We start from the raw sequence: 230,686 nt of genomic DNA, 5'->3' as shown, positions 1-230,686 counted from the left end.
CACCTTCGGACTTCACTGCGAAATCATCGATATAGCCTTCGTCCTTCAGGACCTGCGCAATCGCAACCTTGACTTTCGACGAGGGCATTGTCACCGAAACTTTCTCAACCATCTGCGCGTTGCGGATGCGAGTCAGCATATCGGCGATAGGATCACTCATGCTCATTTACGTTTCTCCTATTACCAGCTCGCCTTGGTCAGGCCAGGGATCTCGCCGCGGAACGCGATTTCGCGAATCTTGTTACGCGCCAGCCCGAATTTACGGAACGTGCCACGCGGGCGACCGGTAATTGCGCAACGATTGCGCTTACGGGTCGGGTTAGAGTTGCGCGGCAGTTGTTGCAGTTCCAGACGTGCTGCGTAATGCTCTTCGTCCGACTTGCTCATATCGCCGATGATCGCTTTCAGCTCAGCACGCTTGGGAGCGTACTTAGCGGCCAGGCGAGCACGCTTCTTTTCACGTTCGATCAGTGCCAGTTTAGCCACGGTAACCTCAGTTTCTGAACGGGAACTTGAAGCTGGCGAGCAGAGCCTTTGCTTCGTCGTCGGTCTTCGCAGTTGTCGTGATGCTGATGTTCAGCCCACGCAGTGCGTCGATCTTGTCGTAGTCGATTTCGGGGAAAATGATCTGCTCTTTCACACCGATGTTGTAGTTGCCGCGACCATCGAACGCACGACCCGACACGCCACGGAAGTCGCGCACACGGGGGAGCGCAACCGTCACGAAACGGTCCAGAAATTCGTACATTGCCTGACCACGCAACGTGACCATTGCACCGATCGGATAGCCCTGACGGATCTTGAAGCCAGCGATTGCCTTGCGTGCCTTCGTGATCACCGGCTTCTGGCCTGCGATCTTCGTCAGGTCGCCAACGGCGTTTTCGATGATCTTCTTGTCAGCAACCGCTTCGCCAAGGCCCATGTTCAGGGTGATCTTGGTGATGCGCGGTACTTCCATCACGGACTTGTAACCGAACTTCTCGATGAGGCCGGGTACAACCTTCTCTTTGTAAAACTCTTGCAAACGAGCCATTTTTTTACTCCGCAGCGTCAGGCGCTCAGCACAGCACCGGTCGTCTTAAGGAAACGGACTTTCTTGTCTCCTTCGACCTTGATGCCTACACGCGACGCCTTGCCATTCGCGTCGACCAATGCGACGTTCGAAATTTGCAGCGGCATCGTCTTGGCTTCCACACCGCCCGTCGTACCCTTCATCGGGTTCGGCTTGACGTGCTTCTTGACGAGGTTGATACCCTCGACAATCACCTTGTCTTCGCCTACGGACAGCACGACGCCGCGCTTGCCTTTATCTTTGCCGGTGATGACGATAACTTCGTCACCTTTGCGAATCTTGTTCATCGCAACTCCTTACAGCACTTCAGGTGCCAACGAAACGATCTTCATGAATCGTTCGCTGCGCAACTCGCGCGTAACAGGCCCGAAAATACGGGTGCCAATAGGTTCGAGCTTGGCATTCAACAGCACTGCAGCATTGCCATCGAACTTGATCAGCGAGCCGTCTTGACGACGCACGCCCTTGGCGGTGCGAACCACCACGGCGTTATAAATTTCGCCTTTCTTCACGCGCCCGCGCGGCGTTGCTTCTTTGACGGTCACCTTGATGATGTCGCCAATGCTGGCATAACGACGCTTCGAGCCGCCGAGAACCTTGATGCACATGACTTCACGCGCACCGGTGTTGTCGGCCACTTCAAGCCGAGTTTCGGTCTGGATCATGGTTTATCTTTCCCAACTTAATCCGGTCACACCACCATGGCGTACCCGGTCAGTCTTGGTCCCGTCAGCCAATCGGCTGCTTGGGTATGAACAGCAGCGACGGCAAACGAAACCCGCCATCGCAATCCGGTGAATCCTTCGGAACAGACTGGCGCCTGAACCGCTTCCCCCACCAACTTCGCCCGCGACGGGGCTCCCATAAAAGAGGGAAGACCGAGATCATATCACATGATCCCGGTCTTGCAAGCGAAACTTACTGCGATTTCAACTACTTCTACAACTTTGCGGCGTCAGATGACGCGAGCAGCCTCGACCAGGCGAGCCACAACCCAAGCTTTCGTCTTCGAAATCGGACGCGTTTCCTGGATTTCAACGAGGTCACCCTCGTTGTACGTGTTCGCATCGTCGTGCGCGTGGTACTTCTTCGAACGCACAACGTACTTGCCGTAGATCGGGTGCTTCACGCGGTGCTCAACCAGCACGGTGACCGTCTTGTCCATCTTGTTGCTGACGACCTTGCCGACCAGCGTCCGCTTGAGCGAGGTTTTTACGCTATCGTTCATTTCTGGTTCGCCTTCTCAGTCAGGACGGTCCGCACACGTGCGATGTCGCGACGAACCTTCTTCAGCTGGCTCGTGTTCGTGAGCTGCTGGGTCGCGAGTTGCATGCGCAGGCCGAATTGCGCCTTCAACAGGTCCGACAGCTCCTTGTTGAGCGCGGCCTGATCTTTCTGGTGAAGTTCGGAAGCCTTCATCATTTACTCCTTAGGCGCCGAGCTGACGCACGATAAACGTCGTCTTGAGCGGCAGCTTAGCTGCAGCCAGACGGAACGCTTCGCGTGCCAGCTCTTCGGTTACGCCGTCCATTTCGTACAGCATCTTGCCCGGTTGAATCTCCGCGACGTAGTACTCAGGGTTACCTTTACCGTTACCCATACGTACTTCAGCCGGCTTGTGCGAGATCGGCTTGTCCGGGAAGATGCGGATCCAGATGCGGCCACCACGCTTGATGTGACGCGTCATTGCACGACGTGCCGCTTCAATCTGGCGCGCGGTCAAGCGACCACGACCGATAGCCTTCAGGCCGAACTCACCGAACGACACCGCGTTGCCGCGGGTAGCGATACCGGTGTTACGACCCTTCTGCTCTTTGCGATACTTTCTGCGTTTCGGTTGCAGCATCGTTATTCTCCAGTCTTCCCGTCGCCGCCGGCACCGCCAGCACGACGAGGAGCGCCACGGCGTGCACCTGCCGGGCCACCACCTTCACCATCGCGACGCGGACGGCGATCGCCACCCGGACGTGCGTTGCGGCGCGGACGCTTTTCTTCGGCGACTTCTTCAACCACCGGTGCGTCGTTGCGGCCGAGCGTGTCGCCCTTGTAGACCCACACCTTCACGCCGATGATGCCGTACGTCGTCTTCGCTTCCGAAGTTGCGTAGTCGATATCAGCACGCAGCGTATGAAGGGGCACGCGACCTTCGCGATACCATTCCGTACGAGCGATTTCGATACCGTTCAGGCGGCCCGCGCTCATGATCTTGATGCCCTGTGCACCCAGACGCATTGCGTTTTGCATCGCACGCTTCATCGCGCGGCGGAACATGATCCGGCGCTCGAGTTGTTGCGTGATCGAATCCGCGATCAGTTGCGCATCGGTTTCCGGCTTACGGATTTCTTCGATGTTGACGTGAACCGGAACGCCCATGCGGCGTTGCAGTTCCGACTTCAGCAGCTCGATATCCTCGCCCTTCTTGCCGATGACGACACCCGGACGCGAGCTATAGATCGTGATGCGCGCGTTCTTCGCCGGACGCTCGATAACGACGCGACCAACCGAAGCGTTTTTCAGCTTCTTCTTCAGGTATTCACGAACACCGATGTCTTCCTGCAACATCGCCGCGAAATTGTTGTTGTTCGCGTACCAACGCGACGCCCAATTGCGGCTGACGGCCAAACGGAAGCCAGTCGGATGAATTTTCTGTCCCATCGTATGACCCCTTAATTCCCGACCGTCACAGTGATGTGACAGGATTGCTTCTCGATGCGGTTACCGCGGCCTTTAGCGCGCGCAGTAAAACGCTTGAGCGACGCAGCCTTGTCGACCATGATGCTCGTTACCTTGAGCTCATCGATATCGGCGCCTTCGTTATGCTCCGCATTCGCGATCGCCGACAGCACGACCTTTTTCACGATTCCCGCAGCCTTCTTCGGCGAGAACGTCAGAACGTTCAGCGCCTTGTCGACCGGCAAACCGCGGATCTGGTCAGCCACAAGGCGCGTTTTCTGCGCCGAGATGCGGGCACCGCGATGAATTGCTTTCACTTCCATCATGAGCCCCTTATTTCTTAGCCTTCTTGTCGGCTGCGTGACCCTTGAACGTCCGGGTCAATGCAAACTCGCCAAGCTTGTGGCCGACCATGTTTTCCGAGATGTAAACCGGAACGTGTTGACGGCCGTTGTGAACGGCAATCGTCAAACCGATGAAGTCCGGCAGAATCGTCGAACGACGCGACCAGGTTTTGATCGGCTTCTTGTCACGTGCAGCGGCTGCCGACTCAACTTTCTTCAGCAAATGGGCGTCGCAGAACGGACCTTTTTTTACAGAACGTGCCATTGCCTACTCCTTAACGCTTGTGACGGCGCTGGACGATCATGCTCGTCGTGCGCTTGTTGCTGCGGGTGCGATAACCCTTAGCAGGCGTGCCCCACGGGCTCACCGGATCGCGACCTGCAGCCGTCTTGCCTTCACCACCGCCGTGCGGGTGATCGACCGGGTTCATTGCAACGCCACGCACCGTCGGGCGGATACCGCGCCAGCGATTCGCGCCAGCCTTACCGATTTGACGGAGGCTATGCTCTTCGTTGCCAACTTCACCAATCGTCGCGCGGCATTCAACGTGAACGCGGCGGATTTCACCTGAACGCAGGCGGACCTGTGCGTAGATGCCTTCACGAGCCAGCAACATCGCCGACGTGCCAGCCGAACGCGCCATTTGCGCGCCCTTGCCCGGCAGCATTTCGATGCAGTGAATCGTCGTACCGACCGGAATGTTGCGGATCGGCAGCGTGTTACCTGCGCGGATCGGAGCTTCCGAACCCGACATCAGTTGCTGGCCAACCGTCACACCCTTCGGAGCGATGATGTACTTGCGCTCGCCGTCTGCGTACAGAACCAGCGCGATGTTCGCGCTACGGTTCGGATCGTACTCAAGACGTTCGACCTTCGCCGGAATGCCGTCCTTGTTGCGACGGAAATCGACTACGCGATAGTGATGCTTGTGACCACCGCCCTTATGACGCGTGGTGATGTGGCCGTTGTTGTTACGGCCGGCGGTCGAGGATTGCGAATCGAGCAGCGGTGCGAACGGCTTGCCCTTATGCAGATCCTTGTTGACCACCTTGACCATCGCACGGCGACCCGGCGAAGTCGGCTTAACTTTAACGATTGCCATGATTACTTGGCCTCCGCTTCAAAGTTGATTTCCTGGCCGGGCTTCAGGCAGACGTACGCCTTCTTCACGTCCTTGCGCTTGCCCATGAAGCGGCCAAAGCGCTTGGCTTTGCCCTTCGAGACCAGCACGTTGACGGAATTGACTTCCACCTTGAACAGCAGCTCGACTGCAGCTTTCACTTCCTGCTTCGTGGCATCGGGCGCGACTTCGAACACAACTTGCTCGTTCTTGTCGGCCACCAGCGTCGCCTTTTCGGAGATCACCGGCGCGAGCAGGACCTGCATCAAACGATGATCGTTCTTGCGAATCTCGCTCATGACAGCAACTCCTCGATCTGGGCGACCGCAGCCTTCGTGATCAGGATCTTCTTGAAGTAGATCAGCGACAGCGGGTCGGCGTAACGCGGCTCGACAACTGCCACATGGGCGAGGTTGCGCGACGCGAGGTACAGGTTTTCGTCAACCGTGTCGGTAATCACCAGCACGGAGTCGAGACCCATCGCCTTGAATTTTTCGGCCAGCAGCTTCGTCTTCGGCGCTTCGAGCGTCAGCTCGTCGACCACCGAGATACGGCCTTCGCGGGCCAGCTGCGAGAAGATCGAGCAGAGACCTGCGCGATGCATCTTCTTGTTGACCTTGTGCGAAAAGTTCTCTTCCGGCGAATTCGGGAAGATCCGGCCACCGCCGCGCCACAACGGGCTCGACGACATACCGGCACGGGCGCGGCCCGTACCCTTCTGGCGCCACGGCTTCTTGGTCGTGTGCTTGACTTGCTCACGGTCCTTCTGCGCGCGGTTGCCGCTACGGGCATTCGCTTGATACGCCACCACAACCTGGTGAATCAGGGCTTCGTTGTAATCGCGGCCGAACACTACGTCCGACGCGCTAACGCCTGCACCTTCCTGACCATTGGCATTCAGGAGCTTAAGTTCCATTATTTCGCTCCTTTCACGGCACGCGTCTTCACGGCCGGCGTAACGAATACCTTGCCACCCTTCGCACCCGGAACGGCGCCCTTGACCAGCAACAGCTTGCGGTCAGCGTCGATACGAGCGATTTCGAGGTTTTGCACGGTTACCGTATCGTCACCCATGTGACCGGTCATGCGCTTACCCGGGAAAACACGACCCGGATCCTGCGCCATACCGATCGAACCCGGCACGTTGTGCGAGCGCGAGTTACCGTGCGATGCACGGCCGGATGCGAAGTTGTAACGCTTGATGGTACCGGCGTAGCCCTTACCGATCGACACGCCTTGCACGTCGACCTTCTGGCCTACTTCGAACAGGTCAGGACCGACCACGGTGCCGTTCGACAACTCGGCAGCCTTAGCAGCATCGATCTGGAATTCTTTGAGGATTTCACCGGCTTGAACACCGGCTTTGGCGAGATGACCGGCCAACGGCTTCGTCACACGCGATGCACGGCGCGTACCGAATGCAACCTGCACGGCGGTGTAGCCGTCGGTTTCAACAGTCTTGATCTGCGTCACGCGGTTGTCGGACACGTCCAGCACGGTAACGGGAATCGAATCCCCTTCTGCCGTGAAGATACGGGTCATGCCAACCTTGCGACCTACGAGTCCAAGGCTCATCGTTTTCTCCATTCCCGACTGCGATTGGTCGGGGCTAATTTACAAAATGCCGGTGCCGTTTCGGGCATGAATTCATGCTGCAGCACACCGACTTTTTTGCGCAAATGCGCGAAAAGCCTTGCATTATAGCGAGGCTTTTCGTTTTCCGCAAGCAATCAATGACTTAGCGCTGTCCGGCACGCCGGGCAACCGCTACAAGCCTTATTGGAGCTTGATTTCCACGTCCACGCCAGCCGGCAGGTCCAGCTTCATCAGTGCGTCAACGGTCTTGTCCGTCGGGTCGACGATGTCCATCAGGCGTTGGTGCGTACGGATTTCGAGCTGATCGCGCGACGTCTTGTTCACGTGCGGCGAACGCAGGATGTCGAAACGTTGAATGCGGGTCGGCAGGGGCACCGGACCACGAACGATTGCGCCAGTCCGCTTTGCCGTGTCGACGATTTCAGCTGCCGATTGATCGATCAGGCGATAGTCGAAAGCCTTCAGGCGAATGCGGATTTTCTGGTTCTGCATGACAATTCCTTGGAAAGAGCGAGGCGGTATTGCGCCGCCAGATAGTAAAAGAACGTAGAGCCGGGCATGAGATAGGAGTAAGCACTGAAGCGCCAATTCCTAAAGACAGGTGCCCGGCTCCGGGCACCACTTACTGCAAGTTCAACTCGCGATTTTACTCGAGAATCTTGGCAACCACACCTGCGCCGACCGTACGACCGCCTTCGCGAATTGCGAAGCGCAGACCTTCTTCCATCGCGATCGGGTTGATCAGCTTCACCGTGATCGACACGTTGTCGCCCGGCATGACCATTTCCTTGTCCTTCGGCAACTCGATCGAGCCCGTCACGTCCGTCGTACGGAAGTAGAACTGCGGACGATAGTTGTTGAAGAACGGTGTGTGGCGGCCGCCTTCGTCCTTGCTCAGCACGTACACTTCAGCCGTGAAGTGCGTGTGCGGGTTGATCGAACCCGGCTTCGCCAGAACCTGGCCACGCTCCACGTCTTCACGCTTCGTGCCGCGCAGCAGGATACCAACGTTGTCGCCTGCCTGACCCTGGTCGAGCAGCTTACGGAACATTTCCACGCCCGTGCACGTCGTCTTCACCGTCGGCTTGATACCGACGATTTCGATTTCCTCGCCGACCTTCACCACGCCGCGCTCGACGCGACCCGTCACCACCGTGCCGCGACCCGAGATCGAGAACACGTCTTCCACCGGCATCAGGAACGCACCGTCAACTGCGCGCTCCGGCGTCGGGATGTACGTGTCCAGCGCGTCGGCCAGATTCATGATCGCCACTTCGCCCAGCTCGCCCGTGTCGCCTTCCAGCGCCAGCTTGGCCGAACCCTTGATGATCGGCGTGTCGTCGCCCGGGAAGTCGTACTTCGACAGAAGTTCACGAACTTCCATCTCGACGAGCTCCAGCAGCTCAGCGTCGTCCACCATGTCGCACTTGTTCAGGAACACGATGATGTACGGAACGCCAACCTGGCGCGCCAGCAGGATGTGCTCACGCGTTTGCGGCATCGGGCCATCTGCGGCCGAGCACACCAGGATCGCGCCGTCCATCTGCGCAGCACCCGTGATCATGTTCTTCACATAGTCAGCGTGGCCCGGGCAGTCGACGTGTGCGTAGTGGCGGTTAGCCGTTTCGTACTCGACGTGTGCCGTGTTGATCGTGATACCACGCGCCTTTTCTTCCGGCGCCGCGTCGATCTGGTCGTATGCCTTTGCTTCGCCGCCAAACTTCTTGGTCAGCACCGTCGTGATCGCTGCCGTCAGCGTGGTCTTGCCGTGGTCAACGTGACCGATCGTGCCGACGTTCACGTGCGGCTTGGTCCGTTCGAATTTACCTTTAGCCATGTTTCTCTTCTTTCAAAAGTTAATCGTTGAATGACTTGCCGCGCGCTTACTTCGACTTCGCGTTGATGATCGCTTCAGACACGTTGCGCGGTGCTTCGGAATAGTGCTTGAACTCCATCGTGTACGTTGCACGACCTTGGGTCAGCGAACGCAGCGACGTCGAGTAACCGAACATTTCCGACAGCGGCACTTCGGCGCGAACAATCTTGCCGCCGCCAACCATGTCGTCCATGCCCTGAACGATGCCGCGACGACCCGACAGGTCGCCCATCACGTTGCCCATGTAATCTTCAGGCGTTTCGACTTCCACAGCCATCATCGGTTCGAGGATGACCGGTTGAGCCTTGCGCATGGCTTCCTTGAACGCCATCGAACCAGCCATGCGGAACGCATTTTCGTTCGAGTCGACGTCGTGGTACGAACCGAACGTCAAGTGAACCTTCACGTCAACGACCGGGAAGCCTGCCAGCACGCCAGCCTTCAGCGTTTCCTGGATACCCTTGTCGACTGCCGGGATGTATTCACGCGGAATCACACCGCCCTTGATTTCGTCCAGGAACTCGTAGCCCTTGCCTTGCTCATTCGGCTCGAGCGTGATGACCGCGTGACCGTACTGACCGCGACCACCCGACTGCTTGACGAACTTGCCGTCAACGTCTTCCGCCTTGCCGCGGATCGTTTCACGATACGCCACTTGCGGCTTGCCGACGGTTGCTTCGACGCCGAATTCACGCTTCATCCGGTCGACCAGAATTTCCAGGTGGAGCTCGCCCATGCCCGAAATGATGGTTTGACCCGATTCTTCGTCCGTTTGAACGCGGAACGACGGATCTTCCTGAGCCAGACGGTTCAGGGCCAGACCCATCTTTTCCTGATCCGGCTTCGTCTTCGGCTCAACAGCCTGCGAAATAACCGGCTCCGGGAAAATCATGCGCTCGAGCACGATCGGGTGCAGCGGATCGCACAGCGTATCGCCCGTGGTTGCGTCCTTCAAGCCAACTGCAGCAGCGATGTCGCCTGCGTGCACTTCCTTGATTTCTTCACGCTGGTTTGCGTGCATCAGCAGAATACGACCGAGACGTTCCTTCTTGTCCTTGGTCGCGTTCAGCAGCGTGTCGCCCGACTTCGTCGTGCCCGAGTAGACACGGAAGAAGATCAACTGGCCGACAAACGGGTCGGTCATGATCTTGAATGCGAGCGACGAGAACTTCTCGTCGTCCGCTGCGCGACGCTCAGCCTTTTCACCGTTTTCGAGTTCACCCGTAACCGGCGGAATGTCGATCGGCGACGGCAGGAAGTCGAGCACGGCGTCCAGCATCCGTTGCACGCCCTTGTTCTTGAACGCGGTACCGCACAGCATCGGCTGGATTTCGCAAGCGATCGTACGGTCGCGCAGACCCTTAACGATTTCCGCTTCCGTCAACTCGCCTTCTTCGAGGTACTTGTTCATCAGGTCTTCGCTCGATTCAGCCGCAGCTTCGACCATCTTCTCGCGCCATTCGTTGCACGTGTCGACGAGGTCTGCCGGGATGTCTTCGTACGAGAACTTCGTGCCTTGGGACGCTTCGTCCCAAATGATCGCTTTCATCTTCAGCAGATCGACCACGCCCGTGAACGTTTCTTCAGCGCCGATAGGCACCACGACCGGAACCGGGTTCGCCTTCAGACGCAGCTTGAGCTGGTCGTAGACCTTGAAGAAGTTCGCGCCGGTACGGTCCATCTTGTTGATGAACGCGAGACGGGGAACCTTGTATTTGTTAGCCTGACGCCACACGGTTTCCGATTGGGGCTGCACGCCGCCCACTGCGCAATACACCATGCATGCGCCGTCGAGCACGCGCATCGAGCGCTCAACTTCAATCGTGAAGTCTACGTGGCCCGGGGTGTCGATGATGTTGATGCGGTGCTCAGCGCGGTCGCCGGCCATGCCTTTCCAGAATGCCGTGGTAGCAGCGGACGTGATCGTGATGCCGCGTTCCTGCTCCTGCTCCATCCAGTCCATGGTGGCAGCGCCGTCGTGAACTTCACCAATCTTGTGGTTCACGCCGGTGTAGAACAAGATGCGCTCGGTCGTCGTCGTTTTGCCGGCGTCGATGTGAGCGCTAATACCGATGTTACGGTAGCGCTCGATAGGTGTCTTGCGAGCCACTTTGATCCTCTATTGGGATGACGCGATGCGAGAAAATACCCATCGCGCTGTAACACAAACGGGCGAGGCGCTTTGTAAGCGCACCCGCCCGGAATTTCTTTCCGCTTTTTCTGCTAAACCCGGGTTCGGGAAGCTTAGAAACGGAAGTGCGAGAACGCCTTGTTGGCTTCTGCCATCCGGTGAACTTCGTCGCGCTTCTTCATCGCGCCGCCACGGCCTTCGGCCGCTTCGGAGAGTTCACCCGCCAGACGCAGGGCCATCGACTTCTCGCTGCGCTTCTTCGCGGCTTCACGCAACCAACGCATCGCCAATGCCATACGACGCGACGGACGCACTTCGACCGGAACCTGATAGTTCGCACCACCAACGCGGCGGCTCTTAACTTCGACCACCGGCTTGACGTTGTTGAGCGCTACCGTGAACACTTCCAGCGGGTCCTTGCCACCCTTGGTCTGGATCTGTTCGAAAGCACCGTACACGATGCGCTCAGCAACCGACTTCTTGCCGGAGAGCATCAGCACGTTCATGAACTTAGCTACATCTACGTTACCGAACTTCGGATCCGGCAACACTTCCCGCTTGGGGACTTCGCGACGACGCGGCATGTTTCTTCCTTTACTTTTCAGTTGGAGCTATTTTTAGCCCCGCGGCCACCAACTAACCCGATTCATCACTAGCGACTTACCAGCCTGGTCGGGTGACCACTTACTCGACAGCACCGGCGATTCCGGCACCACCGCTATTACCGCCTTTGCAGGCGACCTGAAACCACTCTGACCGGCTAATTACTTGCCAGCCTTGGCACGCTTCGCACCGTACTTCGAGCGAGCCTGCTTACGATCCTTGACGCCCTGAGTGTCCAGCGAGCCGCGAACCATGTGGTAACGCACACCCGGCAAGTCCTTAACACGGCCGCCGCGAATCAGCACGACCGAGTGTTCCTGCAGGTTGTGGCCTTCACCACCGATGTACGAAATGACCTCGAAACCGTTCGTCAAACGAACCTTGGCAACCTTACGCAGTGCCGAGTTAGGCTTCTTCGGCGTCGTGGTGTACACACGGGTGCACACGCCGCGACGCTGGGGGCAGTCCTGCAAAGCCGGGCTCTTGCTCTTCGTCGTTTCCGACGCGCGGCCTTTGCGAACCAGTTGATTGATGGTTGGCATTGTTTATTCCTGAAATTGAACAAAATCGACGCATCTGTTTCCGGGCAAAGCAGAAACGATTGCGCATCGAACTTCCGGAACGGGGTGTCAGCGCACGAATTGACTTCGCACCCAAGCATTCCAAGAACCGGAACCTAGCATAATATTCCGAAAATGCTAAGCGAGTCAATAGGTTGCGATGTTTCGCACGCCTGCCGACCTCAAACTGCCCTCGCCGGCGCTCAGTCGGCGGCTACGACTTCAAGCAACTCGTCCCCGAAACGGTCGAGTTTGCGGGCGCCCATACCCGGAATACCACGCAAATCCTCGATGCAATCGGGGCCGTTGCGGGCGATTTCGGCCAACGTGGCGTCGTGGAAGATAACGTAGGCCGGCACGCCGTCGCTTTTCGCCGTCTCCGTGCGCCAGGCGCGCAGCCGTTCCCAGCGGGCGCGCTCGCGCGGGCCCATGCCAATCGTCGGGTCGGCACGCTCGCTGGTGCGGCCGGATGACTGGCGGGTACGCGTCGGCTTCACGTAACGGCGCATCGTCACGTCCTGCTCGCTCTTCAACACCGCTTTGGCAGCCTCAGTCAGCACCAGCGAGCCGAAGCCTTCGTGGTCGACGGTGAGGTAGCCAAATGCGACGAGCTGGCGAAAGATAGCGCGCCACTCCGGCTCGCCGAGCGCCGCTCCGATCCCAAAGGTGGTGAGCTTCTCGTGACCGCGTTGCAGGATCTTCTCGCTGCGGTTGCCACGCAGAATATCGATCAGGTGTCCGGCGCCGAAATGAAACCCACTCGCCCGCTGCGCGCGGAACACACATGACAGCGCCATTTGCGCTTCGCGCGTCGCGTCCCATGTGTCGGGCGGCTCGATGCAGTTGTCGCAGTTGCCGCATGGCTTGCTCGACTCGCCGAAATACGCGAGCAGCCGCACCCGGCGGCAGGTCGCCGCTTCGCACAGCCCAAGTAACGCGTCGAGCTTGCCGGTCTGAACGCGCTTATGCGCATCGTCGGCGTCGGACTCGTCGATCATCTTGCGCTGCTGCACGACGTCGCCCAGACCGTACGCCATCCAGGCGTTCGCCGGCATGCCGTCGCGGCCCGCGCGCCCGGTTTCCTGGTAGTAACCTTCGACACTCTTCGGCAAATCAAGGTGAGCTACGAAGCGCACATCCGGCTTGTCGATTCCCATGCCGAATGCGATCGTCGCGCACATCACAATGCCCTCCTCACGCTGAAACATCTCCTGATGCTTCTGGCGGATTTCGAACTCCATGCCGGCGTGGTAAGGCAACGCGCGCATCCCTTTCTCTTTCAGCCACTCCGCCGTTTCTTCGACTTTGCGACGCGACAGGCAGTAGACAACGCCGGCGTCAGTCGTGCCGTCCGGTTTCGAATGTTCGGCACGAATGAAGTCGAGCAATTGCGTACGCGCATTGTCCTTTTCGACGATGCGATAGCGAATGTTTGGACGATCGAAGCTCGAGACAAAGATGCGCGCGTCATCGAGCGCCAGACGGTGAATGATTTCGTCGCGCGTGATCGCGTCGGCGGTTGCGGTGAGCGCGATGCGCGGCACGTTCGGAAAGCGCTCGTGCAGCACCGACAGCTGAATATATTCAGGGCGGAAATCGTGCCCCCATTGCGACACGCAGTGCGCCTCGTCGATGGCGAACAGGCCAATGCGCGTACGTTCTAGCAACTCCTGGAAACGAGGCGTCATCAACCGTTCCGGCGCTACATACAGCAGATCGATTTCGCCTTCACGTAGAGCACGCTCGGTGGCCATCGCCTCCGCGCTCGACAGCGTTGAGTTCAGGTAAGCGGCACGCACGCCAACTTCCGTGAGCGCGGCGACCTGGTCCTGCATCAATGCGATCAGCGGGGACACCACGATCCCCGCTCCGCACCCAGCTTCGCGCCGCACCAGTGACGGAATCTGATAGCACAACGACTTGCCGCCGCCCGTCGGCATCAGCACGAGGCAGTCGCCGCCGCCGGCGACGTGCTCGACAATTTCGCCCTGCTGTCCTCTGAACGCAGGGTAGCCAAAGACTTCGTTGAGGATTTCGAGCGGACGGGACATGGATTTGAGAGAAGCAGCGTAAAGCCGGTGACACGAATTTTACCAACGCATTCGTGCTGCGCTCGGGCTTTGCGACAACGTTAGCCGTTCGGCCGACGAATCCACAAAAACATACAAAAGTGGGGCTCGCGCGGTGCGTGGGACAGGAGTAAGTGCTAAAGCACTAACTCCTGTCGACAAAAAAAAACCGCTCAGTCGAAACTGAGCGGCTTCGCTGGCTGGTGAGCCCAAGCGGCTTGCGCCGCTGGGACTTACTCGCCTGAGTGCTGCTGTTCGGCGGCCGGGGTTTCCGGCGTACCGAATTCGAACGACTCTTCCGCTGCGATCTGATCGAAACGCTCGCGATCGGACAGTTCCTTGCTCTTGCGTGCCTTGTGGAACGCGAGACCCGTACCAGCCGGAATCAGACGACCAACGATCACGTTTTCCTTCAGCCCGCGCAGATCGTCGCGCTTGCCCATGATCGCCGCTTCGGTCAGCACGCGAGTCGTTTCCTGGAACGACGCCGCGGAGATGAACGAATCGGTCGACAGCGATGCCTTCGTGATACCGAGCAGCACGTTGTCGTAGGTTGCCGGGATCTTGTCTTCCGCAGCCATCCGGTCGTTCTCGTCGAGCATATCCGAACGCTCGACCTGTTCGCCCATGATGAAGCGCGTGTCACCATTATCGACGATCTGCACACGGCGCAGCATCTGACGGACGATCACTTCAATGTGCTTGTCATTGATCTTCACGCCCTGCAGACGATACACGTCCTGCACTTCGTCCACGATGTAACGCGCCAGCGCTTCAACGCCCTGCAAACGCAGAATGTCGTGCGGATCAGCCGGCCCGTCGACAATCATTTCGCCCTTGTTGACGACCTGACCATCGTGCACCAGAACCTGCTTTTCCTTCGCGATCAGGAACTCGTGCTGATTGCCTTCGAGGTCCGTGATAACGAGACGCTGCTTGCCCTTCGTGTCCTTACCGAACGACGTCGTGCCCGTGACCTCCGCCAGAATACCGGCGTCCTTCGGCGAGCGCGCTTCGAACAGTTCAGCCACACGCGGCAGACCACCGGTAATGTCGCGAGTCTTTTGCGATTCAACCGGGATCCGTGCGAGCACTTCACCGACCTGCACTTGCTGACCGTCCTTCACGGTGATCAGAGCGCCGACCTGGAAGCCGATCTGCACCGAGTGCTCGGTGTTCGGGATCTTGACTTCTTCGCCGTTCGCGTCGAGCAGCTTGACCTGCGGGCGCACCGTCTTCGACGCTTGCGAACCGCGGCGCTTCACGTCGATCACGACCAGCGTCGAAAGACCCGTCACATCGTCGATCTGCTTGGCAACCGTCACGCCTTCTTCGACGTTTTCGAACTTCACCGTACCACCGTACTCGGTGATGATCGGACGCGTCATCGGATCCCACGTCGCCAGCTGCGTGCCGGCCTTGATCTGCGCGCCGTCCAGTTGCAACAGCGTCGCGCCGTACGGCACCTTGTGACGTTCACGCTCGCGGCCGTGGTCGTCGGTGATCATCGCTTCGCCCGAACGCGAGATGACGATCTGCTCGCCCTTCGCGTTGGTGACGTAACGCATCGTTGCCGTGAAACGCACCGTACCGTTCGACTTGGCTTCAACCGACGAAGCCACCGCTGCACGCGATGCCGCACCACCGATGTGGAACGTACGCATCGTGAGCTGCGTGCCCGGTTCACCGATCGACTGAGCAGCGATCACGCCAACTGCCTCACCGACGTTGACCGACGAGCCACGGCCCAGGTCGCGACCGTAACAGGCTGCGCACAGACCGTAACGCGTTTCGCAAGTCAGCGGCGTACGCACGCGCACTTCGTCGATGCCGAGGCGTTCGATTTCTTCGACCGCATCTTCGTCGAGCAACGTGCCCGTTTCGTACAACGTTTCCTGCGATTCCGGATTGACGACGTCAGCCACCGTCACGCGACCGAGGATACGGTCACGCAGCGCTTCGACGACTTCACCGCCTTCGACCAACGCCTTCATGGCGACGCCGTTCGACGTACCGCAATCGTCCTCGACCACTACCAGGTCCTGCGTCACGTCGACCAGACGACGCGTCAGGTAACCCGAGTTTGCCGTCTTCAGTGCCGTATCAGCCAGACCCTTACGTGCACCGTGGGTCGAGATGAAGTACTGCAACACGTTCAGGCCTTCACGGAAGTTCGCCGTAATCGGCGTCTCGATGATCGAGCCGTCCGGCTTCGCCATCAGGCCACGCATACCGGCCAGCTGACGAATCTGAACTGCGGAACCACGAGCGCCCGAGTCCGCCATCATGTAGATGGAGTTGAACGACTCCTGACGCGTTTCGTTGCCGTCGCGATCGACCACAGGTTCCGTCGACAGCTGCTCCATCATCGCCTTGCCGACCGCTTCCGACGTTGCCGACCAGATGTCGACCACGTTGTTGTAACGTTCTTGCGACGTGACGAGACCCGACATGTACTGACGGTCGTATTCCTTCACCTTCTTCGCGGCGTCGCCGACGATGGTTTCCTTCTGCGGCGGCACCAGCATGTCGTCGACGCAGATCGAGATACCAGCGCGCGTTGCCAGACGGAAACCCGACTGCATCAACTGGTCGGCGAAAATCACCGTTTCACGCAGACCGCACTTGCGGAACGCGGTGTTGATCAGGCGCGAGATTTCCTTCTTCTTCAGCGGCTTGTTCAGCACCGAGAACGGCAGGCCCGGCGGCAGAATTTCCGACAGAATCGAACGGCCAACGGTCGTCGCATACAGCGAGATCTTCGGCACGAACTTCGGTGCGCCTTCCGACGTGTCTTCGTTGTGGACCATTTCCGTGATCCGCACGTTGACGCGCGAGGCCAGTTCGACTTCCTTGTTCTCGTAAGCACGCAGTGCTTCCGACACGCCGGTGAATGTCAGACCTTCGCCCTTGGCGTTCACGGCTTCACGCGTCGCGTAGTACAGGCCGAGCACAATATCCTGCGACGGCACGATCGACGGATCGCCGTTGGCCGGGAACAGGATGTTGTTCGACGCCAGCATCAGCGTACGCGCTTCCATCTGCGCTTCGAGCGACAGCGGCACGTGCACAGCCATCTGGTCACCGTCGAAGTCGGCGTTGAACGCCGCGCAAACGAGCGGGTGCAGCTGGATAGCCTTACCTTCGATCAGCACCGGCTCGAAAGCCTGAATGCCGAGACGGTGAAGGGTAGGCGCACGGTTCAGCATGACCGGGTGTTCGCGGATCACCTCTTCCAGGATGTCCCACACCACCGGCGTCTGGTTCTCGACTTCCTTCTTCGCAGCCTTGATGGTGGTAGCCACACCCATCACTTCGAGCTTGTTGAAGATGAACGGCTTGAACAGTTCGAGCGCCATCAGCTTCGGCAGACCGCACTGATGCAGCTTGAGCGTCGGGCCGACCACGATCACCGAACGGCCCGAGTAGTCAACGCGCTTACCGAGCAAGTTCTGACGGAAACGACCGCCCTTACCCTTGATCATGTCAGCGAGCGACTTCAGCGGACGCTTGTTCGCGCCAGTCATTGCCTTACCGCGACGGCCGTTGTCGAGCAGCGAATCGACAGCTTCCTGCAACATCCGCTTTTCGTTGCGGACGATGATTTCAGGCGCCTTCAGTTCGAGCAGACGCTTCAACCGGTTGTTACGGTTGATCACGCGGCGATACAGGTCGTTCAGGTCCGACGTCGCGAAACGGCCGCCGTCCAGCGGCACCAGCGGACGCAGTTCCGGTGGCAGCACCGGCAGCACTTCGAGCACCATCCAGTCAGGCTTGATGCCCGAACGTTGGAAAGCCTCGAGTACCTTCAGGCGCTTCGCATACTTCTTGATCTTCGCTTCCGAACCCGTGTTCTTGAGTTCGGTGCGCAGCATCTCGACCTGCTCGTCGATGTTGATCGCGCGCAGCAGTTCGCGAACGCCTTCCGCGCCCATCTCGGCACGGAATTCGTCACCGTACTCTTCGACCTTGTTGTAGTAATCCTCTTCCGTCATGATCTGCCGCGCTTTCAGCGGCGTCATGCCCGGATCGATCACCACGTATGCTTCGAAGTACAGCACGCGTTCGATGTCGCGCAGCGTCATGTCGAGCACCATGCCCAGACGCGACGGCAGCGACTTCAGGAACCAGATGTGAGCGACCGGCGAGGCCAACTCAATGTGGCCCATCCGTTCGCGACGCACCTTGGCGAGCGTCACTTCGACGCCGCACTTTTCACAGATCACGCCACGATGCTTCAGGCGCTTGTACTTACCGCAAAGGCATTCGTAGTCTTTGATCGGCCCGAAGATCTTCGCGCAGAACAAACCATCGCGTTCCGGCTTGAACGTCCGGTAGTTGATGGTTTCCGGCTTCTTAACTTCACCGAACGACCACGAACGGATCTTGTCTGGCGAGGCCAGACCGATCTTGATCGCGTCAAAAACTTCAGGCTGTTGGACTTGCTTGAATAGATCGAGCAGAGCTTTCATTGCTTTCTCTCCGTAGTCCGATTAGTTGCGGTCGAGGTCGATATCGATACCGAGCGAGCGGATTTCCTTCACCAACACGTTGAAGGATTCCGGCATGCCGGCGTCGATCACGTGATCACCCTTGACCAGGTTCTCATACACCTTGGTCCGGCCCGCCACGTCGTCCGACTTCACCGTCAGCATTTCTTGCAACACGTACGATGCGCCGTACGCTTCGAGCGCCCACACTTCCATTTCACCGAAACGCTGGCCACCAAACTGCGCCTTACCGCCCAACGGCTGCTGCGTCACGAGCGAGTACGGGCCCGTGGAACGCGCGTGCATCTTGTCGTCGACCAAGTGATGCAGTTTCAGGTAATGCATGTAACCGACAGTCACCGTACGTTCGAACATCTCACCCGTGCGACCGTCATACAGACGCACCTGGTTCTTCGACGGCGTCATGCCGAGGTTCTTCGCGATGTCGTCCGGGAATGCCAGATCCAGCGCGCGCGACATTTCTTCTTCCGTCGCACCGTCGAACACCGGCGTGGCGAACGGCACGCCTTCGCGCAGGTTCTTCGCCAGTTCGACGATTTCGTCGTCCGTGAAGCTGTCCAGCTCTTCAGCGCGGCCCGACTCGTTGTAGATCTTGGTCAGGAATTCGCGCAGTTCAGCGATCTTCGCCTGACGTTGCAGCATTTCGCCGATACGCCAGCCGAGACCCTTCGCGGCCCAGCCCAGATGCACTTCGAGAACCTGACCCACGTTCATCCGCGACGGCACGCCGAGCGGGTTCAGAACGACGTCAGCCGGACGGCCATCGGCCATGTACGGCATGTCTTCGATCGGAACGATCTTCGACACAACACCCTTGTTACCGTGACGGCCGGCCATCTTGTCGCCAGGCTGCAGACGGCGCTTGACTGCCAGATACACCTTGACCATCTTCAGGACGCCCGGCGGCAGTTCGTCGCCTTGGGTGAGCTTCTTGCGCTTTTCTTCGAACGCCAGATCAAACTGGTGACGCTTCTGTTCGATCGAGTCCTTGATGGCTTCGAGCTGTGCCGCTGCTTCTTCGTCCGCAAGGCGGATGTCGAACCAGTGGTAGTGATCCAGATCCTGCAGGTAAGCCTGCTCGATCTTCGTGCCCTTTGCCAGCTTCTTCGGACCGCCGTTCGCGACCTTGCCGTCGAGCATACGTGCGAGACGCTGGAACGCGTCGCCTTCCACGATGCGCAACTGGTCGTTCAGGTCGAGGCGATAGCGCTTCAGTTCATCGTCGATGATCTGTTGCGCACGCTTGTCGCGCTGAATGCCTTCACGCGTGAACACTTGAACGTCGATGACCGTACCGCTCATGCCCGACGGCACGCGCAGCGACGTGTCCTTCACGTCCGAAGCCTTCTCACCGAAGATCGCGCGCAGCAGCTTTTCTTCCGGCGTCAGCTGGGTTTCGCCCTTCGGCGTGACCTTACCGACCAGCACGTCGCCTGCTTCGACTTCAGCACCGATGTAGACGATGCCCGACTCGTCGAGACGGCCGAGTTGCACTTCAGCCAGGTTCGAGATGTCGCGCGTGATTTCTTCCGGTCCGAGCTTCGTATCGCGAGCAACGACGTTCAGTTCTTCGATGTGGATCGACGTGTAACGGTCGTCAGCAACCACCTTCTCCGAGATCAAGATCGAATCTTCGAAGTTGTAGCCGTTCCACGGCATGAACGCGACCAGCATGTTCTGGCCGAGAGCCAGTTCGCCGAGGTCGGTCGATGCACCGTCAGCCAGCACGTCGCCACGCGACACGATATCGCCGACCTTCACGATCGGGCGCTGGTTGATGTTCGTGTTCTGGTTCGAACGCGTGTACTTGATCAGGTTGTAGATGTCCACGCCGACGTCGCCAGCAACCGCTTCATCGTCGTTCACGCGAATCACCATACGGCCTGCGTCGACGTAATCGACCACACCGCCACGGAATGCCTGAACCGTTGTACCCGAGTCGACTGCCACCGTGCGTTCGATACCCGTACCGACCACGGCCTTTTCAGGACGCAGACACGGCACAGCCTGACGCTGCATGTTCGAACCCATCAATGCGCGGTTCGCGTCATCGTGCTCGAGGAACGGAATCAGCGAGGCCGCCACCGACACGATCTGCGACGGCGCCACGTCCATGTACTGGATGCGGTCCGGCGTGACCATCAGCGTTTCGCCTGCTTCACGCGACGACACCAGTTCGTCGGTCAGCGAGCCATCAGCAGCCACCGCCGCGTTCGCCTGAGCGATCACGTAACGACCTTCTTCGATCGCCGAGAGATAGTCGATCTGGTCGGTCACTTTGCTGTCCACAACCTTGCGATACGGCGTTTCGAGGAAGCCGTATTCGTTCAGGTGCGCATACAGTGCGAGCGAGTTGATCAGGCCGATGTTCGGACCTTCCGGCGTTTCAATCGGGCACACACGGCCATAGTGGGTCGGGTGCACGTCGCGGACTTCAAAGCCAGCGCGCTCACGCGTCAAACCGCCCGGGCCAAGTGCCGAAACCCGGCGCTTGTGGGTGATTTCCGACAGCGGGTTCGTTTGGTCCATGAACTGCGACAGCTGCGACGAACCGAAAAACTCGCGAATCGCCGACGAAATCGGCTTCGAGTTGATCAGGTCGTGCGGCATCAGGTTTTCGCTTTCGGCCTGGCCGAGGCGTTCCTTCACAGCACGTTCGACACGCACGAGACCAGCGCGGAACTGGTTCTCCGCCAGTTCGCCGACGCAACGCACACGACGATTGCCCAAGTGGTCGATGTCGTCCACTTCGCCCTTGCCGTTACGCAGTTCGACCAGGATCTTGATCGTTGCGAGGATGTCGTCGTCTTGCAGCGTCATCGGACCGACGATTTCGTCGCGACCGACACGACGGTTGAACTTCATACGACCCACCTTGGAGAGGTCGTATGCGTCTTCGCTGTAGAACAGACGGTTGAACAGCGCCTCGACCGCTTCTTCGGTCGGCGGTTCGCCCGGACGCATCATGCGGTAGATCGCGATGCGAGCGGCCATCTTGTCCGCGGTTTCGTCGATACGCAGCGTCGACGAAATGTACGGACCTTGGTCCAGATCGTTCGTGTAGAGCGTCTGGATGTCTTTGATCTTCGATTCGCGGAGCTTCTCGAGGACGGTTTCGGTGATTTCGTCGTTCGCGTTAGCGATGACTTCGCCCGTGTCGCCGTCGACCACATTCTTTGCCAGCACGCGGCCGAGCAGATAGTCTTCCGGCACCGAGATGAACTTCGTCTTCGCGTTGTCGAGATCGCGAATGTGCTTGGCGTTGATCCGCTTGTCCTTCTGGACGATCACGTTGCCGTCACGGTCCGTAATGTCGAAACGTGCGACTTCGCCACGCAGACGCTCGGGCACGAATTCCATCTGCGCGCCTTCCGGCATCAGCGTGAAATTGTCGAACACGAAGAAGTTTGCGAGGATCTGTTCCGGCGTCAGGCCAATAGCCTTCAGCAGGATCGTGACCGGCATCTTGCGACGGCGGTCGACGCGGAAGTACAGCACGTCCTTCGGATCGAATTCGAAGTCGAGCCACGAACCGCGGTAAGGAATGATACGCGCCGAGAACAGGAGCTTGCCCGAGCTGTGCGTCTTGCCCTTGTCGTGTTCGAAGAACACGCCCGGCGAACGATGCAGCTGCGAAACGATCACGCGTTCCGTGCCGTTGATGACGAACGAACCCGTCGGCGTCATGAGCGGAATTTCGCCCATGTACACTTCCTGTTCCTTCACTTCCTTGACGACCGGCTTGCTCGGCGATTCCTTGTCGAGCAGCACCAGACGCACTTTCGCTCGCAGCGCCGAGCAGTACGTCAAACCGCGCTGCTGACATTCCTTGATGTTGAATGCCGGCGGCGACAGCATGTAGCTGACGAACTCTAGACGTGCGAATCCGTTATGCGAAACAATCGGAAAAACGGACGTGAACGCAGCTTGCAGGCCTTCCGGCTTGCGCTGAGTGGATGACGTGTCTGCTTGCAGAAACGTGCTGAATGATTCAAGCTGGGTAGCCAGCAGGAAAGGTACTTGGTGAACGATGGGGCGCTTCGCAAAACTCTTGCGAATGCGCTTCTTCTCGGTGAAGGAATATTGCATACGATCTCCGAATCACGGCGGGCATTGTTGTCGAGGCAGGATACCTTGATGAGACAACCCGAGTGTTCACCGACTGAGACCCGATGGCCGTCCGATGGCTTGAACGAGCCTAGAAGCTTGGTGGTTGGCCGCTACCAACCGCTGGCTGACGGCAGCGGATGCCTGTGTTGCCCGCTACCCGACCAAACTTGCCTTCTGCAGTCGCTTCAGAAGACAAAGAGAAACGCCGGTCAATATTGCCGATAGGCGATTTTCTTTGGCTTCTGGGACCCTGTTCTTGCCGAAACTGGCTGACAAAAACATGGTTCCCACAAAGCACAAAAAGGCCGGCGGTGGAAAACCGCCAGCCTTCGCACAACGCGCCGAAACTTACTTGATTTCAGCCTTCGCGCCGGCTTCTTCCAACTTCTTCTTGGCTTCTTCAGCAGCAGCCTTCGGTACCGATTCCTTAACAGGCTTCGGTGCACCGTCGACCAAGTCCTTCGCTTCCTTCAGGCCGAGACCCGTCAGTTCACGAACAGCCTTAATGACCGAAACCTTGTTCGCGCCGACTTCCGTCAGGTTGACCGTGAATTCGGTTTGCTCTTCAGCGACAGCTGCAGCTGCGCCTGCCGGGCCTGCCACTGCAACAGCAGCTGCCGACACGCCAAACTTTTCTTCGAACGCCTTGACCAGCTCGTTCAGTTCCAGAACCGACATCGAGCTTACTGCCTCGAGGATGTCATCTTTTGCGATTGCCATTTGAAATACTCCTAAATTGAATTCGGATACAGCCAGCGATCAATCACGCTCGACTGAAGTGCGTTACGCAGTGGTTTCTTCGCCTTGTTTCTTTTCTGCCAGCGCGGCCAGAGCGCGCGCAAAGCCGGAAACAGGTGCTTGCATAACGTACAACAGCTTGGAGAGCAGTTCTTCGCGGCTCGGGATGTTTGCCAGCGCTTGCACGCCAGCCTTGTCCATCACCTTGCCTTCGTAGGAACCAGCCTTGATGATCAACTTGTCATTGGTTTTGCCAAAGTCGTTGACGACCTTAGCAGCAGCAATTGCATCTTCCGAGATGCCGTAGATCAGGGGACCAGTCATCTGCTCTGCCAACGGAGCAAACGGGGTACCTTCGACAGCGCGACGCGCCAGCGTGTTCTTCAACACGCGAAGGTAAACCTGTTGCTCACGCGCTTTCGCGCGCAGCTTGGTCAGATCGCCAACCGCGATTCCACGATACTCAGCCAGAACCACGGTCTGGGCTTTCGCGACTTGCGCGGCAACCTCAGCGACGACGGCCTGCTTGCTTTCTTTGTTAAGTGGCACGGTTAACCTCCAGATTCGATACACGCAGCGTGCGCCTTGTGTACCGCGTTCAATAACGGCGTCCGACCAGTCAGGAGTATTTCGACCGCCTGAAACCCACATTGCTGCGGATCTCAACCGGCTTCATCACTACAAAACCTTTTCGGGTTCGCCATCTGCGTTGGCTTTACATTAAGGGACCGCCTGCCTGCTGCGTTCCCGCCAACGGTCTTTGACAACCGGTCGCTCAATGCAGACTGCCATCTTGCGACCGCCCAAAGCCCATAAAACCGCCTCGACTCACATCGAGGCGATGAATTTATTACTGTGCTGCGATCGATGCCTGGTCGACGCGAACGCCGACACCCATCGTGCTTGACAGCGCAACCTTACGCAGGTACACGCCCTTGCTCGTTGCCGGCTTCGCCTTCTGCAACGCATCGACCAGAGCGTTCAGGTTGCTGCGCAGAGCCGTCGGCTCGAACGAAGCACGGCCAATCGTGGCGTGGATGATACCGGCCTTGTCGACACGGAATTGCACCTGACCAGCCTTGGCGTTCTTGACCGCAGTCGCAACATCCGGCGTAACCGTGCCAACCTTCGGGTTCGGCATCAGGCCACGCGGGCCGAGAATCTGACCGAGCGTACCGACAACGCGCATCGTGTCCGGCGAAGCGATCACGATGTCAAAGTCCAGTTTGCCGGCCTTGACTTGTTCTGCCAGGTCTTCCATACCGACGACTTCTGCGCCAGCTGCACGAGCCTGCTCAGCCTTTTCGCCTTGTGCGAACACTGCCACGCGAACCGACTTACCGGTACCCGCCGGCAGCACGACCGAGCCGCGAACCACTTGGTCCGACTTCTTCGCATCAATGCCGAGTTGCACTGCAACGTCGATCGACTCGTCGAACTTCGCGCTTGCACATTCCTTCACGAGCGACAGAGCTTCGTCGATCGCATACAGCTTTTGACGATCAACCTTGGCTGCAAATGCTTGCAGACGCTTTGAAAGCTTAGCCATTTACACGCCCTCCACGGTGATGCCCATCGAGCGGGCGCTACCAGCGATCGTACGAACCGCTGCGTCCAGATCAGCTGCCGTCAGATCGGGCATCTTGGTCTTGGCGATGTCTTCAGCTTGAGCGCGGGTGATCTTGCCGACCTTGTCGGTATGCGGCTTGGCCGAACCCTTGTCGATCTTCGCTGCCTTCTTGATCAGAACCGTAGCCGGCGGCGTCTTCAGAACGAACGTGAAGCTCTTGTCGGCGAACGCGGTGATCACGACCGGAATCGGCAGACCCGGTTCCAGAGCTTGAGTCTGCGCGTTGAACGCCTTGCAGAACTCCATAATGTTCAGGCCGCGTTGGCCCAGTGCCGGACCGACCGGCGGCGACGGGTTGGCTTTACCTGCAGGAATCTGCAGCTTGATAAAGCCGATGATTTTCTTTGCCATTTTGAAAACCTCTTAGGAACGCCGCCGTGGTACAAGCGGGCATTCAGTGAGTAGTAGCGCGCGTTCGCCAGAAAACAGACTACTTACGCTCCTCAACGGCCATTACGCGGACCGTAAGCGCGAAATACGGGACGCACCGATTGGTGCGCCCCGTAGAATTCTGGACTACAACTTTTCGACCTGGCCGAATTCCAGCTCGACCGGCGTTGCGCGGCCGAAGATTGTAACGGAAACACGGACGCGCGACTTTTCGTAATTCACTTCTTCGACGCTGCCGTTGAAATCCGTGAACGGACCGTCTTTCACACGCACCATTTCGCCTACTTCGAACAGGGTCTTCGGACGCGGCTTTTCCACGCCTTCCTGCATTTGCGACATGATCTTCTCGACTTCCCGCGGGGAAATCGGGCTCGGACGATTACGCGCACCACCTACGAAACCCGTCACCTTGGCCGTGTTTTTCACGAGGTGCCACGTTTCGTCTGTCATTTCCATTTCCACGAGGACGTAGCCCGGGAAGAAACGACGTTCGGTCACCGATTTGTGACCGCCTTTCACCTCGACCACTTCTTCAGTCGGAACGAGGATTTGACCAAATTGGCCTTGCATGCCAGCACGTTCAATGCGCTCTTGAAGCGCACGTTGCACGCTCTTCTCCATACCGGAGTAGGCGTGCACCACATACCAACGCTTGCCGCTCGGGGATGCCGGAGTATCGCTCATATCATTTCCAACCCAGAATCACCGAGAAAATCGCCCATTCAATGGATTTATCGCTAACCCAAAGAAAGATCGCCATCACGAACACGAAGCCGAACACTACGAGCGTTGTCTGGGTGGCCTCTTTGCGAGTCGGCCAGACAACCTTGCGAACTTCTTTGTACGAGTCTTTGGCGAAAGCGATGAAACCCTTGCCAGGCGCGGAGAGAAGACCGACTACAACACCTGCGATAGCGCCAACAGCCAAAGCGGCTCCGCGGACGTACCACTCCTGGTCACTGAGCCAGAAGAACCCCACGAACCCGGCCAAGACCAACAATACGCCCGCGACGAGCATCAGCTTGTCGCCGGATGTATTTACAGTTTCGACGGAAGGATTCGCCATAACACCTTAACGAAGCGCCATATACGGCGCGAGAGTTGGCAGGGGCAGAGGGAATCGAACCCCCAACCTTCGGTTTTGGAGACCGACGCTCTGCCAGTTGAGCTATACCCCTAAACCATTTTGGGGTTGACGACACCGCCAACCCCGAAACTACCGATCATCGAGAACTTTCTGGCGTTACTCGAGAATCTTGGCAACCACACCTGCGCCGACCGTACGACCGCCTTCGCGAATTGCGAAGCGCAGACCTTCTTCCATCGCGATCGGGTTGATCAGCTTCACCGTGATCGACACGTTGTCGCCCGGCATGACCATTTCCTTGTCCTTCGGCAACTCGATCGAGCCCGTCACGTCCGTCGTACGGAAGTAGAACTGCGGACGATAGTTGTTGAAGAACGGTGTGTGGCGGCCGCCTTCGTCCTTGCTCAGCACGTACACTTCAGCCGTGAAGTGCGTGTGCGGGTTGATCGAACCCGGCTTCGCCAGAACCTGGCCACGCTCCACGTCTTCACGCTTCGTGCCGCGCAGCAGGATACCAACGTTGTCGCCTGCCTGACCCTGGTCGAGCAGCTTACGGAACATTTCCACGCCCGTGCACGTCGTCTTCACCGTCGGCTTGATACCGACGATTTCGATTTCCTCGCCGACCTTCACCACGCCGCGCTCGACGCGACCCGTCACCACCGTGCCGCGACCCGAGATCGAGAACACGTCTTCCACCGGCATCAGGAACGCACCGTCAACTGCGCGCTCCGGCGTCGGGATGTACGTGTCCAGCGCGTCGGCCAGATTCATGATCGCCACTTCGCCCAGCTCGCCCGTGTCGCCTTCCAGCGCCAGCTTGGCCGAACCCTTGATGATCGGCGTGTCGTCGCCCGGGAAGTCGTACTTCGACAGAAGTTCACGAACTTCCATCTCGACGAGCTCCAGCAGCTCAGCGTCGTCCACCATGTCGCACTTGTTCAGGAACACGATGATGTACGGAACGCCAACCTGGCGCGCCAGCAGGATGTGCTCACGCGTTTGCGGCATCGGGCCATCTGCGGCCGAGCACACCAGGATCGCGCCGTCCATCTGCGCAGCACCCGTGATCATGTTCTTCACATAGTCAGCGTGGCCCGGGCAGTCGACGTGTGCGTAGTGGCGGTTAGCCGTTTCGTACTCGACGTGTGCCGTGTTGATCGTGATACCACGCGCCTTTTCTTCCGGCGCCGCGTCGATCTGGTCGTATGCCTTTGCTTCGCCGCCAAACTTCTTGGTCAGCACCGTCGTGATCGCTGCCGTCAGCGTGGTCTTGCCGTGGTCAACGTGACCGATCGTGCCGACGTTCACGTGCGGCTTGGTCCGCTCAAACTTACCCTTGGCCATTTTCGACTCCTAAGAGGATTTATCCGTACGTTGCGCCGCGCGCAAACAATCACCGAGTACTTCTGGTGCCCATGGGCAGGATCGAACTGCCGACCTCTCCCTTACCAAGGGAGTGCTCTACCACTGAGCCACATGGGCGCTACTTCGTTGTTACTGGAGCGGGTGAAGGGAATCGAACCCTCGTCGTAAGCTTGGAAGGCTTCTGCTCTACCATTGAGCTACACCCGCAAGGATTTATGGATTCCCAACTACTGCTACAACTTGCATTCTGGTGGAGGAGGTTGGATTCGAACCAACGTAGGCGTAAGCCAACAGATTTACAGTCTGCCCCCTTTAGCCACTCGGGCACCCCTCCGCAGAGAACTGATGATTATGAGGGAACAACCGCTTACTGTCAAGGCTTGCTTGACCGTTCCAAACTCATAGCTCTCACTTATATAGTGATTTCGAACGCTGCCGAAAACGCAGAAACCCCACTTTTTGGGGTGGGGTTTCTGTTGCTGCAGGGGAGCCTGACGATTACCTACTTTCACACGGGAATCCGCACTATCATCGGCGTGGAGTCGTTTCACGGTCCTGTTCGGGATGGGAAGGGGTGGGACCGACTCGCTATGGTCATCAGGCATGACTTGTTGTCGCACTGCTCGTGGAGCAGTACAACCAATCTGGAAGAAGTAGTTTCTGGTGATGCTCACCAGGGGTAAAGCTGTTGGGGTTGTGCTGTTTCTGGCACAACACGTGATCTCAACCGTGGCGTAGTAAAACACACCGGTTATAGGATCAAGCCTTACGGGCAATTAGTATCAGTTAGCTTAACGCATTACTGCGCTTCCACACCTGACCTATCAACGTCCTGGTCTTGAACGACCCTTCAAGGGGCTCGAAGCCCCGGGGATATCTCATCTTAAGGCGAGTTTCCCGCTTAGATGCTTTCAGCGGTTATCTCTTCCGAACATAGCTACCCGGCGATGCCACTGGCGTGACAACCGGTACACCAGAGGTTCGTCCACTCCGGTCCTCTCGTACTAGGAGCAGCCCCCTTCAAATATCCAGCGCCCACGGCAGATAGGGACCAAACTGTCTCACGACGTTTTAAACCCAGCTCACGTACCTCTTTAAATGGCGAACAGCCATACCCTTGGGACCGGCTACAGCCCCAGGATGAGATGAGCCGACATCGAGGTGCCAAACACCGCCGTCGATATGAACTCTTGGGCGGTATCAGCCTGTTATCCCCAGAGTACCTTTTATCCGTTGAGCGATGGCCCTTCCATACAGAACCACCGGATCACTATGACCTGCTTTCGCACCTGCTCGACTTGTCGGTCTCGCAGTTAAGCACGCTTATGCCATTGCACTATCAGCACGATTTCCGACCGTACCTAGCGTACCTTCGTACTCCTCCGTTACACTTTGGGAGGAGACCGCCCCAGTCAAACTGCCTACCATGCACTGTCCCCGATCCGGATCACGGACCAAGGTTAGAACCTCAAACAAACCAGGGTGGTATTTCAAGGGCGGCTCCACGCAGACTGGCGTCCACGCTTCAAAGCCTCCCACCTATCCTACACAGACCGGTTCAAAGTCCAATGCAAAGCTACAGTAAAGGTTCATGGGGTCTTTCCGTCTAGCCGCGGGGAGATTGCATCATCACAAACACTTCAACTTCGCTGAGTCTCGGGAGGAGACAGTGTGGCCATCGTTACGCCATTCGTGCAGGTCGGAACTTACCCGACAAGGAATTTCGCTACCTTAGGACCGTTATAGTTACGGCCGCCGTTTACCGGGACTTCAATCAAGAGCTTGCACCCCATCATTTAATCTTCCGGCACCGGGCAGGCGTCACACCCTATACGTCCACTTTCGTGTTTGCAGAGTGCTGTGTTTTTATTAAACAGTCGCAGCCACCAGTTTATTGCAACCCCTTCACCCTAAGCGCGCAGGCGCGTCAGGCTACAGGGGCGTACCTTATCCCGAAGTTACGGTACCAATTTGCCGAGTTCCTTCTCCCGAGTTCTCTCAAGCGCCTTAGAATACTCATCTCGCCCACCTGTGTCGGTTTGCGGTACGGTCTTGTTAAACTGAAGCTTAGAGGCTTTTCTTGGAACCACTTCCGATTGCTTCTTCACCTAAGTGAATGGCGCCACGCCCTTGAATTACGCACCCGGATTTGCCTGAGTGCCTTCTCCAACGCAGCGACCGGGACTTCCAACACCCGGACAACCTTCCGCGATCCGTCCCCCCATCGCATTTAACAATGGTGCAGGAATATTAACCTGCTTCCCATCAGCTACGCATTTCTGCCTCGCCTTAGGGGCCGACTCACCCTACGCCGATGAACGTTGCGTAGGAAACCTTGGGCTTACGGCGAGGGGGCCTTTCACCCCCTTTATCGCTACTCATGTCAGCATTCGCACTTCCGATACCTCCAGCGCACTTTTCAATGCACCTTCGCAGGCTTACGGAACGCTCTCCTACCATGCACATAAATGTGCATCCGCAGCTTCGGTATATTGCTTAGCCCCGTTACATCTTCCGCGCAGGACGACTCGATCAGTGAGCTATTACGCTTTCTTTAAAGGATGGCTGCTTCTAAGCCAACCTCCTGACTGTTTTAGCCTTCCCACTTCGTTTCCCACTTAGCAATATTTGGGGACCTTAGCTGGCGGTCTGGGTTGTTTCCCTCTTGACACCGGACGTTAGCACCCGATGTCTGTCTCCCGTGATTGCACTCTTCGGTATTCGGAGTTTGCTATGGCGTAGTAATCCGCAATGGACCCCACAACCATGACAGTGCTCTACCCCCGAAGGTGATACACGAGGCACTACCTAAATAGTTTTCGGAGAGAACCAGCTATTTCCAGGTTTGTTTAGCCTTTCACCCCTATCCACAGCTCATCCCCTAACTTTTCAACGTTAGTGGGTTCGGACCTCCAGTACGTGTTACCGCACCTTCATCCTGGCCATGGATAGATCACCTGGTTTCGGGTCTACACCCAGCGACTGAACGCCCTGTTCGGACTCGCTTTCGCTACGCCTGCCCTAATCGGTTAAGCTTGCCACTGAATGTAAGTCGCTGACCCATTATACAAAAGGTACGCCGTCACCCCTTACGAGGCTCCGACTGTTTGTATGCATGCGGTTTCAGGATCTATTTCACTCCCCTCCCGGGGTTCTTTTCGCCTTTCCCTCACGGTACTGGTTCACTATCGGTCGATCACGAGTATTTAGCCTTGGAGGATGGTCCCCCCATCTTCAGACAGGATTTCACGTGTCCCGCCCTACTTGTCGTACACCCAGTTCTTCCTCGCTGTTTTCGTCTACAGGGCTATCACCTGCTATGGCGGCACTTTCCAGAGCCTTCGACTAACAATGAAGATAAAGAGTACAGGCTGATCCCATTTCGCTCGCCACTACTCTGGGAATCTCGGTTGATTTCTTTTCCTGCGGTTACTTAGATGTTTCAGTTCACCGCGTTCGCTTCTCGTGACCTATGTATTCAGTCACGGATACCTCAAAAGAGGTGGGTTTCCCCATTCGGACATCGACGGATCAAAGCTCGTTTGCCAGCTCCCCGTCGCTTTTCGCAGGCTACCGCGTCCTTCATCGCCTGTGATCGCCAAGGCATCCACCACATGCACTTGTTCGCTTGACCCTATAACGGGTGTGTCTCAACACCGATCCGAAGATCCATGCCTCGCCACAATCGCTACAGGTTGAGTATTCGTGTTGCGCCGTATTCCAAGGCAATCTTTCGATTACCTTTTCATACATTGATACAATCACAACCCTGATTCACCTACTCAACCACCCATCTCTAAGTGATCTTTCGTGAATCTCTTTACTACTTCTTCCTGATTGTTAAAGAACGACAGCCGATATGATGGTCGCTATGACCACCTATCACTCTGACTGGCTCAATCGCCAATGCCTGTTTCACTACACCGCAAACCTCTTGCAAGGTCCGCCGCAGTAAAACCGGCATTGAAGATTGGTGGAGGATGACGGGATCGAACCGACGACCCCCTGCTTGCAAAGCAGGTGCTCTCCCAGCTGAGCTAATCCCCCAGTCACACACAGATATTGCTATCTGTATTGATGCCCCAGGGGTTTCAGTCATTAGCGCAGCCACCGCAGAAACAGTGGTGGGTCTGGATGGATTCGAACCATCGACCCCCGCCTTATCAAGACGGTGCTCTAACCAACTGAGCTACAGACCCCTGAGTCTGTCTTTTTCACAGCCGATAAGCGTGAGCGCTCAACGCATTGACACGTTAGCTCGAGAAAGGAGGTGATCCAGCCGCACCTTCCGATACGGCTACCTTGTTACGACTTCACCCCAGTCATGAATCCTACCGTGGTGACCGTCCTCCTTGCGGTTAGACTAGCCACTTCTGGTAAAACCCACTCCCATGGTGTGACGGGCGGTGTGTACAAGACCCGGGAACGTATTCACCGCGGCATGCTGATCCGCGATTACTAGCGATTCCAGCTTCACGCACTCGAGTTGCAGAGTGCGATCCGGACTACGATCGGTTTTCTGGGATTGGCTCCCCCTCGCGGGTTGGCGACCCTCTGTTCCGACCATTGTATGACGTGTGAAGCCCTACCCATAAGGGCCATGAGGACTTGACGTCATCCCCACCTTCCTCCGGTTTGTCACCGGCAGTCTCCCTAGAGTGCTCTTGCGTAGCAACTAGGGACAAGGGTTGCGCTCGTTGCGGGACTTAACCCAACATCTCACGACACGAGCTGACGACAGCCATGCAGCACCTGTGTTATGGCTCCCTTTCGGGCACTCCCACCTCTCAGCAGGATTCCATACATGTCAAGGGTAGGTAAGGTTTTTCGCGTTGCATCGAATTAATCCACATCATCCACCGCTTGTGCGGGTCCCCGTCAATTCCTTTGAGTTTTAATCTTGCGACCGTACTCCCCAGGCGGTCAACTTCACGCGTTAGCTACGTTACCAAGTCAATGAAGACCCGACAACTAGTTGACATCGTTTAGGGCGTGGACTACCAGGGTATCTAATCCTGTTTGCTCCCCACGCTTTCGTGCATGAGCGTCAGTATTGGCCCAGGGGGCTGCCTTCGCCATCGGTATTCCTCCACATCTCTACGCATTTCACTGCTACACGTGGAATTCTACCCCCCTCTGCCATACTCTAGCCCGCCAGTCACAAATGCAGTTCCCAGGTTAAGCCCGGGGATTTCACATCTGTCTTAGCGGACCGCCTGCGCACGCTTTACGCCCAGTAATTCCGATTAACGCTTGCACCCTACGTATTACCGCGGCTGCTGGCACGTAGTTAGCCGGTGCTTATTCTTCCGGTACCGTCATCCCCCCGGGGTATTAACCCAGAGGTTTTCTTTCCGGACAAAAGTGCTTTACAACCCGAAGGCCTTCTTCACACACGCGGCATTGCTGGATCAGGCTTGCGCCCATTGTCCAAAATTCCCCACTGCTGCCTCCCGTAGGAGTCTGGGCCGTGTCTCAGTCCCAGTGTGGCTGGTCGTCCTCTCAGACCAGCTACAGATCGTCGCCTTGGTAGGCCTTTACCCCACCAACTAGCTAATCTGCCATCGGCCGCCCCTGTAGCGGGAGGTCTTGCGATCCCCCCCTTTCCTCCGTAGAGCGTATGCGGTATTAATCCGGCTTTCGCCGGGCTATCCCCCACTACAGGACACGTTCCGATGTATTACTCACCCGTTCGCCACTCGCCACCAGGGTTGCCCCCGTGCTGCCGTTCGACTTGCATGTGTAAGGCATGCCGCCAGCGTTCAATCTGAGCCAGGATCAAACTCTTCAGTTCAAACCTGTTACTGTTTTTCGGTTCTGTTACGAACCGGTCGCTCACTCAACGTACTGACGAATGATCCTCCTGCCAGCGTGTTTCCACCCCAGCAGGAAAACCTTCCTTTCATTACTGTGTGAGACTTGATACTTTCGCTTCCAGCAAACCCCGAAGAGTTCACTGCGCGTCGCGCATCAAGCGCCCACACTTATCGGCTGTTAATTTTTAAAGATCGAGTCCGCATTCACTACCGGAACCGCACCGCGCGCTGCTGGTATCAAACTCCAACACCACAACCACCCGGTACCGCTTCGTTCTGCGTCGCTGCATCAGCAGCAGAGAAACGAGATTATGAGGCCTCTTTTTCGTTTCGTCAACAACATTTTTTGCTTTCGCTTAAAACCTTGTTGCCGCTACGGCCGCTGGTTTCTACCGCGGCGCTCGTTCGCAAACGAGGAGGCGAACTATAGGTGAACATCAGCCACGTGACAAGGGTTTGACGAAAATCTTTTTTGGCGGCTCACTTCCGGGTTGAGTTCACCAAGGCAGCCACCGGAATCGCTTCGGCCATTGCAGCGTAGCCGGCGTCGCTGGGATGAATATGGTCGCCACTGTCAAGGGTGCGCTGCAGGTGACTCGGTTGCGCCGGGTCGCGCAACGCGGCGTCGAAATCTACAACGCCGTCGAAAGCGTGGCTGGTTCGAATCCACTGGTTGACCGCAAGCCGGATCGTCTCCCGTGACGCCGGCAGCGATGCCGGCGTCACGGTTGCGCCGAACACTTTCACGCCGCGGTGCCGCGCATCCGCAATCACCCGCTGGTAGCCGCCAATCAGGTCGGCGGCCGTCACCGAGGTGTGCGGGGAGTCGCAGTCAAGGCCGTTACGAGCCGGCATCTCCGCAAAGTTGATGTCGTTGATACCGATCAGCAAAATCGCCGTCCTGACGCCCGGGCGTTCCAGCACGTCCCGGTCGAAACGCCGGACGAGCGCGTCGCCGTAGCAAAGTGAGTCGCTCAGTAAGCGATTGCCGCTGATACCCAGATTCACGATCGCCGTCGAGTGGTCGCCGCTGCGGGCGAACCGACGCGCCAGTGCGTCGGGCCACCGCCGATTCTGATTCAGACTGGAGCGCATACCGTCGGTGATCGAGTCGCCGATCGCGGCAACGGCAGCCGATGACGGCGCGTCCACCGACAAACCTGTCACCCACACGTATTGCGTGAACCGGGCACGAAACGAATCAGCGGAAGTGTCTGCCGTGTGGTTACCCGGCGCGGACACGTAGTTCAATTGATTCGAGACTCGATGCCACGCCACGATCCGTTGTGCCGGCCCCGCGAATACACTGATCGCATAAGGCGCACCTTCGGCAATATCGATAGGAACCGGGTCGCTGTCCAACTCCGCACCCGCCGGTATGCTCACCAAGCTCTTACCGCCAAACGTCACGCGCGTCTCGCCGTTGCTCAGCGCCGCTGCGCCGCCGCCTGAGCGCGCAATGCGCAGCTCCTCGATCACGAGCGCTGTCTTGCCGTACTCATTGCTGAGATGGACTCGTGCGGATTTGCCGGACAGCGTCGGATAAATGATCTGGCGAACCGTACGCCCTGCTACCTCCGGGGCACGATATAACGGCGGCAAATCCGACCGCTGCGGGATCGGCTGCAACGCCGTCGCCCATGCAGTGACCCAATGCGTCGGGGCGTCGGCGGCAAAAACAGTCGAGGAAACGGTAAATTGGCAAAGCAGCGCCGCGCCACATGCGGCGGCCAGGGTGCGAATGGTCATTCGGGTAGTCGGTTCGAGGCGAAACGTGCATTGTGCCCGATCGTCATACCACCGCGGCTAACCAGGAGCGATCCAATCGTGCGATCCCCGCGCCCGGCAGTACGGCTGCGGGTCGAATGCACCGCAAGCGCGATATGGACAGCCAGTGGACTGTGCACAACCGGACCTAGTCGGCTCGCCCCGCGCTAGAACGCTCCCAAGGAACTGTAGCGGCGACGTTGGCAAAGCAGCTGATCGGCACCATCTCACACTTCCCACCCCGAACCAGGTCGTCTGCGCCGCAACCATCCGACGCGAGCGCAAACGTATTACAAATCAGGCGCTTAACAAGCCCCAATCATCTTCAACGCAAGCGCTTCGGCCACTTCGATCCCGTCGATGGCTGCCGAGTAAATTCCGCCGGCATACCCCGCTCCCTCACCGGCCGGATACAGGCCCTCGACATTCATACTTTGATAGTCATCCCGGCGCCGCACGCGAATCGGCGACGACGTTCTCGTCTCGACGCCTGTCAGCACGGCGTCATGCATGGCAAACCCGGCGATCTTTTTGTCCATCTCGGGCAACGCTTCGCGGATGGCTTCGATCACGTAGTCGGGCAGCGCCGTGCTGAGATCGGTAGGATGCACGCCCGGCTTGTAGGATGGCACAACCGAACCCAGCGACGTAGACGGCCGACCGGCAATGAAGTCGCCCACCAGTTGCCCCGGCGCCATATAGTTGCCGCCGCCCAGTTCGAACGCCCGCTCTTCCCACTTGCGCTGGAAGGCGATGCCCGCGAGCGGGCCGCCCGGATAATCGTCCGGCGTGATGCCGACGACGATCCCGGCATTCGCATTGCGCTCCGCCCGTGAGTACTGGCTCATGCCGTTGGTCACCACGCGGCCCGGCTCGGACGTCGCCGCGACCACCGTGCCGCCAGGACACATACAGAAGCTGTAAACGGCGCGCCCGTTGCTGCAATGATGCACGACCTTATAGTCGGCGGCGCCCAACTGCTTGTGGCCGGCGAACTTGCCGAAACGGCTGCGATCGATCAACCCTTGCGGATGTTCGATCCGAAACCCGAGCGAAAACGGCTTCGCCTCGATATAAACGCCGCGGTCGCTCAGCATCTGGAAGGTATCGCGCGCGCTATGGCCGACCGCCAGCACCACATGATCACAGCGCAAATCCTCGCCCGTCGACAGTTTGAGCCCGCGCACCTTGCCCTGATCGATGTCGATATCGTCGACTCGCGCTTCGAAACGCACCTCGCCGCCCAGCTCGTGGATGGTCGCGCGCATCTTTTCGACCATGCTGACGAGCCGGAACGTGCCGATATGGGGCCGGCTCAGATAAAGAATGTCCTCAGGCGCGCCCGCGCGGACGAATTCATCGAGCACCTTGCGGCCATAGTGCTTCGGATCCTTGATCTGGCTGTAGAGCTTGCCGTCCGAGAAGGTCCCCGCGCCGCCTTCGCCGAACTGCACGTTCGATTCAGGGTTGAGCACCGACTTGCGCCATAGCCCGAAAGTATCCTTGGTGCGCTCGCGCACGGCCTTGCCGCGCTCAAGAATGATCGGACGGAAGCCCATCTGGGCGAGAATCAGCCCGGCAAACAGGCCGCAAGGCCCCATGCCGATCACGACCGGACGCGGGGAGGTCATCTGCGCCGGCGCCTTGGCGACAAAACGGTACGCCATGTCCGGCGTCACACCGCAGTGCGGTACGTCGGCGAGCCGCTTAAGCGCGGCCGCTTCATCCTTTACTTCGACGTCGACGATGTATGTGAGCTTGATGTCGGCGCGCTTGCGCGCGTCGTGCGCGCGGCGGAACACGGTGTATCGGATGAGCCCGTCGTCGCCCACGCCGAGTTCAGCGAGGCGCGCGCGGACGGCGGCTTCGAGAACGCTTTCGGGATGATCGAGCGGGAGTTTGATTTCGCTTAGACGTAACATGTGTACCGGGGGCTGCAGGAAGGCCGCAAATCGCGGCCAATTCGCAATTTTATAGGTTAAGCGTCGGCCCGGGGCGACGGCGCAAGCGAAACGCCTCCGCCATCGCCGCCTCGTTTCACTATCGGTCATCACGGTCCGTCTCAAAAAATTTATTAACCGACCGGTCGGTTGGTTTATACTGCGCAGACACAGACAACTTCCGCTGAGAGCGTCCCCCATGTACACGCAATCCCTGGATATCCCCGGCAATGTCGCCCCGTTCGACACTGCAGCGAGTGCGCCCGAGCAGGCGCAATTCGACGCCGTCATGGCCGCCGACGGCAAGATCGAGGCGCAGGACTGGATGCCCGAGGCCTATCGCAAGACGCTGGTGCGGCAGATTTCGCAGCACGCGCATTCTGAAATCGTCGGCATGCTGCCGGAAGGCAACTGGATTTCTCGCGCGCCCAGCCTGAAGCGCAAGGCGATCCTGCTGGCCAAAGTGCAGGACGAAGCCGGTCACGGCCTCTATTTATATAGTTCGGCGGAAACGCTCGGCGTGTCGCGCGATCAGTTGATCGCGGCGCTGCACTCGGGCAAAGCCAAATATTCCAGCATCTTCAATTACCCAACGCCGACCTGGGCGGACGTCGGCGTGATCGGCTGGCTGGTGGACGGCGCGGCGATCATGAATCAGATTCCGCTGTGCCGCTGCACTTACGGCCCATACGCGCGCGCCATGATCCGTATCTGTAAGGAAGAGTCGTTCCACCAGCGTCAAGGCTTCGACGCACTGATGTCGATGATGAGCGGCACTGATGCGCAACGAGAGTTGGTACAGCAAGCCGTGAACCGCTGGTGGTGGCCGGTGCTGATGATGTTCGGCCCGAGCGACAAAGACTCGATCCACAGCAACCAGTCGTCGAAATGGGGCATCAAGCGCATCTCCAATGACGATCTGCGTCAGAAATTCGTCGACGCTACCGTCGACCAGGCCAAGGTGCTCGGCGTCACGCTGCCGGACCCGGACCTGAAGTGGAACGAAGCCCGTGGGCACCACGACTACGGCGACATCGACTGGGAAGAATTCTGGCGCGTCGTGAACGGCGACGGCCCGTGCAACCGCGAGCGCCTCGCGACCCGCGTGAAAGCTCACAACGAAGGCGCGTGGGTGCGTGAAGCCGCCCTCGCCCACGCCGAAAAGCAGCGCCAGCGCGCACAACAGCAAGCCGCCTGACCTGGGCGACAAACCAGACAAAGCATCAGGAGATCAGCAATGAACAAGGAATGGCCGATTTGGGAAGTCTTCGTGCGCAGCAAGCAGGGACTCGACCATAAACACTGCGGCAGCCTGCACGCCGCCGACGCGTCGATGGCGCTGCGCATGGCGCGCGACGTCTACACGCGCCGCCAGGAAGGCGTGAGCATCTGGGTGGTGCCGTCTTCGGCGATTACGGCGTCGGCGCCGGAAGACAAGGCGGAGCTGTTCGAACCGGCTGGCGACAAGATTTACCGCCATCCGACGTTCTACACGCTCCCCGACGAAGTCAACCACATGTAAGCGCGGCCATGAACATCACGCCCCAACATCTGCAGTACGTGCTGCGCCTCGCGGATACCGCGCTGATCCTCGGTCAGCGCAATGCCGAGTGGTGCGGCCACGGCCCGATCCTCGAAGAGGACATCGCGCTGTCGAATATGAGTCTCGATTTGATCGGCCAGGCGCGCATGCTGTATACGCACGCAGCCTCGTTGGAACAGCAGCTCACCGGCAAAAGCCGCACGGAAGACGATTACGCGTATTTTCGCGCCGAACGCGAGTTCGCCAACTACACGCTGGCCGAGTTGCCGCACTACGGTCCGCTCGCCGGCACCGCGCAAGCCGAGAAGGACTACGCGGTCACGATCGTGCGCAATTTCCTCTACTCGACGCTGATGGCGCATGTGTGGACCGCCCTCACTGCGTCCAAAGATGAACAGCTCGCCGCGATCGCCTCGAAATCGATCAAGGAAGCCAGCTATCACGTGCACCACGCGAGCGAATGGCTAATCCGTTTCGGCGACGGCACGGACGAGTCGCATCGCCGCGCACAGGCCGCGCTCGACTATCTGCTGCCGTACACGCGTGAGTTTTTCAGCGCGGATGCGGTGGAAGAAGCCATCGCCGCCGCCGGCATCGGACCGCTGACGTCGGACCTCGAAGCTGCATGGCTCGAAGACGTCCGGGCCACGCTCGATGAAGCCACACTCAACCTGCCGGAACCGGTCAAGCACATCACGACCGGCAAGCATGGCGAGCACTCGGAACACATGGGCTTCGTACTGGCTGAAATGCAAAGCCTCGCACGCCAGCATCCCGGCGCCACCTGGTAAGCGCTTCAGCGCAACCCAACGGAACTCGACGATGACGACCTCGACTGCCACGCCCACCGCCGACGCCACGCTCGAACGCGCATGGGCAGTGCTCGAAGCGGTGCCCGATCCGGAGATCCCGGTGGTGTCGATTCGTGAACTCGGCATTCTGCGCGACGTGCGCCGTGCCGCCGACGGCGCGCTCGAAGTCGTGATCACGCCGACCTATTCCGGTTGCCCGGCGATGTCGCAGATCGCCGAAGACGTTGCCCATGCGCTCGATGTGGCTGAGCTAAAGCCCTATCGGATCGCCACGGCGCTCGCGCCGGCCTGGACCACCGACTGGATGACTGCCGAAGCCCGCGAGAAACTGCGCGCCTACGGCATTGCGCCGCCCACGGGCAATTGCGGCAGCGCGGCGCCTTCGCCGCAGGAAAAAGTGATGCGCTTCGTGCCGCGCGCGCTGCCGGCGCCGTCGTGCCCCCGTTGCGGCTCAGCGCATACCGAGCGCCTCGCGCAATTCGGCTCGACGGCCTGCAAGGCGCTGTACCGCTGTCTCGACTGCCGCGAACCCTTCGACTACTTCAAACCATACTGATATGGCCACCCCGCAATTTCATCCGCTGCGTATCCGCGAAGTACGGCCCGAAACCGCCGACGCGGTCTCGGTCGCCTTCGAAGTCCCTGTCGAACTGCGCGATCACTATCGCTTCACGCAGGGCCAGTTCGTCACGCTGAAGACGCACATCGACGGTGAGGAAACGCGCCGTTCGTATTCGATCTGCGTCGGTGTCACCGACTACGACCGCGACGGCGAACTGCGCATCGGCATCAAGCGCGTGCGCGGCGGCCGCTTCTCGAACTTCGCGTTCGACACGCTGCAACCCGGCCACACCATCGACGTGATGACGCCGGACGGCCGCTTCTTCACCCATCTGAACGCCGACCAGGGCCAGCAGTACATCGCGTTTTCCGGTGGTTCGGGCATCACGCCGGTGCTCGCGATCATCAAGACCACGCTGGAAGTCGAGCCGCGCAGCACCTTCACCCTGGTGTACGGCAACCGCAGCGTCGATCAGATCATGTTCGCGGAAGAGCTCGAGGATCTGAAGAACCGCTTCATGAACCGCTTCGTGCTTTATCACGTGCTATCCGACGATCTGCAGGACGTCGAGCTGTTCAACGGCGTGCTCGACCAGCAGAAGTGCGCGGCCTTCATCGAGAACCTGCTGCCGGCCGATGCAATCGACGAAGCCTTCATCTGCGGCCCCGGCCCGATGATGGATGCCGCCGAGGCCGCCTTGAAAGCCGCGGGCGTGCCTGCGGAAAAAGTGCATGTGGAGCGTTTCGGTTCGCCGCTGCCGCAAGCGGGCGTGCCCCCGGTCGAAATCACCGACGACACCCCCGCCGCCGACCTCGAGATCGTCCTCGACGGCAAACGGCGCAAGTTGCGTCTGCCGTATCAGGGTGTGAGCGTGCTCGACGTCGGCTTGCGCGCCGGCCTCGCGCTGCCCTATGCGTGCAAGGGCGGCGTCTGCTGCACCTGCCGCGCAAAGGTGCTCGAAGGTGAATTGAAGATGGAAAAGAACTACACCCTGGAAGAACACGAAATCCGCGACGGGTTTGTGCTGACCTGCCAATGCCATCCGATCAGCGACCGCGTGGTGGTGAGTTACGACGAGCGTTGAGTCGAGCGCGGCGGGGGACTCTGCGACGCCCGCGACGCTTTCAGCAGGTCCGCGATCCGCTTACACTAGGGGCCGCTCGCGATCGGACATCTGTCCCGATCGATGAGCGGCCCCTTTTGTCATGTGCGTTCTTATTTGCGTCTTTTGCCAGCCCAAGCCACTGCCGATGAGCACGATCCACCTCACCAACGGCGACGTCGCCGCCGAGTCACTACGCGCCGCGCTAGCCGAGGCGGGCCGCGACGAACGCGTGCACGCACTGCGCGATGACCTGGCGGTCGGTCCGCTGCGCGGTATCGATGACGGACCCGACGTGCGGGCGGAATTCTGGGACCGCGTCAGCACTGACACCAGGCGCGATTTTCTTCGGGAATTTCGCGAACAGGCGGCAGCGCTGGAGAACATCGCGCGCGGTGACGCGAACCTGGTGGTCTGGCACGGCGAAAGCGCAGCCGATCAACTCACGTTGCGCCGCGTCTGCTACTACCTGCGCAACAGCCCGCAAAGGCTAAATGAAGTGCGTCTGTCGATTCGCGACCTCACCGATCCGGGTGCATGGGCCCATAGCCGCAAAGATCGTGCGACCTCCGTCGGCATGTTCGCGCCGGCTGTACTGCAGGGGCGTCTGTCGGATGCGGCGCCGATTTCAGTTCTGCGCATCAGCCGGCTCGCGCTCGAATGGCAGGAGGCCAAACACGCAAACGGCGAGACACGGCGCTGGCGCGCCAACACCTTCACGAGCGGCAGCTTCGCCGATCTGGACGCGCTGATTCTCGAACACGTCACCGGTGACTGGCAACCCGCCGCGCGCGTTGCCGCCGAACTGATGATCGCCGAACTCTGGTATCTGGTAAGCGACAGCATCGTGCTGTGGCGCTTCCGCGAACTGGCCGCGACGCGCCGTATCAAGCTGCGTGGCGACGCGAGCGCGTGGCGCACGCTGCAACTGTGCGCGGCGCTTGCCCCCTGTCCACACCAATAAAATAGACAACTATGGCCCGCACCCGAGCCCCCGACCACGAAACCCAGCGCGATCAGATTCTCGAACTAGCGGCGGCGAAATTCGCGCAGACCAGCTACCCGAGCACCTCGATGGCCGACCTCGCCGCCGCGAGCGGCACCTCGAAAGCGCGCCTGTACCACTACTACGCCAGCAAGGAAGCGATCCTGTTCGATCTCCTGGACCGCTACACCAAGCGGCTGATGCTGATCATCGCCGAGGTAGAGGGCGCGAGCCAACGTCGCGGACTGTCGGAGCGGGAAACCTTCGCGGAGCTGATCCGCGCGTTTCTGTCCGAGTACGAGACCTCGCATAGCCGGCACGTCGCTCTGCTGAACGACGTAAAGTATCTGGTCGACAGCCAGCGGGAAGTTATCCTGAACCGCCAGCGCGACGTGGTCGCGGCGTTTGCGCGGCAGTTGGCGCGCGCCTATCCGGAACGCGCCACGCGCGAAAACCAGACCGCCCTCACCATGATGGTGTTCGGCATGATCAATTGGACATTCACCTGGCTCAAGCCGGACGGCCGCATGGGCTACCGGGAATTTGCCGAGCAGGTGGTCAATATGGTGGACCACGGACTCAGCGCTGCAGAAGTCTGATTGCGCATAGCAACATCACCAAAAGGGACAATTGCCGCGAGTTGCCTGGACGCGACAGCTTGTCACGAACGCTCGTTCAATTTATTTATCTTTAATAATCAATACTCTAAAAATAGGTCGGCAACTTTTTAGGCATTCGCCTCAGTTTTAATACGGGTTTTCCCTAGTGCAGAGTCAGGGTTTCCGCTAAAATCGTTTTTGCGGTGCAGCACGCCGCTCGATTAAAAGGAGAACCTGACCATGAACATGATTACACCCCGCGCCGCTGAGCCGATCGTCGCGCACGGTCGTCTGTCGCAGCCAGCCGGTCGTGCACCTGCTCTGGTCCGCGAACTCACCGCCGTCGATCGCGAACGACTGCTGGCGCACTTCCTTTCGCTCGACGAGGACGATCGCCTTCTGCGCTTCGGCCAGATCGTGCCGAACCACGTCATTGAAAACTACGTCCGCGCGATCGATTTCACGCGCGACACGGTTTTCGGCGTGTTCAATAGTCAGTTGCAACTCACTGGCGTCGGTCATCTCGCGTATTTGCCTGCCGAAGGCGATAAGCGCACCGCCGAGTTCGGCGTGTCGGTGCTGGAAAGCGTCCGCGGGCAAGGCATTGGCTCGAAGCTCTTCGAACGCGCCGCCATCCGCAGCCGCAACACCCATGTCACCACGCTTTACATGCACTGCCTGTCGCGTAATTCGACCATGATGCATATCGCGAAGAAGGCCGGCATGAAGATCGAATACGCGTATGGCGAAGCAGACGCCTATCTGACGCTGCCGCCGGCGGATCAATCGAGCATCATCGCTGAGATGCTGCAGGAACAAGCCGCTGTGTTCGACTACGCACTCAAGCGCCAGGCGCGTCACGCGTCGAAATTGTTCGAATCGTTCTTGCCGACAGCCGAAGCCGCTTAACCGGTCTGCGCGTCGGCAAAAAAGGGCGGCCTTGTGGCTGCCCTTTTTGTTTGCGTATCGCACCGCCCGCTGCCGCCCCGCGCTCACAAAATCGGCAAAGCCGTTGTCTCCTTGAATTTCTCGAGCGAAAAGCTCGTCTTCACGTCGATTACAGATGGATGGTGCAGCAACTGGTCCTGCACGAAACGTGAAAAGTGCGCCATATCCTCGACCTGCACACGCAACAGGTAATCCATGTCACCGGTCATCGCGTGACATGCGACCACTTCTGGCCATGTCTGCACCGCTGCGCGGAACAGATCGGCATGCGTGGCGTCGCCGCGCGGACTGAGTGCCGGACCGCTGCGCTTTTCCAGCCGCACGTTGACGTAGGCCAGCAGATCGAGCCCAAGCTTTTGCGCATCTAGCAGCGCGACATAGCCGCGAATCACCCCGCTTTCTTCCAGCCGACGGATACGCCGCAGGCATGGACTCGGCGACAGATTGACGCGCTCGGCGATCTCCTGATTCGACAGCCTGCCATTCTCCTGAAGAATCGCCAGAATGCGCCGGTCGATGGCATCTATCTCTATATTGGCCATTTTCTGCCGTCCAAGTAAAAAATTGAGCTAGAAAATAGCGCCAGCGTAGCGGCGGGAGATTAAGTTCGCAAGTTTTCGTCACTAACCGGCCTTTACACTTGCGTCATTCAGTTCAGCCGCGCTCAATCGCACACCCCGCGCCCGCGCTTAGAGGAGACAGACAATGCAGGTTTCAACTTGGGAAAACCCGGTCGGCACTGACGGCTTCGAGTTCATCGAATACACCGCACCGGACCCGAAAGCACTCGGCAAGCTGTTCGAACAGATGGGCTTCACCGCCGTCGCCCGGCATCGTCATAAAGACGTGACGCTATATCGCCAGGGCGAAATCAACTTCATCGTCAACGGGGAACAGGATTCGTTCGCGCAACGTTTCACGCGTCTGCATGGCCCGTCGATCTGCGCGATCGCATTCCGTGTGCAAGACGCGGCGAAGGCTTACCAGCAGGCCCTGGAAAAAGGCGCCTGGGGCTTCGACAACAAGACCGGCCCGATGGAACTGAACATCCCGGCAATCAAGGGCATCGGCGACTCGCTGATCTATTTCGTCGACCGCTGGCGCGGCAAGAACGGCGCTGAGCCGAACAGCATTGGCAACATCGATATTTACGACGTCGACTTCGAACCGATTCCCGGCGCGAATCCGAATCCGGTCGGCCACGGCCTGACCTACATCGATCACCTCACACACAACGTCCATCGCGGGCGCATGCAGGAATGGGCGGAGTTCTACGAGCGTCTGTTCAACTTCCGGGAAGTGCGTTACTTCGACATCGAAGGCAAGGTGACCGGCGTCAAATCGAAGGCGATGACCTCGCCGTGCGGCAAGATCCGCATTCCGATCAATGAGGAAGGTTCCGACGTGGCTGGTCAGATCCAGGAATATCTGGACGCGTATCACGGCGAAGGCATCCAGCACATCGCGCTGGGCAGTAACGACATCTACCGCACCGTGGACGGTTTGCGCGCGGCGAACATCTCGCTGCTCGATACGATCGACACGTACTATGAACTGGTCGATCGCCGCGTGCCGAACCACGGTGAGCCGCTCGACGAATTGCGTAAGCGCAAGATCCTGATCGACGGAGCACCCGACGATCTGCTGCTGCAGATCTTCACCGAAAACCAGATCGGACCGATCTTCTTCGAGATCATCCAGCGAAAAGGCAATCAGGGCTTCGGCGAGGGCAATTTCAAGGCACTGTTCGAATCGATCGAGCTGGACCAGATTCGCCGTGGCGTGGTTCAGGACAAGGCTTGAAGGCTGAAGGCCGGCGCGGAATCTGAGAGATATAAAAAAGGCGAGGATCGCAAGATCCTCGCCCTTCGCCGTTTGTGCCGTTCTCCGACGCCCGGACAACAGCCGATTTTCAACCGACGCGCCGCATCAGCAACGCATCACGAATTCTGGTCTTCCTCGCCGGCCAGGGTGGATCGGGCAACGCGCTCCACCGCAATACGTGCGGGCGTGACTTGCGCCGTGCTGGTGATCGCATTCGACAGCGTCCCTGCGCTGTTCGAATTCGAGCGCACCGGCGCGCTCATGGCGAAGAATGCGGCCGAAACCATCAGGAAAGTCTGGATGTTTCTAGTGTTCATGCGTGCTCCTTTTCTAACTGCCCTGCTGCCCTGAAGCCCCGCCGAATGCGGAGCGTTGCGCAGACATTGCTCGCAGGTGGGCTGTTAGACAGACATTTCCACTGCGGTTCCGCAGATTTGTAGCTTTTACAGCTTGTTACAGTGGATTGCGGCGCCGGACGCAATTCGGTGAAGTTCCGTGCTGGGACATCCCCTACGGGCTGCGGCGGGTTTTTACCAGTGCTACCATCACTTAAAACACGTCAATATGGCGACCCCGGCCCCAAGCATTCACAAGATGCCGCGGCCCAAAAAAGTTTTGGTGATCCCAAACCTGGTTGGAGGAGTACACATAATGAATGCCCCGCTAGACGCAGGTCAGCGAGCCTCGCTCGAAGCCGCGCTATCTTCCGTCACGCTCGACGACAAATACACCCTCGAACGCGGCCGCGCGTACATGAGCGGGATCCAGGCGCTGGTGCGTCTGCCGATGCTGCAGCAGCAACGCGACCAGGCCGCCGGGCTCAATACCGCCGGCTTCATTTCCGGTTACCGTGGATCGCCGCTTGGCGGACTCGACCAATCCTTGTGGAAGGCGAAACAGCATCTCGCCGCGCATCGCGTCGTGTTCCAACCCGGCGTCAACGAAGACCTCGCGGCGACCGCCGTGTGGGGTTCACAGCAGGTCAATCTGTACCCGAGCGCCAAGTACGATGGCGTGTTCTCGATGTGGTACGGCAAGGGCCCGGGCGTCGACCGCTCCGGCGACGTCTTCAAGCACGGCAATTCGGCTGGCTCGGCGCAACACGGCGGCGTTCTCGTGCTCGCCGGCGACGACCATGCCGCTAAATCCTCGACGCTCGCACACCAGTCGGAACACATCTTCAAGGCGTGTGGCCTGCCGGTACTGTTTCCATCGAACGTGCAGGAATATCTGGACTTCGGCCTGCATGGCTGGGCGATGAGCCGCTATTCCGGCCTGTGGGTGGCCATGAAGTGCGTGACCGACGTGGTCGAATCGTCGGCTTCGGTCGATATCGATCCGCATCGCACGAAAATCATTCTGCCCGACGACTTCGCGATGCCCGAAGGCGGGCTGAATATTCGCTGGCCGGATCCGCCGCTGGTGCAGGAGGCGCGTCTGCTCGACTACAAGTGGTACGCGGCGCTCGCCTATGTACGCGCGAACAAACTGGACCGCGTCGAAATCGATTCACCGCATGCGCGCTTTGGCATCATGACCGGCGGCAAGGCGTATCTCGATGTGCGTCAGGCACTCACCGATCTCGGTCTCGACGACGAAACCTGTTCGCGCATCGGCATCCGTCTGTATAAGGTCGGCTGTGTATGGCCGCTCGAGGCGCAAGGTGCGCAAGCGTTCGCGCGCGGTCTCGAGGAAATTCTGGTGGTTGAAGAAAAACGCCAGATCCTCGAATACGCGATCAAGGAAGAACTGTACAACTGGCCCGATGCGCAGCGTCCGCGCGTGTTCGGCAAGTTCGATGAAAAAGACGGTGCGGGCGGCGAATGGTCGGTGCCGATGGGCAACTGGCTGCTGCCGGCCCACTACGAGCTGTCGCCCGCGATCATCGCCAAGGCAATTGCCACGCGGCTAGACAAGTTCGACCTGCCGTCCGACGTACGTGCGCGAATTGCGACGCGCATCGCGGTAATCGAAGCGAAGGAAAAAGCCTTGGCGCGTCCGCGCGTCGAAGCCGAGCGCAAGCCGTGGTTCTGCTCGGGCTGCCCGCACAACACGTCGACCAATGTGCCAGAAGGTTCACGTGCAATGGCCGGTATCGGCTGCCACTACATGACCGTGTGGATGGACCGCAGCACCAGCACCTTCAGCCAGATGGGCGGCGAAGGCGTGGCGTGGATCGGTCAGGCGCCGTTCAGCAACGACAAGCACGTGTTCGCCAACCTCGGCGACGGCACTTACTTCCACTCGGGCCTGCTCGCGATTCGCGCGGCAATCGCGTCGAAGGCGAACATCACCTACAAGATTCTCTATAACGACGCGGTCGCGATGACGGGCGGCCAGCCGGTCGACGGCGTGCTGACCGTGCCGCAGATTACGCATCAACTCGCCGCCGAAGGCGCGACGAAGATCGTGATCGTCACCGATGAACCGGAGAAGTACGCCGCGAACGTCGGCCTCGCACCCGGCATCGACATTCACCATCGCGACAAGCTCGACGAAGTTCAGCGTCAGCTTCGCGAGATTTCCGGCACCACGATCCTGATCTATGACCAGACCTGTGCGACGGAGAAACGCCGCCGCAGGAAGCGCGGCACGTATCCGGATCCGGCGCGCCGTGTCGTGATCAACGAAGCGGTGTGCGAAGGCTGCGGCGATTGTTCGGTGAAGTCAAATTGCCTGTCCGTGGAACCGCTGGATACCGAGTACGGCACCAAACGCCAGATTAATCAGTCGACCTGCAACAAGGACTTCTCGTGCGTGAACGGGTTCTGCCCAAGCTTCGTATCCGTCGAAGGGGGTCAGTTGCGCAAGCCGAAGGCGGCTTCGGGCATCGTCGGTGACGCGATGCCGCCGGTGCCTGAACCCGAACTCCCATCGATTGCGCGCCCCTATGGGGTGCTGGTGACGGGCGTCGGCGGCACGGGCGTCGTAACGATCGGTGCCTTGCTCGGCATGGCCGCGCACCTGGAAAACAAGGGCGTCACGGTACTCGACGTCACCGGCCTCGCGCAAAAGGGCGGCGCCGTCATGAGTCACGTGCAGATCGCCCAGAACCCGGCCGACATTCACGCGACCCGCATCGCAATGGGCGAAGCAAGTCTCGTGATCGGCTGCGACGCGATCGTCACCGCCAGCGACGAATGCGTCTCGCGGATGCAGGTGGGCCGCACCCGTGTCGTGCTCAATAGCGCGCACACGCCGACCGCTGAACTCATCAAGAACCCGAACTGGCGCTTCCCAGGCAGCAGCACCGAAGCGGACGTGCGTGCTGGCGCGGGCGACGACGGCGTCGATATGGTCGACGCGAATCACTTCGCTGTGGCGCTGCTCGGCGATGCGATCTACACGAATCCGTTCGTGCTCGGCTACGCATGGCAACGCGGTTGGGTGCCGCTGACCTATCAGTCGCTGATGCGCGCAATCGAACTGAACAACGTGCAGATCGAAAAGAACCGTGCCGCATTCGAATGGGGCCGCCGCGCCGCGCATGATCTGGCTGCGGTGCGCAAGCTCGCGCAGTCGCAAGGACGCGGTGCCGCAGCAGAGACGGCGAGCAGCAAGATCATCTCGCTGCACACACCGAAGGCGCTCGACACGCTGATCGATAAACGCGCCGACTATCTTGCAGCATGGCAAAACGACGCGTATGCAAGGCGGTATCGGGATCTGGTGTCACAAGTGCGTGTGGCGGAGTCAGCGCTCGATTCGATCGACGGCCAGTTGCCGTTGACCGAAGTGGTCGCAAAGAACCTTCACAAGCTGATGGCTTACAAGGACGAGTACGAAGTCGCGCGACTCTACAGCGACCCGGCGTTTATCGAAAAGCTAAAGGCGAATTTCGAAGGCGACTGGAAGCTGCACATTCACCTCGCGCCGCCGACGTTCTCGAAGAAAGACGCGCAAGGCCATCTGGTGAAGAAGAAGTACGGGTCTTGGGTGTTCAGCGCCATGCACGTGCTCGCAAAACTCAAGTTCCTGCGCGGGACCGCGTTCGACGTGTTCGGCAAGACGGAGGAGCGTCGCACGGAGCGCGCGCTGATCGTCGAATACGAAGCACTGGTGCGTGAGCTGATCGGCGGGCTGACCGCGCAGAAGCGTGAACTGGCGATCGAACTGGCGAATCTGCCGGACGGCATCCGCGGCTACGGGCACGTGAAGGAAAATAATCTGAAGGGCGTGCGGGTCAAGTGGAACGGTTTGCTGACGCGCTGGCGCTCGCCGGAAACGGGAAAGACGCAGCACGCGGCATGATCTCGCCGGCTTGACCGGCGGGTATTGGCCTGAAATGGAAAAGGCGACTGTCCTCGCGGACAGTCGCCTTTTTTTGCCTGTTTCGACACGTGATGCGTGTGTACAAGAACAAGCGGTACTGCTCCTTCCAACAACACAACAACCAACCAAAAACAAACAACTACCAAACAGCAACTAAAACTACGAACTACTACTTCAATTACCAACTGCTACTTCAACTACCAACTGCTACTTCAACTACCAACTGCCACTTCAACCACCAACTGCCACTTCAACCACCAACTGCTACTTCAACCACCAACTGCCACTTCAACCACCAACTGCTACTTCAACTTCCAACTGCTACTTCAACTTCCAACTGCTACTTCAACCACCAACTGCTACTTCAACCACCAACTGCCACTTCAACCACCAACTGCTACTTCAACTTCCAACTGCTACTTCAACTTCCAACTGCTACTTCAACCACCAACTGCTACTTCAACCACCAACTGCTACTTCAACTTCCAACTGCTACTTCAACCACCAACTGCTACTTCAACCACCAACTGCTACTTCAACCACCAACTGCTACTTCAACCACCAACTGCTACTTCAACCACACACACTTACTGCCTTTACTGCAACCCATTGGTACTACTGTATTCACCATCAGAACTACTGCTACTGCCGCTACGAACTTCTCAACACCAGAGGAAGCGCAACATGTGGCACGATGCAAGGATTGACCAGCCGACTGTTCCGTTGCCATCGCGTTGTGCCGCGCTTCAGAAGTAACTTTACAAAAGTGTCACAGCAAATCGAATAGGAGCATTCTTAAAGCTCGCCTAGCTCACTAAGAATTTCTCAGACCGGCGGCCACCAGCATAAGAGCGCGGAAATAAAAAAACGCCACGGAATCAATTTCCGTGGCGTTCTCCTAGCTTTCCAGCGAACGCCGCAATGCAGCGCCGCTTCAATCATCAATCCAGCATTACTGCGCGTTCACCCGCTTGCGTGCATTCGCCGAAGCCACCGCCGTCATGTTGATGATCCGGCGCACGGTCGCAGCCGGCGTCAGGATGTGCACCGGCTTTTCGGCGCCCAGCAGGAACGGACCCACCGTCACGCCTTCGCCGCCGATCATCTTCAGCAGGTTGTACGTAATGTTCGCCGCTTCGACGTTCGGCATGATCAGCAGATTCGCTTCGCCGGTCAGCGTCGTGCCCGGGAACGCAGCCTTGCGGACTGCTTCCGACAACGCCGCGTCGCCATGCATCTCACCGTCGATCTCGAGCGTTGGCGCACGCTCGGCGATCAGCTTGCGAGCTGCGGCCATGCGTTGCGACGACGACGACGGCGCGCTGCCGAAGTTCGAATTCGACAGCAACGCAACCTTCGGCGTGATGCCGAACTTTTCGATTTCACGCGAAGCGAGCATCGTCATGTCAGCGAGCTGTTCAGCGGTCGGTGTTTCGTTCACGTACGTGTCGCAAATGAACAGATTGCGGCCCGGCAACATCAGCAGATTCATTGCAGCGAAGTTCTGCACGTTATCCGCCTTGCCCAGCACCTGCTCGATGAACTTCAGATGCGTGTGGTACTGGCCGATCATCCCGCAGATCATGCCGTCCGCTTCGCCGAGGCGCACGAGGATCGCGCCGATCAGCGTGTTGAACTTGCGCATCGCAGCCTTCGCGACGTCCGGCGTCACGCCTTCGCGCGCGCCGAGTTCGTGGTACGCCTGCCAGCATTGCTGATAGCGCGGATCGTCTTCCGGATCGACGACTTCGAAGTCTTCACCGCATTTCAACTTCGAGCCCATCTTTTTCAGACGCATCTCGATCACCGACGGACGGCCAACCAGAATCGGCTTGGCGATCTTTTCCAGCAGCACGAATTGCGCGGCGCGCAGCACGCGCTCGTCCTCACCTTCGGCGAACACGATGCGCGCCGGCTCCGACTTCGCAGCGGCGAACACCGGGCGCATCACCATGCCGGTGCGGTACACCGTCGTGCCGAGTTCTTCGCGGTACGCGTCCATATCCTTGATCGGACGGGTCGCGACGCCCGAATCCATCGCGGCTTGCGCGACAGCCGGCGCGATCTTGATGATCAGACGCGGATCGAACGGCTTCGGAATCAGGTATTCCGGGCCGAATTCGAGGGAGTGGCCTTCATACGCCTTCGCGACTTCATCGCCCTGGTCGGTTTCTTCGGCCAGTTCCGCAATCGCGCGCACGCACGCGAGCTTCATTTCTTCCGTGATCGTGGTTGCACCGACATCCAGCGCGCCGCGGAAGATGAATGGGAAGCACAGCACATTGTTGACCTGGTTCGGGTAGTCCGAACGGCCGGTCGCGATGATGCAGTCCGGGCGCACCTTCTTCGCTTCTTCCGGGCGGATTTCCGGTTCCGGATTCGCCAGCGCCAGAATCAGCGGCTGCGTGCCCATTTCGGCGACCATTTCCGGCTTCAGCACGCCGGCGCTCGAGCAGCCGAGGAACACGTCGGCGCCGCGGATCGCGTCAGCCAGCGTGCGTGCTTCGGTGTTTGCCGCGTAACGTTCTTTCGACGGATCGAGATTGCCGCGGCCTTCGTAGATCACGCCCTTCGAATCCGTGACCAGTACGTTCTTCTTCGACAAGCCAAGGTTCACCAGCAGATCCAGACACGCGATGGCCGCCGCGCCCGCGCCCGAACACACCAGCTTCACTTCGTCGAGCTTCTTGCCGACCACCTTCAGGCCGTTCAGGATCGCGGCCGAAGCGATGATCGCGGTGCCGTGCTGATCGTCGTGGAAGACGGGAATCTTCATGCGCTCGCGCAGCTTCTTTTCAATGTAGAAGCATTCCGGCGCCTTGATGTCTTCGAGGTTGATGCCGCCCAGAGTCGGCTCGAGCATCGCGATCGCTTCGACCAGCTTGTCCGGATCCGACTCGTTCAGTTCGATGTCGAACACGTCGATGCCGGCGAACTTCTTGAACAGGCAACCCTTGCCCTCCATCACCGGCTTCGCGGCGAGCGGGCCGATATTGCCGAGACCAAGCACGGCCGTACCGTTCGTGATCACGCCGACAAGGTTGCCGCGCGAGGTGTACTTCTGCGCGTCGAGCGGGTCGTCATAGATCGCCATGCAGGCCGCGGCGACACCCGGCGAGTAAGCAAGCGACAGGTCGAGCTGGTTCGACAGCGGCTTGGTGGGGGTGACCGAAATCTTGCCGGGCTTCGGAAACTGGTGATAGGCGAGAGCGCTTTGCTTAAGTTGTTCGTCCATTTTTTAGCCTGCGAGACGTAAGTAATTGGGCCCGGCACACTGCACCGTTAGCGGCGCTTCGCGTCTATCGAATGGATAATCGACTGCGGCGGTTTTCGCATGCGCCGGTTGGGCGCGGCGTCGAACCTCGGCGGAGGACAAGACGGTGCGGAGTGCTACGCGGGCCGATTAGTGTACACCCCGTACGTGTCGATGCACTGAGTGGTTAACATGGCCCATCATCGGCAAAACAAGGCCCGGCAATGCTGCAGCGCCGCATCCGGCGGCCATTCTGCTCACGGGCCTTGCATGCGTCATGCGCAGGTCAAGTAGGGGTCACGCGGGCGTCATTCGAGTTCGGCGCCGCGTCGTTCAGGGATCAGAAAGAGCGTCGCAAAGATGTCGAGCAGATAGATCGACGCGAGGAAGGCGAGCGCGGCGCCAAACGAATAGCGTGCGGCCAATGCACCCACGACCACCGGCCCGAAACCGCCGATCGCCCGCCCGATATTGAACAGGACGTTCTGCGCAGTGGCGCGTGCCGCGGTCGGATAAAGCTCGGAGATGAGTGCGCCGTAGCCGCCGATCATCCCGTTGACGAACACGCCCATCGCCGCGCCGCCGATGAGCAGCGCCATTGGCGTTGTCAGATGGGCATAGACGAAGACCATTGCCACCGCGCCCACCTGGTAGAACAGGAAGGTCGGCTTGCGGCCGAAACGGTCAGCGGCCACACCAAACAGCCAGATGCCGCACGCCATGCCGAGAACCGTCGTGGCAGTCCACACGCCGGACTTGGTCAGCGAATAACCGAAGGTCGTCGACAAATAGCTCGGAAGCCAGATCATCAGACCGTAATAACCGAAGTTCTGTACGGAACAGAGAATCGCGACACCGATGCTGGCGCGCGCGGTGCGTCTGTCGGCCACCAGCAATTTGAGCGGCAGTTTGCGCATCCCACGTGCGACGCGCTCGGTGAACAGCGCTGGCTCCTCGACGCGGCGTCGCACGAAAAACGACACCACGGCAGGCAGCAATCCAAGCGCGAACATGCCGCGCCAGCCGATCACCGGCAGTAGAAGCGGCGTCAGTAACGCGGCCGCCAGCACCCCGAGTTGCCATCCCAAGCCGACATACGACGACACGCGCGCCCGCTGCGACGCCGGCCACGCCTCGGCGACGAGCGTCATGCCGATGCCGAACTCGCCGCCCAGGCCAATGCCTGCGATGGTCCGATACGCCAGCAGATCGGTATAACCCTGCGCCAGCGCGCACAGTCCGGTGAAGACGGCGAAGATCAGAATGGTCCAGGTCAGCATCCGCACGCGGCCGAAATAATCGCTCAAGACGCCGAAAATCAGGCCACCCGCTACCGCGCCAATCAGCGTCCACGTGACGAGCGAACCGGCCTGCGCCGAGCTCAAATGCAGATCCACGGCAATAACCGGCAGCATGAAGCCGAGGATCAGCAGATCGAAGCCGTCCATCGCGTAACCGAGCACCGAAGCGATCAGCGCGCGGCCAGCATAGCCGCTTTGGGCAGGTTCACGGGTCTCGGCAGAAGTAGCGGCAGTCATTGAAAGCATTCCGTAGGGCATGAGGGCGGCAAACATGCAAGCCGCCCGGGAAATTCGCGTGAGTGTAAAGGCGCCCCAAGCCACTCACAAGCAAGCCAAAAAGCAGACTGGCAAGCCGCGCGGGAAGCAATCGCAATGCGGCCTCGGGCAGAGACCCTGCAAGCCTCGTTCAGCGGTGCCGTGCTAGCGGTCGTTCGCCTCCGACACCCACGACGGCCTCCTCGGGAGGACCATTTCGGGTAAAATGTCGGCCTACGCGCGTAGCAAAAACCGGCCTGTACTCCACTGACCGGTTGTGTATTTGCCTACCAAGGCGCCGCCCATCATGGCGCGGCATACCCCGCTTGCTGCGCCACCGGGCCCCGCGCCCGCTTCTCCTCGCTCACACCCAAGGATCCGCCCATGACAGGCTTCGATCGCCAGACGATCTCCGACACCACCGCCAAGATGCTGCTGGAAGTGCAAGCAGTGCACTTCAACGCGGAGAAACCGTACATTTTCACGTCCGGCTGGGCGAGCCCGGTTTATATCGACTGCCGCAAGCTGATCTCGTATCCGCGCGTGCGCCGCGGCCTGATGGAAATGGCGGAAACCACCATCCTGCGCGACGTCGGCTATGAACAGATCGACGCCGTGGCCGGTGGCGAAACCGCCGGCATCCCGTTCGCGGCATGGCTGTCTGACCGCCTGATGGTGCCGATGCAATATGTGCGCAAGAAGCCGAAGGGTTTCGGCCGTAACGCGCAGATCGAAGGTCTGCTGACCGAAGGGCAACGCGTACTGCTGGTCGAAGATCTGACCACGGACAGCCGCAGCAAGATCAATTTCATCAATGCGCTGCGCACCGCCGGCGCCACGGTGAACCACTGCTTCGTGCTGTTCCACTACAACATCTTCAAGGAAAGCGTGTCGGTGCTGAAAGACATCGACGTCGATCTGCACGCGCTTGCCACGTGGTGGGACGTGTTGCGCGTCGCCAAGGCAAACAACTACTTCGACAGCAAGACGCTCGACGAAGTGGAAAAATTCCTGCACGCGCCGGCCGAATGGTCGGCGGCACACGGCGGCGCCAACGCAACGCCGCAGTAAGCTGAACCGCTCAATTCGGATGGAATAAAAAAGGCCACCTGTCTCATTGAACTGCACCCCAAAAGTTGGACACCCGTCCAACGATTTGGGGTGCAGTTCAATGAGACAGGTGGCCTTTTTTCATTGCTCGTCCAGCCGGACGAGGGTACAACCGCGGTTAGGACGCGGTGCCGGTATCGTCGACCGAATGCGACGACAGATTCAGCAAGCCATTGCTCTGCGCGTACTGGAACAACTCGGAATCGCGATCAATGCCGAGCTTGCGCATTGCCGTGTTCTTCTGCGTGCTGATCGTCTTGATGCTGCGGTTAAGTTGCTCCGCGATCTCCTTGATCGTCATGCCGGACACGAACAGGCGCACAACCTCGAGCTCGCGCCGAGACAGCATCACTTCTTCGTTCTTGCCGCCGGCATTCATGCGCAGCGTATCGAGCGACGCCTTAACGGACGGGCTCATATATTCGAGGTTGCGACTGACGTGCTGCACCGCAAGCCCGATGTGGCTCAGATCGTCCGATTTGTTGACGACCGAGGTCACGCCGAGTTCGCTCAGCCGCTTGAGCAGCGCGGCGTTTTCCAGCATGGTCAGCACCACGATGGGAAGGTCGGGAAAATTGCGCCGCAGATAACCGATCAGCGGCAAACCATCGCCGTATTGACCGCCTGGCATGGCCAGATCCGTGACGAGTACATCGCACTCAACGGTCTGCAGCACCTTGACCAGTTCAGTTGACTGTCGCGCGCGCGACGACCTGCAGACCTGGAAACTTGAGCAAAGCCTGTTCGGCGCCGAACAGAATCACCGGATGGTCGTCAGCGACCACGACCCTGACTGGATCTTGCATTGCCCTCCCCTCGACAGATAAACCACTCTCCAAAACTTCTGACATGCCTTTCTATTCTTGGTACTTAGACTGATCGGGGCACGCGTCTGTGTTCGTGCGGACAATTCCTCCGACTATAGCCGATTTCACGCCGGCTCAGCCCGCCGTCGGCAACAATGATCCGCGGCAAACCTAATGTTAGACTTGATTCGACCTTGGGGCACAAAATAGGGACAATAATCTTCGCGAGGTCAACTGCCTCGCGCCCTGACAGGAGAACCGGCACATGCGCTCGCGTTGCCTGGTTGTTTCGCTTGCTTTGCCGTTCCGCCGTGTGCCGTTCCTCACCTGCGCGATGCTGGGTCTCGCGCTATTGGCGGCGCATAGCCCTGACGGGCTTGCCGAGAACGCGTTCACGCTAACCAGCGCAAGTTTCCATGCGGGCGGTACTGTGAATACCGCTCAGGTTTTCGATCAGGACGACTGCAAAGGCGGTAATCGCTCACCGCAATTAACGTGGCACGGCGCGCCGCCAGGCACGCGCAGCTTTGCCGTCACAGTGTTCGATCAGGATGCGCCCGGCCGCGGCTGGTGGCACTGGGCCGTTGCGGCCATTCCGGCCGCCGTCGACAGCTTGCCGGAGAATGCCAGCTCGTCCGGCTTCCTGAAGAAACTCGGCGCGGTCGAAGCGCGCAACGACTTCGATATCGACGGCTATGGTGGCCCCTGTCCGCCGCCGGGCAAACCTCACCGCTACGTCATCACCGTCTATGCGCTGAGCAGCGCGGATCTGCGCCTCGCGCAGGGACGCCCGGCACTCATGTTCGATCACGAAATCAGTACCGCCACACTCGGCAGCGCGCGAATGGTGGTCAACTACGGACGGTAGTGGCGTCCGTCAAAACCTGTCTCGAACGATATCGGCTGCGTGCCTGAGCGCGACTCACACCGCGCCTTGTGCGAGCCGCGGCGCGTTCCGCCGGCTCGACACGCCAGTTGGCGCACGGCTTGCGTTACATGGCGTCCGCAGCGGAATTGCTGTCATCCGCGCACGCTAATGTGCAACAGCGGGGCGTGGGCGATGCTTGTCGATGTCGCGTCGCCGCGTGCGCACTGTTGCCGTGCTTAACCCCTGCTTTTTTAATCTCGCCGGAGAATGCCATGTCGAAGATCGTCGTCGTTTATCACAGCGGCTACGGCCACACGAAGAAAGTCGCTGAGGCCGTGTTGGCCGGCACGCTCGAAGCAGGCGCGGACGCGAAGCTCATGCCGGTCGGCGAAATCGACGACGCGGCCTGGGCAGAACTGGCGGCTGCCGACGCCATCATCTTTGGCGCCCCGACTTACATGGGCGGGCCATCCGCCGACTTCAAGAAATTCGCCGACGCGAGTTCGAAACCGTGGTTCAGCCAGGCGTGGAAGGACAAGATCGCAGCCGGCTTCACCAATTCGGCGACCATGAACGGCGACAAGTTCTCGACGATTCAATACTTCGTCACACTGGCGATGCAACACAGCATGATCTGGGCTGGCACCGGCATGATGCCGTCGAACACCAAGGCGGCAACCCGCAACGACCTGAACTACGTGGGCGGCTTTACCGGCCTGCTGACGCAGTCCCCCGCGGATGCGTCGCCGGAAGAAGCGCCGCCCGCGGGCGATCTGGAAACAGCGCGCATGTTCGGCGTGCGTATCGCCGGCGTGACGGCGCGCTGGAACGCGGCGCCTCGATAGCGCACTGTCCGAGGGTTCGCGTCGGATAGCGGCCACGGCCCTGCCGCGTGCGCTCAAAGCAGATGGCGCGCCTTTCACGATGCGCGGCGCGGCTCTTGCCAAGCGCAGCTAATCTATGCGAAACCCGCTCGCATCGGCTCGCATCTGTCGTGTAACAGGTCATGCCAATGTCACTTTCGGCGCGCATCGTCGTTTTTTCACCCGGTTTTGCGCGCCCGCCCCCGTCAGGTCTTAAAATAGCGTTCCGGCGCGGTGTCGCGCCCCGTTTCCAGTAAGTCAGTGAGATCGAGATGAGCACGAAAGTTTTTGTCGACGGACAGGAAGGCACGACCGGCCTGAAGATTTTCGAATACCTGTCGCAACGCGCCGACGTGGAGATCCTGCGTATCGAAGAAGCGAAGCGCAAGGACCTCGAAGAGCGCCGTCGTCTCATCAATGCATCGGACGTCACGTTCTTATGCCTGCCGGACGTCGCCTCGCGCGAGTCGGCCTCGCTGGTCGAGAACGATCGCACCGTGCTGATCGATGCCAGCACCGCCTTCCGCACGTCCGCCGACTGGGCCTACGGCCTGCCCGAACTGGCGCGCTCGCAACGCGAGCGTCTGCGCACCGCGAAACGCATCGCCGTGCCCGGCTGCCATGCGTCGGCCTTCGTGCTCGCCATGCGTCCGCTCGTCGAAGCGGGGGTCGTAGCACCGGAGTTCGCGGCGCACGCTTATTCGATCACCGGTTATAGCGGCGGCGGCAAGAAGATGATTGCCGACTACGAAGCCGGCGGCAATGACAAGCTCAAGAGCCCGCGCCCGTACGCACTTGGCCTCACGCACAAGCATCTGCCGGAAATGGCAGCGCACACGGGCCTGAAATCGGCGCCGGTGTTCACGCCGATCGTCGGCGACTTCTACAAGGGCCTCGCGGTCACCACGTTCTTCTCGCCGAATCAGCTGGCCAAGAAAACCACGTTGCAAGACGTACAGGCGCTGTTCGCCGAGTACTACGCAGGCGAGGCTTTCGTGCACGTCGCGCCGTTCGATGCGGAAGCGAATCTCGACAGCGGCTTCTTCGACGTGCAAGCGAACAACGACACCAACCGTGTCGACCTGTTCGTATTCGGCAACGAAGAGCGCTTCGTGACCGTTGCGCGCCTCGATAACCTGGGCAAGGGTGCGTCGGGCGCCGCGATCCAGTGCATGAACCTCGCAATCGGCGCCGCCGAAGAAAGCGGCTTGAAACGCTGAGCCAGTTCCAGACGCTGACGGTAATTCGCCGTCAATCCGCCGAAAGCCGGTCTGCAAAGACCGGCTTTTTGTTTTAAAAGCCAGTCATCAGAATTCCCTTATTGCGCTTAATCAGTAGTAGCCCGCATTACTTAAAAAAAAGAAATTGGACTACTCATTAACCGACGGTAATTCATTCCTTAAATCGCCCCGTCCAGCATAGTTTTCCGCCCAGGGAAACTCCGGATTTTTTCGCGAACGGTCGTTCGAAGATGATAGAGCCGTTTTGCCGTAACGCTTGCCTGGCAAGGGCGTGCGGCGAAGCAACGATGCCGGCCCCCGAACCCAAAATTCCTTTTTTGTTTTAAAGGCCTCCCCAGCCCCACATGGCGTGCGTGCGGCAAAAATCGCCCTGTTTGAATCGGTCTTTTTAGACGGCTTATTCAATTGACAGGCATTAAACGCGCAGCGAAATTAGCTCGCACAAATACATGAAGGGAGACAGCAGCATGTCGCACGCCATTACAAGAGGCTTGGCAATGGCCATTGCCACGGCCCCATTCCTCATCGCCTGCGGCGGCGGCAAGGCCGACAATCCAGGCACGATCAGCTCGCCGCAATGCTCGGGATCGAGCTGCGGCGTGCAAGGTCCACCGCCGACAGGCTCGAGTACGAGCGCGCTGTGTCCCGCTACCGCCGACATCGTGAAGACCACGTTCCTGGGCGGAGCAGGTAGCGGCGAAGTGGTGCGGGTCAACATCGACGCGACCGCGATGACGTACACGCTGAAGTGGCTCGAGTCGCCAATTCCGTTGACGAGTGCCAGCGTCGAGGTGACGCGAGCCGGCACTCAGATCACAGGCGCGGTGATCCACCCGCCGACCGGCGCCTTGCCGACCGCGGAACAAATCCGTTGCGCATTCATCCTCGGGAAAGGCACCGGCACCGCGTCTGACGGCACCACTTATACGACGCCCGACTTCGTTGGCAATCCCAATCCGCCGATCATCCTCGTGGGCCAAGGCGTAGCCGGCGGCGGCATTCCGGGCGCGACAGTGGAATACGCCGGTGCCTTGGGATTAGGTATCGGTGCGGTGAACAAGCGCCACTTCGACTTTTATCCGTTCCTCGGCTTCGCCACTACCACGACCGACCTCACCAAACTGGCAGGTACTTACAACGGATTGCTCTATCACCTCTCACCAACGGCGAATTACGAAACCGTCGCCACCAATTCGGTCGAGACATTCGACGCCAGCGGTAACTGCACATCCTCCAGTTCCAGTGGATGCTTGACGACCGGCGCCGCACTGACGCCGAACAGCAACGGTTATTTCGATAGCGCGAACCCGCCGCAGATCGTCAATGGAGGCAATCCCGCTCCGCTCCGTACGGATAAATCCGGCACGGCTCACATGATTCTTGGTCAGGTTAACGGTGCCACGGTACCGCTGGTGGTCCGCACCGGCTTTGTCAACACGGACAACCTCCTGGCGTTAAAGGTCGACGACGAATCCGGCATCGCCATGCTCGCCGCGGCCACTCCGCTCGCATCTGGCGGCTTCGACGGCGGCTATGTCGGCGCGGATTCGAACTTCAAGTCCACCGCGACGTTGATCCAGGGCGGCGTGGGCACCTTCATCAATCCGTCGACTTCGGCCGCGGAAGACGGGTTCGGGCTGGCTTACGGTCTGCCGAGCCCTGGACTTGTCGGCGTCCAGCAAGCGAACGGCCAGACCGGTCTCGCGATCGCCTCAGGTGGCCTGTACGCGATCGAGATTCAGGGCACGGTCAACGGCGGTATCACGGCGACGTCGGCCAATGCGGACACGCCGAACGCCCCCTACTTCGGCATCGGTGCGCAGATCAGCAAGTAACCAACCAGGAAAACGAAGCAACAGCAGTTCGCACTACGAGACACAAATAGAGCAAATGGTGGCCGGACTGGGAGCCGGCCACACACAACGAGAAAATTCCGGAGGCGGTATGAAATGGAGAATCCTTTCGGTGCTCGCTCTTGCAGCACCGTTGCTGGGGGCGTGCGGTGGTGGTGGCGGCGGTGATGGACCGGTGACGGAGGTTCGCCTGTGCCCTTCGTCGCTCGACTACGGCACGGTGTTCACGGGTGGCGGCGGTGACGGCGAGCTGGTCAAGCTACAGATGGACACCACCAGGATGACGTGGCAAATCAGCTATATCGAATCGCCGATCCCGGCAACCACCGGCACCGTCGCGCCGACGCGCGCCGGCCAGACTGCAAGCGGCACACTGACCCAGGAAACGCTGTTGCCGACCAGCAAGCTGAACCAGTGCGCCTTCCGGCTGAACGGTGCAAGCCTTGATCCGAGCCGTCCGGCGCGGATTTTCGTCGGCGAAGGCGTGGCAGGCGGCACGATTCCGGGCGCGGAAATTTCCTTCGGTGGGGTTCTCGGCGTGGGCGCCGTGCCCGACACCACGTTCCCCTACTACCCGTTCATCGGTTTTTCGTCGATTGAAACGAACCTCGCGAACGTGGTCGGCACCTACAACCAGCTCGGCTATCACCAGGTCCCGTCGCAAAGCTTCGCGCCGGTCGCGGTCGACTCGAAGATCACGATCAACGCGGACGGGACATGGACCGAGTGCGACAACTCCGGCGTGAACGCGGGCAAGTGCCAGCAGCCAGGCACGAACTTCGTCGCGTCGAGCGACGGCAGCGGCGCGTTCGAAACCGACAAGTTCCTGGGCCAGGCCAAACCGACCCTCGCCACGACGCCGAAGGCTCGCGGCTACATGATCGTCGGCAAGCTGCGCAATCAGGTGGTGCCGATCCTGGTGCGGACCGGCGCGGCGAACTCGTCGGTGACGACGCCGGTGAATGGCGAACTCGGTCCGTACGCGGACGATGAATCGGGCATCTCGATTCTGGCGCCCCAGACCTCGATCGCGGTGAACTCGCAAAACGGTGAGTACATCGGCGTGGATAGCCAGTTCGACTATCGCAGCACCGCGCTCGAAGGCACGCAGGCCACGCTGCTGGATCCGTTCAATGCGTCGCAGGCATCGCTCGCGACCGCGCTGAATCTGGACTTCACGCAGACCGTGCCGGGCGTCGTGACGACGACGCAGGTGGGCGCCTCGACGGGCACCACCCCGACCGGAAAGATGATCTTCACGGGCGGCGTGTTCGGCTACCTCGATCTGACCAACGCGGCCTCGCCGTACTTCACGATCGGCGCCTTCGTCCAGTAATGGACGCAGCACGCGCCGCCGAAACGCAACGAGGCGTTCGCGTGCCGGCTGCTGCGCATAGTCATCGCGCGGCAGCCGGCGTCCATCGGGTATTTAGCGCACCGGCTGGGCAGCCAACCCGCCGTCGCTCGCCGCGCGCGCTAACGTAACGCGCGCCTCAGGAGGAACAACATGAAAAAACTCTATCTGGCGATATTGGCCGCTTGTCTGTCAGCCAGTGCGCATGCACAACAAGCGGGCGACAACGTCGCCGTGCTCGGCTGGTTCCACGTCATGCCGCAGGATTCAAGCACGCCGCTGACCACCAACGTCGCCCCGACACCGATCAATACGCCACTGCGTCTGCCGAGCTCGTTCACGTCCAGCGGCACAGGCTTGTCGACCAATAGCGCCAATACCGTCGGCCTCGTATTCAGCCACTACCTCACCGATCACATCGCCGTGACGACGGTGGCGGGCGTGCCGCCGGTCTTCAAGATCTATGGCCACGGCACCATCAAGCCGCCGGGACCGGCAGGGGCGCTCGGCCAGCAGGACCTCGGCGATCCGCAGGCCAATCCGATCGTGAAGAGCGTGCGCCAGTGGAGCCCGGCGCTGCTGTTCCAGTACTACTTCAATGCGCCCACGGCGAAGTTCAGGCCGTTTGTTGGCATCGGCGTGTCGTATAACTGGTTCTCCGACATTCAGCTAAGTCAGAACTTCGTCACGTCCACCCAGAACAATCTCGGCTCGGTGCTGGCTGCCGGTGCAGGCAAGCCTGGGCAGACGCAGGTGTCTGCGAAGGCCTCTTCGTCGTGGCAACCCGTGTTCAATGCGGGGTTGTCGTACAACATCACCGACCATTGGGGCCTGTTGGCATCGGTCACGTATATCCCGTTGAAGACGACCTCGTCGGTCATCATCAAGGCGGCGGACGGCACGGAACTAAGTGTCTCGAAGGCGGAGCTGAAGGCCGATCCGATCATTTCCTTCCTGGCCGTTTCGTATAGGTTCTGAATTCGGTGCAGACCCGACAAAGCCGGCTGGTCCTGGTCAGGGGCGAGTCGGCTTTGTCTTTTTAGCGCGGGCGGCGAGCAACGGTGGGTTAGCTGCCTGGGCGGCGCTGGATACTCGGTGGATATCGGCTGCTGAGCGATGACTGTGCGAAACAGTCAGCACGCGAACGGGAGGATGCCGGAAATTCAGGCAAAAAAAAGCCCGCCTAAGTTGGCGGGCTGAATCCATATCAGAGGAGACATGGAGGAGACAAGAAGAACTATAGCAAATGCTTTGGTGCGTCGCAACATGCAAATTAGGGTTGACCCTCACCGTTGTATAAACGCAACAATTTTTGCGCGGCGTTTTTGCGATTGGAGCCGGCCGTAGCCGGCCGCGGGCTCAGCGCCCCGCCCGCCGTGCCGCCACCTGTCCCAGCACAGCAAAATCTTTCTCGCCGTCGCCATGCGCCATCGCTTCGATCAGGCTGTCGCGCACCACGCTTGCGATCGGCAACGGCGTCGTGACCGCGTCAGCGGCCGCCAGCGCGAGGCGCAGGTCCTTCAATCCAAGACGCGCTTTGAACAGCGCCGGCTCGTAACGCTGCTCCGCGATCATCTTGCCGTAGCCCGCATAGACTGGCCCCGGAAACAGGCCGCTCGTGATGACGTCGAGGAAGTCCTGCATCGCGAGGCCGTGGCCGGTTACCAGTGTGGCCGCCTCGCCAAGCGTCTCGACGGCCGCGCCCAGCATGAAATTGGCCGCGAGCTTCATCACGTTCGCCTGTTGCGGCAGCGAACCGATACGCCACGTTTTCTGGCCGATGGCGTCGAAAATCGGCTGCACTTGGTCGATCGACTCCGCCGGCCCGCCCGCCACGATCGTCAGCTTGCCAGCGGCGGCGACGTCGGGCCGCCCCATCACCGGTGCGGCGACGTAATGGACGCCGCGCGAGGCATGCGCCGTCGCCAATTCCTCGGCCAGCGCCACCGAGATTGTCGCCATGTTCACGTGGATCAAGCCGCGCGGGGCGTGTTCCAGCAGCGACGCGGTGATGACTTCGCGCAGCGCGGTATCGTCGGCGAGCATCGAGAACACGGCCTCGCCCGCAAACGCTTCAGCCGGCGTCGCCACGACCCGCGCGCCGGCGTCGGCGAGCGACTGAGCGCGTTCCGGTGAGCGGTTCCACACGCGCACCTGATGCCCGGCTTTCAAAATGTTTGCAACCATCGCGGCACCCATCTCGCCGAGACCGATAAAACCGATGTCCATCTGTTACTCCGTCTTCTAAGGAACTGGAAGTAAAGCACACCCATGCGACACGTGCAGGACAGCGCGCAATTAAACCCGGTGCGATACTGTTGCGATGGTCACCGCGACATTCCGCTTCTACGAGGAGCTGAACGATTTTCTCGCCCGGCCCTTGCGCCGGCACGCGTTCAGCTACGCCTGCGCGCCCGGCGCAACCGCGAAACATATGATCGAAGTGCTTGGCGTGCCGCATACCGAGGTCGAGCTGATCCTGGTGAATGGCGAATCGGTCGGTTTCAATCATCTGCTGTCCGACGGCGATCGCATCGCCGTTTATCCGAAGTTTGAAGCGCTCGACATCCAGCCGCTGTTGCGCGTACGCGAACATCCGCTGCGCGTGGTGCGCTTCATTGCCGATGCGCATCTGGGTGGACTCGCCCCGCTGCTGCGGCTGGCCGGCTTCGACACACTCTACGACAACCACTATCCCGACGCGGATATCGAAGCGCTCGCGGCCGCACAACAACGCATCGTACTGACGCGCGATCGTGAGCTATTGAAACGCCGCTCCATCACGCATGGCTGCTACGTGCGTACGCTGCGTCCGCATGAGCAACTGCGCGAAGTGTTTGAACGGCTCGATCTGGCCGGCAGCGCGCAGCCGTTCCGTTTGTGTCTGATGTGCAATGCGCCGCTGCGGCGTATCGCCAAAGCTGAAGTTGGTGATCGGGCGCCCGATGGCGTGCTGGAACGACACCACCAGTTCGTCACCTGCGACGTGTGCCGGCGCGTGTTCTGGGAAGGCACGCACTGGCAACGAATGCGTGCGCTGATGGACAGCGTGGCCGGCGCGCCGGAGCGTCACGCTTGAACACCTGCTCGATCCCGCAGACTTCGCGCGGCCCGCACTCCGCTCCAACGCCGCTCGAGTGCGGAATCGCCGCGGCTCGCTCGACGCGCGGCGCGATGCGTACAATGCGGGATCACTTATCTGGCAGAGGCCTTCCGTATGGCGATGAAAAAGACCGACCTTGAAAAAAACAAGGCACTCAAGCTGAACAACGCAATGAAACTGTCGACCGCAGACCGCTTCGGCAAAGCCGCAGCCGCCGAGCCGAAGCTCGATCGCCGCGAACAGCGCAAGCTCGACCAGGCGCAAGGCCTCGTCGCGTTCGCCTGCAAGCTGAATGGCGACCTGGTCACTGAACTGAAAGAACGGGCCGCCACACATCCGGAAGGCATGACCGGACTGCTGAACGAGGTCATCAAGCGCGGCCTCGCGGGCTAAACGCCGCAAAAACCGCTGTTCAACGCAAAAAGGCCAGAGCATGAGCTCTGGCCTTTTTGCTGCCGGCACTTAACAGGCACTACGTTGCACTCGCCGGCTAGCGGCGCGCAGAAGAGAACCGGCCGGATTCGCCCGACGCAACCAGGCGTGAGCTTAGTTTTGCGTGCCCTTGTCGTTCGTGCCTGCAGCCGAAGCAGCCGACGAAACGTGAGCGCGCTTGCCGTGCGTGCTCAGCTTCTTGATGTGGTGCTTCTTCGGCGTGCTAGCAGCAGCGGCCGGCGCTGCTGCGTCCGATGCCTGTGCGAAAGCTTGAACGGAGACCAGCGCGATCGAAGCGGCTGCGAGCGAGACGATAAATTTTTTCATGTGTTGTTCCCCAAACCTGGACGACTGAGTCAATGTGAATGAAATAGCTGCACGGTGAAGCAGACAGGGCTTGAGGCGCCTTACCGCTCCCCGCGGGAGAGTATTACGCAGTGTAGGCGGTTTGTCATGCCCAAAACTCGATATGTATTTTCCGGGAGACAGCTTGCTTTCGTGATGCTTTCACTCATTAGCAGAGCGTATTAGGGAGATTACCTAGTAGCGCTTGCAGAGCAGATTTCGCAGCGGACTGGCGCGCTCCTGGAGAGTCGGCAGTGCCCCGATGCAGCGCGGCATTCGCCGACTCCTGGCCGATCGGCATGCTCACGCTGATCGCCGCCACGACCGCGCCATGCCGGTCACGCAACGGCACCGCGACACCACGCATGCCCAAACTTCGTCGAATGCCTCGATGATCGCCAGCGCCTTCGCGGCGCCGGCGATCCAGTCTTTCTCGTCCATTGCGTCTGCCCGAAAGCCGGCCTGCCCGGTGGGTCAGTCGTGTCTCGAGCCGTCCGGCCATGGCGCGATTATCGCGCGAGTGGCTCGCCGTGCAACCGGCTGGATTGTGGCGGCGTATCCGGCGCGTGCGCGCGCGGATAAAATCGGCGCCTGGCCCTGCACGCCTTGTTAGAACAACCGAATTCGAAAAACTGCCTTTGAGACCTGATACACGCCAACACCTGCGCGCCAATCTGCTGATGCTGATCGCGGCCATGATCTGGGGCTCCGCGTTCGTCGCGCAACGCCTGAGCCTCGATGCGATCGGACCGTTTCTGTTTACCGGACTGCGTTTCCTGCTCGGCGCGCTGGTCGTGCTGGCAATGATCGTCTGCGCGCGGCGCTCCGCGCGTGCGGAATTGTCGAAGCGCGAACCCGGCGGCGCACGCGAGCTGTTCGGCGCGGGTGTGCTGCTCGGCTTGGTGCTGGCTGCGTCGATTTCGTTGCAACAGATCGGCCTGCAATACACGAAGGTCGCCAACGCCGGCTTCATTAGTTCGTTGTACGTGGTGATTGCGCCGCTGCTAGGCGTGCTGTTTCGGCATCGAACCGGATTCGGCACTTGGCTCGGTGCGACGCTCGCTGCGCTCGGCATGTACTTTCTGAGCGTCAACGAGCACTTCTCGATCCTGTACGGCGACTGGTATCAGCTTGCCGGCGCGTTAGTGATTTCCGTACAGATGATGCTGGTCGGGCGTTTCGCGCTGCGGCATGACCCACTGATGCTGGCGCTCGTGCAATTCGTGACTTGCGGGCTCGCATGTCTGGTCGTCGGCCTCGCGATCGAGCCAGTCAGTCTGGTGGTGATCGAGCGTGCCGCGCCGACTATTTTGTATGGCGGTGCGTTGTCCGTGGGCATCGCTTATACGATTCAGGTGGTCGCGCAAAAGCATGCGACGCCGTCCCATGCCGCCGTGATCTTCAGTATGGAAGGCGTTTTCGCCGCGCTCGCCGGATGGCTCGTGCTCGGCGAAACACTATCGGCGCGCGCGCTATTCGGTTGCACGCTGATGCTCGCGGGTTTGATCGTGTGCCAGGTGATGCCCGCCTGGCGACGCGCAAGCGAGCGTTCGCCTCACGCCTCGTGAGGGTTTAGCCAATCGCCCCATTCCACGCCGAACCGTGCGAGATATTTGCGCAAGCGGTCGGCATCGTTCGGCTGCTTCGTGGCTTGCCGCGATACCGCAAATAGCGTGCGCCCCGCTTCCGACAGACTCGCCGACGCCTCGCACACCTCCAGCACACGCCGCAGTTGCAAGCGATCGAACAGGTCGTACTCGTCGACACGCACGCCGAGGGTGCGTGACACTATGTCGGCGTCGGCATCTCCGAGCGGAGGTGTCCATGTCCGCTGCAGACGCTCGATCTCCTGAAGGGCGTTGTCTTCCGTGATGCGCCCGGCGTCGGCCAGGGTCGCCATCCGCGTCACCGAGGCCGATAACTCGCGGAAATTACCCGTCCACGTGGCCTTCGCGGACGTGGCGAACGCCAGATAACGGCGCCGTGCTTCGACGTTGAAACGCACCAGCTCACCCTGCTCGCGCCCGAAGCGATCCAGTGATGGCAGCGCAGCACAGTCTCGTCGAGGTGGTACACCCGCTGCGGCAGGTGGTGTGCGTGAAAGGGGTAGCGCGGGGGCAGCGGCAAAGCGCGGGGCGATCGTTCGGCGATCTGCGCCGGGGGCGCGCTGGATGACTGCTTACGCAAGGCGATTCGCGTAAAGCACGCAGTCATCATTTCCCGACAGCACGGCGGCCGCTTGACGGCGGCGTCCGCCGTCAAGCGGCGCGCGGATACGCAAACAGTTTGGGGGTATCGGCAGTGGGTGGAAACACACACCAGCAGCCGTCGTCATGACGAAAGAAAAAGAGACCGCGTGACCCGGCTTCGAGAGAAGTCTCCACGCGCACATAACGCCTTCCGCCCAGACGGGTGCGGCTGAATTCGGTGACGTGAACCGGAACCGAAGGGCCCGGCGCCAGCCATTTCTCCACCAGGAAACGCAGCGACTGCTCGCTAGCTTCTCTCATGATCCGCTCCGGACCGGCTTGTCGTGATGCGTGTCGCGTGCGGCTTCGTTGCTTTCGTCACTTCCGGAACCCTCCTCGTAATGCTCAGAGGATGCGAGCGATATGGCCCGGTTAGTGGCCGCCGCCCGCAGCGTCGTGCAGTGGCTGGCGTGCCTGAGATCCGAGAGAAGACGGACTAGCTGTCGTGCTGTTCTGCGTTTCATTACTCACCCCCGCACTGCACCAATAACTTCAGAAAACACTTTAACTCTATGCCTGGATAGGGCGTTGCTGAAATGGTTTTGACAAAATAGCAACAGTTGCGCTTGCAAAAACAGAGACGCAATCTTTGTACCTTCCGACTTCAATGTGCGCGCCTTGAGGAGTCCCGGTCTGTACGGTGGCGAGCGGATGGCGTCGACGAAAAAGCCAAGCCGCCGCTTGGCGCAATGCGACCGGATACGCAAGTTATCCACAATTACCTATGAATAACTTCGGGATAGCGCATCGGACAGCCTGTGCGCGGAATCTTGATAAGGCGCGGCCGCGGACAAGTCCCGTCAAAGTTATCCCAGCTTTGCAGTTTTTCTACAGAGATGTTCCGCTAGGTTATGGGTTTCGCATCACCTTGATGTAACGGCGAATTTGAGAGTTATCCACAGACGGGGTTAACCCTTGTTAACTATTACTACATATATATACGTATGAAGTAAAAGACATAGGATAAGTACCGCAGCGTGATGAGATCAAAGGCTGATCAGGTCTTGACCGGCCCGAATCCGCAATATCAACGGATGCATCAAGGCGCTACGCCCGCTCCGCTTGCAGGTTGCACAGAAGCAGCCTTGTCGATTGCATCCGGCATTTCGGGAACAGGCGTGGGAATCGTCGCTTCGACCGGCACGGGCAACATGCGGGTCTCAATGCGGCTGTTTGCAACCGGCTGCGTGCGCACCACGGTTTGTAAATAATGATCGACGAGACCGAAAAAGCGGTCGTAGAACTTGCCCGACGGGATCGTCTCGCTCGAAATCTTGACCATCGCATCGCTGTTCGAGCGGATCGGTAGCGACAGTGAACCGAGCACGCTCAGTCCCACACTCGCCGAGGTATCGCTTTTCTTCAGCGCAAAGCCGTTCTGCACAGCGTTGACGTAAACGATGCTCGTATCGCTCGCCTCTTCGCCCGGCGTACACACCACATGAAACTCGACGACGATGTGCGTATCGCCGGTCGGCTGGAAATTTTTCGTTCCGTCTACCGTATCAGTGCGCGTCATCGTCGTCAGATAGCCCTGACTCAGCAGCGCGCGGCGCGCGGCCTCGCAGGTATCGGTGGTGTTCGAGTTGAAATTTCGTGCGTAAGGACTCGCGCCCGTTTCGAACAATTCCTGCTGGAATTTCGGCTGCGGGGCGCTGCTACAGGCGGCGAGTGTCAGCAGGCCGAGCAGCGCAGCGGCAATGGCAGTGGCCTTGGAAAACGAGGTAAGCATGGTCGATCGGAAGAGGCGCGGCGTGAGCTCGAATGGGAATGCATTGTAGAGCGGTTGCCCACTGTGCGTAAAAGACGCGCAGCGCACGCCCCGCGCCGCCTTACGCGGCGTGACGAGTCATCTCCGGGGCTTCAGCGAGAAAGCGCTACAGAGACTCAACAAGAGGAAGGAAGCTTTAATTTAGTGCGGCGTTGCGGGCGAGGCGTTTGATAGCGCCGCGGCGCCCCTCACTGCGGGACTATTGACGGCAGGTATCGTGAAAGCGTTGGCCCAATTATCCGGCGCCGCGCAGCGATCGGCCTCGCACATACTGGCTTGCGCGTCCGGACGCGATGCGACGTCCTGTGGAGCAGCGACGCCGGCGAAATCTTCGATGCGCAAGCTCACCTTCTTCGCGTATGCCTGTGATCCGCCATAACTCTTGAGCGCGGCGTTCATGTCGCCGTTTGCTGAGCGCATATAGCCGTACAGGATCGCCGAGCCGACCTCGATGTTAGTGGTCGGCTCCGTGAGGTCCTTGACGTTCCTCAGCAGCCCGCGATGAGCCCCCGGCACCACCTGCATCAGCCCGGTCGCGCCATTGGCACCCTTGGCCTTTTCCCTGAAGCGGGATTCGATCGAGATGATCGCCAGCAGCAGGGACGGCGGTAGTGAATATTTCGAAGCGGCGGACTGCACCGCGTCCGAAATCTTTTGAGCTTGTTCCTTTGCCAGCCCGAATTTCTGCGTCAGATACGCGGACATACGGTCATTGTTTTCGTCCGCCGTCGCGGCTTGCATCAGGCCGAGCGAAAGCACGATCAGGCAAAGTAACCGGCTCATAACTGAGGACGGGGAAGGAAAGGGATTGACGCATTATAGCTCTGCCCCCAAAAGGTGCACCAAACGGCCGAAATTCCTCAGAGGAAAGCCCACCAGCTGGTGATTTCCGAGCGCTTCACGTGTCGCGTTACACGTAGAGGTGCAGCACGTTCTTCCGCGTGTGAAAAACAGGGCGTTGCGGAAGAACACTCGTTTCCGCCCAACGCTGGTTTTGCGCCGCACGCCGGCGCCTGGAAGTTGAAGTCGCTGAGTTAGCGGACGAGAACCCTCGACGCACAATCGATCGATATAGCAGGAGGCGCAATCGCCGGCCGCCGGATTGTCTGATAGCGCTTTGCGTCTGAAATGTGATCCGTTAGTTGCAATTTACACCGAGGCTCTAATCGAGGTTGCCAAAACGTCACCCTCATTGCGCGTAGCGGCGATGCAAGGCCGTCGCCACTTCCGCGAAACGGGCGCGTAATTCCGGTGGCGCCAGCACGTCGGCCTCGGTGCCGAAGCGCAGTAACTCCGCGCATGCCTGCCTGACCGAGCCCACCGGCAATGTGACCGTGCGCCAGCCGTCGGCTGGATCCGGTTCACCGATTTTCGCCGCTGAGCGTGCGAACGGTGAGACGAAGACTTCGAGCATCTGCATACCCCATGGCGACAGGCGCAGCGTTGCCTCGCTCGCGTGCATCTCTTCGGACAGACGCTGCGTGTTGTCTTGCCAGTAGGCCGCCAGATCGAAAACGGCCGGGCGCTCGAATGTTTCGTTCAGCATGCTCAATTCGAGAATGCGCGAAATGCGGTAGATGCGGATATCCGTGCCGACCCGGCCAACCACATACCAGGCCCCGCTTTTCAGCACGATGCCGAGCGGTTCGATGCGGCGAAACTTTTCGGCTTTCCAACTCTGATAGCGAATCTCCAGCGGATGCTGTTCCCACACCGCGCTGGCGATCAACGGCAGATTCGCGGGCTGATCCGCGTCGGAAAACCAGGCCGGGGCATCGAGGTGAAAGCGCGAGCGCATGCGCTCCGCGGTCAAGCGCAATTCGACCGGCAGCGCGGCGAGCAACTTGATTTGCGCGCCGGCCATCACGGCGCCGAGACCGAGTGCTTGCACCGGTCCCGGCAAGCCGGCGAGGAACAGCGCCTCCGCTTCCTGCGAAGAGAGACCGTTCAGACGCGTGCGGTATCCATCGAGCAGACGATAACCGCCTTCCGCGCCACGTTCGCTCTGGATGGGAACGCCTGCGGCGCTCAAGGCGTCGATGTCGCGATAGATCGTGCGCAGCGAAACGGCGCATTCGTCGGCAAGCGACTGCGCGGACACACGGCCACGCGCTTGCAGTGTCATCAGGATGGAAAGGAGGCGGCTGGCTCTCATGCGCAGAAAGTGTAGTCATACCTGACACAAACTGACAGGTACGAAGGCCTAGTATGGCTGCATCCGGCGCCAGATGAATGCTGGTGTTCCCAACCGATGTTCATTGACCAGCAAGGCCCCAGCCATGACCCCAGAACGTACGATCACGCTGTTCCACTCGCCGCAATGCCGCTCTGTCAGCGCACTCACGCTGCTCGAGGAGCTCGGCGCCCCGTATCAGCTGAAGGTGTTGAACATGAAGGCAGGCGAGCAGCGCAGGGCGCCCTATCTCGCGATCAATCCGCTCGGCAAAGTGCCGGCGATTCTTCACGGCGACGCGCTGGTCACCGAACAGGTCGCCATTTTCATCTATCTGGCCGACCTGTTTCCTGACGCGGGCCTCGCGCCGGCGCTCGACGATCCATCGCGCGGGCCGTACCTGCGCTGGCTGGTGTACTACGCGGCATGTTACGAACCGGCGCTCGTCGACAAGGCGATGAAGCGCGACCTGGCGCCGCTTGCCACCTCGCCTTACGGCGACTTCGATTCGATGCTCGGCACGCTGACGAGCCAGTTGGAGGCGACGCCTTATCTGCTCGGGGACAGGATGTCGGCGGCGGATATCTTGTGGGGCATCGCGTTACATTGGGGGATGATGTTCAAGCTGGTGCCCGAGACGCCGGTCGTACTCGAGTATGCCCAGCGTATCTGCTCGCGGCCGAGCTTCGTGAAGGTGCGCGAGCGGGACGTCGCGTTAGCGGCCGAGCATGAGGCGGCGGTCAAGGCCGCCGGATGACACTGCTTACGGCAAGGCCTGTCGCGGTGATGCAGGACGCGGGATGCACGCGGCGGCCGGTTCGCTGATCGGCTTCCGGTTGAATGCGCCGGGATTTGAGACAATGAAGGCCGCCGGTGAATGTCTTCCCGGGACAACCGGGCGTCACCTCGGCCTTTCATGCAGATGCCGCCCCATTGAACAAGAGATGTTTTCAGGTATGAGCAAGACTGCATTTATTCCCAGCGTCCCCGCGACGTCGGAGGAAGATTTTGAAGTTTCGGCCACGTCGAAGCTGGCTGGCTACCGGCGTTTCTTCGGCGTGTTGAAGGTGGTTCGCACCACCGATGGCCGCGTGCTGTTTCCGTTCGACGGCGCGCCGGAACTCGGCCCTTACGCGACCAAGCTGGAGGCCGTCGCGGCGGCGCAGGTATATGGCGAGCACATCGTGACCAGCGACTTGGCGCGCCCGGAGTTGTAAGCGAGGGAGCGTGGCTGAGGTTTTGTGATCACCTGGATTGATTGCTTGGCTTGGTCATTCGGCATTGTCATTTGAGGTGGTCACTTCGGGAGCAATGGATGTCTCGTCTGCGCAAAGTGGGCTCATCGGCCGCGGTTGTATGGACGGCGGTTGCGCTGATGGCCGCGTGCTGCCAATCCGGCTTCGCTCAGAACGCTGACGCTGAAGCCGATGCCGGTCAGAAGGCGCTCGGAGAAGCCGAAGTCATTCACGCTCAGGTCCACATCGTAGCGATCTACCCGGCCACCAACAGCATCACGCTGCGTGGTCCGCACGGCAATCTGGCGGATGTCGACGTCAACCCCAAGCTGGGCGATGTCAGGAAACTGCGGGTCGGCGACAAGCTGAACGTTGCGTACCAGCAGGCGCTGCTGCTTCAAATCGACAAGGTGAGGACCAAAGGTGTTCGCGAACGCATCGAGACAACGGCGACGATACCGGCTTCAGCGGGATACGCATCGTCGGCGCATCGGGTGCAGATAGTCGCGACGGTGCTGAAGATCGACCGCAAAAGCCGGATGGTGACGCTGCGTGGGCCGAAGCATCGGCAGGTGCTGAGGGCGGCAGAGCGGATTCCGCTCGACGAGTTGAAAGTCGGGGATAGCGTGCGGGCGGAGTTTATCTCGGCTGCTGCGGTGGAGGTGGTGAGGGAGTGACATGTGCAAGCCGCTTCAATAGCAGGCGCAACTTCCGATATTTAACTTCGCTCGAAAAGCAGGCGTTCTAACGCGACAATACCTTCATCGTCGAATAGAAGCGTGTTAATGAGGTCGTTCGAATCACAAATGAATGCATCCGCGGCGAATACGAGCAAGCAGGGACTTCTCCCCGAGGCTCTTGCCGTACGAGGTCAGTATGCTGGACCGCTCTGAATTCCTGTTGGCCACGCTTCAACTGGCAGCCGCTGCTGAGCTTCTTGCCAAGGCGGGTCCTGAGGATTTGCAAATCGATGCGCTGCAGATGCTAGCGTTGTTTCGCAAGCACGAATATTTGAGCAGAGATTCGAGTGCTGTCGCGACAAACGATGACGAGCTGTTCGCGCGCACAGGCCAAGCCGCACTAACAATGGCTGGACGCAATGAGTTTGCCGCGTCGCATGCCCTTCTGAGGCAGGCGCGGTCACTGTTGCCCTCGATTTGAAAAGCAGTTCCTACACGCTGGAACTGTGATGTGCTGCGAGTGCGTCGTGGCAAAGCGCCTTCATCCGCTGAACCATTGTGCTTGACTCGTTGAGTTCCATTTCGCTGGTGAAGAGGGCATTGACGCTAGACAACCGGACCGCGACCCCGGCCGCCAGTAAGTCGTTACCGGCGATCTTCAGAGCAAGTTGGCCGATGCGAACTCGGTCCGGCCAGCGCATCCTCAGGCGATTTTTCTTCAACCACTGGCGGCAGCACGCCACAACATGGTCCACCCGCCATTCGTTAGTTAGCGCGTAGGATGCTGCTGCAGTCGCGACGAGGAAACATAGCAGGTCGGAACGCGCACTTTCGTGCTCAATAAATCCAGGGTCAGTCATGGCTATTGGTTTGCCTGCTACGGTTAAGCAAACCCACTACCTGTGGGCGAGGGCGTGTGAATCAATATGATCACAATTTCACGGTAAGTGCAGTGTACCGTGTCAGCCCGCACCCCACCCTCACTCCACCGTCACCGATTTCGCCAGATTCCGCGGCTTATCCACATCCGTTCCACGCGCACAAGCCGTGTGATACGCCAGCAGTTGCAGAGGCACCACGTGCAGAATCGGTGACAACAAGCCATAGTGCTCCGGCATCCGGATCACATGCAGACCTTCATGATTCACGATCTTCGTATCCGCGTCCGCGAACACATAGAGCTCACCGCCCCGTGCGCGCACTTCCTGAATATTCGACTTCAGCTTCTCCAGCAGCGCGTCATTCGGCGCCACCGTCACCACCGGCATCGCTTCGGTCACGAGCGCCAGTGGCCCATGCTTCAGCTCGCCAGCCGGATACGCCTCCGCGTGAATATAGGAAATCTCCTTGAGCTTCAACGCGCCCTCGAGCGCGATCGGGTAATGCAAGCCGCGACCGAGGAACAACGCATGCTCCTTGCGCGAAAACTCTTCCGACCACGCAATGATCTGCGGCTCCAGCGCCAGCACGCTATTCAACGCCGCCGGCAAGTGGCGCAGTTGCTTCAGATACTCGGCTTCCTGCTCCGCGCTCACCTGCCCACGCAGCTTCCCAAGCGTCGCGGCCAGCACGAACAGGGCAACCAGTTGCGTCGTGAACGCCTTGGTCGACGCCACGCCGATCTCGCGACCGGCATGTGTCAGGAACGACAATTCCGTCTGGCGCACCATCGCGCTCGTGCCGACGTTGCACACCGCCAGCGTATGCTTATGCCCCAGTGACTGCGCATGCTTGAGCGCCGCCAGCGTGTCGGCCGTTTCGCCCGACTGCGAAATCACCACTACCAGCGACTTCGGATTCGGCACCGACTCACGGTAGCGATACTCGCTGGCAATTTCCACCTGGGTCGGGATCTTCGCGATCGACTCGAGCCAGTACTTCGCGGTCAGTCCCGAGTAGTAGCTCGTGCCACATGCCAGAATCAGCAGGTTGTCGATATCCGCGAACACCTTCTCGGCACCTTCGCCGAATATCGACGCGTCGAACGAATCGTCCTGCGGGATCGTGTCGGTAATCGCGCGCGGCTGCTCGAAAATTTCCTTCTGCATGAAGTGACGATACGGACCGAGTTCGACCGCGCCGCCATACGCCGCGACCTGGCGCACGTCGCGCTGCGCTTCGTTGCCGTCACGATCGGCGATACGCACACTTTCGAGCGACAGTTCGCAAACGTCGCCTTCTTCAAGGAAGATGAAGCGCTCGGTGCTGCCGGCAAGCGCCAGCGCATCCGAAGCGAGAAAGTTCTCGGCGTTGCCGAGACCCACCACCAGCGGCGAACCTTGCCGCGCACCGACCACCGTATGCGGCTGATGCTTATGCAGCACCGCGATCGCATACGCGCCGTGCAATTGCGCAACCGCTTCACGTACTGCCGCGAACAGGTCACCGCGATACAGGCTGTGAATCAGATGTGCGATAACCTCTGTATCGGTCTGCGAGACAAACGTGTAACCCTTGCCTCGCAGCATTTCACGTAGAGACTCGTAGTTCTCGATGATGCCGTTGTGTACCAACGCGAGCTCATCTTTCGAGAAGATCGGGTGCGCGTTGTCGGTCACCGGCGCGCCGTGCGTCGCCCAGCGCGTATGCGCGATACCCGTGATGCCTTCAAGGTGGCTTTCGCGCACCTGCTCGTCGAGATCCGCCACACGCGCGACGCTGCGAGCACGGCGCGGCCCGTCATTACCGAGTACCGCGACGCCGCACGAATCGTAGCCGCGATACTCGAGGCGACGCAGTCCTTCGATCAGGACGGGAACGATATTACGTTGCGCAACCGCGCCGACAATCCCACACATGGCTTATTCCTTTTCAGTGCCGGGTTTCAGGGAGCGCGCTCCGCGCGCGCGTCACGCCCATCAACTTTTCTTCCTGGTCGGGCGTACGTATCCCGGCTTGCTTGTTTGAGTCTTATCGTTCAGGACCAGCATGTCTTCTTCGACATCCTTCCACACTGTCGTACCCGCGGCGATCGTCACGCCGCGCTTCACGCGCACTGGCGCAACGAGCTGCGTATCCGATCCGACGAACACGTCGTCTTCAATGATCGTGCGGGACTTGTTCGCGCCATCGTAGTTACAGGTGATGGTACCCGCGCCGATATTCACGCGCGCGCCGATATCCGCGTCGCCGATATACGTCAGATGATTCGCCTTCGAGCCATGACCGAGCACCGCGTTTTTCACCTCGACGAAGTTGCCGACGTGCGACTCGTCCTGCAAGGACGCGCCCGGACGCAGCCGCGCATAGGGGCCGAGCACCACGTTCGCACCGACCTCGGCGCCTTCGATGTGCGTGAAAGCGTCGACACGCGAGCCGGCACCGATCGTCGCGTTGCGGATCACGCAGTTCGGGCCGACGGTCACGTTGTCGGCCAGCGTGACGCGGCCTTCGAACACACAGTTCACGTCGATCGAGACGTCGCGGCCGCATTCGAGCGTGCCGCGCACGTCGAGGCGAGCCGGGTCGGCCAGGGTGACGCCGGCAATCAGCAGCGCCTCGGCGACATTGTGCTGATAAATCCGTTCGAGTTCGGCAAGCTGCTGCTTGCTATTCACGCCGAGCGTTTCCCACTCTTCGTCCGGCTGGGTGGTGACAACTTCGAGCCCTGCTTCGATTGCCATCTCGACCGCGTCGGTCAGGTAGAACTCGCCTTGCGCGTTGTCGTTCTTCAACGCCGCGAGCCAGCCGCCAAGGCGCTCGGTCGGCGCGACGATGATGCCGGTGTTGATCTCGGCGATCTTGAGCTGCTCGGGCGTTGCGTCTTTCTGTTCGACGATGCGCGACACCTTGCCGTGCTGATCGCGCACGATGCGGCCATAGCCGCTGGGGTCGTCGAGCGTGACGGTGAGAACACCGTAGCCGCCTTGGCCCGCGCGATCGGTCAGCGCCTGCAGCGTGCTGGCGCGTGTGAGCGGCACATCGCCATACAGCACGAGCGTGGGTTGGGACGGATCGAGCAGCGGCAGCGCCTGTTGCACCGCGTGGCCCGTGCCGAGTTGTTGCTCCTGCGCGGCGAACTGGACGTCCGGCGCCGCTACCGCTTGACGCACGGCGTCAGCGCCATGCCCGACCACCACGACGAGCCGCGTGGGCTTGAGCGTGCGGGCAGTGTCGATGACATGAGCGAGGAGTGGCCGGCCAGCCAGGGGATGGAGCACCTTGGGAAGCGCGGACCGCATGCGCTTGCCGGTGCCTGCCGCCAAAATCACGATGTTCATGGCGTCGACAAATAGACAAGTTTGGAGCCGACGATTCTATCATGCAGCCTATGGCGACAAAGGCCGCTCGGGCGGCCTTAAAGTGGGTAGAAAAGCGCCAAATCCCACATTTCCCGCACGTTTTTCGTGTGTTTTCCGCCTGTTTTCCGTGTCTCTCACATATCGTCGAACTGGACGATCGAGATCGGTTTCGATGCACCGAGCCGCGCACCATCGCCGGTATCGGTCGAACACGGCTCTTCGTCGAAGGCGATATCGCCTTGCGGATCGGCCTCGCCCGTGGCGCGCAGGCCGGCGAACGGGAACAGCTTGTGGTCCATCAGGTGCGACGGCACGATGTTCGACAACGCATTGAACATGTTCTCGATGCGGCCCGGGAAGCGCTTCTCCCAATCGCGGATCAGCGCCTTCATCTCCGCGCGCTTCAAGTTCGGCTGGCTGCCGCACAGATTGCACGGAATGATCGGGAATTCGCGCAGCTCCGCGTACTTCTCCAGATCGGCTTCCTTCACATAGGCGAGCGGGCGGATCACGATGTTCTTGCCGTCGTCCGATTGCAGCTTGGGTGGCATGCCCTTCAGCTTGCCGCCGTAGAACATATTCAGCAGCAGCGTTTGCAGGATGTCGTCGCGATGATGGCCGAGCGCGATCTTGGTCGCGCCGAGTTCGCCCGCCACGCGATACAGAATGCCGCGGCGCAGCCGCGAGCACAGCGAACAGGTGGTCTTGCCTTCCGGCACCAGCCGCTTGACGATGCTGTACGTATCCTGGTTCTCGATGTGAAACGGAATGTCGAGTTGCTTCAGGTATTCGGGCAGCACATGCTCCGGAAAGCCCGGCTGCTTCTGGTCGAGATTCACCGCAACGATGTCGAAGTTGATCGGCGCGCGTTCGCGCAGCCGCATCAGGATTTCGAGCATCGCGTAGCTGTCTTTGCCGCCCGAGAGGCAGACCATCACCTTGTCGCCTTCCTCGATCATGTTGAAGTCGCCGATCGCCTCACCGACCTGGCGCGCAAGGCGCTTGAACAGCTTGTTGTTCTCGTAGGCTTCTTTCTGCTCGCGGCGCGTGAGCGGCGCTTTGCCCGCTGAGGCGTGCGCGGCCTGTGCAGCTTCAGGGGCCGCGCCGCCGTTCAGGGTTTCCTGAGCATTCATGGCTCAATCCTCTTTGATGCGGAAGACCTCGACGCCCACCGCGTCGCAGTCAGGATAAACGTCCGGCTTTTCGGTCGATACGCACACGGCACGCACCTGCGGATGAGCGAGCAAGGCCTTGACGAGGTCGTCGCAGAGCGTTTCCTGCAAGTGAATATGACCTTGTTCGACGCGACGCGCGATGGTTGAACGCATGAAGTCGTAATCGACGACTTCGTTCAGCTTGTCCTGAACCGGCGTGGACAGCGCGAGCGGCACGAACAGTTCGACGTTGATCACGACGCGCTGTTCGCCACGCTTTTCGAAGTCGTGCACGCCGATGTTGATGTGCACTTCGTAATTGCGCAGAAAGAGCCGGCGGCAATCGGCGAGCCGGGGATGCGAAAGAGCGGCAAACATGTTCGTTCCAGTCGAAAAAAAGCGTGCGGGGCACGCAAGGGGACGCTTCAGCGCACGGGCGGCTGCCGGTTCAACCCGGCAACAAGCGCGCGCGGTTCAGGCGCCCGTCAAAAACATCACGTCGCGCGGCAGCGGCACCAGGTGCTGCCCACCGTCGACCACCAGCGTCGTTCCGGTGACGCCCGCCGCATCGGCGAGATACAGCGCGGCGGCGACGATATCCTCCGGCCGCGATGCGCGGCCCAGAGGCGTAGCACGGTGAGCTTCATCAAAACCTGCCGGCGTTTGATCGCCGGATTGCATCGTCAGGCCGGGCGCGAGGCCTACCACGCGCACTTTTGGCGCCAACGCCTGCGCCAGTGCCACCGTCGCTGTCTGCAACGCTGCTTTCGACAGCGTGTACGACAGGTAATCCGGATTCATGTTGTACAGCTTCTGATCCAGCACGTTGATGACGACGCCGCGCTGGCTCTCGTCGGTGCGCGCGGCCTCCGGCGTGGCCTCGAACAGCATACGCGCCAGCACGAGCGGCGCGCCGAGATTCATTGCGGTGAGCTTCAGCAGCAGGTCGTAACCGACGTTAAGCGCCGTATCTTCTTCGAAGCGCGACGCGTTGTTGACGATACAGGTCGGACGGCCCAGCGCGGCGGTACAGGCGGGCAATAATCGCTCGACCTGGGCTTCGTCGCCCAATTCCGCGTGCAAAGCCACTGCCCGGCGGCCCAAGGCGAGGATTTCCGCGACCAGTTCGTCCGCTTCGGCCCGCGACGCCCCGTAATGGACCGCGACGTCCCAACCACGCGCGGCAAAGCCGAGCGCGAGCGAGCGCCCAATGCGGCGGGCGGCGCCCGTAATCAGCACGATGCGCGGCGTTTCAGGCGCGCGGGCGGCGGCAGTATCCATAGAGGCGGTCATTTACAATGCGGGGATGAATCCGAAAGCTCACCAACCCGATAGTTTACCTGCTCCCGGCCCGAGCGCGCTCGCGCAGTCCGAAGCGCTGGTCGCACAGATCCGCGCGGAGCTCGAAACGGCTGGCGGCTGGCTGCCGTTCGACCGCTACATGGAGCGCGCGCTGTACGCGCCGGGACTCGGCTATTACAGCGGCGGCGCCCGCAAGTTCGGGCTGCGCGGCGACGACGGCAGCGACTTCGTGACGGCGCCCGAAATGTCCCCGCTGTTCGCTGCAACGCTGGCGCGCCCGCTTGCCGAAGCCTTGCAGGCGAGCAATACGCGCGAGGTCATGGAATTCGGCGCCGGCACGGGCAAACTGGCCGTCGGATTGCTGAATGCGCTCGACGCGCTGGGCGTCGAATTCGATAGTTACTCGATTGTGGATTTGTCGGGTGAATTGCGTGAGCGCCAACGCGAGACAATCGAAGCCGCCGCGCCGCCGCTGGCCGCGAAGGTGCGCTGGCTGGACGCGTTGCCGGAGCGTTTTGAGGGCGTGGTGATCGGCAACGAGGTGTTGGACGCGATGCCCGTGAGGCTCTTTGCTTTTACCGGCGGCGCCTGGCACGAACGCGGCGTGGTGTGGCGCGATGAGGCCTTTGCGTTCGACGACCGTCCGGTGTCAGCCGTAGCGGACATTGCGTTTCTGGCCGAGATCGAAACTGCCGGCGACGACTACGTGACCGAGACGCACGACGCCGCCCGGGCATTCACACGGACCATCTGCACGATGCTCACGCGCGGGGCGGCATTCTTTATCGATTATGGTTTTCCGCGTCACGAGTATTACCATGAGCAGCGCGCGCAGGGCACGTTGATGTGCCATTACCGGCACCGGGCGCATGGCGATCCGTTCGTTTATCCGGGCTTGCAGGACGTTACCGCGCACGTCGAATTTACCGGCATCGCCGAAGCGGGGGTCGAGGCTGGTGCGGATTTGTTGGGGTTTACTTCGCAGGCGCGGTTCTTGTTGAATGCGGGGATTACCGAGGCGTTATCGGCGCTCGATCCTTCGGACACGATGAAGTTTTTGCCTGCGGCAAATGCGGTGCAGAAGTTGTTGTCCGAGGCGGAGATGGGTGAGCTGTTCAAGGTGATTGCGTTTTCGCGCGGGCTGGATGACACGCTGCAAGCGTTTTCCAGTGGCGACCGGTCACATACATTGTGATTTTCTTGCGTTAGGGATTTGCGATGATCCGCTGGCTGTTGACTACGTTTGTTGCGGTGGCGGTGTTGTCGGCCTGCTGGCCGTGGCTTCGGAAGATTGGGATTGGGCGGATGCCTGGGGATGTTACGTTGCGCCTCTTCGGGCGGGAGTATCCGTTTCCGTTTATGTCGACGCTTGTGCTTTCTATGGTGTTGTCGTTGATTGCCAGGGTTTTGTAGTTGGTGTTTGCCCTTTGGCGGTGAGCTTTGGGTGAGTGCCTTCGGCGGCGGGCTTTGCTTTGGGTTTTTGTCTGCGCGATGCGCGGTGTCTGTTTGCCGATGGCGTTGGGGTTTTTTTGATTTGGGTTGGCTGCGCGGCGCTTGTTTCTGTTTGCCTACGGCGGTGGGCCTTTCTTGATTTGTTTGCCTGCGCGGCGCTCGTTTCTGTTTGCCTGCGGTGTTGGCCTTTCCTTGATTTGTTATTGGTCTATTAGCGTCGCCCCTGTGCGGGGCGGGCACCTACTTTTCTTTGCCTGCCGCAAAGAAAAGTAGGCAAAAGAAAGCGGCTCAAACCGTTAATTCTTAAGCGGGTCCCCCGCACAGTCGCGGTAGTGGTGCATCTGGAATCCGTGCCCTCGCACATTCGGCCCTGGTGACACAGCCGTCATACTTCCGGCGGCGCTGCGCGCGCCGAAGCGCATTTCTCAAAACCAATTACTGCGTTTCGCGTTCGCGCTCCACTCGCGCTTATCAGCTTAGTCGGTTCATTCGGCTTATTTGACTCATTTGACTCATTTGACTCATTTGACTCATTTGGCTCATTCGGCATTTCGCCGAGGCGAAGCCGATGACCCCCACCACCCCCGAACAAAGCCACTGGTTTGCATGATCGTTCCTTCCGGCGAGCACGCAGGGCGAGGCGGGAAGTATGAGTGCCTTGTCACTCACGCTGAATGTGCGGGAGCACAGATTCCAGATGCACCACTACCGTCACTGTGCGGGAGACCCGCTTCAGAATTCGCGGTTTGAGCCGCTTTCTTTTGCCTACTTTTCTTTGCGGCAGGCAAAGAAAAGTAGGTGCCCGCCCCGCACAGGGGCGACGCTAATAGACCAATAACAAATCAAGGAAAGGCCAACACCGCAGGCAAACAGAAACGAGCGCCGCGCAGGCAAACAAATCAAGAAAGGCCCACCGCCGCAGGCAAACAGACAACAAGCATCGCGCAGACAAAAAACAGACTAAGAAACCACCCCTTCAACAGCGCGAACGCGCTCAAGATGCACAGCATCCCTAATCCCCTCAGGCGAGTCAGCGAGCCTTCTAGCCACAGCACCAGCATCCACGCCCCGCGCGGCAACAAGCGCAACCCGCAGCCGCTCAGCCTGCGGATACTCCCGCATCTCAAACCCAAGCCGCCCACGCGCATCCGCCTCGCAAGCCTGCAAGGCTTCAGCAAACCGCGCAGGTTTCCGAATCGCATCGCTGCGCTCGAGCAGCCTCACCAACGCGGCAGCCCCCATCTCCATCACGCGATGAATGTTCCCATGCTCCCGCGCCACCAGCAGCGCCAGATCGCGACAATCGTTCGGTACCCGCAACCGCTCACATAAGGGCTTCAGCAAATCCACGCTGCGCCCCTCATGCCCGATATGCCGCGGCAAGATATCGTCCGGTGTCGTCGCTTTGCCCAAGTCATGCGTCAACGTCGCAAACCGCACCGGCAACGCGTACCCCTGCTGCGCAGCATGGTCGATCACCATCATCACATGCACGCCCGTATCTACCTCGGGGTGATAGTCAGCCCGCTGCGGCACGCCGAACAACGCGTCGATCTCCGGCAGAATCCGCGCCAACGCACCGCATTCCCGCAGCACCTCGAACATCCGCGACGGCTTCTTCTCCATCAACCCGCGCGATACTTCCTGCCACACGCGCTCGGCCACCAGCGCATCCACCTCACCGTCGGCCACCATCTTGCGCATCAGCGCCATCGTCTCCGGCGCAACGGTGAAATCGACGAAGCGCGCCGCAAACCGTGCAATCCGCAAAATCCGCACGGGGTCCTCAAGAAACGCATCGCTGACGTGACGAAACAGCCGCGCCTGCAAATCGCCCTGTCCGTTAAACGGGTCGATCACCGGGCCGGTCAACTCGCCATCCGGGCGCATCTCACGCGCCATCGCGTTGATCGTCAGGTCGCGGCGAGCGAGATCCTCTTCGAGCGTGACGTCGGGTGCATAGAAGAACTGGAAACCGTGATAGCCGGCCGCCGTCTTGCGCTCCGTGCGCGCAAGTGCGTACTCCTCGTGCGTCTGCGGATGCAGGAACACGGGGAAGTCCTTGCCCACCGGCCGATAGCCCTGCGCCACCATTTGCTCGGGCGTCGCGCCAACCACCACGTAGTCACGGTCCTGTACTGGTACGCCCAATAGCTCGTCGCGAATCGCTCCGCCTACCGCATAGATATTCATGGGCATACGTCTTGATCAGGAAGTGTGTGCGTTTCGCGCAGCGCGTCGTCGATCCATGCCTTCACGGCGGGCTCGGCCGTCACGCGACGAACATAAGCCGCGGCGGCCTCGGACAACGCCGGCTGCCAGGTGTTGAAGCGCATCACTACCGGCGCGTACATCGCGTCGGCAATGCCGAACGCGCCGAACAGGAAGGGACCACCGTATGTATCCAGGCACTTGCGCCAGATCGCGTCGATGCGCGCAATGTCGGCCAATGCCTCCGGCGTCGCGTTCTTGCCCGGAAACGACGCGCGAATATTCATCCACATGTTCGAACGCAACGCACCAAAACCCGAATGCATCTCGGCGCTGATGCTGCGCGCGAACCCGCGCGCCGCAGGATCACGCGGCCACAGCGCGTGCTGCGGGAAGCGCTCAGCCAGCGTCTCGGCGATCGCGAGCGAATCCCACACGACGAGGCCGTCGTCGGCAACCAGAGTCGGCATTTTGCCCGCGCTCGCCGGCGCGTGAGACAGAATCGCGGCCTTCGTGCCGGGCTCACGCAAGTGGATCAGCACTTCCTCAAAGGGAATGCCGAAATGTTTGAACAGCAGCCACGGACGCATCGACCATGACGAATAGTTCTTGTCACCAATAAGCAGCTTCATGCTTCGAATAGGAAGAAGGATAAAAAAGGTTCAGCGCCCCGCGCTGGCGCGAAACGTGTCGAAGCGCGAGCGCGTCGACGCGCCAGTCAGATACACGGGCGCGATCGTTTCGATGCTGGCGGGTTCGATGCCGAGTTCGGGCGCAAGCGGCCCGCTCAGCACGTTGTCGACTTTCATCGAATCGAGATTGTCGCGCGAGATCACCGGTTCGCCCGGCGCCATTTCGAACGTCAACGCTTGCAGGCGCGCCAGTGCTTCCGGCAGGCGAACGATCCGCGCATGCCGGCCACAATACGTGACGAGGTCTTCGAGTGTATAAACGGTCGGGCCGCCCAGTTCGTAGGTGTGGCCGCTCGCTGCATCGAGATCAAGCACGTTGCAGATCGCTTTCGCTACGTCGCCCACGTACACCGGCTGGAATTTCGCGTCCGGCATGGCGAGCGGGATCATCGGGAACACCCGCTGCAGGAATGCGAACTTGTTGAGAAGCTGATCTTCGGGACCGAACACCACGGATGGCCGGAAAATCGTCCACGCCAGATTCGCAGCGTGCACGGCCTTTTCACCATCACCCTTCGAGCGCGAATACATGCTCGGGCCGTTGGAATCGGCACCGAGCGCACTGATATGAATCAACCGATGCACGCCCTTGCCTTCGCAAGCCGCAACGATTCTGGTCGGCAATTCGACGTGCGTGCGCGCGAACTCCGGGCCGTAGGGCTTGCCGCGCTTGCCATGCAGCGTGGCAACGAGGTTGATCACACAATCGGCGCCTTCGACGAAACGCGCGAGCTGCACCGGATCGAACACGTCCGCTTCGATCACGTCGATGGGTAACAGGGTGAGATGGCGGGCGTTGTAACGCCGCCGGGTGGCGATGCGCACGTCTTTGCCCATTTCAACAAGGGCGTTGACGAGATGGCTGCCGATAAAACCGGACCCGCCGATGACCGCAATGGCTTGATGTCGCATTTTTCGACTCCCTGGTGGAAGCCGCGGCAACAGCTGGCGTGGCGCACCGCCGCATCAGACATGACGCGGCGGCGGCACGGCGCTTACGGTGCGATATAACCCAGACGCACCTTCAGCGATTGCGGACGGCCTTCGAACAATGCCGCGTAGTAGACCGTGTTGGACAACACATTCTTAACGTAGTCGCGCGTTTCCTGGAACGGAATAGACTCGGCGAAGATCGCGCCTTCTACCGGCTGCTGCAACTGTTGCCGCCAGTTGCGCGGGCGGCCGGGACCGGCGTTATAGCCGGCGGTGGCCAGCACGGCGGACCCGTCGAACTGATTGTAGATCATCGACAGGTAGTTCGTGCCCAGCAGGATGTTGGTGTTGATGTCGTTCATCTGCTCGCGCGAAATCGGGCCGAGGCCGATCTTTTTCGCCACCAGTTGCGCGGTGCCCGGCATCAACTGCATCAAACCGCTCGCCCCGACTTCCGAGCGGGCATTCATGATGAAGCGCGACTCCTGGCGAATCAGCCCATACGCCCATTCCACATCCAGCCCATTCGACTGCGCGTCGCGCTCGACGATGTCCTTGAATGGCGACAGATAACGCAGCGAGAAATCGTGCTCGCTCTTCGTACGGTCCGCCGTGTTGACGGTGCGGTCATACAGCTGGATACGGCGCGCGTATTCGGCGGCGGCGAGCAGTTGCCGGTCGCTCATGGTGCGCAGCGGCCAGTTCCATTCCCGATTGCCCTCGAGCCGCAGATTCAGCGCATAGAAACGCTGCGCCAGATCGAAGCCCGGCGTGTTGCCGGCCTGTTGAACTTCAGCGTCGCTCACCGTTGTTTTAGGCGGCACGGTGATCTTCTGGCCGAGTTCTTCCGCCGCCAGTTGGCCGTAGAAGTTGAAGCCCTGCGAGATCGACTCGAATTCCTGGTTGGCCGTGGTCGTGTCGCCGGCTTGCTTCAACGCGCGTGCATGCCAGTACACCCACGACGGCTGATTGCGCAGCGCCGCCGGCATCTGTTCGATCGACCAGCGCACCATCGTCCAGTCGCCCGCGAGTAGCGCGCTGCGGGTGCGCCATTCGTACGCCGGGTTCGACAGCGGTGCATTCGCCGAAAGCCGGTACCAGTCGACCGCGCCCGGCATCTGTTTGGTGGCGGCCTGATAGGCAATCGTGCCCCAGCCGATGGCGCGCTCGGGCGAGCTCAGCGACGGCGCTACCGAGGCGAAAGTGGCCGCGGCCATGGCCGGATCGTTGCGCGCCATGCGCGTGATCGCGAGCAGCGCGAGTTGGTGCGACTGCGTGTCCGGACCGACGCCGCGAGCCAGCAACAACGGCGGCGTGCTCGTGGCCTGGCCGAACAACACCGGATCGGGCGGCTGGTTGCTCAGTGCATCGACCAGTTTGCTGCCGGTGTTGGTGTAGTTCTGCTCGTACGCTAGACGGATTTGTTGCCAGACGTCGTCCGAACTGAATTGCTGGTTGACCGCCAGCGAAGTGATCAGATCGACGCAGCCGTCGCCGTACCATTTTGGATCGACCAGCAGCGCACGTGCCGCGTCGGCGACGTTTTCACCGCGCGCGGCGCGCGATTCGAGCGCGTAGCACTTCACCTGCGTATCGTCGTTCAGCACGAAGCGCGCGTATTGCTGATCGAAGTTGCGCCAGTCGTGACGCGCGCCGAGCACCGTGAGGTAGTCATTGCGCAGGCGGTCGGCGACCGCCTGGCCATCGTACTTCTGCAGGAACGCCAGCACCGGCGCATCCGGCGCGTCGATGCGCGCATGGCCGCTGGAATCGAATAACTGCGGCTTGATCTGGAAATACTCGAGATACGACGGCGCCGGGTAGTTCGGGATCATGCTCGCCAGTTGCGCGGCGCGTGCCGCGTCGTTATTGCGGGCGGCTTCGCGAAGCTGAACGAAGGTCTGGTCGTCGTTCGTGAGTTGTGAAAGAGGAATGGGCTTGACGGCGGAGGCCGTGCTACACGCGACGAGTGCCGTGGCGGCAAGCGCCAGACCGGCCGCGCGATATACTCGATAGAGGCGTTTTGACATCGTTGTTTCTGGAGCGCGAATTGAACCCAAGCATAGCATGCAACCCCGTCGCGGAATCGAAAAAGGCACTGCGTCGAATGCTATTGGAAACAAGGCTACAAGCGGCTTCCGAGCCGGCGCACAACGCCGCGCTCAGCCGTCGCATGCTCGACGCGTTGAAGCACTACGGCGTGAGCAGCGTGGGGTTCTATTGGCCGCTGGCGGGCGAGTTCGACGCACGCGCCACGATTGCGATCTGGCTTGCCGCCGACTCGCAACGCGAGGCGAGTTTGCCGATCGTCAAGGACCGCGGCGTGCCGCTCGAATTCCACGCATGGGCGCCGGATACGCCGATGAAGATCGGCCATCACAAGATCGCCGAGCCCACCTCAGGGCGCGTGATGGTACCCGACCTATTGTTCGTCCCGTGCGTCGGTTTCGACGCCGACGGCTTCCGGCTTGGCTATGGCGGGGGGTATTACGACCGCACGCTGGCTGTATGGCCGGGTGCGAAGAAACCGCTCACGGTCGGCATTGCTTATGAAGCGTGCCGCACGGACGCGTTGCAGCGCGAGGCCCACGACATCCCGCTCGATCTGATCGTGACGGAAGCCGGCCTGTATCCGCGAGCGGCGCAATAAGCGGCCAGGCGTTTGGCAATCAGGCGTTCGGTGAGCGTCGCGCGAACCGTGGCTGTGGCTGTGGCTGTGGCTGCGGCTATGGCCGTGACCGGGCGCACACACCAACGACCCGTTATAAAGACGCCGCCGCCCGCGCGGCCGTGTCATACAGTCCGGACGCATTGCGCATCAGTTGCGCCGCCTCGCCGATTTGCTCGTTGGTCAGGCCGCTTTCCTTCAGCGTCGAGATCAGGCAACTCTCGCGCACCTCGCGATACTTCAGACAGAGCGCGCGGCCCGCATCGGTCGCCGAGAAGAACACTTCCTTGCCGGTCTTTTCGCTTTTTACATACCCTCTAGCTACGAGCTTCTTCAACGCGTAGGTGGCGACGTGCGTGTCTTCGATGTTCAGCACGAAGCAGATGTCCGCCAGCTTCTTGCGCCGCTCGCGATGGCTGACGTGGTGCAGCAGCGAGACTTCGATGGCGGTCATGTCCTTTTCTCCGGCTGCCGACATGCAGCGCACCATCCATCGGTTGAACGCGTTGCCCGCCATGATGAGCGCGTACTCCAGCTCGGACAGCTCCGCGCTTGTGTCAGACACGAGATGTTCCGAGGAGACGATCTTGGTGGGATGGCGCGACATGGTGAAAATTCTCGAGAAACAGGTTGGAAAGGTGTCGGGAGTGTACGACGAGCCACCCCTTCCCGGGAGCCTGGCGAAAACGCTTATTGAGAAATTGTTGATATTTTATTGATAATGTACTCTTCAAGCATCGTGCACGCTATGCCGATAACTATCCATAGGGTTCGATATGCTCGATATTTCCGACTCGACCTGGGCCCGTAACCGATGAACCAACCAAGAATCTTTCCGCTGGGCGACGCCGCGCTCGTCTGCGAGGCGCCACCGCCTGCCACGCTGGACTGCCAGCGGCGCGTGTGGGCCGCCGCCGAGGCCGCGCGCGACTGGCCGCACGTGCTGGAAGTCGTGCCGGGCATGAACAATCTGACGCTCGTATTCGATCCGCTCGAAGCCGACCGCGAAGCGCTGGCCAGCCAGTTGCAAACGGCCTGGAACGCGGCGAGCGAGGTGCCCGCGTCCGGCCGTGAAGTCGAAATCCCCGTGCAGTATGGCGGCGAATTCGGCCCGGACCTGCAAGTGGTCGCCAATCACACCGGCCTGAGCGTGCGCGAAGTCGTGCAACGTCATGCAGACGGCGAGTATGTGGTGTTTTTCCTCGGCTTCCAGCCGGGCTTTGCCTATATGGGCGGGCTTGACCAGGCGCTGCACACGCCGCGCCGTGCCTCGCCGCGGCTCGAAGTGCCGGCCGGTTCAGTCGGCATCGGTGGTGAGCAGACCGGCATTTATCCGGCGACCTCGCCCGGTGGCTGGCAGTTGATCGGCCGCACCGAGCTGCCGCTGTTCGATCCGGCGCGCCGGCCGCCCACGCTGTTGCAACCGGGCGACCGGGTGCGTTTTACCGTTGCGGGGATACACGCATGATCGATGTGATTCGCGCGGGTCTCCTGACCACGATTCAGGATCTCGGCCGCCATGGCTACCGCCACCTCGGCGTCGCGATGGGTGGCGCGCTCGACCGTCTGTCGCTCGAAGTCGGCAACCGGCTGGTCGGCAACCGGCCCGATGCGGCCGGCCTCGAAATTACCTTCGGCCCAACCGTGCTGCGCTTTCTGCGCGCCACCCGTGTAGCCATCACCGGCACCGAATTCGGCGCGACGCTCGACGGCAAGCCGGTCTATTCATGGTGGAGCCTGCCGGTGCAGGCCGGCCAGGAGCTGGTGCTGAACGCGGCCAAGCGCGGCATGCGCGGCTATGTGTGCATCGCGGGCGGCATCGACGTTTTGCCGATGCTCGGCTCGCGCAGCACCGATCTCGCCGGCCAGTTCGGCGGACTCGGCGGCCGCGCGCTGCGCGACGGCGACCGTTTGCCGGTCGGCGCGCCGCCGCAACGCGGCCACCTGGGCTTCACCCCCGAAGCGCCGGAGTTCGGCGTGAAGGCGCCGGCCTGGTGCAAGTTCGTGCTGGTTCACGAGCCGCTGCGGCGCGGCCGGCATCCGTCCGGCGTACCGTGGGCCGTGCCGATCCGCGTGTTGCAAGGCCCCGAATACGGCAGTTTCACTGAAGCAGCGCACGAATCGTTCTGGTCCGACGAGTGGCTGGTCACGCCCAATAGCAACCGCATGGGCTACCGGCTTTCCGGCGCTGAACTGAAGCGCACCCAGAAAAGCGATCTGCTGTCTCACGCGGTGTTGCCCGGCACGATTCAGGTGCCGCCGAACGGCCAGCCGATCGTGCTGATGAGCGATGCGCAAACCACCGGCGGCTATCCGAAGATCGGCGCTGTGATCCAGGCCGACATGTGGAAGCTCGCTCAGGTTCGCCTGAATGCCGCCATCCGCTTCATCCCGACGACGCCCTATGAGGCGCGTCAGGCTTTGCTGGAAGAACGCACGTATTTGCGGCAGATCGACGCCGCGATTGTCATGCACGAAGAACGCTGCGCGCGCCAATCGGCGGTCGCAGCCCTCTAACAATGAGCGCCCCCAACCGCGGGCGCTTCGCACCAGGCCCCCCGACCGGGCAAGCCCCAAAGGACCTCCTGCGGAGCGCAAAACTCGGGGCGGTCCGGCGTTTTCTTGAGAGTAGAGGAACACCATGGAAATCGATTTGAACGCCGACCTCGGCGAAGGCTGCGGCTCCGACGAGGCGCTGCTCGACCTCGTCAGCTCGGCAAACATTGCGTGCGGCTGGCATGCGGGCGGCGCCAACGTCATGCGCGACTGCGTACGCTGGGCGGTGCAAAAAGGCGTGTCGATCGGCGCGCATCCGAGCTTTAACGATCCGGAAAATTTCGGCCGCAAGGAGATGGACTTGCCGGCCAGCGAGATCTACGCAGGCGTGCTCTATCAGCTCGGCGCACTGTCGGCAATCGCTCAGGCGGAGGGCGGGCGCATCGCGCACGTCAAGCCGCACGGCGCGCTCTACAACCAGGCTGCGCGCGACGCGAAAATCGCCGAGGCAATCGTCTCGGCAGTCCATGATTTCGACCCCTCGGTGGCGGTGTTCGCGCTCGCCAATAGCGGACTGGTGACGGCTGCTCGCGAAGCGGGCCTGACTGCCGTCGAAGAAGTATTCGCCGACCGCGGCTATCGGGCCGATGGCTCGCTGGTGCCGCGCAAGGAGCCGGGCGCACTACTCGATGACGAAGACGTGGTGCTGGAGCGCACGCTCGCGATGGTGCGCGAGCGCCGCGTCCAGGCAGTCGACGGGCAATGGGTACCGCTCAACGCGCAAACCATCTGCCTGCACGGTGACGGTCCGCACGCGCTGGCGTTCGCACGACGTATTCGCGGCGCACTACAGGACGCGGGCATTGAAGTTCACGCGGCCGGCGCCGCGAGCGTCTGATCCGCGCGTCTACCAACGCGCGCCGGTTAGAACGATTCAGTCGTGGCCAAACCCCGAACGCCCCGCTCCATGCGGGGCGTTTGCCAGGTGCAGGACGGATTGCCGTACCCGTGGTAACAAGGAGTAGTTGCAGTTGCAAGTTGAAGTGCAGGTGTAGTCGAAGCAACGCGGCCAGCAAGAGTCGCGACAGCAAGACGGCGCGGGATCCCTCGCGCCGGCCCACGTTAGCCGCCATAAGCGGCAAGGTTGCAACCCTGTTTGGAGATCTAGATGCAGACAACAGTCAGTCTATGGCCGCTCATTGGCGTGGCCGTCATCATCGTCGGCTTTTTATTACGGTTCAATCCGATGCTGATCGTGGCGGTTGCCGCGATCATCACGGGTCTGGCCGCGCACTTCCCGCCGGAAAAGATCCTCGCTGAAATCGGCACCGGCTTCATCAAGACCCGCAACATTCCGTTGATCATTCTGCTGCCACTGGCTGTAATCGGCCTGCTGGAAAGGCATGGTCTGCGCGAGCGCGCGCAAACGTGGATCGGCGGCATCAAGGCCGCGACCGCGGGGCGCTTGCTGATCGTCTATCTGCTGGTGCGCGAGCTGACCGCGGCTGTCGGTCTGACCGGTCTCGGCGGCCATCCGCAGATGGTGCGTCCGCTGATCGCGCCAATGGCCGAAGGCGCGACTGAAACGCGTTTCGGCAAAATCAGCGACGCGGTGCGTTTCAAGCTGCGCGCCTTCTCCGCGGCAACCGACAACGTCGGCCTGTTCTTCGGTGAAGACATCTTCGTCGCGTTCGGCGCCATCGTGCTGATGACGACCTTCCTCAAGGAGGCCGGCATCATCGTCGAGCCGATCCACGTGGCCGTCTGGGGTATCCCCACCGCGATCTGCGCGTTCATCGTTCACGGCTTCCGTCTGTATCTGCTCGACCGCAGGCTCGAGCGCGAACTGCGAGGCAATGCCGCGGCGAACACCAACTCCGTTTCGCCGACGCAACCCGCCGCAGGAGATAAAGCATGACGCTCACGATTACCTATCTGTTCTGGCTGCTGGGCGTGGTGCTGCTCATCATCGGCGGCATGATCGTCACGGACAAGGAGCACCCGCGCCGTTTCACCGCCGGCGGTTTCTGGATTCTTTACGCGCTGATCTTCCTGATCGGCGACAAGATCCCGGCCGCCGTGGTCGGCGTGCTGGTGATCGTGATGGCGCTGATCGCGGGCTTTGGCGGCGTGACCGCGGCCAAGCCGAAGCTGCTGTCGCTCGAAGCACGCAAGGCGAGCGCCGCGCGCCTCGGCAACAAGCTGTTCGTACCCGCGCTGACGATTCCGGTCGTCACCGTGATCATTACGCTGTCGGCGAGCTACCTGGTTTTCGGCGGCACGCCGCTGATCGAGAAAGCCAACGTGACGCTGATCGGCTTCGGCATCGGTTGCGTGATCGCACTCGCGATTGCCTGCGTGCTGACGCGCGATACCGTCGGCCAGTCGCTGAAAGAGGCACGCCGCCTCGTCGATGCGTTGTCGTGGGCCGCGGTGCTGCCGCAGATGCTCGGCATGCTCGGCCTCGTGTTCTCGGACGCGGGCGTCGGCAAGGCGGTCGCTCACGTCACCACCGCGTACATCAGCCTCGACTACCGCTTTGTCGCGGTGGCCGTGTATTGCATCGGCATGGCGCTCTTCACGATGGTGATGGGCAACGGCTTCGCTGCGTTCCCGGTAATGACCGGCGGCGTCGGCGTGCCGATTCTGGTTGGCGTGTTTCACGGCAATCCGGCGGTAATGGTCGCGATCGGCATGTTCTGCGGCTACTGCGGCACGCTGATGACGCCCATGGCCGCGAACTTCAACATGGTGCCGGCCGCATTGCTCGAACTGCCGGATAAGAACGCGGTGATCAAGGTTCAGGTGCCCACCGCGCTGACCTTGCTGGTCGTGAACATCTTCCTGTTGAATTTTCTGATGTTCCTGTAGGGCGACGGCCCAAGCCGTGTAGCAGATGCCGACCCCGCGCAGACGCTTCGCGCTGCCCGGTGCATTTGCCCTAGCCCGTGGCAAATGGACGCCGCCGAATTCGGAGGCGTCCGATCGTCAGGAAAGGGGCCGGAACACAAGCTGGAGGATGGTCTCCCCCATCCACATGCGCTGGCAACGCGTGCAACACGCGCCGCCAGCCCTTCCCAGCAGGTCCCTCATGGAACATCAATTCCAACCTGACAGCGCGCACACCGACGCGCCACCTTCCGCTTACCTCACCTCGCTGATCGACGCCGCGCTCGAGGCACACCAGGCCGGCCGCCTCGATGCCGCCGAACCCTTCTACCGTGAAGCGCTTGCGCTCGATCCCACGCATGCCAAGGCGCTGCATTACTTCGGCGTGCTGCAACATCAACGCGGCGATCATGGCTTCGCCGCCGAGTTGATGAGCGAAGCTCTCAAGCTCGATCGTATGGACGCCGCCTGCTGGAGCAACCGCGGGCTCGTCGCCGCCGCCCTCGGCCATCTCCAAGAAGCGATGATCTGCTATGACCAGGCGTTGCAGTTGCAGCCGGATTTCGCCGACGCGCGCAACAACTTCGGTGTCGCACTGCAAGCACAAGGGGCGCTGGAGGAAGCGATCGGCCAGTATCAGCTCGCGTTGGCAGCAAATCCGTCGCTGGTCGACGCGCATCTGAACCTCGGCACGGCGCTGAGCAAGCTCGGCCGCTACGGCGACGCGTTGGCGTGCTATCAGACCGTCAGCGCGCTCGATTCACAGTCGGCGGAAGCGCATTTCAACGCGGGGAATGCGTACAACGCACAAGGCGATGATGTCGCCGCCATTGCGAGTTTCGAACGGGCCCTGGCACTGCGCGGCAATTATGCCGAGGCGCACATCAATCTCGGCAGCCTGATCGGCAAGCTCGGCGACTACGCCGGCGCCGAATCGCAGTATCGGCGCGCGGTCGCACTGAAACCGAACCCAACGAATCTCGTTTGCCTCGGCGGATCGCTCGGCGCGCAGGGCCGTCTGGATGAAGAGGAAGGCTTCTATCGCCACGCACTGGCGCTCGATCCAGATTATGCGGATGCGCATCAGAACCTCGCGTGGCTGTTGCTCAAGCGCGGCGATTACAAGCACGGTTGGGCGGAGTTTGCGAAGCGCTGGCGCAAGAGCGACTATGCGGCGATCGCCGTGCCGGGTGTGGCCGAGTGGCACGGCGAGCCGCTCGATGGGCGCCGTCTGTTGCTGGTCGGCGAACAGGGTTTTGGCGACCACTTCCAGTTTCTGCGTTATGCGCGGGTGCTGGAGCAGCTCGGCGCGACGGTCGATATCTGCGTGCGTCAGCCGCTGCTGCAGCTGGTTGAGCGCATCCCGGGCGTGCACCGCGCATTCAGCGGCAAAGCTGACGACCAGTACGATTTCTGGGTGCCGATGATGAACGTGCCGTCGTGCGTGGGCACCGAACTGTCGACTATTCCCGCGGATGTGCCATATGTGTTCGCCGACAAGGCAAAGATCAAAACATGGCGTAAGCGGGTAGATGCAGCCGGCAAATCGAAACGCAAAGTGGGTCTGGTGTGGTCCGGCAGCCCGACGTTCGGCAATGATCGTTATCGCTCGATGACATTGGCCGATCTGGACATGCTCAGCGAGCTGAAAAATGTCGCGTGGTACGCGCTGCAGAAAGGCCCCGCGCACGATCAGCTGACCCATGCGCCCGAAGCTTTCCGCGCCCACGATTTCACCGCCGATCTGCACAACTTTGACGACACCGCCGCACTCGTCATGAATCTCGACCTGGTGATCGCCGTGGACACCGGCGTTGCGCACCTGGCCGCCGCACTCGGCAAGCCGGTGTGGGTGCTGCTGCCCGCCAACTCGGACTGGCGCTGGCTCGAAGCGCGCAACGATTCGCCGTGGTATCCGACGATGAAATTGTTCCGGCAAACGATGTTGGGCAGGGCCGGAGCATCAAATTCTGGGAAGTCGCGTGAGCTGGAGTAACTCGAATAAGTAGTCGGGATTCCAGCCGGCGACCTTGCGACGTGCGGCCACGCTGCGCTTTTTCTTACCGGATTCGGGCCGCATGCGCAGCAAATTCAAAGTGATGCGGCGCAAGGTGGCGAAATTGGCCGTCGCATTGCGCAAGCGCACGGTGCTGGCGTCCTCGCGGAAGGTCACGTCAAGGCAATGATGCAAACCATTCTCGATGGCCCAGTGCATGCGGCTCGCCTCAAGTAGGTATTTGGCGTCGGGTGCTGCGGAGCTGATCAGGTACTGCGTCTGCGAGCTGACCTGGCCCGCGATCTCGCGTGTCCGCTCAATGCGCACCAGGCTCTTAAGCCTGGGCCAGCGGTCCAGTTCGCTGAGATAGTCCGGCGCTGCCACTGCGACACAGTGACGGGTTTCAAGGCGACCATGCCCTTTATCCAGCGTCTCAAAGATCGATGGATTCATGTGCGCCCAATCGTGGGCTTTGCCGATTCGCATATAGTCTTCAACGGCCTGAGCCAGACCGGGCTGGTTATCCTTCGCAACCAGCAGATAGTCGCCACCACGCTCAGTGATCTTCTGGGCGATGGCCACCTGAGTGCCGATGGCGTCTATGGTTACCAGGCTGCCCTTGAGCGACAGGACGGGCAGCAGAGCTTCAATGGCAGTGATCTCGTTTGACTTCTCCTCGCAGCGCTGCTGCGCCAGCACCAGCCCACTTAGACTCGCGTAGGCCGTCACGCTATGCAAGGCACGCACACCCCTGGCGTGCGTGCCCGAACCACGCACACTCTTGCCGTCGATTGCGATGACCGAATGAAGATCCGGACACACCTCGCCTACCCAATTCAGCAGGCACGCATCCAGTTGCTTCGGATCGAGCACCTCGAAGATCCGTCGGATGGTGTCGTGCCCCGGGATGCCATGGGGCAATTCGAGGTATTGCCGAAGCCTCGCTTCGTTGGCAAGCCCCCATTCTTCCATCTCGTCCCACCCTTGTGCGCCGGCCAGCACAGAGAACAGCGCAATCGACAGAACGTCGATCAACTTGTGCCACGTTCGTCCAACGACGCGGGGATCTTCTATTGCCGACAGCAGACTGATCAGATGTTTTCCCGGGCTCATTTGCGCTACTCTGAAAAACCAGAAGTAAACGCTTTTTCCGCCAAGCTTACAACTCGTTGCTGTAACTCATTGCTTGTAAACGGGTTTTGGCGCTCCGGCCCTGCGATGTTGGGCGATTGGGCACCCGTGATCAAACGCGTGTCGGAAGAATTACGCGACAGCAGTCTATAAAAACCTACGCTGCGCGGATTTCGGGTGTTTCTGCGCAGCGCCTTCGCAACCGTTCGTACGCAGGCAGAATGCGTTGGCGCCGTGCCTTAAGGACGCCGACGCTGCTGCGCCAGCATGTAAGCGCGCAACAACTTGTTGATGCGTGTCTGATAGCCAGCCCCTTGTTCCTTGAACCAGCTCAGCACATCCGCATCCAGGCGCATCGTGACAGCCTGTTTCGGCGGAACGTGCAGCTCAGCGCGGGCAAAAAAGTCGTCGCCCAATTCCGGCATGTCGCTCGTGTCGATTTGCGCGTCGTCCGTTTTTGCGAGTCGTTTCCAGTCGGTTCCTGATGGTTTGCTCATAATTTCACCCGTGCTCATTTCTGTCATTCGCCATGATTCCCCGTCAATTCCAGACGCTATGCTTGTAGCGTTTGACCTCGTGTTTCGTCGCTTTGCGGGCCGAAATGATGCGGATCACATCCGCATCGCGTTCGACATACACCACCACACCTACGATGGCCGCCATCCAGCCAAGCGCGATCCAGCGATCCTCACCGTAATCTTCCCGTTCGTCTAACGCCGTCAGCACGGGATGATCGAACACGTCGATGGCGTCTCTGAAGTCGATACCGTGCTTACGGATGTTGATTTGATTCTTGATTTCGTCTCACTCAAAACGCACATACCACCTGTATTGACGTCTGTACATACATCATAGCATGCAATGGGCAGCCATGGCCGCGTGCGTCGCGAGCAATTTGCGGCGCACGTCAGCGTCGGACTAGCTGTCCAAATACCGGTTCCTATTCTGGCCGAACGGCCTACCCCGGTTAAGACTGTGGGCAGCCGCTACAAGAGTCTCGCGTAAGGCGCAGACGAATCTCACCCCGCATCCACCACAAACCCGTGCTGCCGCAAAAGCTGCAGCACGCCCTTGCGGCCGCCCAGATGCAGCGCGCCGATCGCCACGAACACCGGCTTGTTCGGTCCGGCGATCAACAGCATCCGCGAGACGAAGCGCCGGTTGCGCTCGTACATGATTCTGTTGTCGATCGAATCGGAGACCCGCTTGTCGCGCGCCAGCTTTTCGGATTTCGCGGCCTGCCAGGCCGCAATCGCATCGGCATCGCCCACGCGCCAGAGGCGGCGTAGCGTCTTCACATCGTCGACATTTTCCGCGGGCGTCTGCACCAGGTCCTGTGCGAGCATTTCGCGCTGCTGCGCGAGCGTGAGGCCGGTGAACGCGCGCATCTGCTGCGGCAAGGTTTCGAGACCGACGATCTTGCCGCGCGTCCTGATATAGACGTTCTGCAATTGCGCTTCCGTGCCGTACTCGGTTTGCAAGCCGGCACTCAACGAATCATAGGTTTCGACCACCAGAGACGCGAGCCACGGCCGCATCTTCTTGATTTCATCCAGCGCCGCGGGATTCCCCCGCAGACGGAAGGCCAGCTTGCGCCACAACGGCTCGGGCAGCAGGCCCGGCAGACAGTCGCGGCGACAGATGCCGTACTTCGACACGTCGTCCTGGGAGACCAGCAGTTCGTCGGGTGAGAGTTCGAGCGCCAGCGTCGGCGAGGCAGCCAGTGCACCGAGGATCGGCGCGCGGAACGGCTGCCTGGGCGGATAGTCGGCGGGGTCGCCGACGTGCAACGTGCCGAGCACGTAGATGGTTGTAGTGCCGCGTGTCGCGACATAGAACGGCATGCGCGCCGGCTGCGTTTGCACCGGGCCGCTTGCCGTGGTGCCGGGCGCGGCGGGTGGCGGATTGAAGCCCGGCAGGGTGGCGCGCGGCGGCGCCGGCAGATTGGGCACCGGCATGGCCGGCCGCCCCGCCTGAGCGGGCGTATTGGCGGCCGCCCCAGCGGCATGCGCGACGCCGACCGGCCCCGCGCTCAGGTGAAAAACACAACACACGCCGAAGAGCGCAGCACCGGTCAGTGCACGCGCTCCCCAGCGCCGCGCGAAAGCAGCGTTGCGGACGCCATCACGCGAGCGGCGCGTAAGACGACGCGCCGCCACCCCATCAGGCATCCACGTCCCCCACCTCCTCGGCGCGGTGACACGACACCTGACGGCCATCCACTTCCCGCAACTTCGGTTCTTCGCTGCGGCACCGGTCGATCACATACGGGCAGCGCTGGTGGAACGTGCAGCCCGAGGGCGGATTCAGCGGCGACGGCATTTCACCCTGCAGCTTGATCTTGATCGTGCGATCCGCTTCGAAGATGGAAGGCGTGGCCGACATCAGCGCACGCGTGTAGGGATGCCGCGGCTTCGAGAAAATCCGCTTCTTGTCGCCGAGCTCCGCCACGCCGCCGAAGTACATCACCATCACATCGTCGGCGATGTGCTCCACCACCGAAAGGTTGTGCGAGATGAACACGTAGCTGGTCTTGAACTGCTCCTGCAGATCCATGAACAGATTCAGAATCTGCGCCTGGATCGACACGTCCAGCGCGGACACCGGTTCATCGGCGACCACGATCTGCGGATCGAGGATCATCGCCCGGGCAATCGCCACACGCTGCCGCTGACCGCCCGAGAACATATGCGGATAGCGTTTTGCATGCTCCGGACGCAGGCCGACAGTGCGCATCATCTGCGCGATCCGTTCGGCGCGTTCGGTGGTGCTCAGTTGCGTGTTGATCGCGAGCGGTTCGCCGAGCGTCTGCTCGACAGTTTTGCGCGGATTCAGCGAAGCAAACGGATTCTGAAACACCATCTGCACGCGCCGCCGCAGTGCGGCGATTTTCGCGTGATCGGCGCCGGCCACGTCTTCACCGTCGATCAACAAGCGGCCCGCGCTGGGTGCTTCGATCATCGTGAGCTGACGGGCAAGCGTCGACTTGCCGCAACCGGATTCACCGACCACCGCTAGCGTCTTACCGCGTTCGAGCGCGAACGACACGCCGTTCAAAGCCTTGACCGTGCCCTGGCTGAACATGCCGCGCTTGACCGTGTAGTAACGCGCAAGCTTGTCGGCCACCAGCACGTGATCGCCCGCATGGTCCGACTGGCGCCGCGTTTCGGGTACTGCGTTCATCGTGCGCCTCCATGGGTATGAACGTTGGCGTCGCCGCTCAGATTCAGGGGTTTGATACAGCGCACGCGCGCGACTTCCGCGTGACCTTGCATCGGCGCCAGTGCGGGCCGCGCCTTCAGGCAGTCGTCGACCACGTATTTGCAGCGCGGTGCGAACAGACACCCTTTGGGCCGGTCGTCGCGGCCCGGCACCATGCCCGGCAGTGCAGCAAGGCGCACCGCGCCGACATTGTGCTCGGGAATCGCCGCCAGCAACGCTTCCGTATACGGATGATGCGGCGCGGCGAAGATGTCGGGCACGCGGTTGGTTTCGATCACCTCGCCAGCGTACATGACCGCGACGCGCTGCGCGACCTCGGACACCACCGCCAGATCGTGCGAGATCAGCACGAGCGCCATGCCGCGTTCCTTCTGCAGCTTGATCAGCAACTCCATGATCTGCGCCTGGATGGTCACGTCGAGCGCGGTGGTCGGTTCGTCGGCGATCAGCAGCTTCGGGTTGCAGGCGATCGCCATCGCGATCATCACGCGCTGGTTCATGCCGCCCGACATCTGATGTGGAAATGACGTGATGCGGCTCTTCGCATCAGGAATGCCGACCTGGTCGAGCAGTTCCAGCGCGCGTTTGTCCAACGCACTGCCGCGCAGGCCTTCGTGCAGCTTCAGCACTTCCTTGATCTGATAGCCGACCGTGTAGCTCGGATTCAGACTGGTGAGCGCGTCCTGGAACACCATCGCGATGTCTTTGCCGATGATCTTGCGGCGCTCTCTCGCCGAGGCCTTCAGCAAATTCTTGCCATTGAAGGTGATCTCGTCCGCGGTGACTTTGCCAGGTGCGTCGATCAGGCCCATCAGCGCCATCATCGTGACGCTCTTACCCGAGCCCGATTCGCCGACCACGCCGACCACTTCGCCCGGCGCGACATCGAGGTTGATTCGGTCGACAGCGGGCAGTCCGCTGAAGTTCACCGCGAGATTGCGGATGGTCAATAAGGTGCCGTCAGTACGCGCACGGCCGCCTGAAGCGTGCTGACCCACCGCCTCGGCGGGCAGCGACTGATGTGAACGTGGGGGTTGTTCCATGTCAGGCCATCCGTTTCAGTTTGGGATCGAGTGCATCGCGCAGCCCGTCGCCGAGCAGATTGATCGCGAGCACCGAGATCAGGATGGAGAGCCCCGGCATCGTGACGATCCACCAGGCACTGTCGATATAGTCGCGCGCCGAGGCCAGCATTGCGCCCCACTCGGCCGACGGCGGTTGCACGCCCAAGCCGAGAAAGCCGAGCGCGGCGGCATCGAGAATCGCCGACGAAAAGCCCAGGGTTGCCTGCACAATCAGCGGTGCGGTGCAGTTCGGCAGCACTTGCGAGAACATCAAACGCAGCGTGCTCGCGCCTGCAACGCGCGAAGCCGTCACATACTCTTTCTGCAATTCGCCTTGTGCCGAAGCACGCGTCAAACGCACATAGCCTGGCAATGCGACGATGGCAATCGCGAGCATCGTGTTGACGAGACCCGGACCGATGATCGCGACCACCGCAACGGCCAGCAGCAGCGAGGGCAACGCGAGCAGCACATCCATAATGCGCATGATCGGCGTGTCGGCCCACTTCTCGAAGAATGCCGCGATCAAGCCGAGCACGATGCCCGGAATCAGCGCAAGCACCACCGAGACGAAGCCGATCCAGAACGACAAGCGCGCGCCGTACATCAGACGCGAGAGGATGTCGCGGCCCGCTTCGTCGGTGCCGAGAATGAACTTCCAGTTGCCGCCGTCGAGCCAGGCGGGTGGGATCTTCACGAAGTCGCGATACTGCTCGATCGGGCTATGCGGCGCAATCAACGGCGCGAAGATCGCGATGAAGATCAACGCCAGCACGACGATGCCGGCGCAAACCGCACCACGGTTGCGTGAGAAATTCGCCCAGAATTCACGGGCGGCGATGGCGCGGCCGCTAGGCGGCGTCACCGCTGTAGGGACGGTATTTTGAATATCTGCCATTTTCATGCCTCCCGCAGAGCCGCCTCAAGGGAGGCATGCGCCCCCTCGGGGGGCAGCGAAAGTAAGAGAGCGTGGGGGTTCATATTCTTACCTCGTATGGCGAATGCGCGGATTCAGCACGCCGTACAACAGATCGACGACGAGGTTCACGACGATCACCAGCGTAGCGATCATCAGGATACCGCCCTGCACCACCGGATAGTCGCGCCGGCCGATCGCGTCGATCAGCCACTTGCCGATACCCGGCCACGAAAACAGCGTCTCGGTCAGCACCGCGCCCGCGAGCAAGGTGCCGACCTGCAAGCCGATCACGGTCACCACCGGAATCAGCGCATTACGCAAGGCATGCACGACGATCACCCGCGCAGGCGACAAGCCCTTCGCGCGTGCTGTGCGAATGTAATCCTCGCGCAACACTTCGAGCATCGACGAACGCGTCATCCGCGCGACCACCGCAAGCGGAATCGTGCCGAGCACGATGGCCGGCAAAATCAGATGGCTCAGCGCGGATTTGAACGCGCCTTCATCGGTGGACATCAGCGCGTCGATCAACATGAAACCCGTGACGTGCGGAATGTCGTATTCGACCGCGATACGGCCCGACACCGGCGTCCAGCCGAGCTTCACCGAGAACACCATGATGAGGATCAAGCCCCACCAGAAGATCGGCATCGAGTAGCCGGTCAGCGCCGTGCCCATCACACCATGATCGACCACCGTGCCGCGCCTTAAAGCCGCGAACACGCCCGCCGGCAAGCCGACGATCAGCGCGAAGAACATCGCGCAAATAGAGAGTTCAACGGTGGCGGGAAAGCGTGCGAGGAATTCGCCCATCACGCTGGTGTTGGTGATGATCGAGGTGCCGAGGTCACCATGCATCGCGCGGCCGATGTAGTGGACGTATTGCATCGGCAAGGACTCGTCGAGCCCGAGGCGGTGCATCGCGGCGGCATGCATGGCCGGATCGACGCCGCGCTCGCCCATCATCACTTCGATGGGGTCGCCCGGTATCAGGTGAATCAGCGCGAACGCAAGGATCGTGATGCCGATGAAGGTCGGTATCACCATGCCAATGCGGCGCAAAACAAAGCGGAACATGGTTCGTCCCTATGGTCTTGATGAAGAAAAAACGCAACCGGCGACGAGGGCTTGTGACCCCGGTCGCCGGACCATTTCGACCAGTTTTCTAACCGTGCGAAAAGCTACTGCGTAAGTTTGACTGCCTCTACTCTATTACTTACTTGACGCTGACGCCGTCGAAGCGCGCATAGCCGAGCGGCTCGATACGCATGTCGACCACCTTCTTGCTGACAGGTTGGTAAACCGTCGAGTGAGCGATCGGCGAGAACGGCAGCTGTTGCGCGAAAATCTGCTGCGCTTGCGTGTATGCCGTCGTACGCGCGCCTTGATCGGACGTGACGCGACCCTTCTGGATCAGATCGTCGAACGGCTTGTAGCACCACTTCGAGAAGTTGTTGCCGTTCACCGCTTCACAACCGAGCAAAGTGCCGAGCCAGTTGTCCGGATCGCCGTTGTCGCCGGTCCAGCCGATCAGCATCGTGTCGTCTTCACCTGCGTGAGCGCGCTTGATGTACTCGCCCCATTCATACGTGACGATCTTCGCCTTCACGCCGATCTTGGCCCAGTCGGCCTGGATCATTTCCGCCATCAGGCGGGCGTTCGGGTTGTATGCGCGTTGCACCGGCATCGCCCACAACGTGATGTCGAAGCCGTTCTGATAACCGGCCTTGGCCAGCAGCGCCTTGGCCTTGTCCGTATCGTACGATGCGCTCTTCAGGTTCTTGTCGTACGACCATTGGGTCGGCGGCATCGGATTCGTCGCGGCCTGGCCTGCGCCTTGATACACCGACTCGATGATCGCCTTCTTGTTGATCGCCATGTCGAGCGCCTGACGCACTTCGAGCTTGTCGACCGGCTTGTGCGTCACGTTGTACGCAAGGTAACCGAGGTTGAAGCCCGGCTGCGACGGCATGTCGATGTTCGCTTCAGCCTTCAGCGGCGCGATGTCGGCCGGACGCGGATAGCTCATCACCTGGCATTCGTCGCGCTTGAGCTTCTGCACGCGCACACCGGCGTCGGGCGTGATCGAGAAGATCAGCTTCGAGACCTTCACCGCGTTCGGCTTCCAGTAATCCGGATTGCCGTCGAAGCGGATCGTCGCGTCTTTCGTATAGCTGCGGAAGATGAACGGGCCCGTACCCACCGGGTACTGGTTGATGTCGGCGGCCTTGCCGGCCTTCAGCAGCTGGTCCGCATATTCACCCGAGAGAATCGACGCGTATTCCATCGCCAGATTCTGGATGAACGGTGCGTTGACTTCCTTCAGCGTGAATTTGACCGTGTACGGGTCGACCTTTTCGACGCTGGTAATCAGCTTGTCGAGCCCCATGTCCGTGAAGTACGGGAATTGGACCGGGTACGCCTTGCGGAACGGCTGGTTCGTGTCCAGCATGCGCTGGAACGTGAACACGACGTCGTCCGCGTTGAATTCGCGCGTCGGCTTGAAGAACGAGGTGGTCTGGAACTTCACACCGTGGCGCAGATGGAACGTGTAGGTCTTGCCGTCCGGCGAGACATCCCACTTTTCTGCCAGGCCCGGCTCGACTTTCGTGCCGCCGCGTTCGAATTCGACGAGGCGGTTATAAACGGTGAACGTGTTGGCCGTGAAGTCGACACCAGTCGTGTACTGGGCCGGATCGAAACCCGCAGGGCTGCCTTCTGAGCAGTAAACGAGTGTTTTGTTCGGAATCTCCGCATGCGCGCTCGTAGCGCCCAGCATCGATGCCGCTGCAGCTGCGACGAGCGTGGTAACACGCGCGGCGCGCAACAGGTTGTTTTGCTTCATGTTTCCTCCAGGTTCGGGGCTGGCTTCCGCCAGCGTAGCGCGATATTACTTGAGCTTTGCTCGCACCAACAAGCGGAGGAAAATACTCCCGTTGACGATCGGAAACAGATGAGGCATAAGGGCGGCCGCACGCCGGCGCTCGCCGGAACGTGCGGCACTAGAGGCCGAGGAAGCGCAAAGCGGCCCGTGAATGCTTACTGATGGCTATTTCAAGCCGACGCTCATGAATTGCGTCGGACCAAACGGGTCGATCTTGAAGCCGGTGACGTCTTTGCTGATCGGTTGGTACACGGTGGAATGGGCAATCGGCGTAAAAGGAACCTGCTGCTTGAAGATTTCCTGCGCCTCCATATAGGCCTTGGTTCGCTCGCCGAGATCAGTGGTACCACGGCCTTTCCTGATCAGGTCGTCGAAAGGTTTGTAGCACCATTTTGAAAAATTGCTGCCCTTCACCGCATCGCAGCCGAGCAACACGCCAAGCCAATTGTCAGGATCGCCGTAGTCTCCGGTCCAGCCGATCAGGATCGCCTCGTGTTCGCCGGCATGGGCGCGGCGAATGTACTCGCCCCACTCGTACGTGGCGATCTTCACCTTGACGCCGATCTTCGCCCAATCGGACTGCAGCATTTCGGCCATCAGGCGGGCATTCGGGTTGTAGGGCCGCTGTACCGGCATGGCCCACAGGGTCAGGTCAAAGCCGTCCGGGTAGCCGGCCTCCTTCAGTAACGCCTTGGCTTTATCAATGTCGTAAGGCGCATCTTTCAGGTTCTTGTCGTAGCCCCATTGGGTCGGCGGCATGGGATTCGTCGCGATTTGCCCGGCGCCCTGATACACCGATTCGATGATCGCTTTCTTGTTGATCGACATATCCAGCGCGCGCCGCACCAGCACGTTGTCGAGCGGCTTTTTCGTCGTGTTGTACCCAAGGATGCCCAGATTGAAGCCGACCTCGCTCGGCAGCGCCAGCGACGAGTCGGCCTTGATCTGTGGAATATCCGCGGGACGCGGGTAGCTCATCACCTGACATTCCCCACGTTTCAGTTTCTGCAGCCGCACCGCGGGATCGGTGGTAATCGCGAAGATGAGCTTGCCGACCTTCACGATGCCCGGCTTCCAGTAATCAGGATTGCCGTCGAAGCGGATCGTGTCGTCTTTCGTATAGCTGCGGAAAATGAACGGCCCGGTACCGACCGGGTATTGGTTGATATCGGAAGCCTTACCGGCTTTCAGCAACTGATCCGTGTATTCTGCCGACAGAATCGACGCAAACGGCATCGCGATCTGCTGCAGGAACGGCGCATCGACCTCTTTTAGCGTGAAACGCACCGTGTACGGATCCAGCTTCTCGACTTTGGCGATGTTCTTCGCAAGGCCAAGATCGGTGAAATACGGGAACGGCACCGAGTACGCCTTGCGGAACGGCTGTTCCGGATCGAGCATCCGCTGATAGGTGAAAACGACGTCGTCGGCGTTGAATTCGCGGGTCGGCTTGAAAAACGAGGTGGTCTGGAATTTCACGCCATGGCGTAGATGGAACGTGTACTGCAGACCGTCTTGCGACACATCCCACTTCTCGGCGAGGCCCGGCTCGATATCGGTGCTGCCGCGCGCGAACTCCACGAGGCGGTTGTAGACCGTGTACGAGGCGGCGGTGAATTCGACACTGGTGGTGTACTGCGCACTGTCGAAGCCCGCCGGGCTGCCTTCGGAGCAGAACACGAGGGTTTTGTCAGGCAAGGTGGCCGCGTCGGCACCGGCGGGCGCGAGGCCGGCAGCGAGGACCGCGCAGGCGCTCAGGATTGGCAGACAGGTATGGCGAACTGCAAACAGCAATCGGGATACTGTCATCACGTTCTCCGCACAGCAGCCACGTCAGCTGCGCTTCGATCATAGACAGCACAAAAATCGGGTTCAATGCGGGCTTACACGCCGAAGGGAAAAGACGTGATGAGAATTGCTGCGCCGCAGCAACAGTTTGAGTGTGGAATTCCCGGCGCAAGCACGAGATTTCCGGCATAAAAAAACCGCGCGGCCAAATAAGCCGCGCGGTTTTGTGTCGGCTGCGACTATTCAGTCCTCAAGCGCCCAGCCGTTCGCAGATCGCCTTGGTCGCCGCCGCGCCATTGAGCGTGTAGAAATGCAAACCCGGCACCTTCGCGTCGATGAGACGCCCGCACAGATCCGTCACCACATCCAGCCCGAACGCGCGAATCGACTCGCGGTCGTCGCCGAAGCTTTCCAGACGGCGCGCGACCCAGCGTGGCACTTCCGCACCGCACATCTCCGAGAAACGCATCAGCTGGGAGAAGTTCGTGATCGGCATGATGCCCGGCACGATCGGCACCTCGACGCCGAGCTTCCTCGCGTCGTCGACGAAACGGAAGTACGCGTCGGCGTTGAAGAAATACTGCGTGATCGCGGAATTGGCGCCGGCCTTCACCTTGTGGGCAAAGTTTTCCAGATCGTGACGCGGCGAGCGCGACTGCGGGTGGTACTCCGGATAGCCGGCCACCTCGATCCAGAACCAGTCGCCGAACTCAGCGCGGATAAAGCTCACCAGTTCCGACGCGTAGCGCAGCTCGCCGACTTCGCCCATGCCGGACGGCAGATCGCCGCGCAGCGCGACGATATGGCGGATGCCATGCGCGCGGTACTCGTTCAGGATCGCGCGCAGGCTCTCCTTCGACGAGCCGATGCACGACACGTGCGGCGCCGCTTCGAGCCCTTCCTTCGCCATATCGACGACGGTATCGAGCGTGCCCTGCTGCGTCGAGCCGCCGGCGCCAAACGTCACGGAGACGAACTTGGGCTTGAGCGAGGCGAGCTGCGCGCGGGTGGCGCGCAGCTTGTCGACGCCTTCCTGCGTTTTAGGCGGGAAGAATTCGAATGAAAGTTCAATCGGGTTCATGATTCAGTAGTCAACCGTGGGTCAACCGAGACTGCGGTTGCCGAAAATAAGCGCGGACAGCAGCCACGAAACGATGCTGTACAGAATCGAGCCGAAGAACGCCGACCAGAAACCCGACACCTCGAAGCCCTTCAGCAGCGACGCGCACAGCCAGAAGCACAGCGCATTGACCACCAGAATGAAGAGTCCGAGTGTGAGGATCGTCACGGGCAGCGTCAACAGGATCAGCACCGGTCGCAGGATCGTATTGATCAATCCGAGCACGACCGCGACGATCAGTGCGGTACCGAAACTGCGGATATGAATCGACGGGACGAGGTACGTGATGATCAGGAGCGCAAGCGCGTTGATCAACCAGGTCAGCAGCACGGTCATGTAGAGCTCCTTTTGGCAGGATGTCCGGTTGAACGGAAAGAGGCGGGCATGGCGAACAAAGCGGCGCATTGTGCGCCGCCCTGTCGTCAAACTGCCATGCTTTTAAACCGCCCGCGTGCCTGATGCTACGTAACAGCGGCTATTTAACTGCGGCGACGTAACAGCAGCCACTTAGTAGCGGTAGTGGTTCGGCTTGAACGGACCGTTCTTGTCGACGCTGATGTAATTCGCCTGATAGTCCGACAACACCGTCAGCTCCGCGCCGATACGGCCCAGATGCAGGCGCGCGACCTTTTCATCAAGGTGCTTCGGCAACACGTAGACCTTGTTTTCGTACTTGTCGCCGTGAACGAACAGTTCGATCTGCGCGATCGTCTGGTTCGTAAACGATGCCGACATCACGAACGACGGGTGGCCCGTCGCGCAACCCAGATTCACCAGACGCCCTTCAGCCAGCAGGATGATGCGCTTGCCGTCCGGGAAAATGATGTGATCGACTTGCGGCTTGATGTTTTCCCACGTGTACTTGCGAGTGGAAGCAACGTCGATTTCCGAATCGAAGTGACCGATATTGCAGACAATCGCGTTGTTGCGCATGGCAGCCATGTGATCGTGGCCGATCACATGGAAGTTGCCGGTTGCCGTGACGAAAATGTCGGCCTTGTCGGCGGCGTACTCCATCGTCACGACGCGGTAGCCTTCCATGGCTGCTTGCAGTGCGCAGATCGGATCGATTTCCGTGACCCATACCGTGGCGCCCAGACCGCGCAGTGATTGCGCGCAGCCCTTGCCCACGTCGCCGTAACCCGCCACGACCGCGATCTTGCCGGCGATCATCACGTCGGTTGCGCGCTTGATACCGTCGACCAGCGACTCGCGGCAGCCATACAGGTTGTCGAACTTCGACTTGGTGACTGAGTCGTTGACGTTGATGGCCGGGAACGGCAGGCGGCCTTCCTTTTCCATCTGGTACAGACGATGCACGCCGGTCGTGGTTTCTTCGGTCACGCCCTTGATCTGCGCGAGACGCGTGGAGTACCACACCGGATCGGCGTCGAGGTGCGTGGCGATCGACTTGTATAGCGCGATTTCTTCTTCGTTTTCCGGCTTCGAAATGACCGAGCGGTCTTTCTCAGCCTTCGAGCCGAGGATCAGCAGCAACGTGGCGTCGCCGCCGTCGTCGAGGATCATGTTGGCGAATTCGCCGTTCGGCCATTCGAAAATGCGGTGCGAGAATTCCCAGTATTCGTCGAGCGATTCGCCCTTGAATGCGAACACCGGCACGCCGCCTTCCGCAATCGCGGCGGCTGCATGATCCTGCGTCGAGAAAATATTGCACGAGGCCCAGCGCACGTCCGCGCCGAGTGCCGTCAAGGTTTCGATCAGCACGCCGGTTTGGATCGTCATGTGCAGCGAACCCGCGATGCGCGCGCCCTTCAGCGGCTGCGAGGTCTTGTATTCCTCGCGCGTTTGCATCAGGCCGGGCATTTCGGTTTCAGCGATATTCAGTTCCTTGCGGCCCCAGGCGGCAAGCGACATATCGGCGACAACGGATTCCTGCTTGGAATTTGAATCGAGAACAGCGGCGTTCATCACGCCCTCCTTTCTAAAAAATTGACTAGAAATTTGACGTGAGCGCGGTTCGATGCGGTGGATGGGAAAGCGCTATGCGCATCCGATCCTTCCGATTGAAGCCTTCGAGCCTGGCGGGCGGCCAGCGAATATGCTGATTCGCGGTACCCGTCGCAACGCTCCTCGAAGACGAACGGCGATTGTAGCAAATCGAGATGGCTTCGGGGCGTGGAACGGGTTGAAGGGGTGGGCGCTTTTTGGCGGCTCCCTTATATATATTCGGCCGAATGCGATGGTGAACTGGCGCGGTTCGGCTCGGTGCCCGGGCGCTTTGGGGCTTTGGGGCTTTGGGGCTTTGGGGCTTTGGGGATTTGGGGCTTTGGGGATTTGGGGATTTGGGGATTTGGGGATTTGGGGATTTGGGGATTTGGGGATTTGGCAGGAGTCTAGTGCGGGCGCGGCGCACCTTGTCCTGCTGTCGGGCTACTTTGGTGTCTGGAACCTACGCGGCCTGATTCGGAATCATAGCCGCGGCTGCTTCGCCAGCGACGCTTGCCGCGCGCAATTGCTCGATACCCGCGCGCGCGGTTTCGAGGAACTGCCTGGAAAAACGAAATGCGTCATCCAGATCGACGGGATCCGGCTTCCGCATGCCGAGCGCGATGCGGAAATAGCGTTCGGCGTGAATGCCGGAGTGGTAATGCATGCGCACGCGCTTCACATCGTCGAGGCGCCGGTTGCCGAAAATCTCGCGCAGTGCCCAGGAAAACGCCCCATCTTCTCCACCGATGCGGCGAAACGCGTCATCCATTGGGAAGCCGCCGAGTGCGGCATACACCGCGCGGCGGATGATCAGGCTGCTCGGCACCGTATTGCTGAGCGTCGCCGCATGCCTGTCGAAATTGGCGTGGCTGACGATGTCGGCCGGAAAATCCGTGTATTCCACGTCGAGCCGCACGGACACTTCCTTGGGGTTCTGCACGAGAAACGTGCTGGCGGCGGCCAGGGCGCCGGGCAGGTATTCGTCGTCGGCATCGAGGAAGGCCAGCAGGCTGTGCGACGCATGCATCGCGCCCCAGTTGCGCGCTCGCGCCGCGCCGCCGTTGGCCGGCATCCGCAGCAGGCCCACGCGTTCGTCGAGGCTTCCGCAATACGCAACGAGCTCGGCGGAGGCATCCGTCGAGCCGTCGTCCACCACGATGATCTGCGCAGCTTCGGGCTGAATCAGGCAACTTTGGAGTGCGCGGGCGAGCGTCGCCGCGCCGTTGTAGCAGGGGATGATGATCGAGATGGGCGTCATGAATTGAAACGGGCGCTGCGGGCCGAACGGTAGAGAACCGCCGATGGTAGCCCGTTTCCGGCGGCGTCCATCCTGGAAAAGCGATCTGCGCCTTTGCACCGAACTACGAGCCGCGCCTGAACGGCGCCGCTCGAAAAGGCGCCATCAAGCTGGGCCGCAATATAAATACGATGACTTACAATCGTCCAGATCATTCCAAATTGGAATTCTGGAGCCGAGATCGTGGAACTACGCGCGCTGCGGTATTTCGTCGAAGTGGTCCGTCAACAGAGCTTCACCGTTGCCGCCGAGCATTTGTTCGTCACGCAGCCGACCATCAGCAAGATGGTCAAGTCGCTGGAAGACGAAATCGGTTCGCCGCTGCTGTTGCGCGACGGACGTCAGATGGTGCTCACCGACGCCGGCCGGATCGTCTACCAGCGCGGTCAGGACGTGCTGGCGGCGCACGCGCAGTTGCAGGCCGAACTGAACGATCTCGACACGCTAGGCCGCGGCGAGCTGACCATCGGCATTCCCCCAATGGGCGGCTCGCTCTTCACGCCGGCCATTGCCGCGTTCCGCCAGCGCTACCCGAAAATCGAACTGAAGCTGTTCGAGCAGGGGGCGCGCGCGATCGAAGCCGCGCTGATCCACGGCGAGCTGGAGCTAGGCGGCGTGCTGCAACCGGTCGACCCGGAAAACATCGAGGTGCTGCCGATGACGCGGCAATTGCTGTGGCTCGTCGCGCGCACGGGTTCGCGCTGGGACGACCTGCACGAAGTGCCGCTCGCCGAGCTCGCCCACGAGCCGTTCGTGTTCTACGGCGAGAGCCTCGCGCTCAACGATGTCGTGCTGAATGCGTGCCGCACCGCCGGGTTTGCGCCGACCATCGTCGGGCGCAGCGGGCATTGGGATTTCATGGCGGCGCTGGTGCTGGCCGGCGTCGGCATCGCGCTGCTGCCCGCGCCGTATTGCCGACGGCTCGACGCGGCGCAGTTCACCTGCCGCCCGGTGGTGGAACCGGAGATTCCGTGGGAAATGGCGATTGGCTGGCGTCGTAACGGCTATCTGTCGCACGCGGCGCGCGCGTGGCTGGAGGTGGCCCGCGAGACCCTGCCGGGCCAGGCCGGTGACGATTTCATGGTGGGGCCGGGTATCGGTATCTCCGGCATCACCGCACCGAGCCAGACACCGCCGTCGTAAATGGGACCAGCGCGAAGCGGCCACCGCAAACGCAGCCGCCGCAAACGCAGCCACCGCAAACGCGGCCGGCCAAATGACAACATGCCGCCCGGCGCGAACCGGGCGGCATGTTTTTTGGGCTCGCCCCAAGGGATTACTGCGAGGCTTACCTCGATGGCTCCGTCACTGCTATTGCGCGACGAACTCGATGCGGCGGTTCGCAAAGCGGCCGCTCGCCGTGTCGTTGCTCGCGACCGGCTGCGCGTCGCCATAACCTTGCGCGACTAGCGAATCCGCCGGCACCCCCGTCTTCACGAGATACGCGCGAACCGCTTCAGCACGTTTCTTCGACAGTTGCAGATTGGCTTGTGCCCCGCCGACATTGTCCGAATAGCCGGCCACTTCGAGCTTGGCCGTCTTGCCGTTGCGCGCACAGGCGTTCAGCACTTGCGCCGACTGGTTCAGGTCTTCAATCGCCGAGGCCGGCACGCGAGCGCTGGCGCTCGTGAAGTTGATCACCTGCAGGTTCAGCACCTTGACCACGTCCGCTGCCGCGCACGGGCTGTCCGGCGTGAGCAGGCCCTTGATCGCGCCGCGGAAGGTCTCGGTTGCGTTGGCGACCGCCTGTTCGACGTTGAACGAACCGATCTGGTACGACGCGCCGAACAGCGACTTCAGCTTGTCGAGCCAGCCGAGCCTGGCGTTCGCCGCGCTGCCGCTCAATTCGATGTGCGCACCGTCCACTTTCACTTCCGCACCCGGCAGTGCCATCAACGGCAGCAGGCCGTCCAGATGAGCGAGCCAGTCGGCCGGCTTGGTGTCCTGATCGACCGTGACGTTCGCGACGAACTGGTCTGCGCCGAAGCGCCTGGTCAGCGCCTCGATCAACTCAGTCTTTTCGGCTTCGCTGCCGAGCGTGGCGGTGAGCGTCGGCTTGCCGCCGGCGTCGACCTTGAAGCTCAGCACGCTGTCTTTGGTCGGCGCGGGTGCGGCTGCGGGTAGCTGCGCGTCACTGGCGGCGCTTGCTGCAGCGGCGGCAGCAGGCGTCGAAGCCGCGACATCGCTAGCCGCGGGCATTGCAGCCGCGGCGGCCGAGGCCTCAACCGGTGCGGACGCGGGTTGCGCGGTCACCGCGGCTTCCGCGCTGCTGCGTTCCGCCGATTGCTCGCTATGGCAACCGCGCAGGAACAGGAAAGCCAGCACGGCGGCGATCGCCGCGAGCAGCCACCACAGCCATTTGTGCTGACGGCGCTCTTCACGCACCACTGCGTCGGCAGGCACACGGATGCTCGACAGGGCTTCGGCTACCGGCTTGGCGGCAGGCGTTGGATGGTCGATATGCGCCGAGACCGCTTTCAACTGCGACAGAATATTGCCGGTGAATGCGCCGAGCCCGCTCAGACCGAGGCCGGTCATCAAACGGTCGTTCAGGTGCGGTGCAACGGCCGGCAGTTGATGGCCCAGCAGTGTCGGCAACTGGCCGACGTTGCCCTGACCTTCGAGAAAATGCCGTTTCAACAGGCCCAGCAGCGTTGCGCCGACGATACCCGTCATGGCGTGCGTGGCATGCGCCGGCACGCCGGTTTGGGTCGCGACTTCGTCGCTGAGCGTATCGACGCGACGATCGAGCGCGCGCTCGAGCAACTGCCGCCCGACGCCTTCCAACTGGCTCACGCCCGTGGTGGTGCCGAGCAGTTGCGGCAACTGCTCGGCGATGTGCCCGTTCACCTCGGGCGCGAGGATCGTGGCGAACAGCGAGCGCGCGCCGTCGAGCGTCGCGCCCTTCTGCATCAGGCCGGCGACCAACGCCGGGCCGGTTGTTGCCAGCACCTTCTGGGTCGCGTCCGGCGGCAGCCCGAAGCGGGCCGCCAGCTGTCGCACGACGCTGTCCGTCAACGCGGACTGAATCAGCTGAATCACATTGATACTCATCGCTTCGCTTCCTTGATTTCCCGAACGCGTCACCTGACGCGCTCTTTTTCGCGGCGCGATTATAGGTTTGGGGAAATCTCATAAACGGATCGGCACAATTTATGACGAATTAACCGACGTTCGCCTAAATATTCTTATATTTGCGACCCAGATTAGGAAGATTGATGCGTCACCGTGGCCGGAGTGAGGCAAGCGACGATTAATGGATTTTGCACACACGCCTGCCTGGGGCTCGCACGCTGAACGCGCGAAGAGCAACGTCAGGCGCCGCCCGACTCGGGCGACGCTCGCTGTCAAGCCTGTTGCGCCGTCAAGCCGCGACGCCGGCAGTTCCCGCCGACGCCGACGCCGACGCCATCGTCGGCGCCGGCGCCGTTTGCCCCTCGCGCCGACTCGCCGCGATCAATTCGGCCGCGCGCTCACCGATCATTACCGTCGGCGAATTCGTGTTGCCGCCGATCAAGGTCGGCATCACGGAGGCATCGACGATCCGCAGTCCCGTCACGCCGCGTACCCGCAACTGCGGATCGACCACCGATTGCGCATCGCCGCCCATCCGGCAAGTGGCCACCGGGTGATAGATGGTGTCGGCATGCTCGGCGATGGTCCGGCGCAACGCCTGCTCGCTCTGACCAGGATGCGTGTACAGCTCCTTGCCGCCATGCAGCGCCAGCGAAGGCGCGTCGAGGATGCGCCGCGCCATCTGCGCGCCTTCCACCAGCAGGTCGAGATCGCGCGAGTCGCTGAAAAAACGCGGATCGATCAGCGGCGCGGTGCGGGCGTCGGCGCTTGCGAGCGTCACCGTGCCGCGGCTATGCGGCCGCAACACACACACGTGCAGCGAATACCCATGGCCCCAGTGCATATGGCGGTTGTGATCGTCGACGATCGCGGCGCAGAAGTGCAGTTGCAGGTCCGGGCGCGCGAGCGTGGGCCGGCTCTTCAGAAATCCGCCCGCTTCGGCGACATTGCTCGACAGCATGCCCTGCCCATGCCGCATGAAGCTCACAAACTGCGGCAGCATCCGTGCGATGCCGCGAATCGAAAAGCCGGTCGGCTCGATCGACGACACCCGTTTGTTGATCGTGAAGTCGACGTGGTCGATCAGGTTCTGGCCGACCTCGGGCGCATCGTGCAGCACCGTAATGCCGAGCGAGCGCAGATGCGCCGCCGGCCCGATGCCCGAGCACATCAGCAGTTGCGGCGAATTGAACGCGCCCGCTGCCAGCACCACCTCGGCGCGCGCCTCGAGCGTTTCCGTACGGCCGCCGCGCACGATTTCGACGCCGCTCGCGCGCTTGCCGTCGAAGGTCGCGCGCAGCACTGTGGCATCGGCGAGCGTATGCAGATTGGGGCGCGCGCGGTCGTAGATATAGGCGCGCGCGACGCTGCAGCGCCGTCCGTCGCGCTGCGTCACCTGATAGAAGCCGATGCCTTCCTGATCCGCGCCGTTGAAGTCGTGGTTCGGTTTGTAACCGGCTTCGGTCGCGGCCTGCACAAAGCGCTTCGAAAACGGATTGCGATAGCGCAGATCGGACACCGTCAGCGGCCCCTCCCCGCCGTGCCATGCATCTGCGCCGCGCTCGTTGCCTTCGGCGCGGCGGAAATACGGCAGCACCTCGTCCCACGACCAGCCTTCGCAGCCAAGCTGCGCCCATTCGTCGTAATCGAGAGGATGGCCGCGCGTGTAAATCATTGCGTTGATCGCGCTCGAGCCGCCGAAGCCCCGCCCGCGCGGCTGATAGCCCTGGCGTCCGGCGAGTCCGGGCTGGGGCGTTGTCAGATAACCGTAGTTGGTCTTGAGTTTGTGCGGCACCACGGCCGCCACGCCAACCGGCATGTTCACTAACAGATTGCGGTCCGTATGCGGACCGGCTTCGATCAGGGCGATTGTGGCGTCGGGGCAGCTATCCGCCAGACGGCTCGCGAGCGAGCAACCGCCCGAACCGGCACCGACGATGATGTAGTCGTATTGCATGCGCTCCTCCTGGTGGGGCCGCGTTGCTCGCGAACCCTGTCTGGTGCACACTTGTCTACGTGTGTTTATCGGCATTGTAGGGAGCGTTGGTGTGCCACGGCGGGTTCGTGTCAGAGCGATCCCTCTAAACGAAAGCGTCCCTGCGACCCTATGATGAAAGACGCGCATCCGCCCGCCGGGCGGCTTCGCAAGGCATTCGAACGCGGCACTCCGGGCGCCGTCCTCTGAGCGTGCGGCATGACACGCAGCGATAAAACAACACGCCGTCGAGCAGTGACGGCGCGCATCCGGTGAACGGAGACAGCAGATGAAAGCGCACAGCTTCGGCCACACCCACGACGTGACAAATCAGGCGCCGCCGCTTGCGGACTACAACCTGTTTTCGAGTGACGTGGCGTTGTCCTCCGCCCTCGAACGCGAGGGGGCCGCGTGGCATCGCGAGGTCCTGCAGCGGCATGGCGCGGCGCTCACCACGCCGGAAACGCTCGCGCTCGCCGAACTGGCGAACCGCCATACACCCGAACTTTTCACGCACAGCCCGCGTGGCGAACGCATCGACGCACTGGAGTTTCATCCTTCGTGGCATACGCTGCTGTCCCTGTTGCGCCGCGAAGGCCTGCACGCGTTGCCGTTTTCGGATCCGCAGCGCGGCGCAATGGTGGCGCGTTGCGCCGGCTACTTCCTGCACGCGCAACTCGAATCCGGTTCCCTCTGCCCGCTGACGATGACCTTCGCCAGCATCCCGGTGCTGCAACGCGAACCCGCGTTGTTCGACACACTGCGCGACAAGCTCTATACCCGCGAACACGATTCACGCGACTTACCGCTCGCGCAAAAAACCTCCGCAATGATCGGCATGGGGATGACCGAGAAACAAGGCGGCTCGGACGTGCGCAGCAACCAGACCCGCGCGTATGCCACGCGCGGCAGCGGCCGTGGCGCCGAATACCGCCTTGTCGGTCACAAATGGTTTTTCTCCGCGCCGCAATGCGACGCGCATCTGGTGCTCGCCCGTACCGACGATCACGAAGGCCTCTCATGCTTCTTCGCGCCGCGTTTCGCGCCGGACGGCAGCAAGAACGCCGTGCAGATCCAGCGTCTGAAAGACAAGCTCGGCAATCGGTCGAATGCCAGCAGCGAGGTCGAGTTCCTCGACGCGTTCGGGATCATGATCGGCGACGAAGGCCGCGGCGTGCCGACCATCATCGAAATGGCGAACTATACGAGGCTCGATTGCGTGATCGGCAGCGCGGCCTTGATGCGCGCGGCGCTGGTGCAGGCGATTCATCATGCACGGCACCGCAGCGCCTTCGGCCGGCATCTGGCGGATCAGCCGCTGATGCGCAATGTGCTCGCCGACCTGGCGCTGGAATCGGAAGCCGCGACGGTCCTGTTCATGCGACTCGCACGCGCTTTCGAAGCGTCAGCGGATGCGTCGTCCGCGCCGGCCGAACGCGCATGGCGCCGGATCGTCACCCCGGCGGCGAAGTACTGGGTCTGCAAGCGCACGCTCGAATTCACCGGCGAGGCGATGGAAGTGTGGGGCGGCAACGGTTATGTCGAGACCGGTCCAATGGCGCGCTTCTATCGTGAAGCGCCCGTGAATTCGATTTGGGAAGGCTCGGGCAACGTAATGTGCCTCGACGTGTTGCGCGCGCTGGAGCGCGAGCCCGAAGCGGCGCAGGCCTTGTTCGCCGCGTGGCAAGCGGATGCGCAAGGACACCCGGCTTTGAGCGCCGCGCTCGGCAAGCTCGCCGCCACGCTGAACGGCGCACCCGACACGCGGGAAGCCTCCGCGCGGCGGATCGCGCAGCAGATCGTGCTGATCGCGCAAGCCACCTTGCTGGTGAAGCACGCGCCGCCGGAAGTCGCCGAGGCCTTCATCGCGACGCGGCTCGCCGACGGCTGCGGCGAGAGCGGCCGCGTGTACGGTACGCTGCCGGTCACGTTCGACCACGCGGCAATCGTCGAGCGGACGTTTCCCGTTTGAAGCGAAGTGCGCGGATCGACGCGGTGTGCGTCCCGGTCTGAAGCGAGCGGATCGATAGCGATGCCGCACTGCCAGTCTTGAGCTGACCCACTGGCCCGCGCTTTTACTCCGCTTTTGCAAGACCGTTGCCAGCAAGACAGGACAACCAACCGGATAAGCGCGACTCGACGCGCACCGTTATCCATCAGGGAGTGGGCACACATGAAGAACGATCTACCCGAGGTCGCCGCGCTCGAAGCGCTGCTGCGCGATCAACGCCATGCTTATTTGCGCGCGCCGTATCCGTCGTGGGAAAACCGCGACGCGCACCTGAAAGCGTTGCGCAAAGTCATGCTCGACAACCGCGACGCACTCGCCGACGCGATGAATGCCGACTTTGGCAATCGCGCGAAACAGGAAGTGCTGCTCGCCGAATTCCTGCTGATCAAGGGTGAGATCGACGCCGCGCTCCGGCACGGCAAACGCTGGATGAAAGCGCAACGCCGCAGCACCAACAAATGGCTGATGCCGGCGCGCGCGAAAGTCGTGCCGCAGCCGCTCGGCGTGGTCGGCATCATCGTGCCGTGGAATTATCCGGTGCTGCTCGCCGTCGGTCCGCTGATCAGCGCGCTGACGGCCGGCAACCGCGCGATCATCAAGATGTCGGAGCTGACGCCGCGCACCTCGGCGCTATTCGAGCAATTGATCGGCCAGACCTTCGCGCGCGATCACGTCGCGGTGGTGAACGGCGACGCCGCATTGGGCGCCGCGTTCAGCGCGCAACCGTTCGATCACCTGCTGTTCACCGGCTCGACCAGGGTCGGCCATGAAGTGATGCGCGCCGCCGCCGAACATCTGACGCCGCTCACGCTTGAGCTTGGCGGCAAATCGCCGGCCATCATCGGTCAGCATGCGCGCTTCGACAACGCGGTGGATAACCTCATCGCCGGCAAGACGCTCAACGCGGGCCAGACCTGTGTCGCGCCGGACTACGTGCTGGTGCCGCGCGGCAAGGAGCAGGCGTTCATCGCACGGGCGCGCGCGCGGATGGCGAAGATGTACCCCGACTTTGCGCACAACCTCGATTACACGTCGATCATCTCGGAGCGGCACTTCGCGCGGCTGCAACGTCTTGCCGACGAAGCGCAGGCCGCCGGCGCGCAACTGCACATGCTCACGGACAGCACGCCGGACGAGGCAAGCCGTCGCTTCCCGCTGATCGCCGTCACGAATGCGCCGGATGAAAGCGCGCTGATGCAGGAGGAAATCTTCGGCCCGCTGCTGCCGATCGTCTCTTACGACACGCTCGACGATGCGATCGCATGGGTCAACGCGCGTCCGCGTCCGCTTGCGCTGTATCTCTACGCCGACGACACCGCCACCATCGAACGCGTCACGCGCGAAACCATCGCGGGCGGCATGGCGATCAACGAAACGCTGATGCATCTGGCGTGCGAAAGTCTGCCGTTCGGCGGCGTCGGGGCGAGCGGGATGGGGGCGTATCACGGCTATGAAGGCTTCGTCACCTTCTCGAAGATGAAGCCGGTGCTGACGCAGGCGCGCCTGAACGCGCGTGGCTGGATTTCGCCGCCGTATGGCAAGCGGGTGAATGCGCTGCTGAAGCTGATGATGCGGTTTTGATGCGGCGGGCATCCGTGGGGCAGGTAACCGTGGGGCGCCATCCACGCGGCGGGCAACCGTGGGGCGACCACCCCATGGAGCAGGCAACGGTAGGACGGTCAACCGCGCGCGCCACGGCGACCGCGTGACAAGCGGCCGACACGACGGCCCCTTACAGCATTCAACGCCCAGCCGCCCCACCCGAAACGTCCGTTATATCCGTCGCAACCACATCGATGACGTCCTGAACACCGGCCGCAGCGCTTTCCGGCTCATGCTCGGCACCGCTTTCCAGCCGATGCAGCCAGGCGAGCAACTCCGCCACCACCTGATAAAGCTCGGGCGGAATCCGCGTATCGAGATCGACCTGCATCAGCAACGAGACCATTTCCGGCGCCTCGTGCACATACAGGCCAGCCTCCTTGGCGCGCTGCACGATCAACTCGGCCAGCATGCCGTAGCCTTTGGCGATCACGCGCGGTGCGGGATCGCTGCCCTGTGCGTCGTAGACGAGCGCGGCCGCGCTGCGGCGATGTCTGCGGCTCATCACATATCCCAGTCGAAATCGTCGAGCGGCGCGGCGCCCGCGCGACCAGCACGCGTCTCGCGGCGCCCCGCCGGCACCTTGTCAGCAGCCGAAGCCGACGCCGCCGAGCGCGCATACGCCGACGCCGCCGCTTGCGCGGTCGCCGCTGCCCCCGCCGCGCTAGCCGGCGCTCCGCCGCCGATTTCGCGAATCGTCAGTCCGTTCAGTTCGATGCCCGCAGCCGCGAGTCGTTGCCGGAAACTCTCACCCTGCATCGCCATCTGCGCCGCACCGGCCGGACTTGCCTGCACGCGCGCGACCAGCCGCGAGCCGGTCAGCGTCAGGTCCGCATCGACGGTGCCGAGCGTCGGCAGCGAAAGTGTGAGGCGCGTCCGCCAGGGTTGATTCTCCTCGCTTGCCGTGCCGCCGCCGCTGCGGTCCCACTCGTCGCCCTCCTGCTCGATGGTCCAGTCGAGCCTGGCGCCCGGCCATGCTTCGCCGGTCCAGCGAAACTGCCCGGTGGCAAGCAGATCGAGTTGCTGACGCACCAGGGGAACAGTCGCGGGATGAACCGAGGCTGCCATCGATTGCGAATTTTGCGACGACCCGTCGTCGGCCAGTTGCGCCGCGGCGCTGTGCACGCTCGCGTGCGCCGGCTGGCCGTTCAGGTCGGACAGAGAACTCGCCAGCACCTCGCCTGCTACGAAACGCGCGGCCTGCGCGGTCTGGATCGACGGCGTCGCACGGGCTGCCGCGTTGCCGTCCGGCGCGCCGTTGGCCGGGCCGTTGGAGCCCGTGCCCGTACCCTGACGGGGTGCCGCGTTGGACGAAGAAGCCTGATCGGCGTCGCTCGCCCAATCGAGCGGCAATTGCGTCGCGGCCGCCACCAGCTTGTTCTGCGCCTCGTCAGCGAGCGCGGCGGGCGGCCGCTGCCCCGCCAGCCATTGTGCGAGATGGGCTTCGTAGAACAGGCCGCTAACGTCTACCGTCTGTTCGAGTGCGGCCGCGAGCGCCGCGACCGGCACCTGAGCCGCCGCCACCTTGGTGGTGGCTGTCGCCGCGGCGGCATTCGGATTCGTGGATGAAGCAGCCGGCGTATCGAAGAGCGGCAAGCCGCCGGCCTCGACATCGAGCGCGGGCGCGGCCGGCCAGATGGGCACCTGGCCGAGCACCGCCGGAGTTGTCGCGCCGCCCGAGTTGATGATCGCATTGAGCGTCAGCGCGACGGCGGACAGCGCGGTTTGCGCGGAAGCCGGTGGGGTGGCGGGTGGCGTGAGGGGTGTGACGGTGACAGGCGCGCTATCGACGCCCGCCGCACCGGTCTGGGAGGCGGTCGCACTGCCCGGCGCGAGATCGAGCAGACTGTCGATCCGGTTCGCGAGCAACGAACTGACGACCGTGTCGATTCCGTTCATACCGATTCCTTCGTCACATTGGCGGCAACGCGCTCACATACCGTCGGGCAGACTCGCGCAAACGCGCCCTGCGCCGATGAACTCAGCGCGCCCCGTACAGTTCCTTGAGCACGCGAGTCGGCCGTCCGGCGAACAGCGCCGACAGATTGGCCATGCGCGGATTCGCCAGATCGCGGATCGCAGCGTCGTCGGCCAGGATCTGACAGATCAATGCATATTTGCGCATGCGCTCCGCATCGTCCAGCTTGACGTCGGTTTCCGCGTCTCTCAACGACTCCACCAGATTCCGATATTCCTCCTGCAAGTGGACCAGATCGCTCCACAGGGCACGCCGGGCAGCCGTCAGCATGCGGCGGGAAATCGCTGCGATCGCCTCGTAGCGGGCGAAATATTCTACGTTCGATGTCATCTCATGCTTTCCGCGGCGGCCGGCTGGGCTGCCATCCGCGCGATCTCGGGGGCAATGCCGACCCATGCCTCTTCGAGCGTCGCCAGCAGGCCGTCCACCTCGACCAGCATCGCCTCGCTCTGTTTTATGTTGGCTTCGAGCAGCCGGCGCGACATATAGCTATATAGCGCGTTCAACCGCTCTGCAATCTCGCCGCCCGCTTCAACGTTGAGCGACTGCTGCAGCCCGCTTTCGACGATCTGAATCGCCTTGCCGATCGCCTCGTTTCGAGCCGGCACATTGCCCATCTGAATATGCATGCGCGCTAGCGCGATAGCCCGCCGGGCGCCCTGATACAACATCACGATCAGACGATGCGGACTCGCGCCCATCACCTCTGTCTCGACGTCGACGCGCGCGTACGCATTGGCTCCAGAGTCTCCTGGCGACAACATCGGCGCTCCTCCTCTCTTGCACTACGTTTGGTCGTGACACCCGATCCGGATGCATTGCCACACCCCGATCTCTGCCTGTATCTGGTTATCGGATAGGCAGCGGGAAAGCTTTAGGCCGATGTAAGGAGGATTACGGGGACGACGGGGACGATATCGCGCTGAGCGCGGCAAGGCCGTCTGCCACGAAGCGCCGCAAGGGCGCGCCGGGCGGACTGTCCTGCCGTGCAGCCGCACGGCGTTGCAACTGGGCGCATGCGTTCGGGCGGGCGGAACAGCCCTGCCGCCCGAATCGCGTTGAATCGCAGCTACACCGACATCTGCATGATGTCGTTATAGGCCGACACCAGTTTATTGCGCACCTGCAGGCCGAACTGGAAACCGACGTTGGCCTTCTGCATGTCCACCATCACGTCGTTCAGCGAAACGTTGGACGCGCCGAGTTCGAACGCCTGCGATTCGCCGGCCGCCTTGGTCTGATCACTGCTGATCTTGTCCAACGAGGCCTTCAGCGCCGAGGCGAAACCGCCGGCCGAAGCCGCGCCGGACGCGTCGGCCACGCCGGCCGCCGTGCTGCCGCCGGCCGCTTGCGCCGCCATCGACTGCATCTGTTGCAGCGCCGACGAGAGCGCGTTCACGGGCAAAGTCATGTTCTCTCCAGGAATGACGACCGGCATGCCAGAAACCGTACCGATCTGAGCGAAAGCATAGCAGTGGACCATCCGGGAAAGCCCCGAAACTAGGGGGGAAACCCGGCTCTATTCAAGCAATCGGGTTGAGCGGCGCTGCGGATAATTTCAATGGTGAAAGTCTCTGTCCGTGCGCCCGCCGACCCTCGGTGCGGCTAAGCGACAGAAACGCAAAGGCATCCCGGAGATACCCGACGCATGGATTCGTCAGCCAACTCTTTGATCAACCCCGACGCCCGCATGGGCCTCGCCGGCGCGCAGCCAGGCGGCGTCGCGGCCGGCGCCGGCCAGGCCGGCGGCGCAGCCGATCTCGGCGGCCTCGGGGCGAACCTGGGCGGCAACTTCGGCCAGCGCCTGTCGGGGCTCGCGCAAATGCGCGGCAACCCGCGCGCGCCGCTGATTTTCGCGGTCGCGTTGCTGGTCGCGATCGTCGCGGGTCTGTTCCTATGGTCGCGGGCGCCCGACTACAAGGTGCTCTACAGCAACCTGTCGGACCGCGACGGCGGCGCCATCATCACCGCGCTGCAGGCCGCCAACATTCCCTACAAGTTCTCCGACTCCGGTGGCGCGATCCTCGTGCCGGCCGAGCAGGTGCACGAAATGCGCCTGCGTCTGGCTTCGCAAGGGCTGCCCAAGAGCGGCTCAGTCGGTTTCGAACTGATGGACAACCAGAAATTCGGCATTAGCCAGTTCGCCGAGCAGGTCAATTATCAGCGCGCGCTGGAAGGTGAACTGGAGCGCACGATCGAGTCGATTTCGTCGGTGAAGTCGGCGCGCGTGCATCTGGCCATTCCGAAACCTTCCGTGTTCGTGCGCGACAAGGAAGCGCCGTCGGCTTCCGTGCTGGTCAACCTCTACCCGGGCCGCGCGCTCGACGAAGGCCAGGTGCTGGCGATCACCCATATGGTGGCGTCGGCGGTGGCGGACATGCCGGTGAAGGGCGTGACCATCCTCGACCAGGACGGCAATCTGCTGACGCAGTCGCCCACCGGCAGCGGTCTGGACGCCTCGCAACTGAAATACCGTCAGCAGATCGAACGCAACACGCAACAGCGCATCGACGCGATCCTGGAGCCCCTCTTCGGCTCCGGCAACGCGCACTCGCAGGTCAGCGCCGATATCGACTTCTCGCGCAGCGAGCAGACCTCGGAAAACTATGGTCCGAACGGCAACCCGCAGCAGGCGGCGATCCGCAGCCAGCAATCGAGCACTGCCACCGAGATGTCGCAAGCCGGCGCCTCGGGCGTGCCCGGCGCGCTGTCGAACCAGCCGCCGCAGCCTGCTTCCGCACCGATCACGGCGGCCAGCGGCACGGCCGGTGTGACGACCACGCCGGTCAGCGACCGCAAGGATTCGACCACCAATTACGAACTCAACAAGACCGTGCAGCATCTGGAACAACCGATGGGCGGCATCAAGCGTCTGTCGGTGGCCGTGGTGGTCAACTATCAGCGGGTAGTCGACGCCAGGGGCCACGCGACGATGCAACCGGTCACCGCCGACAAGCTCGCCCAGGTCAATCAACTGGTGAAGGACGCGATGGGCTTCGACGCCACGCGCGGCGACTCGGTCAACGTGGTCAACAGCCCGTTCACCGCCGACGTCGACCCCGTTGCCGACCTGCCGTGGTGGCGCACGCCGGACATGATCGCGCTCTACAGGCAGATTGCGACCTACCTCGGCATCGGCGCAGTGGCCCTGTTCCTCTACTTCGTGATGGTGAAGCCGGCGCTGCGTCGCGCGTTCCCGCCGCCGGCGCCGCTCACCACCGCGCTGTCCTCGCCGGGCGACGAACCGATCCTGCTCGACGGCATTCCAGCCGCCGAACGCGAAGGCACAAGCGTCCAACTGGAAACGGACAGCGAAGTGCTCGCGCTCGAAAGCGCCAAACAGAAATACGACCGGAACCTGGAGTTCGCGCGCAACATCGCGCGCCAGGATCCGAAAATCGTCGCAACCGTCGTGAAAAATTGGGTGTCCGATGAGCGCTGAAGGCGTAATGAAGAGCGCGCTCCTGCTGATGTCGATCGGCGAGGAAGAAGCCGCGCAGGTGTTCAGGTTCCTCGGGCCGCGTGAGGTTCAGAAGATCGGCGTCGCCATGGCCGCCCTGAAAAGCGTGACGCGTGAGCAGGTCGACGAGGTCTTGCAGGAATTCGTCCGCGAGGCGGAAACGCACACCGGCATGTCGCTGGATTCGAACGAGTACATCCGCTCGGTGCTCACCAAGGCGCTTGGCGACGACAAGGCTGGCGCGATCATCGACCGGATTCTGCAGGGCAGCGATACCAGCGGGATCGAAGGCCTCAAGTGGATGGACTCCGCGGCGGTGGCGGAACTCATCAAGAACGAGCATCCGCAGATCATCGCGACCATCCTGGTTCACCTGGACCGCGATCAGGCCTCCGAAATCGCCGCCTGCCTTAGCGAACGGCTGCGTAACGACGTGCTGCTGCGGATCGCCACGCTCGACGGCATCCAGCCGGCCGCGCTGCGCGAACTCGACGACGTGCTCACCGGCCTCCTGTCCGGCAGTGACAACCTGAAGCGCAGCCCGATGGGCGGCATCCGCACGGCAGCCGAAATTCTCAACTTCATGTCGAGCAATCATGAAGAAGGCGTCATCGAGAACGTTCGCCAGTACGACGCGGAACTCGCGCAGAAGATCATTGATCAGATGTTTGTGTTCGAGAACCTGCTCGATCTGGAAGACCGCGCGATCCAGATGTTGCTGAAGGAAGTCGAGTCCGAGGCGTTGATCATCTCGCTGAAGGGCGCGCCGCCCGCGCTGCGCCAGAAATTCCTGTCGAACATGTCGCAGCGTGCTGCCGAACTGCTCGCCGAAGACCTCGATGCGCGCGGCCCGGTCCGCGTCTCCGAAGTCGAGACGCAGCAGCGCCGCATCCTGCAGATCGTGCGCAATCTGGCGGAAAGCGGCCAGATCGTTCTAGGCGGCAAGGCGGAAGATGCATATGTCTGATCAAAACACCTCGGCGAAGGAACGCCTCTCGGCCTACCAGCGCTGGGAGATGGCCTCGTTCGATCCGGTGCCGCCCGCGCCGCCCGAACCCGAAGTCGACGACGGTGCGTTCGAAGCCGAACTCCAACGTCTGCGCGACGTCGCGCATGCGCAGGGCGTCGCGACGGGTCACGTGGCCGGCCAGGCGCTGGGTTATCAGGCCGGTTACGAGCAGGGCCACGCTCAAGGTTTCGCGCAGGGCCAGAGCGAAGCACGCGAAGAAGCGGCGCGCCTCGCCGCGCTGGCCGAGCCCTTCAGGAGGGCACTCGAGGGCGCGCAGGGCGCGATCTCGGAGACCCTGGTTGCGTTGGCGCTGGATATCGCGCAACAGGTGGTACGCCAGCATGTGCAGCACGATCCAACCGCGCTGATTGCCGCCGCCCGCGAGGTACTGGCTACGGAGCCGGCGCTGATCGGGGCGCCGGCGCTGATCGTCAGCCCCGCCGACCTGCCGGTCGTCGAAGCTTATCTGATGGAAGAACTGCAAACGCGTGGCTGGACTGTGCGCACCGATCCGTCGGTCGAACGCGGCGGCTGCCGCGCGCAAGCCGGCACCGGTGAGGTCGATGCGGGTATCGACACGCGCTGGGAGCGCGTCGCCGGCGCCCTCGGCAGGGTGAGCACATGGTGAAGCCGACGCTCGAAGAGATCCGCGCCAGTGATCTGACGCCGCTCGAACGCGAGCTCGCGCTGGCGTCGTTCGGCGCCGAGGCGCTGGTGGATGTGCCGGCCGCGGCTACGCCCGCTGCGGCTGCAATCGCGGCCATCGACGCTGCGTTGCGTGAGCCGGGGGCCGGGCATCCGGGGGCCGGCCACCCGGCAACGGGCGCAGCGGCAAGCCGCGAATCCGCTGCCGCGAGCCGTGAATCCGCCACTTCGAGCCCCGCTTCAACCGCCGCCGCCCACGCCCCGTACGATCCCGCGCTCGACAGCAACCCGCACGTCCAGGCCTGGCGCGGCCGGCTCGACGCGCTGCGCGCGCGCAGCGCAATCGCCAGGCCGATGCGTGCCTGCGGACGGTTGACGCGCGCCGCCGGCCTGGTGCTCGAAGCGGTCGGCCTGCGCCTATCAGTGGGCGCCGAAGTGATGATCGAACTGCCGGCCGGCAGTTCGCTGCCGATGGCCGAAGCCGAAGTGGTCGGCTTCTCCGGCGACAAACTGTTTCTGATGCCGACTACCGAAGTGATCGGACTCCTGCCCGGCGCGCGTGTCTATCCGCTCGAAAGCGCGCCGATCGCCGATCCGATGGCGGGCGCGAAGCGCTTGCCGGTCGGCTGGGAATTGCTTGGCCGCGTGCTGGACGCGTCCGGCCGCCCGCTCGACGGCCTCGGCCCGCTCGGCGCGCATGCCGACGCGCCGCTGTCCGCACCGGTCATCAACCCGCTGAACCGCGAGCCGATTCATCAGGTGCTCGACGTCGGCGTGCGCGCGATCAACGCGCTTCTGACCGTCGGCCGGGGCCAGCGCATGGGGCTGTTCGCCGGTTCGGGCGTGGGTAAATCGGTGCTGCTCGGCACCATGGCGCGCTACACCAGCGCCGAAGTGATCGTGATCGGCCTGATCGGCGAACGCGGCCGCGAAGTGAAGGAATTCATCGAGCAGATTCTCGGCGAGGAAGGCCTCGCGCGCTCGGTGGTGATCGCCGCGCCTGCCGACGTCTCGCCGCTCTTGCGGATGCAGGCCGCGTCGTACTCGACCTCGCTGGCCGAATATTTCCGCGACCAGGGCAAGCACGTGCTGCTGCTGATGGATTCGCTGACCCGCTACGCGATGGCGCAGCGCGAGATCGCGCTGGCCGTGGGCGAGCCGCCCGCCACCAAGGGCTATCCGCCTTCGGTGTTCGCCAAGCTGCCGGCGCTCGTCGAGCGGACCGGCAATGGTCCGGCGGGCGGCGGCTCGATCACCGCGTTCTATACCGTGCTGACCGAAGGCGACGACCAGCAGGACCCGATCGCCGACTCCGCCCGCGCAATTCTCGACGGTCATATCGTGCTGTCGCGCTCGCTGGCCGAGGCCGGCCACTACCCCGCGATCGATATCGAAGCGTCGATTAGCCGGGCAATGACCGCGTTGATCGAGGATAACCATCTCGAGAAGACGCGTATGTTCAAGCAGATGCTGTCGCGCTATCAGCGCAACCGCGATCTGATCAACGTCGGCGCCTATTCGAGCGGGCGCGACGCGCTGCTCGACCGGGCGATTGCGCTGTATCCGCGAATGGAAGCATTTTTGCAGCAAGGTTTTCGCGAATGCGCGAACTTTAAGCCGAGTCTCGAGATGCTGGACGCGCTGTTTGCCTAAGGAGGCTGACGATGGCGAAACACTTTCCGATCAAGACACTCATCGGCCTGGCCCAGGACGACGTGGATGCCGCCGCACAACGTCTGGGCCGCGCGCAGCGCGAGCGCAACGACGTGCAGTCGCAGCTCGACGCGCTGGTGCAGTACCGCGACGAATATCACACGCGTTTCACGGCGACCGCCCAGGCGGGCATGCCCGCCGGCAACATGCGTAATTTTCAGGCATTCATCGACACGCTCGACACCGCCATCGAACAGCAGCGCAACCTGCTGGTGACGGCCAATGCGCGCGTCGAAGCTGCCAAGCCCGACTGGCAGCGCCAGAAGCAGAAGCTTGGTTCGTATGAAGTGCTGCAGGCGCGCGGCGAGACTGCCGAGGCGAAAACCGTGGCGCGGCGCGACCAGCGCGATGCCGACGAACACGCCGCCCGCATTCTGAGGATGCGCACCGAAGGCGCTTGAAGCGCCCCGGCGCCGCCTCGATTGACGGAACACCCCGTTTGACGGATTGACAGGATTCCCTATGTCGCCTCTTTCACCGATCGGCTCACTGCCTGGCTCCGCCAGCAGCACGTCCAACAGCGCTGCCATCGCCGCTGCGGCGAACGCCAAATCGTTCTCGCAAACTCTGCAACAGAACATCCAGCTGCAAAACAATCTGGCCGTGCAGAGTGCGAGCCCGCCGCCGGCTTCGTCGTCGAGCGTGCATGACGCACCGCCGCCGCCCGATCCTTCGACGAAGAGCCCGGATACCGGGAGCAGTAACACTAACAATTCGACGAGCGCTTCCTCGTCCGGGTCGTCGTCTGCTGCGACTGCCTCGTCTGCTTCGTCCGGGTCGTCTGCCTCGTCCGGGTCATCTGCTTCGTCCGCTTCGTCCGCTTCGTCTGCTTCGTCTGCTTCGTCTGCCAATACGCAGCAGGCCTCGACCGACAAGACCAAAGCCACGCTGCCGAAGTCCGGCAACACGACCACGCAGACCGACGCGGGCACGGCCGCAGCGGCGGCCGCTGCGCGGGCCGAGGCTCAAGCCAATGCGAATAACGCGACCGACCCGGCGAGCGCCGACCCCGACACAGCACTGACTGACGCCGCAACAGCACTGCCCGGCACGGGCACGGGCACGGACGCCACAACGCGCGGCACCACCGGCAAAAAGGCTGGCGCAACCGATCCGAAGTCGGTGCAGGACGCCTTGCAGGCGGCGCTAGCCGCGCTGGCGAACGGCCAGGGCGTGGTGCCGGCGCAGGCGCTGGCGAGCGGCGCGGCGGCGCACGCGGCAAGCGGTCTGGGGACTGGCGCGAACAACGGACTGAACGGATCAGCGGACGGCAAGACGCTTGCGGCCGGATTGTTCGGCGAGGGCAAGGGATCGAGCGCTGGCAAGGCCGCGTTGACGACGGCGGCCACGACCATGGTCGATCCGTCGGCGGCGACGAAGGCAGCGGCTGACGCGCAGAGCGCGCCGGCTGGCGGCGGTGCGCAGGCTGGCGATCTGGCGTCCTTCAATAGCGCGACCGATGCCGCGACCGCGGCGCTGGCAGCGAGCCAGGTCGCCGCGGCGAGCGCCGCGAGTACGACAGCGGCCGTGCAAACGACGGGTAACGCCGGCGCGGCGGAAGCAGCGAATGCGTTGTCGCCGCCGGTGGGTACGACGGACTGGGAAGATGCGTTGAGTCAGAAGGTGGTGTTTTTGTCGAATGCGAATTCGCAGAGTGCCGAGCTGACTTTGAATCCGAAGGATCTGGGACCGCTGCAGGTTGTGTTGCAGGTTGCCGATAACCATGCCCATGCGTTGTTTGTGTCGCAGCATCAGCAGGTGCGGGAGGCGGTCGAGGCCGCGTTGCCGAAGCTTCGTGAGGCGATGGAGTCCAATGGGATTGGGTTGGGGAGCGCGAGTGTTAGCGATGGGTTTGCCCGCCAGGGGGGTGGGCAGCAGAGTGCTGATTCGGGGCAGTCAGGGAGGGGAGGCAGCGGGGCTGCGGGGGCTTTTACCAGCAGCGCTGGGGGGGATTCTGAGTCCGTTGATAACGGAGGGAGTGGTGCCGTGCGGCGGAGTGTGGGATTGGTGGATACGTTTGCTTAGTCGTTTTTTTGCCTGGGCGGCGGTTGATGTCTGGTTGCCTGCGGCGGTGGGGTTTGCTTGATTTGGGTTGGCCTGCGCGGCGGTTTTTGTCTGTGTTTTTATGGGGTTTGTCTTTGCTTGATTTGGGGTTGGCTGCTCGCGATTTTTGTCTGTGTTTTTATGGGGTTGGCCTTTCGTTGATTTCGTTGCCCGCGTGGTGCTTTGTGGTCTGTCTGCCTATGGCGTTGGCCTTTCCTTGAATTCTTATTGGTCTATTAGCGTTGCCCCTGTGCGGGGCGGCACTTACTTTCTTTGCCGCCGCAAAGAAAGATAAGCAAAGAAAGCGGCTCACCCCGCCAGCTCATAAGCGGGTCCCCCGCACAGTCGCGGTAGTGGTGCATCTGGAATCCGTGCCATCGCACATTCGGCGTTAGTGACCAGGCCGTCATCAGCGCCCACTTCGCACTACGTGCGTCGCGGATGGGTATGCATGGGAAACCAGGTGCTTCGTTTCGGCGTGGTGGGGCCATCGGCTTCGCCTCGGCGCGGACGGGTTTGCATGGGAAACCTAGGCTTCGTTTGCGGGCGGCGAGAGGCATCGGTGGTTGGTTGTGCGTAGCGAGAGGTGAACCATCGCGCCGAATGGACGGCAGGCGCAAAAACCGCGCGGACGGTTTTAGAGAAGTGCCCTTCGGCGCGCGCAGCGCCGCCGGAAGTATGACGGCTGTGTCACTCACGCTGAATGTGCGAGAACACAGATTCCAGATGCACCACTACTGTGGCTGTGCGAGGGACCCGCTTGTGAGCTAGCGGTTTGAGCCGCTTTCTTTTGCCTACTTTTCTTTGCGGCAGGCAAAGAAAAGTAGGTGCGCCCCGCACAGGGGCAACGCTAATAGACCAATAAGAATTCAAGGAAAGGCCAACGCCACAGGCATAGAGAAACAAGCGCCAAGCAGGCAAACAACCCAGCAAAACTCCAACGCCACAAGCACACAAAAAACACCCGCCGCGCAGGCAAAACAACCCACCCCAAACACCATCGCCGAAGGCAAAAGCCCCAGCCGCCAGGCAATCCCCCACCCGAATGGGCAAAAACCAGAGATAGCCCTCAATAACCCTTCTTTTCGACCCATCGCGCCGCAGGCAAATCAACAACAATCACCATCACCAGCACTAAAGGCAAGCAAAGCAAACCTCATGGCAACCCCGACCGCAAACCAGCAAGCCGTGCCCGCTTCCCCGGGCCCCTTGAAGCGCATCATCCTGATCGTCCTCATCGCGATCATCGCCGCAGGCGCTGCCGGCGCGGGTGTGTGGTTCTTCATGTCCAGGCGCGCTCCGGCCGCCGCATCCACGGAAACCGCCAGCGCGCCTGCGCCACTGGCCGTGCCGATCTTCTTCCCGCTCGAATCGATGACCGTCAATCTGCAATCGGACGACGGTCAGCAACACTTCCTGCGTATCGGCCTGACGCTCAAGCTCAACGACCCGAAAACCCAGCAGGAACTCACCGACCACATGCCGGAAGTGCGCAGCCGCATCCTCCTCGCATTGTCGAACAAACACCCGGACGACCTCGCGCCGCTCGAAGGCAAACGCGCCCTGGCCACCGAGCTCCGGACGCTGATCGAACAGCCGACCGATAATGGCGCCGCGCCAATCCACGTCCAGGACGTGCTGTTCACCGAATTCATCGTGCAGTGACGTTCTTAGTGACGTTCTTATTGGTGTTATTCGACGCCGCCATCATCAACCGCTTCGGGACGCACGAGGAATAAGGAATGGGCCACGAAGAGTTCATGTCCCAGGAGGAGGTCGATGCCCTCCTCAAGGGCGTCACCGGCGAGTCCGACGCGGAAGCCGAGCAGACCGACCGCTCAGGCGTACGCCCGTACAACATCGCGACGCAGGAACGCATCGTCCGCGGCCGGATGCCCGGCCTCGAAATCATCAACGACCGCTTCGCGCGTCTGTTGCGCGTCGGTATCTTCAACTTCATGCGGCGCTCGGCGGAAATCTCCGTCGGTCCGGTGAAGGTGCTGAAGTACAGCGAGTTCACCCGCAACCTGCCGATCCCGACCAATCTGAACCTGGTCCATGTGAAGCCGTTGCGCGGCACGTCGCTGTTCGTGTTCGACCCGAATCTGGTGTTCTTCGTGGTCGACAATCTGTTCGGCGGCGACGGGCGCTTCCATACCCGCGTCGAAGGCCGCGATTTCACGGCAACCGAGCAGCGCATCATCATGAAGCTGCTCAATCTCACGTTCGAGCACTACACGGCTTCGTGGAAAAGCGTGCGGCCGCTGCAGTTCGAATACGTGCGCTCGGAAATGCACACGCAGTTCGCCAACGTGGCGACGCCGAACGAAATCGTCATCGTCACGCAGTTCTCGATCGAGTTCGGCACGACGGGCGGCACGCTGCACATCTGCATGCCGTATTCGATGATCGAACCCATCCGCGACGTTCTCTCGTCGCCGATTCAGGGCGAGGCGCTCGAAGTCGACCGCCGCTGGGTCCGCGTGCTGTCGCAGCAGGTGCAGGCAGCGGAAGTGGAACTGACCGCCGATCTGGCCCAGGTACCGGTTACGTTCGAACAGATCCTGAACATGCGCAAGGGCGATGTTCTGCCGATCAACATTCCCGAACACATCACGGCGAAGGTCGATGGCGTGCCGGTGATGGAATGCGGCTACGGAATTTTCAATGGTCAGTACGCGTTGCGGGTCCAGAAGATGATCAGCGCAGCCGAAACGATGAAGGATGGTGGATATGAGTGACCTGAACGCAAAGACCGAGGCAGAACTGGCCGCCGGCGAGCCGCAATTCGCCGCCGACACAGCCAGCGCCGAAGACGACGCGGCGATGGCCGACTGGGCGAGCGCGCTGGCCGAGCAGAACGACAACACGGAAGTCAGCGCGACCACGGCCGGCGTGTTCCAGCCGCTTTCAAAGGTCGAACCGACCTCGACGCGCAACGACATCGACATGATCCTGGACATTCCCGTCCAGATGACCGTCGAACTCGGCCGCACCAAGATCGCGATCCGCAACCTGCTGCAACTCGCGCAAGGGTCGGTCGTGGAACTGGACGGCCTGGCCGGCGAACCGATGGACGTGCTGGTGAACGGCTGTCTGATCGCCCAAGGCGAAGTGGTGGTGGTGAACGACAAGTTCGGCATCCGTCTGACCGACATCATCACGCCGTCAGAACGCATCCGGAAGTTGAATCGATGAAACGCGTTGCCGGTCGCGCCATGCTGCGGTTTTGCCATGCATCGCGCGTTGTTTTCAATCGCGCTGGGCTCGCAGCAACGGTAACCACGGCAGCAGCCACCTCGGCGCTGAAGCTCGCGCGGAGTTCAGTGGCGACCTCGGCGCTGATCGCCGTGGCCACCCCGGCACTGACCTCAGTGGCCATCTTCGCGCCATCGGCCGCGCATGCAGCCGACATGAACGCAGTCAACAACGCCGCGAAAATCGCCTCGGGTGTGGGTGCCGGCACGGCCGTTCCGGCGCTCGGCGTCGGCGCGGTGCTGCAAACCATCGTCGGCTTGCTGGTCGTGATCGGTCTGGTGTTTGCCTGTGCCTGGCTTGCGCGCCGCTTCGGCTTGCAACCCGCCGGTCGCGGCGGCCTCGTGAAGACGATCGGCGGCGCCTCGCTCGGCGGCAAGGAGCGGGTCGCGGTGGTCGAGATCGGCGATACGTGGCTCGTGCTCGGCACGGCGCCCGGCAATGTGCGTCTGCTGCACACCATGCCCGCCGGTTCAGCCGCGCTCGATCCGGTCGCAGGCACGCAAGCGGGCGCACCCGGCGCATCGGGTTCACCGGGTGCAGGCGCGGCGTTGCCAGGCACCTTCGGCCAACGCTTTCGCGATGCCTTGAAAGGCGAAGTGGGCAAACGTTTCAATGGGCAAGGCAGCGGGGATCGGTAATGCAGTTCAGTCTTCAGTCAGCGCAATCAGTACGTCAAGCGCACGTCACTCGCATGTCTCGCGGCGCCTCGAAAGTGCTTCCCGTTTTGCGCCGTCTCGCGCCTGTCGTGTTGCCGGCGCTGATGCTCGCGCTGCCGACGCTGTCGTTCGCGCAAGCCGCCGGCTTGCCGGCCTTCAATACGAGCCCGGGTCCGAACGGCGGCACGACCTACTCGCTGAGCGTGCAGACGATGCTGCTGCTCACGATGCTGTCGTTCCTGCCGGCGATGGTGCTGATGATGACGAGCTTCACGCGCATCATCATCGTGTTGTCGCTGCTGCGCCAGGCGCTCGGCACGACCACCACGCCGCCTAACCAGGTGCTGGTCGGTCTCGCGCTGTTCCTCACGCTGTTCGTGATGTCGCCGGTGCTCGACAAGGCTTATAACGACGGCTATAAGCCGTTCTCCGACGGCACCATCCCGATGGAAACGGCGGTGAACCGCGGCCTCGCGCCGTTCAAGACGTTCATGCTGCGCCAGACCCGCGAAAGCGATCTCGCGTTGTTCGCCCGCATCTCGCACGCTGCGCCAATGCAAGGTCCGGAAGACGTGCCGCTCTCGCTGCTGGTGCCGTCGTTCGTGACGAGTGAACTGAAGACGGGCTTCCAGATCGGCTTCACGATTTTCATCCCGTTCCTGATCATCGACATGGTGGTGGCGAGCGTACTGATGTCGATGGGGATGATGATGGTGTCGCCCGCCACCATCTCGCTGCCGTTCAAGTTGATGCTGTTTGTGCTGGTCGACGGTTGGCAATTGCTGCTCGGCTCGCTCGCGCAGAGCTTTGTTTAACGGCGCCCCTGGTTGTGACACTTGTCACTTAGTTACGTCACTTGGTTACGTCACTTAGCTACGACCATTAGCCGCGCCACTCCACCCTTCACGCTTCGAGTCGACTCGCCATGAATCAAGAATCCGTCATGACACTCGCGCACCAAGCCATGTATATCGGGCTGCTGCTCGCCGCGCCCTTGCTGCTGGTCGCGCTCGTGGTCGGTCTGGTGGTGAGCCTGTTCCAGGCCGCGACGCAGATCAACGAAACCACACTGTCGTTCATTCCGAAGCTGCTCGCGATCGCCATCACGATGGTGATCGCCGGCCCATGGATGCTGACGACCATGCTCGACTACCTGCGCCAGACGCTCACCAACATCCCCACGCTCGTCAACTGAGCCTGGCGCCGGCCTCGGCTCGGCGCTCGCCCCCTCGCCCACCGTCATGTTTTCCGTCACCTACGCACAACTGAACGCCTGGCTCACGGCATTCCTGTGGCCGTTCGTGCGGATTCTCGCGCTGGTCGCGAGCGCGCCGGTGCTCGGTAACACCTCGCTGTCGACGCGCGTGAAGGTCGGCCTGGCAGCCTTCATCACGATCATTGTCGCGCCCACGCTCGGCGCCATGCCGCAAGTAACCGTGTTTTCCGCCGAAGGCGTGTGGATCATCGTCAATCAGTTTCTGATCGGCATTGCGCTCGGCGTGACGATGCAGGTCGTGTTTCAGGCGATCAGCGCGACCGGCGACTTTGTCGGCCTGGGCATGGGCCTCGGCTTCGCGACATTCTTCGATGCTCAGGCGGACAGTTCGAGCGCGGTGCTGTCGACCTACATGAACACGATCGCGATGCTGGTGTTTCTGGTGATCGACGGCCATCTGCAAATGATCAGCGCGCTGCTCGCCACCTTCCAGTCGGTCCCTGTGTCAGCGAACATCCTCGGCGCGCCGGGCTGGCGCACCTTGGCGAATTTCGGCAGTACGGTGTTTTCGGCGGGGCTCCTGCTCTCGCTACCGGTGGTCGTCGCGCTTCTCATCACCAACCTCTCGCTGGGCATTCTCAACCGCGCCGCGCCGCAAATCGGCGTATTCCAGATCGGCTTTCCCCTGACGATGCTGATCGGCATGCTGCTCCTGCAACTGATGATCCCGAACATGATTCCATTCTTCATGCGCCTGTTCGACGTCGGTATCGAGCAGATGGGGCGCGTGGCGGCCGGGCTCAGATAGCAGGGCTTGCGGGCCGGCGACTGGCTTCGCGTGGGTCACGTCTCGCGCGTGCGTCGCTGACGCACCCGGGCAGCGCCGGCCATGCATCGGCCAACTCAGAACGCAGAAGGGCGGAGCCGGCTCACACCGGCTTCCGCCCTTCCGCATTTCAGACGAGGCGCCCGTTCAGTTCAGGTACTGGAACAGCGACATGTTCTGAATCTTCGAAAACGCCAGTTGCGCCGCTTGCAGTGTGGTTTGCTCCATCGTGTACTGGGCGATGGTCTGAACCATGTTGGTTTGCGTCAGACCCGTCAGGTTCGTCGACGTCTGCAACGTGTTGGCCTGCGTGACCGTCTGCAACGCCTGCACTTCCTGCTCGCGGCCACCTACGTTCGCCTGCGCGGTGACCACGTTGTTGATCGTGTTCCCGAGCTGAGTCGCGCTAGTGGTCAGCGTATTCTGGAGACTGGCCGCCGAAGCCGCGCCCGAGACCGGCGATTGCAGTGCGGCAATCAACTGGTTCAGATTCGCGAACACGTCCATGTTGCCTTGCGTGGCCGGCGTTACCGTGAAGCTGTCGCCCGAGCTCGGTGTGCCGCTGATGCTCACCGACTGGCCGCGGAGCGTGATGGTCGAACCTGCCGTGAACGTCTGCACCGGGCCCGGCGTGCCCGGCGTGCCCGGCGTGCCCGGCGTTGTCGGACTGGTCTGGCTCACCGTGTAGGTGGTCGGCGTCAAGAAATTGATGGTGTAGGTGTCGGCATTGGTCGGATCGGTCGGATTATTCAGGCTGACCGCGCTGATCACGCCACTGCCCTGGTTGCCGGACACCGCGGCCGGCACCGCGCTCGTGCCGACCGGTGCGACGCTGCCGAAGATCGAGAGACCGTTGTCGGCCGTCTGGACAGTGCTCGAGCCGCTGATCTGCACGGTGCGCGCGCCGGTATCACCTGAATAAGTCACGACGCCGGCCGAATTGGTGCTGTATGGCTGCGCGGTGCTTTGAAAGCCGGCGAACAGGTAGTTGCCCTGCGGGTCAGTCGTGTTGGCCAACGTCATCAACTGGTCGCTCAACCCTTGCAACTGTGTGGCAATTGCGCCGCGGTTGCTGTTGTTCAGCGAAGCGTCGCCGGCTTGCAGTATCAGCGTGTTGATGCTCGCCAACACGGTGTTCACGCTGCCCAGCGTGGAGCCTTCCTGTTGCAGCGACGCGAGCGCCATGGTCTGGTTGGTCGTGTATTGCGACAAGCTAGTCGCAGTCGAACTCAACTGCACCGCCTGCGCCGCGCCGAGCGGATTGTCCGACGGCGTGTTGAGGCTCACGCCGCTCGAAATCTCGGCATACAGCTGCGACAACTGAGCTTGCTCATCGCTCATCGTCGACACGTTCATGTTGAAATACTGTGAACTGGAGATACGCACGTTCAACGCCTCACTGGAAGATGCCGATCAACGTCTGGAACAGAGTCTGCGCGGTCTGAATGACTTTACTGTTGGCCTGATAGGCCTCCTGATACTGAAGCAGATTGGCAGCCTCCTCATTGAGGTTCACACCGGAGACCGACTGCTGCGCACTGGTGATCTGCGTCACCAGCGCGGTCTGGGCCGTACTCGACGTCTGAATCTGGTTGGTCTGGTTGCCCACCTGGTTGACGTAGTTCGCATACGAGCCGACCAGCGTGAGCGTGCCGCCCGACATCGACTTCGCGTTGGACAGATTCGACAACGCGAGTGCGTTACTGCCGTCGTTGGTCGCGCCGGTGTTCGGGCCGATGCTGAAGGTGTCGCCGGCGGCAGGTGCTCCGCTGATCGTGACGGTCACGCCATTCATGCTGCCGGCTGTCGCGTTGTTGATCGTCAGCGTCGCGCCCGTGACCGCCGAATATGGCACGGTGGTCGTAGTGGCGGCGATGTTGTAGGCGGTTTGGGTCGGCGGCGTGCCAGCTGTCACCGTCACCGTCGAGCCGGCCGGGAACCCGGACAGGAACCCGGCCGCTCCCGTGACGCTATACGACAGCGTAGTGGTCGCGTTCGGCATGGTGTAGGGCGCCGTCACCGTGCCCGACGAAATCGTGGCGGTGCCGGTGTTGCTCACCGCGGCCGAGCCGAGCACCGGGGAGGCGGCCGCAATCGCCGAAGGATTCGTCGTCGCGGTGGCAAAGCTGTTCAGCGCGCCGCGAGTCGGCTCGACCGTAAACGAGTCGCCGGGCTTCATCGTGCCGGTGGCCGAGAAATTCAGACCGTCGATCGTCAGACCGTCGATCGGTTGGCTCGGGCTGGTTGCCGAGCCCACCACGGCGCCGCTCGAATTATCGGTCAACGTATAGGTCTTGCCGTTGTAGGCGAGCGTGTAGTCGCCGGTAGTCGGCTGCGCAGCATTCACGAAAGACACGCTCAGCGAGGCATTGCCGGTGTTCTGCGTGTTCGCGTAGACGGTCGGGGCGCCCACCGAAAACAGTGCGCCGCCCTGGGCACCGTTGAGCGTAATGCCGAGTGCGTTCTGGGCATTGACCTGCGCGGAGAAGCTCACGGCAATCGCGCCGAGTTGCGCTTCGGCCGGGTCGAGCGTCTGGCTACGGAACGCGACGAGGCCGCCGAGCGTGCCACCCGTCACCTTGCTGTCGGGCAGGGGCTGCGGCGCGGCGGCCGGGTTCGCGCCAGCTTGCCCCAGGTACTGCACCGAGAGTTCGCTGGAGTCGCCGGTCGAAACCGCCGTGCCCAGGTTGTAGCTGTTGCCAGCGGACACAAGCGGCTGGCCATTGCTCATGAACACGTTGTAGTTGCCGTTGCTATTGACGACGTTCACGCCGATCAGCTGCGACAGATTCGACACGGCTTGATCGCGCTCATCCATCAATTGGTTCGGCGGTTGGCCTTGCGTGCTGACCGCTGCGATTTGTCCGTTCAACTGCGCGATCTGCTGCGTGTAGCTATTGATCTGCGAAACGGTGCTGGTGAGCTGGGTGTTGACGCTCTGACGCAGCGAATCGTATTGCAGTCCCGCGGCGTTGACCTGGTTGACGAGCGTCTGCGCGCCGCTCATCGCGGTCTGCCGGGTGGACAGCGTGGAGGCGCTGTTCGAGACGTTCTGCAAACCCGTGAAATAGCTGGTGATCGCACTGGCAATACCGGCGGTCGGGCTGCCGATCAGATTGTTCAGTTGCGAGATCATCGAGCTGTACGACGACAGCGCGCTGCCCGAACTTTGCGCACTGTTCAGCTCAGTGGTCAGATACTGGCTGTACTGGCGCGACACGGTGACCGTCGAGACGCCCTGCGGCAGATAGCCGGAGCCCGTGTACTGGCCACCGCTTTCCGCGTAGACCGGCGTTTCGATCGTGTAGCCCGGCGTGGACGCGTTGCTGATGTTCTGACCGGTCGTCGTGAGTCCCCATTGGGCTGCGTTCAGTCCACTGAGGCCGATACTGATGAGATTGTCCGACATGCGTCATCCTGAAGGGCGACACCGACCACATGCCACCGCGTTACTTGAACATTCTGTTTAACGGCCCCCAGGAGGAAAAATTGAGGGCGATCCGATGCTTGTTCGACGTTTGTTGCAACGTTTGCGAGGCCTGTGTTAGCGGGCTTTTGCCCGCTCCGCATTCAGGCGGAAAGTGGGCGGCATCCGAGCCATGCCCAGACACCGCCCATCCAGCGTTTTTATGGGCGCACCAGCGAGCGGCGCTTCATTTCGAGCTGCGTAATCAGCCGTTGCAGCGTGTTTTCAGCACTGCCCGGCAAAGCCACGAAGCGGAAGCCGAGTTGATAGCGCTGCGTGCCGTTCGGCAACGCGGTGGAGCGGTGCGACACCAGTTGCAGATCGAGCGCAAGCCGGCCAAACGAACCGAGCAACAGCTCGCAATCCTCAAGCCTCGTCCCCATCGGCAATTCGGCCACGCGTTCATCCGTGGTGCGCATGCCGACGCCGCCGAGCGACAGATCGTGCACTTCGAAACGGAACGTGTCGCCCTCGGAAAAACGGCCGGTGCACATATACGGATCGAGAATCGGCGCATCGACGCGGAAATACTCGCGGCGCTGCACGTAGAACAGCACCTCGGGGAAGTTCGCCTCGAATGCGGGCAATCCTTCGTAGCGGGTTTCGCGTGGCGTGGCGGTGGCGAACTCGACGCGCACGCCGTCCGGCGACGCATGGAACTGGCAGCGCGACGCGCCCAGTAAGCCTTTGTTCTGGGCGGAGAGTGCGCCCCAATCGAAAGTGAAGGTGCGTCCGCGCACATCGACATCGAGCAGGCGCGTCACGAGCTGACCACCCGCGTATTCAACGGTGAGGAAATCGCCCCGATTGACGAGGTTGCGTAACTGAACGCCGATCTCCAGCGGATTGCGACGACCGAAATCGGGTGCACTTTCGTCTAGCGTGGCGTGCGGCTCACCGAGTGCGGCGGTTTGGCCGTGCGACTGGTTTGTATCCATGGGCTTGCCGGTATGCATGTTCTTGCGGGCGCGTGCCAAGGCTCCTGCCGGGGCTTTTGCGCGGTCTCCATCGAAGCCGCGGCACGCGCATTCAACCGGACATTACAACGTTTTTCCGGTATCGGGTGTAACTGATTAGCGGCAGCGTTCAAGCAAAATTTAGGGGCCGCTCATGAAATATTTCCACAAACATTAAAATGCCGATACCCCGTCGGTATGTCATCGATATGCCGACAGCGCAATCCGGTGCATCGAAACGAGCGGACGATCACGCAATTTATGCGGGTGGACCGGCCGCCCGCAGGCAGCCGGCCTCGTCCGTCTTGTTATGCACCTGGCCCCGTCGCGTGCATGCTTCCTGATTCGGGAAAAATCAAACTACTCAAACTAATCGACTGTGCGGCCGGCTACGACCGCGCACCTGCATTCACGGCGGCTCAGCCCATCCTCTGCATGATGGACATCAGCTTTTTCGCGTAATGCGGGTCGGTCGCGTAACCTGCGCGCTGCATGCCATTGGCAAAGCCATTCACGTCATGCGCGGAATTGATCACTTGCGCATAACGCGGGTTGCCCTTGAGCAGGCTCGCGTAGTCGGTCATCGCTTCCTGATACGAGTCGTACGCGCGGAATTTTTCAACCGTGCGCTGCGGCTTGCCGTTCACATACTCGGTCGTGACCGTCGAGACGGTCTTGCCGGTCCAGTCTCCGGTCGCCTTGATGCCGAATACGTTGTGGCTGGTCGAACCGTCCGACTTCCTGATTTCGCTTTTGCCCCAGCCCGATTCGAGCGCGGCCTGGCCGATGATGAAGCGCGCCGGAATGCCGGTCGCCGCGCTGGCGGCTTGCGCCGGCTGGGCCAGCTTGTCGACGAAAGCATCGACCTTCGGCGAGCTGCCGTCGCCTTTGATCGGCGGCGTCAGTGAGCTGTTGGCCGAGTAGCCCCGGCCCATCGCGAGCTGGCCATTGGCCTGCGCATTGCCGTAGGCCTTCGCAAGCGCGTTCAGCGCCGCAGTCTGGCCTTCGTCGTCGCCGCTGCCGCCGCCCAACGCATTGGCCATGCCGGCGAGGCCACCGCTTGTGCCACTCGCGCCGCCCACCTGCATGCCCTGATTGCGCATCATCTGCTTGAGCATCGCGTCAGCCACGCCGATACCTTTCTGCGACAGCTGTTGCGACAACTGCTGATCCATCATCGACGTGAAGGTGGCGCTGTCGTGCGAATCGAACGGACCATCCTGCGGCGTCGCATCGCGCATGCTCTTCAGCATCATCTGCGTGAACACCGCGTCGAACTGCTGCGCGGCCATCTTCATGCCGGCTTGCGGCGAAGCCTTGGCCTGCGCGCTCAATTTGCCGAAGCCCTGCACGTCGAGCGCAAAGCGCTGGGTCAGGTCGTTCGCCGCGTTGGCGGAGTTGGTCGTATCCGAATTCATCCTGTGTCTTCCTTAGATGATTTCCAGGTCGGCGCGCAAAGCACCCGCCGCTTTCATGGCCTGCAGGATCGACATCAGATCCGCGGGCGTCGCACCCAATGCGTTGAGCGCCTTCACCACGTCGGCGAGATTGGCGCCGGCGCTCACCAGCTTCAGGGCGCCGTCGTCCTGCTTCATCTGAATCTGCGACTGCCTGGCCGCCACCGTCTGGCCGTTCGAGAACGCGCCCGGCTGACTCACCACCGGCTGCGTATTGACCACCACCGACAGATTGCCGTGCGCCACCGCGCAGTTCTGCAGCGTGACCATCTGGTTCATCACGATCGAGCCGGTGCGCGCGTTCAGGATGACCTTCGCGGCGGCTTGCGCCGGCCTGACGTCGAGGTTCTGCAATTGCGCCATGAAGGCGACCTGCTGCTCAGGATCGGACGGCGCGCGCAACTGGATCGTGCGGCCGTCGAGCGCGGTGGCCGTGCCGCTGCCAAACGCGTTGTTGACCGCGGACACCACGCGCTGCGTGGTGTCGTAGTCCATGTCGTTCAGATCGAGCTGCATCGTGCCCGCCTGGGATACCCTGGTCGGCACTGCGCGTTCGACGATGGCGCCGCCGGCGATGCGGCCGGCAGCCAGCGTATTCACCTGCACCCGGCTGCCGTTCGCGCTCGCGCCGGCGCCGCCGACCGCGAGGTTGCCCTGGCCGAGCGCGTACACCTGGCCATCGGCGCCCTTGAGCGGCGTGAGCAGCAGCGTGCCGCCGCGCAGACTCCTGGCATTGCCGAGCGAAGACACAGTAATGTCGATCTGTTCGCCAGGACGCGCGAACGGCGGCAGCACCGCCGTCACCATCACCGCGGCGACGTTCTTCAACTGGATGTTCGCCAGCGACGACTGCTGATTGCTCGAGCCCGCCGCCTGGTTGTTGATCGAGATGCCGAGGTTCGCCAGCATGTTGGCAAGCGTCTGCGTGGTGAACGGTGTCTGCGTGGTCTGGTCGCCCGTGCCGTCGAGACCGACGACGAGGCCGTAGCCGATCAGCGGGTTGTCGCGCACGCCTTGAATCTGCGCGAGGTCCTTCAGACGTTCGGCGTGGGCGGGAGTTGCGGCCGGCAGCGCGGCGCAAGCGAGCGCGACGCAAGCGAGGGCACGGCCAACAATGCCCATGCGGCCAACGCGGCCGAACTGGGCGAGTTGCGCGACGCGGTCGAGGCGGGAGAAGACGATGCGCATGATCACCACGGCGACACGTTAAGGAAGAAGCGCTGCAGCCAACCCATGTTCTCGGCCTCGTCGAGATAGCCCTTCGCGGAGTATTCGATTTTCGCGTCGGCCACCTGAGTGGAATACACGGCGTTGAGGCTCGAAATCGTGTTCGGGTTCACCACTCCGGAAAAGCGCACAAACTCATTGCCCTGGTTGATCAGCATCTGCTTTTCGCCGCTCACCGCCAGATTGCCGTTCGGCAGTACGCCGGTCACCGTCACGGTGATCGTGCCGTTGAACGTATTCGACGCATTGGCGCCGCCGGTTCCGGCGAACACGTTCGCGCCGTTGGCGCTCAAGTTGGTTTTGCCGAACAGTCCGCCCAGGAAGCCCGCCGTCGGCACGCTAAAGTTCGTGCTGCCTGTACGGTTCGCGTTGGCTCCCGACGACTTCGTCGCGTTGACGTTTTCCTGAATCACGATGGTCAGGATGTCGCCCACATTGCGCGGCCGCTGATCTTCGAACAATGGCCGGCCCGCGTAACCCGGGTTGTAGATCGAGCCCGGCGACTGTGCTTGCGGCGGCAGCGGCGGCACGGCCGTCATCGGCTGCTGCGTGATCGGCTGCTTCGGCACGAGGCCGCAGCCACCCAGCGCCGCAAGCAGCGTGAGCTGCACGAGCGCCTGAGCGGTGCGCGAATGAACCGGATTACGAGTGAAGTACGACATCTTGATTACCGCCTGTTAATTCTCAGTCCCTTGAGCCTTTAAACCTGCATCTGGCTGAGGGTCTGCAGCATCTGGTCGGACGTCGTCACGGCCTTGCTGTTGATTTCGTAAGCGCGCTGCGTCTGGATCATGTTCACCAGTTCCTGCACCACGTTCACGTTCGATGCTTCCACGTAACCCTGATTAAGTGTGCCGGCGCCATTCAGGCCCGGTTGCGTGACGTTCGGCGCGCCCGACGAGGCGGTTTCGGCGAACAGGTTTTCACCCTTCGCATCCAGGCCGGCCGGGTTGATAAAGGTGGCGACCTGCATCGAGCCAAGCTGCTGGGTGTTGGTCTGGCCGGCGACGGTGATCGACACCACGCCGTCGCTGCCAATCGTCAGCGAGGTCGCGTTGTTTGGAATCGTGATCGCGGGAATCACCTGATAGCCGCTCGACGTGACGAGCTGACCTTGCGCGTTGGTCTGGAACGAACCGTCACGCGTGTAGGCGGTGGTGCCGTCGGGCATCTGCACCTGGAAAAAGCCCTGACCGTTGATGGCGACGTCTTTCGAGTTGCCGGTTTGCTGCAGATTGCCCTGCGTGTACAGACGCTCGGTGGCGACCTGTTGCACACCGGTGCCGAGCTGGATGCCGGACGGCAGTTCGGTGTTTTGCGTCGAGTTCGCACCCGGCTGGCGGATCGTCTGATACAGCAGATCCTCGAACACCGCGCGCGAGCCTTTGAAGCCGTTGGTGCTGACGTTCGCGAGGTTGTTCGAAATCACGTCCATCTGCGCCTGTTGCGCATTCATGCCGGTAGCGGCGATGTAGAGCGAGCGATTCACAATTCTTCTCCTATGTCGACCGGAGTTAGCGCTTTAGCGCTTACTCCGGTCCCATGCAAAGCTGTCATGCAAGATGGTTGCCATGTCGGGGCAACCTCGCGCAATTCGTTAGCTAAAAGTCAGCAACTCGTTGGCGGACTGATCGTTCTTGTCCGCGTTTTGCAGCAGTTGGGTCTGCATCTGGAACTGGCGGGCGTTGGTGATCATGGCGACCATTGCACTCACCGGATTCACGTTGCTGCCTTCGAGCGAAGCCGGCGCCAGCGTGACGGTCGGATCGGCATCGGCAGGGTTGCCGTCGGCGGTTCGAAAGAGGCCGTCGTCGCCGCGCGTCATGGTTTGCGGATCCGGATTCACCAGCTTCAGCTGATCGACCACCACCACCGCGGTGGGCGGATCGCCGGGCGTCAGCGCGGACACGGTGCCGTCCTTGCCGATGGTGATTTCCGCACCCGGCGGCACCGCGACCGGACCGCCATTGCCGAGCACCACCTGATTGGTAGCGTTCACCAGTTGCCCGTTCTCGTCGACGTGCAGATTGCCGGCGCGTGTGTAAGCCTCGTCGCCGTCGGCGGTTTGCACCGCCAGCCAGCCCGGACCCTGAATCGCCACGTCGAGCGGATTGCCCGTCTGCTGGATCGGCCCCGGCGTATAGTCGGCGCCCGGCGTCGACGACAGCACGAAGGTGCGCGTGGTGTCGTCGTTGATCGAACTGCCGTCGCCGAACGCCAGCGGCACGGCGCGGAAGGTCGCAAGCTGCGCGCGAAAACCGGTGGTCGAGGCATTCGCCAGATTGTTGGCAACGATAGCCTGCTGTTCGAGCGCCTGGGCGCTGCCCGACATCGCGGTGTAGATCAGCCGATCCATGATGGAGTGTCTCGCTCGCTTACAGGTTGATCAGGGTCTGGTCGACGGTCTGCTGAGTCTTGATCGTCTGCGCGTTCGCTTGATAGTTGCGTTGCGCGGTGATCAGGTTCACCAGCTCGCTCGTCAGGTCGACATTCGAGTCTTCCACCGCCCCGCCTTGCAGCACGCCGTGGTTAGTCGAGCCCGGTGCCGAAATCTGCGCCACTCCCGAAGCCGAGGTCTGCTGAAATTCGTTATTGCCGAGGTCCACGAGACCGTTCTGGTTCGAGAAGTTGGCCAGCACGATCTGGCCGAGCGCGGCGGTTTGCTGGTTCGAGTAGTTGCCGGTCACCGTGCCGTCGGCGCCGATCGTGAAGCTCGTCAGCGTGCCGGCTGCGTAGCCGTTGGGTTGCAACGAATTCACCCCGTCGCTGCCGCCGTACTGCGTCGTGCCGGCGATGTTCAGCGTCAAGGCCTGCGGCGTCGATGAGCCATCGGTGTTCGGAATTGAGAAGTTAAACGCGAACGGCGTGGCAGTGGCAACGCCGTTCGTGTCCGTCGTGCCGAGCAGCGTTCCGGACGAGTTGAAGTTTGCCTGGCCGACCAGGCTCGCCGTGCCGGTCGAGGTGCCCGCGTACACGTTCCACGTGCCCGCCGAGGCCTTGGCGAAATACATGTTGACCGTCTGCGAGCCGCCGAGCGTGTCGTAGACCGTCGTGCTGGTGGAGTAGTTGTACGTCGACGAGCTGTTCTGGTTGAACGCGACCTTAGTCGGCGCGACCTTGACGGAGTCTCCGGCAGCCGGCGTGCCGTTGAATGTGATGGTCTGGCCGTTGCCGAGCTGAATCGCCGTGCCGGGGCTGTACGTACCGCCGGTCCCCGGCGGACCGACCGTGCTATCGATCACCGAGTAGGTGGACGGGGTTGGGAACGTAATAGTGTAGTTATCGTTGTTCGTGCCCGAAGCGGTGTTCGTAATCGTCACGACGGCGGGGGGGGTGTTGAGCGAGCTACCCGCCATGAGGGTCGGCGCCACGGTCGGCGTGCCGAGCATCAGCGGATCCTGCGCGTTCAGGTTCAAACCGGCGGCGATCGTGGTGGTGGCTTGCGGCGCGATGTTCGTCGTCGGCACGCTAATCGGCACGGTTTGCGCGGTGTTGATGACGCCCGAGCTGTTCGCCGCATAGCCCATCAGTTGCAAGCCTTGCGCGTTGGTGATGTTGCCGTTCTTGTCGAGCTGGAACACACCGTTGCGCGAATACACCATCGAGCCGTTGTCCGACAGCTGGAAGAAGCCGTTGCCGTTGATCGCGACGTCGAGCGCCTGATTGGTGCTAGTGATCGTGCCCTGCGAGAACTGCTGCTGCACTTCGGAGAGCTGGGTACCGATGCCGACCTGGTTGCCCACCGCGGTCGCCACCGAACTGGCATACATGTCCGCGAATTGCGCCGCGCCGCTCTTGAAGCCAACCGTATTGGCGTTGGCAATGTTGTTGCCGATCACGTCGAGATCGCTCGACGCCGCCGACAAACCACTCAAACCTTGTTGGTAACCCATGACGGTCTCCGTATCTGGAAAGTCGTAACTGACTGAATCTGAATCAGAGGATGGCGGCGACGCCTGTCAGCCCCACGGTCGAACCGTTCGACAGCACGAGGCCCGGCGTACCGTCGCTCTGCATGACGACGCTTTGCACCGTCGCGCCCGTGAGGGTCGTCGCGGTGGCTTGCTGGCCGTTGATCGTGCCGACGGCGCTGATCGTGTAGGTGCCGTCGGGCAGCGCGTTGCCGGACGCATCGGTCGGCGTCCAGCCCACCGGGATCGTGCCGGCCGACTGCTTGCCGAGGTCGAGCGTGCTGACAATCTGTCCCGCCGAGTTCTTCACCACCACCTGCAAATCGCTCACCGAGTTGGCAAGCTGCACGCCGAACGCGCCGGCCTTGCCGCTTGCAACCGACACCGAGCTGCCCGGCGCGAGCACGGTCGAGCCGATCAGCATCGCGGCTTGCGACTGCTGGCCTGCCGACATCTGCGTGGCGAGCGAGCTCAACGTCGTGTTCAGCTGGCTGATGCCCGACACCGTGTTGATCTGCGCCAGCTGCGAGGTCATCTGCGAGCTGTCCATCGGATTGGTCGGATCCTGGTTCTGCAACTGCGCGACGAGCAGTTGCAGAAACGTCGTCTGGAGATTGGCCGCGGAGGTGCTGCCCGTCGAACTGGTGGAACTGCTCGCGCTCGATGCACTGTTCGTGCCGTTCATCGTATCGAGCAACGTTTGCGACACAGTCGTGCCGCTGTTGCCGATGGTGGTGTTGGTGGTCAAGGAGCTCTCCTCAGGTTCCGATCGTGAGCGTTTTCAGCATCAGTGCCTTGGCGGTGTTCAGGGTCTCGACGTTGGCCTGGTACGAGCGCGAGGCCGAGATCATGTTGACCATTTCCTGCACCGGGTCGACGTTGGGCAACGTGACATAACCGTCTGGGTTGGCCGCCGGATTGCCGGGGTCGTAGGCGGTCTTCATCGGCGTCGGGTCGTCGACCACGCCGGTAACCTGCACGCCGCCGATCTGCTGGCCGGAGCCCGTGCGCGCGCCGCCGATCGGGCTGACCGCGAACACGACCTGCTTGGCCCTGTACGGTTGGCCGTCCGGGCCGGTCGTGCTGTCCGCGTTGGCGAGATTCGACGCCGTCACGTTGAGCCGCTGCGACTGCGCCGACATCGCGGAGCCTGCAACACCGAAAATGTTCATTAAAGATGGCATGTTTCCTGACCTCTCCTCAGCGCTTACTCCGATCCCATGCAACGTAGTTGCACGGCTCGGCCCGGCTTCAAGTTAATTCCCGTAGCGATTGTTCCTGCGTACTGCTGTGTCTTTTTGCGGTGCCTGTTGCTGTGCGTCTTTGCTGCGCGTCTTTGCTGCACGTCTTATTTACGAGCCCGACGTGATCGCCGAAAGCATCGTCTTGATCTGGTTCGATAACACTGTCATGCCTGATTCGAAGTGCAACGAGTTGTCCGCGAACTGCACCCGCTCCGTGTCGATGTCGACCGTGTTGCCGTCGAGCGCGGGCTGCGTCGGAATGCGGTATTGCAAATTGCCATAGTCGTCGGGCGTGCCGCCGGTCGGCGTCAGCGTCGCGTTGCCGGACATGTGGCCCGGCGCGGTCGTCGCCATCGACATGCCGCTCGTCACCCCCGCGGGCTGCGTCATGGCGAGCGACGAGTTGTTCGAGGCGCCCGTGCCCGCACCGCCGTCCGCCTTCTTTAGCGCGCCGGCCAGCGACGAAGCGAAGTCGACGTCGCGCGCCTTGTACCCGGGGGTATCAGCATTGGCGATATTCGACGACAGCAGTTCCTGCCGGTAAGCGCGCACATCGAGCGCCTGGCGGCCAAAGGCGAATTCGGCATCGAGTTTGTCCAGCATTGAAATCTCCGGAGAACGTTCCCGAGTCTTCCCGTTTGTCCCAAGCTGCGCCTCGTATGAGCAGCGCGCCGGACGGGAAGACCTTTTTGCATGAGGTCCATCTTATGGGCCGAACGCAAGTCGCAATCGGACGAATAACCGGGAAAGGGGGCTTCTATTCAACGTTTGCGCAATGGGGGGGCTCACTAGAATGCAAGGCGTACCAATGTATTCGATGGAGAAACACGATGGACCAGCCCACCCTCGATCTGACGCACCGCGCGAGCCGCGCGGCGACGGCGCGTCGCGTGGGCGCTGTGCCGCGTACGTCACGGATTGCTGTACGCCGCACGTCCCGTCTCCTGATGCGCCTCGTCGTCAACGTGGCGCTGTGGGTCGCAGGCGGCGTCGTGCTGCTGCCGGTCGCCGCGCAGGCTCAGGACGCTGGCGGCCCGATCGTGATTCCCGGACCGGGCGAAAAGAATCCCGCCGCGCTCGCCGATCTGGCCGAGCAGATGCAGGCAGCGCCCGCGAAACGCGCAGGGTCCGCGGCGACGCTCGCCGCCGCTACCGCGCAGTCGCTGACGCCGGGGCCGGTCGCGCGCGACGCCGATCCGTTAACGCGCGCCGCCAATGCGAGCGGCTCGATCGTCATTCCGGGCGCGGGCCAACCGCCTGCCGCGCCGCAGATGATCCGCACCAGCTTCAGGCCCGATGCGAATGGCGTCGTGACGATTCCCGCGCCGGGAAATGCCAATGCGGCGGCAGCCAATTCCACCGCCGCGGTTGCACGCGTCAATCTGCTGCAGGGTTCGCGTCAAGTCGTGCCGGTCGTGGTCACGCCGGCGCCCGCGCTCAATGCCGGACGGCAAGGCGCCGGCGTGCAGCCGGTGGCCGCCAATGCGCCCGGCAGCGGTGTTGAAAGCGCAATCGGCAACACGTCTGCAGCCGGTGGCTTCGACAGTCTTGCTTCGCGCGGCGAGCCACCGGAGTTGGACGCGAACGGCAAATCCGTCGTGACCGTGGCGGCCGCATCGAAACCAGCGCCGATGCCCGTACCCATGCCGACCACGCCCGCCACCATCGCCGGTACGCCGTCGACGCGCCAGGTAGCGCCGGCCGTCGCGCAACAGAACCTGCGGGCGGCAGCGGCGCAACCCATGCCGCCGACCGGCCAGCAAGACGCCGACGCGATTCGCAGCTCCGCACTCGCCTTCTTGCAGCAGCAAGCGGCAGGCTTGCCCGGCAAGGTCGAAATCACCGTCGCCCCGGCGTTTCCGCGCGGGCTCGCAGCCTGCGTGACGCTCGAACCGTTCATGCCGAGCGGCGCGCGCCTGTGGGGCCGTACGACCGTCGGCGTGCGCTGCGTCGGCGAACGCCCGTGGACTATCTACCTGCAAGCGCGTATTTCACTGCACGCCACCTACTATCTGGCCGCCCGCGCGATGGCGCCGGGCGACGTGCTCACCGCCGCCGACCTCGTCGCACGCGACGGCGACCTGACCGGCTTGCCGCAGGCGATCGTGACCGACCCGTCGCAGGCGGTCGGCTCCGTGTCGCTAGTGCGCGTCGCCAGCGGCATGCCTTTGCGCCGCGACATGCTGAAAAGCGCGTCGGCGGTGTCGATCGGACAAACCGTGCGGGTCGTCGCGGCGGGCGCCGGTTTCGCGATTTCGGCCGAAGGCAGCGTCATGAACAATGCGTCGCCGGGCCAGCAGGTACGCGTCAAGACGGCTAGCGGACAGATCATCTCCGGCATCGTCAAGGACGGTTCGACGGTGGAGGTTCAGCTGTGAGCTCGCACCACAGCCCACGCGCCGACGCGGATTCAAACTGGACAGCCGATGCGGCGGGCAGAGCGGGTGTCGAACCCGCCAAGGGGCCGGATCGTCTTGAACGACAAGGCAAAACCTGGAGCGATTGCGCTAAAGTTTTGATCACGGGTTGCCGTTATCAGGATCAAATCGTTCAGGAAGCCAATCGTGAAAGTCGATTCCACAAACAATTCGAATCTGCCGGCGTTGACAGACGCCCTGTCCCGCTCGCAGCAAAGCGACGCGGCCAACGCGAGCAGCAGCGCGCAGAGTGCGGGCACGAGCTCGCCGGCCACCAGCAGCGCCTCGGGCGACGCCAGCGTCAGCCTGTCGGGTCTGTCGCAGCATCTGCGCAGCCTCGCGGCGTCCGGCTCGGCCGATATCGACACGGCACACGTCGAGTCGATCAAAACGGCGATCCAGAACGGCTCGCTGCAGATCGATTCGAGCAAGATCGCCGACGGCGTGCTGAATACCGCACGCGACCTGTTGCAAAGCAAAACCTCGTCGACCGGCAACTAATCGACCCATCGAAGGACGGTGAACTGCCGGGCGGCATTCGACAAACCCGGCTCGCGAATCATGCGCGAGCCGCCGTGTTCAGCGAGTTGTTGAGATGAAAGACGCCCTGCTTGCCATCCTCATCGAAGAATATTCGGCCGTCGAGGCGTTCGCCTCTATCCTGACGCTCGAGACCAAGGCGTTGACCGCCTTGTCGCCGCTGGAATTGCTGCCGCCGATCGTCGAGAAGAAAACCGAACTGGTCGGCGTGCTCGCCCAACTCGAAACCAGGCGCGACGCGCTGCTCGCGCAAATGGGCTTCCCGGCCGGCTGGCCCGGCATGGAACTCGCGGCCAGCGCGGATGCGCGGCTGGCCGAACAATGGGCGCTGCTGCAAAAAGCCGCCGAGCGCGCGCGCCGATTCAATACGAGTAACGGTGAGTTGATCCGCGTGCGGATGGACTACAACCAGCGCGCATTGGCGGCGCTACAGGTGACCGTGCCCCAGAAGACCGGCTTCTATGGGCCGGATGGCCGGATCCCGGCCCGAGCCGTGGCGTAGCTGAAAGACCCGAAGATTTCTTCCCGCGTGAGTCGCGCTTCGCGCCCGGGCAGCGCCAGAAAATTGCATTGAAGAGAGGGCTCGTTCTTGACGAGCCCTTTTGCTTTTCCACTCCCGCAAAGCACCTCCACACCTCCTCCCCTACGCGTTAGCCATCCGGCCAGGTGGCGCGGATTCGTCCGCCGCGTTGAAATCACGAGTTCCCCCAATGAGGTTCTCCGCTCTCCCGGGTAGCTTTTCAACGCTGCCGCGTACGAGCCAGGCGGAGCGTTACCCACACTAGCGAGGTTGTGTAATCGTGTGTATGATTCAAGGGGTGCAATATGAACAGTGCCGAGGCCGTCAAATTGATTCAAACGGATGGCTGGCGGCTGATCCGGATATCGGGCGGTCACCATCATTTCCGGCACGCGGTAAAAGCCGGTCTCGTGACCATCCCGCATCCAAAGAAAGATCTCCCACCCGGCACACTGAACAGCATCTTGAAACAGGCGGGTCTGAAATGAAAAACCTGATTTTCCCGATCGCGGTTGAGCTCGGTGATACGCACCATGCGTTTGGCGTCGTGGTGCCCGATATCCCGGGGTGTCATTCGGCGGGCGATACGCTGGAAGAAGCCTATGCGAACGCGAAAGAGGCGATCGAGGCGCATCTCGATACGCTGCTCGACGAAGGGTTGCCGATTCCCGAACGGCTAACGCTCGAGGCGCATAGGCGCAATCCGGACTACGCGGGTTTCACATGGGGTTTTGTGACAACGCGAAACATCCCGGCATTGAAGAAGGCGGTGCGCATCAATATCTCGCTGCCTGAGGCGCTGGTCCAGGATATCGACGCTTACGCCCAGGCGCGTGGTATGTCGCGCTCGGCGTTTCTCGCGCTGGCCGCGGAGCATGAAATGGCGGACGCATGAGGGCAGGCGCACGTTAGGCGCACCGCCGGTCGAACCTCAATCCGTCGAACGTCAAGTCGCCTCGGCGTTTGCCCAGGCCATTTCGCGCAGGCGCGTACGAAGGCGCGCCACGGCCTGGCTGTGCAACTGGCACACCCGCGATTCACTGACTTCCATTACCGCGCCAATTTCGCGCAGGTTCATGCCGCGTTCGTAGTACAGCGACATCAGCAGCTTCTCGCGCTCCGGCAGGCGGTCAATCGCTTCGATCAGCGCCGAGCGCAAGCTGTCGTCCAGCAGCGCCGACAGCGGGTCCGAATGATCGACGCAGTAACGGTCGAGAAATGGCTCGTCGTCCGCGGAACGGTCGAAGTCTTCGTAGTAGATCAGCTGGCTGCCGTGCAGGTCCTGGAGCATCGACTGATATTCGTCGAGCGGCATCTGCAGATGCTCGGCGATCTCCGTTTCGCTCGCCGAGCGGCCCAGACTCTGTTCAACCTTGTGCACGGCCGTTTCGACTTCGCGCGAAGTGCGCCGCAAACTGCGCGGCAACCAGTCGTTGCTGCGCAACTCATCAAGCATCGCGCCGCGAATCCGCTGGCTGGCATAGGTCTCGAACTGCGCGCCCTGGTCTTCCTTGTAGCGGCTCGCCGCGTCCAGCAGCCCGATCATGCCGGCCTGGATCAGGTCGTCGAGATCGACGCTGGCCGGCATTTTGGCAACGAGCTGCAAGCCGAGGCGACGCACCAGGGGCGCGTACTTCGTCAGAACCTCGGCTTGGGAAATCTTTCCCTGAGCGTTATACATCGTGCTCCCCCTTGTCCTTGTACCGCCTCTCAGGCGTGCTGCACGGACGGTTGGTCGGCGTGTTGCGCCGCTGTAACTGTCGCAGGCGCCATCCAGGACGATTGCGACGACATCGCTGGCCGCATCGGCCAGTACTGCAATTCGGCGGCAAGCTGCCGGAAGTCGCGCGCGGCCGGTGTCGATGGGAAGGCATCGACGACACACCGGGACAATTCCAGGGCTCGCGCCATCCGCCCATCGGCGGCAATGCAACCGGCGTCTTCCAGCGCCACCGTGAGGTAGCGTCCAGCCACGCCGGCCAGGTTGACAAAGGCGGTACGGGCGTCGTCCACGCTCTGCACGTGGTTCACCAGCACGCGAAACTGAGCGGTGGCGTGTGCGTAGTGCAGACGCTTCATGCACGCGTACGCCTCGGTGATCGCTTGCGCGGCCACCCTTGTCACGATCATCACGTCGTGCGCCTGCAGCGCGAGTGGTGACAGGTGACCATGCTGGTCGAGTTGCGCATCGATCAGCACGATGTCGGCGGAACCGCGCAACACCACGTCTAACTGCGCGGCCGTGTGGCCCGCGCAGTTGTTGCGCGAAGCGGCCAGCACGGAGAAGCCCAGCGCGTGGCGCGCGGCGGCATCGTCGAGCGTCATCTCGCCGCGCAGCACCGCTGCAAAATTGCCTGCCCCGCGCACGCCGCCGAGTATCGCGCTCACCGATTTCTCGCCGAGGCATTCGTCGATCACCAATACATCCTTGCCCTGCTGCGCGAGCGCCGCGGCGAGGTTCACCACGGTCGTCGTACAGCCGACGCCGGGCGGCCCACCCGTCACCGCAAGCACGCGCGAGCCGCTTCTCGCCAATAGCCGCCGCAGACCCTCTGCCTGATCGGCCATGAATTTATCCAAAGCGGACCTCGTGCAGTTCGGCCGTCGAGCGCGCGGACAGCGCGGACAGCAACGCCGGAATGTCGTCGTCGTGCGGCACGAACGGGGAGTTGTCGCGCGGAATGCAGAATGTGCTCTTGATCAGGAATTTCTTCGTCGCGACGTACAGGTTTTCCGGCACCTTCTGACCGGTTGACACGTAATGCACCGGCAGCTTGTAGCGGATCACCGTATCGAGCACGCCGCCCAGATTGGTGGCTTCGTCGAGCTTGGTCAGAATGCAGCCGGCGAGCGGCTGATGATCCGGTGCGCGCTGATAGGCCTGCACGACTTCGTTCAATGTGTCGCCGTGGCTCGTCGCGTTGAGCAGCAAGAGACGCTGCACCGGCTGACCGGCGCGGCACAGCATCGCGATCTGGTCGGAAACCAGACGGTCGCGCTGGCTCATGCCGATCGTGTCGATCAGCACGATGTGTTTGTTGCGCAGTTCGGAGAGCGCGAGTTGCAGGTCGGCGCCGTCTTTCACCGCATGGACCGACACACCGAGAATCTTGCCGAAGATGCGCAGTTGTTCGTGGCCGCCGATCCGGTAGCTGTCGGTGGTGAGGAGCGCCACTTTGCTGGCGCCGAAGCGCATCACGCAGCGCGCGGCGAGCTTGGCGGTGGTCGTGGTCTTGCCGACACCCGTCGGGCCCATCAGGGCGAATACGCCGCCGCGCTCCATCAGCGCGTCTTCGTCTTCCATCACCGGCAGGTTCGACTCGAGGACCGAGCGCACCCAGTCCATGCCGCCGTCCATGTTGTCGACGTCCTCAGGCAGGTTGTCGACCATCATCTGCACGAGCTGCGCGGAAAAACCGGCGGCGAACAGATGCTTGGTGAGCGCGGCGCGCGCCGGGCTGCGGCGCTGGCGATCGCCCCACAACAGGCCGGCGAAGTGTTCTTCCATCATCCCACGCATCGACGACAGCTCGCTCATCACGGTGTCGTTGACGACCTGCTCCATGCGAGTCTTGATCGCTTCGGCGACCGAGGCGGGCGTGCGGGCGTCGTCGCCTGCCGGCAGCGCCGGCGCACTTTTCTGAGCGGTGCGGCGCGCGGCGACTTGCGCGGCTTCGCGGGCCCACTCGGGGGTATCGCCGGTTTGCGGCGCGGCCGGTCGGGCAGAGGCCGCTTGCGTGTCCTGCGGGGCCGCTTGTACGGCGGCTTCGACCGCGACGCCAAGGCCCTTGGCCATGGCCGCAGCCGGTGTCATCGCTGCGGGACGCGCGCTGTACGCGCCCTGCTCCTGCTGTTCGGCGGCGACGCGGCGAGCGTGGTCGATTAGCCAGGGATTCGATTCGGCCATCGTGCGCGGCGATTGAGCTACAGCGGCGGGAACGACGGTCGTGGGCGGCACACCGGCGGCTTTGAGCAGATCCGCACGGAGGTCTTCGGCGAGACGCGTCGCCGCAGCGCGGGCGCTGGGTTTATCGATGCTGGCCGGTTGTGAGGCGGTCGGTGCGAACGATGCAGCAGGCGTCGCCGGCGCGGTGTGTTGCGTTTTAGCGGCGCCCGTCGGCGCGGCTTTCGATGCGGCGGCAAGTTTCGCGGTGGAGACCGGGGCATCGTCAGCGGCCGTGTCGGCGTGAGCCGCATGGCTGCCCATATTCTCGGCGCCCGCTTCCGGGCTTGCGCCGAACACCGACGAGAACACATCGGGCATGCCGCTCGCATACGGGTTGGCTTGCATCGTCGGCGCGGACGGCATCGCGCGCGGTGCGGCGAGCATGGGCTGCTGTGAAGCCATTGCATTCGTCGGCGCGGCCAGCGCTGCGCCTGCGTTGCGCCGCGGCGTCTTGGGCGTGATGGCGGCGAGGTCGCTGTCGGCCAGTGCGACGATCTCGACGCTGCCGTCGTCCATCGTGTGATTGGACAAAACGACGGCATCCGGGCCCAAGGCTTCGCGCACGAGACGCAGAGCATCGCGACTGGTAGCACCGACAAATTTACGAATGTTCAAGCTGGACCCCCGATGAGCTAAACGGACTTACGGACTAACGGACCGGCGACATATCGCTTCCCATTGAGACCATTATTGCGAAAGCCGACGAGTGACGATCGATGGATAAAGGCGGGTAAAGGCGGGCAATTCGGACGATGGAAACGTGCTTCGAGCCACCCGCGCCATGGTTTGAAACAGGCTTTCCGGCGGCGGCCGACGGTGCTTTCCAGAGCGCAGCATGTGCTCCGCTGGCTGCTTGCCGCGTGAAAAACCGGGCGCCGAAATGAAAACCGGCGCTCAAGGAGCGCCGGCTGAAACCATCGATCGGTCTGGATAAACGGCGGCTGACTATCGGGTCCAACTGCGCGGCGTTTTAGCCATGCGCCCCAATCAGATTCACCACCTTGATATTGCGCGTATCCGGCACTTCCGCATAAGACAGCACTTTCAACTGCGGCAAACTGCGGCGCAGGAAGCGCGCGAGCATCGGCCGTAGCGCGTGCTGCACCAGCAGCACCGGTGCGACCCCGAGGTTTTGCTGACGCGTCATCGCCTTCTGCGTTTCGTTCAGCAGCGTATGCGCGAGGCCCGGTTCCAGGCCCGGATTGGCGCCAGTAGAAAGCGCCTGCGACAACACCCGCTCCAGATTCGGGTCGAGGCCCATCACCTGCATGTCGCCCACGCCCGGGAACCACTGCTGCGTAATCGCCCGGCCCAGCGCGAGGCGCACGGCGGCGGTGAGCTCGTGCGCGTCGGTAATCTTCGGCGCGTGTTCGGCCAGCGCTTCGAGAATCGTGCGCATATCGCGGATCGGCACGCCTTCTTCCAGCAGGTTTTGCAGCACCTTTTGCAGCGTGGTGAGCGGCAGCGACTTCGGCACCAGATCGTCGACCAGCGACGGCGTGTCCTTCTGCATGCGCTCCAGCAGCGTCTGCACTTCGCGGCGGCCGAGCAGTTCGGACGCATGCGCGACCACCAGGTGATTCAGGTGCGTAGCCACTACGGTGCTCGAATCGACCACCGTGTAGCCATACACCTGCGCCTGTTCGCGCAGATTCGTATCGATCCAGATCGCCGGCAAACCGAACGCCGGGTCTTGCGTCGGCGTACCCGGCAGCGCGGCGGACACCTGCCCTGGATTGATCGCCAGCCACTGCCCCGGATACGCTTCGCCGACGCCCACCTCGACGCCCTTGAGCGCAATCCGGTAGCCGTTCGGCCGTAATTCGAGGTTGTCGCGGATATGGATCACCGGCGGCAGGAAGCCGATTTCCTGCGCGAACTTCTTGCGGATACTCTTCATCCGCTTGAGCAATTCGCCGTCCGAGTTCTGGTCGACCAGCGGGATCAGGCGGTAGCCGACTTCGAGACCGAGCGTGTCGATCATCGTCACGTCGTCCCAGCTGGCTTCGGTGTTTTCGACCGGCGCGATCGCGGCCGGCGTGACGTCGACCAGCGCCGCGCTGGTCTTGCGGTCCTCGCTGCGCTTTTTCATTGTGCGGCCGAGCTGGATCAGCCCACCGCCGAGAATCAGAAACGCGAAGTGCGGCATGCCTGGAATCAGGCCCATCAGCACGAGAATGCAACCGGTGATCACCAGCACGCGCGGATTCGTGAACAACTGCCCGGTCAATTGCGTGCCGATGTCTTCGTTGGTCGCCACGCGCGAGACGATCACACCGGCCGCCGTCGAAATCACGAGCGACGGGATCTGCGCGACGAGCCCGTCACCGATCGTCAGCAGCGTGTAGGTCTTGCCCGCGGACGCGAAGTCCATGCCGTGCTGAACCATCCCGACGACCAGGCCGCCGAGGATGTTGATCACCATGATCAGCAAACCGGCGATCGCGTCGCCCCGCACGAACTTGCTCGCGCCGTCCATCGAACCGTAGAACTCGGCTTCCTGGGAGACTTCCAGCCGGCGCCTGCGGGCCTGATCCTCGTTGATGAGGCCGGCGTTCAGGTCGGCGTCGATCGCCATCTGCTTGCCGGGCATCGCGTCGAGCGTGAAGCGCGCGGACACTTCCGCGATCCGCCCCGCGCCCTTGGTGATCACCATGAAGTTGATGACCATCAAAATGACAAAGACGACGATACCGACCGCGAAGTTGCCGCCCACGAGGAAGTGGCCGAACGACTCGATCACCTGGCCGGCCGCGGCCGGACCGGTATGGCCTTCGAGCAGCACGATGCGCGTGGATGCCACGTTCAGCGACAGGCGCAGCAAGGTCGAGAACAGCAGCACGCTCGGGAAGGCGGCGAAGTCGAGCGGCTTCAACGTGTACATGCTGACCAGCAGCACCATCACGGAAAGCGCGATGTTGAAGGTGAACAGCAGATCCAGCAGAAACGGCGGCAACGGCAGAATCATCATGCCGAGGATCATGCAGATCAGCACCGGCCCGGCGAGAGCGCGCAAATTGGTGCCGCTCAAGGCATCCGGGCGTCGGGACAGAAATCCGGCGCGTGCGTTCATGCGGAGGCTCCTGAAGCATCGTCGTTAGCGTTTTTAAGCGTGTCGGCGGCTTCCTGCTCGGCTTCATCGTCCGAAACGCCGCCCTTGTCGAGTTCCGCCGGCACGTCGAAGTCCGTCGGTTTGACCGGCGCTTCGCCGCCCTCGGTCCTGAAGCGCCGCAACTGATACACCCACGCAAGCACTTCGGCGACCGCGCCATACAGTGGCCCCGGAATCTCGCGGTTCAGATCGACGTTGTGATACAGCGCACGCGCGAGCGGCGGCGCTTCGAGCAGCGGCACGTTGTTTTCGGCAGCGATTTCGCGAATCCGCGCCGCCACCAGGTTCACGCCCTTGGCGACCACCTTCGGCGCGCGCATCTCGCCGTCGGTATATTGCAGCGCGACCGCGAAGTGCGTCGGGTTGGTCACCACCACATCGGCCTTCGGCACCTGGGTCATCATGCGGCGGCGGGCCATAGCGCGCTGTTGCTGGCGAATCCGGCCTTTGACATGCGGATCGCCTTCGCTTTCGCGGTGTTCGCGCTTCACTTCTTCCTTCGTCATGCGCAGTTTCTTGTTGAACTGCCAGAGTTGATACGGCACGTCGAGCGCGGCGACGACGAACATGCCCGCCACCGTCATGCCGCAGCACACTGCAATCAGATGCGCGGCGTTGGCGAGCGCGAGGTGCAGCGGCTGGGTCGCCAGCGCGAGAATTTCGTCGCGGCGATTCCAGATTGCCGTCCCGCCGATGCCGCCCACCACGAGCGTCTTCGCGAGCGACATACCGAGCTGGACCGGCCCGTTGATCGAAAAAATCTTGCCGAGGCCGGCGATCGGATTGAGCCGGTTGAACTTCGGCTCGAGGCCTTGCGCGGACAACTGCCAGCCGCCCAGCGCCATCGGCGAGAGCAACGCGGCAGCGCCGGTGAAGGCGAGAATCGGCAGCAGCGCGTACAGGCCTTCGCGGCCCGCGGCGCCCGCGCCGATCAGCATGCGGCGGGTCTCAAACACCGTGGCGTGATCGAATGTAAAGGCCGAGCGCAACATCGCCTGCAAATGCTCGCCGATGCTGCCTGACATGCCCCATACGCCGAAGAATCCCGCGCCCAGCAGCGCAAATGTCGACAGCTCCCGCGAACGCGCGATCTGCCCTTCCTCGCGCGCCTTTTGCAGGCGCCGGGGAGTGGCTGATTCGGTCTTTTCGAGGTCGCTATCCTCTGCCACAAACGCTCTCCAATCGGCTGAGGCATGGCGCCTCTTTCCAGTGAGAGCGATTATTCCCGCTCGACGCAAGCCACGATCGGCGGATAAGCGCGGACAAAGGGGGGTATTTCGCGGGATGGAACAGCCGGCAAGCAGCGCGGCGGCGCTTGCCGATGGGGCCGGGCGGCTCCCCGCTAGGGCGCTGGGGCGCGGGCTACGGGCGGCTACCTGAGGGCCGGTCGGCGAAATGTGGTTTGTTACGGATGCCAGCTACGCTCAACCGGACACCCCACGGCTTCGCGCGGGTGTCCGGCCGACTCTTATGCTTTCGCCATACGGCTCAGAAGCCAACGTAAGGCGCCTGACTGGAGGTCGCGAAACCGTAATACACGTGGCGGCCATAAAAGAACGGCAAACCGAGATCGAAGCTGCTGTTGCCGCCGATCTGCCCGGCCAGGTCGTTGAACGCAAAGTTGCTGGTGTTACCGAACAGCGTCGCCGCGTTCATGATGCCGATGCTCACGCTGACCTTCGTGCTGCTCACACCGGCCAGGGTGATCGACCGGGTTTGCGCGGCCGACGGGCAATAGAATCCGGCGAAATTGCTGCTGCACAGTGGGAGCGAATTATCGGCGAAGAAGTAGCCGTTCGAACCCGAATCGAAGAACGCCTGCACCGTCGTGCCGTTGTACACGCTGTTGTTCAGGTCGCCGAAGGCATCGGTGGTAATGGTCTGCGAGGCCGCGAGCGCATTGTTCGACTGCGTGCCGATGCCGAACACCAGCGTGCCGGTGGCGGATGGCGCACCGGTGTCCGGCACCGGCGGCATCTGCACGATCACGCCGTTGTTGTCGAGCGCGAAGCTGGCGACCGGATTGGCGACCTGCTGGTTGAGCGGAACCGCGGTACGGGCGCAGGAGGTGCCGTTCGGACACGAGAAATAATTGCTGTAGTTGGCTGCCGTCACTGGGTCGACGCAGGTTGCGCCGCAATCCGTGGGTGCCGTGCCGATGCCGAGAATGCCATTGGCGCCGAGATCGCCGACGGTGTTTTCAGCCGAACCGCTGCCGCAAGCGCGCGTGGGCACCGTGCTGGCGTCCTTGTCGCCGATGATCTGCAGCGGGATGGCCGAGGTCGTCGTCTCGCCACCGATCGCCACGGTCGCGGTGCGCACCGTGCCCCACGTGAAGCCGTCGGCGAAGGTCGCGCACTCGGCGAGTTGCGCGCCGCTGCCGGTCACCGTGCTAACCGGCAGCGCTTGCAGTAGCGATGCACTCATCGCCGAGCCAACCACACGCAGCCCAAACGAACCGGTATCGACCTGAATATTGTTGATGGTCTGGCAATTGGAAGTCGAACCGGGGGCGCAAATTTTCACGCTGACCGTCGGAATATTGATGACGCCGCGCACACCCTGCCCGACCGTGATCGGCACGGTGTTCGCCGCGGTCGCCGCGATCGGTTGCTGGGTCGGGCTGGCCGGCAGCGAGCCGCCGTTCGACGAATTGCTATTGGAACCGGAGTTGTCGCCGCCGCCCCCGCCGCATGCCGCCAGCGCCGACACCAGCGCCACGGCCATGACGGGCCGCACCCAGCCTTTCAGCTTCACAACACTATGCATGGTTCGCATCGTTCGTCCTCGCCATTACTGGATGTCGGAACCGCTGACGCCGGCTGGCAGCGCGGGCGGCAACCAGGCCTGACCATTGAACGCGCCCATGTGGCCGCCGGAGCGGACCACGAGGCTGCCCTGGTCGACCGCAACGGGGCCATGACCGCCTCCGCGCGCCGCGCGCACGGCTTTCACGCCGGCCACGTACTGCGGAAAATAGCTGCCGAGCAGATCGTTGAGATCCGGCATTTGCGGACCGCGCCAGGCGATGCCGAAGACCGAACCATCCGTGGCGAGGTATTCGCGCACGACCGTGCCGTTGCCGAGGGTGGTTTCCCGCACGGTATAGGACGTGGAAGCCGAGGCCGAAGACGCAGCGCTGGGTGCAGAACGCATCACGCTTTGAGCAGCCGTGGCCGGGCTGGTGCCGGACTGCACGGTGTGGGAAGAAACCGACGCATCCGCGGGGGGGGTCATCGGGGCGCCGCCCAGTCCCGCATAGGCCGACTGCGTGGCTGACAGCAAACAAGGCAATGCAAGCGCCATAACGAACCCGGCGCGGCGTACGCGACTCCACATAACGAGGCTCCTCCCGAGCTGCTGCTGCTCGGCCCGCACCTCGTGCGAACCAGCCGCATGTATGCAGATCATACGGCACGCTGCGGTCGCACTCTGGAGGATTACCCCACCGTGCCACCGGCCGGTGACTGTTTCTCACCGGCAAGCCGTGCCGCTGCTTGAGCTCGTAGTATGCCTGTGTTTGTGCCGGCAGACAGCAAGCGCACGCGCCAGCGTGGCTTGCTGCACATACGGGTCCGGTATCGCGCCCTTGCGGGCGGCCCGCAGGTCACCCGCGGGTCACTCGTGGATCAGAAGCCGAGGCTTGCCAGCAGATCGTCGACCTGCGACTGATCCTGCACCACGTCCGCCTTGCCCTCCGGATTGACCTGCGGACCATTCAGCAGATGTTCGGGGCTGCCGGTGGACGACGGCTCGGCCGCCAGCGCCGCCGCATTCGCCGCGAACTGCTCGCGCCGTTCGAGCGCGATGTTCTCGACCAGCACGCCGAGCAGCTGCTGCTCGATCAGGTACACGACATCCGTGATCTTCTTGATGACCTGGCCGGTCAGATCCTGGAAATCTTGCGCCAGCATGATTTCCATCAGCTGCGTGTTGGTCGCGCTGGTCGCCTCGGGCACGCCGCGCAGGAAGGTGCGCGTGTCGTTCATCAGCGCGCGCACTTCCTCGCGCTCGATCGGCGCCGCGTACCACTGCTCCCAGCGCGCATCGAGTTCACCGGCATCTTTCTGCAACTGCTCCTGGATCGGCTTGGCGACGTCGATCGAGGACAGCACACGCTCGGCGGCCTGCTCGGTCATGTTCGCGATGTACTTCAGACGGTCGCGAGCATCGGGCACGGCTTCCGCCGCACGCTCGACATGCTTGTCGAGCCCGAGCTCACGCATCGAGTCGCGCAGCGTGCGCGTCAGTTGTCCGATACGGGCGAGGATGCGGTCGGACGCGAAATCGCCGCTCTCGTTGACCGCTTCGGCGCCTTGCGCGTTGGTCGGCAGATTCACATCAGCTCCCGGCTTTCGCCATCTTCTCAAGGATCTTATTGAGCTTCTCGTCGAGCGTCGCGGCCGTGAACGGCTTGACGACATAACCGCTCGCGCCGGCCTGCGCCGCCGCGATGATGTTTTCCTTTTTCGACTCGGCGGTCACCATCAGCACCGGCAGATGCGTGAGGCTGGCGTCGGCGCGGATTTCCTTGAGCATGGCCAGACCGTCGAGGTTCGGCATGTTCCAGTCGGAGATCACGAAGTCGAACGACCCGCCGCGCAAACGCGAGAGGCCGGCCTGACCGTCTTCCGCCTCGTCGACGTTCGAGTAGCCGAGCTCTTTGAGCAGGTTGCGAACGATCCGGCGCATCGTCGGAAAGTCGTCAACCACCAGAATCTTCATTCCCTTATCCATTTCATTCCCTTTGCTTGATCCATGATGCGGCGCATGACCGCCAGTTCTGTCAGATCCGTGTCGACCGGAGTTAGCGTGTCGACCAGAGTTGGCGCTTTAGCGCCTACTCTGGCCCCATAGCACTTACTCCGGCCCCATGCCTGGCGCTCGCCGGCAGGCCCGCGCATCATACCCGCTGTACGCGGTCCCCCATCGACGACAGACGCGCCATCACGCGACGGCTCATCTCCGGCAGCGACGCAATTTCGTCCGCGGCGCCAAGCGCAATGGCTTCGCGCGGCATGCCGAATACGATACAGCTCGCTTCGTCTTGCGCGAGGGTGTACGCCCCCGCCTTTTTCATGTCCAGCAGTCCGGCGGCGCCGTCGCGCCCCATCCCGGTCAGGATCACGCCGACGGCGTTCTTGCCCGCGTGCTGCGCGGCCGAGCGGAACAGCACGTCGACCGACGGCCGATGCCGGTTCACCGGCGGTTCGTCCGACAGATGCGCAATATAGTTCGCGCCGCTGCGCGCCAGCAACAGGTGAGCGTGGCCGGGCGCGATATACGCATGTCCCGGCAGCACGCGTTCGCCGTGCTCTGCCTCTTTAACGGTAATCCGGCACAAACCATTAAGGCGTTGCGCGAAAGATTTTGTGAAACCCGGCGGCATATGCTGCGCGATCAGCACGGCGGGTGCATCCGGCGGCAGCGGCACGAGCACTTCGCGGATCGCTTCGGTACCGCCCGTCGAGGCGCCGACGATGATCAGTTTCTCGGTACTGAGCAGCGGATTGTTGAAGAGCGGCGCGGCGGCGGCCACGGGGGCGGCGTGCGTCGCCGCGTGCTGGGCAGGCGCGGCCTGGCGCACCCGCGCGCGGGCGGCCGCGCGAACCTTGTCGGCGAGCTTTTCCGCGTAGTCGAGCATGCCGTCGCGAATGCCGACTTTCGGCTTGGTGACGAAGTCGACTGCGCCGAGTTCCAGCGCGCGCAGCGTGATTTCATTGCCGCGCTCGGTCAATGACGACACCATCACGACCGGCATCGGCCGCAGGCGCATCAGCTTTTCGAGGAAGTCGAGGCCGTCCATGCGCGGCATTTCGACGTCGAGCGTCAGCACGTCCGGGTTGTGCTGCTTGATGAGATCGCGCGCGACCAGCGGGTCGGGCGCGGTCGCCACGACGGTCATGTCCGGCTGGCCGTTGATGATCTCCGTCATCAGGCTGCGGATCAGTGCCGAATCGTCGACGCACAGTACTTTGATCTTTTGCACAGCGCTCACGCCTCCTCTGTAGTTCTGGCGTTGTTTGGATTGATTGGGCGCGAGCTCGTACCGAATAGCTCGATGCGCGACCTGCTTGCACCTGTGCCCGCGCTGGCTCCTGCGCCTGGCGCGCCGAACAGTTCCACCTTGGGTCGCGTGGCGGCCGGCGTCGAGAACAGCTCGACCCGTTTGCGCGCCGCCGCGAGCCGCTCGGCACGGGCTTCGGCGCTTTGCCGCACGAGCGCCTGTTCACGCTCGGCCACGCCTGCCTCCTGCTGCAAGCGCAACTTCTTCACCATCACCTGGCCGGTGCGCGGCATGAAGGCGATCTTGCGCGGATGATTTCCCTGCAAATCCTCAGCGACGATGCGGATCTTTTCGAGCGCCAGATAGCGGCGCACGAATTCCGAATTGCGATCGCCGATGTTCATCGTGGTCATACCGGCCAGCACCGCGCCGCCGCCGAACACCTTGGCTTCGAAGCGTTCGCGCCGGCCGCCGGCCTTGATCAGTTCGTTGATCAGCACTTCCATCGCGTACGCACCGTAGCGCATCGAATCCGACGCGGGCTGACCGGCGTCCGCGCCGTCGTCGGGCAGCATGAAATGGTTCATGCCGCCAATGCCCGCCGTGCGATCCTGGATGCAGGCCGCGACGCACGAACCGAGCACGGTGACAAGCACCATGTCTTCGTGGGTCGTATAAAACTCGTTCGGCAACAGCTTCACGCCGGGCCGTTGGAAGTGATTGTCGAAGTACAGATTCGTGGCAATCGGCAGGCTGCTGCTCATGCGATCACCCCGCTAGTCTTTGCGCTGCCGGCATGGCCCGTGGCGCGTGCCGGCGTGCGTGCGGCGGCGCCTGCGTCGCGCGTCAGTTCATAAACAGTCTGGCCGCGCAGCCTGAACGCCTGCGTCACGTAGGTGAAGTTTTCCGAATGGCCGGCGAACAGCAAACCACCCGATTTCATCAACGGCTCGAAGCGCGCGAGCACCTGCGACTGCGTCGGCTTGTCGAAGTAGATCATCACGTTGCGGCAGAAGATCGCGTCGAACTGCGCGCGCAACTGGTAATCGCGGTCAGTCAGGTTCAGTTGCTCGAAGCGCACCATCGCGCGCACTTCGGGGCGCACCTTCACCATGCCGGTATGCGCGCCTGTCCCCTTCAGGAAGAAGCGCTTGAGCCGCTCGGGCGACAGATGCTTCACCTGGTCGAACTGGTACATGCCGGCTTCGGCTTTCGCCAGCACTTGCGTGTCGATGTCGGTGGCGAGCACGCTCGCCTGACGCGCGCCGCTGTCGCCCAGCGCTTCGATCAGCGTCATCGCGATCGAGTACGGTTCCTCACCGGTCGAGGCCGCCGAGCACCACACCGAAACCGGCTGCGCACGGCGCGGCACGAACTCGGCGAGGATCGGAAAATGATGGGCTTCGCGGAAGAACGCGGTCAGGTTGGTGGTCAACGCATTGGTGAACGCCTCCCACTCGGCCGGATCGTTTTCCGCTTCGAGCAGATCGAGATACTGTTTGAAGGTCTCGAGGCCACGGGCACGCAGGCGCCGCGCCAGACGGCTGTACGCCATGTCGCGCTTGTGATCCGACAGCGAAATGCCCGCGCCGCGATGAATCAGCTCGCGAATGCGGGCGAAATCCGCCGACGTGAATTCGAAATCCCGTCCTTGCTCGCCGGGTCTGGCCGGTTCCACCCGCTCCGGAGGTGCCGGTTGCGGAGGTGCCGCTTGGGGACGTGCCGGTTGCGGACGTGCCGGTTGCGGACGTTGCTGTGCGCGCGTTGCCATAAATAGAGTTCCTGCCTGCGATACGAGCCATTCCACTTTTCGCCCGAAGCATGGCTTCCGGCGAAAGGGATTGTGTTCGCGGGGTCGCGCCCGCCCGCGAGTTCTGCCAACACGCAGTCGGCCCGCGACACGCTTCTTAAGCGTGCTTCGATGATTCGCCCGTCATGGAGCGAGATGCCGAATGACTGCATGTCTTTGTGCCACTTCCTAGAACGTTTCCCAGTCCGCGTCCGATCCTGCCGACGCCGCGCTTGCAGCGGCCGGACGTGCTGTGGATTCGGATGCGGCGCGGGCCGTCCTCGGTTTCAGAGCCGGTTCGGCACGTGCCGTGTCGGCGCCATGGTTGGCCGAAGCCGGGGCTGCGTGAGTTGCCGGGTGCGTGGCCGTGGAGGTTGCCAAACTTGCAGCAGAATGCGCGGCGGCGCTGCCGTACGCCTGCTGCGGCGCTTTGGCCGGCTGAGCATGCTTGCTGCCGACCGTCGCGCCATCCGCGTTGCTGTTTGCGCTTCCATTCGAGCCGCCGTTCCTGCGCATCGCGGCTTGCGTACGCACCTCGGTGGCGCCGGCGCGCGTCTGGCCGCCGGCCACCTTCCAGACATTCACCACCGCTTGCAATTGACGCGTCTGTTCTTCGAGCGACGCCGCCGCAGCCGCAGCCTGTTCGACCAGCGCGGCGTTCTGCTGCGTCACCGCGTCCATCTGCACGACCGCGCGATTCACCTGTTCGATGCCGCCCGACTGCTCTTCGGAAGCCGCGCTGATTTCGCCCATGATGTCCGTCACGCGGCGCACCGCCTGCACGATCTCGTCCATCGTGGTGCCCGCGCGGCCGACCAGCGCCGAGCCGCTTTGCACCTTGTCGACCGAGTCGCCGATCAGTTCCTTGATCTCTTTCGCGGCGCTCGCGCTACGCTGCGCCAGGCTGCGCACTTCGCCCGCGACCACCGCGAAGCCGCGGCCCTGTTCGCCTGCCCGCGCGGCTTCGACCGCCGCGTTCAGCGCGAGAATATTGGTCTGGAAGGCAATGCCCTCGATCACGCCGATGATGTCGACGACCTTCCTGGAACTGGCCGCGATGCCCTCCATCGTCGTGACGACCTGGCTCACCACGTCGCCGCCGCGCGTTGCGATATCCGACGCATTGACGGCCAGCTGGCTCGCCTGGCGCGCATTCTCGGCGTTCTGGCGCACGGTGCCGGTCAACTGCTCCATGCTCGAAGCGGTTTCCTGCAGCGATGCGGCCTGTTGCTCGGTGCGTTGCGAGAGATCGGTGTTGCCCATGGCGATTTCGCGCGCGCCGGTATCGATCGATTCGGCGCTGCCGTGAACCGACTTCACCATCGCCGCCATGCTGTCCTGCATCCGCTTGATGCCGGCGAAGAGGCGGCCGACTTCGTTGCGGCTGAATACTTCGATCTGCTCGGACAGATCGCCCGACGCGATCCGTTCGAAGCACGCCGTCGCATCGTTCAGCGGCTGCACGATCAGGCCGCGTAGCGCGAAGCGGATACCCACTACCAGCAACAACGCGATCGCGGTGACAATGACGATCAACGTGGTCATCAGCGAGATGTTCGATTGCGCGCTTGCCTGCTGATCCATGGCACTTTGCTGCAATGCCTTGATAACCGCCGTTGCGGCATTGTCGTAGGCGATGAACATCGGGCTGATCTTCGTGTCGGCGATGGCGTGATAGGCGGCGACGTCGTTCGCGTTCAGGGCCGCGAATTCCGGATCGAGGCCGTCATGCATCAGACTCGTGCGCCTCGCGACCACGTCGTCGAGAAGCGCCTGATCAATGCCTTTCTTCGGCGCATCGAGATAGCTCTGCCAGCTCTGATTGCCTTTGGTCAACAACTCCTGCGCGCGATCGATCACTTTCTTAGCTTCGTCCGCGTTGCCAGCAGCCGAGAGCGTGTTGAAGCGATCCACCGCGAGACGCGAACGCAACAGATACGACGACGCATCGTCGAGCGCGTGAATGGCGGCCAGATCGCCGCGCGCAATACGGTCGAGCGACTGACTCGCGCCGTTCAGCGCGGTTAGACCAAGCGCGCCGACCACGACGGTCAGCGCAACCAGAATGATCCCCACTATCGTCAGCGATGTGCGAATCGACCACCTGCTCAGCATCTTGGCGCTCCCTGTTCGATCTATCTTTCGTACTCACGCGGACTGACGCGCTTTGACGTTCCGGCGGCGGCCCGACGTTCCGGCGACCCGGCGTTTAGCCGCCGAGCGATTCGATCAGCGCCATTTCACGGCTGGTCATCAGCTTTTCGATGTCCATCAGGATCAGCATGCGGCCGTCGACCGTGCCCAGCCCCGTCAGGTACTCGGTCGTCAGCGTCGCGCCGAATTCCGGCGCCGGCATGATCTGGTCGGTGGCGAGCGTGAGCACGTCCGACACGCCGTCCACCACCATCCCGACCACGCGATGCGCGACGTTCAGGATGATCACGACGGTCTGATGGTCGTACTCGACGCTGCCCAGATGGAACTTGATACGCATGTCCACGATCGGCACGATGATGCCGCGCAGATTGATCACACCCTTGATGAACTCCGGCGCATTGGCGATACGCGTGACGTTGTCGTAGCCACGGATTTCCTGCACCTTGAGAATGTCGATGCCGTACTCTTCGGCACCGAGCGTGAAGACGAGGAATTCCTGACCGCCGGCGTCTGCCTGCCGCGCGTCGCGGCGGCCATTCGTAGCGTTCGCGACGTTCGAATTGATGGATTGGACTTCTGCCACGTTAGCCCCCAAACGGTTGGGATGAAATAAATTGAGTGAGTGTTGCGACAACTGCGTGCGTTGCAAACGCCATTGGGAATGCCATGACGGATCTCATGCAAGGCTCAGCGCGCCGTGCGCATGGCGCGTTTCCCGATTCAGCGCCGCCACGTCCACGATCAGCGCGACACTGCCGTCGCCGAGAATGGTCGCGGCGGAAATGCCGTGCACCTTGCGGTAATTCGTTTCCAGATTCTTCACGACCACCTGCTGCTGCCCCACCAGCTCGTCGATCAGCATCGCAAAGCGGCGCCCTTCGGTTTGCATGATGGTGACAATGCCTTGCGTCGGTTCCTGCTTGGCGTCCTCGACGTTGAAGATCTCGTGCAACGCGACGAGCGGCAGATATTCACCGCGCACGCGCACCACGCGTTCGCCGTTGGCCACCGTATAGATGTCCTCGGCTCGCGGCTGCAGCGACTCCATCACGAAGTTGAGCGGCAGAATGAAAATCTCGTTGCCGACCTTGACCGACATGCCGTCGAGAATCGCCAGCGTGAGTGGCAGAACGATCCGCGTGGTGCTGCCCTTGCCCGCATGCGAGGTGATTTCCACGTGACCACCCATCGACTGGATGTTGCGCTTCACCACGTCCATGCCCACGCCGCGGCCCGAGACGTCCGTGACCTGCTCCGCCGTCGAGAAGCCCGGCAGGAAAATCAGGTTCCAGACTTCTTCGTCGGTCATGCTTTCGCTGACTTGCATGCCCTGCTTGGCCGCCTTCGCGAGAATCTTGTCGCGCCGCAAACCGGCGCCGTCATCGCTCACTTCGATGACGATGTTGCCGCCATGGTGAGCCGCCGACAGCACCAACTGGCCAGTCCCGTCCTTGCCCGCCGCGCGCCGCGCTGCCACGGTTTCGATGCCGTGGTCGAGACTGTTGCGCACGAGGTGAGTCAACGGATCGATGATCCGTTCGATGAGGCTCTTGTCGAGTTCGGTCGCCTGACCGAAGGTGACGAGTTCCACTTCCTTGCCGAGTTTCGCCGCCAGATCGCGCACCAGACGCGGGAAGCGGCTGAACACGTAATCCATCGGCATCATGCGGATCGACATCACCGCTTCCTGCAGATCGCGCGCGTTGCGCTCGAGCTGCGCCATGCCGTTGAAGAGCCGGTCATGCAGTGCCGGATCGAACGTGCTGGTGGTCTCGGCCAACATCGCCTGCGTGATCACCAGTTCACCGACCAGGTTGATCAGCTGATCGACCTTCTCGACGCCGACGCGAATCGAACTGCCTTCCGCGCCGCCTGCTGCCGCGGCCGGCCGGGCCGCCTTGCGGTCGTGTTCGGCCGCTGCATTGTTCGCCGCCGCGGCTGTTGTCACGCTGGTCGCCGAGCCGCCCGCCGGTGCGCTGCTCGCGGCTGCGGGTGCAGCTGCGGCGGGCGCCGGGGGCGTCGCTTGCGACGCCGGGGCGTCGAACAAGCCATGCGTGGCGGCGGCCTGAGCGGGCGCAGCGGTGTGGGCCGCCTGTGCCGACGATGCTGCCTGCTCCGCCTGTACTGCGTGCGCCGTCTGTGCTGCTTGCGCCGGGGACGAATCGGCAGCGTCGGGCGTTCCAGGTTCGCCCTGCTGCGTCTCGTCCATCGGCGCGGTGCCGCGGCCGATCGAGATCTGACTTTCGTCGATCACGAAACAGCACACGGCGATGATGTCGTCGGCGGTTACATCGGTCTGGAGCCACAGCGTCAATTCGCCGCTGCTCTTGACCTGCCCGACGATGTTACCCAGGTTGCCGAGCTCTTCGGCCAGCAGTTCCTGGTCCTTCTCACCTACGCCCCGTAGCGTAATTTTCAGATGGGGCCCGACTTCTTCATCGGCGCCCGCGGCTTGCCCGATCTGTGCCGGTTCGCCGTCAGTCCAATCACCCACCGCCTGCACCGCCTGTTCGACGACATGCTCGGGCGGATTGCCGCCTTGTGCTGCGGTTGGTACTTCTACTGCTGCCGCGCTTGCTGCCGGCACGGATGCTGCCTGAGGTGCCGCTGCCGCTGCGTCGCCCAAGCGGCTTTCCTGGTGCAACTGTTCGAGCTTCGCGCAGATCGCCCTGGCGACCGCGGCGTCAGGCTCGGCGCTCGCGCGGTAGTCAGCGAGCTGGCCCGACAACACGTCCTTGGTTTCGAGGAACGTGTCGATCATGTCCTTGCGCAAGGTGAGCTCGTTGTTGCGCGCGCGGTCGAGCAGCGATTCGAGAATGTGGGTCGTTTCCGTCAGCGCGGTAAAACCGAACGTCGCCGCGCCGCCCTTGATCGAGTGCGCCGCGCGGAAAATCGCCGCGAGGTCTTCGGGGTCGGGGTGCGCGATGTCCAGATTGAGCAGCAACTGCTCCATCTGCGCGAGCAGTTCGTCCGCTTCGTCGAAGAACGTCTGATAGAACTGAGTGATGTCGAGTGTCATGCCTGGGTCACCGCGAGAGTTCCTGTCTACGCTTGGGCTGCCGTGCCGCCGCGTCGAGAGCTTCTATAACTTGTCTAAAGGTGGCGCTTATGGGGTGCTACGTGTCGCTTAATTGGCGCTCATGCCGGGTCCGTTTCGGCTAGCGCCGCCACCAGTTCGGTCAGCATGTCCGGGTCGAGCGGCTTTTCGATCCAGCCGGTCGCCCCCGCGGCCCGCGCCGCCGCCTTGAACGGCTCGCCCGATTCCGTCGTGAGAACAAGGATGGGCGTCGCCTGGTAAGCCGGGTTGTCGCGCAGCGCCGCGATCAGATCGAGACCGGTCCTGCCCGGCATGTACTGGTCCGTCAGCACCAGGTCGAACGACATGGCGAGCGCGTTTTCGAGCCCTTCATTGCCATCCGCCGCGAGCGTCACTTGGTAGCCGGCCGTCGTCAGCGTTGCGGCGAGAATCTGCCGCATCGATGCCGAATCGTCGATTGCCAGGATGTGCCTGATCATGAAAACCTCGCTGCACTTACGCTATGGATCGGTTGGCCGGCCGCGCCATCTGAGCGCATGGTCCGGTTAGCCGACCGCTGTCTGTTACTGGGCTGCCGGCGCTGCCGCCGGCACCTTCGGTGCAACCGTCACCGGTTGCGCAAGTCTTTGCAGCAGCGGCTTGGAGCCGGCTGCGTCGTCCGACAAGGTGGTCGTGGTGGAGTCGTCATGGTTAAGCGCCTCCTCCGACCTCTTGTTCAGCACGATGATGCTGATGCGGCGGTTTTCCGGGTCCATCGGGTCCGCCTTGTTCAGGTTCTGCGTCGACGCGAGTCCGAGCACGCGCATCACCTTCGCCTCGTCCATGCCGCCGCTGATCAGCTCGCGGCGCGATGCATTGGCGCGGTCCGCGGACAGTTCCCAGTTGCTATAGCCCTTCTCGCCGCCGGCATATTGCGCGGCGTCCGTGTGCCCTTGCACGATGATGCGGTTCGGCACGTCGTTCAACGTGTGGCCGATTTCGCGCAGGATGTCGCGCATATAGGGTTCAACCACGTCTTTCGCGGTCGCGAACATCGGCCGCTTCTGCGAATCGACGATTTCGATGCGCAGGCCGGTCAGCGTCGAGTCGATGCGGATCTGCTGCTTGAACTGGCGCAGCACCGGGTTCGCTTCGATCGCGGCCATCAGCTTGACCTGCAGATCGTGCAGACGGACCTGCTCGCGGCGCTCCAGCTCGCCCTGCGTTTGCGCGACCGAATCTTCGTCGCGCTGCATGGCGGCGAGCTCGGCGCGGCTGCTGGTCCCGTCGGTCGAGTGGACCACGCCCGGTGTGTTGGTCGAAATATCGCGGCCGCCGCCCTTCACAATGCTCGAATCCACCGCACTGCGATCGCCGCCCCACAGCGTGAGCTTCAAGGGCTGGTTGAAGTAATCGGCGATGCCCTTCAGCTGCACGGACGAGGCTGAACTCAGCAGCCACATCAGCAGGAAGAACGCCATCATCGCCGTCATGAAGTCCGCATACGCGAGCTTCCACGCGCCGCCATGGTGGCCGGCCTTCTTCGGCGCGGCGCGCCTGACGACAATGGCGCGGTCTTTGTCCTGGCTCATCGGATCGGTTCCCGGCGCCCGTTACTTGGCTTTGACGCGGCGCACGTGCTCTTCCAGTTCGGCGAACGACGGGCGTTCAGTCGAGAAGAGCACCTTGCGGCCGAATTCGACGGCGATAGCCGGGGCATAGCCATTCAGGCTGGCGAGAATCGTCACCTTGATGCACTGGAACATCTTGGTCGACTCGGTCACGCGCTGTTCGGCGACGCTCGCGAGCGGTCCGATCAGCCCGTACGAAAGCAGAATCCCGAGGAAGGTGCCGACCAACGCCTGGGCGATCATCTCACCCAGGATGGCGGGCGGCTTGTCGGCGGAGGCCATGGTGTGCACCACGCCCATCACCGCGGCCACGATCCCGAACGCCGGCATGGCGTCGCCGACCTTGTTCAGGGCGTGCGCGGGCGCCTCGCCTTCCTGGTGATGCGTCTCGATCTCCTCGTCCATCAGGCTTTCGATCTCGAACGCGTTCATGTTGCCGCCTACCATCAGGCGCAGGTAGTCGGTCAGGAACTCGATGATGTGCTTGTCGGCGAGGATTTTCGGGTATTGGGTGAAGATCGGACTCTTCGACGGATCGTCGATGTCGGCCTCCAGCGTCAGCGTGCCTTCCTTGCGCGCCTTGGCCAGCAGGACGTAGAGGAGCGCCATCAGCTCCATATAGACGTCCTTGTTGTATTTCGCGCCCTTGAAGAGGGTTGGGATGACGCGCAACGTCGCCTTGATCGTCTTCATTCCGTTGCCGAGAATGAACGCGCCGACCCCGGCGCCGACGATCATCAACACTTCGACGGGCTGCAGCAGCGCGCTGAGATGGCCGCCTTCCAGCACGTAACCGCCGAAAACGGACAAAAGCGTCACGAGTGTTCCCACGAAAATCAGCACTGCCGAGCCCTCACAAAGAAGCGACGGTGACCGTCGTTAATCTGGTTTACGGCAACCCAGCAGAAAACTTTGGCGGAAAAGCGGCTCGGCGCTCCGGTGTAAACCAGAGGCGGCCAAAATTGGACCGGCCGGGGCCGGCACCGGCCAGTTGGGCCGGAAGGGCCAACGTATGGGGTTGGGCACCTGCACGGGTGCGTGCCGCGGGTCGCGAGCCGTGGGGGCGGCGCCCGGCGGTTCAAGCCTCGAGCGTGGCGAGGCTTTCGCGAGCCGGGGTGTCGGCAAATTTCCGGGACTTTCCCACGTGCGAAGGCGGCTGGACAGCGAGGGTGATTTCCCTGACTTCCGGCACGGCACTTTTATATGCCATCCGCTCGCATTTCCCCGTCATGAACGCTTTATTCGAACTACGAGCTGCCATCAGCCGAGTTGCTCGACGGGTTGGCTTGCCATCAGGATCGCGGAATGCGCCTGAGCCACGACGCTGGATTTGCCTTTGTCCGCCAGAGTGGACAGCACGGCATGGTCGTCGAAACGAAAACGGCACAGCATCTGATTGGACGCCGCCAGCTTCACGGTCTGCGCCAATGACAGATTGGCGAGTACGTCGGCTAACTGGTCCGAGATCCCCATGCGAAACATGCCCATCGGCTTGTCTTCGCGCAGCAGACGCTGCGCGAGCAGGAGATAAGACAGGTTGACTTCTCTGATCTCATTGAGCATTTCGCTTGTCGCGCTCATGATTCCCCCGGGGTGTATCTGGCTGGTCAGGCCGTTACGGAAACGTTTGCTTGAACGCGCGCACTTAAACCGCACGAATCGGCTCGTTTCTGGTCTTGCAAGCATTGTGTCGAAAGGGGAAGCAGACGAAAATCGGACAGACACCCAGCCTGTTTGACGGATTAAGCCGTCATTCGTGTAGGAATTTTTCCTACACGGCGGGAGGCAGAAAGAGGGCTGCAGCAGGCGAAGCGGCACGCAGCCTAGGGGTCGCGATGCGCTTTGGATAATTCTTCAGCAGAAATGTGAACCAGATGGTGAGTCCTAGTGACTCGCGATCCGCACCTTGCTGCGGTGAGAAACAATTATAAGACGATTTCACTTTGGCGTAACACACGGGGTGTAGAGGCCGCGCTCCGGTCCCGGGACCGCCGCTTGCGTGTGTTCCCTAGCGTTTGGATTTCCACCCCGTCCTACTTTCCGCGGTATCAGGAAAGCCCTCCTGCCGACCTGTAACGCTTCATGTTTCGCGCTGTAACAACATTAAGCGTTTGAAAAATAAGTCGAATTAGCGCCGCCGATCCTGATAATGAAGCTCAGGGATTACCCGATGCAAGTTCGGAACACCCCCGGGCGGCGGCTTACCGCGCCCAACCGTCCGTCAGGCATTCGCTCCTCGCTCAAGCCGAGCGCCGTTGTGCGAAGCCGTTTTGAACAGGAGAAACGCATGCGAATCGCACAAATTGCGCCGCTGTATGAAGCTGTCCCGCCGAAACTCTATGGCGGCACCGAACGCGTCGTGTCGTATCTGACCGAAGCGCTGGTCGATCTCGGCCACGACGTCACGCTGTTTGCGAGCGGCGACTCGGTCACCTCCGCGAATCTGGACGCGTGCTGGCCGCGTGCGTTGCGCCTCGACCCGACGATCCGCGACGCGCTGGCGCCGCATGTCCTGATGATGGAAAAGGTGCGCAAGGTCGCGCATGAATTCGATGTCCTGCACTTTCACCTCGACTACATGCCGTTCCCGCTCTTCACGACCATGGACACGCCGTTCGTGACGACGCTTCACGGCCGTCTGGACTTGCCGGAACTGCAACCGGTGTTCGACGCGTTCTCGAACGTGCCAGTGGTGTCGATTTCGGATTCGCAACGCTCGCCGCTGCCGCAGGCCAACTGGCTAAACACGATTTACCACGGCCTGCCGGAACAGTTGCTCACGCCGCAGACGCACAAGAAGCCGGAATACCTGGCGTTCCTCGGTCGTATTTGTCCGGAGAAGCGCGTCGATACAGCTATCAAGATCGCTGCACAAAGCGGTCTGCCGCTGAAGATCGCCGCCAAGGTGGACAAGGTCGACCAGGATTACTTCAAGAAGGAAATCGAACCGCTGCTCTCCATGGCGCACGTGGAGTTCGTCGGCGAGATCAATGAGGCGCAAAAGCCTGAGTTCCTGTCAGGCGCCAAGGCGCTGCTGTTCCCGATCGACTGGTCGGAGCCGTTCGGTCTGGTGATGATCGAGTCGATGGCGTGCGGCACGCCGGTGATCGCATTCAACCGCGGCTCGGTGCCGGAAGTGATCGACCACGGCGTAACCGGCTACATTGTCGAGGACGTTCAAGGCGCCGTGGCCGCACTGCAGCGTCTGGACGAATTGTCGCGCACTGAGATCCGCGCGCAATTCGAGCGCCGCTTCAGTTCGAAAACGATGGCCCGGAATTACGTTGACGGCTATTCGACCTTGATCGAAGCGACGCGTCGCCCGGTGTTGCGCCAGGTGGCGGTGGGTTGAGCGACACGCTTAAGTGGCTGACGTTTTATGCGATCAGCCGTTTAAGCCGAGCCTGTGTCTCGCTTGTGTCGCGCTTGTGCCACTTAAGGCGTTTCTCGATTCGTACGCCAATCATGAGTAGATTTGCCTGGTGAATCGTTTGCGCAAGCGGCTAGCGAGAGTTAACCTGCTTCTACTGCGGAAAAGCCGCCCCTTGAGGGGCGGCTTTTTTAATACAACTGTGGATGCGCTTCCATGCCGGATTAGCGCGACACGAATAAACCACCGGCCACCGATCAACCTTCAACTGGCTTTCGCCTGCACCGGCAACGCAATCAAGCCGCGCCAATCAGAAAGCGTTCGCGATTCTTGCCGACAATCCACTTTGGCGGTTTGCCGCGCCCGCTCCACGTATTGCCTGATTTCGGGTCCTGGTATTTGGCCGGCAGCGGTGCCTTCTTGGGCGGGCGTCCGCGCTTGGCGGCGACCGCAAAGCCCAGGTCCTGCGCGGTTAGACCGTATTCAGCGATCTTTTGGCGGATGTCGGCGACAACGTTATCGACTTCAGTGCGCCGGGCTTCGTCTGCCTGTGCCTGCAATTTGGCGATCTGTGCCTTGAGGTCTGCATATTGAGACATTTCGGTTCTCCCCTTTTCTAGAACTCATTCGCTCGCAGACTAGCTGCAATTATAAAAATTCGCAATGGACAATAATACCGATTAAGCAAGAAATCATCTGATAATTATTAAACGTCGATGAATTGTAAAACGAGAGATTTAGCGGGTAATAAAAGGCAAAGGCGACTTCACATTGACAATTCTTGACACCTAAACCGGCGGTCTTTCCCTAGAATTGCGCGCTCAATGGCATGTATCCGCACTTGGCATTCATGCCGCTCCAAGCGTCAAACATTTTAGGATTACCAATCATGCAGTTGTCAAAACGCCTTGCTGCCGAGCTATTCGGCACCTTCTGGCTCGTGCTCGGGGGCTGCGGCAGCGCAGTCCTCGCCGCTAACTTCGCCGGCCCGGTCCATGGTCTGGGCATCGGCTTCGTGGGCGTCTCGCTCGCATTCGGCCTCACCGTCCTGACAATGGCCTATGCGATCGGCCATATCTCCGGCTGCCACCTCAATCCGGCGGTGAGCGTCGGCCTGACCGTCGCCGGCCGCTTTCCGGCTCGCGACCTGCTGCCATACATCGTCGCGCAAGTGATCGGTGCGGTGCTGGGTGCGCTGGTGCTGTCGTTGATCGCGTCGGGCAAGCCGGGTTTCGACCTCGTCGCCAGCGGTTTCGCCAGCAATGGTTACGGTGAGCGCTCGCCGGACCATTACTCGCTCGCGGCCGCCTTTATTTGCGAAGTGGTGATGACAGGCTTCTTTCTGTTCGTCATCCTCGGCGCGACCGACAAACGCGCGCCGGCCGGTTTCGCACCGATTGCCATTGGCCTGTGCCTGACGCTGATTCACCTGATCTCGATTCCCGTCACCAATACGTCGGTCAACCCGGCGCGCTCCACCGGCCCGGCGCTGTTCGTCGGTGGCGCAGCGGTGGATCAGTTGTGGATGTTCTGGGTCGCGCCGATCATCGGCGCGGTGATCGCAGGCGTGCTGTACCCGGTCATCGCCGAAAGCCGCCGCGGTAATTCGCAGGAACTGGCGCTCGACTGATCAGCGAGTGCGTGTATTCAGCCAGTCAAAGCGGGCGCTACGGCGCCCGTCGTGTTTTTGTGCGCATGGTGCGAGCGGCTTGATAATCCGCCGATGGCTCGCTGCTAGAATCGTGCGACTTCCCAAGCTCGCACAGGTGCTACCTATGACCCGTTTCCGCGGATTCCTGCATGGCGTCGCACTCTCCATCGGCGCTTTGTGTGCCGGCGTATTGGCATTGCCCGCAGCCCATGCCGCGGACGGCAATACTGAAACGCTCGTATTCGTGCGCCACGGTGAGAAACCAGCCAAGGGTTACGGCCAGCTCAATTGCCAAGGGCTCAACCGTGCTCTGGCGTTGCCAGCCGTCATCGCCGCCAAGTTCGGCAAACCGGATCTGATCTACGCGCCCGATCCCGGTCAGCAAAAGGACGACAGCGGTCACTCCTATTACTATGTGCGGCCGCTTGCGACCATCGAGCCGACTGCCATCCAGTTCCAGATGCCGGTGCAAACGCCGTACGGCTTCGCCCAGATCGATCAACTGGGCACCGCGCTCGTCAATCCTGCCAATCGAAACAAGTTGATTGTGGTTGCATGGGAACACAAGCTGATCGTGAAAATGTTGCGCCAAATGATGAGCGCGCATGGTGGCAACGCCGCGGACGTCCCCAATTGGCAAAGCGACGACTTCGACAGTATTTATATTGTTCGTCTCCAGTGGCAAAACGGGACGGCCCACGCCAGTTTCAAGCTCGACCGTCAAGGACTGAACGGCCGCGCCGCGGACTGCCCATGCGCGGCATTGCCGGGCGCACCGTCCGCGGCCGCGACGGGCGCTTCCGCCGGCTCAGCTGATTAGTCGGGTAATACAGATGTAAGCCGCGATTACGGGCGCGGCTGTCTGTTTTTCGCAGCGAGCGGCAGCAAGCAGGCGCCGGGCCCTTTTTGATGTGCCGCAAAGCCTTACAAGACGCCGCTTCGAGCGGAAAGCGCAGCGTGAGTGATGCGCTCGAATGTTCCCTCTACCACCTTTCAAACCCTGCGACGATGCTTGCAGTCCGTAACATCTCGTCGCAGTAAGCGGCGACCGGAATGCGTAGATTGGTCCTGTGCGACAAACATACGTCGCCTCACAGGAGAACAACATGAAACGCATCGTCACTCACTTGCTGGTTGCTGCCGGACTCGCGGCGGGCGCATGCGGTATCGCGCAAGCACATACGGATCTGAACATCGGCCTGTCGCTCGGCGCACCGGTTTATGCCCAGCCTGCCCCTGTCTACGCGGCGCCGCAGCCCGTGTATTACGGCAATGGCGGCTGGGACCGTCGTTACTATCACGGCGACCGCGGGGATAATCGCGGCTGGGATCGGCACGACCGCCACTGGGGCCACGATGACCGCGGCGATCGCCGTGGCGGGTGGCACGGCTGATCGTAGCCCGCGGCGCCAGGTCGCGAACCAGAATCGGCGCAACAGCCGGCCCGCAACCACGCAAGTGGATGCGGGCCGGTCTGCTTTCAGGACATCAGTTCGTCGTCGAGCGAGAAGAGTTTGCGCAGATGGTGCGCGACGCCCGCTTCGAAGTTGTTGCCGATGCGCGGCACGTCCGGCAGACGTGTGATGAGATCGGGATTGGCATTGTTCATCATGAACGGATGGCCGGCTGTCTCCAGCAGATCGATATCGTTCATGTTGTCGCCGAAGGCCACGCATTGCGAGGCGCCGATACCGAGGCGCTCGAGCACGATCTGCAACGCACGCCCCTTCGATACGTTCGAGGTCATCACCTCCAGGCAATCCGGTAGCGAATAGGTGACGTAGAGCGCATCGCCGAATTCGCGCGCGAGGTTGGCGGCCACATGCGCGAGATCGGCAGGCTCACCGATGTAAAGAACCTTGGCGATGTCGACGCCGTCGTGTTTCGGCAGATCGGTCACCGCATAGGTGAAGCCGGAATCCTGGTGGAATTTGAGCAGGTCCGGCGCATCCCGGTCGATCAACCACGCGTTGTCGGTGAACAGATTCACGATCACTCGGCCATGCGCGCCGACGATTTCGGGCTGCACGAGCCGCTGCACGATGGCCGGAGGCAGGTCGTCGGCGTGGATCACCGTGTTATCCGGCGCGTGAATGCGCGCGCCGTTCGACGTGATCAGATGCGGGTTGATGCCCAGCACGTCGCGAATGCCCGCAACGTCGCAATAGTGGCGCCCCGTCGCGATCACGAAGTGCAGCCCGTCGCTTTCCAGCTTACGGACGGTAGCGATCGTGAACGGATCGACCTGGTGATTGGCGTTGAGCAGCGTGCCGTCGAGATCCGTGGCAATGACTTTGTACATAGTGTGAGCAGCCGGGCAGCGTCGAAGATCGCATTTTACCGTTGCGCGCCGTCTCGGGCTGATCGCACCTGGGCGCGGAGCGATTCTCAGCCGCCGATGCGAACCGCTTCGCGCTGCGCCAACTGCAAACCGCCGTGTGCGGAGTCCGCCAACGGCTCGCGCAGACGGGACTGATAGATCTGCGGTACATACTCGCGCAAGGGTGCACCGAGGCCGCCGCACAGCGCGACCGGCAAGGTCGCTGAAGGGTCGAGCGCGGCAATCATCTTGCCCACTTCCACGCCGGCCTCGCCGAGCAAACGCGCCGCAAACGGATGCGTGCGATGCGCCATGACGATCGGCGCGAGCCTTGCGTAGGCTGTTTGATTGGCTTCGCACAGCCAGACCACGAGGCTGTCGTAGTCATGCGCGCCGGCATGGGCGAGGAGCGCCTGCGCCAGATCGTCTTTGGGCACACGTCCGTCGAGCGACTGCTGTGCGTGCACGATGACCCGCAGCCCGAGCCAGGCGCCGCTCGCTTCGTCGCTCGACGGATAGCCGAAGCCGCCGGCGACGCGGCATTCGCCATTGCTATCGAGCACGGCCGCCTGACTGCCGGTGCCAAGCGCAACGACCACGCCGGGCGCGCCGCCGTGCGCACCGAGCAAGCTGGTGTACACGTCGCTTTCTACCGCGAGCCCGGCTACGGCCGGCGCCTGCGAGCGAAACGCGGCCAGCCAGTCGCGATTATTGACCCCTGCCAGGCCGCAACCCAGTACGCAACGCGCCCAGTCGAGCGGCACGCCGACGCGTGCAAACGCGTCGGCGCAGGCGGCCTCAATGGCCAGCCACGCGCGTTCAACGCCGAGGCCCAGACCCGAGGGCCCGCTCGCCGCCTGCGCCAGTTCACGGCCCTGTGCGTCGCCGAGCACCACCCGCGTACCGCTGCCGCCGCCGTCAATGCCGATCAGAAAGAGGTCTTTATTCATCGAATCGAGTGAGTTCAAGTGGTGAATAACGCATAGCGTGGCAGGTCAGTTTCAATCCCGCAATCGGCCGAATAGCCTGCTTGCAGCGCGCACGGCTTCCGCTATGCTGACGGGCGACATGACAATGCGGGAGCGCGAAAGTGACACAGCGATGCAACTGGGTATCGAGCGAAGCGCTCGCACACTACCACGACACCGAATGGGGCGTGCCCTCGCGCGACGATCAGCACCTGTTCGAACTGCTTGTGCTGGAAGGCGCGCAGGCGGGTTTGTCATGGTCGACGATTCTCAACAAACGAACCGGCTATCGCCGCGCGTTTGCCGATTTCGACATCGACAAGGTAGCGCGCTTTACGCCTAAACACGTCGATGCGCTGGTGCTGGACGAAAGTATCGTGCGCCATCGCGGCAAGATCGAATCCGCCATTACCAACGCGCGCGCCGTGCAGCAGATTCAGGCCGAACACGGCTCGCTCGCCAACTTCGTATGGTCGTTCGTCGATCAGACACCGATCCAGAACGATTGGGCGTCGTATAAACAGGCGCCTGCATCGACCGAAGTCTCGGACGCACTCAGCAAGGGGCTCAAGCGCTACGGCTGCAAGTTCGTTGGGTCGACGATCTGCTATGCGTTCATGCAAGCGGTCGGCATGGTGAACGACCACGAGGCGAGCTGCATGTGCCGCGCGCGGTGCGCGGCGCTCGGCAAGAAGGGACGCAAACGCAAGGCTGGCTAATAAGCAGCGGCACGTTCGACCACGCGTGATCTGCGCACGCCACGGCGCGCCGCACCAGCGCGCTTCGGCCCGCTTCAGCCCAAAAGACAGCCATCCACGCGCGAGTCCAGCCGTGGCGCGCCCTACCTAACGCCAAAAACAAGCCGGTAACTCAACCGCAAAAACCCAACTCAAATCAGCACCAAAAAAAACAATTCAGCACCCCAAAAGCAAAACGGCGATGTGGCTTCTTTCGAAGCTCACACCGCCGTTTCGGCGTGCGGAATGCGGCGCGTAAAAGCGTGCTTAGTGCAGCTTTTTCGGCAGCATCTGGCTGCGCAGGCGCTTATGCAGGCGCTTCACAGCAGCAGCCTTCTTGCGCTTACGTGCCGTGGTCGGCTTTTCGTACGATTGGCGCTCACGCAGTTCAGCGATCAGGCCATTCTTTTCGATTGCGCGACGAAAGCGGCGAATCGCCACTTCGAACGGCTCGTTTTCTTTCAGAAGAATCGTCGTCATGTAATTCCTAACTCAATCACTTGATAGGGGTAAATTGCGTGGCGGATACCGCTCACGCGCCGGCCCTCCGGTCGTTTCGATTCATGGCCAGTAACAGGCAAACGCGGGCAGAAACCCGGCCAAACCACGAATGAAACGAGAGGCATAACGGCCACGGAGGCCGGAAAAGAGAGGTGGGGAGTTCACCGCGGAACGCGGACAGACGTAATACCAAAGCCACGTCTGTTGCCGTTTCGCCAACCTTTCATCAATGAAAAACATTGACGAAACAGGCAAAGATCTCAATTCACTCCCGATGATATCAGGAAACTCTCCATCCTACCAGGGGTTTAGCGATTGCGCCAGGCCGCTCGCACAATCAGGCGCTCGCCTCGTCCAGCTCGCGGATATCGGCGCCCGTCAGCATCAGATGGACGGAGGCGGCCAGGCTCTTGAGCTGGTCGACCGAGGTCGCGCTGGCAATTGGGGCCGTTACGCTCGGACGAGCAATCAGCCATGCCAGCGCGACGGTGGCCGGGCTGCTGCCGTGCCGCTCGGCGACACGATCGAGGGTGTCCAGAATACGCAAGCCGCGCCCGTTCAGATATTTTTCGACCCGGCTACCGCGCGTCTTGTTGGCCAAATCGGCCTGAGAGCGGTACTTGCCGGAAAGAAAGCCGCTTGCAAGACTGTAGTACACCACTACCCCGAGCTGATTGGCGAGCGCCACCGGTTCGGTGTCACGCTCATACTCGGCGCGGTCGTACAGGTTGTATTCCGGCTGCAGCAATTGATATTCGGGCAGCCCGTGCTGGCGAGACACAGCCAAGGCTTCCTCGACGCGCGCGCCGCTGTAGTTCGACGCACCGATCACTCGCACCTTGCCCGCCTCGATCAGCTTTTGATACGCGCCGAGCGTCTCGGCCAAAGGCGTGTCGGCGTCGTCGTCGTGAGAAAAATAGACGTCGATGTAATCGGTCTGCAAGCGCCGCAGTGAGTCTTCTACCGCCGCCTGAATGTTCGCCGCAGACAAACCCTTGCGCTGCGGATGCTTGGAGACCTTGGTGGCGAGCACGATCTTGTCGCGATTGCCGCTCTGCCTGAACCACTTACCGATGATCGTTTCCGATTCGCCACCCTGGTTGCCCGGCGCCCATGCGGAATAGACATCGGCGGTGTCGATAAAGTTGAGCCCGGCGTCGACGAACGCATCCAGGATCGAAAACGAGGTGGCTTCGTCCGCGGTCCAGCCAAATACATTGCCGCCGAACATAAGCGGTGCGACCTCCATTTCCGAACGTCCAACTCGGCGCTTTTGCATGATTTTTCCGGGGTTTGTCAGAGAAGGAAAAGAGAATACGCCGTCTCGCTAGCCCCTGCAGCGCGACGCCTGGCCGACCCTACGGCCTTTAAGTTATCTGGGACGGCGCTTCGTGATACAGCCAGCCGCCCTGGCGCGCCTCCTCCCCAGCGCCGGGCCGTTCCAGCAGACGCCGGACGGCGTGCCTGCCACGACATCCCATCAAGGCACGAACTCGTCGAGCGCCGTAACAGGTTCGTAGGCGATTGCAATCCGGAATTGCGGGTGCGGGGAACCTTGGGAGATTCGACTGCAAGCCCCGCTCGTTGGCCTCACACGCGTTGCAGACTAAATTCCGTCAGGGCATTCGTCAGGATATCGACCGCTTCCTCCGTAACGGCGTTATATAGAGAGGCCCGCAATCCGCCAATCGAACGATGCCCCTCCAGCCCGACAATCCCTTGCTCCCGCGCCGTCTCGACAAAGGCATCGTCGAGCCGCGCATCGCCAAACGTAAACGCCACGTTCATCTGCGAGCGCCACGGGCGATCCGCGTGAATCGTCACCGCATCGCCCAAAGCGTCGAATGTTTCGTATAGCCGCTTCGCCTTTCTTTCGTTGATGCGTTGCATCGAATGCAAACCGCCAATCTCGAAGCGCAGCCAACGGGTAATCAACGTCATGACATAGATCGCGAATACCGGCGGCGTGTTGTAGTTCGAGCCGTGTGACACATGCGTGCGAAAGTCGAGAATAGCCGGCAGGCCATCCGGAATTTGCTCCAGAAGAGACCGTTTGATGACCGCCACAGTCACCCCTGCAGGCCCCAGGTTCTTCTGTGCATGGGCATACACCATCGAGAATAAATCTGGCCGGAACGGCTTCGACAGAAAATCAGACGACATATCCGCAATAAGCGGCACCGGCATCTCATCTTCAGAATTAGGAAATTGCAAGCCCTCCACGGTCTCGTTCGACACGTAGTGCAGATAAGCGGCCGACTTCGACACATCCAGCGCCTGAAGGTCAGGCAGTTGTCGATAGCCCGTTGCATGACCATCCCACGCGACCTTTCTCGCGGTCACTTTGGCCGCTTCCGACGTCGCCCGACCGCTCCAATAGCCGGACGTTACGTATTCTGGCGGTGCGCCGGCCTTTGTGGCGAAATTCATTGGAATCATCGCGAACTGCAAACTGCTGCCACCCTGCAGAAATGTGACCGCGTAGTCATCGGTGATGCCGAGCAGGCTGCGCAGGTTCTGTTCTGCTTCATTGAGTATCGACCGGAACCAGTCTGATCGATGGCTCATGCCGAGCACAGATATGCCCGTCTCCGGCAGATGCGCAACGGCCTCACGGGTTTGCTCCAGCACGGTTTCCGGAAGCGCACCGGGACCACCGGAAAAATTCAATGTGTTGGATTTCATGGTTCGTGGACAAGCCTTCGGTTGAATTAACATGAGCCCGCAGCCGCGCGGCGCAGCATCTGGTGAAATGCATCGAAGACTCGACGCATTTGTGACGCCTTATAAGGAAACGTGTCTGGATCGTCCATGTCATGCACGACCATCGCGGTGGCAATCTCGAAGATGAGGAGACGGCCATCGCTCGTTTCGGCGCAGTCGAATCCTACGTAGTCCAGATCGGTTGTTTCAGCAATCATGCGAAACGCTTCGCGGTGACGCACCGCAAAGTCCGAATCGAAACTTGCCATCAGGCGGGCTTCCTCCTCCCGGCGCTCAGGGTGCGCAATCATCTCGACGTACGGGTAGTGGACCATCCATTCGCGCGAAATCCCCATATGGCACACGAAAGGCGCGCCCTCAATCATCACGATTCGGTACTTACGAAACAAGCCGTCCGCGCTGCTGTAGTCGATAAACGGCGCGACGTAATATTCCTGAACGTCCGTGCCGTCCACATAACGTGCAAGGTCAAGCCCGTCAGACACTTTCACCAGCCCTTGTCCGGCGTGCGAGCCCACCGGTCTCACAATGAAAGGGTAATGTCCGTCCAGCACATCGGACAGATCGAAGGTGCCTGACGCGGCTTCGAGAATCAGTTCGCGGGACAGCCGCACGGTGTGCGCCATGCAAACGCCGGGAAGCTTGCCAAGCAGCGCATAGGCGGCGTCACGCGTCGTGTGCGAGATGCGCTCGGGCCGGTTCAGCACCCGACAATCAGCGCGCCGGGTCAGCGCTGCAATGCGAGCGAGCGGCTCAGCATTTTCATCCAACGCGCACGCGGCGACGAGAATGACATCGTGTTCCGGCAAACTCGCGTCCTGAGGCAAATCTCCATCAACGTACAACACGTCGACCTGAAGGTCGGCGCTCTCAACCAGGCATTCAAACGGTGTATTCGCCATGAGATCACCGGGGGATTTGAGCACGAGCACCTTTACCGGCGCCTCGGCCGAGTGCGCACTCTTTAGCCGGTAATGCCTGCGCATTTGAATTGCCAGGTTTTGAACGGTGAGTGCGGACGCTTTCTGGTATTTGAGTTGCAACACCAGGGACAACTCGAGCAGGGCGTACGGATCCTCATAGCGCTCGCTATACGCGAGCAAGCGTTCCCCAAGCGGCGTGAGATCATTTCCCGCCGTTGCTGCTCTGAGCAAAGCGGCCAGACCCAACGGCTGATAAGGCGGTGGGTGCCCTGCCTCCGCAGTGAGCGGTGTTTGAACAGGATTCATGGATGAGACGCTTCGATAAAGTGATACAGGGTGAGAGGCGTTACCTTCACGTGCATTGTCTTACGCATGGTTCAGTCAAGCCGCGATGGACGGACACGCGTGAGGACACGAGCGTCCGGTTCGGCACAAGCGGAGCCACGAAGCTGCCTGCGCTGAGAATTCAGATCGAGCCCCAACGTAGACTACTGGAATCGGCCGGAACACAAAGAAGGAACAGAGGACGAAATAGCCGCCTATTCAAGTGAACTGCGCGACTCGTAACGAAAGCTCGTCGCGCACTCGCTTGATCACCCCGTCCCAACCCCGCGCTACCGTCTGGCGAAAAAGCCGCGCACTCGGGTACCAGGGCGTGTCGGCGCGATCGTGCATCCAACGCCAATCCGGAAAGTGCGGCAGCAGAATCCACACCGGGCGCGCTAGCGCCCCGGCCAGATGGGCGATCGAAGTGTCGACCGAGATCACCAGGTCGAGTTGTTCGAGCAGTGCCGCCGTATCGGCAAAGTCTTCCAATTGGGCACCAAACGAGATGACGCCGGGATGCCGCTCCAACACCGCACGATCCGCGTCGCGGATCTCGGGCTGCGTGATCACCCAGTCAACGCCCGGTAAGTCGAAGCAGGCTTCGAAAGCAGCGAGCGGGATTGAGCGCAGTGCGTCGTTCTTGAACTGCGGATTCCCGGCCGGTGCGAGACCAACCCGCAACCGTCCCGTCGTGCTGCGGGCCGCGAGCCGTTCGCGCCAGGGCGCTCGCCGCGCCGCGGGTGCGCGAAGATATGCGCTCGGCTCAGGGATGATGTCAGGCGTCGTCCGGAGCATGCGCGGCAGACTAAGCAGCAAGCATTGATGGTCGCCATCGGGTCGCGCGTCGCCGCGCGCAACGATCTCGACACCCCAGTCCCGGGCCACTTCGTCGAACAACGGCCGCAGCGGCGCTTGAACCTCCAGGATCACGCGCTGCGCGAGGGCCGCCACCTGCGGCGCATAGCGCGCGAACTGGATCGTGTCGCCGAGGCCCTGTTCGGCAATCAGCAGAATTGTCTTATCGGCGAGCGGCTCTTCGCCCGACCAACAGGTCGGCAGACTTTCGAGCATCCGTTGCCCTTCGCGCTTGCCATACGCGCGCCACCCTGCGGCGTAGTCGCCTCGACGCAGCAGCAGGCCCGCCTCGTCGAGCCAGGCCTTATCCCAGTCGGGACGTACGCGACGGGCCGCCTGAAGGCACGCCAGCGCAGCGTCGTCGGCACGCATCATTGCCAGCGTGTTACCCATATGCCGCAGAGCGGTCGCCCGGTTCGGCTCGAGTTCCAGCGCACGTTCGAACCAGGGCAGTGCTTGCTCGAGTTGACAGCCCTTGGCCCATGCCAGTCCGATCGACTCGCAGATAGCGGATGTGGATAAAGCGTGGACCGGCAAACACGGAAAGCTGAGCGGCGCCGGCGGTGTGAGAGCCTGCGCCCCTGCGTCTGCGTCCTGCTGCATGGCTTCCGAAAGCGCCAGGGCGCGCGACAGCCCCTCCAACGCGGCCATGGGCCGGCCGAGCTCTGTAAATATTTTGCCGACGCCATAGTGCGCCCATGCCAATGACGGATCGAGCATGGCCGCGCGTTGGTAGGCGGTGAGCGCGTCCGGCAACCGTTGCAGCACCTCCAAGGCATCGCCGCGTGCGCAAGCGCTAACGGCAGCCTGCAAGCGCTCACAGCTGCCACTATCACTAGCTCAACGTCGAACCAATTGTACGGATCCGTCACGCTCTCGTCGGCTAGTCAGGTCACGTTGTCTGGCGTGGGTGCGCAGGACATTGCCGGCCAATATGACAACACCACCAGCGCGGCGGATTCGCTCCAAGCCTCGCAGACCGTCGCCGCCACTGGGACGTTCACCGCCGGTACGAGCGGCACGATCAACTTCAATCTGGGCGGTGCGGCCACCGCCACTGCGTCAATCAACACGACGGCTGCCGACACCGCAACAACGGTCGCACAAAAAATTAACTCTACCGCCGCGCTGCAACAGGCAGGCATCAGCGCGAGCCTTAACGCGCAAGGTAATCTGGTCATCAGCAACACCTCCGGTCAGAACCTCGCGCTTACCGACTCGAACGCGGTCGGCGGCTTCGTCTCCGGCTTGGACAACGCGCAGATCGTCACCGGCAGTGCCTTCACGGCCGGTGTTGCCGGCGATACGCTGACCCTTGGGGTCGGTAGCACGTCCGTCAAGCTCACGCTCACCGGCGCGACGAACGCGACCCAACTCAGCGCCCTGATCAACGGCAATAGCACGCTGCGCGCAGCAGGCATTACGACCTCCGTGAACGGCGCCGTCCTCGTGGTCACGAATACGTCGGGCCAGGCTTTGAGTGCGACCGAAACCGGTACGCTGAAGTCCGGCTTGCCAGCTCCTGCGTCCACGGCAGGCACGTTTGCCACCGTGACAAATCAGACCCAGTACAACGCCACAGCGAGCGGGTCGCTCGCTAACATTGACGTGCTGACTGTCGCCGATTCGCAGCACACGATCCAGGCGGTCGACTCTGCGCTGAACCAGATCAGCACGCTGCAGGGCCAGCTGGGCGCGGTGCAAAACCGCTTTACGTCGATCATCTCGAACTTGAGCGCATCGGTGCAAAATGCCCAGTCGGCGCAGTCGTCGATCCAGGACACGAACTACGCCAGCGAAACGTCGGCGCTGTCGCGTGCCCAGGTGCTGTCGCAAGCCGCTCAAGCAATGGTCGCGCAGGCGAACCAGCTGCCGCAGCAAGTTCTGAAGCTGCTGCAATAACAGAGTCAGTAAGCAGGTAGTAGACGGCCGGCGCGTATGCGCCGGCCGGGTTTTTTTGGGGGGGGGGGGGGGCCCCCCCCCGCGCCGCCATCGCGCCCTTGCCGGCGAGCGCCGTGTGCCACAGCGTGTCGAAGCCCTGCGAGATGCGCGGCGCCCAGTCGGCGGTATTGGTGAATTTCGGCGCGCCTGCCGTACCCGCCGCGTGACACGCGGAGCACACGGCTTTGTAGACCTCTTCGCCGGACTTGTAGATACGCGGCGCATTAGCGTCGCGAATGTCGACTTGGGCGAACGGCTTGATGCGCGCGCTGACCTCGGCTTCGGAAAGACTGTCTGTGCCGGCGCCGGTGCGCGTCGAATTATCGACGTAGATCACGAGCAGAACGATGATGACGATCGGTACCGCAAAACTGGCGATGATCGCGGCGATGAGCTGCCCGGGGGTTTTGATTGGGGCTCCGTGTGGTGCTTCGCTCATGCTTGTCTCGTCTCCGTGGGTATGTGAGCGGTACAGCGTGACGGCAACTTCTTGTTCTTTAATCAGGCACGGACGATTATAGACGCAAGCTTTCGACGGCGGCGAGGGGCTCGGAGAGGTGTTCAGCAGGCGTTTACCCGCATCGCGGGGCGCGGCCGGCACCCGCGGAACGGCGCCGGGAAAGGGCCAAATCCGGCCATATAGGCCGCCCGGTGGACGGTTGGACCGAAACCGGGTATTCTCTCGGTCTCGCTTGGCGTCGCTCCTGTTCAGGTTGCCGCGCTTTCGTGAAGCGCCCGTAGCTCAATGGATAGAGTACTGCCCTCCGAAGGCAGGGGTTGCTGGTTCGATCCCAGCCGGGCGCACCAAAAAGCGTCAACATAACAAGGACTTGCAAAGGGCGGCGACCGGATGCGATATTCTGTACGGAAACTATACGGAATTTCACTCGGACAGACGTTGACCTTTTGTCTCCCTTTTCCCCGCCCCAACTGGTCTTAGTGCTCCCGCCGCCATATGCGGTTCAGGCAGCTGGCGCGTGCGCGGCTAATTGATTCTCTTCGCTGGAATGCGTTTGCAACCCGTTGCAAAAAAAGCCGAATATAGCCATTCCCAACGGCACCGATCATGACCGGCCTTCGTTCGCCCAGGCACATTCGGTCGCGAATCCGCCGCCCGCGCTCGGACGAAGAGCGCCGCGCAATGGATTCGACAATCGCGGACATGGCGCGCCTTATCTTCCGATGGGCCGTTCAAAAGCCCACAGAAATCGCCTCTCCCGCATGACGGGGGCATCCCAATAGAGGTGACCAAAGAGCGAGCACGCGCAATAGCGAGTGAATTGCTGGCGGGCATCAATCGCGCAAAACTTAGCGCACCCGTCTCGGAAACGGTCTGGCAGACCTACGTCGAACTATACGGTGCGATGAACAAGTTGCGGACTGCGCTTGGCGCCGTGTCGGCACTCCCTTCGACCAACGGTATGTTGATGTAGAAACTGAAGTCCTTGCGCGGGCTATCGACCAGTTGACCGCGAGACCGGGCAAAAGGCGGCATTCCGCAGTTCTGGCCGCGAACTGCATTTCTTGGGTGGTCGCGACGCGGGCGGTACACAGGCATCAAGGAGGAGATTGTCCGCGAGGCTTTGGCTGTTTGGTGGCGGTACTTCCGAAGCGCGCCGCCGGCCTATCAAGACAGCGTATTTGACAAAGTCATCGAGCGAGCCTGCCTGTACCACGGCATCGACATGCCAGGGCGAATAGTGCTCGGCGCAGAGGTCAAAGCATTCAACCGGCGATTGCGCGCTGGTGATTCGCTTATCACCCTACGCTTTTACCGTGGCAAGAGCACCGATTAGCGGGCTAACAGCCATTGACTGCAACGTTCCAAAATGGCCTCGTTCGATCTTAGGGGACATTAAATGGAACATCAGTTGATCTCAGGCGCATTGCATCGCCTGCCGTCGGTTACGCGGCTAACCGGTCTGTGTAAAAGCTCCATCTACGCGCTGATTCGTGACGGCGAGTTTCCTAGCCCGGTGCGCATTGGGCGGCGCGCGGTCGCTTGGCGACAACGAGATTTGGAAAAATGGGTCGGCTCTCGGATTCCGACTTTGCGTGACCTCTCGGCGAATGGCGAGGAGGAGCAATGAGCGCGCAATATCCTTGGATGACGCCGGCAGATATTGAGGCCAGCGCGATAGCGTATGCCGGCGATCCGGCATTTCGCAACTGGTTAGGCGCCGTGGCGCGCTTTCGCGATAAGCGTCTCCGCGATATCGAACAGCACTCCGTTCGGTTGATGGCTGAATCGCCCGGCAAACAGCTCAGAGAACGAGTCGACCGCTTCATGCGGTCGTATGAGGTTCAATGGTGGCATCTCCACTCTGAATGGATGCGCAAGGGCGGCGCGCTTAAGGGCGTCGAGATGATCGCCCGCAGGGCTACATTCTTTGAACTCTGGAAGGCTGCCAATGAGGGCTGCCCGCTACCTTGGGAGCTTGATCCCGGAAAGGCTTGCAGTGAAGGGTTCGCGAGGCATGAAATGCCGAAGCGAGGCGGCCGGGGCTCGCGGAGATGCTTCAGTTTTGGCGTGGCGGGTCGCACCCGGCAAAAGATCGTGGATGCGGCATTGAAGGCCGCAGGCTGCGGTCTATGCAGGGCGCAATTTATATACGCCGAAGGAGGGCGCCTTGAGGCGATTGACGAGATAGCGCGCGCGATTAACGCCAATCCCATGCTTTCTCACTATGCAAAGCTCGATCTCGCCAATTGCTTCGACAACATTGATCTAGCGCGGGCGCATGAGTTCCTTCCAGTAAGGCGGAAGGTTGTTCAACACACCATCGGTATAGACCGAAGGGAGGCGAGCGGACGACGAAATCACGGCCGCGTGTTATATCCCACTTCCACTGTTGCTAGTGCTCTTCACCGGACGTCGAGTGACGATGCAGAAAGTGTCTCTATTCTGTCTCCTGATAAGGTTCTCGATCATCTGGCAATTCGTTACCCGCTGCTGTTGCCACAGGGCGCAGCGTGTTCACCTCGCGTTGCATATTGGCTCATTGAGAAAGGATTGCCACCATTGGACCCCGCCCGCGCGTTCATGTATGGCGACGATCTCTTTCTTTTGGGCCAATCGGAGCGCGAAGTGCGCGCAGAGGCGTCTTGGTTCGGGACACTGTTCTCGACGCACGCAGCGGGGCCTTTGCCAGTAGGACGGGTGGAGATCGGCGCGACAGCGGGCGGCGCGGGATTTCTTGGGATAGAGATCATCCACGAACAAGTTTCTCCACCGTTGCCGGGGCTGCGTGTTTCCGCCGTCGCGCTGTCAGTAAACGAGGAGTCGCGGCGGCGATTCATGGAGAACGCGCGCGAGCTGATATCTCGTGGTGTCGCGTATGGCGACGAAAGTCTGTCTGAGGCGCGCGTCTTAATTCAAGGATTCTTGAACGCTGCACCGAGACAAGATCGCATTTCGTTGTTCCTAGAGGTGCTCCAAATAGCAAATGACAGCGAAGCGGACCTCAACGTCCTTTATGGCGGGATAGACATGCATTAGCTGTCGACCCACGCACCTACGAATGCGGAGGGCTGCGTCCGCGCTTGCTTGTCTTCGGAGCGCTCCACGGAGCAGTAGCTCGGTGGTATATACCAGCGCTTTGCGGATGACGCTCTATGGTTCGGTCCCGGACGTGAGAATGGACTTTGCCTTTCTCACCTTAGCCGCAGCGAATTTGAAACCTGTTGCAGCGGGAAATTTCGCCTAGGTCGGCCGGTGCTCGGTTTGGCGCCGCTGGTCGTAGGTCGGTAGCGCGCCCGATCGTTGAAGCAGTTAACCGCCCACGAAATTGCCGCATTGAACGAGCAAGGGCAGCCGCAACGCTTCTAGGGTGCCCGCGCTTCTTAACTTGCGCGAAGGAGACGCTCGCGATCGGCCGCCTTCTCGGGACGACGCGCCCATATCGGTTGACGCGAGAGCTTCATGCGAGGCGTCAGAGCATCGGGCGCGCCAGAAACGGGGCGGCAGTGATCTCGCCCCCGCAGTCGGGTACTGGAGAGAATTTGACACGATTGCCGGGCGCGGAAGGCTTCGCTTTGAACCCAACTGCGCAGAGTTGCTTTGTTGGACCGGGATCGGTAGGTTGTGATATGACCTTCAGCGCAAAAACTATAACCGGCGCGAAGCATCGGCCATCCACGACGATCGGATTTGAGTGTCGAAAATGCTGGCGCCATCTATCGGGAAATCAGACCATTTGCTGTATGTCGTGAGCGCAGGCTTCAACCAATGCCTTGCGATGCGCGGCCGGCAAGAAGGTCTGACGTCGACGTCCAACATCCTTGAACTTTGCAACGGTCTTCCATCCAGCGTCCGGCGCCACTAATCGATCATGCAGCGCGAGTTAAGCGCCGCCTTTAGGGAGGCGAGATTGCGATTTGCGCTGTCTTTCGCGCGAGGCAAGTCGTCTTCATCCTCTGCTTCGTCTTCGCCGCGCGCGATTTGCGTCGACAGCCATGCCTTGGCATACATGAACTGAATCCCCGAAGCCGTCTACACAAAGGAATTCCGCGAAGAGGCGGTGAAGCTTGCAATGACCGAGGGCGTTGGCGTATCGGAGGCCGCGCGTCAGAGGACGAAATCGCCGCTTATTCACATGAAGGCGCGACGCGTAACGAAAGCTGGTCGCGCACTTGCTTGATCACCCCGGACCAGTCATGTGGCACAGTCTGGCGAAACAGGCGCGCGCTCGAATACCAAGGGGTGTCGGCGCGATCGTGCATCCAGCGCCAATCCGGCAAGTGTGGCAGCAGCGTCCATACCGGGCGCGCTAGCGCCCCGGCCAGATGGGCGATCGATGTATCGACCGAGATCACGAGGTCGAGTTGTTCGAGCAGTGCGGCAGTATCGGCAAAGTCTTCCAGTTGGGCACCAAACGAGATTACGCCGGTATGCCGTTCCAACACCGCGCGATCCGCGGCGCGGATCTCAGGCTGCGGGATCACCCAGTCAATGCCCGGCAAGTCAAAGCACGTTTCGAAGGCCGCAAGCGGAATCGAGCGCAGCGCGTCGTTCTTGAACTGCGGATTCCCAGCAGAGGCGAGACCCACCCGTAAGCGCCCGGGCCCGCTGCGGGCCGCCAGCCGCTCGCGCCAGAGTGCTCGCCGCGCCATGGGGGAGCGAAGATAACCACTCGGTTCGGGAATGGTGTCAGGCGTCGTTCGGAAGATGCGCGGCAGACTGAGCAGCAGGCATTGATGGTCGCCATCGGGTCGCGCTTCGCCGCGCGCAACGATCTCGACGCCCCAGTCCCGGCCCACTTCGTCGAACAGCGGTCGCAGCGGCGCTTGAACCTCAAGGATGACGCGCTGCGCGAGGGCCGCCACCTGCGGCGCGTAGCGCGCAAACTGGATTGTGTCGCCGAGACCCTGTTCGGCAATCAGCAGAATCGTCTTGCCATTGAGGGGCTCTTCGCCGGACCAGCAGGACGGGAGACTTTCGAGCATCCGCTGTCCTGTGCGCTTGCCATACGCACGCCAGCCTGCCGCATAGTCGCCCCGACGCAGCAGTAAGCCTGCCTCGTCGAGCCAGGCATCATCCCAGTCAGGACGCACGCGGCGGGCTGCCTGGAGGCACGTCAGCGCAGCGTCGTCGGCACGCATCATTGCCAGCGTGTTACCCATATGACGCAGAGCCGTCGCCCGGTTCGGCTCGAGTCCGAGCGCGCGTTCGAACCAGGGCAGTGCGTCCGCGGGTTGACCGCCTTTGGCCAATGCCAGTCCGATCGACTCGCAGATAGCGGATGGGGGTAGTGCGTGGAGCGGCAGACACCGATAGCTGAACGGCGAAGGAGTGCGAGCCTGCGCCAGTGCGCCAGCGTCCTGCTGCGTGCGTTCAGAGAGTTCGAGCGCACGCGACAGCCCTTGCAACGCGGCCATGGGCCGCCCGAGCTCCATAAGCATCGTGCCGATGCCATGGTGCGCCCATGCCAACGACGGTTCGAGCATGGCCGCGCGCTGATAGGCCGTGAGCGCGTCGGCTAGTCGGAGCAGCGCAGCCAATGCGTCGCCACGCGCGGCGTGGGCGCACGCATCGTCGGCATTGCTCGCGACTGCACGTTCCGCTTGCGCCAGCGCTTCTTGCGGCGCGTCGAGCGCGAGGAGCGTGCGCGAAAAGGCGAGGTGGACTCGCGACTCCCGCGGGGCATTGTCCACGCCGGTGGCATCTGCGGATACTACGGCACGCAGAACGGTTTCGAACTGCTCGCGCGCCGCGGCATGTTCGCCGGCGGCCGACAGCGTGAGTGCGAGTCGCGCCGGCAAGCCCGGCAATGCCGGCGCGGCAATAATTGCAGCCCTTAATAGCGTGGCGGCGTCCGTATGGCGGCATTGGGCATCGAGGATCGCAGCGAGCCGCATCAATGCGGACGCGCTCGCATGTGCCTCGGCGAGTGCGTCGGCTTCCAGACCGGTCCGCAGGCCGGCGCCCATTTGACAAAGTGGGTGCGTCATCAGTGTGACCAAGGTTTTTTGCAAGCGAGTGCATCATTCTGAATCAGACCAATCGACACCAAAGGCGGGAACAGTGGCGTAAGTTAGCGCTAGCTTGGGGGATCGATTTTTGCTGCGCCGCAACAGCAAGTTACCCGCGCAAAGTCGCCCCGTCTCACAGACCGCACAGACACGTCCCGCCGCACGATCCGGACGGACAACAATTCGTCGATGGTGGCTTTACCCAAAAGCTTGCCGAAAGCTCATGAGGTGGCCGGCAAGGTATCGCGCGAGGGAAACTGATCCGGGAGCTGCGGCCCCGGCGCGGCACCCGACTGGCAGCGAGCGGGCGATGATGGAGCGGCCTCGCGTAAGAATCCAGCGCGTTCAGAAAGGTGAAAAATTGCGGCCCTAAAGAGATACCAGGGCTAAAGAATTCGAGACCCTGTCCGATAACCCACTTAGCGACGGCAAATGGACAGTGCGGTGCACGGCCGTACGTTACGGCGGACATGCCGGAATGCGCCAACCATTGATCAAAGGAGTAATTGAATGACTACGATTATCAATACCAACATTGCGTCGCAAATCGCGCAGAACTATTTGCAGAACAACCAGTCTGCAGTGACCAGCGCGATCACCCAGTTGTCGTCGGGTCTCTCGATCAACAGCGCAGCGGATAACCCCGCCGGCCTCGCGATCGCGACCACGCTGCAAGCGCAGATCAACGGCCAGACCGTTGCGACGCAGAACGCGAATAACGGCATTTCACTCGCGCAGACCGGCGAGAGCGCACTGACCCAAATCACCAACAACCTGCAAACGATTCGTCAGCTCGCCGTGCAAGCGTCGAACGCGACAAACTCGGCGGCAAACCGCGCGGCGCTGAATCAGGAAGTGCAGCAGGGCCTTGCACAGATCAACACGATCGCGTCGACGACGCAGTTCAACGGCCAGACGCTGCTTGACGGCACGTTCGGCACGCAAAACTTCCAGATCGGCGCAAACGCAGGCCAGACTATCGCAGTGAACCTGAGCGCGGGCGCGAAAACCAGCCAGATCGGCCAGACCTACTCGAGTTCACTCTCCCTTGCCGGCACCTCTGGCCTGGCGAGCCAGCCTTTGAGCGTGTCGGTCGGCGGCGCAGCGCCCATCACGATCTCGAATGCAGTAGCGGGTACCAGCGCGGGCCAAAACGCCGACAGTGCCTACGCGGCGGCAGCGGCGATTAACAGCGCCGACATCTCTGGCCTGAGCGCGACCGCCACCAACTCGCAGCAGTTCAGCCTGAGCGCGGTGACCAATGCCTCCACCACGTCGTCCCAAGCCTATAACCTGACAATCAACAACGTCAACATTTTCGGCGCCAACCCCGGTCAGACCTTGAGCGCAAACGGAGGCTCGATCTCGACGACCAACCTGGTCAACGCGATCAACCAGTACTCGAGCCAGACCGGCGTGTCCGCCGCGCTGAACAGCGATGGCTCCGTCAACCTGACGGCAGCCGACGGCAGCGACATCAACGTTTCGCAAAGCGGCGGCGCAAGCGTCAGCGGCGGCCTCGACAACACGGCGTACACCATCGGCAACGGCACCTACGGCAGCCTGAGCGCAACCTCATATGGCGGCGGTTCCAGCACGTCAGGCGAACTGCAAGGCACCGTGCAGCTGCAATCGGCCAGCTCGATCTCGTTGAGCGGCGCCGCGGCTGCGGCGATCCAGACGCAGAACACGGCCAACAGCGGCGCGCAACTGACGGCCGGTGCGCAAACGCTAAGTGGTGGTACCTTCACGTTCGGGGCGGGGGGGGGGTTGCAGACCACGCTCAGTGGCGGCCAATTTGCGATCAACGGCATCAACATCACCGCGACCTCGGGCTCAGCACTCACCGTCTCCCAGATCGCCGCAGCGATCAACAGCAACTCGTCGCTGGCCGCGAGCGGCATCACCGCAAGCGGCAGCACCGGCAAGCTGGTGCTCTCGAGCACCTCGACGCCGATCAGCGTCAGCGGTACTGACGCCAACAGCATCTTAGGTCAAACCACCGCGACCAATGCGGTTGCAACGACGCTGACCGACGCCAACGTGGCGGCCGCCATCCCCACCGGCACGCTGGCAGCCGGGCAATTCACGATCAACGGCATCAACGTGACGGGCAGCGGCATCGCCACGGTCGCGGGCCTCGAAACCGCGATCAACAACAACACGCAACTGCAGGCGCTCGGCATCACCGCCTCCGGCGCAACCCTCACGATTAACGCCACCACACCGATCGCGATCAATGTCGGTGGCACGCTTGCAGCGTCATTGACGCCGGGCGCGACGCAAACGGTTACCGGTGGCGCGGCCGACGCCGCGCTGGTCAATGGTGGTGTGAATTTCACGACACCGGTCACGCTGACGGCCGGCCAGCTCACGATTAACGGCAACTCGGTCGGCGCAGCTACTTACACGACCGTCGCGTCCCTCACGGCCGCCATCAAAGCCGCGTCCGGCAATGCAAACCTCTCGGCGGCGGTTACCAATCCCGGCGGCGTTCTGTCGGTCAAGACAAGCGATGGTTCGGCCTTCACCATTGGCGGCAGCCTGGCGTCCTCGCTGCTCGGCGAAACGCTTGCGACGCCGGCGGTCAGCTCGTACTCAGTCGACCAGACCGGCTCACTTGCCGGTATTGACGTGCTGTCGGTGAACGACGCGCAAAAAACTATCACGGTCGTCGATGCCGCACTGAACCAGATCAGCACGATGCAGGGTGAGCTCGGTGCAGTTCAGAACCGTTTCACCTCGACGATTTCGAACCTGGGCTCGTTGACCCAGAACGCGCAATCGGCCCAGTCGTCGATTGAGGATACGAACTACGCCACCGAGACGTCGGCGCTGTCGCGTGCGCAGGTGTTGTCGCAGGCCGCCCAGGCAATGGTCGCGCAGGCGAACCAGATGCCGCAGCAGGTCCTGAAGCTGCTGCAGTAAGCAGTAAGCAGTAACGCAGTAAGCAGGTAGTAGACGGCCGGCGCGTATGCGCCGGCCGGCTCTGGAGGCGGCTCGTCGACAGCGCCGCCCCCAAAGCCGACGCACAATCGGCGGATGCCGGCAGCCCCGCTACCCACCGCCTACGTTCGACGCAATGCCGGCGCGATGCGCCGCTCCAGAAGGCACAGGCCCAGCATGTCTACCACGATTTCCCCGACCGGCAGCACGCCGACCTCGAGCACCACCAGCACCACGACCAGCAGCTCGCCATCAGGCTCGTCGGTCATCGCGTCGCTCGGGCTTGGCATCGGCACCACATTACCGATCAGCCAGATACTGACGGGGCTGATGCAGGTCGAGAGCATCCCGCTCACGCAGCTGCAAAACCAGGTGAGCGGCGTCCAGACCGAGATCTCGGCTTACGGCCAGCTCAGCTCGGCACTCTCGACGTTTCAGCAATCGCTGACGCAACTGACGCTGCCCACCGAGTTCCAGACGTTCAGCGCGACCTCCAGCAATACGTCGGTGCTGAGCGCGAGCGCGGTGGTCGGCGCCCAGCCGGGCACGTACACCGTTGACGCGACGCAGCTGGCCCAGGCGCAGTCGCTCGCGACGGCCGGCCAGGCCAGCCTGAATACGCACCTCTCGGGCGGCAGCGGCAACACGACCGTGACGTTTGCGTTCGGCACGCAGAGCGGGACGACGCAAAGCGGTATGACTTTTACGCCGAACCTGTCGCAAAGCGGCGGCAGCATCACCATCAACAGCAGCAATGACACGCTGTCCGGTCTGCGCGACGCGATCAACAATGCCAACCTCGGTGTCACTGCATCGATCGTCAACGACGGCAGCAACACGCCGTACCACCTCGTGCTGACGTCGAACCAGACCGGCGCGAACGAGAGCATGCAGATTTCGGTACAGGGCGACGCCAGCATCAGCTCGCTGCTGACCTACCCGCCCGGCACCGGCGACACGATGACCCAGACCGTGGCGGCCCAGAACGCCAACCTGACGGTCAACGGCCTTGCGCTCAGCAGTTCGACCAATACCGTAGCAACCGCCTTGCCCGGCCTTGCCCTGAACCTCCAGCAGACCGGCACGTCGACGGTCACGGTCGCAAACAATACGAGTGGGGTCCAGACCAATATCGACAATTTCGTCTCGGCCTACAACACGCTGCAGAGCACGATCAGCTCGCTGACCGCCTACAATTCCGGCGGCACCAATGGCCCGCTGATCGGCGACGCCACGACGATGCAGATCGAGAACCAGTTGCAGGGCGTGATCGCAAGCCAGCTGCAGGGCACCGGTGGCGGTTATGCGTCCCTCTCCGCCGTCGGCATCGCGGTCAACAACGACGGCACACTGTCGGTCGACGATTCGACGCTGTCTCAGGCACTGCAAAGCAATCCGAACCAGTTCGCCGCGCTGTTTGGCACCGCCGGCTCGGCAACCAACAGCAACGTCACCTACCTGATTGGCGGCACCAATACAAAGCCCGGCTCGTACGCGGTCAACATCACGCAGGCCGCGACCCAGGGGACCTTCACCGGCTCGTCAGCGCCCAGTACCAATCCGACCACGATCCCGTCCGGCGGTCTGCCACTGACCGTGACGGTCGACGGCGTGATGACGAACGTCACGCTTGGGGCCGGCACCTATACGCCCTCGCAGCTTGCAACGGCACTTCAGACCACCATCAACACCGACGCCACGTTGCAGCAGGCCGGCGTGTCGGTCAACGTGACCCAGAACAGCGGCGTGCTGAACGTCGCGTCGACGAGCTACGGTTCGCAGTCGTCAGTCTCGATCACCGGCACGGGTGCGGCGCAGCTCTTCGGCAGCGCGTCGACATCCATTGCCGGCCTCGACGTGCAAGGCACAATCGGCGGCTATGTGGCAACCGGCAGTGGCCAGGTGCTGACAGTCGGCAACAGCGGCCCGGCGGCCGGCATGGAAATCCAGGTGACCGGCACCAGCACCGGCGCACTCGGCAACGTCAACTACTCGCAGGGCTATGCGTCGCTGCTGAACGGAGTCGTCACGAATGCGACCGATGCGACCAGCGGTTCGATCACGAATGCGACGAACACGCTGAATACGCAAGTTACGTCGCTGCAGACACAGGAAACGAGTTTGCAGAGTTACATCGCGCAGGTGCAGCAGCAATACCAGACCCAGTTCGGGGCACTGGACGCGATGGTGGTCCAGATGCAATCGACCGCAAGCTACCTGCAGCAGGTCTTTAACCCGACCACCTCATCCGGCAGTTGACGGAGCCACGCCGCAACGCAAGCCGTGCGTCGACCCACCCGCAAGAAGAGGACAGTATTCATGTATTCACCAGGTAAGTTTGGAGCAGGAAGTTACGCACGCGTTGGCCTCGAAACCAGCGTGCACGGCGCAAGCCCGCATGAACTGGTCGCGCTGCTGTTCCAGGGCGCGCGCCGCGCGGTCCGTATGGGCCGCGTGCACATGCAAAACGGCAACATCGCTGAGAAAGGCAAGTTGCTTTCGCACGCCATCCTGATCATCGGCGGCGGCCTGCAGCAGGGCCTCAATCTCGAGCAGGGCGGCGATCTCGCGCAGCGCCTGCATGCGCTTTACGATTACATGACGCGCCGTCTGCTCGAGGCCAATCTGCAGAATAACCCGGCGCTGCTCGATGAAGTCGACGGGCTGCTCGCGACCATCGAGGACGGCTGGGCCGGTATCAAGATGCAGGTCAACGGTTCAGCCGCACAGGCACAAGTCGCGACTATTCGCTGAGTTCAACATGGAATCGATAGGTACCGTAGATCAGGTGTTCATGTGTTACGACACCATCCTCCAGGTGACCGCGCAGATGCTGAACGCGGCGCGCAAAGACGACTGGGATACGTCAATCGCGTTGCAGAAGCGCTATTGCGCACTGGTCGATACATTGCGACCAGTGTTCTGGAGGTTCACGTTCGACGCGCAGCAGCGCGCACGCATAGAGGATCTGACTCGCCGGATACTGTCTGACGAGACCGAAGTCCGCGACCTCGCGGCACCACGCCTCGCGCGACTGTCGGCGCTGCTCGCGAGCAACCGGCAATCCCAGGCGATGCAAAAGATGTACGGCCTGTCGCCGCGCGGCTACGCCAGATAAGCGCGCGAATTGAGAGGAAAAGCGTTCCATCAGGGCCCGAGCTGGAGTTTTATTGCGAGCCGTTCGACGTCGGCGACGATCTCCCGCGGGAGCAAATCCAGCAAGCAAAAAGCCCGGTCACGAGGACAAGGCCAGGTGCCTGTTTTTTGGGTGGGGCGTGAGTTACTCGACCACTCGAGCTGCGGATTAAGCGTTGGCTCGTCGCCTTTCGGTCGACTGTAGACTCCATCCGGGTTGATGGTTTTCGCGGTGCCGGCCTGGGTATTGGCTCGTCGGCCTACAGGATCGCGATCGCATCGAGCTTCGCCCGCATTCGGTCATGTTGCAGATGCCCGTAGTGCTTGTCGATCATCTCGGTTGACGTGCCCGCCATCCGCGCAACTTCAAAACTGTCGATGCCGTTCGCGATCATCTCGCTGATTGCGGTGTGTCGAAGAGAGTACATGACGATCGTGGGCGGAAGCTCGGCCGCCTTGGCCGCTTCCTTGACGGGCTTTTTCCACGAGTCCTTGTTCCAGCGATGGCCATACGCGGTTGTGAAAATCGGAGCGTCGGCGATCTTGCCCTTGGTCTGTTCTTTGAAGAACTGGATGGCGGACGATGAAAGGGACACGATTCGATAACCGGTTTTGCCATCAAGGGCCACGGTTCCCTGTTGCCGGTCGAAGTGTTTGACGCTGGTTTTGGCAAGTTCTCCGGGCCGGGCTGCGGTAAAGAGCATGGCCTTGACGAGCTGGCGGATGTCGTCGGCGCATGCGGCGACGAAGGCGAGGCGTTGCTCGCTTGGGAGGAACGATTGGCGCCTGCGGCCGACGTCCTTGAATTTTGACACCGTTTTCCAGCCGGCATCCGTCGCAACGAGCCGATCGTGCAGCGCGAGATTCAAGGCCGCTTTCAATGAAGCAAGGTTGCGGTTTGCACTGTCTTTGGCACGGCGCAAATCGTCTTCGTCTTCGGCACTCTCTTCGATCTCGCTGATCTGGTTTGCCAGCCAGTCGTTCAGATGCGAGGTACGCAGCCTGGAAAGGTCGATTTTAGCGATCTTGTCGTCGTAGACGAGCCGCTTGAACCGCCCTTCGGCGTCCGCCTTGCTCGCTGAGCCTTTATGAAGTCCGAGATGCTTGACGTAGTGATCGCAGGCGTCCTTGACGGTCGTACTTTTGGGCGAGACCCCGGCGTCTAGCGAGTTAGCCCATTCGAGAGTGGCTTTGGCCGCGTCGTCGTAATTCGCAAAGGTTCCCAGTGCCCGGTATTCCTGTTTTCCGGTCTCGGCCCGGCGTCGGGCCACCCAGGTTCCCTCGCCTTCAGCTAGCCTGCGAAATCCCACATAGAGGCCAGACTGGATGCGCGCGAAGTAGGGTTCGCGCCGCGGGGCGAGTTTGTCGCGGGCGGTTTTCGTGGTGATTGAAGAGGCCATGATTTTCGTACGGAAACGGTACGGAAATTCTAGGCTGGATGGGTCTGGACATCAATGGATTGTTTTTATATAAAAATCAACAGGTTGGTGCTGTTGGTTGGACTTCGATGGATGTGCATGGACGAGGTTTCCGGCCCTCCGAAGGCAGGGGTTGCTGGTTCGATCCCAGCCGGGCGCACCAAAATCTGGAAATGACGCTGGGTGATCCAAACCCAGAAAAAATCAAGGCCCTAAGGCGAAAGCCGAGGGCCTTTTTTCATTTCTCATGTCGCAAGAACCCCCCTTTATGCGCTATTTGGCGGAGAAGGGGCGGAGTTGAGAATAGCCCCAGGGCCGGAGCGCCAAAACCCGTTTACAAGCAATGAGTTACAGCAACGAGTTGTAAGCTTGGCGGAAAAAGCGTTTACTTCTGGTTTTTCAGAGTAGCGCAAATGAGCCCGGGAAAACATCTGATCAGTCTGCTGTCGGCAATAGAAGATCCCCGCGTCGTTGGACGAACGTGGCACAAGTTGATCGACGTTCTGTCGATTGCGCTGTTCTCTGTGCTGGCCGGCGCACAAGGGTGGGACGAGATGGAAGAATGGGGGCTTGCCAACGAAGCGAGGCTTCGGCAATACCTCGAATTGCCCCATGGCATCCCGGGGCACGACACCATCCGACGGATCTTCGAGGTGCTCGATCCGAAGCAACTGGATGCGTGCCTGCTGAATTGGGTAGGCGAGGTGTGTCCGGATCTTCATTCGGTCATCGCAATCGACGGCAAGAGTGTGCGTGGTTCGGGCACGCACGCCAGGGGTGTGCGTGCCTTGCATAGCGTGACGGCCTACGCGAGTCTAAGTGGGCTGGTGCTGGCGCAGCAGCGCTGCGAGGAGAAGTCAAACGAGATCACTGCCATTGAAGCTCTGCTGCCCGTCCTGTCGCTCAAGGGCAGCCTGGTAACCATAGACGCCATCGGCACTCAGGTGGCCATCGCCCAGAAGATCACTGAGCGTGGTGGCGACTATCTGCTGGTTGCGAAGGATAACCAGCCCGGTCTGGCTCAGGCCGTTGAAGACTATATGCGAATCGGCAAAGCCCACGATTGGGCGCACATGAATCCATCGATCTTTGAGACGCTGGATAAAGGGCATGGTCGCCTTGAAACCCGTCACTGTGTCGCAGTGGCAGCGCCGGACTATCTCAGCGAACTGGACCGCTGGCCCAGGCTTAAGAGCCTGGTGCGCATTGAGCGGACACGCGAGATCGCGGGCCAGGTCAGCTCGCAGACGCAGTACCTGATCAGCTCCGCAGCACCCGACGCCAAATACCTACTTGAGGCGAGCCGCATGCACTGGGCCATCGAGAATGGTTTGCATCATTGCCTTGACGTGACCTTCCGCGAGGACGCCAGCACCGTGCGCTTGCGCAATGCGACGGCCAATTTCGCCACCTTGCGCCGCATCACTTTGAATTTGCTGCGCATGCGGCCCGAATCCGGTAAGAAAAAGCGCAGCGTGGCCGCACGTCGCAAGGTCGCCGGCTGGAATCCCGACTACTTATTCGAGTTACTCCAGCTCACGCGACTTCCCAGAATTTGATGCTCCGGCCCTGAGAATAGCCCAGACGCAGCAAGAATCACTAAATGTCTGGAGCAGAGATGCCGGGAATCTGGAACAAAGCTCCTGAAGCGTTACCACCACCCCCGAGCGACCAACTTGGTGGGGAAGCTGGCGTTTCGGGCGTGTATGCATATTGTCCCCTTCATGACGAAATTTATGCGGGACGCAATTTCAATCACTTGGAGTCGTATCCGGAAGATGCCGCAACCGGGGAGGGGGCGGCCGGCATACTCGCCTTAGTACTTGAACAGAGCATTCCCCATAAGCAGGTCTTAGTCGGGGACGTTAATCAAGAAACTCCTGATCTTTGGTTTCTGGCAAGAACCACGGCAGAAACAGACCTATCGCATACACAGAACCGAAAGCGAGCGCTGTATGAGCGATACCGCCGAACGACTTTATCATCGTGCCTGCAAAAATCGGAAAGCACCAGGCGACCATGCGTGCCGAATTGAAAATGAAACTGACCGCCGTGGATCGTACCGATGACCGGAACAACTCAGCCGGATAGATCGCCAACCAGGCAAAGGCGCAGCCGAGCGTGAAGAATCCGTTTAGCGGCGCAAAAATCTGCATACTGCCGATCGACGACACATAACCATAGACGATGATGGTGGTGACGAGCGAGCCCAGGAACGTCCAGAACAGAAACCACCGTCGTCCAAGTGCATCGGCCAAAAAGCCCGAGAGAATGTAGGCGACGATGGCACCTATCGTGTACAGGATGGAAACGCGCGACTCCCATTGCCCGTGCCCCGCGACGCCTTGCGCCGCGGCAATGGCCCGCGTGTATGCCGGAAGCCAGCTCGAAACCGCCCACCATCCGGCGATCGTCACAATGGACAGTATGGATGTCAGCACGATCCGCCGCACAGACTCGCCTTCGCTGAACACCTGCTTCAGCGTGAAGGGGCGTTTCCCGCCGCGGGGCCCCGACGAGGCGTCTGTTGCGCCCCATTCACCGGTGCGTACGGCCTCGATCCATTTCTCCGATTCATCGACCCCTTTACGAATGTAGAGTACGAAGAATGCAGGCAGCGCACCGACGATGAACATTAGTCTCCAGTTGTCCGGACCCAATGGATCGAACACACTGAGGGCGTACCAGATAACCGCAGCGATCAAGGTGCCCCAGCCAAACCCGGATTGGAGGAATCCTGCGCCTTTGGACCGCGCCTCTCTTGGCCATGTCTCTGCGACGAGCGCGATGCCGGTGCTCCACTCGCTGCCCATCGCCAAACCTGTAACGAATCGCAGCAGGCAGAGTTGCCAGATCGTGTGCGAAAAAGCGGTCAACCCGGTCAGCAGCGCATAGAACAATACCGACCACATCATCATGCGCTTACGTCCAACGTAGTCGGCGAGAATCCCGCCGACCAGTCCGCCAATACCCCAACCTAGCAGCGTTATGCCGATCACCACGCCACTGAAGAACGGCGTCGCCGCCGCTTGCTCGGGGGTGAGGACGGAATGAAGCAGCGGCCCGAGCACGATCACGAGGGCTAACGCCTCGTAGCCGTCGAAAATCCATCCAAGGAAAGCGCCCGCCAGGGTTTTCCAATGTGTTGAAGTAAGATTCGCGTACCAGCTTGGCGAAGGACTGACGTGTTGCTGCTCGATCTGCACTGATCGTCTCCGGTAATGCTCTAACTTCACTTTCGTAGTCTCGCGTCAAGCCAACCAAGGCTCAGCGGCGAAGTGGTCCTTTTCGAACGCTTTTATTCGCTCGCTATGGCTAGCCAATATCTGCCCGATTTCGTCGAGGCCTGACAGCAGAGAATTCTTGCGGGAGGCATCTAGGTCAAACGGATAACTCTTCCCGCCCTGGCAGACGACTCGCTGCTCCGGGAGGTCGATCGTTATGGGTGTCGGTTTGTCTGTCCGGGCCAGGTCGTCGAACAACTCTTCGACAACATTGGCTGGCAGCCTTATCGGAAGAATGCCGTTTTTGAAGCAATTGCCATAGAAAATATCACCGTAACTGGGCGCGATGATGGCTTTGATCCCCCAGTCGGCCAACGCCCAAACGGCATGCTCGCGGCTCGATCCGCATCCGAAGTTGGCGCGGCACAGCATGATTTGCGCGCCATGATAACGAGGTTGATTAAGTGGGAAGTCGAGCCGCTTCGTCCGTTTTGTGATGTCGTCACCAGGCTCGCCTGCTTCGGCATAGCGCCAGTTGTCGAACAGGTAATCGCCGAATCCGACGCGGCTCGTCAACGCCATGTACTGCTTCGGCAGGATCGCATCGGTATCGACGTCGGTACGATCGATCGGCACCGGGTAGGACTTCAGAATAAGAAATGGTTTCATTCAGAGTTCCGCTGGGTCGATGAAATGTCCGGCGATAGCCGCTGCAGCCGCCATAGCCGGGCTCACCAGATGGCTGCGGCCACCACGCCCCTGTCTTCCTTCGAAATTTCGATTCGAGGTTGACGCGCAGCGCTCACCTTCACCAAGACTGTCGTTGTTCATCCCAAGGCACATCGAGCAGCCCGGTTCGCGCCACTCGAAACCTGCCTCGACAAAAATCTGGTCCAGACCTTCTTCTTCCGCCTGGTACTTGACGTTCCCGGAACCGGGCACGACCAACGCCTGCTGGATCGTGGACGCGACCTTCCTGCCCTTCACGACATCGGCGGCAACGCGCAGATCCTCGATGCGCGCATTGGTGCACGAGCCGATAAAAATCTTATCCAGTCCGATTTCCCGAATCCGCGTTCCTGCCGCCAGCCCCATGTAATCGAGCGCGCGCGTTGCGGCTTCGCGCTGCTCGTGAGTCGACCCGGCAGCGGGGTTCGGTACCTGTCCATCGATACTCGCGACCATGGCGGGCGTCGTTCCCCACGTCACCTGGGGCCGCAGGTCGCTCACGTCGAACACGACCGTCTTGTCGAATTCGGCCGAGGGATCGCTGTGCAATGTCGACCACGACCGCTTTGCGTCTTCCCACTCTGTCCCAACCGGGCTTGACGGACGTCCCTCGAGATAGTCGATCACCGTCTTGTCGACACCAATCAGCGCACAGCGAGCCCCTGCTTCCACGGCCATGTTGCACAATGTCATACGGCTTTCCATGCTGAATCCGGATACCGTCTCGCCTGAAAATTCCAGTGCAAACCCAGTCGCAAAGTCGGTCTTATACCGGCCGATAAAAGCCAGGGCGACGTCTTTCGCGTAGGTGCCGCGCGGCAATTCGCCTCTGATTTGCACGTTCAGCGTCTTGGGCCGGCGGAGAACCAGACATTGTGTTGCGAGAATCTGCTCCACGTCCGATGTGCCGATACCAAACGCCAGCGCACCGAATGCACCGTGCGTCGTGGTGTGCGAATCGCCACACGCTATCGTCATACCGGGCAGCGTCTCACCGAGCTCGGGCGCGACGACGTGCAGGATTCCTTGCCTGCGGTCCGTCAGCTCGAAAAAGCGCAGAGCGTATTCGCTGCAGTTCTGCTGTAGCGCCGCGAATTGTCGCGTGGCCGCTTCGTTGTGCATGCCCGCAAGGCGATTGGTTGTGGGAATATTATGATCTGCCGTTGCCAATACCGATGAAGCGCGCCACGGTTGACGCGAGGCACCGCGTAAGCTATCGAATGCCTGAGGACTCGTCACCTCGTTCAACAAGTGCCGGTCGACATACAGCAAGAAATAATCGTCATCCAGTTGTGAAACGACGTGTCGCTGCCAAATCTTTTCAAGCAGGGTTTGGGGGTCAACCATGGTTATCCATCATCGAAAGCGCGGGAAATGCTTGCTGGTGAGGATAGCAGGCCACGGGTGGGACTGAATTGACCGTTCGCGACAAGTGCCGTCGCGGTCCGGCAAAGCTCTTCGACCCAAGTTTATGTGAAGGATTTGTCTGACCATGCGTTTCGATATTGAGACTTTGCGGCTCTTTATTTTTGTGATTGAAGGAGGAAGCATTTCTGCCGCTTCCGAGCGGGGGAATGTTGTGGTGTCCGCTGTCAGCCGCCGCATTTCGGACCTGGAGCGGGCCGCCGGAACGCCATTGCTGCATCGACGTAGCCGCGGCGTCGAGCCGACCCTCGCGGGCATCGCGCTGTACCGGCGGGCGAAGATCGTGATGGACCATTTGCAGCAAATCGAATGGGAAATGGGACAGCATAGAGACGGGGTGCGAGGGCAGGTGCGGCTGTCCGTCAACCTGACGGCGATGGCGCATTATTTGCCCAAGGAACTCAAGTCGTTTGTCAATCGTTTTCCCGGTGTTCAGATCGGACTTGTCGAGCGTCTCAGTGACCAGGTATCGCGGGATGTACTCGGCGGGGATGCGGATATAGGCATATGTGCGGCATCCTACATCGATGAACGCCTGTCGGAACAACCGTTCCGCACTGATCGACTCGTGTTGATCACGCCTGTGGACCACCCCTTAGGTCGACGTAAAACGGTGAAATTCGCAGAGACCCTCGACTACGAGCACGTTGGCATGCAAGACGGCGCGTCCATTCTGGCCCTTGCTACCCAGGCGGCCAAAGCGCTGGGGTGTCCCATGCGTCTGGCCATTCAGGTCACAAACTTCGAGGCGATTCGCAATATGGTCATTGCCGGACTGGGAATTGCCATCATCCCGGAAATCGCACTTGCCGAACGGGATCATTCCGACTACGTGACAGTGACGCTCGACGAACCGTGGGCCGTGCGGCAGCTCAAGCTGTTATTCAAACCCACGGCGCCTTTGCCGATAGCGGCCATGCACCTTCTCGACCACCTCTGTACGAAAGGCGGCAAGCCAGAGATAGGCTCGGATCTAATGGAATGGACGCCCACACCCGATACGGAATCGATGTGCCAAAGTGGAGAGGAGCGCCCATCATGAAGATTCAATGCCTATAGCAGTCAGCGTCAGCGGAGCGGGTCAGTTCAAAGCCTTTTAGGAAGCGGTCGCGGATTTTGCGCCGTGCCTGCGATCGTTCCGATATGTTTGCCGAGCACATCGGTCGCGGTGTTCATTTCAGACCCGCTCAGAAGGCCTGCCAGTCCGCCACACCGGTATCGGTCGCGACCACGGTGCCCCTGTCTGCAACGACCGGCGTCGTCTTTGGCTTTCTCAACGTTGCGTGCGGGGCCCGGCGAACTGTCGGTGCTGGCCGACGCGGTTCGCTGTGCTCGACAACCATTCGTGACGCAGTGGGCCCTGTTTCGGCGATCCTGAAGACGGCCACCGCGTCACGCAGTGCCTGCGCCTGTTCGGCCATCGCATGCGCGGCCGCCGACGCTTCTTCGACCAGTGCCGCGTTCTGCTGGGTCACCTTGTCCATCTGGCTGACGGCCTGGTTGACCTGCTCGATGCCGGTACGCTGCTCTTCCGATGCCGACGAGATTTCGCCGATGATGTCGGTCACACGGCGTACCGACTGGACGACTTCGTCGATCGTGCTGCCCGCTTCCCCGACGAGCTTCGAGCCGGCCTGCACCCGATCCACCGACTCACCGATCAGTGCCTTGATTTCCCTCGCCGCGCTCGCACTGCGCTGGGCGAGCGTGCGGACCTCTCCAGCCACCACCGCAAAGCCGCGCCCCTGCTCACCGGCGCGCGCGGCCTCGACTGCCGCATTCAGCGCGAGGATGTTGGTCTGGAATGCAATACCTTCGATCACGGCGATGATTTCGCCCACCTTCGATGAACTGTCGGCGATCCCATGCATCGTGTCGACCACGCGTCCGACCACTTGACCGCCGCGCTGCGCGATGCCGGAGGCCGTGGTGGCGAGCGTGGTCGCCTGCTGCGCGTTGTCCGCGTTGTGACGCACCGTCGCGGTCAGCTCTTCCATGCTCGATGCGGTTTCCTCGAGCGACGCGGCCTGTTCTTCGGTTCGTTGCGACAGATCGGTGTTGCCCGCGGCAACCTGATGCGTGGCAGCCGCGATCGAACTGGCGGAAGCCTTGATTGTGTCGAGCGTGCGCGTGAGCCGTTCCTGCATGCGCTTCATTGAGAACAGCAGGCTCGATCGATCATCGGGCGCGATCTCGACCTTCGCTGTCAAATCAAAGTCGGCGATGCGATTGGCGATTTCGGCGGCGTACGCCGGCTCGCCGCCCAGCGCGCGAATGATGCCGCGATTGAGCAGCACCACCACTGTCGACAACGCGCAGGCCAGCGCGATCAGCAACCCGAGGCTCTGATAGACCGCTGACCGGAACGCCGCATCGATATCGTCGACATAGAGCGAAGTCATGATCACCCAGTTCCACGGGTTGTAGCTCACGCTGTACGCAATTTTTGGAACGGCTTCGGTCAATCCGGGGCGTGGAAAGGCGTAGGCGGAGAACCCATTGCCGCCCGCCTTGACCGCATCGACCATGGCTTGAAAAACGTACACGCCGTTAGGGTCGCGGTATTGACTGACGTCCTTGCCGGTCAGCTCAGGATGAAACGGACTCATCACCACGACGACATGCGAGTCGGCGATGACGAAATAGCCATTGTCGCCAAACCGGAGGCCGCGCAGCGCATCCACCGCACGCGACTTCGCTTGAGCGTCGGTCATCGTGCCGGCGCTTGCTTGATCGCCGAAGGTCTTGACAACGCCAAGTGCAATTTGCGCTGCATGCTGCATGTCCGCTTTACGGTCGTTCAGTTGCGTTTCTTTTGTTTGATATGAACTCCCGAGTTCGACAGATTTTCGTGTAAGTGATTGATTTTGCTGAACCCGGGGGTGCAAATTTGCCACTACAAGCTACGGATTGTCGGTATCGGCAGGTTTAGGGCATCGAAGAGTTCCTTCTGTTCAGGAGTCAGTGTGGACAGGCCGGTTGCGCTTTGGCGCCGATGAAGGACGACCTGATGAAACTGGATGCGCCGGACGATTTCCAGCGCACGCTCGGGCGAGCAGGCTTTGTCGCGGGCCTTCAGACGCATGCGCATCACGCGATACAGCACGAGCGCCAGAAAGCAGATCATCGCGTGTGCGCGAATCCGGTCGGGCAGGCGATGGAACACCGGGCCGATCTCGATTTCGGACTTCAGTACGCGGAAGCCCCGCTCGATGTCAGCCAGCGACTTGTAGCGCTTCACGACGTCGATCGGGGTGAGCTCCGGCACGTTGGTCACGAGGATCAGCTTGCCGTCCATCATGCGGGCGCGGGTCAGTGCACGCTCATCGATGTCGTAGGTGAACAGGTCCGATTTCAGATCAACCCTGACGATCGATGCGAGCTTCGCTTCGCAGACTGCCTGATAAAGACGCGCCTTGGCACCGCTGTCGGAGAGCTTGCGGCCCTTGTGCTTGCGCCCGCCGTCCTGTCCATCGAGCTTGTCGGCCCAGCGCGCTGCGTCCCGTTCAAGTTCGGCAATATGCTTATCGCGCCGGGCACCCATTTCTGCGGCGAAGTCCGGCCGGTGCGCGACGATCAGCCGGTGACCCTGCCACTTGAATTCTCCGATGACTTCGGTGCTGGCCTTCAGGCAGGTGTCGTTATGGAAGCTGGCGAGCAGTTCGTCGAAATCGCTATAGCGTCGCGCCGCGACGGCCAGGATGAATTCCAGTGGCTGGTCATGGACCTTGATGGACTGGATCGCTTCCAGGTTATCCAGCGACAGCAGGCCGCGATCGGCCACCAGCACGACGCGGCGAACCGGATAGCGCGCCAGCACCTTGGTGATCGTTGGCACGAGCGTGTGCGTCTCTGCCGCGTTGCCGGCAAACACTTCGTGATGGATCGGCAGGCCGTCGGCGGTCTGCACGACGCCGAGCATCACCTGGCGCGCGATGTCCCCTTCCTTCGCAAGCCCGTACTGACGGATCTCGCCTGCCATTTCCGAGTGGCCTTCGGTACGGATCGTCGTCAGGTCGTAGAACACGATCGAGAGTTCCTGGTCGATCAGCGGGCGCAGCAGCGCGGCAGACACCTCCTCCAGTGCATCGGCGCACTCGACCAGCGTATCCATGGTGCGCAGCAGCCGTTGATGCGTGACCGTCTCAGGTGCAACGTCCGGCACCATGGTCGCTTCGAGCCATCGCGTGATGCCCAGCTTCGATTCCGGATCGCACAGCCGGTTGAACACCATCACGCGCAGCAGGCGCTCGGCGTCGAACTGGTGATGCGGTCGCAGCACGCGACGGAACGCATCGGCAAAGCCCAGTTCTTCCCACAGCGCCGTGAGCATCCAGGTGTCGCCAACCGACAGGCCCGACGTAAAGGCGGCCTCGCCGGTGCCCTCATTGAGCGTCGGTTTGCCCGCCGCACGCAGCAACCCGTTGATCAGTGCATCGTTACCGCCGGCCTGTACGCTCTCCAGTCGTCCCAAGGTAGCAATCACGCGCTGACGCGACACACCCAGCTCATCGCGAAAGGATTCCATGAGCTGGACGTACTGGCGTGGACCCGAAGACGTGACTTTGATAAACATGCCACAACTGTAGTCACGAATATGGCTTGTTTCAAGCTGTATTGTGGTATCGGCGTGCCACTACAGAGTTATTCAAGGTCCGCGCATCAAGTGTTTGATTTGTCAGCGCCTTTGCCCGCAAACTGCCCCGAAAATCGGTTTAAGCTGTCGAACTCGGGTGAACTGTAAATCGCAAGGCCGGCAAGGCAGAGCAGGCTCAGAATGAGCGGCAGCCAGAGCTTATGGGCAACGGAAAGCTTCATTTGCTGATGATCGGAAAGAGGAAGGTGTGAGGGGACGGGACAGGCAAGCTGCGCGCTCGCGAGCGCAGCTTGCGCGTGCCCAAGGCGTTCACATCGGCAGCTGTGCAGAAAACTTGAGCGGGCTGCGAGATACGGTCGGGTTATCAGGAATGTGGATTGACGATGACATGAGCTCCTGGAGATCGACACTTCCCGTGCTGCTTGAGCGGTAGCACAGCCGGTTAGCCGACGGGTGAAACCTTCGACCGTCTGAACATGCGGGCGTAGAGCGCGCTGCACGACGCAACGCAATGTTGTCGCAAGAGGTGTTCAACGCGCTTCGAGGTGTTGAGCAGTGAGCACGCCAAATGCTGCGGATCAATGAGACCCTATCGCGTCCCTCACAGCTGGTTGCCACATCGCATTTATCGGCGTGAGCCACGAATAGTTTAGGCGTATTTGCTTAGGTAAATACCCTGGTTAAGCGGATCTGAGTGTCCCATAACATCCACACGCGCCCACGCGGGCCGGCTCCGCGAACTTCGGCGAGCCGGTCATTCGTTGCTCCATCCCATGAGGTGGCTTCAACCGGTCAGTACGCGCGTCAGTTGATCAAGATCCACTGCGTCGTCGGCACGGCGAACCGTGATTTCGAACTTGGGCTTGCTGGCGGCTCCGTCATAGTCCAGTGTCAGGTACTTGTCGATGTGAGCAAACCCCGGCGGATACAAAACCGAATACGACAAACCCTGCAAGATTTAAGGCCGCTCTTAATAAGCAAGATTGCGGTTCGCCGAGTCCTTCGTGAGGAAAAGTCCGGAACGCAATGCCGAGCGGCTCACAGGACCGAAGAAGGAGCGAAAAGACTGCAATCCTGAAGAGGCTAACTTAAAAACGTCGGGATAAGTAATGATTTAATTGACGACATTTTATTCCGATTTTCAATTAATTTATTAAGGGTTGTAGGCGGCGAATTGCAGATAATATCGCGCGCCTTTCCCTCGATAGTACCTATACCAAACATGCCCATTGCAGGGGGTAACTTTGGATTTCTTGAAGATTTGGCCCCTTTCGCTACCGACCCTATTAACTCTTAAACTCGTCAATTTCTATTTGTCTGATATTTGGTAAAGAGGCTATTAATTAAATAGTGCCACTTTGTTTGAATTTGTATGATGTATCAGATACGTCTGAATATAGCCAAAAAATGCCTGTCAAAAACGGCTCGGTAAATTTTTTTAAGCTGCTGCGGGACGTTAATTCTAATTGCGCTTAAAAGCTGCTAACCCTTGTCACAAGGGGAAGAGCGGGAGTCCAGAAATTATTACCACGTGTTGTCTATAATACAAGTTGCTTCGTTACGCTTCGTTACGAGTGGTCTCTTAAATTTTGTTTCATTTATGTATCAGTGCTTCTCATCAGACTAGGCCGGTAGAAAATACCTTCCCGGAAGCGGCAATTTATTCCGGTACGGTATTTCGCCTTTTGGTCCGGAACTATTTCCTGATCTGGGCTCGAGAGGTGCACTTCGCGCTGACGTAGGTCGCATTGAATCAGACGATTAATTTATCAGACGATTATGCGTGATTGAATGATTTTTCGTTCATTCGTCAGCAGAAATCCTCTCCAAAGAGCAGAAACATTAATTAGGTATACTTCGTGTTGTTGCGTATTTCGCGTAGCGACGTCCTTTAACGCGAACGTTGTTCGTTTTAATGGCCGGGTTAACGGCCTTGATAGACAGATGTCCTATTCCAGCAGATATTTCCCGAGACCCGGCACTTCATCCGATCAACCTTTTCGACGACGAAAATTTCCGGCCATCCTCGTGCTCGGTGCAGTAGTGCTAGCCCTCGGTGGCTGCGGGGGCGAGAGCTCTGGCGATGATAGTACGCCTGCAGCAACTGCTGATGCCGCCACTCCCGCTGCACCCGCTACACCCGCTACACCCGGTCCTGTCGCTGAGGCGGCCACCAGCGTTGCGGACACGAGCCAGGCCGTTGGCGACACCCCCTCCGCTGTCAACAACGACAGTCCGACCCACAACCGCGTGGTGCTGCGAAGGTCTGGACAAGGAGATTGACGAAACGGTCGGTAACGCTCTCCTGGTCATTGGCCAGGTGCCGTATCGATTCAACAGGTCTCTCGCGGCATCCGGAAATCCGCCTCCGCTTTACGAGTGACGCATTGATCAAGCCGTTATACGGCTCGTGATAGTGACGTCGTCGCAGGGCTTCGTGAGCATTTAAACGAGTTCACGCGATAGATCGCATCGCGTCCGCAATGGATGGCCGTTGGCGAATTGATGTGGATGCTCGCGGACTCAATTCAATTATCAGCAACTCATAGGAAAGAAATGAACTCACACTCTTCGCCTTATTCGCCTTTTTTATAATCTTGTGTGGGCAGCCGCTATCGGCCCTCGCGGCGACGACTACGCGCATCGCCCAGCAACCGCCAGTGAATGGCAATGGCGCCGACCGGTTTGCAATGGACGTGAATTGAAACCTTTGGAGTGCTGGCCAAACAGCGCTGAGCGAATGCTCGAAAGATCTCGACCTGATTTCAGGATTGGGTGTCGGTACGGTTCGCCTTGGTGTTTCCTGGGATTTCATGGTGAAGGCCGATGGCAGCACTTTGCACCAAACAGGGTGGCGTTCCTCAAATCTCTTCTTAATGCAGCCCGTACGCGGGGCATGAAGATTCTCTTCCAGGTGGGTATGTACGCGCCTGCAAGCGCCTACAAATGCGCTGGTACTCAGAGGCCGCCGAGCGGCTCTTCGGGACGGCTTGACTTGTGACGCCGTCTTTTCGAAATATTTGAGCTCGCTCATGGATGTGGTCTTGCCATTTACCGCCGACATCGAGCTGTTAAATGAAACCAACTGGGGTTTCTCGGCATCCGATCCGTCCTACGGAAATCCGAAGGGAATCGCCGGCTACATTCCGACGCGCGAGAGAGCGCTCTACACGAGCGCCAAGACGTTCCTGAATACGAAAGCGCAGTCGGGCTACCGAACGGTTCTGCATACCCAGGGGATCTCTTATTTTTACAACTCGGCTTATCCGAACAATGGTTGGAAGCCGCCTGCATCAAATCCGCTGATCCAGGCAACGGACGACATCAAGGCCGTTGGGAATAAAACGGCAAGTGCCGCCATCCCCCTGAATGCCGCCGTTGACGTGGTCGATATCCATCCGCACTTCAACAGCAGCGAATACGTCATGCTGGTGCAGGCCTTTATCGATACATTGTCGAGCGTTGTTCCCAATGGGCCTAAAAAGCTCTGGCTCACGGAAACCAACAATGGCACCGATGGCACGGACGCTGGACAGACCGCTGCGTTCAACCAGTTGAAAGTGTTGATGAATAACGGCTCTGTGCAGAAGGCGTTCTGGTACGTTGTGCATAATGGCGATCTTGGCAATGGCGAAGGCGATGGTTATTCGATTTACGATACCAATCGCAATCTGATCCCGCCGCAGCTCGCCGCTACCATTAAAGCCTATACCGCTACCATTCCGCGTTCGCAGCGGTTCTTGTCAGGATAGTATGTGACGCCCGTGAAGTAAGCAGCGTATCCGCTGCTTCCATGATCTCAAGCGCCTGCCGGATAGTCTCTTCGCGCGATTTTGGATGCAGTGGGTCCTGACCGGTCTTGCAAAAGGCTTTGCAAACACACGTCGCACTCTATTCGATGCCAATCTCCGCACGGTGAGATTGGCGCGTCGAACAGGCTGAGCCTGCGGGATACATCCCGCTGGCTCTGATCACACTCTCACCAGCAGCTTCCCCAGATTCTTCCCTTCGAACAGGCTATTCAGCGCATTCGGCAATGCGTCGAAACCATCGACGTACGTCTCCTGATACACAATTTCACCGTTCTTCACCCACGGCGCGACCGTCTGCAGCATTTCATCCATCCGGTGCACAAAGTCGCGCGCCAGAATTCCCTGGATCGTCGCGCGCTGAAACAGCATGTGCTGCAAGAAGCGCGGCGCGAGGTCCGGCGTGTCGAGACCGCCGTCGTATTGCGCGATCGCGCCGCAGATCACAATTCGCGCGCGGCGCTTGATGAGCGGAATCACCGCGTCGGTGACCATGCCGCCCACGTTGTCGAAATAGACATCGACGCCGCCGGTCGCGGCTTGCAGCGCTGACTGCAGGCCTTCGGGCGTGGGATGCGCGCGGTAGTCGACCGCGCCGTCGAGCTTCAACGTGTCGGTCAGAAACGCGCACTTGTCCGGGCCGCCCGCGATTCCGATGACGCGGCATCCGGCACGCTTGCCGAACTGCGCAACCAGCGAGCCAACCGCACCCGCGGCACCGGACACGACCAGCGTGTCGCCCGGACGCGGGCGGCCCGCTTCCATCAAACCGAACCACGCGGTGCGTCCCGGCATGCCGAGCACGCCGAGCGCGGTCGAAACCGGCGCTGTGTCGGGGTTCAGCTTCGTCAACTCGCTGTGATGGCACCTGGCGTACAACTGCCAGCCGCTATAGGCCGAGACCCAGTCGCCCTGCTTGAACAGCGGACTCGCCGACGCCACCACTTCACCCACCACGCCCGCGCGCTGGACGATACCGAGCGGATGCGGCACGTCGTAGGTATTGCGTTCGTGCTGCTGGATTCGAATGTACGGATCGACGCTGACGATACGCGCCCGGATCAACACCTCATTCGAAGACAAATGGTCGTCGAGTTCGCTTTCGCGCAACTCGTAATGCTCATCGCTAACGCGTCCTTCGGGACGTTTGACGTAAAACCACTGGCGATTTCGATAACTCATGTGAAGACTCGCTGCTGTCGTAGACGATGAGTGATCTTACCAGTGGGGCAATCGCTCGCCCGCGGCGCGCCTGACCTCGTATCGTCGAACGGATGCGGCGAGGCCGGGTGGCATCGGAACATGCGCGAGATCCCAAGCTTGTTGAAAGGCGCCCGTCCCGTTAGAATCCCCCGGTCACTGGGGAGTAGCCTTCCTTCAATCATTGAAGGATAGCGCGTCAACATACTTGGCCTGCGGGTCATGGCGCGTTCGACCGGGTCGGTTTGGCGAGACCATTGGCGCACTGCTTCGTTCTGGTCGGACGGGTCGCGGTGCGTCATTGGTTTGTCATTACGTCCGACCGCGGAGTTGCCCTGTGAAACATCGTTGTGCCCTGCCAGTCTCCCCACTTGGCCGTCCGTCGTGCCGCTTCCTCTTTGCTTTTGCGGGGAGCCGCGCATGACCGGTCTGCTCTTCGAACTCGCCATCATGCTGGTTGTCATTCTGGTGGCGGCTGAGCTCTTTACCAATGCGCTCGAACATCTTGGCGAGCGCCTGAAAATCTCCGAGGGCGTGACGGGTTCGCTGTTCGCGGCGGTCGGTACCGCATTGCCCGAAACCCTCGTCCCGCTGCTCGCGATTGCAGGCGGCACGGCCGATAGCGCCGTCAATCAGGAGATCGGCGTCGGCGCGATTCTCGGCGCGCCGCTGATGCTTTCCACCCTGTCCACTTTCCTGATGACGCTCGCGATTCTCGGCTCGCGCGGCGCCAAAGGCTGGGTCACGCCGGAGCGCACCGGTTTCACGCGCGATCTGAACTACTTTCTGTGCGCCTTCGTGCTGGCGGCCGCGGCAATGTACGTGCCGCACGAAGAGACGATCGTGCGGGCGCTGTTCAGCGCGGCGCTGGTCGGCGTGTACATCACTTATGTGGTGATGACGTTTCGCGCCTCGAACAAACTGGTCGACGCCGGCCATGGCACCGAAGCGCCGGGCAAGATGCTGCTGTCGCGTCTTGGCTTGCCTACGAATCTGGCGACCATCGCGGTGCAACTGGCACTGGCCGTTGCGTTGCTGGTGTGGGGCGCGGAAGGTTTCATCCACGGGGTGCGGGGCGTGTCACAGGCGCTCGGCGTCTCGCCGCTGCTGCTGTCGCTGCTGATCATTCCGATCGCCACTGAGTTGCCCGAGAAGGTCAACAGCATCCTGTGGATTCGCCGTGGCAAGGACACGCTGGCGTTCGGCAACATCACCGGCGCGATGGTGTTTCAGGGCACCTTGCTGCCCGCGATCGGGATTCTGCTGACGCCGTGGACACCGCGCATTGAAGTGTTGACCGGCATCGTGATCACGCTCGCCGCTGCCGCGTGGTTGCGGATCAATGTGCGCAAACGCGGTGTGCCGGTGTGGGCGTTGCTGGTGTGCGGCGTGTTGTACGCCAGTTACCTGGTGATCACGCTGACTCGCTAAGCGAGTAATGAAAGGCCGGGATGGCCGCGCAAAAGCCGCAGCGACGGCCACAACAAAGGCAGCCTTTAATTAGACGGTCCAGCAGCCGCAGCCGCTGTCGCTGTCGTCATCGCGCTATCCGGCTTGAACACCGTCTTCCAGTCATCCTTCATATCGACGACGAGTCAGCCCTTCACGCCGACTTCGTCCAGGCCCCTGTCGAGCTTGCCGCTTTTCGCCGTGCGGTCGTACGCATATTCCCGTTCGCCGTCGGTGTGATGCACTAGCACGCGCGAAGCGTGGGCCATCACCCGCCGAGGTCCATTCAAGCAAGGGCATATCGCCGTCTGCGTTGACGAAAGGGATCACTGGACGCCTGCCGATCACGCGATCGATAGCGAGCAGTTTCGCCGCGCCGTCGACCAGATTGTCGACCTGCGCAAACCGGGTCAACGAAAACCGCGCCGTTCGTCGACGGTCAAGGCAATGCAGTACCGGCGCATGGTGCGAGTTATGAAAGCTTCATCAAAAGCGGTGACTCGAACTTCAAGCGAACGCCCGTTTAATCGGGTAAAGCGGTTATTGCAGCCCCTGCGAGCGCTTTTTCGCCAAACAGCCCTTTAAGTTGGCCAGCCTGGGCGGCTGAAACATGTACCGCTTTTCTGAATGCGCCTAAAAGCCGCATATGGGCGTGGCGAAAAATGCTAATTGAATTCAAAAAAACTATGCGCCGCCTTTGATCCGATGTTCCTTTCTATCGTGTTACAAATTTATCTCTGTAATTTTGAGAAACATTTGCTAGTATTCCGCAACAATGTAGCCACCGGGAGTCTTTTATCGGCTACATGCTTTGTTTTGTGTTGCGTCTCTCTTGTTCAAGGAGCGTCCATGCAAGCCCAATGTGCAGCCGCAGCGCTTTCTCAGATTGATTGATGGATTTAACGCGAGTTAATCGCGCGCCTCACTTGCTTTGCATCTTTTTACCCGGCTGCGCGTAGCTGCCGGGTGAGCGAACGCATGCCCGAAACTAATTCGATTTAATTCGAAAATACGAATACTGGTTCTTCTTGCTCGATTTGCGTTGGGCAAAGGAATACGTTCGCCTATAAAAAATACCCGAAGACGAGGTATGAGAAATGGATTGCAAAGGCACGGTTTGGTCGGCAGCGTTATACGCCGCTTCGGTGGTGTTGTCGCCGGCATTCGCCCAGGCATCGGCCGACGAAGCCAATAAGAGTAATAACCCACTTAACCTGGCCGCCTCATTCAACATCCAGAATTACTACACGCCGAGCGTGTTCGGCGCGAGCGCGCACACCAATGATCTGCTGCTGCGCCCCACTGTCCCGATCGGCCCGAACAGTCTGATCGGCGTGCCGGAAATCTTCCGCGCCACTGTGCCGGTCAGCACGCGCCCCGACCCGAGCGGCGGGTACAACACCGGTCTCGGCGACCTGAACCTGTTCGACATCTTCCTGCTTTCGCAAGGCGACGTGCAGATCGGCGTAGGTCCGCTGGTGACCATGCCGACCGCCACCGATCCGAGCCTCGGCACAGGCAAGTGGCAGGCCGGCCTTGCCGCCGTTGCCGTGAGTGCGACCAAGGCGCGGCTACTTGGCGCGCTGGTGCAGTGGCAACACTCGTTCGCCGGACAAAGCAGCCGGCCGACCACGCAGTCGCTCACGGCGCAACCGTTCGGCATCTTCAACCTGCCGGGCGGCTGGTACATCCGCTCGACCGGCACTTGGACTTTCGACCTTCAACACGGCAGCTATTACATCCCGGTCGGCCTCGGCGCCGGCAAAGCGTGGAAAGGCGGTTCGACCATCTACAACGCGTTCATCGAACCGCAGTACTCCGTCGCCCATTCCGGCGCGGGAGTGCCCAGGTTCACGATCTTCGCGGGCCTGAATATGACGTTCGGCAAATAGACCAGAACCTGAGAGAAAGCAGACATGACATTGCTTAACCGCCTGCAAATCGGCGCAGTCGTCGCCGCCCTGTCGCTGACGATGTTGCCGTGCACCCAAGCCGCCGCCCAGGCCAGCGCCCCGTCCGCGGGCGTCACGGCCTCTCCGGACGAAGCGCGCGCAATCGCCAAAGATGCGTTCCTGTACGCATATCCGATGCTGTTCAACTACAAGACGCTTTATCAGCAGGCGCTCGATTCCAGTTCAAAGTCTTACGTGGGCGGCTTCGGCAAGTTCCGCAATTACTCCCGGCCGTACGGTCCCGAGAACAAGGAAATCGTGACGCCGAACAACGACACGCCGTACTCGTGGGCATGGCTCGATCTGCGTCGCGAACCGTGGGTGCTGACGGTGCCCGCGGTGCCGAAAGAGCGTTACTACGTGTTCCAGTGGATCGATCTGTTCACCTACAACTTCGCGTACGTCGGCTCGCGCGCCACCGGTAACGGCGCGGGCCACTATCTGTTCGCCGGACCGAACTGGCACGGCGACCCGCCCAAAGGCATCGACAAGGTGTTCCGCTCGGAGACGGACTTGATCCTGACGCTCGGCCGCACGGCGCTCAACGGCGCGAGCGACGTCAAAAACGTCGAGGCGATCCAGAAGCAATACAAGCTCACGCCGTTGTCCACCTTCGAGCATACGGCTGCACCACCACCCGTCGCGAAACCCGATTTTCCGAAATGGGATGAAGCGAAGGCGACCTCGGTCGACTTCATCGCCTACCTGAACTTCCTGTTGCAGTTCACGCAACCGCCCGCGCCGTCGGAGAAGGAATTGATGGCGCGCTTTTCGAAGATCGGCATTGCGCCGGGCGCGCCGTTCGATCCGGCCGCGTTGCCGCCGGAAATTCGCGCCGCACTTGAAGCGGGTGTCGTCGACGGCAAAGCCGCTCTGGCCGATGCGGAAAAACACACGACCAGTTCATTCGACCTGTTCGGCAGTCGCGCGGACCTGAAAGACGACTACACCACGCGCGCCGTTGCGGCTGCGATGGGAATTTACGGCAACACCAAGGAAGAAGCGGTCTACGTCGGCACGCGCGTGAACGGCGAACACGCGCAACTGCTTGGCTCGCAGCCGTACGTGTTGCACTTCGACAAGACGGACCTGCCACCCGCAAAGTTCTTCTGGTCGATGACGCTGTACGACCTGCCCGCGCGTCATCTGGTCGCCAATCCGATCAATCGCTATTCGATCGGCGATCGTACCAAAGGCCTGAAGTACGGCGCCGACGGCTCGCTGGATATCTACGTGCAGAACGCGTCGCCGGGCGCGGACAAGGTGTCGAACTGGCTACCGGCACCCGCAGGCGCATACGACCTCGTCATGCGGATCTACGGTCCGGACCAGAGCGTGCTCGACGGCGCCTGGAAATTCCCTGAGTTGCAAAAGCGCTAAGCCGCGCATGGACGAACCCGAGAACGATATGAACAAGAAAACCGCGACATGGGTCACAGCTGCCGTGCTGGCGTCGGTCGCCGCACCGATTCTCGCGAAGACGCAGCAGGACCAGCCGGCCCATGCGACGGCCACTACGGCGTCCGTGCCAGGCCCGGTGGCCGGCTACGCGGTCTCCGAAGAATACGCGCGACTAGTGGCGCGCCAGACCTACTTCTGGGCATGGCCGATGGTGAATGTCTACGGCCGGCTGCTGGCGATGAGACAGGTACCACAGCCGGGTCTGAACGGCGGCATCGTGCCGGTCGCGCCGCCCAATCATCTGTCGATGCTGCGCGACTACGTCGCGCCGCAGGAGCGTTTTGTCGCGTGTCCGAATCAGGATGTGGTCTATGGCTCCGCGATTCTCGATCTGAACCGGACGCCGGTGGTCGTGCAGGTGCCCGATTTCGGCAAGCGGTTCTGGGTGTATCAAGCCGTCGACCTGCGCACGGACGGTTTCGCCAGTCTCGGCAAGATGTACGGCACACGGCCGGGTTTCTATCTGTTGGCCGGTCCCGACTGGCACGGTCAGGTGCCGAAGGGCATTCGCCAGGTGTTCCGCTCGTCGACCGGTGTCGGCAGCTTCATTCCGCGCGTTTTCATGGACGACACGCCTGAAGATCGGGTGGCCGTGCAATCGGTGATTGCAAAGATCGCGCTGTATCCGCTCGCGGAGTACGACGGCACGGTCAAGGAAACCGACTGGTCGAAGCTGCCCAGTTTCGGTCCGGCCGGTGGTACCGCAAGCGGCAACGCCGAAGAGATCAAGTGGGTCGATCCAAATCGTTTCTGGGACGAATTGCCTGCGGTACTCGACGAGTGCCTGCCGACTTCTCAAAGATCGCGGCTGATGACCCGCATGCGAACGCGCTCGTCTCCGTGCCGGGTACACCGCAGGCGAAAGAAGCAGCGATCGCCGCGACGATCCCGCAGACGGCGACCGTGTCGCGCAAGACCACCACGTTGAAGGTCGTTTATGACGGCGCGCCGAAGTTCGTCGGCATCGCGGGCACGTCGTTGTCGTATGCGGTGAACACGGCGACGCCGGTGATCCAGACCGCGCCTTCGCAATTCTTCGCGGTGGCGAATGGGATCTGGTTCACGGCGAGCGCGGCAAGCGGCCCATGGCGCGTCGCCGATACCGTGCCGCCCTCGATCTATACGATTCCGGCGGCTTCGCCCGTACTTACGTGACGTACGTCCACGCTATTCGGCGACACCGGATACGGTGGTGGTCGGCTATACGCCGGGCTACATGGGCGTGGTCGTCAATGCGGACGGCACCGTTGTGTACGGCACCGGCTATGTGTATGCGCCGTACGTCGGCGACGTCTACTACGGCTATCCGGCCACCTATGGCTACGGCGCGGGTTTCGCGCTGGGCACCACGGTGGGCTTCGCGTTCGGCTTCGCGATCGGCGCCACGTGGGGCGCTCCGTCGCCCTACTGGGGACCGTATTGGGGCGGTGGTCCGTGGAGCTGGCAATACGCGAACGTCAACCAGGCCAATATCTATGGCCGTTGGGGGCAGGGCACCGTGACCCACGCCAGCGGCTGGAACGGCTGGACCGGCAATAGCTGGTCGGGATCGGCGGCATCTGGTTTCAATCCGTACACCGGTGGTCACTTCCAGGCGAGCCGCGGTGCGGTTGAAAATGCGTACAACGGCAACTTCGCGGCCGGACGGCAAGGCTCGTTCAGCAATCCGTCGACGGGACGCAGCGGCGCGGCGCGCGGCGGCGTGGTGGGCAACGAGGCCACCGGCGATTATGCGGCGGGCCGTCAGCGGGCCGGCTACAACGCGCAGACGGGTCGCTACGGCGCGGCTGAAGCCGGCGTGACCGGCAACGCGTATTCAGGCGATCACCAGGCGGGTACGAAAGGCATCGTGGGCAACAAGGACACGGGTCGCGCGGTCGCGTGGAATAACGGCAACGTGTATGCGGGCAGCGACGGCAAGGTCTATCGGCACGAGCAGGGCGGTGGCTGGGAGCAGCACAGCGCCGATGGCTGGCAGCCGGTTCAGCCGAGCGCGAGCCAGACCCAGCGGCTGGATTCGCTGAGGCAAGGGCACGATCTTGGGAATGCGCGGGCGAGTGGGCAGTTTCAGCCGCAGCGGCGGTTTGGGGGCGGGGGTGGAAGGTTCAGGCGGTGAAGCGAACGCCGGCTGGTTGGAGGCAGGTCACCCACTCGATGTCGCGCGCCGAGCTCGTTGCTCATCACCGGCAGCATGGGGACCTTCCTGTTTGATTGCTCAGCGGCGGTATCCGAAGTTCAGCCGTGTGCCGAAAGGCCGTACATTTTGTGCAGCGCGCGCGTGTGACGGCCGCTCTCCAGTAGCGCGGACAGCCGCGCGAGGCGCGGCGCTGCCAGTTCACGCACCGCTGTCTCGTTTGAGAGGATCCGTCGGGTCAGGTCGTGCTTGCGCACGCGCTGCGAGTCGTCGAGCGGGATGTTCGCGTCGACGGGCCGCAGAGTATCGGCCAGCGCCGAATACCGGGCCTGCAATTCGATAACGGTATCCCAGTTGTCTTCGCGCGCTGCGCTCAGCATCCGTTCCGTTAGATGGAGGATGCTGTCATAGCGCACGAGTAACTGATCAGCTGTAGTGATCGCTTCCATATCGAATCAGGCGGTGGTGGTCAGTTGTGTCAAGCCGGCCGAGCTCTTGAGCTGCGGCTTGATGCCAGTCCAGCCCTCCTCGATGGTCGCGAGCAGGCCATCGATTTCATCGAGCAGCGCCGGGTCGTTCGTCAGATTAGCCTCGAGCAGGCGGCGCGTCATATAGTCGTACAGGGCATTCAGGCGCCCCGCGAGATCGCCGCCCTGCTCGAGGTTGAGGCCCTGCTGCAGGCCCCCGCCGACGATCGCGATGGCATGCGAAATCGACTTGCCTTTCAGGGGGATGTTGCCGCTTTGCATGTGCACGCGGCCCATACGGATCGCGCGGCGCGCGCCCTGGAACAGCAGCGCGACCAGTTCATACGGGCTTGCACTGTTCACGCTGGTTTCGAGGCCAACGCGTGCGTAACTTTCTGCTCCAAACTTACCTGGCGAATACATGAATACTGTCCTCTTCTTGCGAGTGGGTCGGCGCACGGCTTGCGTTGCGGCGTGGTTCCATCAACTGGATGAGGTGGACGGGTTGAAGGTCAATTGCAGGAAGGTTGCGGTCGACTGCATCTGGACCACCATTGCGTTCATTGCCGAGAACTGGGTCTGGTACTGCTGCTGCACCTGCGTGATGTATTGCTGCAAATTCGTTTGCTGTGTCTGCAGCGACGTAACTTGCGTATTGAGCGTGTTCGTCGCATTCGCGATCGAACCGGTGGTCGCATTGGTTGCGTTCGCGACGATTCCGTTCAGCAGCGCAGCAAAGCCCTGCGAATAGTTGACCGTGCCGAGTGCGCCGGTGCTGCTCCCAGTCACCAGGATCTGCAGGCCGGCCGCCGGGCCGCTGTTGCCGACTGCCAGCACCTGACCACTGCCGGTTGCCGCATAGCCGCCGATCGTGCCTTGCACATCGACGCCGGTAGTGGTCGTCTGCGAGCTGCCGAAGAGCTGCGTCGCACCCGTGCCGCCGATCGAGACGGACGACTGCGAGCCGTAACTCGTCGATGTCACGTTGAGCTCGCCGCTGGCGTTCTGGGTCACGTTGACTGACACGCCAGCCTGCTGCAGCGTGGTGTTGGTGTTGATGGCGGTCTGCAGCGCCGTTGCAAGCTGCGTGGGCGTATAGCTGCCAGCCGCAAGCGTGACGTTTGCCATCACGCCGTCCACCGTCACGGCCAGCGGCATACCGCCGGACGCGATCGTGGTCGCGGTGGTTATTGCCGACGAGCCGGTGAAGGTCCCCTGGGTCGCGGCCTGCGTGATGTTGACCGCATACGAACCGGCCTGCGTAGTCGAGCCGCCAATCAGGTAGGCGACGTTGCTATTGGTCGCGGAGCCGGCAGTGCCGAATAGCGCGGCAAACTGGGTCGGATTGCTTTGCAGTGCCTGAGACAGCGTCGAATCGTCGACCGACAATGAGCCGTCGGTGTTGAGCGAGATGCCGACGTCGGACAACGACGAATAGCCGCCGCCGGTACCCGACAGCGCGCTTGCGACCACTTGCTGCAACTGGTTCTGGATCTGCGTCGTGGTGGCGTCGCCGATCAGCGGGCCATTGGTGCCGCCGGGATTGTAGGCGGTCAGGCCGTTGATCGTGCTTTGCAGCGTGTTGTAGGCCGATACGAAACTATCGATATCGGTCTGGATCGAACTCGAATTGTTTGCGACCGTGAGCGTCGACTGGCCCGTCTGCAGGAGGGTCAGGGAGATGCCGGGCAATGCGGCTCCGACGTCATTGCTCGAACTGCTGAGCGCGAGGCCGTTGACTGTCAGCTGGGCGTCCTGCGCCGGCGCGGTCTGGGTCATTGCGCTGCTGGCTGGGGTGCCGGTGCTGGGCGGGTAGGTCAGCAGGGAGCTGATGCCGGCGTCGCCTTGCACCGAGACCTGCATGCTTTCGTCCGCGCCCGTTGCGTTCGAGGTCAGCACGAGCCGGTATGGCGTGCCGCTCCCGTCGTTGACGATCGACGCCGTGACGCCGAGGTTGGCGCCATTGATTGCGTCACGCATACCGGCGAGCGAGTCGTTGCTGCTGTTGATCGTGACGCTGCCGCTGCTTTGCGACGGATTCGGCGTGAAAGTCGTACCGCTTTGCGTGCCGAACGTAAACGTGACGGTCGAGGTGCCGCTGCCACTCGAGAGGTGCGAGTTCAGGCTGGCCTGGCCTGCTGTCGCGAGCGACTGGGCCTGGGCCAGTTGCGTCGCGTTGATGGTGTAGGTGCCGGTCTGGGCGCCGATCACCGCGCTCGCGGTGAGCGCCGACGTATTGCTGGAGGTCGCGCTGAGCGTTTGGAACTCGGTTGGCTGCGTCAGTTGCGCCAGCGATTGCTGAAACGTCGCGAGTGCCGAGCTGAGCTTGCCGTACGCGGAAATCTCTGTCTGGACACCGGTGACCTGGTTTTGCAGTTGCGTGAGCGGGATGCTTTCGATCTGCATCAGCCCCGTCAGCACCTGGCTGATCGGCAATGTGGTGCCGAGACCAAGGCCGACCGACGAGATGATCGACGCGGGCGACGGCGTCGACGCCGACGTCGACGAACTGCTGGTACTGGTCACGCTGCTGGTCGGAGATATCGGTGTAGACATGTTGAGTCTGTGCCCTCTGAAGCGGCGCATCGCGCCGGCCTTGCGTCGAAAGTGGCGGTGCGTGAGCGAGGCTGCCAGCATCCGCTGCTTGTGTGTCGGTTTTTGAGGCGGCGTTCCAGGAACGCCGCCTCAAAAACCGGCCGGCGCATACGCGCCGGCCGTCTACTACCTGCTTACTGACTC

At 61.5% G+C, this 230,686-nt stretch carries 201 protein-coding genes, 7 tRNA genes, 3 rRNA genes, 6 pseudogenes and 2 riboswitches (1 of these 219 cut by a window edge); of the genes and pseudogenes, 76 read left to right on the top strand and 141 right to left on the bottom strand.

Annotated elements, in window-relative coordinates:
- The 41 genes from rpsH to P0D84_RS00885 form a co-directional block, all read right to left on the bottom strand.
- Positions 1 to 166, bottom strand: partial view of a 30S ribosomal protein S8 gene (gene rpsH / locus P0D84_RS01085; RefSeq protein WP_006052216.1) — the start only. Its footprint begins 230 nt before the window's first position; 166 of the gene's 396 nt are visible here — the first part of the coding sequence; the start codon lies at positions 164 to 166; the stop codon falls past the left edge of the window.
- Between the two features lie 14 nt (positions 167 to 180).
- Positions 181 to 486, bottom strand: coding sequence for a 30S ribosomal protein S14 (rpsN, locus tag P0D84_RS01080; protein ID WP_006052215.1), 306 nt, complete (start codon positions 484 to 486; stop codon positions 181 to 183).
- A gap of 7 nt (positions 487 to 493) precedes the next feature.
- Complete coding sequence (gene rplE / locus P0D84_RS01075) at positions 494 to 1,033, bottom strand: 50S ribosomal protein L5 (RefSeq protein ID WP_006052214.1); 540 nt, start codon at positions 1,031 to 1,033, stop codon at positions 494 to 496.
- A 17-nt stretch (positions 1,034 to 1,050) separates the two neighbouring features.
- Positions 1,051 to 1,359: a 50S ribosomal protein L24 gene (rplX, locus tag P0D84_RS01070; protein ID WP_028199569.1), complete on the bottom strand. Its 309-nt coding sequence runs from the start codon at positions 1,357 to 1,359 to the stop codon at positions 1,051 to 1,053.
- Between the two features lie 9 nt (positions 1,360 to 1,368).
- On the bottom strand, positions 1,369 to 1,737 hold the full coding sequence (gene rplN / locus P0D84_RS01065; protein WP_006052212.1) for a 50S ribosomal protein L14: 369 nt from the start codon (positions 1,735 to 1,737) through the stop codon (positions 1,369 to 1,371).
- A 290-nt stretch (positions 1,738 to 2,027) separates the two neighbouring features.
- Positions 2,028 to 2,300 (bottom strand): 30S ribosomal protein S17, encoded by a 273-nt coding sequence (gene rpsQ, locus P0D84_RS01060; protein ID WP_007180129.1) that lies wholly within the window; start codon positions 2,298 to 2,300, stop codon positions 2,028 to 2,030.
- Complete coding sequence (gene rpmC / locus P0D84_RS01055; protein ID WP_007180130.1) at positions 2,297 to 2,491, bottom strand: 50S ribosomal protein L29; 195 nt, start codon at positions 2,489 to 2,491, stop codon at positions 2,297 to 2,299. Before rpmC ends, rpsQ begins: the two co-directional genes overlap by 4 nt.
- Before the next feature lie 10 nt (positions 2,492 to 2,501).
- A complete protein-coding gene (gene rplP, locus P0D84_RS01050; RefSeq protein ID WP_007180131.1) occupies positions 2,502 to 2,918 on the bottom strand; it encodes a 50S ribosomal protein L16 in 417 nt (138 codons plus the stop codon).
- 2 nt (positions 2,919 to 2,920) lie between these two features.
- A complete protein-coding gene (rpsC, locus tag P0D84_RS01045) occupies positions 2,921 to 3,727 on the bottom strand; it encodes a 30S ribosomal protein S3 (RefSeq protein ID WP_020070582.1) in 807 nt (268 codons plus the stop codon).
- A gap of 11 nt (positions 3,728 to 3,738) precedes the next feature.
- Positions 3,739 to 4,071, bottom strand: a complete 333-nt coding sequence (gene rplV, locus P0D84_RS01040) for a 50S ribosomal protein L22 (RefSeq protein ID WP_197070230.1) — start codon at positions 4,069 to 4,071, stop codon at positions 3,739 to 3,741.
- A gap of 7 nt (positions 4,072 to 4,078) precedes the next feature.
- Entirely contained in the window at positions 4,079 to 4,354 is a 276-nt protein-coding gene (gene rpsS, locus P0D84_RS01035) for a 30S ribosomal protein S19 (RefSeq protein WP_054036552.1), read from the bottom strand.
- 10 nt (positions 4,355 to 4,364) lie between these two features.
- Entirely contained in the window at positions 4,365 to 5,192 is an 828-nt protein-coding gene (gene rplB / locus P0D84_RS01030; protein WP_115781223.1) for a 50S ribosomal protein L2, read from the bottom strand.
- A 2-nt stretch (positions 5,193 to 5,194) separates the two neighbouring features.
- On the bottom strand, positions 5,195 to 5,509 hold the full coding sequence (rplW, locus tag P0D84_RS01025) for a 50S ribosomal protein L23 (protein WP_007180135.1): 315 nt from the start codon (positions 5,507 to 5,509) through the stop codon (positions 5,195 to 5,197).
- Positions 5,506 to 6,126: a 50S ribosomal protein L4 gene (gene rplD, locus P0D84_RS01020; protein WP_007180136.1), complete on the bottom strand. Its 621-nt coding sequence runs from the start codon at positions 6,124 to 6,126 to the stop codon at positions 5,506 to 5,508. Before rplD ends, rplW begins: the two co-directional genes overlap by 4 nt.
- Positions 6,126 to 6,785: a 50S ribosomal protein L3 gene (gene rplC / locus P0D84_RS01015; RefSeq protein ID WP_007180137.1), complete on the bottom strand. Its 660-nt coding sequence runs from the start codon at positions 6,783 to 6,785 to the stop codon at positions 6,126 to 6,128. The genes rplD and rplC overlap by 1 nt, the downstream gene beginning before the upstream one ends.
- 201 nt (positions 6,786 to 6,986) lie before the next feature.
- Complete coding sequence (rpsJ, locus tag P0D84_RS01010; RefSeq protein ID WP_006998489.1) at positions 6,987 to 7,298, bottom strand: 30S ribosomal protein S10; 312 nt, start codon at positions 7,296 to 7,298, stop codon at positions 6,987 to 6,989.
- Between the two features lie 154 nt (positions 7,299 to 7,452).
- The gene (gene tuf / locus P0D84_RS01005) at positions 7,453 to 8,643 is read right to left on the bottom strand and encodes an elongation factor Tu (RefSeq protein WP_063497539.1); all 1,191 of its coding nucleotides are present in this window, start codon (positions 8,641 to 8,643) and stop codon (positions 7,453 to 7,455) included.
- A 46-nt stretch (positions 8,644 to 8,689) separates the two neighbouring features.
- The gene (gene fusA / locus P0D84_RS01000) at positions 8,690 to 10,792 is read right to left on the bottom strand and encodes an elongation factor G (RefSeq protein WP_408331710.1); all 2,103 of its coding nucleotides are present in this window, start codon (positions 10,790 to 10,792) and stop codon (positions 8,690 to 8,692) included.
- Positions 10,793 to 10,926: 134 nt separating this feature from the next.
- The gene (gene rpsG / locus P0D84_RS00995; RefSeq protein ID WP_006053291.1) at positions 10,927 to 11,397 is read right to left on the bottom strand and encodes a 30S ribosomal protein S7; all 471 of its coding nucleotides are present in this window, start codon (positions 11,395 to 11,397) and stop codon (positions 10,927 to 10,929) included.
- Between the two features lie 180 nt (positions 11,398 to 11,577).
- The gene (rpsL, locus tag P0D84_RS00990) at positions 11,578 to 11,958 is read right to left on the bottom strand and encodes a 30S ribosomal protein S12 (protein ID WP_006998493.1); all 381 of its coding nucleotides are present in this window, start codon (positions 11,956 to 11,958) and stop codon (positions 11,578 to 11,580) included.
- A gap of 221 nt (positions 11,959 to 12,179) precedes the next feature.
- Positions 12,180 to 14,027, bottom strand: a complete 1,848-nt coding sequence (gene recQ / locus P0D84_RS00985; protein ID WP_408331708.1) for a DNA helicase RecQ — start codon at positions 14,025 to 14,027, stop codon at positions 12,180 to 12,182.
- 251 nt (positions 14,028 to 14,278) lie between these two features.
- The gene (gene rpoC, locus P0D84_RS00980) at positions 14,279 to 18,517 is read right to left on the bottom strand and encodes a DNA-directed RNA polymerase subunit beta' (RefSeq protein WP_179734810.1); all 4,239 of its coding nucleotides are present in this window, start codon (positions 18,515 to 18,517) and stop codon (positions 14,279 to 14,281) included.
- 21 nt (positions 18,518 to 18,538) lie between these two features.
- Complete coding sequence (rpoB, locus tag P0D84_RS00975) at positions 18,539 to 22,645, bottom strand: DNA-directed RNA polymerase subunit beta (protein WP_408331706.1); 4,107 nt, start codon at positions 22,643 to 22,645, stop codon at positions 18,539 to 18,541.
- A gap of 369 nt (positions 22,646 to 23,014) precedes the next feature.
- Positions 23,015 to 23,386: a 50S ribosomal protein L7/L12 gene (gene rplL / locus P0D84_RS00970; protein ID WP_172318043.1), complete on the bottom strand. Its 372-nt coding sequence runs from the start codon at positions 23,384 to 23,386 to the stop codon at positions 23,015 to 23,017.
- Between the two features lie 63 nt (positions 23,387 to 23,449).
- Positions 23,450 to 23,953 (bottom strand): 50S ribosomal protein L10, encoded by a 504-nt coding sequence (gene rplJ, locus P0D84_RS00965; protein WP_408331703.1) that lies wholly within the window; start codon positions 23,951 to 23,953, stop codon positions 23,450 to 23,452.
- A 301-nt stretch (positions 23,954 to 24,254) separates the two neighbouring features.
- A complete protein-coding gene (rplA, locus tag P0D84_RS00960) occupies positions 24,255 to 24,953 on the bottom strand; it encodes a 50S ribosomal protein L1 (RefSeq protein ID WP_007180145.1) in 699 nt (232 codons plus the stop codon).
- Complete coding sequence (gene rplK / locus P0D84_RS00955; protein ID WP_115781229.1) at positions 24,954 to 25,385, bottom strand: 50S ribosomal protein L11; 432 nt, start codon at positions 25,383 to 25,385, stop codon at positions 24,954 to 24,956.
- 165 nt (positions 25,386 to 25,550) lie between these two features.
- Positions 25,551 to 26,108, bottom strand: coding sequence for a transcription termination/antitermination protein NusG (gene nusG / locus P0D84_RS00950; protein ID WP_408331701.1), 558 nt, complete (start codon positions 26,106 to 26,108; stop codon positions 25,551 to 25,553).
- A gap of 1 nt (position 26,109) precedes the next feature.
- On the bottom strand, positions 26,110 to 26,490 hold the full coding sequence (gene secE, locus P0D84_RS00945; RefSeq protein ID WP_408331699.1) for a preprotein translocase subunit SecE: 381 nt from the start codon (positions 26,488 to 26,490) through the stop codon (positions 26,110 to 26,112).
- A gap of 36 nt (positions 26,491 to 26,526) precedes the next feature.
- Positions 26,527 to 26,602: transfer RNA gene (locus P0D84_RS00940), tRNA-Trp, on the bottom strand.
- A 65-nt stretch (positions 26,603 to 26,667) separates the two neighbouring features.
- Positions 26,668 to 27,858, bottom strand: a complete 1,191-nt coding sequence (gene tuf, locus P0D84_RS00935; RefSeq protein WP_063497539.1) for an elongation factor Tu — start codon at positions 27,856 to 27,858, stop codon at positions 26,668 to 26,670.
- A gap of 63 nt (positions 27,859 to 27,921) precedes the next feature.
- Positions 27,922 to 27,996 (bottom strand) — tRNA-Thr (locus P0D84_RS00930).
- 16 nt (positions 27,997 to 28,012) lie between these two features.
- Positions 28,013 to 28,086, bottom strand: a tRNA-Gly gene (locus tag P0D84_RS00925).
- 41 nt (positions 28,087 to 28,127) lie between these two features.
- A tRNA-Tyr gene (locus P0D84_RS00920) sits at positions 28,128 to 28,213 on the bottom strand.
- A 155-nt stretch (positions 28,214 to 28,368) separates the two neighbouring features.
- A 5S ribosomal RNA gene (gene rrf / locus P0D84_RS00915) occupies positions 28,369 to 28,481 on the bottom strand.
- A gap of 153 nt (positions 28,482 to 28,634) precedes the next feature.
- Positions 28,635 to 31,513: ribosomal RNA gene (locus P0D84_RS00910) — 23S ribosomal RNA — on the bottom strand.
- Between the two features lie 337 nt (positions 31,514 to 31,850).
- A tRNA-Ala gene (locus tag P0D84_RS00905) sits at positions 31,851 to 31,926 on the bottom strand.
- A 75-nt stretch (positions 31,927 to 32,001) separates the two neighbouring features.
- A tRNA-Ile gene (locus P0D84_RS00900) sits at positions 32,002 to 32,078 on the bottom strand.
- 64 nt (positions 32,079 to 32,142) lie between these two features.
- Positions 32,143 to 33,673 (bottom strand): 16S ribosomal RNA (locus P0D84_RS00895).
- Together the 16S, 23S and 5S rRNA genes with 5 tRNA genes alongside form the textbook arrangement of a ribosomal RNA operon.
- Positions 33,674 to 34,175: 502 nt before the next feature.
- Complete coding sequence (locus tag P0D84_RS00890) at positions 34,176 to 35,444, bottom strand: SGNH/GDSL hydrolase family protein (protein ID WP_408331697.1); 1,269 nt, start codon at positions 35,442 to 35,444, stop codon at positions 34,176 to 34,178.
- Between the two features lie 323 nt (positions 35,445 to 35,767).
- Entirely contained in the window at positions 35,768 to 37,384 is a 1,617-nt protein-coding gene (locus P0D84_RS00885; RefSeq protein WP_408331695.1) for an NAD(P)/FAD-dependent oxidoreductase, read from the bottom strand.
- A gap of 217 nt (positions 37,385 to 37,601) precedes the next feature.
- Here P0D84_RS00885 and paaA point away from each other — a divergent pair, with 217 nt between their 5' ends.
- The 8 genes from paaA (at position 37,602) to P0D84_RS00845 (ending at position 43,914) form a co-directional block, all read left to right on the top strand.
- On the top strand, positions 37,602 to 38,600 hold the full coding sequence (paaA, locus tag P0D84_RS00880) for a 1,2-phenylacetyl-CoA epoxidase subunit PaaA (protein WP_408331693.1): 999 nt from the start codon (positions 37,602 to 37,604) through the stop codon (positions 38,598 to 38,600).
- Positions 38,601 to 38,639: 39 nt separating this feature from the next.
- Positions 38,640 to 38,924 carry a 1,2-phenylacetyl-CoA epoxidase subunit PaaB gene (gene paaB / locus P0D84_RS00875; RefSeq protein WP_408331691.1) on the top strand — a complete coding sequence of 95 codons (285 nt, stop codon included), beginning with the start codon at positions 38,640 to 38,642 and terminating at the stop codon, positions 38,922 to 38,924.
- Positions 38,925 to 38,932: 8 nt separating this feature from the next.
- Positions 38,933 to 39,736: a 1,2-phenylacetyl-CoA epoxidase subunit PaaC gene (gene paaC, locus P0D84_RS00870; RefSeq protein ID WP_408331689.1), complete on the top strand. Its 804-nt coding sequence runs from the start codon at positions 38,933 to 38,935 to the stop codon at positions 39,734 to 39,736.
- A 31-nt stretch (positions 39,737 to 39,767) separates the two neighbouring features.
- Positions 39,768 to 40,313 carry a 1,2-phenylacetyl-CoA epoxidase subunit PaaD gene (gene paaD / locus P0D84_RS00865; protein ID WP_408331687.1) on the top strand — a complete coding sequence of 182 codons (546 nt, stop codon included), beginning with the start codon at positions 39,768 to 39,770 and terminating at the stop codon, positions 40,311 to 40,313.
- Position 40,314: 1 nt separating this feature from the next.
- Complete coding sequence (gene paaE / locus P0D84_RS00860; protein WP_408331685.1) at positions 40,315 to 41,403, top strand: 1,2-phenylacetyl-CoA epoxidase subunit PaaE; 1,089 nt, start codon at positions 40,315 to 40,317, stop codon at positions 41,401 to 41,403.
- Between the two features lie 166 nt (positions 41,404 to 41,569).
- Positions 41,570 to 42,385: a DUF1835 domain-containing protein gene (locus tag P0D84_RS00855; protein ID WP_408331683.1), complete on the top strand. Its 816-nt coding sequence runs from the start codon at positions 41,570 to 41,572 to the stop codon at positions 42,383 to 42,385.
- 11 nt (positions 42,386 to 42,396) lie between these two features.
- Complete coding sequence (locus P0D84_RS00850) at positions 42,397 to 43,005, top strand: TetR/AcrR family transcriptional regulator (RefSeq protein WP_408331681.1); 609 nt, start codon at positions 42,397 to 42,399, stop codon at positions 43,003 to 43,005.
- A gap of 240 nt (positions 43,006 to 43,245) precedes the next feature.
- Positions 43,246 to 43,914, top strand: coding sequence for a GNAT family N-acetyltransferase (locus P0D84_RS00845; RefSeq protein WP_408331679.1), 669 nt, complete (start codon positions 43,246 to 43,248; stop codon positions 43,912 to 43,914).
- A gap of 83 nt (positions 43,915 to 43,997) precedes the next feature.
- Here the strand turns inward: P0D84_RS00845 and P0D84_RS00840 are convergent, their stop codons facing one another.
- Positions 43,998 to 44,495: an Lrp/AsnC family transcriptional regulator gene (locus tag P0D84_RS00840; RefSeq protein ID WP_408331677.1), complete on the bottom strand. Its 498-nt coding sequence runs from the start codon at positions 44,493 to 44,495 to the stop codon at positions 43,998 to 44,000.
- Between the two features lie 163 nt (positions 44,496 to 44,658).
- Here P0D84_RS00840 and hppD point away from each other — a divergent pair, with 163 nt between their 5' ends.
- A complete protein-coding gene (hppD, locus tag P0D84_RS00835; RefSeq protein WP_408331675.1) occupies positions 44,659 to 45,756 on the top strand; it encodes a 4-hydroxyphenylpyruvate dioxygenase in 1,098 nt (365 codons plus the stop codon).
- 137 nt (positions 45,757 to 45,893) lie between these two features.
- Here hppD and P0D84_RS00830 read toward each other — a convergent pair whose 3' ends face one another.
- A complete protein-coding gene (locus P0D84_RS00830) occupies positions 45,894 to 46,094 on the bottom strand; it encodes a hypothetical protein (protein ID WP_408331674.1) in 201 nt (66 codons plus the stop codon).
- 334 nt (positions 46,095 to 46,428) lie between these two features.
- Here P0D84_RS00830 and P0D84_RS00825 point away from each other — a divergent pair, with 334 nt between their 5' ends.
- Both P0D84_RS00825 and P0D84_RS00820 read left to right on the top strand, forming a co-directional pair.
- Positions 46,429 to 50,028 carry an indolepyruvate ferredoxin oxidoreductase family protein gene (locus P0D84_RS00825; protein WP_408331672.1) on the top strand — a complete coding sequence of 1,200 codons (3,600 nt, stop codon included), beginning with the start codon at positions 46,429 to 46,431 and terminating at the stop codon, positions 50,026 to 50,028.
- A gap of 98 nt (positions 50,029 to 50,126) precedes the next feature.
- Positions 50,127 to 50,756, top strand: a complete 630-nt coding sequence (locus tag P0D84_RS00820) for a hypothetical protein (protein ID WP_408331670.1) — start codon at positions 50,127 to 50,129, stop codon at positions 50,754 to 50,756.
- 245 nt (positions 50,757 to 51,001) lie between these two features.
- On the opposite strand, the gene P0D84_RS00815 is transcribed toward P0D84_RS00820, so the two are convergent.
- The gene (locus P0D84_RS00815) at positions 51,002 to 53,284 is read right to left on the bottom strand and encodes an NADP-dependent malic enzyme (protein ID WP_408331668.1); all 2,283 of its coding nucleotides are present in this window, start codon (positions 53,282 to 53,284) and stop codon (positions 51,002 to 51,004) included.
- A 326-nt stretch (positions 53,285 to 53,610) separates the two neighbouring features.
- Positions 53,611 to 54,840 (bottom strand): MFS transporter, encoded by a 1,230-nt coding sequence (locus P0D84_RS00810; protein WP_408331666.1) that lies wholly within the window; start codon positions 54,838 to 54,840, stop codon positions 53,611 to 53,613.
- A 402-nt stretch (positions 54,841 to 55,242) separates the two neighbouring features.
- On the opposite strand from P0D84_RS00810, the gene P0D84_RS00805 reads away from it, so the two are divergent.
- On the top strand, positions 55,243 to 55,929 hold the full coding sequence (locus tag P0D84_RS00805; RefSeq protein WP_408331664.1) for an orotate phosphoribosyltransferase: 687 nt from the start codon (positions 55,243 to 55,245) through the stop codon (positions 55,927 to 55,929).
- Between the two features lie 157 nt (positions 55,930 to 56,086).
- Here P0D84_RS00805 and P0D84_RS00800 read toward each other — a convergent pair.
- Positions 56,087 to 56,774 (bottom strand): annotated as a pseudogene (locus P0D84_RS00800) (response regulator).
- 265 nt (positions 56,775 to 57,039) lie between these two features.
- Between P0D84_RS00800 and P0D84_RS00795 the strand changes: the two are divergent.
- The 6 genes from P0D84_RS00795 to P0D84_RS00770 all read left to right on the top strand — a co-directional run bounded on the left by P0D84_RS00795 (position 57,040) and on the right by P0D84_RS00770 (position 63,931).
- Entirely contained in the window at positions 57,040 to 57,642 is a 603-nt protein-coding gene (locus P0D84_RS00795) for a YbhB/YbcL family Raf kinase inhibitor-like protein (RefSeq protein ID WP_408331662.1), read from the top strand.
- A gap of 272 nt (positions 57,643 to 57,914) precedes the next feature.
- On the top strand, positions 57,915 to 58,487 hold the full coding sequence (locus P0D84_RS00790; protein WP_408331660.1) for a flavodoxin family protein: 573 nt from the start codon (positions 57,915 to 57,917) through the stop codon (positions 58,485 to 58,487).
- A 290-nt stretch (positions 58,488 to 58,777) separates the two neighbouring features.
- Complete coding sequence (argC, locus tag P0D84_RS00785; protein WP_408331657.1) at positions 58,778 to 59,725, top strand: N-acetyl-gamma-glutamyl-phosphate reductase; 948 nt, start codon at positions 58,778 to 58,780, stop codon at positions 59,723 to 59,725.
- Positions 59,726 to 60,213: 488 nt separating this feature from the next.
- On the top strand, positions 60,214 to 61,581 hold the full coding sequence (locus P0D84_RS00780; protein ID WP_408331655.1) for a DUF2957 domain-containing protein: 1,368 nt from the start codon (positions 60,214 to 60,216) through the stop codon (positions 61,579 to 61,581).
- Positions 61,582 to 61,690: 109 nt separating this feature from the next.
- Positions 61,691 to 62,935, top strand: a complete 1,245-nt coding sequence (locus P0D84_RS00775; protein WP_408331653.1) for a DUF2957 domain-containing protein — start codon at positions 61,691 to 61,693, stop codon at positions 62,933 to 62,935.
- A 171-nt stretch (positions 62,936 to 63,106) separates the two neighbouring features.
- Positions 63,107 to 63,931 carry an OmpW/AlkL family protein gene (locus P0D84_RS00770; protein ID WP_408331651.1) on the top strand — a complete coding sequence of 275 codons (825 nt, stop codon included), beginning with the start codon at positions 63,107 to 63,109 and terminating at the stop codon, positions 63,929 to 63,931.
- 381 nt (positions 63,932 to 64,312) lie between these two features.
- Here P0D84_RS00770 and P0D84_RS00765 read toward each other — a convergent pair whose 3' ends face one another.
- On the bottom strand, positions 64,313 to 65,182 hold the full coding sequence (locus tag P0D84_RS00765; RefSeq protein ID WP_408331649.1) for an NAD(P)-dependent oxidoreductase: 870 nt from the start codon (positions 65,180 to 65,182) through the stop codon (positions 64,313 to 64,315).
- A gap of 94 nt (positions 65,183 to 65,276) precedes the next feature.
- On the opposite strand from P0D84_RS00765, the gene P0D84_RS00760 reads away from it, so the two are divergent.
- Together P0D84_RS00760 and P0D84_RS00755 are read left to right on the top strand one after the other, a co-directional pair.
- A complete protein-coding gene (locus P0D84_RS00760) occupies positions 65,277 to 66,032 on the top strand; it encodes a Mut7-C RNAse domain-containing protein (protein ID WP_408331647.1) in 756 nt (251 codons plus the stop codon).
- Between the two features lie 138 nt (positions 66,033 to 66,170).
- Positions 66,171 to 66,449, top strand: a complete 279-nt coding sequence (locus tag P0D84_RS00755; protein ID WP_012434605.1) for a hypothetical protein — start codon at positions 66,171 to 66,173, stop codon at positions 66,447 to 66,449.
- 153 nt (positions 66,450 to 66,602) lie between these two features.
- On the opposite strand, the gene P0D84_RS00750 is transcribed toward P0D84_RS00755, so the two are convergent.
- Positions 66,603 to 66,815 carry a hypothetical protein gene (locus P0D84_RS00750; RefSeq protein WP_408331645.1) on the bottom strand — a complete coding sequence of 71 codons (213 nt, stop codon included), beginning with the start codon at positions 66,813 to 66,815 and terminating at the stop codon, positions 66,603 to 66,605.
- Between the two features lie 213 nt (positions 66,816 to 67,028).
- A pseudogene (locus tag P0D84_RS00745) lies at positions 67,029 to 67,206 on the bottom strand (IclR family transcriptional regulator domain-containing protein); the annotation flags it as partial.
- A gap of 265 nt (positions 67,207 to 67,471) precedes the next feature.
- Between P0D84_RS00745 and P0D84_RS00740 the strand changes: the two are divergent.
- Positions 67,472 to 68,401: a DMT family transporter gene (locus P0D84_RS00740; protein ID WP_408331644.1), complete on the top strand. Its 930-nt coding sequence runs from the start codon at positions 67,472 to 67,474 to the stop codon at positions 68,399 to 68,401.
- Here the strand turns inward: P0D84_RS00740 and P0D84_RS00735 are convergent.
- The 5 genes and pseudogenes from P0D84_RS00735 to P0D84_RS00715 all read right to left on the bottom strand — a co-directional run.
- Positions 68,389 to 68,871: pseudogene (locus P0D84_RS00735) on the bottom strand (sigma 54-dependent transcriptional regulator); the annotation flags it as partial. The gene P0D84_RS00740 and the pseudogene P0D84_RS00735 sit on opposite strands and share 13 nt — an antisense overlap.
- 220 nt (positions 68,872 to 69,091) lie before the next feature.
- Complete coding sequence (locus P0D84_RS00730; protein ID WP_408331642.1) at positions 69,092 to 69,343, bottom strand: hypothetical protein; 252 nt, start codon at positions 69,341 to 69,343, stop codon at positions 69,092 to 69,094.
- 778 nt (positions 69,344 to 70,121) lie between these two features.
- On the bottom strand, positions 70,122 to 70,814 hold the full coding sequence (locus P0D84_RS00725; RefSeq protein WP_408331640.1) for a DUF2242 domain-containing protein: 693 nt from the start codon (positions 70,812 to 70,814) through the stop codon (positions 70,122 to 70,124).
- Between the two features lie 180 nt (positions 70,815 to 70,994).
- A complete protein-coding gene (locus tag P0D84_RS00720) occupies positions 70,995 to 71,636 on the bottom strand; it encodes a lytic transglycosylase domain-containing protein (RefSeq protein WP_408331638.1) in 642 nt (213 codons plus the stop codon).
- Between the two features lie 406 nt (positions 71,637 to 72,042).
- Positions 72,043 to 73,008 (bottom strand): helix-turn-helix transcriptional regulator, encoded by a 966-nt coding sequence (locus P0D84_RS00715; RefSeq protein ID WP_408331636.1) that lies wholly within the window; start codon positions 73,006 to 73,008, stop codon positions 72,043 to 72,045.
- Positions 73,009 to 73,132: 124 nt separating this feature from the next.
- Here P0D84_RS00715 and P0D84_RS00710 point away from each other — a divergent pair, with 124 nt between their 5' ends.
- From P0D84_RS00710 to P0D84_RS00695, 4 genes are all read left to right on the top strand, one after another.
- The gene (locus tag P0D84_RS00710) at positions 73,133 to 73,783 is read left to right on the top strand and encodes a glutathione S-transferase family protein (RefSeq protein WP_408331634.1); all 651 of its coding nucleotides are present in this window, start codon (positions 73,133 to 73,135) and stop codon (positions 73,781 to 73,783) included.
- Positions 73,784 to 73,982: 199 nt separating this feature from the next.
- A complete protein-coding gene (locus tag P0D84_RS00705; protein WP_408339595.1) occupies positions 73,983 to 74,243 on the top strand; it encodes a DUF6723 family protein in 261 nt (86 codons plus the stop codon).
- Between the two features lie 98 nt (positions 74,244 to 74,341).
- A complete protein-coding gene (locus P0D84_RS00700; RefSeq protein WP_408331632.1) occupies positions 74,342 to 74,938 on the top strand; it encodes a hypothetical protein in 597 nt (198 codons plus the stop codon).
- A 199-nt stretch (positions 74,939 to 75,137) separates the two neighbouring features.
- Complete coding sequence (locus P0D84_RS00695; protein ID WP_408331630.1) at positions 75,138 to 75,422, top strand: hypothetical protein; 285 nt, start codon at positions 75,138 to 75,140, stop codon at positions 75,420 to 75,422.
- A 10-nt stretch (positions 75,423 to 75,432) separates the two neighbouring features.
- Here the strand turns inward: P0D84_RS00695 and P0D84_RS00690 are convergent, their stop codons facing one another.
- From P0D84_RS00690 to P0D84_RS00665, 6 genes are all read right to left on the bottom strand, one after another.
- Entirely contained in the window at positions 75,433 to 75,801 is a 369-nt protein-coding gene (locus P0D84_RS00690) for a hypothetical protein (RefSeq protein ID WP_408331628.1), read from the bottom strand.
- A gap of 120 nt (positions 75,802 to 75,921) precedes the next feature.
- The gene (glmS, locus tag P0D84_RS00685) at positions 75,922 to 77,739 is read right to left on the bottom strand and encodes a glutamine--fructose-6-phosphate transaminase (isomerizing) (RefSeq protein WP_408331626.1); all 1,818 of its coding nucleotides are present in this window, start codon (positions 77,737 to 77,739) and stop codon (positions 75,922 to 75,924) included.
- A gap of 60 nt (positions 77,740 to 77,799) precedes the next feature.
- Complete coding sequence (glmU, locus tag P0D84_RS00680) at positions 77,800 to 79,161, bottom strand: bifunctional UDP-N-acetylglucosamine diphosphorylase/glucosamine-1-phosphate N-acetyltransferase GlmU (protein ID WP_408331624.1); 1,362 nt, start codon at positions 79,159 to 79,161, stop codon at positions 77,800 to 77,802.
- A 155-nt stretch (positions 79,162 to 79,316) separates the two neighbouring features.
- Positions 79,317 to 80,315 carry a tRNA 2-thiocytidine(32) synthetase TtcA gene (gene ttcA / locus P0D84_RS00675; protein WP_408331622.1) on the bottom strand — a complete coding sequence of 333 codons (999 nt, stop codon included), beginning with the start codon at positions 80,313 to 80,315 and terminating at the stop codon, positions 79,317 to 79,319.
- Positions 80,316 to 80,318: 3 nt separating this feature from the next.
- Complete coding sequence (locus P0D84_RS00670) at positions 80,319 to 80,714, bottom strand: dihydroneopterin aldolase (protein WP_074281934.1); 396 nt, start codon at positions 80,712 to 80,714, stop codon at positions 80,319 to 80,321.
- A gap of 96 nt (positions 80,715 to 80,810) precedes the next feature.
- Positions 80,811 to 81,629: an SDR family oxidoreductase gene (locus P0D84_RS00665; RefSeq protein ID WP_408331620.1), complete on the bottom strand. Its 819-nt coding sequence runs from the start codon at positions 81,627 to 81,629 to the stop codon at positions 80,811 to 80,813.
- A gap of 13 nt (positions 81,630 to 81,642) precedes the next feature.
- On the opposite strand from P0D84_RS00665, the gene P0D84_RS00660 reads away from it, so the two are divergent.
- Both P0D84_RS00660 and P0D84_RS00655 read left to right on the top strand, forming a co-directional pair.
- On the top strand, positions 81,643 to 82,833 hold the full coding sequence (locus tag P0D84_RS00660) for a class I SAM-dependent methyltransferase (RefSeq protein ID WP_408331618.1): 1,191 nt from the start codon (positions 81,643 to 81,645) through the stop codon (positions 82,831 to 82,833).
- A 23-nt stretch (positions 82,834 to 82,856) separates the two neighbouring features.
- Entirely contained in the window at positions 82,857 to 83,051 is a 195-nt protein-coding gene (locus tag P0D84_RS00655; protein ID WP_172176246.1) for a DUF2905 domain-containing protein, read from the top strand.
- Between the two features lie 999 nt (positions 83,052 to 84,050).
- Here P0D84_RS00655 and P0D84_RS00650 read toward each other — a convergent pair.
- The 4 genes from P0D84_RS00650 to P0D84_RS00635 form a co-directional block, all read right to left on the bottom strand.
- A complete protein-coding gene (locus P0D84_RS00650) occupies positions 84,051 to 85,283 on the bottom strand; it encodes a multifunctional CCA addition/repair protein (RefSeq protein WP_408331615.1) in 1,233 nt (410 codons plus the stop codon).
- Positions 85,280 to 85,933, bottom strand: a complete 654-nt coding sequence (locus P0D84_RS00645) for a glutathione S-transferase family protein (RefSeq protein ID WP_408331613.1) — start codon at positions 85,931 to 85,933, stop codon at positions 85,280 to 85,282. The genes P0D84_RS00650 and P0D84_RS00645 overlap by 4 nt, the downstream gene beginning before the upstream one ends.
- A gap of 30 nt (positions 85,934 to 85,963) precedes the next feature.
- Positions 85,964 to 86,905, bottom strand: coding sequence for a complex I NDUFA9 subunit family protein (locus tag P0D84_RS00640; protein ID WP_408331611.1), 942 nt, complete (start codon positions 86,903 to 86,905; stop codon positions 85,964 to 85,966).
- Between the two features lie 83 nt (positions 86,906 to 86,988).
- Positions 86,989 to 88,956, bottom strand: a complete 1,968-nt coding sequence (locus P0D84_RS00635) for a lytic transglycosylase domain-containing protein (protein ID WP_408331609.1) — start codon at positions 88,954 to 88,956, stop codon at positions 86,989 to 86,991.
- A gap of 77 nt (positions 88,957 to 89,033) precedes the next feature.
- Here P0D84_RS00635 and P0D84_RS00630 point away from each other — a divergent pair, with 77 nt between their 5' ends.
- On the top strand, positions 89,034 to 89,576 hold the full coding sequence (locus tag P0D84_RS00630) for a 5-formyltetrahydrofolate cyclo-ligase (protein ID WP_408331607.1): 543 nt from the start codon (positions 89,034 to 89,036) through the stop codon (positions 89,574 to 89,576).
- A 112-nt stretch (positions 89,577 to 89,688) separates the two neighbouring features.
- Here the strand turns inward: P0D84_RS00630 and P0D84_RS00625 are convergent, their stop codons facing one another.
- Positions 89,689 to 90,201, bottom strand: a complete 513-nt coding sequence (locus P0D84_RS00625) for a winged helix DNA-binding protein (protein ID WP_179734916.1) — start codon at positions 90,199 to 90,201, stop codon at positions 89,689 to 89,691.
- Between the two features lie 207 nt (positions 90,202 to 90,408).
- On the opposite strand from P0D84_RS00625, the gene pxpB reads away from it, so the two are divergent.
- From pxpB to P0D84_RS00595, 6 genes are all read left to right on the top strand, one after another.
- Positions 90,409 to 91,062 (top strand): 5-oxoprolinase subunit PxpB, encoded by a 654-nt coding sequence (gene pxpB, locus P0D84_RS00620; protein WP_408331604.1) that lies wholly within the window; start codon positions 90,409 to 90,411, stop codon positions 91,060 to 91,062.
- The gene (locus P0D84_RS00615) at positions 91,059 to 92,111 is read left to right on the top strand and encodes a 5-oxoprolinase subunit C family protein (RefSeq protein ID WP_408331602.1); all 1,053 of its coding nucleotides are present in this window, start codon (positions 91,059 to 91,061) and stop codon (positions 92,109 to 92,111) included. Before pxpB ends, P0D84_RS00615 begins: the two co-directional genes overlap by 4 nt.
- Before the next feature lie 124 nt (positions 92,112 to 92,235).
- The gene (gene pxpA, locus P0D84_RS00610; RefSeq protein WP_408331600.1) at positions 92,236 to 92,988 is read left to right on the top strand and encodes a 5-oxoprolinase subunit PxpA; all 753 of its coding nucleotides are present in this window, start codon (positions 92,236 to 92,238) and stop codon (positions 92,986 to 92,988) included.
- 270 nt (positions 92,989 to 93,258) lie between these two features.
- Complete coding sequence (locus tag P0D84_RS00605) at positions 93,259 to 94,008, top strand: DUF969 domain-containing protein (RefSeq protein WP_408331598.1); 750 nt, start codon at positions 93,259 to 93,261, stop codon at positions 94,006 to 94,008.
- The gene (locus P0D84_RS00600) at positions 94,005 to 94,961 is read left to right on the top strand and encodes a DUF979 domain-containing protein (protein ID WP_408331596.1); all 957 of its coding nucleotides are present in this window, start codon (positions 94,005 to 94,007) and stop codon (positions 94,959 to 94,961) included. Before P0D84_RS00605 ends, P0D84_RS00600 begins: the two co-directional genes overlap by 4 nt.
- 220 nt (positions 94,962 to 95,181) lie before the next feature.
- Complete coding sequence (locus P0D84_RS00595) at positions 95,182 to 96,975, top strand: tetratricopeptide repeat protein (protein WP_408331594.1); 1,794 nt, start codon at positions 95,182 to 95,184, stop codon at positions 96,973 to 96,975.
- On the opposite strand, the gene P0D84_RS00590 is transcribed toward P0D84_RS00595, so the two are convergent.
- The 14 genes from P0D84_RS00590 to P0D84_RS00525 form a co-directional block, all read right to left on the bottom strand.
- Positions 96,943 to 98,088, bottom strand: a complete 1,146-nt coding sequence (locus P0D84_RS00590; protein ID WP_408331415.1) for an ISAs1 family transposase — start codon at positions 98,086 to 98,088, stop codon at positions 96,943 to 96,945. The genes P0D84_RS00595 and P0D84_RS00590 overlap by 33 nt on opposite strands.
- 257 nt (positions 98,089 to 98,345) lie before the next feature.
- The gene (locus P0D84_RS00585; protein ID WP_408331592.1) at positions 98,346 to 98,621 is read right to left on the bottom strand and encodes a BrnA antitoxin family protein; all 276 of its coding nucleotides are present in this window, start codon (positions 98,619 to 98,621) and stop codon (positions 98,346 to 98,348) included.
- Positions 98,622 to 98,646: 25 nt separating this feature from the next.
- Positions 98,647 to 98,904: a BrnT family toxin gene (locus tag P0D84_RS00580; RefSeq protein WP_408339593.1), complete on the bottom strand. Its 258-nt coding sequence runs from the start codon at positions 98,902 to 98,904 to the stop codon at positions 98,647 to 98,649.
- Positions 98,905 to 99,125: 221 nt separating this feature from the next.
- Entirely contained in the window at positions 99,126 to 100,277 is a 1,152-nt protein-coding gene (locus P0D84_RS00575; RefSeq protein ID WP_408331590.1) for a TraB/GumN family protein, read from the bottom strand.
- Positions 100,270 to 101,289 (bottom strand): peptide ABC transporter ATP-binding protein, encoded by a 1,020-nt coding sequence (locus P0D84_RS00570; RefSeq protein WP_408331587.1) that lies wholly within the window; start codon positions 101,287 to 101,289, stop codon positions 100,270 to 100,272. The genes P0D84_RS00575 and P0D84_RS00570 overlap by 8 nt, the downstream gene beginning before the upstream one ends.
- Positions 101,286 to 102,278: an ABC transporter ATP-binding protein gene (locus P0D84_RS00565; protein WP_408339590.1), complete on the bottom strand. Its 993-nt coding sequence runs from the start codon at positions 102,276 to 102,278 to the stop codon at positions 101,286 to 101,288. Before P0D84_RS00565 ends, P0D84_RS00570 begins: the two co-directional genes overlap by 4 nt.
- A gap of 94 nt (positions 102,279 to 102,372) precedes the next feature.
- A complete protein-coding gene (locus P0D84_RS00560; RefSeq protein WP_408331585.1) occupies positions 102,373 to 103,290 on the bottom strand; it encodes an ABC transporter permease subunit in 918 nt (305 codons plus the stop codon).
- An 87-nt stretch (positions 103,291 to 103,377) separates the two neighbouring features.
- Entirely contained in the window at positions 103,378 to 104,388 is a 1,011-nt protein-coding gene (locus P0D84_RS00555) for an ABC transporter permease subunit (RefSeq protein ID WP_408331583.1), read from the bottom strand.
- 139 nt (positions 104,389 to 104,527) lie between these two features.
- The gene (locus P0D84_RS00550; protein WP_408331581.1) at positions 104,528 to 106,156 is read right to left on the bottom strand and encodes an ABC transporter substrate-binding protein; all 1,629 of its coding nucleotides are present in this window, start codon (positions 106,154 to 106,156) and stop codon (positions 104,528 to 104,530) included.
- A 204-nt stretch (positions 106,157 to 106,360) separates the two neighbouring features.
- Entirely contained in the window at positions 106,361 to 108,004 is a 1,644-nt protein-coding gene (locus P0D84_RS00545; RefSeq protein ID WP_408331579.1) for an ABC transporter substrate-binding protein, read from the bottom strand.
- Positions 108,005 to 108,233: 229 nt separating this feature from the next.
- Complete coding sequence (gene metF / locus P0D84_RS00540) at positions 108,234 to 109,064, bottom strand: methylenetetrahydrofolate reductase [NAD(P)H] (RefSeq protein WP_408331577.1); 831 nt, start codon at positions 109,062 to 109,064, stop codon at positions 108,234 to 108,236.
- Positions 109,065 to 109,085: 21 nt separating this feature from the next.
- On the bottom strand, positions 109,086 to 109,439 hold the full coding sequence (locus P0D84_RS00535; RefSeq protein WP_013340808.1) for a phage holin family protein: 354 nt from the start codon (positions 109,437 to 109,439) through the stop codon (positions 109,086 to 109,088).
- Between the two features lie 171 nt (positions 109,440 to 109,610).
- Complete coding sequence (gene ahcY, locus P0D84_RS00530) at positions 109,611 to 111,032, bottom strand: adenosylhomocysteinase (protein WP_408331575.1); 1,422 nt, start codon at positions 111,030 to 111,032, stop codon at positions 109,611 to 109,613.
- 33 nt (positions 111,033 to 111,065) lie between these two features.
- Positions 111,066 to 111,202: riboswitch (S-adenosyl-L-homocysteine riboswitch) on the bottom strand.
- A 311-nt stretch (positions 111,203 to 111,513) separates the two neighbouring features.
- On the bottom strand, positions 111,514 to 112,311 hold the full coding sequence (locus P0D84_RS00525) for a glycosyltransferase family 2 protein (protein WP_408331573.1): 798 nt from the start codon (positions 112,309 to 112,311) through the stop codon (positions 111,514 to 111,516).
- A 222-nt stretch (positions 112,312 to 112,533) separates the two neighbouring features.
- Here P0D84_RS00525 and P0D84_RS00520 point away from each other — a divergent pair, with 222 nt between their 5' ends.
- Positions 112,534 to 113,493 (top strand): LysR family transcriptional regulator, encoded by a 960-nt coding sequence (locus P0D84_RS00520; RefSeq protein WP_408331571.1) that lies wholly within the window; start codon positions 112,534 to 112,536, stop codon positions 113,491 to 113,493.
- 168 nt (positions 113,494 to 113,661) lie between these two features.
- On the opposite strand, the gene P0D84_RS00515 is transcribed toward P0D84_RS00520, so the two are convergent.
- Positions 113,662 to 115,404: an OmpA family protein gene (locus tag P0D84_RS00515; RefSeq protein ID WP_408331569.1), complete on the bottom strand. Its 1,743-nt coding sequence runs from the start codon at positions 115,402 to 115,404 to the stop codon at positions 113,662 to 113,664.
- Positions 115,405 to 115,714: 310 nt separating this feature from the next.
- A complete protein-coding gene (locus tag P0D84_RS00510) occupies positions 115,715 to 117,382 on the bottom strand; it encodes a GMC family oxidoreductase (RefSeq protein ID WP_408331567.1) in 1,668 nt (555 codons plus the stop codon).
- A gap of 307 nt (positions 117,383 to 117,689) precedes the next feature.
- On the opposite strand from P0D84_RS00510, the gene P0D84_RS00505 reads away from it, so the two are divergent.
- Entirely contained in the window at positions 117,690 to 119,372 is a 1,683-nt protein-coding gene (locus tag P0D84_RS00505) for an isovaleryl-CoA dehydrogenase (protein WP_408331565.1), read from the top strand.
- A gap of 201 nt (positions 119,373 to 119,573) precedes the next feature.
- A complete protein-coding gene (locus tag P0D84_RS00500; protein WP_408331563.1) occupies positions 119,574 to 120,992 on the top strand; it encodes a coniferyl aldehyde dehydrogenase in 1,419 nt (472 codons plus the stop codon).
- Positions 120,993 to 121,152: 160 nt separating this feature from the next.
- On the opposite strand, the gene P0D84_RS00495 is transcribed toward P0D84_RS00500, so the two are convergent.
- The 5 genes from P0D84_RS00495 to fliE all read right to left on the bottom strand — a co-directional run bounded on the left by P0D84_RS00495 (position 121,153) and on the right by fliE (position 124,402).
- On the bottom strand, positions 121,153 to 121,518 hold the full coding sequence (locus tag P0D84_RS00495; protein ID WP_408331561.1) for an EscU/YscU/HrcU family type III secretion system export apparatus switch protein: 366 nt from the start codon (positions 121,516 to 121,518) through the stop codon (positions 121,153 to 121,155).
- Entirely contained in the window at positions 121,518 to 122,912 is a 1,395-nt protein-coding gene (gene fliK / locus P0D84_RS00490; protein WP_408331559.1) for a flagellar hook-length control protein FliK, read from the bottom strand. The genes P0D84_RS00495 and fliK overlap by 1 nt, the downstream gene beginning before the upstream one ends.
- A gap of 82 nt (positions 122,913 to 122,994) precedes the next feature.
- Positions 122,995 to 123,321: a flagellar protein FliT gene (locus tag P0D84_RS00485; protein WP_408331557.1), complete on the bottom strand. Its 327-nt coding sequence runs from the start codon at positions 123,319 to 123,321 to the stop codon at positions 122,995 to 122,997.
- Positions 123,318 to 123,755, bottom strand: a complete 438-nt coding sequence (gene fliS / locus P0D84_RS00480; RefSeq protein ID WP_408331555.1) for a flagellar export chaperone FliS — start codon at positions 123,753 to 123,755, stop codon at positions 123,318 to 123,320. Before fliS (P0D84_RS00480) ends, P0D84_RS00485 begins: the two co-directional genes overlap by 4 nt.
- 305 nt (positions 123,756 to 124,060) lie before the next feature.
- Positions 124,061 to 124,402 (bottom strand): flagellar hook-basal body complex protein FliE, encoded by a 342-nt coding sequence (fliE, locus tag P0D84_RS00475; RefSeq protein WP_408331553.1) that lies wholly within the window; start codon positions 124,400 to 124,402, stop codon positions 124,061 to 124,063.
- Between the two features lie 237 nt (positions 124,403 to 124,639).
- On the opposite strand from fliE, the gene fliF reads away from it, so the two are divergent.
- The 13 genes from fliF (at position 124,640) to fliR (ending at position 137,799) form a co-directional block, all read left to right on the top strand.
- The gene (gene fliF / locus P0D84_RS00470; protein ID WP_408331551.1) at positions 124,640 to 126,433 is read left to right on the top strand and encodes a flagellar basal-body MS-ring/collar protein FliF; all 1,794 of its coding nucleotides are present in this window, start codon (positions 124,640 to 124,642) and stop codon (positions 126,431 to 126,433) included.
- Positions 126,423 to 127,418: a flagellar motor switch protein FliG gene (gene fliG, locus P0D84_RS00465; RefSeq protein WP_408331549.1), complete on the top strand. Its 996-nt coding sequence runs from the start codon at positions 126,423 to 126,425 to the stop codon at positions 127,416 to 127,418. Before fliF ends, fliG begins: the two co-directional genes overlap by 11 nt.
- Entirely contained in the window at positions 127,405 to 128,088 is a 684-nt protein-coding gene (fliH, locus tag P0D84_RS00460; protein ID WP_408331547.1) for a flagellar assembly protein FliH, read from the top strand. Before fliG ends, fliH begins: the two co-directional genes overlap by 14 nt.
- Entirely contained in the window at positions 128,082 to 129,758 is a 1,677-nt protein-coding gene (gene fliI / locus P0D84_RS00455) for a flagellar protein export ATPase FliI (RefSeq protein ID WP_408331545.1), read from the top strand. The genes fliH and fliI overlap by 7 nt, the downstream gene beginning before the upstream one ends.
- Positions 129,759 to 129,769: 11 nt before the next feature.
- Positions 129,770 to 130,219 carry a flagellar export protein FliJ gene (fliJ, locus tag P0D84_RS00450; protein WP_408331543.1) on the top strand — a complete coding sequence of 150 codons (450 nt, stop codon included), beginning with the start codon at positions 129,770 to 129,772 and terminating at the stop codon, positions 130,217 to 130,219.
- Positions 130,220 to 130,280: 61 nt separating this feature from the next.
- On the top strand, positions 130,281 to 131,843 hold the full coding sequence (locus P0D84_RS00445; RefSeq protein WP_408331541.1) for a flagellar hook-length control protein FliK: 1,563 nt from the start codon (positions 130,281 to 130,283) through the stop codon (positions 131,841 to 131,843).
- Positions 131,844 to 133,019: 1,176 nt separating this feature from the next.
- Positions 133,020 to 133,526, top strand: coding sequence for a flagellar basal body-associated protein FliL (gene fliL, locus P0D84_RS00440; RefSeq protein ID WP_408331539.1), 507 nt, complete (start codon positions 133,020 to 133,022; stop codon positions 133,524 to 133,526).
- Between the two features lie 77 nt (positions 133,527 to 133,603).
- Positions 133,604 to 134,602 (top strand): flagellar motor switch protein FliM, encoded by a 999-nt coding sequence (gene fliM, locus P0D84_RS00435; RefSeq protein WP_408331537.1) that lies wholly within the window; start codon positions 133,604 to 133,606, stop codon positions 134,600 to 134,602.
- Positions 134,595 to 135,059, top strand: a complete 465-nt coding sequence (gene fliN / locus P0D84_RS00430; protein WP_408331535.1) for a flagellar motor switch protein FliN — start codon at positions 134,595 to 134,597, stop codon at positions 135,057 to 135,059. The genes fliM and fliN overlap by 8 nt, the downstream gene beginning before the upstream one ends.
- The gene (fliO, locus tag P0D84_RS00425) at positions 135,056 to 135,757 is read left to right on the top strand and encodes a flagellar biosynthetic protein FliO (RefSeq protein WP_408331534.1); all 702 of its coding nucleotides are present in this window, start codon (positions 135,056 to 135,058) and stop codon (positions 135,755 to 135,757) included. The genes fliN and fliO overlap by 4 nt, the downstream gene beginning before the upstream one ends.
- A gap of 53 nt (positions 135,758 to 135,810) precedes the next feature.
- Entirely contained in the window at positions 135,811 to 136,590 is a 780-nt protein-coding gene (fliP, locus tag P0D84_RS00420; protein WP_408331532.1) for a flagellar type III secretion system pore protein FliP, read from the top strand.
- A gap of 110 nt (positions 136,591 to 136,700) precedes the next feature.
- Positions 136,701 to 136,970 carry a flagellar biosynthesis protein FliQ gene (fliQ, locus tag P0D84_RS00415; RefSeq protein WP_408331530.1) on the top strand — a complete coding sequence of 90 codons (270 nt, stop codon included), beginning with the start codon at positions 136,701 to 136,703 and terminating at the stop codon, positions 136,968 to 136,970.
- A gap of 46 nt (positions 136,971 to 137,016) precedes the next feature.
- Positions 137,017 to 137,799 carry a flagellar biosynthetic protein FliR gene (gene fliR, locus P0D84_RS00410; protein WP_408331528.1) on the top strand — a complete coding sequence of 261 codons (783 nt, stop codon included), beginning with the start codon at positions 137,017 to 137,019 and terminating at the stop codon, positions 137,797 to 137,799.
- A gap of 165 nt (positions 137,800 to 137,964) precedes the next feature.
- Here fliR and flgL read toward each other — a convergent pair whose 3' ends face one another.
- From flgL to flgB, 12 genes are all read right to left on the bottom strand, one after another.
- Positions 137,965 to 139,203 (bottom strand): flagellar hook-associated protein FlgL, encoded by a 1,239-nt coding sequence (gene flgL / locus P0D84_RS00405; RefSeq protein ID WP_408331526.1) that lies wholly within the window; start codon positions 139,201 to 139,203, stop codon positions 137,965 to 137,967.
- Between the two features lie 10 nt (positions 139,204 to 139,213).
- Positions 139,214 to 141,226: a flagellar hook-associated protein FlgK gene (flgK, locus tag P0D84_RS00400; protein WP_408331524.1), complete on the bottom strand. Its 2,013-nt coding sequence runs from the start codon at positions 141,224 to 141,226 to the stop codon at positions 139,214 to 139,216.
- Between the two features lie 218 nt (positions 141,227 to 141,444).
- Positions 141,445 to 142,221 carry a flagellar brake protein gene (locus P0D84_RS00395; RefSeq protein WP_408331522.1) on the bottom strand — a complete coding sequence of 259 codons (777 nt, stop codon included), beginning with the start codon at positions 142,219 to 142,221 and terminating at the stop codon, positions 141,445 to 141,447.
- A gap of 437 nt (positions 142,222 to 142,658) precedes the next feature.
- Positions 142,659 to 143,657: a flagellar assembly peptidoglycan hydrolase FlgJ gene (flgJ, locus tag P0D84_RS00390; protein ID WP_408331520.1), complete on the bottom strand. Its 999-nt coding sequence runs from the start codon at positions 143,655 to 143,657 to the stop codon at positions 142,659 to 142,661.
- Between the two features lie 12 nt (positions 143,658 to 143,669).
- A complete protein-coding gene (locus P0D84_RS00385) occupies positions 143,670 to 144,818 on the bottom strand; it encodes a flagellar basal body P-ring protein FlgI (protein WP_408339587.1) in 1,149 nt (382 codons plus the stop codon).
- Positions 144,819 to 144,886: 68 nt separating this feature from the next.
- A complete protein-coding gene (gene flgH, locus P0D84_RS00380) occupies positions 144,887 to 145,585 on the bottom strand; it encodes a flagellar basal body L-ring protein FlgH (RefSeq protein ID WP_408331518.1) in 699 nt (232 codons plus the stop codon).
- A gap of 38 nt (positions 145,586 to 145,623) precedes the next feature.
- The gene (gene flgG / locus P0D84_RS00375; RefSeq protein WP_408331516.1) at positions 145,624 to 146,412 is read right to left on the bottom strand and encodes a flagellar basal-body rod protein FlgG; all 789 of its coding nucleotides are present in this window, start codon (positions 146,410 to 146,412) and stop codon (positions 145,624 to 145,626) included.
- Between the two features lie 108 nt (positions 146,413 to 146,520).
- Positions 146,521 to 147,279 (bottom strand): flagellar basal-body rod protein FlgF, encoded by a 759-nt coding sequence (gene flgF / locus P0D84_RS00370; RefSeq protein ID WP_408331514.1) that lies wholly within the window; start codon positions 147,277 to 147,279, stop codon positions 146,521 to 146,523.
- A 19-nt stretch (positions 147,280 to 147,298) separates the two neighbouring features.
- Positions 147,299 to 148,816: a flagellar hook protein FlgE gene (locus P0D84_RS00365; protein WP_408331512.1), complete on the bottom strand. Its 1,518-nt coding sequence runs from the start codon at positions 148,814 to 148,816 to the stop codon at positions 147,299 to 147,301.
- Positions 148,817 to 148,859: 43 nt separating this feature from the next.
- A complete protein-coding gene (locus P0D84_RS00360; protein WP_408331510.1) occupies positions 148,860 to 149,582 on the bottom strand; it encodes a flagellar hook assembly protein FlgD in 723 nt (240 codons plus the stop codon).
- A gap of 10 nt (positions 149,583 to 149,592) precedes the next feature.
- A complete protein-coding gene (flgC, locus tag P0D84_RS00355) occupies positions 149,593 to 150,018 on the bottom strand; it encodes a flagellar basal body rod protein FlgC (RefSeq protein WP_408331508.1) in 426 nt (141 codons plus the stop codon).
- Between the two features lie 168 nt (positions 150,019 to 150,186).
- The gene (gene flgB / locus P0D84_RS00350) at positions 150,187 to 150,681 is read right to left on the bottom strand and encodes a flagellar basal body rod protein FlgB (RefSeq protein WP_408331506.1); all 495 of its coding nucleotides are present in this window, start codon (positions 150,679 to 150,681) and stop codon (positions 150,187 to 150,189) included.
- A 227-nt stretch (positions 150,682 to 150,908) separates the two neighbouring features.
- Between flgB and flgA the strand changes: the two genes are divergently transcribed.
- The 5 genes from flgA to P0D84_RS00325 all read left to right on the top strand — a co-directional run bounded on the left by flgA (position 150,909) and on the right by P0D84_RS00325 (position 154,450).
- Positions 150,909 to 152,456 (top strand): flagellar basal body P-ring formation chaperone FlgA, encoded by a 1,548-nt coding sequence (gene flgA / locus P0D84_RS00345; protein WP_408331504.1) that lies wholly within the window; start codon positions 150,909 to 150,911, stop codon positions 152,454 to 152,456.
- A gap of 186 nt (positions 152,457 to 152,642) precedes the next feature.
- Positions 152,643 to 152,996, top strand: a complete 354-nt coding sequence (flgM, locus tag P0D84_RS00340) for a flagellar biosynthesis anti-sigma factor FlgM (RefSeq protein ID WP_408331502.1) — start codon at positions 152,643 to 152,645, stop codon at positions 152,994 to 152,996.
- Between the two features lie 94 nt (positions 152,997 to 153,090).
- Positions 153,091 to 153,537, top strand: a complete 447-nt coding sequence (locus tag P0D84_RS00335) for a flagella synthesis protein FlgN (protein ID WP_408331500.1) — start codon at positions 153,091 to 153,093, stop codon at positions 153,535 to 153,537.
- A 323-nt stretch (positions 153,538 to 153,860) separates the two neighbouring features.
- Positions 153,861 to 154,043, top strand: a complete 183-nt coding sequence (locus tag P0D84_RS00330) for a type II toxin-antitoxin system HicA family toxin (RefSeq protein WP_408331498.1) — start codon at positions 153,861 to 153,863, stop codon at positions 154,041 to 154,043.
- A complete protein-coding gene (locus tag P0D84_RS00325; RefSeq protein WP_408331496.1) occupies positions 154,040 to 154,450 on the top strand; it encodes a type II toxin-antitoxin system HicB family antitoxin in 411 nt (136 codons plus the stop codon). Before P0D84_RS00330 ends, P0D84_RS00325 begins: the two co-directional genes overlap by 4 nt.
- 51 nt (positions 154,451 to 154,501) lie before the next feature.
- Here the strand turns inward: P0D84_RS00325 and P0D84_RS00320 are convergent, their stop codons facing one another.
- The 19 genes from P0D84_RS00320 to flhD form a co-directional block, all read right to left on the bottom strand.
- The gene (locus P0D84_RS00320) at positions 154,502 to 155,236 is read right to left on the bottom strand and encodes an RNA polymerase sigma factor FliA (protein WP_179735036.1); all 735 of its coding nucleotides are present in this window, start codon (positions 155,234 to 155,236) and stop codon (positions 154,502 to 154,504) included.
- 29 nt (positions 155,237 to 155,265) lie between these two features.
- Positions 155,266 to 156,135, bottom strand: a complete 870-nt coding sequence (locus P0D84_RS00315) for a MinD/ParA family ATP-binding protein (RefSeq protein WP_408331493.1) — start codon at positions 156,133 to 156,135, stop codon at positions 155,266 to 155,268.
- Positions 156,128 to 158,116, bottom strand: coding sequence for a flagellar biosynthesis GTPase FlhF (flhF, locus tag P0D84_RS00310; RefSeq protein WP_408331491.1), 1,989 nt, complete (start codon positions 158,114 to 158,116; stop codon positions 156,128 to 156,130). Before flhF ends, P0D84_RS00315 begins: the two co-directional genes overlap by 8 nt.
- Before the next feature lie 355 nt (positions 158,117 to 158,471).
- Positions 158,472 to 160,574: a flagellar biosynthesis protein FlhA gene (gene flhA, locus P0D84_RS00305; RefSeq protein ID WP_408331489.1), complete on the bottom strand. Its 2,103-nt coding sequence runs from the start codon at positions 160,572 to 160,574 to the stop codon at positions 158,472 to 158,474.
- Positions 160,571 to 161,782: a flagellar biosynthesis protein FlhB gene (gene flhB, locus P0D84_RS00300; RefSeq protein WP_408331487.1), complete on the bottom strand. Its 1,212-nt coding sequence runs from the start codon at positions 161,780 to 161,782 to the stop codon at positions 160,571 to 160,573. Before flhB ends, flhA begins: the two co-directional genes overlap by 4 nt.
- Positions 161,783 to 162,101: 319 nt before the next feature.
- Entirely contained in the window at positions 162,102 to 163,391 is a 1,290-nt protein-coding gene (locus P0D84_RS00295; protein ID WP_408331485.1) for a DUF3443 domain-containing protein, read from the bottom strand.
- Positions 163,392 to 163,406: 15 nt separating this feature from the next.
- On the bottom strand, positions 163,407 to 163,952 hold the full coding sequence (locus tag P0D84_RS00290) for a DUF2844 domain-containing protein (RefSeq protein WP_408331483.1): 546 nt from the start codon (positions 163,950 to 163,952) through the stop codon (positions 163,407 to 163,409).
- A 290-nt stretch (positions 163,953 to 164,242) separates the two neighbouring features.
- Complete coding sequence (gene cheZ, locus P0D84_RS00285; protein WP_408331481.1) at positions 164,243 to 164,953, bottom strand: protein phosphatase CheZ; 711 nt, start codon at positions 164,951 to 164,953, stop codon at positions 164,243 to 164,245.
- Position 164,954: 1 nt separating this feature from the next.
- Complete coding sequence (gene cheY / locus P0D84_RS00280; protein WP_179735052.1) at positions 164,955 to 165,350, bottom strand: chemotaxis response regulator CheY; 396 nt, start codon at positions 165,348 to 165,350, stop codon at positions 164,955 to 164,957.
- A 166-nt stretch (positions 165,351 to 165,516) separates the two neighbouring features.
- Positions 165,517 to 166,602, bottom strand: a complete 1,086-nt coding sequence (locus P0D84_RS00275) for a protein-glutamate methylesterase/protein-glutamine glutaminase (protein WP_408331478.1) — start codon at positions 166,600 to 166,602, stop codon at positions 165,517 to 165,519.
- 5 nt (positions 166,603 to 166,607) lie between these two features.
- The gene (cheD, locus tag P0D84_RS00270; RefSeq protein WP_408331476.1) at positions 166,608 to 167,384 is read right to left on the bottom strand and encodes a chemoreceptor glutamine deamidase CheD; all 777 of its coding nucleotides are present in this window, start codon (positions 167,382 to 167,384) and stop codon (positions 166,608 to 166,610) included.
- The gene (locus tag P0D84_RS00265; protein ID WP_408331474.1) at positions 167,381 to 168,391 is read right to left on the bottom strand and encodes a CheR family methyltransferase; all 1,011 of its coding nucleotides are present in this window, start codon (positions 168,389 to 168,391) and stop codon (positions 167,381 to 167,383) included. The genes cheD and P0D84_RS00265 overlap by 4 nt, the downstream gene beginning before the upstream one ends.
- Positions 168,392 to 168,598: 207 nt before the next feature.
- On the bottom strand, positions 168,599 to 170,524 hold the full coding sequence (locus P0D84_RS00260; protein ID WP_408331472.1) for a methyl-accepting chemotaxis protein: 1,926 nt from the start codon (positions 170,522 to 170,524) through the stop codon (positions 168,599 to 168,601).
- Between the two features lie 94 nt (positions 170,525 to 170,618).
- Positions 170,619 to 171,149 (bottom strand): chemotaxis protein CheW, encoded by a 531-nt coding sequence (gene cheW, locus P0D84_RS00255; RefSeq protein WP_408331470.1) that lies wholly within the window; start codon positions 171,147 to 171,149, stop codon positions 170,619 to 170,621.
- 93 nt (positions 171,150 to 171,242) lie between these two features.
- Positions 171,243 to 173,585, bottom strand: coding sequence for a chemotaxis protein CheA (gene cheA / locus P0D84_RS00250; protein WP_408331468.1), 2,343 nt, complete (start codon positions 173,583 to 173,585; stop codon positions 171,243 to 171,245).
- A 119-nt stretch (positions 173,586 to 173,704) separates the two neighbouring features.
- Positions 173,705 to 174,082 (bottom strand): response regulator, encoded by a 378-nt coding sequence (locus tag P0D84_RS00245; protein WP_408331466.1) that lies wholly within the window; start codon positions 174,080 to 174,082, stop codon positions 173,705 to 173,707.
- A gap of 84 nt (positions 174,083 to 174,166) precedes the next feature.
- Positions 174,167 to 175,174, bottom strand: a complete 1,008-nt coding sequence (gene motB / locus P0D84_RS00240) for a flagellar motor protein MotB (RefSeq protein WP_408331464.1) — start codon at positions 175,172 to 175,174, stop codon at positions 174,167 to 174,169.
- 21 nt (positions 175,175 to 175,195) lie between these two features.
- Entirely contained in the window at positions 175,196 to 176,056 is an 861-nt protein-coding gene (motA, locus tag P0D84_RS00235) for a flagellar motor stator protein MotA (RefSeq protein ID WP_408331462.1), read from the bottom strand.
- Positions 176,057 to 176,473: 417 nt separating this feature from the next.
- A complete protein-coding gene (gene flhD / locus P0D84_RS00230; protein WP_408331460.1) occupies positions 176,474 to 176,794 on the bottom strand; it encodes a flagellar transcriptional regulator FlhD in 321 nt (106 codons plus the stop codon).
- 706 nt (positions 176,795 to 177,500) lie between these two features.
- Between flhD and P0D84_RS00225 the strand changes: the two genes are divergently transcribed.
- The gene (locus P0D84_RS00225) at positions 177,501 to 178,565 is read left to right on the top strand and encodes a glycosyltransferase family 4 protein (protein ID WP_408331458.1); all 1,065 of its coding nucleotides are present in this window, start codon (positions 177,501 to 177,503) and stop codon (positions 178,563 to 178,565) included.
- 314 nt (positions 178,566 to 178,879) lie between these two features.
- On the opposite strand, the gene P0D84_RS00220 is transcribed toward P0D84_RS00225, so the two are convergent.
- A complete protein-coding gene (locus tag P0D84_RS00220) occupies positions 178,880 to 179,182 on the bottom strand; it encodes an H-NS histone family protein (protein WP_093640787.1) in 303 nt (100 codons plus the stop codon).
- A gap of 290 nt (positions 179,183 to 179,472) precedes the next feature.
- On the opposite strand from P0D84_RS00220, the gene aqpZ reads away from it, so the two are divergent.
- The 3 genes from aqpZ to P0D84_RS00205 all read left to right on the top strand — a co-directional run bounded on the left by aqpZ (position 179,473) and on the right by P0D84_RS00205 (position 181,628).
- Positions 179,473 to 180,213 (top strand): aquaporin Z, encoded by a 741-nt coding sequence (gene aqpZ, locus P0D84_RS00215; protein ID WP_408331456.1) that lies wholly within the window; start codon positions 179,473 to 179,475, stop codon positions 180,211 to 180,213.
- A 145-nt stretch (positions 180,214 to 180,358) separates the two neighbouring features.
- Complete coding sequence (locus P0D84_RS00210) at positions 180,359 to 181,054, top strand: histidine phosphatase family protein (protein ID WP_408331454.1); 696 nt, start codon at positions 180,359 to 180,361, stop codon at positions 181,052 to 181,054.
- Positions 181,055 to 181,340: 286 nt separating this feature from the next.
- Positions 181,341 to 181,628, top strand: coding sequence for a PXPV repeat protein (locus P0D84_RS00205; RefSeq protein ID WP_408331452.1), 288 nt, complete (start codon positions 181,341 to 181,343; stop codon positions 181,626 to 181,628).
- Between the two features lie 86 nt (positions 181,629 to 181,714).
- On the opposite strand, the gene P0D84_RS00200 is transcribed toward P0D84_RS00205, so the two are convergent.
- Together P0D84_RS00200 and P0D84_RS00195 are read right to left on the bottom strand one after the other, a co-directional pair.
- The gene (locus P0D84_RS00200) at positions 181,715 to 182,536 is read right to left on the bottom strand and encodes a Cof-type HAD-IIB family hydrolase (protein ID WP_408331450.1); all 822 of its coding nucleotides are present in this window, start codon (positions 182,534 to 182,536) and stop codon (positions 181,715 to 181,717) included.
- A gap of 86 nt (positions 182,537 to 182,622) precedes the next feature.
- Positions 182,623 to 183,504 (bottom strand): glucosamine kinase nucleotide-binding domain-containing protein, encoded by an 882-nt coding sequence (locus P0D84_RS00195; RefSeq protein WP_408331447.1) that lies wholly within the window; start codon positions 183,502 to 183,504, stop codon positions 182,623 to 182,625.
- 140 nt (positions 183,505 to 183,644) lie between these two features.
- Between P0D84_RS00195 and P0D84_RS00190 the strand changes: the two genes are divergently transcribed.
- A complete protein-coding gene (locus P0D84_RS00190) occupies positions 183,645 to 184,241 on the top strand; it encodes a DNA-3-methyladenine glycosylase I (RefSeq protein WP_408331445.1) in 597 nt (198 codons plus the stop codon).
- Positions 184,242 to 184,526: 285 nt separating this feature from the next.
- Here P0D84_RS00190 and rpsU read toward each other — a convergent pair whose 3' ends face one another.
- The 5 genes from rpsU to P0D84_RS00165 all read right to left on the bottom strand — a co-directional run bounded on the left by rpsU (position 184,527) and on the right by P0D84_RS00165 (position 190,357).
- On the bottom strand, positions 184,527 to 184,739 hold the full coding sequence (gene rpsU / locus P0D84_RS00185; protein ID WP_006050883.1) for a 30S ribosomal protein S21: 213 nt from the start codon (positions 184,737 to 184,739) through the stop codon (positions 184,527 to 184,529).
- Between the two features lie 358 nt (positions 184,740 to 185,097).
- Positions 185,098 to 186,039, bottom strand: coding sequence for an aldo/keto reductase (locus tag P0D84_RS00180; protein ID WP_408331443.1), 942 nt, complete (start codon positions 186,037 to 186,039; stop codon positions 185,098 to 185,100).
- A gap of 311 nt (positions 186,040 to 186,350) precedes the next feature.
- Entirely contained in the window at positions 186,351 to 187,445 is a 1,095-nt protein-coding gene (locus P0D84_RS00175) for a phosphoserine transaminase (RefSeq protein ID WP_408331441.1), read from the bottom strand.
- Positions 187,446 to 187,471: 26 nt separating this feature from the next.
- On the bottom strand, positions 187,472 to 188,713 hold the full coding sequence (locus P0D84_RS00170; RefSeq protein WP_408331439.1) for an ATP-grasp domain-containing protein: 1,242 nt from the start codon (positions 188,711 to 188,713) through the stop codon (positions 187,472 to 187,474).
- A 237-nt stretch (positions 188,714 to 188,950) separates the two neighbouring features.
- Complete coding sequence (locus tag P0D84_RS00165; protein ID WP_408339584.1) at positions 188,951 to 190,357, bottom strand: tetratricopeptide repeat protein; 1,407 nt, start codon at positions 190,355 to 190,357, stop codon at positions 188,951 to 188,953.
- Positions 190,358 to 190,444: 87 nt separating this feature from the next.
- On the opposite strand from P0D84_RS00165, the gene P0D84_RS00160 reads away from it, so the two are divergent.
- The gene (locus P0D84_RS00160; RefSeq protein ID WP_408331437.1) at positions 190,445 to 191,491 is read left to right on the top strand and encodes a flagellin; all 1,047 of its coding nucleotides are present in this window, start codon (positions 190,445 to 190,447) and stop codon (positions 191,489 to 191,491) included.
- A 63-nt stretch (positions 191,492 to 191,554) separates the two neighbouring features.
- On the opposite strand, the pseudogene P0D84_RS00155 reads toward P0D84_RS00160, so the two are convergent.
- Positions 191,555 to 191,969, bottom strand: a pseudogene (locus tag P0D84_RS00155) (c-type cytochrome); the annotation flags it as partial.
- Between the two features lie 292 nt (positions 191,970 to 192,261).
- Here P0D84_RS00155 and P0D84_RS00150 point away from each other — a divergent pair.
- From P0D84_RS00150 to P0D84_RS00140, 3 genes are all read left to right on the top strand, one after another.
- Positions 192,262 to 192,337 (top strand) — tRNA-Arg (locus P0D84_RS00150).
- A 1,052-nt stretch (positions 192,338 to 193,389) separates the two neighbouring features.
- Positions 193,390 to 193,620, top strand: a complete 231-nt coding sequence (locus P0D84_RS00145; protein WP_408331435.1) for a helix-turn-helix transcriptional regulator — start codon at positions 193,390 to 193,392, stop codon at positions 193,618 to 193,620.
- The gene (locus tag P0D84_RS00140; protein WP_408331433.1) at positions 193,617 to 195,029 is read left to right on the top strand and encodes a hypothetical protein; all 1,413 of its coding nucleotides are present in this window, start codon (positions 193,617 to 193,619) and stop codon (positions 195,027 to 195,029) included. Before P0D84_RS00145 ends, P0D84_RS00140 begins: the two co-directional genes overlap by 4 nt.
- Before the next feature lie 822 nt (positions 195,030 to 195,851).
- On the opposite strand, the gene P0D84_RS00135 is transcribed toward P0D84_RS00140, so the two are convergent.
- Together P0D84_RS00135 and P0D84_RS00130 are read right to left on the bottom strand one after the other, a co-directional pair.
- Positions 195,852 to 196,001, bottom strand: a complete 150-nt coding sequence (locus P0D84_RS00135; RefSeq protein ID WP_408331431.1) for a hypothetical protein — start codon at positions 195,999 to 196,001, stop codon at positions 195,852 to 195,854.
- A gap of 116 nt (positions 196,002 to 196,117) precedes the next feature.
- On the bottom strand, positions 196,118 to 197,980 hold the full coding sequence (locus P0D84_RS00130) for a glycosyltransferase family 9 protein (RefSeq protein ID WP_408331429.1): 1,863 nt from the start codon (positions 197,978 to 197,980) through the stop codon (positions 196,118 to 196,120).
- Between the two features lie 531 nt (positions 197,981 to 198,511).
- Here P0D84_RS00130 and P0D84_RS00125 point away from each other — a divergent pair.
- Positions 198,512 to 200,929: a flagellin N-terminal helical domain-containing protein gene (locus P0D84_RS00125; RefSeq protein ID WP_408331427.1), complete on the top strand. Its 2,418-nt coding sequence runs from the start codon at positions 198,512 to 198,514 to the stop codon at positions 200,927 to 200,929.
- Between the two features lie 140 nt (positions 200,930 to 201,069).
- Here P0D84_RS00125 and P0D84_RS00120 read toward each other — a convergent pair whose 3' ends face one another.
- Positions 201,070 to 201,294: a hypothetical protein gene (locus P0D84_RS00120; RefSeq protein WP_408331425.1), complete on the bottom strand. Its 225-nt coding sequence runs from the start codon at positions 201,292 to 201,294 to the stop codon at positions 201,070 to 201,072.
- Here P0D84_RS00120 and fliD (P0D84_RS00115) point away from each other — a divergent pair.
- Genes fliD (P0D84_RS00115) through P0D84_RS00105 form a run of 3 tightly spaced genes read left to right on the top strand, consistent with a single transcriptional unit; the run spans position 201,278 to position 204,065 of the window.
- Complete coding sequence (gene fliD / locus P0D84_RS00115) at positions 201,278 to 203,206, top strand: flagellar filament capping protein FliD (protein WP_408331423.1); 1,929 nt, start codon at positions 201,278 to 201,280, stop codon at positions 203,204 to 203,206. The two genes, P0D84_RS00120 and fliD (P0D84_RS00115), sit on opposite strands and share 17 nt — an antisense overlap.
- A 60-nt stretch (positions 203,207 to 203,266) precedes the next feature.
- Positions 203,267 to 203,701 carry a flagellar export chaperone FliS gene (gene fliS / locus P0D84_RS00110; RefSeq protein WP_408331421.1) on the top strand — a complete coding sequence of 145 codons (435 nt, stop codon included), beginning with the start codon at positions 203,267 to 203,269 and terminating at the stop codon, positions 203,699 to 203,701.
- A gap of 7 nt (positions 203,702 to 203,708) precedes the next feature.
- On the top strand, positions 203,709 to 204,065 hold the full coding sequence (locus tag P0D84_RS00105; protein ID WP_408331419.1) for a flagellar protein FliT: 357 nt from the start codon (positions 203,709 to 203,711) through the stop codon (positions 204,063 to 204,065).
- Positions 204,066 to 204,342: 277 nt separating this feature from the next.
- Here the strand turns inward: P0D84_RS00105 and P0D84_RS00100 are convergent, their stop codons facing one another.
- A complete protein-coding gene (locus tag P0D84_RS00100) occupies positions 204,343 to 205,482 on the bottom strand; it encodes a tyrosine-type recombinase/integrase (RefSeq protein ID WP_408331417.1) in 1,140 nt (379 codons plus the stop codon).
- Between the two features lie 431 nt (positions 205,483 to 205,913).
- Here P0D84_RS00100 and P0D84_RS00095 point away from each other — a divergent pair, with 431 nt between their 5' ends.
- Positions 205,914 to 207,059 (top strand): ISAs1 family transposase, encoded by a 1,146-nt coding sequence (locus P0D84_RS00095; RefSeq protein ID WP_408331415.1) that lies wholly within the window; start codon positions 205,914 to 205,916, stop codon positions 207,057 to 207,059.
- Between the two features lie 306 nt (positions 207,060 to 207,365).
- Here the strand turns inward: P0D84_RS00095 and P0D84_RS00090 are convergent, their stop codons facing one another.
- Genes P0D84_RS00090 through leuC form a run of 3 tightly spaced genes read right to left on the bottom strand, consistent with a single transcriptional unit; the run spans position 207,366 to position 210,800 of the window.
- On the bottom strand, positions 207,366 to 208,706 hold the full coding sequence (locus P0D84_RS00090; protein ID WP_408331413.1) for an MFS transporter: 1,341 nt from the start codon (positions 208,704 to 208,706) through the stop codon (positions 207,366 to 207,368).
- Between the two features lie 45 nt (positions 208,707 to 208,751).
- The gene (leuD, locus tag P0D84_RS00085) at positions 208,752 to 209,393 is read right to left on the bottom strand and encodes a 3-isopropylmalate dehydratase small subunit (protein WP_408331411.1); all 642 of its coding nucleotides are present in this window, start codon (positions 209,391 to 209,393) and stop codon (positions 208,752 to 208,754) included.
- Entirely contained in the window at positions 209,394 to 210,800 is a 1,407-nt protein-coding gene (leuC, locus tag P0D84_RS00080; protein WP_408331409.1) for a 3-isopropylmalate dehydratase large subunit, read from the bottom strand.
- Positions 210,801 to 210,945: 145 nt separating this feature from the next.
- Between leuC and P0D84_RS00075 the strand changes: the two genes are divergently transcribed.
- Positions 210,946 to 211,920, top strand: a complete 975-nt coding sequence (locus tag P0D84_RS00075) for a LysR family transcriptional regulator (protein ID WP_408331407.1) — start codon at positions 210,946 to 210,948, stop codon at positions 211,918 to 211,920.
- Between the two features lie 145 nt (positions 211,921 to 212,065).
- Here P0D84_RS00075 and P0D84_RS00070 read toward each other — a convergent pair whose 3' ends face one another.
- The 3 genes from P0D84_RS00070 to P0D84_RS00060 all read right to left on the bottom strand — a co-directional run bounded on the left by P0D84_RS00070 (position 212,066) and on the right by P0D84_RS00060 (position 215,696).
- Positions 212,066 to 213,775, bottom strand: a complete 1,710-nt coding sequence (locus tag P0D84_RS00070; RefSeq protein ID WP_408331405.1) for a methyl-accepting chemotaxis protein — start codon at positions 213,773 to 213,775, stop codon at positions 212,066 to 212,068.
- Positions 213,775 to 215,454, bottom strand: a complete 1,680-nt coding sequence (locus tag P0D84_RS00065; protein WP_408331403.1) for an IS1634 family transposase — start codon at positions 215,452 to 215,454, stop codon at positions 213,775 to 213,777. Before P0D84_RS00065 ends, P0D84_RS00070 begins: the two co-directional genes overlap by 1 nt.
- A gap of 86 nt (positions 215,455 to 215,540) precedes the next feature.
- Entirely contained in the window at positions 215,541 to 215,696 is a 156-nt protein-coding gene (locus tag P0D84_RS00060; protein WP_408331401.1) for a hypothetical protein, read from the bottom strand.
- A gap of 2,811 nt (positions 215,697 to 218,507) precedes the next feature.
- On the opposite strand from P0D84_RS00060, the gene P0D84_RS00055 reads away from it, so the two are divergent.
- The gene (locus P0D84_RS00055) at positions 218,508 to 219,227 is read left to right on the top strand and encodes a hypothetical protein (RefSeq protein WP_408331399.1); all 720 of its coding nucleotides are present in this window, start codon (positions 218,508 to 218,510) and stop codon (positions 219,225 to 219,227) included.
- A gap of 219 nt (positions 219,228 to 219,446) precedes the next feature.
- Here the strand turns inward: P0D84_RS00055 and P0D84_RS00050 are convergent, their stop codons facing one another.
- On the bottom strand, positions 219,447 to 220,466 hold the full coding sequence (locus tag P0D84_RS00050; protein WP_408331397.1) for an NADP-dependent oxidoreductase: 1,020 nt from the start codon (positions 220,464 to 220,466) through the stop codon (positions 219,447 to 219,449).
- 167 nt (positions 220,467 to 220,633) lie between these two features.
- Positions 220,634 to 220,804: riboswitch (yybP-ykoY riboswitch) on the top strand.
- A 100-nt stretch (positions 220,805 to 220,904) separates the two neighbouring features.
- Here P0D84_RS00050 and P0D84_RS00045 point away from each other — a divergent pair.
- Positions 220,905 to 221,915, top strand: coding sequence for a sodium:calcium antiporter (locus P0D84_RS00045; protein WP_408331395.1), 1,011 nt, complete (start codon positions 220,905 to 220,907; stop codon positions 221,913 to 221,915).
- A gap of 164 nt (positions 221,916 to 222,079) precedes the next feature.
- Here P0D84_RS00045 and P0D84_RS00040 read toward each other — a convergent pair whose 3' ends face one another.
- Positions 222,080 to 222,202: a hypothetical protein gene (locus P0D84_RS00040; protein WP_408331393.1), complete on the bottom strand. Its 123-nt coding sequence runs from the start codon at positions 222,200 to 222,202 to the stop codon at positions 222,080 to 222,082.
- An 828-nt stretch (positions 222,203 to 223,030) separates the two neighbouring features.
- Between P0D84_RS00040 and P0D84_RS00035 the strand changes: the two genes are divergently transcribed.
- The 4 genes and pseudogenes from P0D84_RS00035 to P0D84_RS00020 all read left to right on the top strand — a co-directional run.
- Positions 223,031 to 223,825, top strand: a complete 795-nt coding sequence (locus tag P0D84_RS00035; RefSeq protein WP_408331391.1) for a hypothetical protein — start codon at positions 223,031 to 223,033, stop codon at positions 223,823 to 223,825.
- A 24-nt stretch (positions 223,826 to 223,849) separates the two neighbouring features.
- On the top strand, positions 223,850 to 225,265 hold the full coding sequence (locus P0D84_RS00030) for a DUF1254 domain-containing protein (RefSeq protein ID WP_408331389.1): 1,416 nt from the start codon (positions 223,850 to 223,852) through the stop codon (positions 225,263 to 225,265).
- Between the two features lie 7 nt (positions 225,266 to 225,272).
- A pseudogene (locus tag P0D84_RS00025) lies at positions 225,273 to 225,962 on the top strand (DUF1254 domain-containing protein); the annotation flags it as partial.
- A gap of 161 nt (positions 225,963 to 226,123) precedes the next feature.
- Positions 226,124 to 227,462: pseudogene (locus P0D84_RS00020) on the top strand (carbohydrate-binding family V/XII); the annotation flags it as partial.
- A gap of 119 nt (positions 227,463 to 227,581) precedes the next feature.
- On the opposite strand, the gene P0D84_RS00015 reads toward P0D84_RS00020, so the two are convergent.
- Genes P0D84_RS00015 through fliD (P0D84_RS00005) form a run of 3 tightly spaced genes read right to left on the bottom strand, consistent with a single transcriptional unit; the run spans position 227,582 to position 230,503 of the window.
- Positions 227,582 to 227,929: a flagellar protein FliT gene (locus P0D84_RS00015; protein WP_408331387.1), complete on the bottom strand. Its 348-nt coding sequence runs from the start codon at positions 227,927 to 227,929 to the stop codon at positions 227,582 to 227,584.
- Between the two features lie 6 nt (positions 227,930 to 227,935).
- A complete protein-coding gene (gene fliS / locus P0D84_RS00010; protein ID WP_408331385.1) occupies positions 227,936 to 228,370 on the bottom strand; it encodes a flagellar export chaperone FliS in 435 nt (144 codons plus the stop codon).
- A 60-nt stretch (positions 228,371 to 228,430) separates the two neighbouring features.
- Complete coding sequence (fliD, locus tag P0D84_RS00005) at positions 228,431 to 230,503, bottom strand: flagellar filament capping protein FliD (protein WP_408331383.1); 2,073 nt, start codon at positions 230,501 to 230,503, stop codon at positions 228,431 to 228,433.
- Positions 230,504 to 230,686: the final 183 nt, after the last annotated feature.

Source organism: Paraburkholderia sp. RL17-337-BIB-A (assembly GCF_046025895.1).
Classification (GTDB): Bacteria; Pseudomonadota; Gammaproteobacteria; order Burkholderiales; family Burkholderiaceae; genus Paraburkholderia; species Paraburkholderia fungorum_C.
This window is presented reverse-complemented; position numbering and strand designations above follow the sequence as displayed.

Coding starts and splice junctions, on each gene's coding strand:
- P0D84_RS00805 (WP_408331664.1), top strand. CDS start 55,243: ATGACAGGCTTCGATCGCCAGACGATCTCCGACACCACCGCCAAGATG.
- paaD (WP_408331687.1), top strand. CDS start 39,768: ATGACGACCTCGACTGCCACGCCCACCGCCGACGCCACGCTCGAACGC.
- P0D84_RS00575 (WP_408331590.1), bottom strand. CDS start 100,277: ATGCCTGATGGGGTGGCGGCGCGTCGTCTTACGCGCCGCTCGCGTGAT.
- P0D84_RS00845 (WP_408331679.1), top strand. CDS start 43,246: ATGAACATGATTACACCCCGCGCCGCTGAGCCGATCGTCGCGCACGGT.
- P0D84_RS00495 (WP_408331561.1), bottom strand. CDS start 121,518: ATGAGCCGCAGACATCGCCGCAGCGCGGCCGCGCTCGTCTACGACGCA.
- metF (WP_408331577.1), bottom strand. CDS start 109,064: ATGAACCCGATTGAACTTTCATTCGAATTCTTCCCGCCTAAAACGCAG.
- pxpB (WP_408331604.1), top strand. CDS start 90,409: ATGAACCAACCAAGAATCTTTCCGCTGGGCGACGCCGCGCTCGTCTGC.
- hppD (WP_408331675.1), top strand. CDS start 44,659: ATGCAGGTTTCAACTTGGGAAAACCCGGTCGGCACTGACGGCTTCGAG.
- P0D84_RS00855 (WP_408331683.1), top strand. CDS start 41,570: ATGAGCACGATCCACCTCACCAACGGCGACGTCGCCGCCGAGTCACTA.
- P0D84_RS00635 (WP_408331609.1), bottom strand. CDS start 88,956: ATGTCAAAACGCCTCTATCGAGTATATCGCGCGGCCGGTCTGGCGCTT.
- P0D84_RS00145 (WP_408331435.1), top strand. CDS start 193,390: ATGGAACATCAGTTGATCTCAGGCGCATTGCATCGCCTGCCGTCGGTT.
- rpsJ (WP_006998489.1), bottom strand. CDS start 7,298: ATGCAGAACCAGAAAATCCGCATTCGCCTGAAGGCTTTCGACTATCGC.
- P0D84_RS00765 (WP_408331649.1), bottom strand. CDS start 65,182: ATGGACATCGGTTTTATCGGTCTCGGCGAGATGGGTGCCGCGATGGTT.
- P0D84_RS00515 (WP_408331569.1), bottom strand. CDS start 115,404: ATGAGTATCAATGTGATTCAGCTGATTCAGTCCGCGTTGACGGACAGC.
- fliS (WP_408331385.1), bottom strand. CDS start 228,370: ATGTATTCGCCAGGTAAGTTTGGAGCAGAAAGTTACGCACGCGTTGGC.
- fliQ (WP_408331530.1), top strand. CDS start 136,701: ATGAATCAAGAATCCGTCATGACACTCGCGCACCAAGCCATGTATATC.
- leuC (WP_408331409.1), bottom strand. CDS start 210,800: ATGGTTGACCCCCAAACCCTGCTTGAAAAGATTTGGCAGCGACACGTC.
- rpmC (WP_007180130.1), bottom strand. CDS start 2,491: ATGAAGGCTTCCGAACTTCACCAGAAAGATCAGGCCGCGCTCAACAAG.
- P0D84_RS00290 (WP_408331483.1), bottom strand. CDS start 163,952: ATGTGGAGTCGCGTACGCCGCGCCGGGTTCGTTATGGCGCTTGCATTG.
- P0D84_RS00825 (WP_408331672.1), top strand. CDS start 46,429: ATGAATGCCCCGCTAGACGCAGGTCAGCGAGCCTCGCTCGAAGCCGCG.
- P0D84_RS00660 (WP_408331618.1), top strand. CDS start 81,643: ATGAATCCGAAAGCTCACCAACCCGATAGTTTACCTGCTCCCGGCCCG.
- fliH (WP_408331547.1), top strand. CDS start 127,405: ATGCATATGTCTGATCAAAACACCTCGGCGAAGGAACGCCTCTCGGCC.
- ahcY (WP_408331575.1), bottom strand. CDS start 111,032: ATGAACGCCGCTGTTCTCGATTCAAATTCCAAGCAGGAATCCGTTGTC.
- flhA (WP_408331489.1), bottom strand. CDS start 160,574: ATGAACGCACGCGCCGGATTTCTGTCCCGACGCCCGGATGCCTTGAGC.
- P0D84_RS00850 (WP_408331681.1), top strand. CDS start 42,397: ATGGCCCGCACCCGAGCCCCCGACCACGAAACCCAGCGCGATCAGATT.
- P0D84_RS00780 (WP_408331655.1), top strand. CDS start 60,214: ATGTCGCACGCCATTACAAGAGGCTTGGCAATGGCCATTGCCACGGCC.
- cheY (WP_179735052.1), bottom strand. CDS start 165,350: ATGGATAAGGGAATGAAGATTCTGGTGGTTGACGACTTTCCGACGATG.
- P0D84_RS00630 (WP_408331607.1), top strand. CDS start 89,034: ATGCTATTGGAAACAAGGCTACAAGCGGCTTCCGAGCCGGCGCACAAC.
- P0D84_RS00210 (WP_408331454.1), top strand. CDS start 180,359: ATGACCCGTTTCCGCGGATTCCTGCATGGCGTCGCACTCTCCATCGGC.
- P0D84_RS00590 (WP_408331415.1), bottom strand. CDS start 98,088: ATGAGCCCGGGAAAACATCTGATCAGTCTGCTGTCGGCAATAGAAGAT.
- fliS (WP_408331421.1), top strand. CDS start 203,267: ATGTATTCACCAGGTAAGTTTGGAGCAGGAAGTTACGCACGCGTTGGC.
- P0D84_RS00330 (WP_408331498.1), top strand. CDS start 153,861: ATGAACAGTGCCGAGGCCGTCAAATTGATTCAAACGGATGGCTGGCGG.
- P0D84_RS00715 (WP_408331636.1), bottom strand. CDS start 73,008: ATGAGAGCCAGCCGCCTCCTTTCCATCCTGATGACACTGCAAGCGCGT.
- P0D84_RS00065 (WP_408331403.1), bottom strand. CDS start 215,454: ATGTTTATCAAAGTCACGTCTTCGGGTCCACGCCAGTACGTCCAGCTC.
- fliF (WP_408331551.1), top strand. CDS start 124,640: ATGGATTCGTCAGCCAACTCTTTGATCAACCCCGACGCCCGCATGGGC.
- rpsL (WP_006998493.1), bottom strand. CDS start 11,958: ATGCCAACCATCAATCAACTGGTTCGCAAAGGCCGCGCGTCGGAAACG.
- P0D84_RS00570 (WP_408331587.1), bottom strand. CDS start 101,289: ATGAACGCAGTACCCGAAACGCGGCGCCAGTCGGACCATGCGGGCGAT.
- P0D84_RS00885 (WP_408331695.1), bottom strand. CDS start 37,384: ATGTTACGTCTAAGCGAAATCAAACTCCCGCTCGATCATCCCGAAAGC.
- P0D84_RS00640 (WP_408331611.1), bottom strand. CDS start 86,905: ATGCGACATCAAGCCATTGCGGTCATCGGCGGGTCCGGTTTTATCGGC.
- P0D84_RS00140 (WP_408331433.1), top strand. CDS start 193,617: ATGAGCGCGCAATATCCTTGGATGACGCCGGCAGATATTGAGGCCAGC.
- P0D84_RS00650 (WP_408331615.1), bottom strand. CDS start 85,283: ATGAATATCTATGCGGTAGGCGGAGCGATTCGCGACGAGCTATTGGGC.
- rplL (WP_172318043.1), bottom strand. CDS start 23,386: ATGGCAATCGCAAAAGATGACATCCTCGAGGCAGTAAGCTCGATGTCG.
- rplA (WP_007180145.1), bottom strand. CDS start 24,953: ATGGCTAAGCTTTCAAAGCGTCTGCAAGCATTTGCAGCCAAGGTTGAT.
- rplE (WP_006052214.1), bottom strand. CDS start 1,033: ATGGCTCGTTTGCAAGAGTTTTACAAAGAGAAGGTTGTACCCGGCCTC.
- P0D84_RS00890 (WP_408331697.1), bottom strand. CDS start 35,444: ATGACCATTCGCACCCTGGCCGCCGCATGTGGCGCGGCGCTGCTTTGC.
- P0D84_RS00585 (WP_408331592.1), bottom strand. CDS start 98,621: ATGAGCACGGGTGAAATTATGAGCAAACCATCAGGAACCGACTGGAAA.
- P0D84_RS00725 (WP_408331640.1), bottom strand. CDS start 70,814: ATGCTTACCTCGTTTTCCAAGGCCACTGCCATTGCCGCTGCGCTGCTC.
- flgA (WP_408331504.1), top strand. CDS start 150,909: ATGGACCAGCCCACCCTCGATCTGACGCACCGCGCGAGCCGCGCGGCG.
- cheA (WP_408331468.1), bottom strand. CDS start 173,585: ATGACACTCGACATCACTCAGTTCTATCAGACGTTCTTCGACGAAGCG.
- P0D84_RS00525 (WP_408331573.1), bottom strand. CDS start 112,311: ATGACGCCCATCTCGATCATCATCCCCTGCTACAACGGCGCGGCGACG.
- rpsS (WP_054036552.1), bottom strand. CDS start 4,354: ATGGCACGTTCTGTAAAAAAAGGTCCGTTCTGCGACGCCCATTTGCTG.
- P0D84_RS00485 (WP_408331557.1), bottom strand. CDS start 123,321: ATGACATCGAACGTAGAATATTTCGCCCGCTACGAGGCGATCGCAGCG.
- P0D84_RS00125 (WP_408331427.1), top strand. CDS start 198,512: ATGACTACGATTATCAATACCAACATTGCGTCGCAAATCGCGCAGAAC.
- rplK (WP_115781229.1), bottom strand. CDS start 25,385: ATGGCAAAGAAAATCATCGGCTTTATCAAGCTGCAGATTCCTGCAGGT.
- P0D84_RS00510 (WP_408331567.1), bottom strand. CDS start 117,382: ATGCAATACGACTACATCATCGTCGGTGCCGGTTCGGGCGGTTGCTCG.
- P0D84_RS00815 (WP_408331668.1), bottom strand. CDS start 53,284: ATGGACGAACAACTTAAGCAAAGCGCTCTCGCCTATCACCAGTTTCCG.
- P0D84_RS00705 (WP_408339595.1), top strand. CDS start 73,983: ATGAGCAAGACTGCATTTATTCCCAGCGTCCCCGCGACGTCGGAGGAA.
- fliD (WP_408331423.1), top strand. CDS start 201,278: ATGCAGGTCGAGAGCATCCCGCTCACGCAGCTGCAAAACCAGGTGAGC.
- P0D84_RS00605 (WP_408331598.1), top strand. CDS start 93,259: ATGCAGACAACAGTCAGTCTATGGCCGCTCATTGGCGTGGCCGTCATC.
- rplP (WP_007180131.1), bottom strand. CDS start 2,918: ATGCTGCAACCGAAACGCAGAAAGTATCGCAAAGAGCAGAAGGGTCGT.
- P0D84_RS00795 (WP_408331662.1), top strand. CDS start 57,040: ATGCGCTCGCGTTGCCTGGTTGTTTCGCTTGCTTTGCCGTTCCGCCGT.
- P0D84_RS00335 (WP_408331500.1), top strand. CDS start 153,091: ATGAAAGACGCCCTGCTTGCCATCCTCATCGAAGAATATTCGGCCGTC.
- rpsC (WP_020070582.1), bottom strand. CDS start 3,727: ATGGGACAGAAAATTCATCCGACTGGCTTCCGTTTGGCCGTCAGCCGC.
- P0D84_RS00830 (WP_408331674.1), bottom strand. CDS start 46,094: ATGAACACTAGAAACATCCAGACTTTCCTGATGGTTTCGGCCGCATTC.
- fliN (WP_408331535.1), top strand. CDS start 134,595: ATGAGTGACCTGAACGCAAAGACCGAGGCAGAACTGGCCGCCGGCGAG.
- P0D84_RS00105 (WP_408331419.1), top strand. CDS start 203,709: ATGGAATCGATAGGTACCGTAGATCAGGTGTTCATGTGTTACGACACC.
- P0D84_RS00075 (WP_408331407.1), top strand. CDS start 210,946: ATGCGTTTCGATATTGAGACTTTGCGGCTCTTTATTTTTGTGATTGAA.
- rplB (WP_115781223.1), bottom strand. CDS start 5,192: ATGGCAATCGTTAAAGTTAAGCCGACTTCGCCGGGTCGCCGTGCGATG.
- paaE (WP_408331685.1), top strand. CDS start 40,315: ATGGCCACCCCGCAATTTCATCCGCTGCGTATCCGCGAAGTACGGCCC.
- P0D84_RS00325 (WP_408331496.1), top strand. CDS start 154,040: ATGAAAAACCTGATTTTCCCGATCGCGGTTGAGCTCGGTGATACGCAC.
- P0D84_RS00050 (WP_408331397.1), bottom strand. CDS start 220,466: ATGAGTTATCGAAATCGCCAGTGGTTTTACGTCAAACGTCCCGAAGGA.
- fliM (WP_408331537.1), top strand. CDS start 133,604: ATGGGCCACGAAGAGTTCATGTCCCAGGAGGAGGTCGATGCCCTCCTC.
- P0D84_RS00015 (WP_408331387.1), bottom strand. CDS start 227,929: ATGGAAGCGATCACTACAGCTGATCAGTTACTCGTGCGCTATGACAGC.
- secE (WP_408331699.1), bottom strand. CDS start 26,490: ATGGCGAATCCTTCCGTCGAAACTGTAAATACATCCGGCGACAAGCTG.
- rpoB (WP_408331706.1), bottom strand. CDS start 22,645: ATGCAATATTCCTTCACCGAGAAGAAGCGCATTCGCAAGAGTTTTGCG.
- P0D84_RS00195 (WP_408331447.1), bottom strand. CDS start 183,504: ATGAATAAAGACCTCTTTCTGATCGGCATTGACGGCGGCGGCAGCGGT.
- P0D84_RS00555 (WP_408331583.1), bottom strand. CDS start 104,388: ATGTTCCGCTTTGTTTTGCGCCGCATTGGCATGGTGATACCGACCTTC.
- P0D84_RS00615 (WP_408331602.1), top strand. CDS start 91,059: ATGATCGATGTGATTCGCGCGGGTCTCCTGACCACGATTCAGGATCTC.
- P0D84_RS00100 (WP_408331417.1), bottom strand. CDS start 205,482: ATGGCCTCTTCAATCACCACGAAAACCGCCCGCGACAAACTCGCCCCG.
- P0D84_RS00060 (WP_408331401.1), bottom strand. CDS start 215,696: ATGAAGCTTTCCGTTGCCCATAAGCTCTGGCTGCCGCTCATTCTGAGC.
- P0D84_RS00755 (WP_012434605.1), top strand. CDS start 66,171: ATGGCGATGAAAAAGACCGACCTTGAAAAAAACAAGGCACTCAAGCTG.
- P0D84_RS00560 (WP_408331585.1), bottom strand. CDS start 103,290: ATGGCAGATATTCAAAATACCGTCCCTACAGCGGTGACGCCGCCTAGC.
- P0D84_RS00260 (WP_408331472.1), bottom strand. CDS start 170,524: ATGCTGAGCAGGTGGTCGATTCGCACATCGCTGACGATAGTGGGGATC.
- paaC (WP_408331689.1), top strand. CDS start 38,933: ATGAACATCACGCCCCAACATCTGCAGTACGTGCTGCGCCTCGCGGAT.
- flgB (WP_408331506.1), bottom strand. CDS start 150,681: ATGCTGGACAAACTCGATGCCGAATTCGCCTTTGGCCGCCAGGCGCTC.
- P0D84_RS00225 (WP_408331458.1), top strand. CDS start 177,501: ATGCGAATCGCACAAATTGCGCCGCTGTATGAAGCTGTCCCGCCGAAA.
- P0D84_RS00040 (WP_408331393.1), bottom strand. CDS start 222,202: ATGGCCCACGCTTCGCGCGTGCTAGTGCATCACACCGACGGCGAACGG.
- P0D84_RS00645 (WP_408331613.1), bottom strand. CDS start 85,933: ATGAAGCTGCTTATTGGTGACAAGAACTATTCGTCATGGTCGATGCGT.
- P0D84_RS00200 (WP_408331450.1), bottom strand. CDS start 182,536: ATGTACAAAGTCATTGCCACGGATCTCGACGGCACGCTGCTCAACGCC.
- fliL (WP_408331539.1), top strand. CDS start 133,020: ATGGCAACCCCGACCGCAAACCAGCAAGCCGTGCCCGCTTCCCCGGGC.
- P0D84_RS00595 (WP_408331594.1), top strand. CDS start 95,182: ATGGAACATCAATTCCAACCTGACAGCGCGCACACCGACGCGCCACCT.
- fliS (WP_408331555.1), bottom strand. CDS start 123,755: ATGTTGTCGCCAGGAGACTCTGGAGCCAATGCGTACGCGCGCGTCGAC.
- P0D84_RS00395 (WP_408331522.1), bottom strand. CDS start 142,221: ATGGATACAAACCAGTCGCACGGCCAAACCGCCGCACTCGGTGAGCCG.
- flgH (WP_408331518.1), bottom strand. CDS start 145,585: ATGTCGTACTTCACTCGTAATCCGGTTCATTCGCGCACCGCTCAGGCG.
- P0D84_RS00320 (WP_179735036.1), bottom strand. CDS start 155,236: ATGTATAACGCTCAGGGAAAGATTTCCCAAGCCGAGGTTCTGACGAAG.
- P0D84_RS00030 (WP_408331389.1), top strand. CDS start 223,850: ATGACATTGCTTAACCGCCTGCAAATCGGCGCAGTCGTCGCCGCCCTG.
- P0D84_RS00295 (WP_408331485.1), bottom strand. CDS start 163,391: ATGCGAACCATGCATAGTGTTGTGAAGCTGAAAGGCTGGGTGCGGCCC.
- P0D84_RS00730 (WP_408331642.1), bottom strand. CDS start 69,343: ATGAGAGAAGCTAGCGAGCAGTCGCTGCGTTTCCTGGTGGAGAAATGG.
- flhD (WP_408331460.1), bottom strand. CDS start 176,794: ATGAGCGCGACAAGCGAAATGCTCAATGAGATCAGAGAAGTCAACCTG.
- P0D84_RS00120 (WP_408331425.1), bottom strand. CDS start 201,294: ATGCTCTCGACCTGCATCAGCCCCGTCAGTATCTGGCTGATCGGTAAT.
- flgJ (WP_408331520.1), bottom strand. CDS start 143,657: ATGAATTCGGATACGACCAACTCCGCCAACGCGGCGAACGACCTGACC.
- P0D84_RS00600 (WP_408331596.1), top strand. CDS start 94,005: ATGACGCTCACGATTACCTATCTGTTCTGGCTGCTGGGCGTGGTGCTG.
- tuf (WP_063497539.1), bottom strand. CDS start 27,858: ATGGCCAAGGGTAAGTTTGAGCGGACCAAGCCGCACGTGAACGTCGGC.
- P0D84_RS00220 (WP_093640787.1), bottom strand. CDS start 179,182: ATGTCTCAATATGCAGACCTCAAGGCACAGATCGCCAAATTGCAGGCA.
- rplC (WP_007180137.1), bottom strand. CDS start 6,785: ATGAGCCTTGGACTCGTAGGTCGCAAGGTTGGCATGACCCGTATCTTC.
- P0D84_RS00625 (WP_179734916.1), bottom strand. CDS start 90,201: ATGTCGCGCCATCCCACCAAGATCGTCTCCTCGGAACATCTCGTGTCT.
- P0D84_RS00035 (WP_408331391.1), top strand. CDS start 223,031: ATGGATTGCAAAGGCACGGTTTGGTCGGCAGCGTTATACGCCGCTTCG.
- P0D84_RS00810 (WP_408331666.1), bottom strand. CDS start 54,840: ATGACTGCCGCTACTTCTGCCGAGACCCGTGAACCTGCCCAAAGCGGC.
- flgC (WP_408331508.1), bottom strand. CDS start 150,018: ATGCCATCTTTAATGAACATTTTCGGTGTTGCAGGCTCCGCGATGTCG.
- motB (WP_408331464.1), bottom strand. CDS start 175,174: ATGAGCCAGGACAAAGACCGCGCCATTGTCGTCAGGCGCGCCGCGCCG.
- P0D84_RS00700 (WP_408331632.1), top strand. CDS start 74,342: ATGTCTCGTCTGCGCAAAGTGGGCTCATCGGCCGCGGTTGTATGGACG.
- P0D84_RS00175 (WP_408331441.1), bottom strand. CDS start 187,445: ATGAAATCCAACACATTGAATTTTTCCGGTGGTCCCGGTGCGCTTCCG.
- fliJ (WP_408331543.1), top strand. CDS start 129,770: ATGGCGAAACACTTTCCGATCAAGACACTCATCGGCCTGGCCCAGGAC.
- P0D84_RS00750 (WP_408331645.1), bottom strand. CDS start 66,815: ATGAAAAAATTTATCGTCTCGCTCGCAGCCGCTTCGATCGCGCTGGTC.
- P0D84_RS00760 (WP_408331647.1), top strand. CDS start 65,277: ATGGTCACCGCGACATTCCGCTTCTACGAGGAGCTGAACGATTTTCTC.
- P0D84_RS00670 (WP_074281934.1), bottom strand. CDS start 80,714: ATGTTTGCCGCTCTTTCGCATCCCCGGCTCGCCGATTGCCGCCGGCTC.
- pxpA (WP_408331600.1), top strand. CDS start 92,236: ATGGAAATCGATTTGAACGCCGACCTCGGCGAAGGCTGCGGCTCCGAC.
- P0D84_RS00535 (WP_013340808.1), bottom strand. CDS start 109,439: ATGACCGTGCTGCTGACCTGGTTGATCAACGCGCTTGCGCTCCTGATC.
- paaB (WP_408331691.1), top strand. CDS start 38,640: ATGAACAAGGAATGGCCGATTTGGGAAGTCTTCGTGCGCAGCAAGCAG.
- P0D84_RS00045 (WP_408331395.1), top strand. CDS start 220,905: ATGACCGGTCTGCTCTTCGAACTCGCCATCATGCTGGTTGTCATTCTG.
- P0D84_RS00695 (WP_408331630.1), top strand. CDS start 75,138: ATGCTGGACCGCTCTGAATTCCTGTTGGCCACGCTTCAACTGGCAGCC.
- flgF (WP_408331514.1), bottom strand. CDS start 147,279: ATGGATCGGCTGATCTACACCGCGATGTCGGGCAGCGCCCAGGCGCTC.
- fliE (WP_408331553.1), bottom strand. CDS start 124,402: ATGACTTTGCCCGTGAACGCGCTCTCGTCGGCGCTGCAACAGATGCAG.
- argC (WP_408331657.1), top strand. CDS start 58,778: ATGAGCACGAAAGTTTTTGTCGACGGACAGGAAGGCACGACCGGCCTG.
- fliP (WP_408331532.1), top strand. CDS start 135,811: ATGTCTCGCGGCGCCTCGAAAGTGCTTCCCGTTTTGCGCCGTCTCGCG.
- P0D84_RS00130 (WP_408331429.1), bottom strand. CDS start 197,980: ATGACGCACCCACTTTGTCAAATGGGCGCCGGCCTGCGGACCGGTCTG.
- rpsG (WP_006053291.1), bottom strand. CDS start 11,397: ATGCCGCGTCGTCGCGAAGTCCCCAAGCGGGAAGTGTTGCCGGATCCG.
- P0D84_RS00505 (WP_408331565.1), top strand. CDS start 117,690: ATGAAAGCGCACAGCTTCGGCCACACCCACGACGTGACAAATCAGGCG.
- fliG (WP_408331549.1), top strand. CDS start 126,423: ATGAGCGCTGAAGGCGTAATGAAGAGCGCGCTCCTGCTGATGTCGATC.
- P0D84_RS00500 (WP_408331563.1), top strand. CDS start 119,574: ATGAAGAACGATCTACCCGAGGTCGCCGCGCTCGAAGCGCTGCTGCGC.
- P0D84_RS00545 (WP_408331579.1), bottom strand. CDS start 108,004: ATGACAGTATCCCGATTGCTGTTTGCAGTTCGCCATACCTGTCTGCCA.
- P0D84_RS00690 (WP_408331628.1), bottom strand. CDS start 75,801: ATGACTGACCCTGGATTTATTGAGCACGAAAGTGCGCGTTCCGACCTG.
- rpsU (WP_006050883.1), bottom strand. CDS start 184,739: ATGACGACGATTCTTCTGAAAGAAAACGAGCCGTTCGAAGTGGCGATT.
- P0D84_RS00385 (WP_408339587.1), bottom strand. CDS start 144,818: ATGGGCATTGTTGGCCGTGCCCTCGCTTGCGTCGCGCTCGCTTGCGCC.
- P0D84_RS00550 (WP_408331581.1), bottom strand. CDS start 106,156: ATGAAGCAAAACAACCTGTTGCGCGCCGCGCGTGTTACCACGCTCGTC.
- rplV (WP_197070230.1), bottom strand. CDS start 4,071: ATGATGGAAGTGAAAGCAATTCATCGCGGTGCCCGCATCTCGGCGCAG.
- P0D84_RS00205 (WP_408331452.1), top strand. CDS start 181,341: ATGAAACGCATCGTCACTCACTTGCTGGTTGCTGCCGGACTCGCGGCG.
- P0D84_RS00135 (WP_408331431.1), bottom strand. CDS start 196,001: ATGTATGCCAAGGCATGGCTGTCGACGCAAATCGCGCGCGGCGAAGAC.
- fliD (WP_408331383.1), bottom strand. CDS start 230,503: ATGTCTACACCGATATCTCCGACCAGCAGCGTGACCAGTACCAGCAGT.
- P0D84_RS00055 (WP_408331399.1), top strand. CDS start 218,508: ATGGATGTGGTCTTGCCATTTACCGCCGACATCGAGCTGTTAAATGAA.
- glmU (WP_408331624.1), bottom strand. CDS start 79,161: ATGAACATCGTGATTTTGGCGGCAGGCACCGGCAAGCGCATGCGGTCC.
- tuf (WP_063497539.1), bottom strand. CDS start 8,643: ATGGCTAAAGGTAAATTCGAACGGACCAAGCCGCACGTGAACGTCGGC.
- P0D84_RS00710 (WP_408331634.1), top strand. CDS start 73,133: ATGACCCCAGAACGTACGATCACGCTGTTCCACTCGCCGCAATGCCGC.
- P0D84_RS00445 (WP_408331541.1), top strand. CDS start 130,281: ATGTCGCCTCTTTCACCGATCGGCTCACTGCCTGGCTCCGCCAGCAGC.
- P0D84_RS00790 (WP_408331660.1), top strand. CDS start 57,915: ATGTCGAAGATCGTCGTCGTTTATCACAGCGGCTACGGCCACACGAAG.
- P0D84_RS00265 (WP_408331474.1), bottom strand. CDS start 168,391: ATGGCAACGCGCGCACAGCAACGTCCGCAACCGGCACGTCCGCAACCG.
- flgK (WP_408331524.1), bottom strand. CDS start 141,226: ATGTCGGACAATCTCATCAGTATCGGCCTCAGTGGACTGAACGCAGCC.
- P0D84_RS00665 (WP_408331620.1), bottom strand. CDS start 81,629: ATGACCGCCTCTATGGATACTGCCGCCGCCCGCGCGCCTGAAACGCCG.
- P0D84_RS00180 (WP_408331443.1), bottom strand. CDS start 186,039: ATGCAAAAGCGCCGAGTTGGACGTTCGGAAATGGAGGTCGCACCGCTT.
- rplX (WP_028199569.1), bottom strand. CDS start 1,359: ATGAACAAGATTCGCAAAGGTGACGAAGTTATCGTCATCACCGGCAAA.
- rplD (WP_007180136.1), bottom strand. CDS start 6,126: ATGGAACTTAAGCTCCTGAATGCCAATGGTCAGGAAGGTGCAGGCGTT.
- paaA (WP_408331693.1), top strand. CDS start 37,602: ATGTACACGCAATCCCTGGATATCCCCGGCAATGTCGCCCCGTTCGAC.
- P0D84_RS00095 (WP_408331415.1), top strand. CDS start 205,914: ATGAGCCCGGGAAAACATCTGATCAGTCTGCTGTCGGCAATAGAAGAT.
- fliK (WP_408331559.1), bottom strand. CDS start 122,912: ATGAACGGAATCGACACGGTCGTCAGTTCGTTGCTCGCGAACCGGATC.
- P0D84_RS00655 (WP_172176246.1), top strand. CDS start 82,857: ATGATCCGCTGGCTGTTGACTACGTTTGTTGCGGTGGCGGTGTTGTCG.
- fliO (WP_408331534.1), top strand. CDS start 135,056: ATGAAACGCGTTGCCGGTCGCGCCATGCTGCGGTTTTGCCATGCATCG.
- ttcA (WP_408331622.1), bottom strand. CDS start 80,315: ATGAATGCTCAGGAAACCCTGAACGGCGGCGCGGCCCCTGAAGCTGCA.
- nusG (WP_408331701.1), bottom strand. CDS start 26,108: ATGAGCGATACTCCGGCATCCCCGAGCGGCAAGCGTTGGTATGTGGTG.
- rpsQ (WP_007180129.1), bottom strand. CDS start 2,300: ATGAACGATAGCGTAAAAACCTCGCTCAAGCGGACGCTGGTCGGCAAG.
- P0D84_RS00840 (WP_408331677.1), bottom strand. CDS start 44,495: ATGGCCAATATAGAGATAGATGCCATCGACCGGCGCATTCTGGCGATT.
- rplW (WP_007180135.1), bottom strand. CDS start 5,509: ATGAGCGAGATTCGCAAGAACGATCATCGTTTGATGCAGGTCCTGCTC.
- P0D84_RS00775 (WP_408331653.1), top strand. CDS start 61,691: ATGAAATGGAGAATCCTTTCGGTGCTCGCTCTTGCAGCACCGTTGCTG.
- P0D84_RS00770 (WP_408331651.1), top strand. CDS start 63,107: ATGAAAAAACTCTATCTGGCGATATTGGCCGCTTGTCTGTCAGCCAGT.
- leuD (WP_408331411.1), bottom strand. CDS start 209,393: ATGAAACCATTTCTTATTCTGAAGTCCTACCCGGTGCCGATCGATCGT.
- P0D84_RS00720 (WP_408331638.1), bottom strand. CDS start 71,636: ATGAGCCGGTTACTTTGCCTGATCGTGCTTTCGCTCGGCCTGATGCAA.
- rpoC (WP_179734810.1), bottom strand. CDS start 18,517: ATGAAAGCTCTGCTCGATCTATTCAAGCAAGTCCAACAGCCTGAAGTT.
- aqpZ (WP_408331456.1), top strand. CDS start 179,473: ATGCAGTTGTCAAAACGCCTTGCTGCCGAGCTATTCGGCACCTTCTGG.
- P0D84_RS00245 (WP_408331466.1), bottom strand. CDS start 174,082: ATGATCAGGCACATCCTGGCAATCGACGATTCGGCATCGATGCGGCAG.
- fliI (WP_408331545.1), top strand. CDS start 128,082: ATGGTGAAGCCGACGCTCGAAGAGATCCGCGCCAGTGATCTGACGCCG.
- fliR (WP_408331528.1), top strand. CDS start 137,017: ATGTTTTCCGTCACCTACGCACAACTGAACGCCTGGCTCACGGCATTC.
- cheD (WP_408331476.1), bottom strand. CDS start 167,384: ATGAGCAGCAGCCTGCCGATTGCCACGAATCTGTACTTCGACAATCAC.
- P0D84_RS00170 (WP_408331439.1), bottom strand. CDS start 188,713: ATGAATCCTGTTCAAACACCGCTCACTGCGGAGGCAGGGCACCCACCG.
- recQ (WP_408331708.1), bottom strand. CDS start 14,027: ATGTCCCGTCCGCTCGAAATCCTCAACGAAGTCTTTGGCTACCCTGCG.
- glmS (WP_408331626.1), bottom strand. CDS start 77,739: ATGTGTGGGATTGTCGGCGCGGTTGCGCAACGTAATATCGTTCCCGTC.
- P0D84_RS00365 (WP_408331512.1), bottom strand. CDS start 148,816: ATGGGTTACCAACAAGGTTTGAGTGGTTTGTCGGCGGCGTCGAGCGAT.
- rplN (WP_006052212.1), bottom strand. CDS start 1,737: ATGATCCAGACCGAAACTCGGCTTGAAGTGGCCGACAACACCGGTGCG.